The 230,686-nt window shown below is 53.8% G+C and carries 214 protein-coding genes, 7 pseudogenes and 1 riboswitch (2 of these 222 only partly in view); of the genes and pseudogenes, 101 read left to right on the top strand and 120 right to left on the bottom strand.

The genetic code is table 11. The features are described from left to right. Positions 1-411: the 3' portion of a phytoene desaturase gene (locus JK231_RS12415; protein WP_058962014.1), read on the top strand. Its footprint begins 1,071 nt before the window's first position; only the last 411 of its 1,482 coding nucleotides appear in the window; its start codon lies off the left edge, out of view; it ends in the stop codon at positions 409-411. Beyond that, complete coding sequence (gene crtB, locus JK231_RS12420; protein WP_211728690.1) at positions 408-1,337, top strand: 15-cis-phytoene synthase CrtB; 930 nt, start codon at positions 408-410, stop codon at positions 1,335-1,337. Before JK231_RS12415 ends, crtB begins: the two co-directional genes overlap by 4 nt. Here the strand turns inward: crtB and JK231_RS12425 are convergent. After that, a complete protein-coding gene (locus JK231_RS12425; protein ID WP_211728691.1) occupies positions 1,276-1,806 on the bottom strand; it encodes a sterol desaturase family protein in 531 nt (176 codons plus the stop codon). The two genes, crtB and JK231_RS12425, sit on opposite strands and share 62 nt — an antisense overlap. Before the next feature lie 154 nt (positions 1,807-1,960). Here JK231_RS12425 and JK231_RS12430 point away from each other — a divergent pair, with 154 nt between their 5' ends. The 3 genes from JK231_RS12430 to JK231_RS12440 all read left to right on the top strand — a co-directional run bounded on the left by JK231_RS12430 (position 1,961) and on the right by JK231_RS12440 (position 3,831). After that, positions 1,961-2,200, top strand: coding sequence for a type II toxin-antitoxin system CcdA family antitoxin (locus tag JK231_RS12430; RefSeq protein ID WP_058962011.1), 240 nt, complete (start codon positions 1,961-1,963; stop codon positions 2,198-2,200). 2 nt (positions 2,201-2,202) lie between these two features. Next, positions 2,203-2,511, top strand: a complete 309-nt coding sequence (locus JK231_RS12435) for a CcdB family protein (RefSeq protein ID WP_058962010.1) — start codon at positions 2,203-2,205, stop codon at positions 2,509-2,511. A gap of 129 nt (positions 2,512-2,640) precedes the next feature. Next, on the top strand, positions 2,641-3,831 hold the full coding sequence (locus JK231_RS12440; RefSeq protein ID WP_211728692.1) for an MFS transporter: 1,191 nt from the start codon (positions 2,641-2,643) through the stop codon (positions 3,829-3,831). A gap of 2 nt (positions 3,832-3,833) precedes the next feature. Here JK231_RS12440 and sfnG read toward each other — a convergent pair whose 3' ends face one another. Beyond that, positions 3,834-4,922 (bottom strand): dimethylsulfone monooxygenase SfnG, encoded by a 1,089-nt coding sequence (sfnG, locus tag JK231_RS12445; RefSeq protein ID WP_058962009.1) that lies wholly within the window; start codon positions 4,920-4,922, stop codon positions 3,834-3,836. A 217-nt stretch (positions 4,923-5,139) separates the two neighbouring features. Between sfnG and JK231_RS12450 the strand changes: the two genes are divergently transcribed. Next, a complete protein-coding gene (locus tag JK231_RS12450; RefSeq protein ID WP_058962008.1) occupies positions 5,140-5,592 on the top strand; it encodes a GNAT family N-acetyltransferase in 453 nt (150 codons plus the stop codon). Here JK231_RS12450 and JK231_RS12455 read toward each other — a convergent pair. Further along, positions 5,585-6,466 carry a LysR family transcriptional regulator gene (locus JK231_RS12455; protein WP_211728693.1) on the bottom strand — a complete coding sequence of 294 codons (882 nt, stop codon included), beginning with the start codon at positions 6,464-6,466 and terminating at the stop codon, positions 5,585-5,587. The genes JK231_RS12450 and JK231_RS12455 overlap by 8 nt on opposite strands. Before the next feature lie 129 nt (positions 6,467-6,595). Between JK231_RS12455 and JK231_RS12460 the strand changes: the two genes are divergently transcribed. Then, on the top strand, positions 6,596-7,441 hold the full coding sequence (locus tag JK231_RS12460; RefSeq protein ID WP_249221696.1) for an MBL fold metallo-hydrolase: 846 nt from the start codon (positions 6,596-6,598) through the stop codon (positions 7,439-7,441). Here JK231_RS12460 and JK231_RS12465 read toward each other — a convergent pair. The 3 genes and pseudogenes from JK231_RS12465 to JK231_RS12475 all read right to left on the bottom strand — a co-directional run bounded on the left by JK231_RS12465 (position 7,438) and on the right by JK231_RS12475 (position 10,004). After that, the gene (locus JK231_RS12465; RefSeq protein ID WP_211728694.1) at positions 7,438-7,788 is read right to left on the bottom strand and encodes a helix-turn-helix transcriptional regulator; all 351 of its coding nucleotides are present in this window, start codon (positions 7,786-7,788) and stop codon (positions 7,438-7,440) included. The genes JK231_RS12460 and JK231_RS12465 overlap by 4 nt on opposite strands. A gap of 87 nt (positions 7,789-7,875) precedes the next feature. Continuing rightward, positions 7,876-8,817, bottom strand: a pseudogene (locus JK231_RS12470) (sugar phosphate isomerase/epimerase). 8 nt (positions 8,818-8,825) lie between these two features. Next, positions 8,826-10,004 carry a Gfo/Idh/MocA family oxidoreductase gene (locus JK231_RS12475; RefSeq protein WP_160834147.1) on the bottom strand — a complete coding sequence of 393 codons (1,179 nt, stop codon included), beginning with the start codon at positions 10,002-10,004 and terminating at the stop codon, positions 8,826-8,828. Between the two features lie 453 nt (positions 10,005-10,457). Between JK231_RS12475 and JK231_RS12480 the strand changes: the two genes are divergently transcribed. From JK231_RS12480 to JK231_RS25525, 6 genes and pseudogenes are all read left to right on the top strand, one after another. Further along, complete coding sequence (locus JK231_RS12480; protein WP_211728695.1) at positions 10,458-11,471, top strand: LacI family DNA-binding transcriptional regulator; 1,014 nt, start codon at positions 10,458-10,460, stop codon at positions 11,469-11,471. A 17-nt stretch (positions 11,472-11,488) separates the two neighbouring features. After that, positions 11,489-12,313, top strand: a complete 825-nt coding sequence (locus JK231_RS12485; protein ID WP_160834149.1) for a sugar phosphate isomerase/epimerase family protein — start codon at positions 11,489-11,491, stop codon at positions 12,311-12,313. Between the two features lie 273 nt (positions 12,314-12,586). Beyond that, positions 12,587-13,159 carry a gluconate 2-dehydrogenase subunit 3 family protein gene (locus JK231_RS12490; RefSeq protein ID WP_211728696.1) on the top strand — a complete coding sequence of 191 codons (573 nt, stop codon included), beginning with the start codon at positions 12,587-12,589 and terminating at the stop codon, positions 13,157-13,159. Beyond that, a pseudogene (locus tag JK231_RS12495) lies at positions 13,143-13,427 on the top strand (GMC oxidoreductase); the annotation flags it as partial. The gene JK231_RS12490 and the pseudogene JK231_RS12495, both read left to right, overlap by 17 nt. A gap of 2 nt (positions 13,428-13,429) precedes the next feature. After that, positions 13,430-13,957, top strand: coding sequence for a c-type cytochrome (locus JK231_RS25520; RefSeq protein WP_249221697.1), 528 nt, complete (start codon positions 13,430-13,432; stop codon positions 13,955-13,957). A 6-nt stretch (positions 13,958-13,963) separates the two neighbouring features. Continuing rightward, positions 13,964-14,743: a cytochrome c gene (locus JK231_RS25525; RefSeq protein ID WP_249221698.1), complete on the top strand. Its 780-nt coding sequence runs from the start codon at positions 13,964-13,966 to the stop codon at positions 14,741-14,743. 252 nt (positions 14,744-14,995) lie between these two features. On the opposite strand, the gene JK231_RS12505 is transcribed toward JK231_RS25525, so the two are convergent. Then, a complete protein-coding gene (locus JK231_RS12505; protein ID WP_034830236.1) occupies positions 14,996-15,460 on the bottom strand; it encodes a heme-degrading domain-containing protein in 465 nt (154 codons plus the stop codon). Positions 15,461-15,553: 93 nt separating this feature from the next. Continuing rightward, positions 15,554-16,567, bottom strand: coding sequence for a LacI family DNA-binding transcriptional regulator (locus JK231_RS12510; protein ID WP_211728697.1), 1,014 nt, complete (start codon positions 16,565-16,567; stop codon positions 15,554-15,556). A gap of 201 nt (positions 16,568-16,768) precedes the next feature. Between JK231_RS12510 and JK231_RS12515 the strand changes: the two genes are divergently transcribed. After that, on the top strand, positions 16,769-17,965 hold the full coding sequence (locus JK231_RS12515) for an L-talarate/galactarate dehydratase (protein ID WP_211728822.1): 1,197 nt from the start codon (positions 16,769-16,771) through the stop codon (positions 17,963-17,965). Here the strand turns inward: JK231_RS12515 and clcA are convergent. Together clcA and JK231_RS12525 are read right to left on the bottom strand one after the other, a co-directional pair. Continuing rightward, complete coding sequence (clcA, locus tag JK231_RS12520; protein WP_160834153.1) at positions 17,962-19,365, bottom strand: H(+)/Cl(-) exchange transporter ClcA; 1,404 nt, start codon at positions 19,363-19,365, stop codon at positions 17,962-17,964. The genes JK231_RS12515 and clcA overlap by 4 nt on opposite strands. Before the next feature lie 100 nt (positions 19,366-19,465). After that, positions 19,466-19,813, bottom strand: coding sequence for a cupin domain-containing protein (locus tag JK231_RS12525; RefSeq protein WP_160834154.1), 348 nt, complete (start codon positions 19,811-19,813; stop codon positions 19,466-19,468). A gap of 267 nt (positions 19,814-20,080) precedes the next feature. Between JK231_RS12525 and glsB the strand changes: the two genes are divergently transcribed. After that, positions 20,081-21,004, top strand: a complete 924-nt coding sequence (gene glsB / locus JK231_RS12530) for a glutaminase B (RefSeq protein ID WP_211728698.1) — start codon at positions 20,081-20,083, stop codon at positions 21,002-21,004. A gap of 4 nt (positions 21,005-21,008) precedes the next feature. On the opposite strand, the gene JK231_RS12535 is transcribed toward glsB, so the two are convergent. After that, entirely contained in the window at positions 21,009-21,950 is a 942-nt protein-coding gene (locus JK231_RS12535) for a D-2-hydroxyacid dehydrogenase (protein WP_160834155.1), read from the bottom strand. A 186-nt stretch (positions 21,951-22,136) separates the two neighbouring features. Between JK231_RS12535 and JK231_RS12540 the strand changes: the two genes are divergently transcribed. Both JK231_RS12540 and JK231_RS12545 read left to right on the top strand, forming a co-directional pair. Further along, the gene (locus tag JK231_RS12540) at positions 22,137-22,553 is read left to right on the top strand and encodes a DUF2946 domain-containing protein (protein WP_097118729.1); all 417 of its coding nucleotides are present in this window, start codon (positions 22,137-22,139) and stop codon (positions 22,551-22,553) included. A gap of 62 nt (positions 22,554-22,615) precedes the next feature. Further along, positions 22,616-24,373: a DUF2534 family protein gene (locus JK231_RS12545; RefSeq protein ID WP_211728699.1), complete on the top strand. Its 1,758-nt coding sequence runs from the start codon at positions 22,616-22,618 to the stop codon at positions 24,371-24,373. A gap of 43 nt (positions 24,374-24,416) precedes the next feature. On the opposite strand, the gene JK231_RS12550 is transcribed toward JK231_RS12545, so the two are convergent. From JK231_RS12550 to JK231_RS12560, 3 genes are all read right to left on the bottom strand, one after another. Then, positions 24,417-25,433, bottom strand: a complete 1,017-nt coding sequence (locus tag JK231_RS12550; protein ID WP_097118727.1) for an NAD(P)-dependent alcohol dehydrogenase — start codon at positions 25,431-25,433, stop codon at positions 24,417-24,419. Positions 25,434-25,690: 257 nt separating this feature from the next. Further along, positions 25,691-26,707: an NAD(P)-dependent alcohol dehydrogenase gene (locus JK231_RS12555; RefSeq protein ID WP_211728700.1), complete on the bottom strand. Its 1,017-nt coding sequence runs from the start codon at positions 26,705-26,707 to the stop codon at positions 25,691-25,693. A gap of 110 nt (positions 26,708-26,817) precedes the next feature. Beyond that, entirely contained in the window at positions 26,818-27,087 is a 270-nt protein-coding gene (locus JK231_RS12560) for a hypothetical protein (protein WP_160834159.1), read from the bottom strand. A 288-nt stretch (positions 27,088-27,375) separates the two neighbouring features. Here JK231_RS12560 and JK231_RS12565 point away from each other — a divergent pair, with 288 nt between their 5' ends. The 3 genes from JK231_RS12565 (at position 27,376) to JK231_RS12575 (ending at position 29,756) form a co-directional block, all read left to right on the top strand. Next, positions 27,376-27,936 carry a thioredoxin gene (locus JK231_RS12565; RefSeq protein WP_182058816.1) on the top strand — a complete coding sequence of 187 codons (561 nt, stop codon included), beginning with the start codon at positions 27,376-27,378 and terminating at the stop codon, positions 27,934-27,936. Positions 27,937-28,050: 114 nt separating this feature from the next. Beyond that, positions 28,051-28,974 (top strand): extracellular solute-binding protein, encoded by a 924-nt coding sequence (locus tag JK231_RS12570; protein ID WP_211728701.1) that lies wholly within the window; start codon positions 28,051-28,053, stop codon positions 28,972-28,974. Then, positions 28,974-29,756 carry an ABC transporter permease gene (locus tag JK231_RS12575; protein WP_058961988.1) on the top strand — a complete coding sequence of 261 codons (783 nt, stop codon included), beginning with the start codon at positions 28,974-28,976 and terminating at the stop codon, positions 29,754-29,756. Before JK231_RS12570 ends, JK231_RS12575 begins: the two co-directional genes overlap by 1 nt. Before the next feature lie 130 nt (positions 29,757-29,886). Here JK231_RS12575 and JK231_RS12580 read toward each other — a convergent pair whose 3' ends face one another. The 34 genes and pseudogenes from JK231_RS12580 to JK231_RS12745 all read right to left on the bottom strand — a co-directional run bounded on the left by JK231_RS12580 (position 29,887) and on the right by JK231_RS12745 (position 68,780). After that, entirely contained in the window at positions 29,887-30,360 is a 474-nt protein-coding gene (locus JK231_RS12580; RefSeq protein WP_097118724.1) for a heme-binding protein, read from the bottom strand. A gap of 86 nt (positions 30,361-30,446) precedes the next feature. Next, positions 30,447-31,058: a response regulator gene (locus tag JK231_RS12585; protein WP_045834320.1), complete on the bottom strand. Its 612-nt coding sequence runs from the start codon at positions 31,056-31,058 to the stop codon at positions 30,447-30,449. Positions 31,059-31,062: 4 nt separating this feature from the next. Further along, complete coding sequence (locus tag JK231_RS12590; RefSeq protein WP_211728702.1) at positions 31,063-32,394, bottom strand: ATP-binding protein; 1,332 nt, start codon at positions 32,392-32,394, stop codon at positions 31,063-31,065. Between the two features lie 150 nt (positions 32,395-32,544). Further along, positions 32,545-33,672: a VasL domain-containing protein gene (locus JK231_RS12595; protein ID WP_211728703.1), complete on the bottom strand. Its 1,128-nt coding sequence runs from the start codon at positions 33,670-33,672 to the stop codon at positions 32,545-32,547. Positions 33,673-33,691: 19 nt separating this feature from the next. Next, positions 33,692-34,131, bottom strand: a pseudogene (gene tssE / locus JK231_RS12600) (type VI secretion system baseplate subunit TssE). Next, positions 34,131-34,670 carry a type VI secretion system lipoprotein TssJ gene (tssJ, locus tag JK231_RS12605; protein WP_211728704.1) on the bottom strand — a complete coding sequence of 180 codons (540 nt, stop codon included), beginning with the start codon at positions 34,668-34,670 and terminating at the stop codon, positions 34,131-34,133. The pseudogene tssE and the gene tssJ overlap by 1 nt, the downstream one beginning before the upstream one ends. Beyond that, positions 34,645-35,742, bottom strand: a complete 1,098-nt coding sequence (gene tssG / locus JK231_RS12610) for a type VI secretion system baseplate subunit TssG (RefSeq protein ID WP_211728705.1) — start codon at positions 35,740-35,742, stop codon at positions 34,645-34,647. Before tssG ends, tssJ begins: the two co-directional genes overlap by 26 nt. After that, positions 35,697-37,460, bottom strand: a complete 1,764-nt coding sequence (gene tssF, locus JK231_RS12615) for a type VI secretion system baseplate subunit TssF (protein ID WP_211728706.1) — start codon at positions 37,458-37,460, stop codon at positions 35,697-35,699. Before tssF ends, tssG begins: the two co-directional genes overlap by 46 nt. A gap of 19 nt (positions 37,461-37,479) precedes the next feature. Then, a complete protein-coding gene (gene tssA / locus JK231_RS12620) occupies positions 37,480-39,063 on the bottom strand; it encodes a type VI secretion system protein TssA (protein ID WP_211728707.1) in 1,584 nt (527 codons plus the stop codon). Beyond that, the gene (locus tag JK231_RS12625) at positions 39,063-42,443 is read right to left on the bottom strand and encodes an ImcF-related family protein (RefSeq protein ID WP_211728708.1); all 3,381 of its coding nucleotides are present in this window, start codon (positions 42,441-42,443) and stop codon (positions 39,063-39,065) included. The genes tssA and JK231_RS12625 overlap by 1 nt, the downstream gene beginning before the upstream one ends. Positions 42,444-42,506: 63 nt before the next feature. Beyond that, on the bottom strand, positions 42,507-43,790 hold the full coding sequence (locus tag JK231_RS12630) for a hypothetical protein (protein ID WP_249221701.1): 1,284 nt from the start codon (positions 43,788-43,790) through the stop codon (positions 42,507-42,509). Next, a complete protein-coding gene (locus JK231_RS12635) occupies positions 43,742-43,999 on the bottom strand; it encodes a PAAR domain-containing protein (protein ID WP_072017065.1) in 258 nt (85 codons plus the stop codon). Before JK231_RS12635 ends, JK231_RS12630 begins: the two co-directional genes overlap by 49 nt. Positions 44,000-44,153: 154 nt before the next feature. Further along, a complete protein-coding gene (locus JK231_RS12640) occupies positions 44,154-45,203 on the bottom strand; it encodes a DUF6396 domain-containing protein (protein ID WP_211728709.1) in 1,050 nt (349 codons plus the stop codon). Positions 45,204-45,239: 36 nt separating this feature from the next. Further along, on the bottom strand, positions 45,240-46,523 hold the full coding sequence (locus tag JK231_RS12645; RefSeq protein ID WP_211728710.1) for a DUF6396 domain-containing protein: 1,284 nt from the start codon (positions 46,521-46,523) through the stop codon (positions 45,240-45,242). Further along, positions 46,523-48,364 (bottom strand): phospholipase, encoded by a 1,842-nt coding sequence (locus tag JK231_RS12650; RefSeq protein ID WP_211728711.1) that lies wholly within the window; start codon positions 48,362-48,364, stop codon positions 46,523-46,525. The genes JK231_RS12645 and JK231_RS12650 overlap by 1 nt, the downstream gene beginning before the upstream one ends. Next, positions 48,364-51,078 (bottom strand): type VI secretion system Vgr family protein, encoded by a 2,715-nt coding sequence (gene vgrG / locus JK231_RS12655; RefSeq protein ID WP_211728712.1) that lies wholly within the window; start codon positions 51,076-51,078, stop codon positions 48,364-48,366. Before vgrG ends, JK231_RS12650 begins: the two co-directional genes overlap by 1 nt. Positions 51,079-51,720: 642 nt before the next feature. Further along, positions 51,721-52,131, bottom strand: coding sequence for a putative T6SS immunity periplasmic lipoprotein (locus JK231_RS12660; RefSeq protein WP_211728713.1), 411 nt, complete (start codon positions 52,129-52,131; stop codon positions 51,721-51,723). A gap of 101 nt (positions 52,132-52,232) precedes the next feature. Continuing rightward, positions 52,233-52,658, bottom strand: a complete 426-nt coding sequence (locus tag JK231_RS12665) for a hypothetical protein (RefSeq protein ID WP_211728714.1) — start codon at positions 52,656-52,658, stop codon at positions 52,233-52,235. 5 nt (positions 52,659-52,663) lie between these two features. Beyond that, on the bottom strand, positions 52,664-52,930 hold the full coding sequence (locus tag JK231_RS12670; protein ID WP_211728715.1) for a hypothetical protein: 267 nt from the start codon (positions 52,928-52,930) through the stop codon (positions 52,664-52,666). A 62-nt stretch (positions 52,931-52,992) separates the two neighbouring features. Further along, entirely contained in the window at positions 52,993-53,397 is a 405-nt protein-coding gene (locus tag JK231_RS12675) for a putative T6SS immunity periplasmic lipoprotein (protein WP_141399008.1), read from the bottom strand. 35 nt (positions 53,398-53,432) lie between these two features. After that, positions 53,433-53,990 (bottom strand): ImmA/IrrE family metallo-endopeptidase, encoded by a 558-nt coding sequence (locus JK231_RS12680; RefSeq protein ID WP_097117604.1) that lies wholly within the window; start codon positions 53,988-53,990, stop codon positions 53,433-53,435. Next, positions 53,977-56,616, bottom strand: a complete 2,640-nt coding sequence (gene tssH, locus JK231_RS12685; protein WP_211728716.1) for a type VI secretion system ATPase TssH — start codon at positions 56,614-56,616, stop codon at positions 53,977-53,979. Before tssH ends, JK231_RS12680 begins: the two co-directional genes overlap by 14 nt. A gap of 153 nt (positions 56,617-56,769) precedes the next feature. Beyond that, positions 56,770-57,261 carry a type VI secretion system effector Hcp gene (gene hcp / locus JK231_RS12690; RefSeq protein ID WP_058960474.1) on the bottom strand — a complete coding sequence of 164 codons (492 nt, stop codon included), beginning with the start codon at positions 57,259-57,261 and terminating at the stop codon, positions 56,770-56,772. Positions 57,262-57,265: 4 nt separating this feature from the next. Then, a complete protein-coding gene (locus JK231_RS12695; protein WP_211728717.1) occupies positions 57,266-58,921 on the bottom strand; it encodes an OmpA family protein in 1,656 nt (551 codons plus the stop codon). Next, on the bottom strand, positions 58,921-59,571 hold the full coding sequence (tssL, locus tag JK231_RS12700) for a type VI secretion system protein TssL, short form (RefSeq protein WP_211728718.1): 651 nt from the start codon (positions 59,569-59,571) through the stop codon (positions 58,921-58,923). Before tssL ends, JK231_RS12695 begins: the two co-directional genes overlap by 1 nt. After that, positions 59,568-60,905, bottom strand: a complete 1,338-nt coding sequence (tssK, locus tag JK231_RS12705; protein WP_211728719.1) for a type VI secretion system baseplate subunit TssK — start codon at positions 60,903-60,905, stop codon at positions 59,568-59,570. The genes tssL and tssK overlap by 4 nt, the downstream gene beginning before the upstream one ends. A 14-nt stretch (positions 60,906-60,919) precedes the next feature. Further along, positions 60,920-62,467: a type VI secretion system contractile sheath large subunit gene (tssC, locus tag JK231_RS12710; RefSeq protein WP_211728720.1), complete on the bottom strand. Its 1,548-nt coding sequence runs from the start codon at positions 62,465-62,467 to the stop codon at positions 60,920-60,922. 29 nt (positions 62,468-62,496) lie between these two features. Next, positions 62,497-62,994 carry a type VI secretion system contractile sheath small subunit gene (tssB, locus tag JK231_RS12715; RefSeq protein ID WP_045831911.1) on the bottom strand — a complete coding sequence of 166 codons (498 nt, stop codon included), beginning with the start codon at positions 62,992-62,994 and terminating at the stop codon, positions 62,497-62,499. A gap of 363 nt (positions 62,995-63,357) precedes the next feature. Further along, positions 63,358-64,134 carry an ATP-binding cassette domain-containing protein gene (locus JK231_RS12720; protein ID WP_034822286.1) on the bottom strand — a complete coding sequence of 259 codons (777 nt, stop codon included), beginning with the start codon at positions 64,132-64,134 and terminating at the stop codon, positions 63,358-63,360. After that, complete coding sequence (locus JK231_RS12725; protein ID WP_211728721.1) at positions 64,131-64,817, bottom strand: ABC transporter permease subunit; 687 nt, start codon at positions 64,815-64,817, stop codon at positions 64,131-64,133. Before JK231_RS12725 ends, JK231_RS12720 begins: the two co-directional genes overlap by 4 nt. A gap of 9 nt (positions 64,818-64,826) precedes the next feature. Continuing rightward, complete coding sequence (locus JK231_RS12730; RefSeq protein ID WP_034822289.1) at positions 64,827-65,546, bottom strand: ABC transporter permease subunit; 720 nt, start codon at positions 65,544-65,546, stop codon at positions 64,827-64,829. A gap of 12 nt (positions 65,547-65,558) precedes the next feature. Next, on the bottom strand, positions 65,559-66,404 hold the full coding sequence (locus tag JK231_RS12735) for a transporter substrate-binding domain-containing protein (protein WP_034822750.1): 846 nt from the start codon (positions 66,402-66,404) through the stop codon (positions 65,559-65,561). 24 nt (positions 66,405-66,428) lie between these two features. Then, positions 66,429-67,616 (bottom strand): M20 family metallopeptidase, encoded by a 1,188-nt coding sequence (locus JK231_RS12740; RefSeq protein ID WP_080748138.1) that lies wholly within the window; start codon positions 67,614-67,616, stop codon positions 66,429-66,431. Between the two features lie 276 nt (positions 67,617-67,892). Next, a complete protein-coding gene (locus JK231_RS12745; protein ID WP_211728722.1) occupies positions 67,893-68,780 on the bottom strand; it encodes a LysR substrate-binding domain-containing protein in 888 nt (295 codons plus the stop codon). Positions 68,781-68,887: 107 nt separating this feature from the next. On the opposite strand from JK231_RS12745, the gene JK231_RS12750 reads away from it, so the two are divergent. Both JK231_RS12750 and JK231_RS25670 read left to right on the top strand, forming a co-directional pair. Beyond that, complete coding sequence (locus JK231_RS12750) at positions 68,888-69,592, top strand: SDR family oxidoreductase (protein WP_211728723.1); 705 nt, start codon at positions 68,888-68,890, stop codon at positions 69,590-69,592. 194 nt (positions 69,593-69,786) lie between these two features. Then, the gene (locus JK231_RS25670; RefSeq protein ID WP_283094316.1) at positions 69,787-69,918 is read left to right on the top strand and encodes a hypothetical protein; all 132 of its coding nucleotides are present in this window, start codon (positions 69,787-69,789) and stop codon (positions 69,916-69,918) included. 1 nt (position 69,919) lies between these two features. On the opposite strand, the gene JK231_RS12755 is transcribed toward JK231_RS25670, so the two are convergent. Beyond that, the gene (locus JK231_RS12755; protein WP_211728724.1) at positions 69,920-70,852 is read right to left on the bottom strand and encodes an AraC family transcriptional regulator; all 933 of its coding nucleotides are present in this window, start codon (positions 70,850-70,852) and stop codon (positions 69,920-69,922) included. A gap of 160 nt (positions 70,853-71,012) precedes the next feature. Here JK231_RS12755 and JK231_RS12760 point away from each other — a divergent pair, with 160 nt between their 5' ends. Further along, positions 71,013-71,744, top strand: a complete 732-nt coding sequence (locus JK231_RS12760; protein WP_211728725.1) for an SDR family oxidoreductase — start codon at positions 71,013-71,015, stop codon at positions 71,742-71,744. 21 nt (positions 71,745-71,765) lie between these two features. Here the strand turns inward: JK231_RS12760 and JK231_RS12765 are convergent, their stop codons facing one another. Continuing rightward, entirely contained in the window at positions 71,766-72,548 is a 783-nt protein-coding gene (locus tag JK231_RS12765) for a helix-turn-helix transcriptional regulator (RefSeq protein WP_349291521.1), read from the bottom strand. 159 nt (positions 72,549-72,707) lie between these two features. Here JK231_RS12765 and JK231_RS12770 point away from each other — a divergent pair, with 159 nt between their 5' ends. The 4 genes from JK231_RS12770 to JK231_RS12785 are packed head-to-tail and all read left to right on the top strand — an operon-like array spanning position 72,708 to position 79,271. Then, positions 72,708-74,837 carry a TonB-dependent siderophore receptor gene (locus JK231_RS12770; RefSeq protein WP_211728726.1) on the top strand — a complete coding sequence of 710 codons (2,130 nt, stop codon included), beginning with the start codon at positions 72,708-72,710 and terminating at the stop codon, positions 74,835-74,837. Next, positions 74,831-75,703 carry an ABC transporter substrate-binding protein gene (locus JK231_RS12775; protein ID WP_211728727.1) on the top strand — a complete coding sequence of 291 codons (873 nt, stop codon included), beginning with the start codon at positions 74,831-74,833 and terminating at the stop codon, positions 75,701-75,703. Before JK231_RS12770 ends, JK231_RS12775 begins: the two co-directional genes overlap by 7 nt. Next, complete coding sequence (gene fhuB / locus JK231_RS12780) at positions 75,700-77,679, top strand: Fe(3+)-hydroxamate ABC transporter permease FhuB (protein WP_211728728.1); 1,980 nt, start codon at positions 75,700-75,702, stop codon at positions 77,677-77,679. Before JK231_RS12775 ends, fhuB begins: the two co-directional genes overlap by 4 nt. An 8-nt stretch (positions 77,680-77,687) precedes the next feature. Beyond that, a complete protein-coding gene (locus JK231_RS12785) occupies positions 77,688-79,271 on the top strand; it encodes a cyclic peptide export ABC transporter (protein ID WP_211728729.1) in 1,584 nt (527 codons plus the stop codon). Here JK231_RS12785 and JK231_RS12790 read toward each other — a convergent pair. The 12 genes from JK231_RS12790 to JK231_RS12845 form a co-directional block, all read right to left on the bottom strand. After that, the gene (locus JK231_RS12790; protein ID WP_211728730.1) at positions 79,261-79,956 is read right to left on the bottom strand and encodes a DJ-1/PfpI family protein; all 696 of its coding nucleotides are present in this window, start codon (positions 79,954-79,956) and stop codon (positions 79,261-79,263) included. The two genes, JK231_RS12785 and JK231_RS12790, sit on opposite strands and share 11 nt — an antisense overlap. 63 nt (positions 79,957-80,019) lie before the next feature. After that, a complete protein-coding gene (locus tag JK231_RS12795) occupies positions 80,020-81,546 on the bottom strand; it encodes a sodium:solute symporter family protein (RefSeq protein ID WP_211728731.1) in 1,527 nt (508 codons plus the stop codon). After that, a complete protein-coding gene (locus JK231_RS12800) occupies positions 81,543-81,812 on the bottom strand; it encodes a hypothetical protein (RefSeq protein ID WP_034822302.1) in 270 nt (89 codons plus the stop codon). The genes JK231_RS12795 and JK231_RS12800 overlap by 4 nt, the downstream gene beginning before the upstream one ends. 173 nt (positions 81,813-81,985) lie before the next feature. Continuing rightward, the gene (locus JK231_RS12805; RefSeq protein ID WP_097117620.1) at positions 81,986-82,924 is read right to left on the bottom strand and encodes a choline kinase family protein; all 939 of its coding nucleotides are present in this window, start codon (positions 82,922-82,924) and stop codon (positions 81,986-81,988) included. Beyond that, the gene (locus JK231_RS12810) at positions 82,921-83,856 is read right to left on the bottom strand and encodes a phosphotransferase (protein ID WP_211728732.1); all 936 of its coding nucleotides are present in this window, start codon (positions 83,854-83,856) and stop codon (positions 82,921-82,923) included. Before JK231_RS12810 ends, JK231_RS12805 begins: the two co-directional genes overlap by 4 nt. Further along, positions 83,850-85,133 carry a Zn-dependent hydrolase gene (locus JK231_RS12815; RefSeq protein ID WP_211728733.1) on the bottom strand — a complete coding sequence of 428 codons (1,284 nt, stop codon included), beginning with the start codon at positions 85,131-85,133 and terminating at the stop codon, positions 83,850-83,852. Before JK231_RS12815 ends, JK231_RS12810 begins: the two co-directional genes overlap by 7 nt. Next, entirely contained in the window at positions 85,072-85,869 is a 798-nt protein-coding gene (locus JK231_RS12820) for a DeoR/GlpR family DNA-binding transcription regulator (RefSeq protein ID WP_097117623.1), read from the bottom strand. The genes JK231_RS12815 and JK231_RS12820 overlap by 62 nt, the downstream gene beginning before the upstream one ends. Positions 85,870-85,934: 65 nt before the next feature. Further along, the gene (locus JK231_RS12825) at positions 85,935-87,374 is read right to left on the bottom strand and encodes an amidase family protein (RefSeq protein WP_249221703.1); all 1,440 of its coding nucleotides are present in this window, start codon (positions 87,372-87,374) and stop codon (positions 85,935-85,937) included. Between the two features lie 292 nt (positions 87,375-87,666). Beyond that, complete coding sequence (gene corA / locus JK231_RS12830; protein WP_045816797.1) at positions 87,667-88,635, bottom strand: magnesium/cobalt transporter CorA; 969 nt, start codon at positions 88,633-88,635, stop codon at positions 87,667-87,669. A gap of 34 nt (positions 88,636-88,669) precedes the next feature. Next, positions 88,670-89,140, bottom strand: a complete 471-nt coding sequence (locus tag JK231_RS12835; protein WP_160866964.1) for a GNAT family N-acetyltransferase — start codon at positions 89,138-89,140, stop codon at positions 88,670-88,672. Between the two features lie 74 nt (positions 89,141-89,214). Beyond that, positions 89,215-89,535 carry an AzlD domain-containing protein gene (locus tag JK231_RS12840; protein ID WP_211728734.1) on the bottom strand — a complete coding sequence of 107 codons (321 nt, stop codon included), beginning with the start codon at positions 89,533-89,535 and terminating at the stop codon, positions 89,215-89,217. Further along, on the bottom strand, positions 89,525-90,199 hold the full coding sequence (locus JK231_RS12845) for an AzlC family ABC transporter permease (protein ID WP_211728735.1): 675 nt from the start codon (positions 90,197-90,199) through the stop codon (positions 89,525-89,527). Before JK231_RS12845 ends, JK231_RS12840 begins: the two co-directional genes overlap by 11 nt. Before the next feature lie 102 nt (positions 90,200-90,301). Here JK231_RS12845 and JK231_RS12850 point away from each other — a divergent pair, with 102 nt between their 5' ends. Together JK231_RS12850 and JK231_RS12855 are read left to right on the top strand one after the other, a co-directional pair. Continuing rightward, the gene (locus JK231_RS12850) at positions 90,302-90,850 is read left to right on the top strand and encodes an XRE family transcriptional regulator (RefSeq protein WP_045831923.1); all 549 of its coding nucleotides are present in this window, start codon (positions 90,302-90,304) and stop codon (positions 90,848-90,850) included. Between the two features lie 88 nt (positions 90,851-90,938). Next, positions 90,939-91,460, top strand: coding sequence for a GNAT family N-acetyltransferase (locus JK231_RS12855; protein ID WP_160834529.1), 522 nt, complete (start codon positions 90,939-90,941; stop codon positions 91,458-91,460). Here JK231_RS12855 and JK231_RS12860 read toward each other — a convergent pair. From JK231_RS12860 to JK231_RS12875, 4 genes are read right to left on the bottom strand one after another with little or no spacing between them, the layout of a single operon-like run. Then, a complete protein-coding gene (locus JK231_RS12860) occupies positions 91,457-92,857 on the bottom strand; it encodes an ATP-binding cassette domain-containing protein (protein WP_211728736.1) in 1,401 nt (466 codons plus the stop codon). The genes JK231_RS12855 and JK231_RS12860 overlap by 4 nt on opposite strands. Further along, entirely contained in the window at positions 92,854-93,636 is a 783-nt protein-coding gene (locus JK231_RS12865) for an ABC transporter permease (protein ID WP_211728737.1), read from the bottom strand. The genes JK231_RS12860 and JK231_RS12865 overlap by 4 nt, the downstream gene beginning before the upstream one ends. Further along, positions 93,633-94,568, bottom strand: coding sequence for an ABC transporter permease (locus tag JK231_RS12870; protein WP_211728738.1), 936 nt, complete (start codon positions 94,566-94,568; stop codon positions 93,633-93,635). Before JK231_RS12870 ends, JK231_RS12865 begins: the two co-directional genes overlap by 4 nt. After that, complete coding sequence (locus JK231_RS12875) at positions 94,568-96,094, bottom strand: ABC transporter substrate-binding protein (protein ID WP_211728739.1); 1,527 nt, start codon at positions 96,092-96,094, stop codon at positions 94,568-94,570. The genes JK231_RS12870 and JK231_RS12875 overlap by 1 nt, the downstream gene beginning before the upstream one ends. 191 nt (positions 96,095-96,285) lie before the next feature. Between JK231_RS12875 and JK231_RS12880 the strand changes: the two genes are divergently transcribed. Next, positions 96,286-96,471 carry a tautomerase family protein gene (locus tag JK231_RS12880; protein WP_034822328.1) on the top strand — a complete coding sequence of 62 codons (186 nt, stop codon included), beginning with the start codon at positions 96,286-96,288 and terminating at the stop codon, positions 96,469-96,471. 42 nt (positions 96,472-96,513) lie between these two features. On the opposite strand, the gene JK231_RS12885 is transcribed toward JK231_RS12880, so the two are convergent. Together JK231_RS12885 and JK231_RS12890 are read right to left on the bottom strand one after the other, a co-directional pair. Continuing rightward, on the bottom strand, positions 96,514-96,831 hold the full coding sequence (locus tag JK231_RS12885; RefSeq protein WP_097117631.1) for a helix-turn-helix domain-containing protein: 318 nt from the start codon (positions 96,829-96,831) through the stop codon (positions 96,514-96,516). Beyond that, on the bottom strand, positions 96,824-97,213 hold the full coding sequence (locus tag JK231_RS12890) for a type II toxin-antitoxin system RelE/ParE family toxin (protein ID WP_211728740.1): 390 nt from the start codon (positions 97,211-97,213) through the stop codon (positions 96,824-96,826). The genes JK231_RS12885 and JK231_RS12890 overlap by 8 nt, the downstream gene beginning before the upstream one ends. Positions 97,214-97,411: 198 nt before the next feature. Here JK231_RS12890 and JK231_RS12895 point away from each other — a divergent pair, with 198 nt between their 5' ends. Beyond that, on the top strand, positions 97,412-98,152 hold the full coding sequence (locus JK231_RS12895; protein WP_211728741.1) for a GntR family transcriptional regulator: 741 nt from the start codon (positions 97,412-97,414) through the stop codon (positions 98,150-98,152). Here JK231_RS12895 and JK231_RS12900 read toward each other — a convergent pair. The 4 genes from JK231_RS12900 to JK231_RS12915 all read right to left on the bottom strand — a co-directional run bounded on the left by JK231_RS12900 (position 98,139) and on the right by JK231_RS12915 (position 102,968). Next, positions 98,139-99,119: a PfkB family carbohydrate kinase gene (locus tag JK231_RS12900; RefSeq protein WP_160834522.1), complete on the bottom strand. Its 981-nt coding sequence runs from the start codon at positions 99,117-99,119 to the stop codon at positions 98,139-98,141. The genes JK231_RS12895 and JK231_RS12900 overlap by 14 nt on opposite strands. Next, positions 99,106-100,134, bottom strand: coding sequence for an ADP-ribosylglycohydrolase family protein (locus tag JK231_RS12905; RefSeq protein WP_211728742.1), 1,029 nt, complete (start codon positions 100,132-100,134; stop codon positions 99,106-99,108). The genes JK231_RS12900 and JK231_RS12905 overlap by 14 nt, the downstream gene beginning before the upstream one ends. 11 nt (positions 100,135-100,145) lie before the next feature. Next, the gene (locus tag JK231_RS12910) at positions 100,146-101,420 is read right to left on the bottom strand and encodes a nucleoside permease (RefSeq protein ID WP_097117635.1); all 1,275 of its coding nucleotides are present in this window, start codon (positions 101,418-101,420) and stop codon (positions 100,146-100,148) included. A 171-nt stretch (positions 101,421-101,591) separates the two neighbouring features. Next, a complete protein-coding gene (locus JK231_RS12915; RefSeq protein ID WP_097117636.1) occupies positions 101,592-102,968 on the bottom strand; it encodes an aldehyde dehydrogenase family protein in 1,377 nt (458 codons plus the stop codon). Positions 102,969-103,448: 480 nt separating this feature from the next. Between JK231_RS12915 and JK231_RS12920 the strand changes: the two genes are divergently transcribed. The 3 genes from JK231_RS12920 (at position 103,449) to JK231_RS12930 (ending at position 108,740) form a co-directional block, all read left to right on the top strand. After that, on the top strand, positions 103,449-104,378 hold the full coding sequence (locus JK231_RS12920; RefSeq protein ID WP_034822338.1) for a RepB family plasmid replication initiator protein: 930 nt from the start codon (positions 103,449-103,451) through the stop codon (positions 104,376-104,378). A 2,183-nt stretch (positions 104,379-106,561) separates the two neighbouring features. Then, positions 106,562-107,761, top strand: a complete 1,200-nt coding sequence (locus tag JK231_RS12925; RefSeq protein ID WP_058960453.1) for an AAA family ATPase — start codon at positions 106,562-106,564, stop codon at positions 107,759-107,761. Positions 107,762-107,768: 7 nt separating this feature from the next. Further along, positions 107,769-108,740, top strand: a complete 972-nt coding sequence (locus JK231_RS12930; protein WP_097117637.1) for a ParB family protein — start codon at positions 107,769-107,771, stop codon at positions 108,738-108,740. Between the two features lie 448 nt (positions 108,741-109,188). Here the strand turns inward: JK231_RS12930 and JK231_RS12935 are convergent, their stop codons facing one another. Further along, on the bottom strand, positions 109,189-111,123 hold the full coding sequence (locus JK231_RS12935) for a sigma-54-dependent Fis family transcriptional regulator (protein ID WP_211728743.1): 1,935 nt from the start codon (positions 111,121-111,123) through the stop codon (positions 109,189-109,191). Positions 111,124-111,396: 273 nt separating this feature from the next. Between JK231_RS12935 and ssuD the strand changes: the two genes are divergently transcribed. From ssuD to JK231_RS12975, 8 genes are all read left to right on the top strand, one after another. Further along, on the top strand, positions 111,397-112,569 hold the full coding sequence (ssuD, locus tag JK231_RS12940; RefSeq protein WP_211728744.1) for an FMNH2-dependent alkanesulfonate monooxygenase: 1,173 nt from the start codon (positions 111,397-111,399) through the stop codon (positions 112,567-112,569). A 14-nt stretch (positions 112,570-112,583) separates the two neighbouring features. Then, positions 112,584-113,990, top strand: coding sequence for an FAD/NAD(P)-binding protein (locus JK231_RS12945; protein ID WP_211728745.1), 1,407 nt, complete (start codon positions 112,584-112,586; stop codon positions 113,988-113,990). Between the two features lie 75 nt (positions 113,991-114,065). Then, positions 114,066-115,460 (top strand): LLM class flavin-dependent oxidoreductase, encoded by a 1,395-nt coding sequence (locus JK231_RS12950; RefSeq protein ID WP_211728746.1) that lies wholly within the window; start codon positions 114,066-114,068, stop codon positions 115,458-115,460. Continuing rightward, positions 115,457-116,476: a methionine ABC transporter ATP-binding protein gene (locus JK231_RS12955; protein ID WP_211728747.1), complete on the top strand. Its 1,020-nt coding sequence runs from the start codon at positions 115,457-115,459 to the stop codon at positions 116,474-116,476. Before JK231_RS12950 ends, JK231_RS12955 begins: the two co-directional genes overlap by 4 nt. Next, positions 116,473-117,171 carry a methionine ABC transporter permease gene (locus JK231_RS12960; RefSeq protein WP_160833134.1) on the top strand — a complete coding sequence of 233 codons (699 nt, stop codon included), beginning with the start codon at positions 116,473-116,475 and terminating at the stop codon, positions 117,169-117,171. Before JK231_RS12955 ends, JK231_RS12960 begins: the two co-directional genes overlap by 4 nt. After that, the gene (locus tag JK231_RS12965) at positions 117,168-118,043 is read left to right on the top strand and encodes a MetQ/NlpA family ABC transporter substrate-binding protein (RefSeq protein ID WP_211728748.1); all 876 of its coding nucleotides are present in this window, start codon (positions 117,168-117,170) and stop codon (positions 118,041-118,043) included. The genes JK231_RS12960 and JK231_RS12965 overlap by 4 nt, the downstream gene beginning before the upstream one ends. Positions 118,044-118,217: 174 nt before the next feature. Further along, entirely contained in the window at positions 118,218-119,651 is a 1,434-nt protein-coding gene (locus JK231_RS12970; protein ID WP_211728749.1) for an MFS transporter, read from the top strand. A gap of 2 nt (positions 119,652-119,653) precedes the next feature. Further along, positions 119,654-120,868 (top strand): acyl-CoA dehydrogenase family protein, encoded by a 1,215-nt coding sequence (locus JK231_RS12975; RefSeq protein ID WP_211728750.1) that lies wholly within the window; start codon positions 119,654-119,656, stop codon positions 120,866-120,868. 35 nt (positions 120,869-120,903) lie between these two features. On the opposite strand, the gene JK231_RS12980 is transcribed toward JK231_RS12975, so the two are convergent. Next, the gene (locus JK231_RS12980; RefSeq protein WP_072226533.1) at positions 120,904-121,758 is read right to left on the bottom strand and encodes a LysR family transcriptional regulator; all 855 of its coding nucleotides are present in this window, start codon (positions 121,756-121,758) and stop codon (positions 120,904-120,906) included. 108 nt (positions 121,759-121,866) lie between these two features. On the opposite strand from JK231_RS12980, the gene JK231_RS12985 reads away from it, so the two are divergent. Next, complete coding sequence (locus JK231_RS12985) at positions 121,867-122,826, top strand: zinc-binding alcohol dehydrogenase family protein (protein WP_211728751.1); 960 nt, start codon at positions 121,867-121,869, stop codon at positions 122,824-122,826. Between the two features lie 33 nt (positions 122,827-122,859). Here JK231_RS12985 and JK231_RS12990 read toward each other — a convergent pair whose 3' ends face one another. Continuing rightward, positions 122,860-123,807 (bottom strand): sulfonate ABC transporter substrate-binding protein, encoded by a 948-nt coding sequence (locus tag JK231_RS12990; RefSeq protein ID WP_211728752.1) that lies wholly within the window; start codon positions 123,805-123,807, stop codon positions 122,860-122,862. A 252-nt stretch (positions 123,808-124,059) separates the two neighbouring features. Between JK231_RS12990 and JK231_RS12995 the strand changes: the two genes are divergently transcribed. Both JK231_RS12995 and JK231_RS13000 read left to right on the top strand, forming a co-directional pair. After that, positions 124,060-126,117 (top strand): FUSC family protein, encoded by a 2,058-nt coding sequence (locus JK231_RS12995; protein ID WP_211728753.1) that lies wholly within the window; start codon positions 124,060-124,062, stop codon positions 126,115-126,117. A 93-nt stretch (positions 126,118-126,210) separates the two neighbouring features. Next, on the top strand, positions 126,211-126,906 hold the full coding sequence (locus tag JK231_RS13000) for an aspartate/glutamate racemase family protein (RefSeq protein ID WP_211728754.1): 696 nt from the start codon (positions 126,211-126,213) through the stop codon (positions 126,904-126,906). Positions 126,907-127,028: 122 nt separating this feature from the next. Here the strand turns inward: JK231_RS13000 and JK231_RS13005 are convergent, their stop codons facing one another. The 6 genes from JK231_RS13005 to JK231_RS13030 all read right to left on the bottom strand — a co-directional run bounded on the left by JK231_RS13005 (position 127,029) and on the right by JK231_RS13030 (position 131,831). Beyond that, positions 127,029-128,300, bottom strand: coding sequence for an alanine racemase (locus tag JK231_RS13005; protein WP_211728755.1), 1,272 nt, complete (start codon positions 128,298-128,300; stop codon positions 127,029-127,031). Between the two features lie 11 nt (positions 128,301-128,311). Further along, complete coding sequence (locus JK231_RS13010; RefSeq protein WP_034822369.1) at positions 128,312-129,049, bottom strand: amino acid ABC transporter ATP-binding protein; 738 nt, start codon at positions 129,047-129,049, stop codon at positions 128,312-128,314. Beyond that, positions 129,046-129,690 (bottom strand): amino acid ABC transporter permease, encoded by a 645-nt coding sequence (locus JK231_RS13015; protein WP_045815500.1) that lies wholly within the window; start codon positions 129,688-129,690, stop codon positions 129,046-129,048. The genes JK231_RS13010 and JK231_RS13015 overlap by 4 nt, the downstream gene beginning before the upstream one ends. Beyond that, the gene (locus JK231_RS13020) at positions 129,687-130,424 is read right to left on the bottom strand and encodes an amino acid ABC transporter permease (protein WP_045833600.1); all 738 of its coding nucleotides are present in this window, start codon (positions 130,422-130,424) and stop codon (positions 129,687-129,689) included. The genes JK231_RS13015 and JK231_RS13020 overlap by 4 nt, the downstream gene beginning before the upstream one ends. A gap of 50 nt (positions 130,425-130,474) precedes the next feature. After that, on the bottom strand, positions 130,475-131,299 hold the full coding sequence (locus JK231_RS13025; RefSeq protein ID WP_034822375.1) for a transporter substrate-binding domain-containing protein: 825 nt from the start codon (positions 131,297-131,299) through the stop codon (positions 130,475-130,477). Positions 131,300-131,438: 139 nt separating this feature from the next. Continuing rightward, a complete protein-coding gene (locus JK231_RS13030; RefSeq protein ID WP_058960439.1) occupies positions 131,439-131,831 on the bottom strand; it encodes a RidA family protein in 393 nt (130 codons plus the stop codon). A gap of 381 nt (positions 131,832-132,212) precedes the next feature. Between JK231_RS13030 and JK231_RS13035 the strand changes: the two genes are divergently transcribed. The 4 genes from JK231_RS13035 (at position 132,213) to JK231_RS13050 (ending at position 137,069) form a co-directional block, all read left to right on the top strand. After that, complete coding sequence (locus JK231_RS13035) at positions 132,213-132,968, top strand: IclR family transcriptional regulator (protein ID WP_097117651.1); 756 nt, start codon at positions 132,213-132,215, stop codon at positions 132,966-132,968. Between the two features lie 246 nt (positions 132,969-133,214). Beyond that, the gene (locus tag JK231_RS13040; protein ID WP_097117652.1) at positions 133,215-134,321 is read left to right on the top strand and encodes an ABC transporter substrate-binding protein; all 1,107 of its coding nucleotides are present in this window, start codon (positions 133,215-133,217) and stop codon (positions 134,319-134,321) included. A 160-nt stretch (positions 134,322-134,481) separates the two neighbouring features. Then, positions 134,482-135,693 carry a zinc metallochaperone GTPase ZigA gene (gene zigA / locus JK231_RS13045; RefSeq protein ID WP_211728756.1) on the top strand — a complete coding sequence of 404 codons (1,212 nt, stop codon included), beginning with the start codon at positions 134,482-134,484 and terminating at the stop codon, positions 135,691-135,693. A 185-nt stretch (positions 135,694-135,878) separates the two neighbouring features. Next, on the top strand, positions 135,879-137,069 hold the full coding sequence (locus JK231_RS13050) for a GTP-binding protein (protein ID WP_097117931.1): 1,191 nt from the start codon (positions 135,879-135,881) through the stop codon (positions 137,067-137,069). Between the two features lies 1 nt (position 137,070). Here the strand turns inward: JK231_RS13050 and JK231_RS13055 are convergent, their stop codons facing one another. Further along, complete coding sequence (locus JK231_RS13055) at positions 137,071-137,298, bottom strand: hypothetical protein (protein WP_034822387.1); 228 nt, start codon at positions 137,296-137,298, stop codon at positions 137,071-137,073. A gap of 72 nt (positions 137,299-137,370) precedes the next feature. On the opposite strand from JK231_RS13055, the gene dksA reads away from it, so the two are divergent. Further along, on the top strand, positions 137,371-137,790 hold the full coding sequence (dksA, locus tag JK231_RS13060; protein WP_160833145.1) for an RNA polymerase-binding protein DksA: 420 nt from the start codon (positions 137,371-137,373) through the stop codon (positions 137,788-137,790). Between the two features lie 32 nt (positions 137,791-137,822). Here the strand turns inward: dksA and JK231_RS13065 are convergent, their stop codons facing one another. Next, positions 137,823-138,494 carry an O-methyltransferase gene (locus JK231_RS13065; protein WP_211728757.1) on the bottom strand — a complete coding sequence of 224 codons (672 nt, stop codon included), beginning with the start codon at positions 138,492-138,494 and terminating at the stop codon, positions 137,823-137,825. A gap of 81 nt (positions 138,495-138,575) precedes the next feature. On the opposite strand from JK231_RS13065, the gene JK231_RS13070 reads away from it, so the two are divergent. Beyond that, on the top strand, positions 138,576-139,214 hold the full coding sequence (locus tag JK231_RS13070; RefSeq protein ID WP_211728758.1) for a TetR family transcriptional regulator: 639 nt from the start codon (positions 138,576-138,578) through the stop codon (positions 139,212-139,214). Between the two features lie 137 nt (positions 139,215-139,351). Beyond that, on the top strand, positions 139,352-140,173 hold the full coding sequence (locus JK231_RS13075; protein WP_211728759.1) for a Cof-type HAD-IIB family hydrolase: 822 nt from the start codon (positions 139,352-139,354) through the stop codon (positions 140,171-140,173). Between the two features lie 76 nt (positions 140,174-140,249). Here JK231_RS13075 and JK231_RS13080 read toward each other — a convergent pair whose 3' ends face one another. Then, a complete protein-coding gene (locus JK231_RS13080; RefSeq protein WP_211728760.1) occupies positions 140,250-141,425 on the bottom strand; it encodes an MFS transporter in 1,176 nt (391 codons plus the stop codon). A 102-nt stretch (positions 141,426-141,527) separates the two neighbouring features. Between JK231_RS13080 and JK231_RS13085 the strand changes: the two genes are divergently transcribed. Further along, positions 141,528-142,442, top strand: a complete 915-nt coding sequence (locus JK231_RS13085; RefSeq protein ID WP_211728761.1) for a LysR family transcriptional regulator — start codon at positions 141,528-141,530, stop codon at positions 142,440-142,442. Here the strand turns inward: JK231_RS13085 and JK231_RS13090 are convergent. Then, positions 142,427-143,317 carry an SDR family oxidoreductase gene (locus JK231_RS13090; RefSeq protein WP_211728762.1) on the bottom strand — a complete coding sequence of 297 codons (891 nt, stop codon included), beginning with the start codon at positions 143,315-143,317 and terminating at the stop codon, positions 142,427-142,429. The two genes, JK231_RS13085 and JK231_RS13090, sit on opposite strands and share 16 nt — an antisense overlap. 103 nt (positions 143,318-143,420) lie before the next feature. Between JK231_RS13090 and JK231_RS13095 the strand changes: the two genes are divergently transcribed. Beyond that, positions 143,421-144,245: a helix-turn-helix transcriptional regulator gene (locus JK231_RS13095; RefSeq protein ID WP_160833151.1), complete on the top strand. Its 825-nt coding sequence runs from the start codon at positions 143,421-143,423 to the stop codon at positions 144,243-144,245. Here the strand turns inward: JK231_RS13095 and JK231_RS13100 are convergent. Then, on the bottom strand, positions 144,187-144,618 hold the full coding sequence (locus JK231_RS13100) for a helix-turn-helix domain-containing protein (protein WP_097117663.1): 432 nt from the start codon (positions 144,616-144,618) through the stop codon (positions 144,187-144,189). The two genes, JK231_RS13095 and JK231_RS13100, sit on opposite strands and share 59 nt — an antisense overlap. A gap of 110 nt (positions 144,619-144,728) precedes the next feature. On the opposite strand from JK231_RS13100, the gene JK231_RS13105 reads away from it, so the two are divergent. Next, entirely contained in the window at positions 144,729-145,778 is a 1,050-nt protein-coding gene (locus JK231_RS13105; protein WP_097117664.1) for an NAD(P)-dependent alcohol dehydrogenase, read from the top strand. 34 nt (positions 145,779-145,812) lie between these two features. On the opposite strand, the gene JK231_RS13110 is transcribed toward JK231_RS13105, so the two are convergent. Both JK231_RS13110 and JK231_RS13115 read right to left on the bottom strand, forming a co-directional pair. Beyond that, complete coding sequence (locus JK231_RS13110; protein WP_211728763.1) at positions 145,813-146,736, bottom strand: formyltransferase family protein; 924 nt, start codon at positions 146,734-146,736, stop codon at positions 145,813-145,815. Between the two features lie 196 nt (positions 146,737-146,932). Then, the gene (locus JK231_RS13115; protein ID WP_211728764.1) at positions 146,933-147,373 is read right to left on the bottom strand and encodes an ester cyclase; all 441 of its coding nucleotides are present in this window, start codon (positions 147,371-147,373) and stop codon (positions 146,933-146,935) included. Between the two features lie 111 nt (positions 147,374-147,484). On the opposite strand from JK231_RS13115, the gene JK231_RS13120 reads away from it, so the two are divergent. The 3 genes from JK231_RS13120 (at position 147,485) to JK231_RS13130 (ending at position 151,128) form a co-directional block, all read left to right on the top strand. Continuing rightward, positions 147,485-148,396, top strand: a complete 912-nt coding sequence (locus JK231_RS13120; protein WP_211728765.1) for a LysR family transcriptional regulator — start codon at positions 147,485-147,487, stop codon at positions 148,394-148,396. Between the two features lie 117 nt (positions 148,397-148,513). Next, complete coding sequence (locus JK231_RS13125) at positions 148,514-149,155, top strand: aspartate/glutamate racemase family protein (RefSeq protein WP_211728766.1); 642 nt, start codon at positions 148,514-148,516, stop codon at positions 149,153-149,155. Between the two features lie 137 nt (positions 149,156-149,292). Then, the gene (locus JK231_RS13130) at positions 149,293-151,128 is read left to right on the top strand and encodes a methyl-accepting chemotaxis protein (protein ID WP_211728767.1); all 1,836 of its coding nucleotides are present in this window, start codon (positions 149,293-149,295) and stop codon (positions 151,126-151,128) included. A 40-nt stretch (positions 151,129-151,168) separates the two neighbouring features. Here JK231_RS13130 and JK231_RS13135 read toward each other — a convergent pair whose 3' ends face one another. Then, complete coding sequence (locus JK231_RS13135) at positions 151,169-152,431, bottom strand: MFS transporter (RefSeq protein WP_211728768.1); 1,263 nt, start codon at positions 152,429-152,431, stop codon at positions 151,169-151,171. Between the two features lie 141 nt (positions 152,432-152,572). Beyond that, entirely contained in the window at positions 152,573-153,907 is a 1,335-nt protein-coding gene (locus JK231_RS13140; protein ID WP_211728826.1) for a PLP-dependent aminotransferase family protein, read from the bottom strand. A 97-nt stretch (positions 153,908-154,004) separates the two neighbouring features. Here JK231_RS13140 and JK231_RS13145 point away from each other — a divergent pair, with 97 nt between their 5' ends. Together JK231_RS13145 and JK231_RS13150 are read left to right on the top strand one after the other, a co-directional pair. After that, positions 154,005-154,904: a DMT family transporter gene (locus JK231_RS13145; protein WP_211728769.1), complete on the top strand. Its 900-nt coding sequence runs from the start codon at positions 154,005-154,007 to the stop codon at positions 154,902-154,904. Between the two features lie 126 nt (positions 154,905-155,030). Beyond that, on the top strand, positions 155,031-156,116 hold the full coding sequence (locus tag JK231_RS13150; RefSeq protein ID WP_211728770.1) for a diguanylate cyclase: 1,086 nt from the start codon (positions 155,031-155,033) through the stop codon (positions 156,114-156,116). On the opposite strand, the gene JK231_RS13155 is transcribed toward JK231_RS13150, so the two are convergent. After that, on the bottom strand, positions 156,117-156,575 hold the full coding sequence (locus JK231_RS13155) for an OsmC family protein (protein WP_097117671.1): 459 nt from the start codon (positions 156,573-156,575) through the stop codon (positions 156,117-156,119). 72 nt (positions 156,576-156,647) lie between these two features. Beyond that, the gene (locus JK231_RS13160) at positions 156,648-157,307 is read right to left on the bottom strand and encodes an XRE family transcriptional regulator (protein WP_034822430.1); all 660 of its coding nucleotides are present in this window, start codon (positions 157,305-157,307) and stop codon (positions 156,648-156,650) included. Positions 157,308-157,440: 133 nt separating this feature from the next. Here JK231_RS13160 and JK231_RS13165 point away from each other — a divergent pair, with 133 nt between their 5' ends. From JK231_RS13165 to JK231_RS13205, 9 genes are all read left to right on the top strand, one after another. Further along, on the top strand, positions 157,441-158,358 hold the full coding sequence (locus JK231_RS13165) for a carbon-nitrogen hydrolase family protein (RefSeq protein ID WP_211728771.1): 918 nt from the start codon (positions 157,441-157,443) through the stop codon (positions 158,356-158,358). Next, complete coding sequence (locus JK231_RS13170) at positions 158,351-159,133, top strand: ABC transporter ATP-binding protein (RefSeq protein WP_034822435.1); 783 nt, start codon at positions 158,351-158,353, stop codon at positions 159,131-159,133. The genes JK231_RS13165 and JK231_RS13170 overlap by 8 nt, the downstream gene beginning before the upstream one ends. A gap of 12 nt (positions 159,134-159,145) precedes the next feature. Further along, a complete protein-coding gene (locus JK231_RS13175; protein WP_211728772.1) occupies positions 159,146-159,988 on the top strand; it encodes an ABC transporter permease in 843 nt (280 codons plus the stop codon). 2 nt (positions 159,989-159,990) lie between these two features. Next, positions 159,991-160,998, top strand: coding sequence for an ABC transporter substrate-binding protein (locus JK231_RS13180; protein WP_034822438.1), 1,008 nt, complete (start codon positions 159,991-159,993; stop codon positions 160,996-160,998). Between the two features lie 66 nt (positions 160,999-161,064). Further along, on the top strand, positions 161,065-161,268 hold the full coding sequence (locus JK231_RS13185; protein ID WP_211728773.1) for a hypothetical protein: 204 nt from the start codon (positions 161,065-161,067) through the stop codon (positions 161,266-161,268). Further along, entirely contained in the window at positions 161,261-162,631 is a 1,371-nt protein-coding gene (locus tag JK231_RS13190) for an amidase (protein ID WP_211728774.1), read from the top strand. Before JK231_RS13185 ends, JK231_RS13190 begins: the two co-directional genes overlap by 8 nt. Before the next feature lie 5 nt (positions 162,632-162,636). Next, positions 162,637-163,503 (top strand): DMT family transporter, encoded by an 867-nt coding sequence (locus tag JK231_RS13195; RefSeq protein WP_211728827.1) that lies wholly within the window; start codon positions 162,637-162,639, stop codon positions 163,501-163,503. 447 nt (positions 163,504-163,950) lie between these two features. Further along, entirely contained in the window at positions 163,951-165,186 is a 1,236-nt protein-coding gene (locus tag JK231_RS13200) for a polysaccharide biosynthesis C-terminal domain-containing protein (protein WP_211728828.1), read from the top strand. Between the two features lie 5 nt (positions 165,187-165,191). Next, a complete protein-coding gene (locus tag JK231_RS13205) occupies positions 165,192-166,061 on the top strand; it encodes an ATP-grasp fold amidoligase family protein (protein WP_211728775.1) in 870 nt (289 codons plus the stop codon). Between the two features lie 107 nt (positions 166,062-166,168). Here JK231_RS13205 and JK231_RS13210 read toward each other — a convergent pair. Then, positions 166,169-166,294 (bottom strand): annotated as a pseudogene (locus JK231_RS13210) (Fic family protein); the annotation flags it as partial. 425 nt (positions 166,295-166,719) lie between these two features. Here JK231_RS13210 and JK231_RS13215 point away from each other — a divergent pair. The 4 genes from JK231_RS13215 to JK231_RS13230 all read left to right on the top strand — a co-directional run bounded on the left by JK231_RS13215 (position 166,720) and on the right by JK231_RS13230 (position 169,360). Continuing rightward, the gene (locus JK231_RS13215) at positions 166,720-167,418 is read left to right on the top strand and encodes a response regulator transcription factor (RefSeq protein WP_211728829.1); all 699 of its coding nucleotides are present in this window, start codon (positions 166,720-166,722) and stop codon (positions 167,416-167,418) included. Between the two features lie 118 nt (positions 167,419-167,536). Beyond that, positions 167,537-168,112: an autotransporter outer membrane beta-barrel domain-containing protein gene (locus JK231_RS13220; protein WP_211728776.1), complete on the top strand. Its 576-nt coding sequence runs from the start codon at positions 167,537-167,539 to the stop codon at positions 168,110-168,112. Between the two features lie 197 nt (positions 168,113-168,309). Then, positions 168,310-168,912: a response regulator transcription factor gene (locus tag JK231_RS13225; RefSeq protein ID WP_211728777.1), complete on the top strand. Its 603-nt coding sequence runs from the start codon at positions 168,310-168,312 to the stop codon at positions 168,910-168,912. Between the two features lie 226 nt (positions 168,913-169,138). Beyond that, on the top strand, positions 169,139-169,360 hold the full coding sequence (locus JK231_RS13230) for a hypothetical protein (protein ID WP_058960781.1): 222 nt from the start codon (positions 169,139-169,141) through the stop codon (positions 169,358-169,360). 42 nt (positions 169,361-169,402) lie between these two features. Here the strand turns inward: JK231_RS13230 and JK231_RS13235 are convergent, their stop codons facing one another. Next, on the bottom strand, positions 169,403-170,026 hold the full coding sequence (locus JK231_RS13235) for a TetR/AcrR family transcriptional regulator (RefSeq protein WP_211728778.1): 624 nt from the start codon (positions 170,024-170,026) through the stop codon (positions 169,403-169,405). Between the two features lie 190 nt (positions 170,027-170,216). Between JK231_RS13235 and JK231_RS13240 the strand changes: the two genes are divergently transcribed. Further along, positions 170,217-171,422 carry an MFS transporter gene (locus JK231_RS13240; RefSeq protein WP_211728779.1) on the top strand — a complete coding sequence of 402 codons (1,206 nt, stop codon included), beginning with the start codon at positions 170,217-170,219 and terminating at the stop codon, positions 171,420-171,422. 75 nt (positions 171,423-171,497) lie between these two features. Here JK231_RS13240 and JK231_RS13245 read toward each other — a convergent pair whose 3' ends face one another. After that, positions 171,498-172,418, bottom strand: a complete 921-nt coding sequence (locus JK231_RS13245) for a LysR family transcriptional regulator (RefSeq protein ID WP_211728780.1) — start codon at positions 172,416-172,418, stop codon at positions 171,498-171,500. A gap of 110 nt (positions 172,419-172,528) precedes the next feature. On the opposite strand from JK231_RS13245, the gene JK231_RS13250 reads away from it, so the two are divergent. From JK231_RS13250 to proX, 3 genes are all read left to right on the top strand, one after another. After that, positions 172,529-173,668: a M20 family metallopeptidase gene (locus JK231_RS13250; protein ID WP_211728781.1), complete on the top strand. Its 1,140-nt coding sequence runs from the start codon at positions 172,529-172,531 to the stop codon at positions 173,666-173,668. Continuing rightward, positions 173,655-175,055 (top strand): YfcC family protein, encoded by a 1,401-nt coding sequence (locus tag JK231_RS13255; protein WP_211728782.1) that lies wholly within the window; start codon positions 173,655-173,657, stop codon positions 175,053-175,055. The genes JK231_RS13250 and JK231_RS13255 overlap by 14 nt, the downstream gene beginning before the upstream one ends. A 363-nt stretch (positions 175,056-175,418) precedes the next feature. Continuing rightward, positions 175,419-176,417, top strand: a complete 999-nt coding sequence (proX, locus tag JK231_RS13260) for a glycine betaine/L-proline ABC transporter substrate-binding protein ProX (RefSeq protein ID WP_097117693.1) — start codon at positions 175,419-175,421, stop codon at positions 176,415-176,417. A 62-nt stretch (positions 176,418-176,479) separates the two neighbouring features. On the opposite strand, the gene JK231_RS13265 is transcribed toward proX, so the two are convergent. After that, on the bottom strand, positions 176,480-177,250 hold the full coding sequence (locus tag JK231_RS13265) for a GntR family transcriptional regulator (RefSeq protein WP_211728783.1): 771 nt from the start codon (positions 177,248-177,250) through the stop codon (positions 176,480-176,482). 79 nt (positions 177,251-177,329) lie between these two features. On the opposite strand from JK231_RS13265, the gene JK231_RS13270 reads away from it, so the two are divergent. The 8 genes from JK231_RS13270 to ddpX are packed head-to-tail and all read left to right on the top strand — an operon-like array spanning position 177,330 to position 186,569. Next, positions 177,330-178,610, top strand: coding sequence for a M20/M25/M40 family metallo-hydrolase (locus tag JK231_RS13270; protein WP_211728784.1), 1,281 nt, complete (start codon positions 177,330-177,332; stop codon positions 178,608-178,610). Positions 178,611-178,631: 21 nt separating this feature from the next. After that, positions 178,632-180,230, top strand: a complete 1,599-nt coding sequence (locus JK231_RS13275) for an ABC transporter substrate-binding protein (RefSeq protein WP_211728785.1) — start codon at positions 178,632-178,634, stop codon at positions 180,228-180,230. 9 nt (positions 180,231-180,239) lie between these two features. Then, positions 180,240-181,187, top strand: coding sequence for an ABC transporter permease (locus JK231_RS13280; protein WP_211728786.1), 948 nt, complete (start codon positions 180,240-180,242; stop codon positions 181,185-181,187). Further along, positions 181,180-182,007, top strand: a complete 828-nt coding sequence (locus JK231_RS13285) for an ABC transporter permease (RefSeq protein ID WP_058960763.1) — start codon at positions 181,180-181,182, stop codon at positions 182,005-182,007. Before JK231_RS13280 ends, JK231_RS13285 begins: the two co-directional genes overlap by 8 nt. Further along, entirely contained in the window at positions 182,007-183,644 is a 1,638-nt protein-coding gene (locus JK231_RS13290; RefSeq protein ID WP_211728787.1) for an ABC transporter ATP-binding protein, read from the top strand. Before JK231_RS13285 ends, JK231_RS13290 begins: the two co-directional genes overlap by 1 nt. Before the next feature lie 10 nt (positions 183,645-183,654). Continuing rightward, positions 183,655-184,881, top strand: coding sequence for a M20/M25/M40 family metallo-hydrolase (locus JK231_RS13295; RefSeq protein ID WP_211728788.1), 1,227 nt, complete (start codon positions 183,655-183,657; stop codon positions 184,879-184,881). After that, positions 184,881-185,993 (top strand): Xaa-Pro peptidase family protein, encoded by a 1,113-nt coding sequence (locus JK231_RS13300; protein WP_211728789.1) that lies wholly within the window; start codon positions 184,881-184,883, stop codon positions 185,991-185,993. The genes JK231_RS13295 and JK231_RS13300 overlap by 1 nt, the downstream gene beginning before the upstream one ends. A gap of 15 nt (positions 185,994-186,008) precedes the next feature. Next, positions 186,009-186,569, top strand: coding sequence for a D-alanyl-D-alanine dipeptidase (gene ddpX / locus JK231_RS13305; RefSeq protein WP_211728790.1), 561 nt, complete (start codon positions 186,009-186,011; stop codon positions 186,567-186,569). Between the two features lie 3 nt (positions 186,570-186,572). Here the strand turns inward: ddpX and JK231_RS13310 are convergent, their stop codons facing one another. Next, a complete protein-coding gene (locus JK231_RS13310; RefSeq protein ID WP_211728791.1) occupies positions 186,573-188,057 on the bottom strand; it encodes an MFS transporter in 1,485 nt (494 codons plus the stop codon). 102 nt (positions 188,058-188,159) lie between these two features. Between JK231_RS13310 and JK231_RS13315 the strand changes: the two are divergent. Then, positions 188,160-189,179, top strand: a pseudogene (locus JK231_RS13315) (helix-turn-helix domain-containing protein). Between the two features lie 7 nt (positions 189,180-189,186). Here JK231_RS13315 and JK231_RS13320 read toward each other — a convergent pair. The 3 genes from JK231_RS13320 to JK231_RS13330 form a co-directional block, all read right to left on the bottom strand. After that, the gene (locus JK231_RS13320) at positions 189,187-189,396 is read right to left on the bottom strand and encodes an iron chelate uptake ABC transporter family permease subunit (protein ID WP_255253250.1); all 210 of its coding nucleotides are present in this window, start codon (positions 189,394-189,396) and stop codon (positions 189,187-189,189) included. Between the two features lie 279 nt (positions 189,397-189,675). Then, positions 189,676-189,966, bottom strand: coding sequence for a type II toxin-antitoxin system RelE/ParE family toxin (locus tag JK231_RS13325; protein WP_097117702.1), 291 nt, complete (start codon positions 189,964-189,966; stop codon positions 189,676-189,678). Next, positions 189,959-190,201 (bottom strand): type II toxin-antitoxin system ParD family antitoxin, encoded by a 243-nt coding sequence (locus JK231_RS13330; RefSeq protein WP_097117703.1) that lies wholly within the window; start codon positions 190,199-190,201, stop codon positions 189,959-189,961. The genes JK231_RS13325 and JK231_RS13330 overlap by 8 nt, the downstream gene beginning before the upstream one ends. Positions 190,202-190,440: 239 nt before the next feature. Between JK231_RS13330 and pagP the strand changes: the two genes are divergently transcribed. Next, positions 190,441-190,998 carry a lipid IV(A) palmitoyltransferase PagP gene (gene pagP, locus JK231_RS13335; RefSeq protein WP_211728792.1) on the top strand — a complete coding sequence of 186 codons (558 nt, stop codon included), beginning with the start codon at positions 190,441-190,443 and terminating at the stop codon, positions 190,996-190,998. After that, positions 190,988-192,493: an alpha/beta hydrolase gene (locus tag JK231_RS13340; protein WP_211728793.1), complete on the top strand. Its 1,506-nt coding sequence runs from the start codon at positions 190,988-190,990 to the stop codon at positions 192,491-192,493. Before pagP ends, JK231_RS13340 begins: the two co-directional genes overlap by 11 nt. Here the strand turns inward: JK231_RS13340 and JK231_RS13345 are convergent. Genes JK231_RS13345 through JK231_RS13355 form a run of 3 tightly spaced genes read right to left on the bottom strand, consistent with a single transcriptional unit; the run spans position 192,483 to position 197,592 of the window. Next, positions 192,483-193,448, bottom strand: coding sequence for an acyltransferase family protein (locus tag JK231_RS13345; protein ID WP_211728794.1), 966 nt, complete (start codon positions 193,446-193,448; stop codon positions 192,483-192,485). The genes JK231_RS13340 and JK231_RS13345 overlap by 11 nt on opposite strands. Continuing rightward, on the bottom strand, positions 193,445-196,507 hold the full coding sequence (locus tag JK231_RS13350) for an efflux RND transporter permease subunit (protein ID WP_211728795.1): 3,063 nt from the start codon (positions 196,505-196,507) through the stop codon (positions 193,445-193,447). The genes JK231_RS13345 and JK231_RS13350 overlap by 4 nt, the downstream gene beginning before the upstream one ends. Beyond that, a complete protein-coding gene (locus JK231_RS13355) occupies positions 196,507-197,592 on the bottom strand; it encodes an efflux RND transporter periplasmic adaptor subunit (protein WP_211728796.1) in 1,086 nt (361 codons plus the stop codon). Before JK231_RS13355 ends, JK231_RS13350 begins: the two co-directional genes overlap by 1 nt. Before the next feature lie 764 nt (positions 197,593-198,356). On the opposite strand from JK231_RS13355, the gene JK231_RS13360 reads away from it, so the two are divergent. After that, positions 198,357-201,044: a cation-transporting P-type ATPase gene (locus JK231_RS13360; protein WP_097117709.1), complete on the top strand. Its 2,688-nt coding sequence runs from the start codon at positions 198,357-198,359 to the stop codon at positions 201,042-201,044. Positions 201,045-201,514: 470 nt separating this feature from the next. On the opposite strand, the gene JK231_RS13365 is transcribed toward JK231_RS13360, so the two are convergent. Next, complete coding sequence (locus JK231_RS13365) at positions 201,515-201,760, bottom strand: hypothetical protein (protein ID WP_211728797.1); 246 nt, start codon at positions 201,758-201,760, stop codon at positions 201,515-201,517. Positions 201,761-202,421: 661 nt separating this feature from the next. Further along, a riboswitch (TPP riboswitch) is annotated at positions 202,422-202,550 on the top strand. A 98-nt stretch (positions 202,551-202,648) separates the two neighbouring features. On the opposite strand from JK231_RS13365, the gene JK231_RS13370 reads away from it, so the two are divergent. From JK231_RS13370 to JK231_RS13380, 3 genes are read left to right on the top strand one after another with little or no spacing between them, the layout of a single operon-like run. Then, a complete protein-coding gene (locus JK231_RS13370; RefSeq protein ID WP_211728798.1) occupies positions 202,649-203,731 on the top strand; it encodes a long-chain fatty acid--CoA ligase in 1,083 nt (360 codons plus the stop codon). Then, positions 203,728-205,179, top strand: coding sequence for an acyl-CoA reductase (locus JK231_RS13375; protein ID WP_211728799.1), 1,452 nt, complete (start codon positions 203,728-203,730; stop codon positions 205,177-205,179). Before JK231_RS13370 ends, JK231_RS13375 begins: the two co-directional genes overlap by 4 nt. Positions 205,180-205,205: 26 nt before the next feature. After that, a complete protein-coding gene (locus JK231_RS13380) occupies positions 205,206-205,973 on the top strand; it encodes a 3-oxoacyl-ACP reductase (protein WP_211728800.1) in 768 nt (255 codons plus the stop codon). A gap of 617 nt (positions 205,974-206,590) precedes the next feature. Here JK231_RS13380 and hchA read toward each other — a convergent pair. Next, complete coding sequence (hchA, locus tag JK231_RS13385; RefSeq protein WP_211728801.1) at positions 206,591-207,442, bottom strand: glyoxalase III HchA; 852 nt, start codon at positions 207,440-207,442, stop codon at positions 206,591-206,593. A gap of 22 nt (positions 207,443-207,464) precedes the next feature. Continuing rightward, the gene (locus JK231_RS13390; protein ID WP_211728802.1) at positions 207,465-208,181 is read right to left on the bottom strand and encodes a PA1136 family autoinducer-binding transcriptional regulator; all 717 of its coding nucleotides are present in this window, start codon (positions 208,179-208,181) and stop codon (positions 207,465-207,467) included. 248 nt (positions 208,182-208,429) lie between these two features. Here JK231_RS13390 and JK231_RS13395 point away from each other — a divergent pair. Next, positions 208,430-209,598, top strand: a protein-coding gene (locus tag JK231_RS13395) for an IS3 family transposase (protein ID WP_211728803.1) whose coding sequence is annotated in 2 segments (ribosomal slippage) — positions 208,430-208,679 and positions 208,679-209,598 — 1,170 coding nt in all. Because the reading frame shifts where the segments join, the coding sequence is not laid out codon by codon here. Here the strand turns inward: JK231_RS13395 and JK231_RS13400 are convergent. The 6 genes and pseudogenes from JK231_RS13400 to JK231_RS13425 all read right to left on the bottom strand — a co-directional run bounded on the left by JK231_RS13400 (position 209,591) and on the right by JK231_RS13425 (position 212,686). Next, positions 209,591-209,779: a hypothetical protein gene (locus JK231_RS13400; protein ID WP_211728804.1), complete on the bottom strand. Its 189-nt coding sequence runs from the start codon at positions 209,777-209,779 to the stop codon at positions 209,591-209,593. The two genes, JK231_RS13395 and JK231_RS13400, sit on opposite strands and share 8 nt — an antisense overlap. A gap of 183 nt (positions 209,780-209,962) precedes the next feature. After that, entirely contained in the window at positions 209,963-210,229 is a 267-nt protein-coding gene (locus tag JK231_RS13405; protein WP_211728805.1) for a DksA/TraR family C4-type zinc finger protein, read from the bottom strand. Between the two features lie 39 nt (positions 210,230-210,268). Further along, positions 210,269-211,177, bottom strand: a pseudogene (gene ppk2, locus JK231_RS13410) (polyphosphate kinase 2). Between the two features lie 25 nt (positions 211,178-211,202). Continuing rightward, complete coding sequence (locus JK231_RS13415; RefSeq protein WP_349291522.1) at positions 211,203-211,784, bottom strand: inorganic phosphate transporter; 582 nt, start codon at positions 211,782-211,784, stop codon at positions 211,203-211,205. Further along, positions 211,781-212,068, bottom strand: coding sequence for a hypothetical protein (locus JK231_RS13420; RefSeq protein WP_211728806.1), 288 nt, complete (start codon positions 212,066-212,068; stop codon positions 211,781-211,783). The genes JK231_RS13415 and JK231_RS13420 overlap by 4 nt, the downstream gene beginning before the upstream one ends. Before the next feature lie 360 nt (positions 212,069-212,428). Continuing rightward, a complete protein-coding gene (locus tag JK231_RS13425; protein ID WP_211728807.1) occupies positions 212,429-212,686 on the bottom strand; it encodes a hypothetical protein in 258 nt (85 codons plus the stop codon). 260 nt (positions 212,687-212,946) lie between these two features. Here JK231_RS13425 and JK231_RS13430 point away from each other — a divergent pair, with 260 nt between their 5' ends. Next, entirely contained in the window at positions 212,947-214,059 is a 1,113-nt protein-coding gene (locus JK231_RS13430; RefSeq protein ID WP_211728808.1) for an alkene reductase, read from the top strand. Between the two features lie 135 nt (positions 214,060-214,194). Here JK231_RS13430 and JK231_RS13435 read toward each other — a convergent pair whose 3' ends face one another. The 3 genes from JK231_RS13435 to JK231_RS13445 all read right to left on the bottom strand — a co-directional run bounded on the left by JK231_RS13435 (position 214,195) and on the right by JK231_RS13445 (position 216,413). Further along, positions 214,195-214,920, bottom strand: a complete 726-nt coding sequence (locus JK231_RS13435) for an SDR family oxidoreductase (RefSeq protein WP_160833202.1) — start codon at positions 214,918-214,920, stop codon at positions 214,195-214,197. Positions 214,921-214,995: 75 nt separating this feature from the next. Then, positions 214,996-215,766, bottom strand: a complete 771-nt coding sequence (locus tag JK231_RS13440) for an enoyl-CoA hydratase/isomerase family protein (protein WP_211728809.1) — start codon at positions 215,764-215,766, stop codon at positions 214,996-214,998. A gap of 20 nt (positions 215,767-215,786) precedes the next feature. Next, positions 215,787-216,413 (bottom strand): glutathione S-transferase family protein, encoded by a 627-nt coding sequence (locus JK231_RS13445; RefSeq protein WP_237448760.1) that lies wholly within the window; start codon positions 216,411-216,413, stop codon positions 215,787-215,789. 130 nt (positions 216,414-216,543) lie between these two features. On the opposite strand from JK231_RS13445, the gene JK231_RS13450 reads away from it, so the two are divergent. Further along, the gene (locus JK231_RS13450) at positions 216,544-217,422 is read left to right on the top strand and encodes a LysR family transcriptional regulator (protein WP_211728810.1); all 879 of its coding nucleotides are present in this window, start codon (positions 216,544-216,546) and stop codon (positions 217,420-217,422) included. Here the strand turns inward: JK231_RS13450 and JK231_RS13455 are convergent. Next, a complete protein-coding gene (locus JK231_RS13455; protein WP_211728811.1) occupies positions 217,419-218,438 on the bottom strand; it encodes a LacI family DNA-binding transcriptional regulator in 1,020 nt (339 codons plus the stop codon). The two genes, JK231_RS13450 and JK231_RS13455, sit on opposite strands and share 4 nt — an antisense overlap. Before the next feature lie 423 nt (positions 218,439-218,861). Here JK231_RS13455 and JK231_RS13460 point away from each other — a divergent pair, with 423 nt between their 5' ends. The 3 genes from JK231_RS13460 to JK231_RS13470 are packed head-to-tail and all read left to right on the top strand — an operon-like array spanning position 218,862 to position 222,688. Beyond that, positions 218,862-219,581: a gluconate 2-dehydrogenase subunit 3 family protein gene (locus JK231_RS13460; protein ID WP_211728812.1), complete on the top strand. Its 720-nt coding sequence runs from the start codon at positions 218,862-218,864 to the stop codon at positions 219,579-219,581. A gap of 22 nt (positions 219,582-219,603) precedes the next feature. Beyond that, positions 219,604-221,376 (top strand): GMC family oxidoreductase, encoded by a 1,773-nt coding sequence (locus tag JK231_RS13465; protein ID WP_211728813.1) that lies wholly within the window; start codon positions 219,604-219,606, stop codon positions 221,374-221,376. 1 nt (position 221,377) lies between these two features. Next, entirely contained in the window at positions 221,378-222,688 is a 1,311-nt protein-coding gene (locus JK231_RS13470) for a cytochrome c (protein WP_211728814.1), read from the top strand. Between the two features lie 148 nt (positions 222,689-222,836). Here the strand turns inward: JK231_RS13470 and chaB are convergent, their stop codons facing one another. Together chaB and JK231_RS13480 are read right to left on the bottom strand one after the other, a co-directional pair. After that, positions 222,837-223,067 (bottom strand): putative cation transport regulator ChaB, encoded by a 231-nt coding sequence (gene chaB / locus JK231_RS13475; RefSeq protein ID WP_097117728.1) that lies wholly within the window; start codon positions 223,065-223,067, stop codon positions 222,837-222,839. Between the two features lie 705 nt (positions 223,068-223,772). Then, a complete protein-coding gene (locus JK231_RS13480) occupies positions 223,773-224,783 on the bottom strand; it encodes a hypothetical protein (RefSeq protein ID WP_211728815.1) in 1,011 nt (336 codons plus the stop codon). Between the two features lie 479 nt (positions 224,784-225,262). On the opposite strand from JK231_RS13480, the gene JK231_RS13485 reads away from it, so the two are divergent. The 3 genes and pseudogenes from JK231_RS13485 to JK231_RS13495 all read left to right on the top strand — a co-directional run bounded on the left by JK231_RS13485 (position 225,263) and on the right by JK231_RS13495 (position 230,206). Further along, the gene (locus JK231_RS13485) at positions 225,263-225,784 is read left to right on the top strand and encodes a type 1 glutamine amidotransferase domain-containing protein (protein WP_034822610.1); all 522 of its coding nucleotides are present in this window, start codon (positions 225,263-225,265) and stop codon (positions 225,782-225,784) included. A gap of 218 nt (positions 225,785-226,002) precedes the next feature. Then, entirely contained in the window at positions 226,003-227,784 is a 1,782-nt protein-coding gene (locus JK231_RS13490; protein ID WP_097117730.1) for a thiamine pyrophosphate-requiring protein, read from the top strand. Positions 227,785-227,854: 70 nt separating this feature from the next. Further along, positions 227,855-230,206, top strand: a pseudogene (locus tag JK231_RS13495) (phosphoketolase family protein). 91 nt (positions 230,207-230,297) lie between these two features. Here the strand turns inward: JK231_RS13495 and JK231_RS25675 are convergent. Both JK231_RS25675 and JK231_RS13505 read right to left on the bottom strand, forming a co-directional pair. Continuing rightward, positions 230,298-230,483, bottom strand: coding sequence for a DUF892 family protein (locus JK231_RS25675; protein ID WP_211728816.1), 186 nt, complete (start codon positions 230,481-230,483; stop codon positions 230,298-230,300). A gap of 6 nt (positions 230,484-230,489) precedes the next feature. After that, positions 230,490-230,686, bottom strand: the 3' end of a protein-coding gene (locus tag JK231_RS13505; protein WP_211728817.1) for a ferritin-like domain-containing protein. It continues 277 nt past the right edge of the window; only the last 197 of its 474 coding nucleotides appear in the window; the start codon falls outside the window, past its right edge; the stop codon is at positions 230,490-230,492.

The following is a 230,686-nucleotide window of genomic DNA, read 5'->3' on the forward strand; positions in this document are numbered from 1 at the left end:
AGCGATCCATCACTGGCTCCGGCAGGCTGTGGCAGTTTCTATGTATTGGCACCGGTGCCGCATCTCGGCACGGCGGCGATCGACTGGCAACAGGAAGGACCGCGTTTACGCGATCGCATTTTTGCTTATCTGGAGGAGCACTATATGCCGGGACTACGTCAGCAACTGGTGACGCACCGCATGTTTACGCCGTTTGATTTTCGCGACACGCTGCATGCCCATCAGGGTTCAGCGTTTTCGCTGGAACCGATTTTGACGCAGAGCGCATGGTTCCGCCCACATAACCGCGATGCGGATATCGCCAACCTCTATCTGGTTGGTGCTGGCACACATCCCGGCGCCGGGGTACCCGGTGTGATTGGCTCGGCGAAAGCCACTGCGCAACTGATGCAGGAGGATCTCGCTGGATGAATCGCCAACCCCTGCTAGAGCAAGTGACTCAGACCATGGCGATCGGCTCAAAGAGTTTTGCCACGGCCGCGAAACTGTTCGATGCGCCCACGCGGCGCAGCACGCTGATGCTGTACGCGTGGTGTCGCCACTGCGATGACGTGATTGATGGACAAACGCTGGGCGAAGGCGGCACACAACATGTGGTAGAAGATGCCGAAGCGCGCATGCTGCATCTGCAAATTGAAACCCGCCGTGCTTACAGCGGTGCGCACATGGATGAACCCGCGTTCAAAGCATTCCAGGAGGTGGCGTTAATTCACCAGTTGCCGCCACAGTTGGCGTTTGATCACCTGGAAGGCTTTGCGATGGATGCGCGTGAGGCGCGCTACGTGACGTTCGACGATACTCTGCGCTACTGCTATCACGTCGCGGGAGTGGTGGGCCTGATGATGGCCCGTGTGATGGGCGTCCGTGACGAAGCGGTGCTGGATCGCGCCTGCGATCTGGGGCTCGCCTTCCAGCTCACCAACATTGCCCGCGACATCGTTGAAGATGCGCAGAACGGGCGCTGCTATCTGCCGCAAAGCTGGCTGGACCAAGCGGGCTTAACCGGCCAGAATCTGGCCGATCCGCAACATCGCGCTGCCTTGGCACCACTGGCCGCGCGACTGGTGAGCGAAGCAGAACCCTATTATCACTCTGCTCGTTCCGGCTTACCCGGATTGCCGCTGCGCTCCGCATGGGCCATCGCCACTGCACGCGGCGTCTATCGTGAAATTGGGGTGAAGGTGCAACATGCAGGCGCACATGCCTGGGATGCGCGACAACGCACCAGCAGCGGCGAAAAACTGGCGCTGCTGGTGAAAGGTGCTGGCTTGGCGCTTACTTCACGTTTGACTCGTCCGGAGTCGCGTCCTGAGGGGTTGTGGGAGCGTCCGCGTTAACGGATTTATGCCGCTGTCGCAGCGCCGCCTGCAACTTATGCAAAGGCGGCGCATAAAGAAAGCCGAATGAGACGCACCCCTCGCGGCCCCGCACCGCATGATGCATGCGGTGCGCCATATACAGACGCTTGAGATAACCTTTGCGCGGGATATAGCGGAACGGCCAGCGTTGATGCACCAGCCCGTCATGTACCATGAAATAGAGTGCGCCGTACAAGGTTACGCCCGCACCAATCCATTGCAGCGGCCAGTAGCCGTTTACGCCGATGTAGATCAGCGCAATCGCCAAGAACATAAACACCACGGCATAGAGATCGTTGAGTTCAAATTTGCCGTCGTGCGCTTCATGGTGTGATAAATGCCAGCCCCAGCCCCATCCGTGCATGATGTACTTATGCGACAGTGCCGCCACCACTTCCATCACCACCACTGACGCCAGCAGGATCAGCGTATTCCATAACCAAAGCATCGTGCATCCATTTGTGTTGAACAGAGGCTTTAAAAGTGGACGCGGATAGGTCGAGAGGCAAGTCAATAACGTTTATTTTTGTTGGATTGATGGCAGTTGAGTTTTCATCCATACTCATCGACATTGCTACACGTGTAGTCCACACGGGGGATTTATGCCTAATACCAGTGTAAACCAGAAGAAAACCGTCAGCGTCACCGTCGAACCCATGCTATTGCAACAAGCCAGAGAGGCCGGTTTAAACTTATCCGCGATTCTTGCTGAGGCTTTGCGACAAGAAATACGGGTAGCCGCTGCAGAAAAATGGAAACAAGAAAATAGTGCCGGTTTACAGGAACTGAACCGCATAACTGAAGAGCATGGTTTATTGTCGGATGAACACAGGACGTTCTAAATATGCAGTACATGATTTATAACAACACCAGTAAAAACAGTGCTTACCCTTATCTGGTCGATGTTCAAAGCGATATCATTGATCAGCTCACAACGCGTATTGTCATTCCTTTGTACCCTATGAATCGACTTAAGGCTGGTCAGGTAAAACGGCTTAACCCCGTCATCGAAATTGAGGGAGAAGGCTATCTCGTCATGACCCATGAAATGGCAAGTGTGCCCGCATCTCTGTTAGGAAAACAAGTGATGGATGCGCGCCCTTATCGCCAGCAAATCAAAGATTCTATTGATTTTATCTTTGATGGATTTTGAAACTTTACATGTCAAACGTCCCTCGTTAGTATTCCCCTCCTCAGCGGAAATGAACTGCTGCGTAAGCGTTAACGTCAATCAACGCACCATATGCAGAATCGTTCTGCCTCAACTCTATGGTGCGCAAATATGTCCCATACCACTATTGCCCAAAATCCAGCCCTGCGACGCGCGGGTTTTTTTTTGTTTCTGTTGCTGCTTACTGCTGCCAACCTGCGCACGCCGATCACCGCCACCGGCCCCATACTGGAGAATATCCGCGCCAGTTTTGGTCTGAGCGCCAGTGCCGCAGGCGTGATCAACTTTTTACCGCTGCTGATGTTTGCCACGCTGGCACCGCCTGCCGCCTGGTTTGGTAATCGCTTTGGCCTGGAACGCAGTTTGTGGGGCTCGCTGCTGCTGATCACGCTGGGGTCGTTGCTGCGCATTACCGGCAGTGAAAATGCCATGTGGGCGGGCACGCTAATTCTGAGCTCCGGTATTGCCGCCGCTAACGTGCTGTTGCCCCCGCTGATCAAGCGTGACTTTACTGAGCACACGGCACGCTACATCGGGTTGTATGCCATGGTGATGGGGATTTCAGCCAGTATTGCATCAGGGATTGCGGTGCCGCTGGCTGAAATCAGCTCCGCAGGTTGGCGTCTGTCGCTCGCGGTGTGGCTGGTGCCCGCGTTTATCGCACTGCTCGCCTGGCTACCTTATCTGAAAAAGTCGGGGCCGCAGGTGCACGCCGCAGCAACCCACAGCGTGACGCGATCGCCCTGGCGCTCAGCATTGGGCTGGCAAGTTTCGCTGTTTATGGCCAGTCAGTCACTGCTGTTCTATACCCTGATTGGCTGGTTCACCCCGTTTGCGCAAGACAACGGTATTAGCCAGATTGAGGCAGGCGGCATGCTGTTCGTCTATCAGATCGTCGCTATCGTCTCCAATCTCGCCTGCATGAGCGCCCTCAAACGCCTGAAAGATCAGCGCGCTATTGGCTTTATCGCTTCATTCCTGATCTTTGTTGCGGTGGTCGGCTTGCTGCTGCTGCCGTCATGGTCACTTTTGTGGCTGATTCTGGCAGGATTGGGCGCAGGCGCGTCACTGGTGATCAGTCTTTCACTGTTTAATCTGCGCACCCAGGATCATCGCCAGGCATCAAAACTCTCCGGCATGGCGCAGTGCGTCGGTTACGGGCTGGCGGCACTTGGCCCGCTGTGTTTCGGTATGCTACATGATGCCAGCGGTAACTGGCTGGTGCCGCTGATCATGTTACTGGCGGTTACCGTGGTTCAGATGATGATGGCGCTACTGGCGGGCCGCGCCCGCCATATTTGATATCAGGCGGAGACCCGGCTTTCCTGACGTTCCAGTTCACGCACTCGCGGAATCACCTCGCGGCCAAAGAACTCAACGTCCTCATGGAAGTGCAAAAAGGCCAGCAGCAATAAATCGACGCCTGCCTGCTTCAACGCCATGATGCGCTCAGCGATCTGTTGTGGGGTGCCAATTAAATTGGTCTTAAAGCCGTCGTTATACTGCACCAGATCTTCAAACGACGATTTTGCCCAGTTGCCCTCACCTTCCGGTGACGCACTTCCCGCGTTTTTTACTTCATGCTGGAAACCTTTAACGGCATCCGGATTGGCTTTGGCGATGATTTCCTGCAGGACGGACTGTGCTTCCTGCTCTGTATCGCGGGCGATGACAAAACCGTTTAAACCAATTTTAACCTGATGTCCTTGCGTGATGGCTTTCACCTGAATGTCTTCAATTTGCTGCTGAACGCCCTCCGGCGTATTGCCGTTGGTGAAGTACCAATCCGACACGCGTGCCGCCATATCACGCGCTGCACGGGAACTGCCGCCCTGGAAGATTTCAGGTAAAGGTAAAAGAGGTTTGGGTTTTAATGCGTAATCGCGGAAGCGATAGAAGTCTCCGGCAAAGGTGAAGCTGTCTTCACGCCAGATACCTTTAAGGCAGTGGATAAATTCTTCAGACCGTAGGTAACGCTCTTCATGATCGAGCCAGGGTTCGCCAATCGCTTTGAATTCGCCCCGGAACCAGCCGCTGACAATGTTAACGGCAATGCGTGGACCGTAAAGATGGCTGATGGTAGCGATCTGCTTGGCGGCCAGCACGGGATTCCATGGGCCGGGCAGCAGCGCGGCAATCACTTTGAGCGTTGAGGTATGGCTCAGCAAGTCCTGTGAGAAGGTCACCGATTCATGCTGGTTATCTGCACCGTATCCGGCAGTAAATCGGATCTGCGTCAGGGCATAGTCGAATCCTGCCTTTTCAGCGATTTTTGCCAGTTCGCGATTATACTCCGCGTCCCAACGGGTGCGCTGTTCAATCTGACTGATCACCAATCCACCGGACACATTGGGCACCCAGTACGCAAATTGCAGGGGTTTCTTATCTGACATCGGCTTCTCCTGTCGATATATAGCTTAAAAATATGAATTTCAATCAAGTTCTATCTTTTCGATATATAAAGGGTAATGCAGCAGCTGTGCCAGATTTTCATGAATTTAAGCAGTTGATTTTATTGAGATGGGAGCGTTACTTAACGGGTGAGAAGTTGCAAATACAACAGCCGTTGTAAAACGCCCGTCGCCATTGCAACAGTGAGAGGAGAAGAAATTGAATCTGCGCGTTGAAACCATCACCCCGTATGTCCCCGGATTTTCGTCACTCAAAGCGGAGAGCATCGACCTGGGTTTCAATATGCTTCGCAGGCTCGATGATAATTGGCGCAACGGCACCAATTGTTTCGATCTCCCTGGCGAAAAACTATTGGGGCTGTTTTCATGCCATCAACTGATTGGTGTTGGCGGGCTGAATCAGGACCCATTCATGACAAATTGTCGGGCTGGCAGGGTTCGTCATCTCTATTTAGGTCAATGTTATCGCGGCATGGGGCTGGGAACGTTGTTACTGCAACAGATCATTCAGGATGCGGTCATCCATTTTGCTCTGATCAATACCCATGCACCGCACGCAGCGTATTCCTTCTATGAACGGTTGGGTTTTCATTGCTTAGCGGATCAGGATATCAGCACGCATCGGCTACAGCTCATTGCCGCGACTAAGTGAGCGCATCCCTCCTCGGTAGCGCGTCAATAAACTCCCGAATCTGCGGCCTGTTATCGTCCTTCCGCCACACAGCATATAAGGTTATCTCCAGCGGTAACCACGGCAGCATCACCAGTGAAACGGTATCTGCGACCCGACTCGCCAGGCTTTGTTGAATGAAGGTAAACCCCAGGCCCGCTTCCACGCAGGCCAGGGCAGCCAGCGGCCCGTTCACCTCAAAGGTAATATCCGGCTGGAAACCCGCTTGCTCACATGCAGCCAGTAAGCGGGCGCGCGCAGCTGGATTGAGGTGCGCATGATCGGCTATCCAGCGCTGTTTTTGTAAATCTGCCGGTGTGGGTGTAGCGATGGTTTGTGCTTTTGGCATGACTAACAGAATCGGTTCCGTCAGCACTTTTTTCTGCAAAAACCAGTCGCCCTTTTCGGGAGGGGTATGCAGTAGCGCTACATCCAGCGCCCTTTCCTCAAGTAATTCGCGTTGTTGCTGGGATCGCATCGCGTGCAGATGGATAGCGGTGCCGCTTTGCTGATCAATCCGGGCAATGGCATCTGGCAGTATGCGCGAATGTATCGCCGCCTCAACATAACCAATATCCAGACGCCCCCTGGCCGTCTGCGTCAGGCTGCGGCCATAATCGGTGAGACGCGCATGATGTTGCAGAAAAGGCGTGACCTCATCCAGAAATTTTCGCCCTGCTTCCGTCAATCGCAGACGCTTTTTCTCACGATGAAACAGCGTGACGTCGAGTTCACTCTCAAGTTGTTGAATTTGCCTGCTCAGCGGGGATGCCGAGATATGCAGCTTTTCCGCCGCCTGACCGACATGTTCCAGCAGCGCCACAGTAGCAAAAGATCGCAATAATTTAATGTCCACAGCTTTTTCGGTCTCAACTCAGTCGAAAAGGATGATAGTCACACCCGCCGGTTCCCTGCAATATTTCATTGCTGATGCAGCTTAATGATTAAACAGCGTTTTCTCTTTCGGTGAAGAACAAAGGCGGTAATGATGGTCAAACATTTCTCCTCACAACGCGTGGGTCACTATTTGGTCACGGCTATCAGTGATGGCACCATGAAAGCCAGCCTTACGCTGCTCTCCGGCATTGATATCCCCAGCGCAGAGTCAATTCAAGCGCAATCGGGTATCGATGTGCCGGGTGATATTCATATTTACTGTTATCTGATTCGCGGTGAAGGACGCACGATCTTGATTGATAGCGGCATGGGCGCCGTCAATCATATTGGCGGGGAATTGCAGCCTAATCTGTTAGCGCTGGGTGTTAACCCCGACGCCATTGATACTCTGTTGCTCACGCATTGCCATCCCGATCATATTGGCGGCTTACTAACAGCCAACGGTCAACCTGCCTTTGTTAATGCGCAACATTATCTCTCTACGGCTGAAGCGGCATTTTGGCGGGATGATGAAAAGCTTGAAACAGCCAACGAACGCACTCAGAGAAATGCCTTGCTGGTGCGTCGTACGCTCGAGGCCTATCGGCCCAGCCTGCACCTGATTGAGCAGGATAATATCACTGCGGATATCCAGGCTATCAGTCTGCCAGGCCATACGCCGGGGCATACCGGATATCTGATTGATTCCGACAATGAACGTCTACTGATCTGGGGCGATATTGTGCATTACCCGCATATCCAGTTAGCCCGACCAGACGTTTCCATTTCCTTTGATAACGATCCGGCACTGGCTGAAACCACGCGCAAAGCGATTATCGAACAGGTTTCAAGGGACAAAACGCGGGTAGCAGGCATGCACTTTGGCGCATCCGCATTTGGCTATATTGAGGGTGATGTGCGCTCCGGCTATCTGTTGCGGCCAAAAACGGATTAAGACGCTGAGCTGTGAAAGTCGTTGACGGTGCCACGCGTCAGACCATCCTGCGTGGTCGCCGTAAGAAATGCGTCCAGCAGCCCGGGGAAGCGTGCGTCCAGGTCGTCACGACGCAGTGACAAGAGGTTTTCACGGCCTGAAGGTTTCTGCCAGATGACGCCACTGTCGCGCAGTACGCGCCAGTGATGCGTTAGAGTGGATTTGGACACGCTCTTCAGCAGCGATCCGCACGTGTGCTCACCCCCCTCAGCCAGGATAGCGACCACACTCATGCGCAGGGGATTGCCGAGCGCGGCCAATACATTTTCCAGACGGATTTCATCGCGCTGCGGGTGATTTTCCAGCATAGGCTGCCTCATGATAGTTCGTATAAACACGAAGTATCGGGCAGCGGATGCGGGATGTACAGCGCGGCAGCACACCGCGCTCAACGCCTACTGACTGATGGTCTGTTTCAACGCGGCAATCGATGAGGTGATGCCCGCTTCCACCGACATGGTGAGATCTTCCATTTCCAGTGAGACCCAGTCGTTGTAGCCCATCATACGGACCACCGAGAAGAACTCCTTCCACCACTGCAAATCCTGGCCGCAGCCCACAGCAACGTAGTTCCAGGCGCGGTTTGCCACATCCTCCACCGGTTTGGTTTCCAGCAGACCGTTGATATTGACCAGACCCCGTTCCATCCGCACATCTTTACCATGGCAGTGATGAATCGCCGGCCCCAGCGCCCGAGCTGCGGCAATCGGATCGGCGCCCATCCACAGTAAATGGCTGGGATCAAGGTTCAGCCCTACCATGTCGCCCACCGCATTGCGCAGCCGGAACAGGGTCTCTGGATTCCACACCAGCATGGAGCTGAAGTTCTCCAGCGCAAATTTCTCGACCCCACTTTGCTTCGCACGCGCCACCAGCCCTTGCCAGTAAGGGATCGCCACTTAATTCCATTGATAGTCGAGGCAGTTTTTCAGTGTCGGCGGCCAGCTCACGGTATAGGTGATCCAGTTGGGAATGGTGTCATGCGGGCTGGCAGGCGGTAACCCACTCATCATGACGATTTTCTTCACCCCTAACTCACCCGCCAACGCCAGGGCATTCTCGGTATCGCGTTTATGTTTCTGCCCCAGTTCACCAGGATCCAGCGGATTGCCCGATACATTCAGGGCGGCAATCGACATCCCACGCGTTTCCAGTGCTTTCAGCAGGTTTTGACGCTGCGTGGCACTACCCAGTAACGCTTCTGTCGGCAAATGCGGTGCAGAAGACCAGCCACCCGTCGTCATTTCAACGCCGTAAACGCCCAGTTCCAGCAGTTTGTCCAGCATTTGCTCAAACGGCAAATGCCCCAGGCTGTCGGTACAAAAAGAGAGTTTCATGGCAGTCCTTATTGGTAGTTGACCCAGGTCGCGCCGTTGTCGGCGGAACGAACACAGTTTTCAATCCAGCGCACGCCTTCCAGCCCGGCATTGATGTCGGGATAGATCAGGTTATCAAGCGTGTGCTGATCGCCACGCTGGGTGGCACTGATAGCGATGGCAAATTTGAGGTAGATGTTGGCCCAGGACTCGGCCAGGCCTTCAGTATGCAATGCACCCAGACGCTCATCCGCCAGTGCACTTTCATGCAAATACGGCATACCGTGATGCATCAGTTGATTTGGCTGGCCCTGGACTTCGTATTTCAATTCGCCCGGGTTGTAATCACTCCACTCCAGACTGGCGCGTGAACCGATAATGCGGATGCTTTGGCTGTCCATTGAACCGGCGTTGATCGATGACGCCCACATGCGCCCTACCGCCCCGTTGTCGTAATGCATTAGCACCATCGCGTTGTCTTCCAGCGGTGCGCGTGAGGGAATAAAGCTTTGGCGATCGCACAGCAGCGATTTGACTTTCAGCTGCGGCAGCACCAGCTGCGAGATGTAGAAGGTGTGAGTGGAGATATCGCCCAGTACAAACGAGGGACCGGCGATTTTTGGATCGACACGCCATTTCTGTGCTTCGCTAAATTTATCGGCACTGTCATTGGCGCTGAAGCCGTGGGTATATTGCAGCTCAACCATACGCACTTCGCCGATCTCGCCGTTGGCGATCATGGCTCGCATCTGCATCAACAATGGATGGCCGGAGAAGCCGTATGTCACGCCGACGATGAGCTTTTTTGCCTCTGCCAGCGCTTTAATCTCCTGCGCTTCCGCGCTGGTGAAGAACAGCGGTTTTTCACAAATCACATGAATACCGGCATTCAGCGCCGCTTTCGTGATCTCATAATGGGTGCCATTGGGGGTGGCGATTGATACCACTTCCACCCCATCGTCACGCTTTGCCTCTTCCTCAAGCAATTGCTGGTAGTTGTCATAACAACGTTCCGGCGCAAGTCCAAGATTGACGCCAAATTCGCGCCCACGTGTAGCATCAATATCAAAGGCGCTGGCTACCATCTGGTAGGCGGTATTGTCACGCAAGGCACCGGACCGATGTTTATAACCCACCTGACTCAGGCGGCCGCCACCGATCATTGCCCAGCGGAGCGGGCGTGGAATGTGTTTTTCACCATTTAACATAGTCACTCCTGTTTTTGCACCCGGGTGCAAATTAGGTTGAGGGTAAATGTTCTTATCTGTTATTGCCGATTCTTGTTATTTATTCACGCACTGGAATCCATTGCACTGCACGTACTGCCGTACTTCAAGAGATGCTACCGAGTGCAAATCGCATCAGAATCGGGCATAAAAAGGATGATTCTTGTGCTTACAAGCGCTGAATGTCAGCGATGCCGACTTTTTAGTCAATCTGGCAACATGCAATTCAGCGAAGAAGATCACAAAAACCGTTAAATTTGCACCCGAATGCAAAACTCATTGCAATCGGGTGCAAATATCAAACATAATCGTAACATCATAAAAACAGGGTTATTCAATGTCATTTGCCTCATTTGCCTGCGCTTAGGTGTTTATTTTCAGTTGGCTTTCACGTTCAATGCAGGGGACTCCGCCTTTTATCCCTACGCAGGTGCTATGAATAAACCAACAAAGAAGTCCCACAAAGCCACAGCAAGTGATGTCGCACGACTTGCCGGCGTCTCAAAATGGACCGTATCCCGCGCTTTCACGCCGGGTGCATCCATCTCTGACAAGGCGCGTGAACAGATATTGAAAATCGCCGCAGAATTGGGCTATCGCCCTAACCTGCTGGCGCGCAGCCTGTCGCAGAAGAAAACGCACATTATCGGCGTGGTGATCGATGAGATGAAGAATCCTCACTCGATGCTGATGCTCGACATGGTTACGCGTCAGTTGCAACAGCGCGGCTATATGGCGTTGTTGCTGAATATTGGTAGCGGAAAAAATTACAGCGCCGTGCTGACGCTCGCCGATCAGTTGCAAGTGGATGGCCTGCTATTTCTCGGCACCGTGTTAACCGACGAACTGATTAGCGTGGCACGCGAGATGCATCAGATTCCGCTGGTGCAGGTGTGCCGAAACAATGACGAGCCCGATATCGATGTGGTGAACGTAGACGGTTTACGCGCGGGTAAACAGCTGGGCGAACTGTTGCTGGCACAGGGCTACACCCGTATCGGCTATATGATGGGACCGGAAACCAGCAGCCATCATACCCAGCGCCTGGATGGCCTAAAGATGGCACTCCAGGTGGCTGGATTGACGCTGGAGTTACTGCTCACTGCAGGCGAGTACTCTCGTGAGCGGAGTTATGAAGTGCTGAGTGATTATCTCAACGCGCACGCCCCTCAGCAGCGGGTTGACGCCCTGTTTTGCGAGAATGACATTTTGGCACTCGGCGCATTGACGGCGCTTAAAGAGCATGCAGGCAACCGTTTTATGGCGGTGGTGGGTTTTGATGATATCGATGAAGCCAGTTTGTCCAGCTGGCAACTGACCACGTTTAGCCAGCGATTGGATTTAATTGTCAATGAAGCCCTCAACCGCTTGATTGACGGAAAGGCCACTCCAGGTGGTGTTTGGTCTCAGGGAGAATTGCGCTTACGACGCTCTCACCTGAAACCCTGAGGTAACAAGGAGGAGAGATGAAGTTGTCACTGCATGGTGTTTCTGTCTGGTACAGCAATGCCGTCACTCAGTTACGCATCGCCCACGAAACAGGCTACAGCGGACTGGAGATTCTGCCTGAACATCTGTATCGCTATCTGGATAACGGCGGCAGTTACGCAAAATATCGTGATGTGCTGGCGAAGTATCAGATTGAGATCACCTGCATTAATGCTTTGAAGCGGATGGGTCGTTTCCAGCCAGAAGAACGTGCCGCCCTGCTGCGTGAAGCGGAGAAAGTGGTGCAGGCGGCCGTGGAACTGCGCTGCCCGGTGGTACAAATTATGGCGCTGACCGAATTAGATCATCTGCCAGACGCCGCACGTGACGCCATCTTGCTGGAAAACCTCTGCGCCATCGCCGATATCGGCAAGCCACATGGCATTAAATTCCAGATAGAGGTGGTGGCCTTCACTGCCTTCAATTCACTGCGACACGCGCTGGATCTGATTAAACAGAGTGGCAAAGATAACCTTGGCGTGGTGGTCGATTTCTGGCACCTGCACGCCGGCGGTGGCACCACACCGGATGAAGTGGCGCGCATGGACAAGGATTTGATCTACGGTGTGCATTTCTGTGATGGTCGCGCCGCCTATCCGGGCGAAGACTGGGATGAATGGGTCCAGCGCAATTACGCGCCCGGTGAGGGAGATGTTGATATTCCAGCCTGGGTGGCGGCAGTGAAAGCCACGGGATACAACGGCGTATGGTCACCGGAATTATTGAGCCCGCGCAACTGGGAAGATGATCTCTGGGATATTGCCCGTCACAGCATCGACGACATGAAAAAATATATTTATTAAAAATAAAGGAGACCCGAATAACGGGTTTTCCGTGAAGACATTTGGCAATGGCGGGAAAAATCCAGCCTACGGAATCGCGTGTTGATTAACAACACGCGCATAACGTCTTTCAATACTTTCTGAGAAATCATAATAACGAACATGGATTCGTCGTGGACGGCTGCGCGCTAATTAACGTGTGGCCGGTCTATGTCTGAATGTCCGGAACGTCGTGCTCTGTCAATATTAATCTGCCGTGTCCATCAGACGATGGAATGATCAAGGGAGAGAAGTATGAACCGAAGAGAAGCGCTCTTTTCGCTGAGCGGTATTGTCGCCTCACTTGCCGTGGCACCGCAACTGCGCGCCAAAGAGCTGCACAATGTGCCGCTGGAAACCCAGCTCAGTGCCGACCATTTGCCACAGCCAGCGTGGCAAGACGGTTACCAGGTGCTCACCAACCCACTGGATCGCCAGAATCTACAAGCCATTTTTGATCGTTTAATCCCGGCCGATAAGCTAGGGCCTTCAGCTACTGAAGCGGGCTGTATTGAGTTCCTCGATAATCAGTTAGCGGGGGATTACGGTTCAGGAGCCGCGCTTTATTTGCAAGCTCCACTGCATCCTGAAAACGAAGAAAAAATTATGGGCAGCCCTCAATTTCTCTCCGCACCAAAGGAACGTTATTTAACGGGTTTAAAAGCGCTGGAAAACTGGGCACAAAAAAAATATCAATCCTCCTTCCATGCGCTGAATACCGAACAGGTTGATGACTTCCTGACAAAAATGGAAGACGGAAAAATTGATTTAGGCGCAGACGTAAACAGCCAGGCCTTCTTTGGATTCATAGCACATTGTGGTCGATAACCAAGCCGAGAAAAGCTGGAACCCTTACATGCAGCACAGCTCGCACACCATTGGCGGCGCAGTCATGGGTGCCGATCCAAGTACTTCCGCGCTCAACCCATACTTGCAAAGTTGGGATGCGCATAATTTGTTTGTGGTCGGTGCCTCGGCCTTCCCCAACAATGGCGGCCACAACCCAACAGTCACCGTGGGGGCGTTGGCGGTGCGTGCGGCGCAAGCTATCCACCAGAAGTACATTAATAATCCGGCACCGCTGGTGGGGGCATAATCATGGCGAAGGCAAAGAAAATTACCTATACCCTCGCGGCGTTGGCCGTGGTCGCCGCCATTGGCGTGACCGGCAGAATGTGGGTTGTGATGGACAGCTCACGTTCAAATGTGGCTGATGATAAGGTCAGGTTAGCCGATTTCCACAGCAGTGACGCAGATGCCATTAAACGTGGCGAATATGTGATGCGCCTGGCGGATTGCGCGGCGTGTCACAACGCGGACTTTTCCGGCGGCTACAAGATCGACACCCCCTTTGGTGCACTGCAAACCTCCAACATTTCACCCGATCGTGAAACCGGCATCGGCAACATGACGGAACACGATTTCTTTAATGCGGTCCGTCAGGGACGCGGCGAACACGGCTTCCTTTATCCTGCGATGCCTTACACCGCTTATACGCAGATGAGCGATGCCGACATGCACGATCTCTGGGCCTATTTTTCCGCGCAGAAGCCGGTGAAAAATGCCATCAATGAAAATGCTGGCATGAACTTCCCGTATAACATTCGCCTGGCAATGGCAGGGTGAAACCTGTTGTTCTTTGATAACAGAGCGTTCAAGCCTCAGAGTGCGCAGAATGATGCCTGGAACCGCGGTAAGTACATCGTTGATGGCCCCGCGCACTGTAGTGTGTGTCACACCGCACGTAATGCGTTAGGAGGAGAGATCAGCAGCCAGTTTCTGCAAGGTGGCAACTTAGGGACATGGTATGCACCTGATATCTCGCCGAATCCTCATGCTGGCATCGGAAAATGGAGCGATGAGCAGATCGCGGATTACCTGAAAACCGGCTCCAACGGGGAGAGTGTTGCGGCCGGTCCGATGGCAGAAGCGGTTGAGCACTCAACACAATATTTCAATGACCAGGACCTGAAAGCCATTGCCACCTATTTGCGCAGCCTGCCCGCTTCTGCAACGGCTAAGCCAACTGCATTTGTGATGGATAAGACGAAACACGATCAGGCGGCACTGCGCTATGAGGTGGACTGTTCAGCCTGCCATGGCTTGTCGGGAGAAGGTATCACCGGCATGGTGCCGGCTTTTGCGGGTAACACCGCGATGCAGAATGATCCCACCAACATGATCCATGCGCTGTTAGATGGCGCGCGCGCACCGCACACCGAAGGACGCCCAACGTCTGCCGGCATGCCTGCCTTCTCATGGAAATTGAACGATCAAGAGATGGCAGATGTGCTCAACTACGTGCGCAATTCATGGGGCAACGAGGCTGCCGAGGTGAAAGCCAGCGATGTTGCCACGCTGCGCAAAGCCACGGATGCGGGAGATAAGCTGAAAGTACCGGCAGCGAAATAACGGCTTCTCGTTTTTCATCAACGCGCCGCTATTCCTTTCTGTGCAAAGAATAGCGGCGCAAGCTCTGAAGTGAATTCCGAAAATTGGACACCATGCCAACGAGTAGGGGGTTCAACAATGAGCTGCCGTAAGCATTCACCGGAATTTAAAAAACAGGCCGCTCTGTATCACTCCCCTCATCCAACAATCATTAACATTTTCGCTAAACCGGCTTTCCAGTTTTGTGCTCGATGACGTCTCATTGCGTCGGAATTAGCGCAGCAGTTGGTTGATTCCCCACAGCGCTAAAGCATGATCGTCTTCAGAAGGTAAGCCACTGATGCTAACTGCACCAATGATCGCGCCCTGCGGGCTGAGCAGCGGGAAGGAGCCACCGTGATCGGTGTAATCTTCCTGGCGAATGTTACGCTGCTGCGCCATACGTTCGCCCTTCTGCTCATTAGCGAACCCTACATACATCGAAGAGTGGCCGGTCAACAGCACCGTGTTGCGTTTACGACGCATCCACTCCAGATTTTCGGGCGCGGAACCGGGTAACGCCGCCAGAAACAGCACCTGCCCAAAAGCATAAACTTCGATAGCAATTGGCGCATTCATTTCGCGGCCACGCTGTTGAATGCCCTGACCAATTTGCCAGGCCAAATCGAAATCAAACTGCGGTAAACGGTGCTCAGCTTCCTGCTGTAGCAGGGTTTCTAATGAAGGCAGTGCTGACATTGATAGGATCCTCTCAAAATGAAATTTATTTTCCACTTTTTAAAACATGGAAGATATTTTTCGCATGTGATGAAGATCGCAGTTCAGTTTGGGTCAACCTGAATCACGCGACACCATGGTAAATCCCATATCAATTATCGGATTATCCACCGTCTGATGTTGCAGGCGCTTTAACAATTGCTCTGCAGCAAGCTCGCCCATGCGGTGTCGGTCAATGCGGACCGTCGAAATCGCCGGATAATTTGCCGCTGCGAAATCCAGGTCGCCAAAACCAATCACCGCCAGCTGCTGCGGAATGTTTAAACCACGCGCCTGCGCCGCCATCAATGCGCCCTGCGCCAGCGTGTCTGAACTGCACACCAGCACATCGACATCTGGATGTTGCTCCAGCAGTTGTGCACAGGCTTCGCGACCGCGTGCCATTAGCGCCGGGAGTTGTACTGGAGTGTCGACCAGCGGATTAATGCCCAATGCCGTTAACGCATCCAGCAAACCCTGTTTACGCTGCAATGCGCGGCGATCATCCGTCCATATCAGACCCGGCTTTTGATAACCGCGCTCGGCAAGGTAGGTCGCAACGCGCGCGCCGATTTTTTCATGGGAAAAACCTACCAGCATATCGATGGGGGTGGGCGTCATATCCCAGATTTCGACCACCGGAACATTGGCTTGTAACAACACTTTTTTCAGCTGCGCGCTGTGATGAATACCGGTGAGCACGATGCCATCAGGTCGGCGAGACAACAGCGTGGCTACGGTTTCCGCTTCGGTTTCCGCTTCATAACCGGTGACGCACAGCAACATGTGATAGCCCTGCGCACTCAGGCTGTCATTCAGGCTCTGAATGGTGTCCACGAACATGTTGTTATTGATTTGCGGCACCACAACGGCAATCAGGCGACTACGATTGCTCGCCAGACTGCCCGCTTGCGCGTTGGGAATGTAGCCGGTGGCGCTGATTGCCGCTTTGACTTTGGCGACAGTCGCCGGTCGAACCAGATGCGGGGAATTGAGCGCACGACTCACCGTCATCGGCGATATTCCCGCGACGCGGGCGACATCTTCCAGCGTAGGGGCAGCATTGCGCTCGGGGTTGCGTAGTTTCATGGCGGCTCAGGGTAGAAGCAGATAGCGCTAGCATAGCAGGCCGCCCTATCAAAGCCAGCGCAAAACGCTGAGAATGTTAGGGCTATCATTTAAATCCCCGAATTGTCCGTTCTGTGATCGGCTCTGCATTAAAGCTCAACGTTATTGGCGCATAGTCTGCTCCTAGCCAAAAAATGTTAGCGCAATCATTTACAGGAGAACATCATGTCGAGTGTGAATTCCAGTGCCGTAAGCTATGCCAAAACAGCTGGAGCCGGGAACGCTGCTGAGAGCGGTGACCGCATCGTTTGGGTGAATTTATCGTTGGCGTTTTTGCCGTTGGCGACACCGGTGAGCGATGCCAAAGTGCTGACCGGACGCCAAAAGCCGCTGACAGAAGTGGCGATCATCGTGGCTGAGATTGAAACGCGTGACGGCTTTCAGGGCATCGGCTTCAGCTATTCCAAACGCGCGGGCGGCCAGGGCATTTACGCCCATGCTTGTGAAATTGCTGATGCGCTGATTGGTGAAGATCCCAACGACATCGACAAGATTTACACCAAACTGCTGTGGGCAGGCGCGTCCGTGGGCCGCAGCGGCATGGCGGTGCAGGCGATTTCACCGTTTGATATTGCACTTTGGGATATGAAAGCACGGCGTGCCCAATTACCCCTGGCAAAGCTGCTCGGCGCGCATCGTGATTCCGTGCAGTGCTACAACACTTCGGGCGGTTTCCTGCATACGCCGCTTGATCAGGTGATCAAAAATGTGGCTATCTCGCGTGAAAATGGCATTGGCGGCATCAAACTCAAAGTCGGCCAACCCAACACCGCTGAAGACTTGCGGCGCCTCACTGCGGTGCGTCAGACACTGGGCGATGATTTCCCGTTAATGGTGGACGCGAACCAGCAGTGGGATCGTGAAACAGCGATTCGCATGGGACGTAAGATGGAGCAATTCAATCTGGTGTGGATCGAAGAACCGCTCGATGCCTATGACGTGGAAGGCCACGCAGCAGTGACTGCCGCGTTAGATACGCCGATTGCCACCGGTGAGATGCTCACCAGCTTCCGTGAACATGAGCAACTCATCCTTGGCAACGCCAGCGACTTTGTGCAGCCGGATGCGCCGCGCGTGGGCGGTATTACGCCATTCCTGCAGATAATGGATTTAGCGGCGCGCCACGGACGTAAACTGGCACCACACTTCGCGATGGAGATTCACATTCATCTCGCCGCCGCCTATCCCATCGAACCCTGGCTGGAGCATTTTGAATGGCTCAACCCGCTGTTCAATGAGCAGTTAGAACTGCGTGACGGCCGTATGTTGATCTCCGATCGTCACGGCCTCGGCTTCAGTCTTAGCGAACAGACGCGCCGCTGGACCACGCTGACACACAGCGTGGGTAAACGTCCTTAGTGGATCTTTGCGCTGGCGTGACCGCTGAGCTGAGCCTTAGCCAGCGTGCGTGCCAGAATCGAAGAGTACAGCGGTTTGCCGCCAAAGAACTGTGCAGCAAGGGTTGCGCCCAGGCACGTGATGATCATCGGCAGAATCAGCTGATAGTTGTTGGTCATTTCCAGCACCAACACAATGCCGGTTAAGGGCGCGCGAACCGAAGCGGCAAACAGTGCGCCCATGCCGGCCACGGCAAAGGTCGCGGCCTCCAGTTGATAACCGGGGAACCAGTGAATGCACAGTTGACCAAAACAGGTACCCAGCAAGGTGCCCAACGTCAGCATCGGCGCAAAGATCCCGCCCGGCGCGCCTGAAGAGAAGCAGCAAATTGTCACCAATGTCCGCAGGGCGAACAGACCGAACAAGGCCAGCGCGCTGTAACTTCCCGCTGAGAAATCGGGAATCAGCGTGATCCCCCCACTCACGGCAGCAGGCAGAAACAGGCCAAGCACACCACACAATCCCGCCAGCAGGCTGCCCCACATTACCCAGGCGGCAATGCGGCCTTGATGTAATCGTTGAAACTGATCCTGCGCGAGAAATATCAGGCGGTTAAACGCCACACCGCAGCCGCCAAACAGGATGCCAAGCAACAAATAGAGCCAAAGCGTGTTGGTAGGCGCATCGCGCAACTGGCCGATGTTGATAATGGCTTCATTACCATTGCATAAACGAAATACGATGCTGGAAACGATCACGCCGACAAACACCGCTTTGATTGAAATCAGGCTGTAGCGAAACTGCGGACGCATCTCTTCGATAATAAACAGGATGCCTGCCAGCGGCGCATTGAAAGCCGCCGATAACCCCGCCGCTGCCCCGGTGGCGATCAAGGTATGCCGGGATTCAGACGACTTAACGCGGAACAGATCCAGACACATACCGCCAATATTGCCGCCGATCTGCACGGTTGGGCCTTCGCGCCCCAACACCATGCCTGAGCCCAGCGCTCCCATACCGCCAAGAAACTTCACAGGCAGCACGCGCCACCAGCGCACCGGACGCAGCTCTTCCAGCGCCCCTTCGATTTCGGGAATGCCTGAACCACCCGCTTCCGGCGCGAATCGCCGCACCAGATAATAACCAATGGCCCCCAATACAGCGGAAACCAGAAAAGCACACAGGACCTTAAAAAGGGGATGAGTGGCAGCGTTTTCCAGCCAGTTCAGGCGCGAATGCAGGATGAAATTCACCGCGCGGTCAAAGGCCACACCGACCAAACCGGTAAGCACACCGACCAGTGCGGCGAGTAGCAATAAAGCCACGGGTGTTTTATCGCGGCGCAGCAGCTTTTGCAGCAGCATAAAGCGCCCGGCGCGCATCGTATTCTCAGGCTGAGTGGCATTTTGCGAAACAGACATGCAGATCCTCAATTACATCAGCGCCGCATCTCCCGCGACGAAAAACCGTCAGCATAGCTAACTCAGGCGATCGCGTAACGCAATCATTGGCAACAGAATTTTACGGTTGGCTGGGCAGCTCTCCGTAATGCACCGCCAGCCATACCGTAGGGCCCTGGCTATCCGTCCAGCAAACGCGATGGCGGCAGCCTGCAGGAATATCGATGAAATCGCCGGGTAACAGTGTGCGCGCTTCGCTTTCGCCTTCCAACTGCAATCCAGCCGAACCCTGTAAAATCATCACCCATTCACCTTGCGTCTGGCTGTACCAAAAATCGGGCGGACTGGCTTGCCCGGTTGAAACGATACGTTCAATCAGGAGATTGGGTTGTGACAACAGCGCTTCGAAGGTTTCAGCGCTGCCGCTTTGCACCGCTGACGGAAAATCACGCAACAGATTGGTCAACATAATGTGAGCCCGATGTTTTTGCTGGATTTATGCACTGTAACGCAGGCTTCACCCGGAAGGCTCACAGAATTTTACGTCGCCCGTTGACGAGTTAGGGGCAAATCACCATGATCCTGGCCTTAAAGATCATGCTGTCTCTACTACCGCACTTCGATTGCCATTCTCTTGATTGCGCAGCTGATAGCGGCTTCATGACTGCAGATACGCGCTATGAAACAAGCCGCAAACGTATTTGAAACGGAAAAACAAGAAAATTGGAGCCATCTGGTGTCAGAACTCACGAATGGATTGCTGGAAGAAATTGTCGCTGAAGTCCGTCCTTTAACGCGACAGGGCAAGGTGGCGGACTACATTCCCGCATTGGCCGGTGTCGATGCCGATCAGCTCGGCATCGCCATTGTCACACCCGATGGCCAGCGCTTTCAGGCTGGCGATGCTTCCACGCGTTTTTCTATTCAGTCGATCTCCAAAGTGCTGTCACTCACGGTCGCGTTGACGCTGTATGACGATGCCGAGATCTGGCAGCGTGTGGGTAAGGAACCCTCCGGTCAGGCGTTTAACTCGCTGGTGCAGTTGGAGCTGGAACAGGGCAAACCCCGCAATCCCTTCATTAACGCCGGTGCGCTGGTGATGTGTGACTTGCTGGAGAGTCGTTTAACTGCCCCGCGCCAGCGTATGCTGGAGATTGTGCGCCGTCTGGCCCAGCAAAGCGACATCAATTATGACCGTGTGGTTGCGCGCTCTGAATACGAGCATTCGGCTCGCAATGCCGCCATTGCCTGGCTGATGAAGTCGTTTGGCAATTTCCACAATGATGTCAGCAAAGTGATGGAAATCTATTTCCACTACTGCTCACTCTCCATGAGCTGTGAAGAGCTGGCGCGCACCTTTCTCTATCTCGCTAACCTGGGACGCAGTCAGCATGATGAGTGGGCCGTGATCTCACCGCGTCAGGCACGCCAGGTCAATGCGCTGATGATGACCAGCGGCATGTATGACGGTGCTGGCGAGTTCGCCTGGCGTGTGGGAATGCCCGCGAAGTCGGGCGTAGGTGGCGGCATTGTCGCGGTCATCCCCGGTGAGATGTGTATCGCGGTCTGGTCGCCGGCGCTGGATCACTCCGGTAACTCTCTGGCGGGCACCGCGCTGCTGGAGAAACTCACCGAGCGACTGGGCCGCTCGATTTTTTAAGCGCTTAGCTCACCACATGCGTTGGATTGCCCTGAGCAAATCCCTCGAGATTAGCTTCAATACCGCGCAACAGATTGTTCACTCCCTGCTGGCTGGCCCAGGCGATGTGTGGTGTCAGCAGCAGGTTAGGAATTTCCGATTGCAACAGCGGATGATCGGCTGCTGGTGGTTCACTGCTGAGCACATCCAGCGCTGCACCGGCAATCGCCCCCTGACGCAGCGCGTGGGCCAGTTCCGTTTCATTGATCAGTCCACCGCGTGCAGTGTTGATTAGCCAGGCTGACGGCTTCATCTGCGCCAGCGCCTGCAAATCGATTAACTGCTGAGTTTGCGGCGTCAGCGGGCAATGCAAGCTCAACACATCACTACGCGCCAGCACCTCTTCAAACGGAACATAACCAGCGCGCGGCGCTGAACTGCCTTTGCGGTCCGCGTAGAGTACCGTCATGCCGAGCGCTTCTGCCATCGCACCCACCGCGCTGCCGATGTCGCCTTTGCCGACAATCCCTAAGGTCGCACCGAAAATGTCCTGAATCGGCTGGCGATGCACACAAAAATGCGACGATGCAGGCCAGGCCGCGCGCGTGCTGTTGGCGTAATCCACCAGATGGCGACGCAGGGCAAATAAGGCGGCAATCACGCCTTCGGAGACGCTTCGCGTGGAGTAGCCGGGCACATTACTGACCACAATGCCGCGTTCACGACATGCATCCAAATCGATGCAGTCGTAACCCGTTGCCGCGACACAGATGTAGCGCAGATCCGGCAACTGTTTCAGTGTTTCCGCGCGCAGCGGCACTTTGTTGGTGATGGCAATCTGCGCGCCCTTTAAGGCAGAAATAATGTCGTGCTGTGCCGTTGTTCCACGAAAATCCCATTCCGTACACCACTCCGGGCGTGTCGGCGGTGTAGGCAGCGTATCACCATCCAGCATCACTATTTTCATCGCTTCTCCGTTTACATGTTTCCGCACTGTTCTCATCAGGTTGCATTTAGGTTAACAAATACAGCGCGTAAAGTGACTTTTTTCAAAAGGTGCGAATTTTTTCTAAATTAGCCTGAGTTTCTGTAACCCTTCTGCGGCAATGGGGTTACACTTCGGCCTCATTTGTTGAATCATTTCGTCGCCGCCATGACCTTTTCACATCAACTTCGCCAGCGCCTGACTGCCTGTATCGCCATCCTGGCGGTGCTGCTGCTGTTTGTCGCGCCGATCGTATCGAAGTCGTTGATGGAACGGCAAAGCCGCATGATGGATATGCCATCCCACGGCATGACGTCTGAAATGTCGATGCATCATCACGAAATGATGATGGATATGGCGATGCCGGGCATGGACCATCACATGATGGAAGACGGTGAATTCGCCTGCGGCTACTGTGACTTGCTGGTGCATGTGCCGTTGATGATGTGGGTGTTCATCCCGTTCATTTGGCTGATGATGGTGATTTCTCGCGCCCCACCGCTGCCGCCTCTGCAGGCTCCGGTGATCCGACGCTTTAGCCCAACACACCGTCCGCGTGCGCCGCCTGCTGTTCTCTCCTGCTGATAACATCATTAACGACGCACCTTTTTGCGTCACGGCATTCTCTAACCGGAAGGAAGACGGCTTTGTCTGCTGCTTACTCTGCAGCACCGCGTGGTGCGGTGCTTAATCTACTTCGTCGCTTACATTTTTATATTGGCCTGTTTGTCGCGCCCTTTATTTTTGTCGCGGCACTCAGCGGCACGCTCTATGTGCTGACGCCACAACTGGAAAACGTCATCTACTCCGACGCGTTAACGGCACAACCCAATGGCCCTGCCCAGCCACTGTCTGCGCAAATCAGCGCGGCACGCGCCTACGCAGGTGAGAAACAGCACATTTACGCTGTGCGGCCTGCGCCAGGCGCAACGGATACCACTCGCGTACAGTTCAGCGATGCCTCACTGGGTGCTTCGCAGTCTCGCGCGGTGTTTATCGATCCTTATAGCCTGAAAGTGAAAGGCGATATGACGGTGTACGGCACCAGCGGTGTACTGCCGTTGCGTACCACGCTTGATCTGCTGCACAGCAGTCTGCTGTTGGGTGATTTTGGCCGCAACTACAGCGAGCTCGCGGCGTCCTGGTTGTGGGTTGCTGCACTGGGCGGCGTGGTGCTGTGGCTGGGCACGCGCCCGAAACGTAAGCTGAAAGCCGCGCGCAAGGGATTCGCCTTTAGCCGCCACTGGCATATCACGCTGGGTCTGACGCTGGTGCTGGGATTGGTATTCTTCTCCGCCACCGGTTTAACCTGGTCGCAGTGGGCGGGTAATAATATTGACCGCTGGCGTACGGAGTTGAACTGGCTGACACCACAGGTCAACACTTCACTTAGTAGCGATACGGCACCCGCCGATCCTCATGCTGACCATCACAGCATGCCAGGGATGCCTGATATGGATATGTCGGATATGGACATGTCCAAAATGTCGATGTCATCAATGACAAAACCGGTTGCACAGCCCGCGAAGCCAATGCCTGACAATCTGCCGGACAGTGACTGGGATCGCGTACTCAACGCCGCCCGCCAGGATGGATTGAGCGCCAGTAAGCTAGAGTTACGTCAGCCGAAAAGCGCGGACAAAGCATGGGCAGTGACCGAAATCGATCGAAGCTGGCCGACACGGGTTGATGCGGTTTCCGTGAATCCGCAGGACTTCACGATTGTTGATCACGTCTATTTCGCCCAGTTCCCACTGGTGGCAAAACTGACGCGCTGGGGCGTGGATGCGCATATGGGCGTGCTGTTTGGCTTGCCTAACCAACTGCTGTTGGCGTTCTTTGGACTTGGTTTATGCACGATGATCGTGCTGGGTTATCGCATGTGGTGGGCTCGCCGTCCGCAGCAAGCGGAAGCCAGCCCGGCGAAAACATTAACCGAAACCTGGCTCGCCATACCGCACTACAGTAAAGGCACCTGCTTGATAGTGGCGTTGGCGCTGGGTTATGCGCTGCCGGTGATGGGCGTAAGCCTGCTGGCGTTTTTACTGATCGATATTCTGCGCTGGCGTAAACAGCAACGTGTTCCGATGACCGAAGCAGAGATTCTGGCGTCGCAGCAGTCACCGCTTGGCATTATTCGCGCTCGCTTTACGGTGAAGCGCAAGGAGATGCGTAACTTCCTGCGCGGCGTGTGCATTCTGGCGGTGATTGTCGTTTCGGTGATGAGCAATGCGATTATTGGCGGAGTGATCGATCAATACGGTATCCCGTTTAGCCACTGGTCATTGACGATGTACATCACGCAGGGGTTGATGATTGCCTTATACAGCGCAGTGTTCACCGCACTGATGTCGATTCCGTTGTGGTATTTCTTCCTGGGCGAAAGCGATCCACAAGGTAAATAAGGGTTGGTGCGCAAGGATGCGCACCTCATCTCATCAACGAGACTTAAAAATCCGCTTTGAGTACCACGCGATAATGGGCTTTTCCCGCTCTCACATGTTCTAACGCGGCATTGACCTGCGACATCGGAAATTCCTCCACCTGTGGAGCGATATCCACGCGGGCGGCTAACTTGAGCAAGGTACGTAACTGAGCGGGAGAACCGGTTGAAGATCCGGTTAGCGCACGATCGCCGACAATCAAACTGAACGCCGGAACCTCAAACGGCTTCATCACCGCGCCCACCGTGTGGAACTTGCCTTGTCGCGCCAGTGCCTGGTAGTAGGGCTTCCAGTCTAAATCCACGGCAACGGTGCTGATGATCAGATCAAACTGACCAGTTAATGCATTCAGGGCTTCCGCATCGCGGCTGTTTACCACCCGATTGGCGCCCATCGCCAGAATGGAGTCGGTTTTACTGGCATTGGAGCTGAAGGCGGTGACTTCCGCGCCCATCGCACGCAGCAGCTTAATCGCCATGTGTCCTAACCCACCGATACCAATCACCCCTACGCGGCTGGTGGCGTTGATGTTATGCATGAGTAACGGCTTAAATACCGTGATACCACCGCACAGCAGTGGACCCGCAGAAGCCAAATCCAACGACTCGGGCAACGGGATCACCCATTGCCAATTGGCACGAAGATGGCTGGCGAAACCACCACGGTTATTAATGGTCGAGACTTTGCCATTTTCGCAATTGACCTGATCGCCTGCGATGCAGGCATCACAGTGATGGCAGCTTTTTGCCGTCCAGCCGATACCGACGCGTTGCCCGATGCTGAGCCCTTTGTTTTGCGCCGCCTCTCCCAGCGCCGCCACGCGACCAATCACTTCATGTCCGGCAATCAACGGATAACGTGAACCGCCCCACTCATTATCGATCATCGACAAGTCGGAATGGCACACGCCGCAGTAATCGACTTCAACCTGTACGTCTTCCGCTGCCAGCGGGCCGGCATCATATTCATAAGGCACTAACGCCTCACCCGCTTGCAGAGCGGCATAGCTGGAAATCTTCATCGCTGTCCTCGGAGTTTTGCTCGATAGAGCATCAGAGTAGCAAAGTGATGAGCAATATAATGCTGAATAATCAGGTTATTAGTAAGGGGAATGCTGTTTGGAAGGACGATGCAGCTTAAGAATGGAGGGGCGAAGAATCGGTGCGCACGCTGCGCACCGTAAGACTTCAGGTCGGCATGGCTGCACTGCAACGCAATAGTCGGACCCTCATCTGACATTGAAGTTGCAAGGGCATGGCTGCCGACTTTATCACCATGTTAGAAATCCGCTTTCAGCACTACGCGGTAATTCGCTTTACCGGCGCGGACATGATCCAGCGCGTCGTTGATTTTCGACATCGGGAACGCTTCTACCGTTGGCGCAACGTCAGCACGCGATGCCAGTTTCATTAACGAACGCAACTGGCCCGGAGAACCGGTGGATGATCCTGTCACGGCACGGTCACCCATGATCAGGCTGAAAGCCGGAACTTCAAAGGGCTTCATCACGGCACCCACGGTGTGGAATTTACCGTGCGGTGCCAGCGCCTGGAAGTACGGTTGCCAGTCCAAATCAACCGCAACGGTGCTGATGATCAGATCAAACTGGCCTGCCAGCGCGTTCAATGCTTGTGGATCACGGCTGTTCACCACGCGATCCGCACCCATCGCCAGGATAGATTCCGTTTTACTGGCGTTGGAGCTGAACGCAGTCACTTCCGCACCCATAGCACGCAACAGTTTGATCGCCATGTGGCCAAGGCCACCGATGCCGATCACGCCCACACGACTGGTGGCATTGATGTTGTGCATCAGCAGCGGTTTGAACACGGTGATACCGCCGCACAGCAGTGGGCCGGCAGTGGTGATATCCATTGACTCTGGCAGCGGGATCACCCATTGCCAGTCAGCACGCAGATGGCTGGCGAAACCACCTTTGTTCATGATGGTTGGCACTGAACCGTTTTCGCAGTTGACCTGCTCGCCGTTGATACAGGCATTACAGTGCTGGCAGCTTTTCGCTGTCCAGCCAATGCCCACACGCTGACCGACTTTCAGTCCTTTGTTTTGCGCGGCATCACCCAACGCGCTGATGCGACCAATCACTTCATGGCCCGCGATCACTGGAAACGAGGAGATGCCCCACTCGTTATCAATCATCGACAGGTCAGAGTGGCAAACGCCACAGTAATCGACCTCAACCTGTACCTCTTCAGCTGCCAGCGGACCGGCCTCATACTCAAAAGGCACCAGCGCTTCGCCTGCGTTCATCGCGGCATAACTTTTGATTTTCATTACTGTCCTCTGTTTCAGCGTTTTCGACTCACTAGTCTAGCAGAGCGTACGCCAGGATTATGACGATAAATCAAACGATTATCCGCGATTCGTCAGAAAAGCATTTAGGGTTAAAGCGGATCGTGATTCAGTGGGCTGCGAAACGCATGCCTCGCTGCTTCAATCAGTTGGCTGGCGGTGATTGTCGGCGGTAAGCGCATCAGCACTTTGCTGGCTTGCCAGTAACACAGCACCATCTCTTCATCTGTCTCGTTTTCGGCCATTTCACGCAACCGTCTACGCAGGGTTATCACATCCAACGTTTGCTGCTCATCCACCATCTCCGCGATGGTCTGGTTAATGACCTGATGGATGATTTTCCAGGATATTTCGGCAAACACATTGAACCTCGTTGCTTATCTATTGGCTCCAGGCAAATGAATAAACCGTGCGGCGCTGACCGCACAAAAAGAGAACAAAGCTGGCATAACTATAGCCGCTTATTTTCTGAGCAAATGCCGGAACAGCGGACATTCTTGTAGTTAACGGATCTATAAAATGATTTTTATTTTGCATCGTGCTGACGACCGCAAATGTCCTTGTAACAAAAAAGCATAAACCTAAGCTGGCTGTCGTCGCCGCGCTTTGCCAAAGTAGGGCAACGTTTAACCTCGCAACAGGGAATGAATATGAGTCAAACCACTGCTTTACACGCCGATCCATTAATCTGGGGCCACGGCCCCAAAGTGTTTGAAGTGTTTCTGGAACCTACCTGCCCGTTCTCAGTCCGTGCTTTTAATAAGCTGGATGCGCTGCTGGCATTGGTGGGGGAAGATAAGATGACGCTGAAGATTCGGCTGCAATCCCAGCCATGGCATATGTATTCCGGACTGATCGTTCGTTACATCCTCGCCGCATCCACTTTGCCAGAGGGCAAAGCCGCTGCAAAACGTGTGCTGCAGGCGGTCGCCGATCATCGTGAGGAGTTTGAGTTCACCGATCACAGTCATGGGCCCAATATGGACGCGACGCCGAACCAAATCCTTGCACGTTTGCAGCAGTACAGCGGCATCGATGCACACGCGCCGTTCCTGCGCGCCGAGCTGCAGAACGAAATTAAATGGCATTGTAAATATTCGCGCCAGAACGGTATTCACGTCTCACCCACCTTTATCACCAACGGTCTGGTGCAGTTGGATATGGGTAGCGGTGATGATATTGAGTCCTGGGCACAGCGCATTCTCGCCTGATGTCGTCAGCCCGCTCCGGCGGGCTATCCCCATATTTCGCAACAGATTTCAGCTTGCACTGATTGCACAATTTCCGATAATCGTTATCTACCTAATTATATAGCGAGAAAGGGAATGCAAGTCAGATACCTCACAGCATCGATGTTAACCGCCGCCGCGGGCCTCAGCCTGCAAGCACAAGCCAGTACCGATATTCGCGTAACTTATGCTGGTTCGATGGGGAAAGTGATGGACCAGTCTTTAGGTCCAGCCTTTGCCAAACAGAACGACGGAAAATATGAAGGGCAAGGCCAGGGCGCATACGGCATGGCACGTCTGCTGGCGAGTAAAAAAATCACTGCTGACGTGTTCGTCTCCATCACGCCAGGCCCGATGCAGATCTTAAAAGATGCTGGATTGATTGATGGTGCCGTACCGGTTGCCAGCACCAGCATGGTGGTGGCGTACAGCCCTAAAGGGAAATTTGCTCAGCAGTTCGCACAGGCTAAAGGCGCAGATGCCAGTTGGCTGAAAGTGCTGGCCACGCCGGGAATTAAATTCGGTCGCACCGATCCGATTAACGATCCAAAAGGCCAGAACATTATCTTTACCCTGCTGCTGGCTGAGAAGTATTACAAGCAGCCGGGCATCGCCGATAAAATTCTTGGTGGCTACCAAAACCCTGCTCAGACCCATCTTGAAGGTGGCCTGCTGGCTCGTCTGGAGAGTGGTCAGGTCGATGCCGCGGCAGGTTATGAGAGTGAAGTGATATCCGCGCATCTGCCTTATGTGGCGCTGCCGGATGAGATCAACCTGAGCAACCCAGACATGGCAAAACAGTGGTATGACACTGTCAGCTTCAGCGTCAAAGACAGCGCGGGCAAAGATAAAGTACTGCATACCCAGCCGCTGGTTTACTACGCAGCAGTGCTGAAAAACGCCCCGCACGGTACGGCAGCGGGTAAAGCCTTTGTCGATTTCATGCTGAGCCAGCCAGGTCAGGCGCTGTTTAAACAGAATGGTTACGCCGCACCGAAAGGCGGAGCTGTTTATCAGTAATGAAGACCGGTCACGCCACCGCGCTTTGGTTGTCACTGCCAGCACTGATGTTGCTGGCAGTGCCATTCGTCACCCTGATTGGCGTTACGCAATGGCAGCACATGCACCTTGCCTGGGGCGATGGCAGTGCCATCTCCACCTCTTTGGGATTGGGCGCGATTGCGCTGCTGTTGATCTTTATCAGCGGATTGCCGGTGGCGTGGTGGTTGTCGCAGGCAAAGGGTCGCGCACGCGCCATTGTGGAACTGTTGGTGATGATTCCATTACTGACGCCTCCGCTGGCAATGGGGATTTTACTGGTGAGCGCTTACGGACCTTATAGTGTTCCGGGGGAGTTACTGGGGAAATTTGGCTGGACGCTGGTTAACAATCCTGCCGCGTTTATTCTGGCGCAATGGTACGGCGCACTGCCCTACTTCATTACCACTGCGCGTTCCGCTTTTGCGGGCGTTCCGCAGGATATTCTGGATGCCGGTCGTACCTTAGGTGCCTCACCGTGGCAAGGATTTTGGCGTTTGTCGGTTCCGCTGGCCGCGCCGGGTTTGGCCTCTGCAACAGCTTTGGCGTGGGTGCGCGCCATGGGTGAGTTCGGCATTGTCATGATTTTCGCCTATTTCCCTCAGGGCATGCCGGTTCAGCTTTATAACAATCTGCAAAATGACGGCGTCGATGCGGTGTACGTACTGCTGTGGTTGCTGCTGTTGTTTACCTTACCGGTGCCGCTGCTGTGTTTTGTGGCGTCAAGACGCGTACGTTATGGCAGTTCATCAGTGGAGTCATAGCGCGGCAGGGAAACCGATATTCCGTAGCGGGTGGCCTGCAGGACGTGCCCAGGCTATGTTGGACAGGCTAATTGAAATGACACGACAGACCATGTGCTTAATGGGCGCAATATATTGCGCCCATCATGACTTAATCAATCGCTTTCAATGCATCCAGCGCGCAAGCCTCATCAAGATTACCGCCCGGCGCACCACCGACACCAATCGCACCAATCACCTGATTACCACTTTTTACCGGCACGCCACCGGCTAACAGCAGAAAGCCTGGTACGTCACGCATATTCTGCGCGCCTGGATTGTTCTGTGCCGTTTCCATCACTTTGCCACTCAGATTCCTGGTACTCAACGCGGTGTAGGCCTTCATACGGCTCGCTTCTACGGTGTGCGGACCGGCATTGTCCATACGCTGTACCGCAGTCACTAAACCTGCGCGATCTACTACTGTCACGGTGACATTGTAATTTTTTGCTGCGCAGGACTGAATAGCTACGCTGGCCAGTTTTTGCGCCTCAGCCAATGACAGATTGGATTCAGTCACGGCGGCCTGGCTGCCAAAAGAAACAAATGCCGCCGCAGCAGCAATCAAAGAAAGGCGAATAGTCATGTGTCACTCCTGAGTTATGTTAGGTGACACTGTAAAATGAGAGCAGGTTAATAAATATTCGGGTGATCACGCGTTCTGCCAGGTAGTTATACCTGGTTAAGTTGCTGCCAGGCGTGAATCAGTTGCGCAAGATTGTCCATTTCCAGTTTAGTCAGAACTGCGGCGCGATGGGCTTCAACCGTTCGTGGTGACAGCGATAAATCACGCGCTATCTCTTTGCTGGTCTGCCCGGCAATCATCAGTTGCATCACTTCGTTTTCACGCACCGACAACAATGCAAAACGCGACTGCAAAATCTGTTGCGCCTGCCAGCGCTGCGCGCGCTGTTCACTTTCATGCATTGCCTGGTGCACGCTTTCCAGCAACGGTTCAATCTCTAACGGTTTGGTGTAGAACTCGAAAGCCCCCTGACGGAACGCACGGCGACAGGCTTCAATCGTGCCATGACCGGTCATGATGATCACCGGCAGCAGCGGATGCCTTTCGCCCTTCTCTGCCAACCAGCTAAGGCCACTGATGCCCGGCATGCGGACGTCCAGCAACAAACAGCCGCGCAGCGGTTCCTGCGCTGACGTAGCCGCCTCAAATGAGGCCAAATCAGCAAAGTCGGCAACGTCATATTCCAGCGTTCTCAAGAGAAAACCCAATGATTCACGCACCGACAAATCATCATCCACTAACCAAACTTTTGCGCTCATTCCGTTACTCCGCCAGTGGGAAAATTAGGGTGATTTCCGCGCCGCCTTCGGCGCGGTTTGCCAGCCGCAGCTGGCCATTCATGCGTAACATCAAGCTCTCAACCAGCGTCATGCCAAGCCCCATGCTTTCTGGTCGCGAGCTGTAAAACGGCATACAGGCCTGCGCTAATCCTTCGACAGAAAAGCCTGGTCCGTTATCACTGATGATGATTTTAATCTCGTGCGCCAGGCGTTCTGAATTGATAGCCACCCACGCATCCGCCTGCCCTTGCTGCATGTGGATCGCATTTTGTAGCAGATTGTGAAAGACCTGTTCGAGCCATTGTTCGTCGCCGATAACACGCGCGTGGTCATGCTGAAACTGCTGATGAAGCACCACAGCGCCCGCATCCAGTTCTTGTTGTAATAGCACCGTGACTCGCCGCCATGTTGATTCAACACCGATCGCAGTCATCGCCACCGGGCGTTCGCTGACAATGTCGCGAAAACGTTGCAGCAATCCGGCCAATCGTTCAGTTTGTAAACTGATGGCACCGAGTGTCTGCGGCAGGCTATCGTGTTTGCCTTGCTTAAGCAGCAGCTGACTGGTGTGTAACCACGTGTTTATCGCGGTGAGCGGCTGGTTAATTTCATGGATGATACCCGCCGTGAATTCACCCAAAGATTCACGCCGCGTGCGCTGGAAATAGTCAGCCCGCAGACGCATTTCGACGTTTTGTCGCCAGTGACGCAATAATCCCCAACCGAGAAAACCGGTGATGAGCCACAACGTCAAAGCCAGCAGGGGCGGAGCGACATGCAGCGCACGCCAATCAGGATTCGCGCTGCCTTTAATTAGAAAAGGTTGGTAGAGGTTGATAAACGGACGCTGCCATTGCCAGCGCGCCGTTTCAGAATAGGCCGAAGTTAGTATTGCGGGCTGAGCATGAATATGAAATGCAAGTGCCAGCCCGACCTCTGGGGCTTGCACGGCAAAATGCAAATCCACCAGCATGCGGAATTGTCGATAGGGGTTATACAGCCAGTACCGTCCTTCGCTGGCATCTTCAAACCGCGGGCCGGTTAGCGGCCTGTTCTGTGTGTGCTCAAGCTGCACGATTTGCGGAAATTTCTTCTGCAATTCAGTGAGGTTTTCATCACCCGTCAATAATGGCAACAGAGTTTCATTCTGCGTTAAATAGGCCGCAATACGACTGAACTGCTGATGGAATTCCGCTTCACGCGTGCGCTGTTGATCCAGGATTTGTTCGGCAAGTAATGCGAACAAAGTCACCAGCGTGAGAAGTAGCCAGACCAGCCAATACCTTTTCATCCATGGGCGGTAAGTGTGAGGCATAGTTTTCCGTTGTTAAAGCGATAAAAAAGCCCTCCGGGTCAGGAGGGTTGTCGATACTGCACCAGCATCCATTCATAGTTTTGCAACGTTGTAACCTGCCCACCCATTGGATTCAATCAGTTTTACTGGTTTAGCGCTGATTTCAGAAGTCTACCAGGTACGACTTTGATTTAGATTGGCTTTTTCCCGATCGGTAAGCGACTCTGCGTTATCCTGTTGTATGAGTTGATAACGAAACATCAGCTGTTTTAACAGTAATCCCGTCTGTGTTTGTTCACTCAGCTGATCACCGTTACCTTCAGCGTAACGTCGAAGTTGCTCTTCAACCGGAATCTGCTGGTTAAAGGCCTGCATCGCGGAAAAAATCCCCGTTTTAAGCTCACTCACCGTGAGATATTTTCCTTTAGTTTTATCCAGTCCATTGAGTTGTTCAGCCATATTTTCCAACTGCGCCATACCACGATGCCAGCTCTGTAATTTTTCCAACGATATCGCTTGTTTCTCTCTGCGCTGTTGTTCGAGCAGGGCTTGAGAGGCCATCAAGTGCTGATGCTGTTCGTATCGATACCAACTGCCACAGACAAAGACTAAAACGCCAGCCAGTAAGGCACAGCAGGCCCCACTCACAAATGATTTTAATGATGAAGCCGTTGTGGGCGCGTCTTGCTGCTCATCCGCATCAGGATAGACCACATAAACGCGAGCCGGATGGCTGTGGTGTTCACTGTTGAGTGCTGCCGGAATAAGCTGTACCGGAGAGGGCAGTCTTTCTTGAAGCTGCGTTATGGAGTGTTTGACCTGATGCAATAACGTATTGGCCTGCGCGAATTCCCTGATACCAAAACGTAACAACGCTTCACGCAGGGATATCAGCAACCGCTCCGTTTCTAATAGCTGCGCCGCCATCTCGCTGCCCACCACCTGCCAGCCACGGTAGAGACTTTGCAGACGTCGAAACATCACGCTGAGGATATCGGCGCGCGCATCAATCGCCAGCGGCCAGAAAATCGACCACTGATGTACCACCAGCGCGTCAATCAGATTCAAGCCTTCATTGAGCCCCCTCAAACCCGCGTTGTTGGCACGCGCCAAAGTGAACCAGGCCGCACTCTGCAACTCCAGTCCATTTTGTTCAAACAACCCCAGCGTGAGTCTCTCCACTTTCCCCCAATCAACATCGGGCCGGGCGGGATGCGTCAGCTTACTCATCTCTTCCCGCAACTGGGAATAGCCTGGTAAGGTGCGCGGATCTGCACCGGTTTTAATCACCTGATTCATATTCAGCAACCTTCCTTGTTTATCCCGTCAAACCACTGCCCATTAACTGCTGTTGCTTTAAGTGACGCAGCAACACTCTGCCCTCTGGTTTGAATTCCGTGCCGTAGCGCACCAGCCAATACCGGTGAGTTCGGCTTCAATGGCGTAGCGCAATTCGCCTGGCAACGTTTGTTCCAGCAATGCCACCTCAATACGCTTGAGGCGCGGTTCGTACTTCAGCAACACGCTTGAAAAGGTGTGAAGCAGCTGGTGCGCAGTGCCCGGCATCCCCTGCAGGATGCGGGTCATATCCGGCAAACCGTAGTCGGGGATGTGTGCAATTGAACCAGCGCGGGTGTTGAGGATGCGCTGCAGGTTATCCAGCACCGAAAGAATGACCTGGTCCCGTTCGCTCACGGCATCGAGCGCCAGCCCGCCACTAAAATTGCCGTAAAGGATCTCATAAAGTGAAGGCATCATCAGGGTCTTTTAGCCTTTTCCGCGACCAAAGTCAGTGTACCGTCACCCAGTTCAATCACGCGCGCGTTGTCCGGATCGAGGTCATTGCGGGTCAGTAAGATTCGCCACTTATCATCCTGCGTGTCTGGCGACAGGAATAGCCCAGCCACTGCCACGAATTCCGCCTTATCGTCCATCGGCATATCAATACTGACTGACTCACCCGGGCGGATGCGGATGTCCTTTTGTGCCAGCAGGTCCGCCTTCAGAACCTGACTGTCAGCAGTGAATAGCGAGGGGTAGTCTGAGGCGTCAAAAGCGCTACTGTCCTTCAGTTGCCAGATGCGTACCACGGTTGAGAGCGCAGCACCCTGTGCGTTGCGGTTTGCCCCTTCACGGGCGCGAAAATCGAGATGCAGTGTGCGTATTTGCTTGTAAAAAATGGATTTTGTTACGGAGACGGTGCCCTCTGATACTTTCTGCGTCAGACCGCAGCTGCTGACGCTCAGTGCCAGCATAAGAGGGATAAGCGTTTTACCAGCGATAGTCGCCCTGTTCATCGGTTTCGATCCTTGAAGGTTGCACCCGGACGCGCTGATAGCGACCGAGCTGTATGGTTATCTGGTTAGACTCGCGGGAGCCCGTGATTTGTGTCAGAGGCAGCACCGCCGTGCGCCCGAGTTGCTGCGCCCCCTCCTTCCGGCAGCTTAGCTGTGCAACAGGCATCATTGCGCGGTAAACGCACAGCTCCAGTCGCGCATCTAGCTTTGATCCCAGGTAGACGTGCAACAGCGCCATCAAGTCGCCGTGCAGTTGCCCGCCGGGGAGCCATCCCCGGACTTCCTCAGGGTTGCCGGTGAACAGCCTCAGCAATACCTGACCGTTGACGTCTGTGGCATGCGTCCCCACCACCGGTCGATGCGTCAGACTGACAGGGTGGCGCGTGCTCATATTCAGTATTGAGGATTGGGGAATACGACGTGAATCCCAGGGCACGACCTGCGCGCGCGTGTCCGGTGCCAGCAGCTTCACCAGTGAGGTAACGCCTTCCGCAGTTCGTCCGGGCAGCAGCATCACCGGCAGCAACGCAAGGAAACGCGAGACCGGCGTCGCGATATTCTGCGCACAGCCGCTTATCCCCAGACCCGCCAGCCCCAGCAGGTACTGAGAGGTGTCATCGGTGCCACCAGGAGCGAAAGTTGCCGGGTAGGTGTATTTGCGCCAGATGCGATAAAACTGCGTGGTCAGGCGGTGGCTGAAGATGTCCAGAAAATCCTGTGTGGCCTCGTACCCTTCGCGCTGCCGCGTCACATCATCAATGTAATGCGACGGCAGCGGAGACGCCGTGCCATAGAGCCCCATGAAATTAATGCGTACCGTGGGCGGCAGATGCGGATAAGCGGGTTCCTCCGCGCCACGCATTTCCCCTGCCGGGAAGCCCATGCCGGGATGAGGCCGGAAGCGCACCGGTTCGTGCCGCACCTGCCAGCTGCAGCCCGGCACGGGTGCCTCGGGATCGCTCCTTTCCAGAAGCTGACAGAAGCGGTAAAAATTCATGTAAGGCAGCCGGTCACCCAGCCGCGCGATTAGCCGGGCAGGCGCTGACTGTGATTCTCTTTCCACCGGATGCATTTTCCTTCAGGCCGGATAATCAAGGAGAGCTGAATGAACTGGTTCATGTCCGCGTAAAGCGACATAAAACGGTTAAGCATCTCGCCAAACAGGTGTATGTCGCCATCACCGGTAAAACCGCTGCTGTCGAGCGTCACCTCAATGTCAAGACCACGCAGCAGGTAACCAGACTTAAACCGCTGCAGACGGTGATGCTGTACGTCAAGAATCGCATCCAGCCTGCGGTTGCAGAGTTCGTCATCCTGCCAGTTGTACAACGCCAGCGTGCCGCGCAGCACTTCTGCGCTATTCATCATATTGATGAAGCCGGAACCGAGGTGGCTCAGAACCCGCCAGTGAAAGCGGTCCTCAGCGGGTGGATAAGCAGGAAGTGTCGGACGAGTCAGATTGCGCACCGTGACAGGGGTCTGCAACACCTGTTCGCAGCGGTCCAGCAGGGTGCTTTGCAGCGCACGACGGGGAAGCTGCCCGTTGGTGCCGGTGATACGCAGCGAGAGCGTATCGCGGGAAAGCTCTTCCCCCTCCTCCCACTGCTGACCGCCGAGTATCAGCCAGGTGTCGTGCATCCCGGTCACGCCTTTTCGAACGCGCGTATGAAAATAGCGCTCAGGTGCGAGGCGTCGCATCATGCCGCCCCGGTGCCGGAAACTGGTGAACGGAACGTATTCAGCCGCACCGGTCAGCCCTGAACCGCTGACCGCATCCACCGAGTAAATTTCGGTATGTCCGTCCTGCAGGCGCTTCGCGCGCAGCAGGTACTCGCTCTCCAGTCCGTTAACCGTCAGCGGGTCAGCTTCCAGCGTGAACAGGTTAATCACCGGTACGCAGTGCAGTTTCAGCGAAGCATCGGTCACCGGCAAATCACTCTGCCACGCCTCACTGAATACCACCTCAATATCGAACCCCGTGAGTCCGGGTGGAAGAGGGATAGCTTCCAGTCCGTTCAGGGTCACAAAGCGAAACTTCTCCGGGAAGGTGAAGTACTCCAGCAGCAACTGATAGCCGCTGAAGGCGCTGTCACCCTTTGGCCACAGCCTGTCGTCCTCACCAAATCCACCCGGGCTGAACCAGGCGTTGAGGGCGATCCGCTCCTGCTGCCCGGCCAGGCGGACGTATATCGCGGCCTGACGGCGGGTCAGCCTCTGATGCAGCGCGGTCGCCACGGGCACGTCTTCTCCCAGCCACAGGCTGAGATGACGCAGGTCACACTGGCTCCAGTCCGCCTGCCCGCTGCTGGCTATGCGCAGGCGCAGCACGGAGCGTCCGTCCGGCTCGGTGCCCATGACCACGCCTGAGATTGACAGCGGATTAAGCGTAACCGGCTTTGTGGTGCGGTAGTGGCAGACAGTATTTTTGGGGCCTACCGGGCGAGAATACACCTCCAGCCCGGCGGGAGCGGTCTCCGCCATTTTCATTTTGGGCAGATCAGGCGAGAGAGCCACCACGCTGAGTGAAGGGATCGTGCGCAGATAATGCGGCCAGAGCATGCTGACCAGACCTTCGGTCAGCTCCGGCAGGTCATCATCAATCTTCTGACGCAGCCGACCGACGGAAAAAGCAAATCCTTCAAGCAGGCGCTCCACAAAAGGATCTGGCGTGCCTGCGCGGTCCAGATTGAGCATGGCGGCGCGGTCAGGGTGAGTTTCGGCAAATTCTCTGGCGGCGTCGCGCAGATAGCGCATTTCGTTATCGTAATAGCGTAGAGTTAAGTCTTTCATAAACGGGTTTCGTCTTCCTTTACGAAGTGGTCAGTATGGCAGCACGAGCGGCATCAATCCGGATAAGCGATGAAAGTAGTCTTTCCATCTCTGTGTGCGTCCTGGTTTTATCCGCTTCGCTTCGGCCTGCACGGCTGCGCAACAGCTTCAGCCTGCGGGACTGCACCTCAAACAACAGAGATGGCTCCCACTCGTCCAGCGTCATACTCTCTGCTTGCGTATCGAGCGCACATAGCAGATGAAGCGCCATTTCCTGACGGCCAAATTGCTCAGCAAGTCTGGCCATCAGCAAACGCAACAACCACTGCTGCCTGGGTGACGTTATGCCGGGCCGTTGCTGCAGCCAGGCCAGCGCTGCTTCAATGCCCTCCCTGTCTGCCAGGTCAGTGGCCTCGCTCTCCAGCTGCAACACATCATCCTCTGCGCCAGCAGTCACAGAGACAGCCTCCAATCCAAACACTCCCGCAGACATCAGCACATGCTGCTGGATCCAGCCCATGGTGACCTCATCCGCAAACGGCATTCCGTCACTGAAGGCCAGCGTCTCCAGCCCGTTGAGGCGCGACAGCAGGCCCTTAAGGTCGTCCTGAACAATCGCCGCCAGCGTCGCATTGCCCGAGCGCAGCTGCGCCTGGTGCTGGTACCACTGCAGGTCAAGCCAGAAGTGATTGCCGCCCCGGCTGAACAGGCTGTCGGCCTGCTCGGCCAGTTCGGCCCAGCTCTGCTGCAGCCACAGGCGCTTGAGCTGTGCGCGCTGGTCCGGCTTGGGTGGCTCGATACGGCTTTTGCCGTCGCCGGACAACGGTGGCAGCTGGCTGAGCGTGTCATGACGAATGGTTTTCATCAGCCTATGCGCGGCCAGCCATCCGCCTGGCTGATCGCGCAGATAAGCGGCCAGCGTTCGTGCCTGGTCCAGCAGATCACGCCCGGAACTGATAGCCGCCAGAGCGGGGGCGGCGGAGGCTGAAGACGACTGGGATGCGGGACCGTCTGCCGCCGTCTGGGGCACAACCGCATCCGGGCCGCCTGCCCTCAGCAACCTTGCCTCCAGCGCGCCATAAAGGCCGCCAAGGCCGGCCCCGCCCTGCGCTCTGCATACGTCATCAATCATCAGCAACGCCGCCACGGTACGCTGCGCCGTTGCGGTCGTCACTTCAGGATAAAGCGTCAGCGTATCCAGCATGCGCGCGCTGGCGGGAAAGCCCAGCGCCGCCTCACGACTGCGCGCCCGTTGCGGATGCAGAGCATCACCGAAGCGCTGCAGCAGGCCGGCAAGCAGGGCCAGACCGTCGGCGAACCCTTCTTCTCCGTCCTGTTGCAGTCGCGCCCAGCAGTGCCAGACTGCCACGCGGATATCTTTGGCTTCCGTCGTCAGTACCTGCTCCGCCAGCGCACAGATAAGCGCCGTGTCCGCGCCAGACAAACGGTTCATCTCTTCCTGCATCTGCTGGAACGCATCGTTGTAGGTCGGGTCTTCGCCTGCTGCGTGGGTGCCCGCCAGGGGTTTCAGCCACGGCTCCCACAGCGAAACAGACTCCGTGGCCAGCACGCGAAGATGGTCCGCATCCGCACCGCAGGCATTAATCAGAGATTGCAGTGGCATTAGTCTTCCTCGCTGACAAAATTTTCATCCGGCACGTCCGGGGCGTTACTGATAATGAATATGTCCGCCGGGAGCGTGAAGTTGCGCAGCTTCAGCAGCGCCAGCGGCCCCTCACCCGCTTCTGTTCGCAGAATGTAGTTCAGCGGACGGCCGTCGGGAGCCTGCCAGGTGAGCCGCCAGCTGCTGCTGATGCCCGGATTGGCGCTGACCTGAGCCTTATCCAGCAGGCGAATCAGACCCCAGCTGCCCGGCATGTCGCCGTACTGGCGGGTGCCGGCCTTCGTGCTTATCCAGCTCAGTGATGCGCCGGGCGCTTCAGTGTCAGCCGGCCAGGTGAAGCGTTTCCACACCGGTTGCTGATTCATGTAGGTGAGCTTCTGACTGTCAATAATCAGGTCAGTCTGCATTACGTCTGCAGCCGTACCAGGACGCAGCTCAAAGTGCAGCCCGGCCTCACCATTGGTGAACACCACGTCGGAAATCCGGCTGAGCTGATTAAGCGCCTGCAGAAAGGCCGGGTTAAACGTCAGCCCCTGGGCGTTGATACTGTCCGGTACCCAGCGGGAGCCTTCGCGGTGCAGCACGCCGCTCAGACGCGACTGCAGGAAGCGAGTGATGCGACCGTTGTCCGCATTCAGATATTTCGCCAGCAGCGGCAGTGACACTTCACTGCTGACATTTTTAAACGGATAGCGGCCGCCAAACGCGCTGTTCCACTCGTTCACCACCGCCTGCTGCCACTGGGCGTTCAGGCTGCCCGCAGCGGGCATCAGCACCTGCTGCCAGGCCTGCTCCATCGGGCGCACAAACACCGTCTGCCCGAAGGCGCTCCACTCCTGTCCCAGCCCGGCGGCGACCAGGCTGCCGTAATCACGCGTGTCAGTCAGGTCAACCGTTTTCCCCTGAAACACCGTCTGCGCCAGCGTCTGCGTCATGGCCTGCGGGTCTGCCGTGTTGGTGACCTGCTGCAGGCGCAGACGCACCTGAGTCACGCGCGTCAGGAAGGTACGCAGGCTCATACTGCTGCTGCCCTGACTGTCAGTCAGCGCCAGCAGCGGGCCGAAAGTCGCATCGAGTGGGCCGATCGGTCCGCTGTTCTGGTCAATGGCAGGGCGCTTTTCCCGACTGAGCAGGTTCTGCGCAGACTTCACCAGCGAGTCAGCAATAGCATCCCCACTCTGCCCGGTCCGTCCCTGCACGTTGAGCGTATTCATTAGCGCCACCAGCGGTGACTGGCGCACATCTGCCATCAGTGTGAGCTGGTCAATAGCGTCTGACAATGTCGGAGTAGGTTGCAGGCGCAGGCTGTTGAGGAAATTCAGCCAGGCGGCGCTGTAGTCAGAGAAGTAACGGCTGGTCAGCCTGGCTTGCAGTGCGTCCGGTGATGCTGCCTGGTCGGCCTGCGAATTGTCACCCAGCACCCAGTCCATCTCTTCCTTGCGCTCGCGAGCCACTTTTTCAATGGCAGGTTTCACGCCGTCTTCCCAGGCCTGCCGGGTAAACATCCCCGGGACTACTTCATCGGTCGTGAACAAACGCGCCGTATCTGTATCGCCGGTCATGTCTGACAGGCGCATGTCAGCATACTGTCGGGCTACCTGTGAGAGCATCCGCTGGTACTGGCGGGTTTCGCTGTTGGTTACCCCCATCTGCCGCACCAGCAGGGCGCGTACCTGACTGACAAGTTCATCATCGATCTTTAGCGCCCACTGCGGATGTGTACGCAAACTCTTGCTGTAGAAGGCCAGCAGCGGTGCACCTTCTCCCTGCCAATAACTGTCAGTCACGCCTTCACGCTGCGCCCAATCCCGTATCAGTGCATGACTAAACCACTCCTCATTCATTCGTTCCGGTCGCGCCAGCATCAGTAATAGTTTGAGCTGGGTGTAAGCGGGTCTTGCAAGCTGCTCGCGAAGTGGACTATCTGGCGGCAATGCGGCTATGGTTTTCAGCTTGGCCTTAAGGTGAATTGCCGCCGCATCACGCAGCAACGGCAGTGCGACATTACTGTATCGCTCCCAAAGTGCGTGGAGTAGCGCATCATTTTGATTTAGCCCGGTGAAGTCATACCACGGCACACCGTGAGCAGACCGATTTTGCAGGCGTTCGATTCCCGCTTGCAATTCAGCGAGTGCACTCAGCCGCTGCTCAATCCCAACACTTTGAGACGCGCGAGTAATCTGATCCTGTGTCGTAGCAATAATATTACGGTTGTAAATAAACGAGATAATTATCCCAGCAGCCCAGAGCACCATAAATGCTGAACTAATAATGCATAATACCTGAGGCCATCCCAGACGATGTTTTACCGGGCGTAATCCCACAGGTAATGTTGAAAGTGAAGCAAGTAACGAATCCCAACACTTGTCTTTTCCCCAATGATGTTTAACCTCTCGGGCAGACTCCATTGCTGAAGGGCTAAACATAATCCCTGCAACGGGTAACGGACGATGCGGATTCAGCAACTCAGTCAGAGACTGGCTAATACGCCTCGCTGACAGGGAGAGCTCAGATTTCAAAGCAAGCAAGAATGTGTACTGAGGATCAATACAGATTTGCTGAATTCCTTGCTCTGTCAATTTATAGGCCAATGTAAGTAGTTGCGCTTCAATAGCCTTCGATGTTGCTCGGAATGGCAATAAGCAACCGACAGACTGTGTAATTCTTCCTGAACAGTCACCAGCCGGATGTAACGACCACACAATAAACGGCAGTCTCCATCCTAATAATTCATAACGAGAGGTAATTCTTCGGGAGAGTGTATCTATTTCCTGTGGTGATAACATGTCGTCGGATGACGCGTAATCCAAAGCAGGAGATCGACTCAGAGATGATGTGACCCAAATCAAAGCATCAATCGGTTGATGGCATAATGCCTTAATCTTGCTGAACCAGTCATTATCCAAAGGCTGATCTGTATCTCCCCCCCACAACAGCACCGTACCTTGATGCTCTAGCCAGAACTGACTGCTAATGCCAGGGGCGAGTTGCTCCACATCCAGCTTACGCCCGGTGAGCATAATAATTGTCACTTTCTTTCGCCAGAAACGACCGAACTGATGGCCTAGTGCCAACTTGAGTTCAGATATGGCGACACCAGAGGCGGAGTTTCCATTCACTTGCTGGGTTTTATTGTTTTTAACAGAGGCATCATTATCATTACGCTCTTGCAAGATGCTTCTAATTAAAATCACTCCGTAACTCATGCATAAAAAAATAAAACATAATCCAATGAAGGCGTAAAGCTTGCTTTGAAACGTTAACAGGCCAATTCTTTCACCAAAACGATAAATACCCCAGGCAATCGCAGTGAGCACAAGAAAAATAACGCCATAACGACCTATCCAGTGCCTATCACTTCCTTTATTCGATGTGTTCATCATTTATTCCCTGTTGCACAATCATTAGTTTTCATCATTCCATTTTCTTTACTAATTCGTGTATCACGACTGAGTTGATAGCCCCTCAGGCGAAACTATTGTGGCCCACAACGGTGCGCTGGTACGATTACCACTCAAGATCAATTGCGCTTTTCCATTTCTGCAGAATTGTGCGGCGCAGGCGATGGCAACCCATGGAGCAGAACAACCAGGATATCCCAATATTGCATCAAGATTATTTAAGTCCTGCCCGATATTGATTGGACTTTTTACAGATTTTAATGCCGTGGCAACAGCAATATTATGTTCCGAATGGATACCAACCAGCCAGCCAGACTCTATACTTTCACCCGTTATGGGAACCCATTTCAGGGAGTGCGCAATAGCATATTCCAAATCTTTAACGTCTGTATAATATGACTGTTCCGGACGATGCAACCGCGCAAGAATCGGTAGATTCGGGACAGGTAGTGAATGACCGAGCAGTAAGCCGACAATTGCTTCTGAAGTTCCCTCAGGATGTTCGGGTTCAATCTGTGCGGCTAAGACTAAGAGCATTGTTTTTTCATTACTGCTTTGATCTAACCATTGGTCAATGACGGCAAGCCCGGCACCAGAAATGCGCGTAGCGGGTTGAGCTATGCTACTGTCATCCCAGCATTGCTTAAAAGTACTCTCTATCTGTTGACTATTCAGGTGACTCTCGCACTCGAGTAATACAGCAATAGATGTTGCTTCTGGCATCATGGCAAGGATTGGGCTGAGTTCTCCCAGCACATTAGCGAACCCTCGTTTCAATAATTGCTCTACGGTTTCTTCGTCATTTCTGTTTAAGCGACTGTGCCGGACGCCCCGGTATCCCAACCATGATGGCTGTGTTTTCAATGCCGCTTTTTTTTGGCTCAAAGCTTCCCACTGTAAGTTACCTTGAGTATCAGCGTCAGTGCGGAACGCAGTATGAAGACTTAATCCATAGACATTTAAATAACGCTGCCCGCGCTTTAGTTCTCGATTGAGTTGTTTTTCACGTAACCGATCACTGTTTATAGCTGCATTGAATTGTCCTTTAAACCAGGCCAGACGGAAAAACAATAGGAAAGCCCAACCTAAAAAAGGCAATTCAAGCGCGTTCTCCCAAAATATTATGTTGCTCATGTCCGGTTTAGAGATCTTCATCATTATGGCGTAATTTATGCCAACGATTATCATGATGAGCAATATTAAAAGCCACACCCACCATTTTGGCGCCACCGGCTTAATTGCAGGTGATGGTATTAATTTGAGATTGACTGGCATATTTACATCGCCGTTGCTGATGGTAGGCTTGATATCAAGCTGCACCCACATGCACAACGATGCCCATGAAATGCCACCGGTCGCCCGTAGTCTTTATAGGTTGCATGGCCCTCTGCGATAACATTTTTACCGTGCTTAGGGCAGTCAACAGGATCTCCCACTCGCGCAGCACCTACACCGTGAAACATCATCTTCATTGAAGCACTTAATACAGAGCCGCCGCCGGTATGTTTATCACCCAGCCGAATAATATTTTTCATTATTAAATATACCCTTGATAAATTAGTTAAATAAGAAACTTGTCACTAAATAAAACGATTATGAGGATTGTCTGATATAAAAATTACCGACTGAATGATGTTGTATTACCGCCATAGCACAACATGAATGACATATTCTTTCTGATGAAATCATTTAATACGTCAGCGGTCTGCCCGTCACCTGATCCAGGTGCTTCTTCTTCGCCAGCAGGGCAATCAACGCCTCACTTGGTTTTTCCGGCGGAATATTGGCTTCGCGGGCCTCCACCCACTTCAGTTTGCCGTCCCATTCCGGTAAAGGCGCGGGCGGTAGCGGAACGATGTCGTTGATTTCGGGTACGGTGGGATGAGCGTAGGAGTAACCTGACAGTATCTTCCAGATAGCCTTATAGCGCCGTGCGCGTTCGGGGTCGTTTTGCTGGCCTAGATAATCGAGCCTGTCAGTAGGCTCGGGACCGGAAAATCCCTCTTCTAAAAAGCTTGCAGAATTTTCGTCACCGGCAGCCACCCCCAATTGAAATGCTTCGGCTGCCTCTTTATATTTCTTTTTTGCCTTCAGGTTAATTCCCAGCGAAGATGCGGCTTCCCCGTCCCCCTGTTCTGCTGCGCAACGCCGCATCAGCCGGACTATGTCCCCGGTATTCTCAAGCCAGGATAACTTTTCGCCCACGTAAGCCTGTGCCTGGGCGTTGCCTTCATCAGCCGCCTTACGGTAGTAACGCAGCGCCATGTCCTCATCCTGCTTCAGCCCTGCAGCACCGTACTGCAGATAGATGGCGATAAAGTAGTAGCCGCTGGCGACTCCGGCATCGATAAGCTGCTGGCTGAAGCGGCGTCGTTCCGATGCAGTCAGACCAAAACGCCCGCGCAGCGACCCGTTCTGCAGATTGATGGTGGCTTTGACATGTCCGTTTTCTGCCGCAATCCGATAGAGACGGGCAATTTCCAGGTCTATGACCTTGTCCTGCCTGAGCTGGTTGTTCACCTGCAGCCAGCGGGCGTATCTGAACAGCACATCAGCTTCAGCTTCCGGCCCCGGAATAATCTCGTGTCTGCAGGTGAAGGCCTGCCCGGTGCTGGCACCACCGGGCGATGGGATGCCACTCATGTTTGTCTGAAACGGGGAAGCGCTGTTATCGCACCCTGCCAGCAGCAGGCAGAGCATCCCGATAGCGGCGTGCCGCTGGCTGTAGTTGTTTGTCATGGCCTGCTCTTCCTTGTGTTAACGGCTTGCGCTGTCCTAGGCCTCGCCCAGATAACGCCACGTCACGGGCTGCTCTTCCTCCGTGTGCCTGTCACGCAGGGGCCAGGGGCGGGAATGAATGCGCGTTATGCGGTCGGCCGGCATCGTATCCCCCTCCCTGAAGTGACGCACCTCTTCCGGGCCTGTTCCGCTGTCCGGTATCCAGGCCGTCTGCCAGTAGCCGCTTCTCGGGCAGGGTTCTCCGCTGTGGCACAGCAGCAGCGACGCGCTCTGTTTATCAAAGTCCGGTGATGCCGGCAGCGGCCTGCCGGTCGCCGGGTTCAGGTGCTTCTCCTTCGCCAGCCGGACAATCAGCGCCTCGTCCGGTTTTTCCGGCGGGATGTTGGCTTCGCGGGCCTCCAGCCACTTCAGCTTGCCGTCCCATTCCGGCAAAGGCGCGGGCGGTAGCGGAACGATGTCGTTGATTTCGGGTACGGTGGGATGGGCGTAGGAGTAACCTGACAGTATATCGTTGATGAGCATGTAACGATGAGCACGCTCAGGGTCTATATGTTGATTAAGATAGTAAAGCCTATCATCAGCCTCAGGGCCATTAAATCCATTCCCCAAAAATCTTGCTGAGCTTGCATTACCTGCCGCCACTCCGAGCTGGAATGCATGCAAAGCCTCTGAATACTTTTTATTTATTTTGAGGCCAACCCCCAGCGATACTGCTGCCTCGCCATTACCTTGCTCAGCTGCGCATAGCAACATCTGTTTTGCAACGTCGGGGGCAATGTCAACCGGTTCAAGTTTATCGCCCACATAGGCCTGTGCCAGAGCACTCCCTTCATCAGCCGCCTTACGATAGTAACGCAGCGCCATGTCCTCATCCTGCTTCAGCCCCGCAGTTCCATGCTGCAGATAGATGGCGATAAAGTAGTAGCCGCTGGCGACTCCGGCATCGATAAGCTGCTGGCTGAAACGGCGTCTTTCTGATGCAGTCAGCCCAAAACGCCCGCGCAGCGACCCGTTCTGCAGATTAATGGTGGCTTTGGCATGTCCGTTTTCAGCCGCTATGCGATAGAGACGGGCAATTTCCAGGTCTGTGGCCTTGTCCTGCTTAAGCTGGTTGTTCACCTGCAGCCAGCGCGCATATCTGAACAGTATATCAGCATCAGAATGTATCTGCGGAATGACCTCATGCAGGCATGTAAAAGCCAGGCGATCATTGATATTATTCAGGGGGTCCACAGCAGTATCCTTTCTTGCCAAATTTGAAAAATTATTTTGATCACAAGCCGTCAGTAAAAGGCTTATTAGTAATATGAGTTTTTTCATTAATCTAAGTTCTTAAGGTTTGCACTCAAGTAGAGGAAATTAATAATCGATGCTTCCGGACTTTCTTTATTTTCCATTAAATTTTTATTATTGAGGAGCAAGTCTTCCCAAGCTTCAAATGCATCTTTCGGATTATCATTCCCTCCCTTGCCGTTAGTATGTAAATTCCATAATCTTCTTCTTAAATCCCGCGTCACACTTCCCCACTCATGAGCAATATTCATCTCACTGTCCACCTGCATACTGCGGGTGTTAATATTGGCAGAACCATGCGTGGTAAACACGTCATTGATAATCATCAACTTGGAGTGAATATAAACAGGCATCCATTTATCTGGCGGAGAATCCATTGCGACCAGCGAGCACACATGCACTTTCAGACCTGGTATATCTACAAGGGGAATAACGCTCTCATCTATTTCTTTCTCTTTTTCTTTTATTGCAGCATCCCGTTCATAAATGTATTTCAGCTTCTCTCCATAGGGAGCGTTGATTGAGGGGTCGCTGGGCAGGCTGTTTCGAAACTCTTCTTTCAGTTTAAGCTTGGTGATACCCGGCATGGTATCGGCCCGTCCAAGTAAATCCAGCATGCGCTGGGTATTAACGGTACCCGACCCTATCCCCTCATCTGTAACATTTGTCACTACAAACAAATGCAGAACACCATCTTTTTTAGAGTCGCGACCATTTTTTATCTGTTTTGCTACAGTTTCAGTAATTAATTTGGCCAGCGGCGGCCATCGGAAATACTGATTTTCAATATAAATAAACTGAGTGGCATTGTTAACTGCCTGCAAATAAAGCGTCTCGATATCCCGTTTTTGTTCCTGTGCCTGAGTACGAAGCAGTTGAGCCATAATCGGCGTGCCGTATTCAGGGCGGGGCTTCAGTTCTTTGGCCACTTTCTTTGCATTACGCGAAGCCAGCAGATCCTGATGCGTTTCCTTACACCACGCCTTAGCAAAATTCTCGTGCAGGTGTTCCAGTATCGGGCCCGTTACCTGGCTTGAGATATCCTGGCGCGGGAGAAACCCGCTGGCTCCCATATTGGATGCATACGCATCCACGCTGCCTGCCCGACGCCTGGATGAGTGCTCATCTGTATCCCAGTACTCATCGAGCATGTTGTGGCCCATCACAAAACCCACTGCATGCTCCGGTAATTCATAATCCACCAGGACTGTTTTCTGGTGATGAGTGGCTGTCGCCGCCAGAAGTGCCACGGTCATTTTACTGATGTCTTTATCAAGTGCATGCAGTGCTGCCTGATATCGTATCTCCGCACGTTCATCAACATTGAAGCCCCTGCTTACAAACTGCGGGAATTGCTTTAATCTTTTTGGCGTTGTTCCGATACCGACTGAAATCTCTTTAACCGTATTAAACAGGGCATACTCTGCAAACCATTTCCTGTCATTCGCATATTGCTCATCCGTCGCGCTTTGTCCTGCCCGATCTTTTATACGCACAATGCCTTTGCCGGGCAGATTGGCTTCACCTGCTCCCCCTGCTGAATTGAGTGGCATTTTCCAACCCAGTACTCGCACTTCCACGTTGTTTTTTCTCGCAACGTCAACGAGTAACTCTCCAATCGAGGGGGCCTGCCCATCGCGGATAAAATACATTGAAGGCTGGAAACCCCAGCAGATGATATCCACTGATTTCTTCGCATTCGCAATGGCGTGATGAACCGCAGCAAAAGCCTCTTCACCATTGACCAGCGGCTTGTAGGTCGCCAGGGTTGGCGGGTATTCCGTATTCTGAACAAACCAGGGAGAGGTAATCACCCCGTGATCCGCTTCATGAGGGGCAATAGGGACAACAAAAGGGTCCTTTTTCATTAAACTTCATCCTTGTCGTTTACATTACCCAAGAGGCGGGCATAGGTCATACGGTGGGCAGTATGGGTGTAGGGCGTATTAATGTCAGAACTGGCCATCGATGGATGATGATGGAACCCAAGATTAGCCAGTTTGCCCTGCTCCGGGTTAGTGTATGCATCAACGACAGGGATCTGATAACGCACACCATTAGCCATTTCCAGTGTGTACTCTCTGGTCACCACTTGATGGTCAATTGGGAGTTGGCCGCTCTTGTCCAGTACACCTGATTTAACCAACGATCCATCTGCAAAAAGGGAATATGGCATGCCAGCCCAGCTTATTTCAGGAGCGTTAGGTGCCTGTGGAATATGTAAACGCAGCGATTGTTTTACATTTTCTTGCAGCGCCGGATATTCTGGATGACTGGCATCCATATTGGCTGGTTCACTGTAAGCAAAGTCGGCTGCTCTAATATTGCAATCACCGTTGGTACCTAATTCAATCTTGTACGGGTCAAGGGTAATGTAGGTTCCCCCTGCATTCAGAACAATTTTCTTCTTAGCAACAATATGAATTTCATCTTCTGTGCTGGTTATTTCCAGCCCCTGCCGTGCCAGCAATTGGAGTTGATCATTTTGCGCCTGAATAGTTACGGGGCCTTGGTTAGCGATAAGCTTAATACCTAATTTTCGGACAAACAGACTCACCCCATGGCCAACCCCCACGAACAATCGTTTCACAATGCCAATATCAGTATCAGCACCAGCGCTGAACGTGAGATTTTGCCGCGCTGCCAGCTGCAAATGCTTACCGCTTGTTAAAGCAATCCCCTCTGGTGCACTCAACACCGCAACGGCCTCTTTCAATTCTTTAATTTGTTCGCGCATGAAAGAAAGCTGCGCCTCTATTTGTGCTGGTTCCGCTTTCGCAGACTGTGCATCTTTAGAGAGGGAATCCATCTGTTCAGCAGACTGTTTAAGCCTCTCCATTGCCGCCTGCATTTCCAGTATTGGCCCTAGTGCCTTAGGTTGTTTATCTGCAGAAATAAACAATCCGGCCCCACCCCGCACCGCTATGTGCTTGTCCGTGCGAAGTTCAGCACCCTCTCCTCTTAGTGTTCCTGAAGCATCTACGTTATGACCAAGATTAAGCTGCGTCTTACCCCCATACTCCGTGCTGAGCTTAATATGCTCCTCGCCACGCTTGTCCTCCATGCGAATCTTGTTCAGACCAGCTGTACGGATAACATTGCGCGTGCTGTTTTTTTCGGTGACGTGATCAACGTGGCGTGAATCATGCAGCGCATGAGCGATATAAGGCTGGTCCGGGTCACCCTCACGAAACGCTATTGCCACCTCCGTCCCCTGTATCAGCGGGAAGTGGAAGCCGTACATATCTCCGCCGTAAGGTTTTGCGAGGCGAACTGGCATGCTTTCGAGGCCGCGCTCTCTACCCTCCTCGTCCGCATCAAATGCCACACGATATAGCCCGGATGCATCCTGCCAGGCATAGATGTCGTTGTCTTTCGCACTTGTCACGCGAGCCGTCATGGTGCCGCTGACTTTAGGACGAGCAAGCAGTGCGGGGCGCCAGCATAGCGTTTCGCTGTAAGGCACCGCATTCAGCGTGGCCTGGAAGGCTGAACGTCGGCTCGCACTGACATTGATTTGGGTGATTAAAACGGGACTCTGCAACTGTGCAGGCAGCGTGGGTATGCCTGTTTCGGTAACAGATAAAACATGTCCGGGGCTGATAAAAGCATCGTTGCAAATACCGGATATCAGCGTCTGCCGGGCAAGAAAACGTTCATGATCGAGACGGGCATAAAAGTTTGCGGTCTCGGTCTCCGGAGTAAACTTATCGCCGCTGTAAGGATGGCGGGGACGATAGTGATAAACCTCCCCGTAAGAGATATTCTCACCATCACCCCGTGTCATATCGGCCTTCACCGACCGCAGCAAGCGCTGTGCCTCACGGTGGTTGTAATCCTTTGCTATCACACCCGCTTCAACCACGTTGTGGGTCAGATCCAGGTTCCAGATGGATTCCTGAGCTTTGTCTTCCAGACCTGACGGGCTGTTCAGCGGAAGCGACCTCTGATCGGCATAAGCGCTCTGCGCGTCACCAAAACGGATGACTTCAGTCTGAGTGTCGTGCTGAAGTGTGAAGTAATAGAAAATTCCGAGTTCGGACAACAGACGCTGTACAAACTTCAGGTCACTTTCCTGATACTGGTTAATCTGCTCTCTTTTGGGGTAGTCATGCTTCAGGCTGAATTCATATTCCCACCCCTGAAAACCATGCTCATCCAGGATCTGACTGACGACTTCCGGAACGGATTTATTCACAAAGAAACGGTGTGAGCGGAATTGTTTATCCAGAAGCGCAAAGCGGGGTTCAATAATAATGAGATAACTAACCTGGTCTGCGGAACCCGTCAGACGGCGGAAGTCAGTGATATAACCGTGAACAATTTTCTGCGAATCGGGTTCCAGCAAAGAGCCGGTTCTCATGGTCAGCGTTACCGCTTTGCGCAGCATCTTCTCTGGCGAGATGTCTTTATCGGGGCTGGTGAAAAGCACGTCATATTGGTAATTCGCGCTCAGCACTTCCGTACCGTTCAGACTCTCAACATCAATAACAGCATTGCAGGCGGGAATGTGAAGAGAGTAGCGATTCTGGGTAGACGATAAAACCGATGCTGCGCTAAGTAACATTTCACTTGGGGTCATTGTCATTCGCTCCGTGATGACGGATGGTTCAATCCCTTTCAGGAATGCGGGTTAGATAAGAATTCAGTGTATTGAGTTGAAACGGTCAGGCATTTAATAAAATTAAACGCTAATATCCGCGGCCTATGTAATAGGTGATTTCGTTCCGCTGAAGGGGAACGCTGACAACGCCCGTGTTGTAAACTTTAAAAGCCACGGAAAAGTTCCTGATCGGTTTACGCTTGGTCTGAGTTGTCAGACCAAACTGAGCAACATAAACAATTTCTGAACTGTTGATAATGTCCTCAGTCAGGCAGAGAAGCAGACTGTTATCGGTTCTATATTCTGCTATTCCTGGCTGCTTAACAGAGTTCCGATTTTCTCTTTCAAAGAGGTAAAAATATGAAAATGAATAATTATCAGGTTTTAATACAGTGAAGCATATGCGGCCATCAACTTTGCTGACCAACGTTTGCTGAGAAGGTGTAAATTTATCGCCAATACAACCTGACAATACAAACACCATGAGTAAAGGGGCGTTTTTTAATATCGATGACACACCTGAAAATAATTGCCTTTCTCTTAATGCATTATAGAAACTTGATGGGATTAAGTATTTACAATAAATCAAATTCTTCTACCAAGATAATGTACAACCTCATCCTATTGCAATGGAATATTCACAAAAGCTCCATCTTTAAATTCCATCACAGTGGAGAAAAACCTTAGATTCTGACGATTTTTACTCGGTTTTAGAACAAACCTTACAATATATTTCCCCTTAATTAAATTCATGGAAGTAAAATCGCTTAAGCATATACACTCATTATTGACCACCTCCACAGCATCCCTCCCCACAAACTCTCTATTTTCGCTTTGCCCCCGCTTAAAAATTGTTACATTTCCTACAGTAACATCATCGGCGCGCCTGACTTTAAAACATACTTTATTTCCTTTACCTTCAACTTCAGCGACTTCAGAAAACGTAACCTTGTCTCCAACACAACCAGTTGTGATAAATGCAACAATCACAGGCAACCAATTTACTTTTGGGATGAAATAATCCTTCAACATGGAAAACCTTAGAGAACACATCTATACCTTTCATCGAGAACAGGCTGGGTACGTTCGTTTGCTAACGATATTTAAAATTCCGTTTTTTCGTCAACATAATCTCACTCAGAGATGAAGCTTGGGAAATAATCTTCTCTTTTTAATGGGAAATTATAGACCCGACTATTCTTCAACCTTATGGCCGCTACTTTTCTAAAGGATGGAAGTGTTTCCAGTCTGGACAATAGACCATAATGAATAATATACTCTTTTTTTTCTGATGCAGGCAACCAGGATAATGGCATGCAACGTTTATTATTTAATGCTATTAACTCGCTGCCATCGATTGTTTTCCTAAGCCCTGAGCCATCTTTATTTTTTATTGAAAAAACACTGAAATAATACGCTTTGTTCTGGGCTATATTCATACATAGCATATCATCAATAACGCTCATATCGGCATCGCGTTCAAACCCGACAGGATCTTCTCCCAAAGTACACCCGACTATAGCGAAGCATGTGAATATGACAATGAAATATAATTTCATAGATTTCACCATGGAAAACTTCTTAATGCTTTCATATAAGCTAAACAGGCTTCAGGCTCACTCAATGCTCTAACAGATTTGACATGGTCATACAACCTTAACTCATTCCATCGACCAAATCCCCACTCAGTAAGAATATAGTTATCAGCAATTATTTGAGCCTGTTGCTCCAGCGAGTATTCACTCAATAGTCGGCCGTCAAGATCATAAGCATAAGTAGCCATACAACTGAGCATACCGCGATAGATAACGCACATAGCCTGATTACTCATAAGACGAAGAAACGCCCTATGTATGAAATTAGTGCTGGTCAGTCCGTTGATAAACTGAACCGCTAATATCCCCGCCCCATGTAATAACTGATTTCGTTTTGCAGCAGCTGAACACTGACAAATCCCGTTTTGTCAGCTTTGAAAGCCACAGAGAATTTCCTAATCGGTTTATGTTTGGTCTGTGTCGTCAGACCAAACTGCGCAACATAAACAATTTCTGAATCGCTTGCTGTGTCCTCAGCCAAGCAGAGAAGCAGGCTGTTATCTGTTCTATATTCTACTATTTCTGGCTGCTTAACAGAGTTCCGATTTCCTCTTTCAAAGAGGTCAAAATATGAAAGTGAATAGTCATCAGGTTTTAATACAGTGAAGCAGATGCGGTCAGCATCTATGCTGAGAGGAGCAGTATCTGAAAGCGTGAACCTGTCTCCTAGACATCCTGCCAGGAGAAATACGATTACTAACAAATCCAACCTGCAACTAATTCTTCTCTGAGGTATATTCACCAAGGGAATCCTCTCAACGCATGTTTATATTTCTGCGAAATAAGAGACTCATCCAGGTTGCCGTCCAGCGTGACATAACTTCGACGCCGATACTCCAGAAATGTATTATACCCCTCACTCGCCAGTAGAAAATTATCTGCAATAATTTGTGCCTGTTGCTCCATCTGATACTCACTCAGTAGCCGTCCATCCAGTTCATAGCGATAGCTCGCCAGCCAGCTTATGAGCCCCCTGCATATTACGCACATTCCCTTTTGGCGCTGCCATATATGGCTGAGCTCGTGTATAAAAGTATGTCTGTCCGCAAGGTCGCTCTGAGCCAGGTCAGCAAAATCGTTCCGGTAAAGTGGCGGACGGTAATATATTTCTCCCGTTGGCGTCATGGCAACAGCTTCATTTTGCAAACCAAACGGGAGATAGCTGTCTTTATGGATCCATACCTTGTGATAATCAATTTTGTCCCGGAACACCGTCCTGGCAAGCACGATTTCCCCTTTACTCATCAGCCGCAGGCTACCTTCTTTGGCTGCCGCATCTCTTTCAGTTTTGTTCATGAATGAGATTCTCAAATGTCATCAGCACACCGTTCTCATCGTTCCAGTCCAGGCTGAGAGTGCCAGGCAACTGCCCGCTGGCCTGAGACTGCAAAAGCTGCTGACTCAGCACCGGTAGAATCTGCTGGTTGAGCAGGTTATCGACGTTGCGTGCGCCAGTGTCTGGCAGCAGGCATGCGACGGTCAGAGCATCGTACAGCGCGTCCGAAATCTCCGTGCGCAGGCCGTAGTGGCGTTGTAGCCGCTGGCTGACCTGGCCGAGCTTCATTTCGACGATGGTGCGCATCGCCTCAGCAGCCAGTGGGCGGTAAATCACCGTCTGGAAGCGCGCCAGGAGTGCGGGCTGGAAATGGTCGCGGATTATCGGGCGCAGCAGTTCCTGCAGGTCAGCTTCACTGGCGTCCGGCTGTTCGTCCAGTTTCTGCATCAACGCGTCGCTGCCGAGGTTAGAGGTCATCAGGATAACGGTGTTGCGGAAGTCAATCTCCCGCCCCTCGCCGTCGCGCATAAAGCCCCGATCGAACACCTGGTAGAACAGGTTAATCACGTCGCGGTGCGCCTTCTCCACCTCGTCAAGCAGTACCACGCTGTATGGACGTTTGCGCACCGCCTCGGTCAGCACGCCGCCCTGACCGTAGCCCACGTAGCCCGGCGGCGAGCCCTTGAGCTGGCTCACGGTGTGTGCCTCCTGATACTCGGAGAGATTGATGGTAATCAGCGATTTCTCGCCGCCGTAAAGGGTATCAGCCAGCGCCAGCGCGGTTTCCGTTTTACCCGTACCGCTGGTGCCGACTAGCAGGAACACGCCCTGCGGCCCGTTCTCGGCGGTCAGGCCGGTTTTCGATGCGCGCAGGCGCTGTGCAATGGCGTTCAACGCCATCGGCTGGCCGACCACGCGCGCTCCGAGCGCCTTCTCCAGCGTCAGCAGCTCCGTCTGCTCGTCCTTCATTAAAGAAGAGAGCGGCACGCCGGTCCAGTCGGCAATCACGCCCGCCACCGTGCGTGCGTCCACGTCCAGCGTCATCAGCGGCTCGCCCTGCTGCAGCGCGTGCAGGGCGGACTGAAGTTCTGCGCGGCGCGCCTGCTGAGTGGCATCCTGCCGGCTGGCCAGCAGCGTCTGCGTCAGCTCGCGCTCGGCCACCCAGCTCAGCTCCAGCTGTTCGAGACGTTCGTCAGCGCTGGCCAGTTCTTTCAGAATGTCATGCATGCGCGCCTCCTGAACGGTGCCGCCCAGCGCTTGATCATCCAGGATAGCGCGCTTCACAATATTCAGGGCATCCGTGCGGGCACGCAGTTGCGTGATAGCTTCCGGCACCGTGTCCTGGCTCATGCGCACGCGCGCGCTCGCGGTGTCGAGCAGGTCTACCGCCTTGTCCGGCAGCTGGCGTCCGGTCAGGTAGCGACGGGACAGCGTCACGGCGGCGCGCACGGCTTCGTCGGTGATGTGCACACCGTGGTGCTGCGCGTAGCGAGACTTCAGACCACGCAGCATCAGGCAGGCGGTCTCGTCGTCCGGCTCATCGACTTTCACCATCTGGAAACGGCGCTCAAGTGCGGCATCCTTCTCGAAGTACTGCTTGTACTCGCTCCAGGTCGTGGCGGCGATGGTGCGCAGTTCGCCGCGCGCCAGTGCGGGCTTCAGCAGGTTAGCTGCATCCGCGCCGCCTGCCTGATTGCCCGCGCCGATGATGGTGTGGGCTTCGTCGATGAACAGCAGCACCGGTTGCTCAGCCTGCTGCACCTCAGTAATGATGTTCTTCAGGCGCTGCTCAAACTCACCCTTCACGCCCGCGCCCGCCTGCAACATGCCAAGGTCCAGGGTGCGCACGCTGACCGTGCTCAGGCTGGCTGGCACGTTGCCTTCCGCAATGCGCAGCGCCAGCCCCTCGACCAGCGCGGTTTTGCCCACGCCTGGTTCGCCCACCAGAATCGGGTTGTTCTTGCGGCGACGCGAGAGGATGTCCACCATCTGGCGGATTTCATTATCGCGCCCATACACCGGGTCAATCTTCCCGCCCCGCGCGTCGGCGGTAACGTCGCGGGTGAAGCGGGACAGCGCCTCAGCGGTGGTAGCAGGCGCAGCGCCCGCCAGCGCAGGTGGCTCGCCCTCCTCTGCGTTCAGGCTCCCCAGAGGTTCGTTCGGCTGCAGCGCGTCCGGGCGTTCGTCCGACTGCTCGTCCAGCAGCGGGCGCAGCGCCGTCATCTGGCGCGGGCTCAGCGTGAGGATTGGCCAGAGTGCGTCACAGCGAGTCAGCGAGTGGTTGCCAATGATGGCTGTCAGCAGGTGTACGCTACGGATGCGCTCCTCACCGTCCACCGAGGCCGCCAGCCAGGCCTCCTTCAGCAGGTGGTGCAGGCGAGCCGAAAGATCCGGGCGGCTGCGCACCAGGCGAGGCTGACCATCCAGAAATCTCAGCAGCCCCTGCCAGACGCTGTCCATGTCCCACTCATAGCGGCGCGCCATGACTGTGATATCGCCCTCACCCTGCTCCAGCAGCTTCAGCAGCCAGTGCTCGGGGAATATTTCCGCGTGCGCGCGGGTCTGGCACAGTGAGGCGGCGGCCTCCAGCGCGCGGGCGCAGAAGGGGTTAAGACGGCGCAGCAGCGCTGCAGACTGGTGTTCCATTGGTATTCTCTCCGTTGCTGGCACGCTACCGCCCCTGGCCGTAAACCGAGGCCCATAAGGTCTGTAGTATCTGCACATCAGTGTGTTTTTCAGGCGTGCACCCGCGCGCAGGCGCACGCCTGAAAAAGCGGACGGCGAACCGTCCGCACGGGCTTACGCGGTGGCGCGTTCGTTCCAGGAATCGGAATGAATGATGTTGCCGTCCTTGTAGGTCCAGGTGATTTTTTCGTAGCGCAGCTCAATCATCTCCAGATGGTTGTGCTTCTCTTTGGAAGGATCTTTAATGTCGTGCATGACAGGATTCACCTTCACCACCTTCACGTTCTCAAGCCTGGTGTTGAAGTACTCGACTTCCTGTCCTGCATCGCTGATGCGATACCACTTGAACTCCGCCGACTTCAGGGTCTGACCGGTAGTTACGGCCTTGTAGAGGTACGGGCTCGACGAGTCGATTTCCTTGGTGAACAGGAACGGCGTGTGAATGCGGGTGCCGGTCAGCTTGCCGGTGTTGTTGTCGGTCGGGATGTACAGGTTATGCTCCTGTGCCACCACCTCAATGCTGCCCTCGCGGTCCTGCACGTCTACTGAACCCTTGATGTCCGCGCCGCCGTCGTCCTTCAGCCACAGATAAACTGGAATTGCCATGTTGTTACTCCTTTTCAGACTGAGAATGGCCATCATCCTGTGATGACCGGGTTTGTGCGTCCGGCACGCGGCAGGCGTCCGCCTGTGGCACCAGACTGATTTCGACCCGGCGGTTGAGCGCACGCCCCTCCGCCGACTCGTTTGTTGCAACCGGACGATCCTGACCGTAGCCCTGTACCGCGAAGCAGCTCTCCGGTACATCGCCGGTGTCGCGCATCCAGTCGCGCACCGCTCCGGCGCGCTTTAGCGAGAGCAGCTGATTGTTCTGCTGATTGCCGGTGCTGTCGGTATGGCCGGCGACGACAATCAGCCAGCCGGGTCGGGCCTTGATGCCCAACAGTGCATTGATGAGCACTTTGTCGGATCCCGCCCTCAGCGCCGCTTTGCCCGATTCAAACAGCGACAGGCTGTCAAGCCGCACCGTCTGTGGGCCCTGCACTACCTGCTGAACCACGGGAGCAGGCGCAGGCGGGGGTGACCAGCGGTGGATGGCTGTGTTTACCGGCGCACTAAGCCGCATGCCCTGATAAAGTCCCATTCCGAACCGCAGTGGCTCACCGCTGCGCTGCCAGGCATCCAGCAGCGAGCGATCATGGATAAGCGCATCGCGTGCAAGCATTTTTGCCGCGATTGCGTCCTCCGGCAGGCTGCGCCACAAGGCAAGGTGATCGGCCACGCTGCGCACAAGGCGCTGGTTATGAATAAAGGAAGCAAGCATGGCCAGCGCCAGAAACAGGCCCAGCATCATCCCGACCCTACGCGCCGTGAGCAGCCAGCGGCTGATACCCTGCCGCTGCCGCATACCGGACAGCAGCACATCCGGCAGCGGCAGTGAAGGCGGAGACGCATAGTTTTCAGGCGACAGTGTGGTCAGCCCGACGGTATGCTGCTGCCACAGGTTGCCCGGCAGCGACTGTACTGGTGTCAGGCAAACGCCGATCTGGCACGAGCTTGCGGTGTGCGAAGCCGCGAACTGCCCCGCATACCATTGCATCAGGCTTTGCAGTCTGAGTGCGTGATGAAAATGCAGGGGATCCCGGGTGATCCACTCCGCCAGCGAAAGGCGGGCGTCATTTTCAGGATGAAACTGTAATTGTTCTGGCGTATAGCTGAACCAATGCGTGCGCTCATCCACTGACGAGCCCCATATCACGGCCCACAATGGCGGCAACCCTTTCAGCACAACCCGGCACTGTGAATAGGCCCGCAGCCATCCACTCTGCTGCTGTGTCAATATGTCAGCGGAGGTGTGCTGCCCGGGGATGATCGCCAGCATCACTGAAAGCTGAGGTAGCAGCGCCGAATACTGCTGTGCCAGCCGTTCCGCCAGCGCGGGCAGTTCACCAGGCTGGCGCACGTTCAGATACCACCCCAGCCGGGTCTCCCGGTGTGTCAGATCACCAAACAACGGTGCCGTATCCCCGATAACCAGAATTACCGGCCCGCAATAGGTTTCCGGCGGCAGGCTGGCATCAATGTCCGGTTGGTGATCAGTGGCATTACGCTGCAAATGCCACAGAAGAAAACCGGCCACTAGCAGCACCAGCACACAGAGCGCCACCGTGTTCAACGGCTTCAGTCCCGAAAAGCCCACTACCAGCAGGATAGCGAGCACGGCTGCCAGCAGCGTCAGGCCCTGACGTGAATCGGGGCGGACCATTACTGTGCACCTGCCATGCGCGACACCATCTCTGCCAGCCTTGACTCCAGCACGAACCAGAGCCCGCCAAGCAGCACCACTGCTGCCACCCAGCTCAGCCAGTAAAAGCGGCGTCCGCTGCGCAGACCTGAAGGGCGTACCACCAGCGGCGCATCTTCCGGCAGCGCAAAAGGCGGCACGCGAACAGCCAGCGCACTCACCACGTCTTCACGACGCTCGTCATCCTGCGCGCGGTAATGCCCGACGAACCCCAGCTGCAGGGTGCGGTAAAAGCAGGTCAGCACCGTAATGTCTGCTGCAGGTTCGTTCAGCACGGTGCGGATGCGATCCCAGAGTGCTTCACCGCCGTTCAGTGAACCAAAGAAGCGCACCTGCAACGGGTCACGGGTCCAGCGCAGCCAGCCATCGTCCTGACTCCCTCTGTTTAGCACTGCCTCATCCAGCAGCACGCAGAAGGCATACAGCATGTGGTCACGGCTAGCCTCGCTGAACCCGGCCTCTGTCAACGCCTCGCGGGCTGTCTTCACCCAGCCCGCCGCACGTCGGTATAGCGCGTCGCCGTTTTCAATTTGCTGTCCGCAACGCAGCTGGCTGACCATCAGCCAGCCCTGAAAAAACAGACGCTCTGTCAGTGTGTTGGGATTATTCATGAGCGCAGCACCGCGTAGAGTTCCAGTTTCAGCTCACCGAGCGATTCCGGCGTGTAGAAGGTACAGCCACCGGAGGACAGCATTGCCCGGGCCGCGTCCGTTGAGAGATCCAGCGCGAAATACTGATTTTCCAGGCGTAACGGGATGGCCGCCGGGACATGCGGCAGCGGGCGGATGACCATACCGCTCAGCGCGATATTCACTACCTCTGACACATCGTCCTGGCTGCCTGCCTTGCACAGCAGCGGGAAACGCGCCTGAAGTTCATGATTTGGCAGCGAAGAGCGCACGGACAGATAGAAATCCGCCCCTTCGCGCAGGCGCGCATCGTGCAGCCTGCCCTTCCACAGCACCCCCTGTTTTTCCAGGTCGATGGCGATCACGCGGGAAGGCAGGCTTGCCTCCAGCAGCGTATCCAGCAGCGTGAACAGCGGCGGGAAAACCTGCTCTGGCGCGTTGTGTCGGTAGGCTGGGATATCGTCCGGCGCGTTCTCGAGGGAAAACGTCAGCAGACTCCCCGCAAGGCGCACCAGCTCACGATAAAGCAGTTCAGGATGGCGCGACGGTGACTGGTACAGCTCAGTCAGCACCGGCTCCGCGCTGTTCAGCGCATTGAGCAGCCAGAACAGGGAAACGTCGGACACGGCAAAATCCGCCATGCGTTCGTTACTTTCGCGGCGCAGTTGCATCAGACGTTGACGGCGTGCCTGCAGGCGATGAAGCAGGTCACCCAGCGCCGCGACCAGCGCCGGGCTCGCAGCCAGTGACAACATGGGGGGAATAAACGTGGTGTCGCGCATCCACTGCCCCTGAGCGTTGCGCACCAGACGGGCAACCGGACAAGTCAGGTACGCCACGTTTTCCTGATGCGCCAGCCGCAGGCGCAGCGCATAACGCTGTACCGCAATCTCGGTACGCTCGTGACCGGCCAGCTCCTGCACGCGCTCCCGGGTGGCGACCCAGCGGCGCGGACGTTCGCTGTCCGCCCCGTTCTCCAGATTACCGCCGTTGGCATTGATCACCGGCAGCGCCAGTACCACCTCTACGCTGTCCCGATCCATCACATCAGTCAGCTCACACACCGGTGGCAGTGTGTCAGCCAGATGGGTATCGACCAGTGAGCCATCCGCAAAGCGGACGGCAATGTGCGTTGCATTCAGTTTTGACAGCGCCAGCGCGCTATCATCGAACTCCGCACATAGAACGCCCCAGGGGTGTGCCAGCGTCATGCCAGCGACAGTACCTGCCACATGCGCGTCCCACATAGCCTGCTGCTGGAACTGTTGCGGCGTCAGAAACGCGCCGTCTTCCCATAACGGACGGTAAATTTTCATTCCGGATAGCCGCCTTACGCTTTCGCTTTTGGCATCTGAGATACCAGCGACAGATTGACGTCCATGCCTTCCACCTGGAAATGCGGCACTGCGAAGAGTTTCACGCGGAAGAAGCCCGGGTTATCTTCGATATCTTCCACAATCACTTTGGCATCGCGCAGCGGATGTGAAGCCTGCAACTCATCACCCGGATCGGTCATTTCAGTCACCAATCCACGCACCCAGGTATTCAGCTCCAGTTCCAGCAAGCGGCGATCTTTGGTGGTGCCGATGTTTTCGCGCTGAATCAGCTTCAGATAATGCGCGATGCGTGATAGCAGGAAGATGTAAGGCAGGCGCGCATTGATGCGACTGTTGGCGGTGGCATCTGCGGTGTCATACAGCGCCGGTTTTTGCGCGGAGTTTGCGGAGAAGAAGCAGGCGTAATCACGGTTCTTGTAGTACGAAAGCGGGATAAAACCGAGGTTCGCAAATTCAAACTCGCGGGTTTCAGGGATCATCACTTCAGAAGGGATTTTTACCTGATTGCCGGTGCCGAGGTCATAGAGGTGAATCGGCAGATCCTGCACCGCACCACCCGCCTGTGGGCCACGAATCTGCACGCACCAGCCGTTGTTGATAAAGCTTTTCACCATGTTGGCGGCGAAAGCGAAAGACGAATTGGTCCAGAGATACTTATCGTGGTCCGGCCCTTTCACCTCTTCAACATAGTTAAAACTGCGCACCGGCACAGTATCTGGTCCGTACGGCAAACGGCCCAGCACACGCGGCATGGTCAGGCCGATATAGCGAGAATCATCGGTGTCGCGGAAGGATTTCCACTTGATGTATTCCGCACGATCGAAGTAGTTGCCGATGTCCTTGATGGCAGCCACTTCTTCCATGGTTTCTTTGAGGAAGAATGCCGGCCCTGCAGAACCGATAAACGGCATATGGGCCGATGCAGCAACTTTCGAGATATTACGCAGCAGCGCGATATCCTGCGCAGAGGCATCGAATTCATAGGCAGAGATCACCGCGCCAATCGGTTCGCCGCCCGGCGTGTCGTACTCGGCAACGTAAGTCTGCAGGTACAGGCCGCTCTGGATAATTTCCGGTGCGTCTTCGAAGTCCTGACGCAGATCCTCTTTCGACACATCAAGCACTTCCAACTTCACGTTCTGACGGAAATCAGTTTTATCCACCAGTGATTTCAATCCACGCCACACCGATTCCACCTTCTGGAATTCGTCATGGTGCATCACCGCATCTAACTGGCGGCTGATCTGATAATCCAGCTCGGCAATGTGGTGATCCAGCAGGTTTTTATCCAGTTTTTCGACTTTCTCACCGCTGATTTTTAAGCGATGAAGAAACACCTGCATCGCCGCCGTGACGCGCTCGTCAGCAGTGGCATCTGACATCGCCTGATTGTCTTGCCAAACATTCAGGTCACTCAGTGAGCTAACCGGATGGAGATTAATTTTGTCGAACAGCGAGGCGTACACACCTTCCGCTGCAGAGTTTTCAAGCACGGTGGTGCCACCGGAAGACAGGGTTTCATTCTGAACTGACATCAGCATCGTCTCTCATTTAGTCCGTTAAAAGGGGTTCAGCCGTTATCGCTGGCAAGCGCAGAAAGTTCCGCACGCAGTTCGTCACTCAGTGCCGGGTCTTTCAGGATGATCTCCAGCTCTTTGCGGAAAGTGACGTTATCAAGCAGATTGGATTTGAGATCGCGCAGCAGATTACGCATCGCGAGCATCGCTTTGAGTTGCGGGATCTGACGAGCGACCTGTTCAGGTTCGAAGTCTTTGATGTTGCTGAAGGTCAGATTGATGGCCTGTTCACTGCCATCCGCTGACAAGGTATCCGGTACGGTGAGCCTTACTGATGGCGAGAAGTCAGCGAGCACGCTGTCGAAGTTGTTTTTATTGACGTTGACCTTTTCGCGTTCGCTCAGCACGCGATCTTCCTGACCATTACTGAAATCACCGGTCACCAGCAGTTTGAGCGGCAGCTCCATTTTGCGTGCAGCGCCGCCTGTATGAACGTCGAGTTTGATGTTAACGCGCGCTTTGGGTATTTCATTTTGATAAGAATTACTCATATTTACTCCTGTAAGTGAAGCGCGGAAAGCACGCTTTAAGCACACTTTCCTTGTGTGATTCTGCGCGAATATATCTTAGGCTCAATGCGGATAGCAACAGGGTAAGATGATCTTTGTGATCTGATTTATATAGGAAATTTCTTGCTTTTTATTGTAAGTCGTTGAAGTTGAGCGTGGTTAAGGCCAAGGAAGGGTCTGAAAATTTATGGTGTATACACTGTTTTATTAACTGAAATCGTTAAGATAAATCGCAAGAAATATCCTAAAAATTAATGTATTTCAGAGTGTGATTGTTAACCAAAAAAATTACTTATTGGCGGGTTTGGATATGAAAAAACCCGCCGAAGCGGGTTTGAAAGGAGGTTAACTATTACGCTGCAAGTGACTACTGACAAAAGCCCGGCAGCGATCAGAGAGCGGATCGCTAAACACTTGCTGTGGCGGCCCCGACTCTTCGATTTTGCCCTGATGCAGAAACACCGCTTTGTTGGAGACATCACGCGCGAAGCCCATTTCGTGGGTGACGATGATCATCGTGCGTCCCTCTTCAGCCAGGCTGCGGATCACCCGTAACACTTCGCCCACCAGTTCAGGGTCGAGAGCGGAGGTGGGCTCATCGAAAAGAAGCGCTTTGGGCTGCTGTGCCAACGCACGCGCTATCGCCACACGCTGCTGCTGCCCACCTGACAGCTGCGATGGCCACGCGTTGCGCTTTTCATACAGCCCGACTTTATGCAACAGAGCTTCGGCTTCTTCAATCACCTCTTTTTGACTGCGTTTCTGCACATGTACCGGCGCTTCAATAATGTTCTGCAGCACCGTTTTGTGCGGCCACAGATTGAAACTCTGGAAGACAAAACCCAATTGCATGCGCATCAGTTTGATACGACGCTGCTGCTCACGGCTGAGTTTCTCGTGGGGATTGTCAATGGTGACCACCTCATCCCCGACCGCGATTTCCCCGCCTTGCGGCACTTCAAGAAACGGAATACAGCGTAATAGCGTACTTTTTCCGGAACCACTGGCGCCAATCAGTGATATCACGTCGCCATCCTGCGCCGTCAGGCTGATGTCATGAAGCACCTCATGCCCGCTATAACTTTTTCTGAGATGACTCAGGGCGATAGTGGGTTTACTCATTGACGTGCTCCAACATGATAAGGTGACAAACGGCGCTCCAGCAGCGCCACCGCTTTACTGACCAGCACAGTCAGCAGCAGATAAATGATCGCCGCACTGATAAACACCTCCAGCGCGCGGAATGTCTCTGACACAATCGAGTCCGCGATACCGGTCATTTCCATCAGGCTGATAGTGCTGACCAGTGAAGTGGATTTGATCATCGAGATAATTTCATTGCTGTAAGCAGGCAACGCCTGACGCACGGCGAGCGGCAAGGTGATGCGGCGCAACGTCGTGAAGCGCGACATACCGCTGACTTTGGCTGCCTCAAGCGACTGCACGCTAACGGCATTAAGACCACCACGAAGAATCTCCGAGGTGTAAGCCGCATCGTTGAGCACCAGCGCAATCAACCCGCACCAGTAGGGATCGCGCAACAGCGGCCACAGCACACTCTCGCGCACTGCCGGTAAACTCCCCAATCCGTAATAGATCATAAAAATCTGGATTAACAAGGGTGTGCCGCGGAACAGCCAAACGTAAAAGCGGGCAAAGACGCTACCATAGCGATTCTGGCGCAACAGGTTGAGCAATAACGCTAAAATCCCCCCACCCAGCAGTGATAAAACGGCCAGATTAAGGGTCAGTGGTAAACCGCGTAGCAACGCGGTAAGCGTATGCTGTAAGAACGTGAAATCCATCGTGGCTCCTTACAACCGCGCGCGTTGTTGCCCGCGCATGGCCACTTTTTCCACATAGCGGAAAACAAAATCGGAACAGGTGGTGATGATCAGGTAGATCACCGCGCCGACGCTGTAAAAGAAAAATGGCATTTGCGTGGAGTTGGATGCGGTGGAAATCTGGTTCATGGTTTCCACCAAGCCCGTCACGGAAACCAAAGCCGATTCTTTAATCACCGACTGCCACTGATTGCCCATTCCCGGAAGAGCCGTGCGCAACGCCTGCGGCACAATCATGCGGCGAAACAACATCAGTCGTCCCATACCTGTCACCGTAGCCGCTTCCAGCGTGCCTTTCGGGATGGCGTAAAATGCGCCACGAAACACACCACTCTGGTAAGCACCAGAGATCAATCCGATGGCGATAGCCCCGGCGACAAAACCGTTAACATCAAACGGCCCCTGCATGCCCAACGCTTCCCCAACGAAGGAAACCACCTGGCGTCCGCCGAAGTAAAACAGGTAGATCACCAGCAGTTCGGGTACGCCACGAAACAGCGTGATGTAGCCATTGGCGAGACGCTGTTGCCAACGCGCACCACCAATTTGCATCCAACAGAGTAGGCTGCCAAGCACTGCGCCCAGCAGCCATGCACACAAAGAAACGGTGACGGTCACCGTGGCGGCGTCAAGCAACACGCCGCCCCAGCCTTCGTCACCAAAACCTAACAATTGCCAGTCAATAGTCATAAGCGCTCAGCATTACTCCGCAGGCGCGACGTTCTCGCCGAACCATTTTTCTGATAGCTGTTTCAGCGTGCCATCTTTGATCATTGAAACTAAAGCCGTATCCAGCGCCGCTTTGAGCTCCGGGTTGTTCTTCTGAATGGCAATCGCTGAACCCTGCCCTAACACGCCGCCGGAGAAGCCGTAACCGGTGCTGTTCACGGTATCGGTGTGTTTTTTCACATAGGCATTCAGGTTGGTACGTGACGCCATCACTGCATCAACGCGGCCGTTCAGCAGATCAGCAAAGGTTTCCGGACCAGCCTGATAAGTGCGGATGGTGGCAACGTCAGCCAGATATTTGTTGAGGAAATCAGCCTGAATAGTCGCGACCTGCACCGCGATGGTTTTACCTTTGAATTTCGCTTTCAGCGCATCGATGGCTTTCGTCATGCCCGCCTCATCACCCGCCTGAACGACTTCACCGTTACCCGGCAAAGTATCTACAGCGCTACCTTTCAGGGTCACAAAACCAGACACGCTCACGGTGTACTGATGGGTGAAATCCACCACTTCTTCACGTTTAGGTGTCACGGTAACCGCATCAATGACAGCATCATATTTGCCATCGACCAGGCCCGGGATCATGCCGGACCATTTCTGCGCCACGATTTCATATTTAAAACCGGCACGTTTCGCCAGTTCCGCCACCATATCGGGCTCATAGCCAACAATCTTGCCGCTCGGCGTAGACTGGTTGAACGGAGGATAAGCCGCTTCGGTTGCGAATTTCAGTGTGCCAAAATCTTTTGCCTGCACCAGTGCAGAAGTTGCCAGCAGCAACAGGCCAGCGGAAGCGGTAAACAGCCCTTTACGCATCATCATAAAACCTCTGAGTTCATTATTTTAGGAGAGTAAATCGATGGCTAAACGGGCTAATGCCTGAGTGCCTGCATGAATGCTGCGTTCGTCGGGTTGATAATCCGAATTATGCAGATGATCGTCGCGTCCCGGCGCACCGGATCCAATATGAATCTGGCAACCTGGCGCCCGCTCGGTAAACAGGGAGAAGTCCTCCGCGCCAAAACTGGCACTTGGTTTCGCCACAATCGGCTTACCAAACTGGTGCGACAAAATGGGTTCGAGCACATCGATCAGCGCATCATCATTCATTAACGGGGGCACGCCGCGCTGATAGTTGACATCAATGCGTGTATTCAGCGAAAGCGCCACACCGGCACAGATACGCTTAAAAGCGTGCTCAATGTGCGCGCGTGACTCAGGTGATTTCGCCCGCACAGTGCCCTGAATCAGGCAGCTATCGGAAATGATGTTGTGCGTCGAGCCACCATGAATATGGCCAATGGTTAACACCGCAGAATGCGCCGGATCGAGTTCACGTGAAATGATGGTTTGCAGTTGGCTGATGAGGTTCGCCGCCGCAATAATCGGGTCGGTTCCCATATGTGGGCGCGCAGCATGAGTGGATTTGCCGTGGACGACGACATCAAATTCGTCGCTGGAAGCCGTACTGGCACCGCGCGTCAGCGCAATTTCACCTGCCGCCAGCTCGGGCTTATTATGCAGAGTGATCGCCAGATCCACACCCTCAGCCACGCCATCAGCAATCATCGCCTCGGCGCCACTCTCAGGCGTCTCTTCGGCTGGCTGGAAAATCAGCCGCGCCGTGCCTTTTAACTGGCTGCGGTATTGCGCAACAATCGCCGCCACACCCAGCAGCGTCGCCGTGTGGATATCGTGGCCGCAGGCATGCATTTTACCGGGGTAGGTGCTGCTAAACGGTAAACCGGTCTGTTCCTGAATCGGCAGCGCGTCCATATCGGCGCGGATGAGGATGGTTTTGCCGGGCTGTTCGCCCACAATATCCACCACCACGCCGGTTTTTCCGACGCCTGTTTGTGGCGAAAGCCCCAGGCGCAGCAGTTCATGCTCGACGATATGCGCAGTACGAATCGTGTCGAACCCCAGTTCGGGATGCGCGTGAATATCACGGCGGATGGCAATCAGGTGCGCTTCCATGCTTTCGCTTTTGGCGCTGATGTCCCTGGCTAAAACATCTTTAAGGTCGGTCATAATTGCATTGATCTTTTCAGGCTGATGCCTGGCCTTTATGGCATTTTTATGATGATTGACCTTGTATTTATTCACAGCCATAGCAGGATTGCAACGCGCATTGCTAATGGTTACTTGCTGAAATATCGTGATATTTTGCTAATCCACTGCGTTTGCAGGATAAAAGCCCGGATTTGCATCTTCAGTCAGTTATAACATTCATAATCCACATGAGATCATCAGAATTACTGATTTTGTGATTGAACAAAAACGGAGCAATTTTTCGGCCACATACAGCTATTTTATTTGCTCAAGCAACCACGCACGCACGGCCTGTACGCTCGTGTGTTCACGTGGACGATGGGGAGAGACCAGATACCAGCCCGCGTCAACGTTCATTTGCTGAGGAAACGCGGGCACCAGACGACCGCGAGCAAGATCGTTTTCGACAAAGTGCGGACTGGTAAGGGCAATGCCCTGCCCGCTGACCGCCGCCTCTAAGGCCAGTGCAGTCTGGTTAAAACGCAAATGATGCTGATGGTGTAGCCTGTTGTGCGGGAAAAGATAAGAGAGAAACACTGGCCAAAGATGGTGCCCGTCATGCAGCAAAGCATAGCGCTCAAAGCTATCCCGAACCTGCGGATCGCCCAACCTAGCCAATAAATCCGGACTCACCACTGCCAATACGCTTTGACTGAACAGCAGCGTGGCATCCAGCCCTGCCCCAAACGGAGGACGACCATAACGCACCGCCAGATCAACCCCTTCGTGATGAAACTGCACCAATCTTTCTGAGGCCAGTACACGAAGGTCAATATCCGGCCACGCGGTGGTAAAGGCCGGTAAGCGAGGCAGCATCCAGCGGCTGGCAAAAGTCGGCGTGACACTCAAGGTCAGATGATCCGGTTCGGGTCGCAAAGCACGTGTGGCCTCATCGATCAACTCAAACGCCTGACGGACACTCACCGCATAACCTGCACCCGCTGCGGTTAACGCCAAAGTCCGTGGCAGCCGTTCGAACAGTTTCAGCCCCAGGCTGCTCTCCAGCCCACGAATTTGCTGTGCCACCGCGCCCTGAGTGACGCCAAGCTCTTCAGCAGCGAGGCGAAAATTGAGATGACGTGTCACCGCTTCGAATACTTTCAACGCATTAAGCGGCGGTAGCGTGGGAAACCCCTGACCCATCCTGTAGTTTTCCTATCGTCAATTGCGAATCAGACTGACTCTCTGCAACCGAATTTAGCCCCTATACTGCAATAAATCGACTTCTAATCTTAAAAAGGATACGAATTATGACAGTAGAAAAAGTCGCAGTGATTGTGGCAGGCGGTAGCGGCATGGGTGCCGCAGCAGCAGAAAAACTGGCAGCGGATGGCTGTAAGGTTGCGATCCTTTCCTCTTCTGGCAAAGGGGAAGCGCTGGCTGAACGTTTAGGCGGATTAGGTATCACCGGATCCAACCAGTCAGTGGATGACTTACAAAAACTGGTTGAGGCGACGATGGCGCGGTGGGGTCGCATTGATGTGCTGGTCAATAGCGCCGGACATGGGCCGCGTGCGCCGATACTGGAACTGAGTGATGATGACTGGCAGCGCGGCATGGAGACTTATTTCCTGAACGTGGTGCGCGCAGCACGTCTGGTGACGCCTATCATGCAGAAACAGGGCGGCGGCAGCATTATCAATATCTCTTCGGCCTGGACGTTCGAACCCACAGACATGTTCCCAACCTCAGCGGTTTTCCGCGCCGGACTCGCCTCATTCACCAAAATTTTCGCTGACGCTTACGCAGCGGAAAACATTCGCATCAACAATGTGTTACCGGGCTGGATCGACAGTCTGCCGAAAAGTGATGAGCGTCGTGAGAGTGTGCCACTTAAACGCTATGGCACGGCAGAAGAAGTCGCCGCCACCATCGCGTTCCTCGCCTCACCCGGCGCGGCCTACATCACCGCTCAGAACATTCGTGTTGATGGAGGCGTCACCCACAGCGTGTAAAACCGTTGTCTCCAGCCGCGTGATGTCCCAATCTTCGCGGCTGGAGGCCCCTGTCCCACTTTCGTCCCTCGCACAAACAAGACTGGCCTCATCGATCGTTGTGTAAGAAATAGTCAGAATATTCCTATCCGTTGCCAGACCTTTCTGAACGCAGCCACTCCATATACGATTAAACATTCTGACACGAGGTTTCTATGCAAACGATTTTACGTGCACGCATCCATGTGCTTTTCAATCCTGAACGCCATCAGATCTGGCAATGGATGCTGGCAGGCTGTGCGATGTTTTGGATTGTGGCGGTGATTGCCGTGATGGGCATTCGTTAAATTAATGTGCCTGTAGTCTCCCGGTTAATTGCTCAGGGGGCAGCAGTTCAAATGCCCTTTTCATCACCCTCGCTTCTTCTGCCGGGCTGCGACCAAACAGGCGTTTAAACTCGCGATTAAACTGGGAATCACTTTCATATCCCACTCGCGCTGCCGCACCGGCGGCGGTCAAATTATCGCGAATCATCATCAAACGAGCCTGATGCAAACGCAGCGATTTAAGATATTGAATCGGGGACGTTTGCGTCACCGTTTTAAAATGCAGATGGAAACGCGGCACGCTCATCCCCGCTTCGTTCGCCAGGTGAGGTACATCCAATGGCTGCTGCCAGTCAGCATGGATACGCTGCAGTGCACGGGCTATACGGCCAAAATGGCCCTGATAGGTCAGCGCCGCGCGCACCGCCCCGCCTTGTTCGCCCATTAATATACGAAAGCATATCTCCTCTACGCGCGCGGGTCCCAGCACTTTAGCCTCCAGAGGATCACTGAGCGCCTCCAGTAATCGCAACGTGCTTTCTGCCAGCACATCATTAATCGGCGTAGAGATAATCCCTGCTGGTGGTACCGTGACCGCCGTCTCAGCTTCGGCAAGTTGTGCCACTAACCGCGCGACCATCGTAGCATCCAGACGGATTGCTATACCTAGCAGTGGCTCTTCAGAAGTTGCTTCAGTTTCGGCGGAAAAGGGCAACGGCACTGACAGCACCAGATAATGCCGTGCGTCATAGCGATACATTTTATCGGCGAGAAAGGCGCGTTTCGATCCCTGGCAAATAATGATGATGCTGGGCTCATACAGCACCGGCGTGCGCGCCCACTGTTGGTCCGCACGCATAAAGCGCACGCTCTCCAGTAAGGATTCGGTATAGCCTTCCTGACGTGCCAACTGACGTAACAGGTGGCAGGTTTGCTGTATTACCGTGTTCGACATAGATAGCGTTCCAGAGAGAGGTTCAGGCAAAGCATATCCATTTCATTCAGTGATGCACAATGGCGGCGAGAGAATCAGGCAAATATTCGCCACAATCCGGTCTGTTGCGCCCGGCTGACTTTTTCAACAATAGCCTCGTCAATTACACGAGGAACTCACCATGAACTTCAACCAAAAAGTTATTTTGTTAACCGGTGCCAGCAGCGGGATCGGTGAAGGCATTGCCCGTCATCTGGCCGAGCAAGGGCATAAACTGGTGCTGGGTGCGCGCCGTACCGATCGACTGGCAAGCTTGTGCGATGAATTACACCGTGAAGGTGCCAGCGTGGATTATCTCGCAACAGATGTCACACAGCGCAGTGATACGCAAAAGCTGGCGGATTTCGCACTGGAGAAATACGGACGCATTGATGTGATGATCAACAACGCTGGCGTTATGCCACTCTCGCCGATGAGTTCAATGAAAGTTGAGGAGTGGGATTTGATGCTGGACGTCAACGTTCGCGGCGTGTTGTACGGGATCGCTGCGGTGCTGCCCACCATGCAGGCACAGCGCATGGGGCATATTATTAATATCGCTTCTGTAGGAGCGTTAACGGTTTCCCCCACCGCCGCCGTTTACTGCGCCACCAAATATGCGGTTCGCGCCATTTCCGATGGTTTGCGCCAGGAATCGCGTGAGCTGCGCGTCACGGTAATCAATCCCGGCGTGGTGGAATCTGAACTGGCAGACAGCATCAGCGATAGCATGGCGCGCGAGGCGATGAAAAGCTATCGACAGATTGCACTCAAGCCCGAGGCTATCGCCAGGGCGGTAAGCTGGGCCATCGATCAGCCTGGCGAAGTCGACGTTAACGAAATCACCGTGCGCCCTACTGCCAGTGGGCATTGAGGTAAAATATCCCTGGCGATTTCAGGCTGAAATTCGCAGAAATCGCTGTGGTGTTTCACCCATCAAACGGCGGAACATCGAGATAAAGGCGCTGGGGCTTTGGTAGCCAAGTTGGTTGGCGGTGCGCAAAACCGTCTGCCCTTGCGCCAATTGCACCAGTGCCTCTGAGAGACGTAACTGCTGGCGCCATTGAGTAAAGGTGATACCGGTTTGCTCGCGGAACAAGCGGGCCAGCGTGCGCGAACTGGCGCCGACGCGCTGGCCCCACTCTTCCAGCGTATCGCCGCTGGCCGGGGTCGCCAGTAGCTGCTGGCAAATGTTGAGTAAACGGCGGTCGCTGGGCAACGGCAGATTACACACCGGACCGTTCGAAGCACGGCGGATCTCATCCAGTAACAGCGGTGAAATCAGATCTACACGCGCGAGGTCGGGCTGCGGTTGCAACTCGATCTCCACCAGCGTTTGCATCAACACCTGTAATAGCGGCGAGATCAACATGCTACGCGCCTGCGGCCAAAACGCCCGCGCCAGTTTGGGATCGAGATACAAACTCGCACTGCGGATATCGCTCAGCGCGGTCAACGCGTGCGGTACACTGCCTGGCAGCCAAAGCGCACGACCGGGTGTCAATGTCCAGGAAGCGGTTTGCGTCTGCACGCGCATCACACCCTGCAAACAGAGCACCAGTTGCGCCACTTCATGCGCGTGCCAGCGCTCTTCACGACCAGCCTGATAATGCATTTCGCGCGTGGCGAGTAATGGCAGTGCTGGCGTCATTTCCGCCGCAAGTGGTTTCTGCAACACCCTTTCACCCAATCCCGTTAAATTGCCGATTGATGTCTGCTCTGCGTTATTTGCAATTGAGAAGGTGCAAACCCGCCAGCAGGACGCTATCAAATAAGATAGTAATGATTATCATTTGTATCACTATTTGGGGCCATTGGAACATATCGGGGAAAATAAATGCCGGGTCATTGCACCTTTAAGCGCAAGCCACTGAGCGTATTGCTGCTGATGCTGATCAGCAGCACATCAGGTTGGGCTGCTGATAATTATAACAATTCGAACGCCACACTCACCGTGACAGCCAACAGTGTCGATAGCGATAGCGCAGATGCCGACAGCTGGAATCAGGTGGCGAAGAAAGCAGATTCTGTCACAAAAAGCACGCGGCCGATTATCGAAACGCCACAAAGCATCTCGGTGATCACCCAGGCGCAAATGGCTTCGCAGGCGGCATTGAATGTGCCACAAGCACTGCGTTACAACGCGGGAATTGGTGCCGAAGGCGGCGGTGCTGATTATCGTTTTGACGACATCTATATCCGTGGTTTTGCCGCCGATGAATACCTGGATGGCTTACGCCTGCCAACGGTGACTTACTGGTCGCGTCCGAATTACGACACTTTCCTGCTGGATCGCGTTGAGGTGGTCAAAGGCCCGAGTTCAGTGACATTCGGCCAGGCGAGTCCCGGCGGCGTGATTAATCTGATGAGTAAGCGCCCGACCGCGGAGCCCATTCACCAGATTTTTGTCAGCACCGGCAGTCATAATCTGTTCGAAACGGGACTCGATCTCTCTGGCGCACTGGATAACGATGAACACTGGCTGGGCCGCATCACCGGGACCTGGACGCGTAATGACACGCAAGTCGATTACACCAAATACAAGCATTACGATATCGCGCCAGCGTTGACCTGGCAGCCGAATGACGACACGCGCCTGACGTTACTTGGCCAATTCCGCAAAGATCCTTACACCGGTTTTTACAATCAGCTGCCACTGGAAGGCAGCCTTGTAAAACTTGCGCAGGGCAATTTCTCTGACAAATTCTACGGCGGTCAGCCCGGCTTCGACTATTACCGTCGTGAGCAGGCCAGCATCGGCTATGACTTCATGCACAAGTTCGATGACGTCTGGAGCGTACATCAAAACCTGCGCTATCTGCATACCAGCAGCGATTATCAGATGGTCTATCCCACCGCGACCATCACCGATGGATCAGCCACGGTGAGTCGCGACAGCATGCGGGTGATCGAGTCATTTAACGCCTTTGATGTGGATACCAACCTGCAAGGCAATCTCGATACCGGCGCCATCAATCACGCGCTGACGTTGGGTGTCGATTTTGTGCATGACGATTTGCGGCAGAACAGCGGTTACGGCAGCGCGTCAGATATCAGCTATCTCAATCCGGACTACAGTACCCCAGTAGAATCGCCATCGATCGATTATCACAGTCGCTCTTTCATGACCCAGCAAGGTATCTATCTGCAGGACAGCATGAAGTGGAACAACTGGGTGCTAAATCTGGGTGGCCGTTATGACAAAGCGCAAACGCGAAGCCAGAACTGGGTCAGTGGCACGCGCACTGAGCTGAATGATTACGCCACCACCGGCCGTGCCGGTTTGCTGTATCACTTTAATAACGGCATTGCGCCTTACATCAGCTACGGTACGTCGTTCCAGCCGCAGGCGGGTACCTCGTTTGGCGGCGATCCGTTTAAACCGACCAAAGGCAAACAGTCGGAAGTCGGGATTAAGTATCAGCCAAACGGCTTTAATGCGCTGTTCAGTGCGGCCCTGTATGACCTGCGCCAAGCCAACGTGTTGACCGCCGATCCGGATCACGCCAACTACTCGGTACAGACCGGCGAAATTCGTTCACAGGGATTAGAACTGGAAGCGAAAGCCAATATCACATCTCGCTGGCTGGTGAATGCCTCTTATGCACTGACCAACCCGAAAGTGTTGTCAGCCAATGATGATACGCAAGGTAAGCAACCGGTATCGATTGCCCGCCAGACTGCTGCGCTCTGGACCGAATATGCTCTGCCGGGTGTATTGGATGGCCTGACGATTGGCGGCGGCGGTCGATACGTGGGCACCAGCTATGCCACCAGCGACAACAGCCTGAAAGTGCCGGCTGCGATGATCTACGACGCGATGATGCGCTATCGCTGGCAGGATTGGCAGCTTGGTCTGAATCTGCAAAACCTGACCGATAAACAGTACCTCAGCAACTGTAACGATCTGGGTTGTCACTTTGGCTTACGCCGTCAATTGATCGCCACGGTGAGTTATCAGTGGTAATCCGACGTCGAACACTGATTAAGGGCGCGCTGGCAGGCGCGGCCCTTTTTTCGTTTCCGCTGCAGGCAAAAACGACGCCGCGCTGGGTGATCCTCGATTGGGGGATCACCGAAATGGCTCTGCTGTTGGGCATCACGCCGGTTGGCATTGCCGCCCCCGACTGGTATCGCCGCCTGTTTAGCCAGCCTCCGCTTCCCGAGCAGGTCGCCGACGTGGGTTTGTTATTTCAACCCAATTACGAAACCTTGTTTGAATTGCGACCTGACACATTGCTAGTCACGCCAGCACACCGTATGGCTGAAGCACAACTATCCCGCATTGCCCCGTTATCCTACTTTTCGACAAGTGGCCCCCATCCGTGGCAACAGGCGCAGCAGAATCTGCATGCGCTGGCACAGCTGGCCGGTCTCCGCACACGCGCTGACCAAGTCATGGCAGGTTTGCTGCAACGCCTGGAAAAAGCGCGACAGCAAGCCGTTCACTTCAAAGACAAACCCATCTATTTACTGCATCCACTGGATACCCTGCATGTGCTGGCTTTGGGCGCGGGAAGTCTGTTTACTGACGTGCTGGGTTTACTTGACCTGCCCCACCACACGCCGTTTGCGGTGGGCGCTCAGGGCTATGCCACGCTGGAACTGGAGCAACTCACGCAGTTGCCGCCCGGCTGGCTGGCGCTGCTGCCTTCCTGGCCGGAAATTGATCTCAACCCCGTATTTGAATCTCCGTTGTGGCATACCCTGACGCGATCGGATGGGCATCGGTTGCTGGAGTTACCGGATGGACTTTCAACGGAAGGAGGCGTGCTCACCGCCGTGCGTTTCGCCGAAGCGCTGGTCAAGGCGTTAAACGAGGCAAATCCATGAATCGCCATCCCGCCTCACTGACGCTTTTACTGTTTGCAGTTGCGCTGATGCTATGTCTTGAGCAGCTGGCGCACCAATTGCCGTGGCACGATGCCTGGCAAGCGCTGCACCACACCGCAATGCCCACGCTGGCACAACAGGTCTTCACGCTGATGTGGTTACCTCGTCAGGGTATGGCGATTTTATGTGGTCTGGCGTTGGGCTTTACCGGCGTGGTAATGCAGCAGGCGCTGCGCAATCCGTTAGCCGAACCGATGACGCTGGGCATTGCTTCCGGCGCCACCTTAGCGCTTTCCCTCACCACCTTGATGGCACCTGCATGGCTGCTGCTGGGGCGAGAATGGATTGCGCTCAGTGGAGCGATCGTCGCCTTTGCGCTGGTCTTTCTGCTTAGTGTACGTCAGGGGTTTACCCCGCTGGCGTTAACGCTCGCGGGTATGCTGGTGAACCTGTATTGCGGTGCCGCCAATCTGCTGTTGTCGATCATTTACGATCGTTCGCTGTCCGCCGTGTTTATCTGGGGTAGCGGCTCTCTCGCGCAAGAGAATGCACACGCATTGGGATGGCTATTGCCGCGCGTACTGATCGCTGCCATTCCCGTGCTGCTGATCATGCGTCCTTTACGCCTGCTGGCGCTGGATGAACGGGTTGCTCACTCAATCGGTTTGCCTGCTGGATGGGTGCGAGGGATTGCGATAAGTTCCGCGTTGCTGATAAGCAGCCTGGTGATCAGTGTGGTGGGCGTCATCGGTTTTATCGCGCTTGCTGCGCCACACCTGGCCGCACTGGCGGGCGCGAAAAGCCTGCGCCAGAAGCTTCTCTGGTCACCGCTGCTGGCCGCCGGTTTACTGTGGCTCACCGATCAGTGGGTCAGTCGCCTCAATGGTATTGATGGCTTGCTGCTCCCCACCGGCATGATGACCGCGCTGGCAGGTGCGCCGCTGTTACTGTGGTTTTTGCCGCGCCTGCGCCATCTTTTTCAGCCCGATGTGAACGAGCCTCAACCTGCTCCCTGCCCGGCGCGACGCTTTACACGCCTGCCGGTACTTGCTCTCTTTGTGGTAATGCTGGTTGTCGCGCTTGCCTTTGCTCATGGGGTCAACGGCTGGCGCTGGAACTCCTTTGCTGAGATTCAGGTGATGTTGCCATTTCGTCTGCCACGCTTACTGGCCGCCATCGCCGCCGGCGTGCTGCTGGCAGCTGCGGGCGTTATTTTGCAACGCATCAGCCGCAATCCGATGGCCAGCCCAGAGTTGCTCGGCATCGGTGCCGGTGCCTCATTGGGTATTACGGTGCAACTGTTACTTTGGCCGATGGCAGCGATGCCGGTGATGATTGCCAGTAGTGCGGCAGGTGCGCTGATCACACTGGGGATAACGTTGTGGCAGGCGCGCCACTATGCCCTAAATCCACAACGCATGTTGCTGAGCGGTCTGGCCATTACTGCACTGTTCCAGTCGGTTGCCGCCATTGTTATCAGCAACAACGGTATGGCCGCTGCGATGCTGCGCCAGCTGATGACCGGATCCACCTATTACGTCAGCACACCCATCGCCATGATAGCTTTCACCCTGGCCCTGTTACTGCTGGCACTCACTCCCCTGCTGCGGCGAGCGATGTTGCTTTTGCCACTGCAGGGAATTCCCTCCTCGCTTGGGCTGAACGTGACTCAATCCCGGTTATTGCTGATGCTGCTGGCTGCCGCGATGACCGGCGTTGCCACCTTAATTGTTGGGCCGCTGTCATTTATCGGCTTACTTGGCCCGCAACTGGCCCGCCAGCTGGGCGCGCGTAAACCCATGGAACAGATGCTGTTTGCCGCCGTGATCGCCGCCATTTTAATGATGCTGGCTGATTGGGCCGGCAGCAACCTGCTGTATCCACGGCAAATTCCTGCGGGCCTGATGGCAACCCTGATGGGCGGACCATGGCTGGCATTGCTGCTGTGGCGGCCGTTGGATAGCACAAACTCATAGGAGATGAGGTGTCGATTTATTTGATGTTACTGCGCACCACCGGTGTGCTGTTTTTTGTCGCGCTGGCCTGCAGCGTGATCGGTGGTTTGAGCAACGCGGCGCTGCTGGCACTCATCAATCAGGGATTGAGCGCCACGGAGGCACAGCGCTGGCAACTGGCGTGGCAGTTCGCCCTGCTGGCGCTGCTGATGCTGGGCACGCGCACCCTGAGTCAGTCCCTGTTTATGGCAATGGGTCAGCGCTGCAAAGCCGAGTTGCGCCGCAAGCTGGTCCAGCAGGTAGCGGATGCCGGTTATGCCGATCTTGAACAGCACGGCATGCCGCGTGCCCTCAGCGTTTTGACGCAGGACCTCGACCAGGTGGTGGTGTTCTTTATTGCCTTGCCGGGTTTTGTCATGTCGCTGGCGGTGATTATCGGCTGCATGGGCTATCTCGGTTATCTGTCGCTGACCGTGATGATGATTGCGCTTATCACAGTGTTGATAGGCTCACTCGGCTACAGTGGCGTGCATCGGCGCGCCTTACAACTGATGCGCCAGTCACGTCAGCGTGAAGAGACGCTGACTGGTGAGGTGAGCGCGCTGTTCAGCGGCGCGAAAGAACTGCGCTTACACGCCCCGCGCAAACAGGCGTTTTTGCATAACAAACTTTTCAATACCATCGAGCAGGTGCGCGTGGAACGTACGCGCGGTTACGTGCTGTATGCTCTGGCCAACATTTGGGCCAGCGTCTTCTTTTTTGCTTTTATTGGCGTGGTGATGTTTTTACTCGCCAACATGCTGGATTTACACGGCGCGGTGATGTCTGGTTTCGCGATGGTGTTTCTTTATATGATCGTGCCGATTGAGACAGCGCTCGCCGCCCTGCCCGGCCTGACACTCACGCAGGTTGCACTCAAACGCATTCAAGCCATGCAGCAGCAGCTGCCACCTGAGCAAACAACCTTTGGTGCACCGCCGCTCAGTTTCCATCAGCTGGCACTGCGCGACATCACCTATCAGCATGAGGCATTTCAGCTCGGCCCACTCTCATTGCAGTTTCGTCCCGGTGAGTTGGTGTATCTGACGGGCGGCAACGGTAGCGGTAAAACCACGCTGGCTCGACTGCTTACCGGCTTATATCAGGCGGATAGTGGTCAACTGCTGCTGGACGGTGAAGTCATCAATGAGAGCAACCGCGCCGGTTATCGTCAGCTGTTTTCTGCCGTGTTTAATGATTTTCATCTGTTTGAGGATTTGCAAGGCATCGACAGCACACGCTGGAATGACGAAGCGCACGCCCTGCTGGATGCCCTGCAATTAACCCGAAAAGTCACGCTGGTGGAGGGCACTTTCTCGACGCTGGCGCTCTCCACCGGACAGCGTAAGCGCCTGGCGCTGCTGGTGGCCTGGCTGGAAGACCGCCCGTTCTATCTGTTTGATGAATGGGCAGCCGATCAGGATCCGACGTTTCGCGAGGTGTTTTACCACCAACTGCTCCCCGCGCTGAAAGCACGAGGGAAAACCGTTCTGGTGATCACCCATGACGATCGCTATTTCCACCTCGCCGATCGCTGTTTGAAGCTGGAGCTGGGCCAGTTAGTTAGCGCTTGAGCCTGGCGGCGGCAGCTTCTGTGGCCTCGCGGCGGCGAGCAATAAAGTCATGCATCTGGTTTTGCGCCTGCGCCAGTCGTTCCGGCGAGGCGCTGCGTGGTGAACCTGCATGAAACGGTGGCGCGGGATCGTACTCCATCTGCAGTTGAATGTTTTCCGCCACGTCGCGGCCAAACAGTTCTTCTGCCACAGTGAGTGCAAAATCGATACCTGACGTAACACCCGCGCCGGTAATCCGATTACCATCGCGCACCACACGTTCGGCTACCGGCGTGGCACCCAGCAGGCTGAGCTGATCCAATGACCCCCAATGCGAAGTGGCACGATATCCCTGCAACAAACCGGCGGCCCCCAGCACCAGTGAACCGGTACATACCGATGTCACCCATTGGGCTTGTTCGGCCTTTTGCCGCACAAAATCCAGCGTCTCTTCATCCTCCATCAGCGCAATTTGTCCCGGACCGCCAGGAATGCAGATTAGATCGAGGGGCGGACACTCAGAAAACGTTGTCGTCGGTACGATGGCTAAACCTCGGTCGGACATCACCGGTTGTCGGTCTTTCCAGATAAGGAAGTTACTCACGCCGGGCATGCGAGCAAAGACTTCCCACGGGCCAGTGAGATCGAGTTGAGTGAGATGCGGGAACAGCAGCAGACCAATATTGAACGGCGAAGAGGCGGCCATGATAGGCTCCGATAAGGGGTCAGAGCGTTATCATGGCCTTGATACGAAAAGGATTGCAACGGGTTAATTCATCAGCGGTTTTGCCATCGGTGCTTTCACGCCATCAGCCAGCGCGAACAAAGCTTCGACACGGGCTTTCTCTTTGTCGTCAACCGGGATCAGCAAACCACACACCACAAACACCGCCACGTTACCCGCCAGGCCAACGATGCCGCTGGTCAGCGAGCCAAGCGCCGGGATGTCATCCGGGAAGAACACGGTGAGCACGATAGCGATAATAATCCCGGTCATCATGCCCAGTAGCGCACCCTGTTTGTTACCAAAGCGGCTAAAGATACCAAAGAACAACGGCACCGCCAGCTGAATAATCCCCTGATAGGAGATCTGCGCCAGCAGCTGCAAACGGGAATAGTTGAAGGTGAAGTAGGCCAACAGCGCGGCAGCGACAATAAATACCACCATGCCCGACTTCGCCAGCACCGTCAGTTGACGATCGCTACGCGGTTTATTCCAGGTCGCCAGATCGTTGGCAAACTGCGTACCACATACCTGCACGCATCCATCAACGTGACCAATACTGGCAGCAAGAACAATCACCAGCGCCAGTGCCAGTAACCACGGACCGCCCTGATCAAACAGCGCCGTGAAGAAGCCATTTTGTGGATTGGCCTGCACGTTAGGATCCTGACTGACCGCCGTGGCGAACAGCATCAGGATGGCGTAAAAACCGCCCACCAGCAGAATCGTCAGCAAAGTGCCTTTCTTGACGGCACGGATGCCGCTGGCGGTATAAATGCGCTGGAAGCTCATCGGCCAGCACATTGACCCAATCACACCGGTGAAAATCAGGCTGAACATATACCAGGGACCATAGTGCGAACCCTCCGCGCCCGGAATCTGCAGCATTGCGGGTGGTAACGTTGCCAGTTGGCCGAAGCCATGATCGCCACCAAACAACAGCACCACGCACACCAGCGCACCCAACCCATAGGCGATGATGCCTTGATACATATCCGTCATGATCAACCCACGCATGCCCATGCTGACGGTCCAGTACTGACGCACCAGAATCAGCAACACGCCAGCAATCAGGCAGGTGGTGACACCCCAACGGCCAAAACTGGCAAATTCCACCAACAACGCCAGTGCCTGTATCCCCATCACCACCCACGGGAAGACGCAGATGATGCCGATAATCGACGCCACTCGCTTCACCGCCGGGCTGTTGAAACGCATGCCGAGCAGATCGGGTTGTGTCGTCAGATTGAAGTGCTGGCCCCATTTCCACGCGCGGCGCGCCATCAGATACATGGCTGTCACGCCGAGCGTTGAGTAGACCGCGCCATAGAAGCCGATCACTCCGCTCACCGATAGTGAGAAGAAAGCGGTAAAAGTCGCTCCCGGCCACCACGAGTTGGTATAGCTCATGGCGATATACCACGGCCCATACGATCGGCCGCCGACGGCGTAATCAGAAAAGGAGGTGCTTTTACGGTTGGTGGCATACAGCACGGCAATCATGATCGCCAGAAACAGGCCAATCATGCCAAAGGTAATTAAATAATGGGGTTCTGCTGCAGTGATTTTCATGCGACTTCCTCATCATCCGGAATTTCACCAAACGCGCATTCCGCCAGATACATAACCCATAATCCCACACCCAGGAATACCGCAATCGCGAGCCAATAAACGATCGGCAGAGGTATCCCCAGTAATAACGCACTACTTCCGCTGACGCTTAAATAAAGCGGTGGGCAAAGTGCCAGCAGTAATAATGCCAACAGGTATAGGGCGAAGATTTTATTTTTAATACTTATGCGGGCGCGTAATTGCTGCGCCATGACCATCGAACTCATAATAACCTCCTCAATATTAATTGACGGTGTGCGCACTCCTTTACCTGCTGAATATCAGCATTTCCCCTTTGGTGTAACCTCAACATCAGACAGCAAAGAGCGCTGTCCGAAAATACGACGGACGGATAATGTTACAGACGATCTTACAAGGACTTAATCCCGGCGCGTTCCGCTTACACCGCGCGCAGCCAGTTTTCCCAGTCGGGATGATTTAACACGCTGCGCGCCCGCAAATGCTTCCAGGCACCATATTTTGAAAAATCAAAATCAATATCGGCCACATGATGTTGAATAATGGCCCAGGTTGACCACTTCATATCCGCCAGATACTTATGAATTTGCACGCGAGCGAATAATGCTGCATCCACTTTACCGAAATAGTCCTCCAGCAATTCCTGTTCTATTTTCGGTGTGAAAAACATTTCGCCAAACCACAGCGCCAGTTCATAACAGCGATCGTTATTTGATGCATATTCAAAATCGACCAGGCGAATATCGTTCTGCGCATTGAGCATGAAGTTACCCGCCAGCGTGTCATTCATGCACGGCACCAAATCTAATCCCGCCGCTTCTAACGCCTGCTGCGCGCGCTGTGCCTGTTTGTGCAACCAGGCAGCATCAGCAGAGAGCGCGACATTGAGTGCACTGACCTGCTCAATATGCTCATTAAGCATGTCGAATACGGTTTTGTTCTGCCTGAGCAACGGCTGATCGTTGAAACTTTTCAAGCCCTGCAACGCACGATGACGAATCGCGGATTGCTGGAAATCGAGGTTTGACGAGGCGCGCCAGCCATCGATGAACTCAAACACTTCCACGCCAAGATCGCGCAGATAGGCCACCACCGGCACGCCATAGCCGGTTTGCGCGGCTTTCAGGCTCGCTTCATGTGCGGTGTCACGATTAATAAAGCGCTCGGTGCCTTCGCCGGGAATTTTGACGAAATAAGCACAAGGCGCGCCCTCGACTGCCACGTGCCAGTTGGCGTTGGAAATACCGCCGCTTACCGGACGATACTGCACCGCCCTGCCCTGCCATTCCGGCATCGCCGTAATGGCTTGTTCCACCCGCTGTTCCTGCCAGCTTTGCGCTTCACCCAGAGATTTGCTCATTTTGCCTGCTCCGCTGTCAGGTTTAACCAACGTTCAAAACGGGGATCGCTCAGGCTCTGACGGCAGCGCAACAGCATCCACTGGCCGAGCTTGGCAAACTCCAGACCGCGCGTGCTGGTGACACCGTTCAGCATGCCCCATAGCGTCCAGTGATAATCATCCACCAGCGCATATAAGCGACAACGCGCTACATCAGCCTCGCTGCTGTCACCACGCCACGCACGAATCGCATCACGCCAGCGATCGTCAGTAGGCAGTTGTTCGTGGATAAGCGTCGCGATATCGTGCCAGGCATCCCCGCGCGCGGCATAGTCAAAGTCCAGCAAGCGCCATTCACCCTGAGGGTTGACCATCCAGTTGCTGGCGATGTTATCGCCGTGGATCAAAACGGGTGTATAGTACACGGCGTTGAGTGCTTCCCACGCCAAATCGACACATTCCCCCATCCATTGCAGCTCATCTGGCTGTTGCACACCCTGTGTTTCCAGTTGAAGACGTAGCCGCAACATATCCTGCTGGCGGCTGTGTAAGGGAAGCGGCAATCCTGAGTGATGTAATTTATCCAGCGTACGCGTCAGGCTGGCAAAGTGATGCGGATCGCGTAACGCATCCAGTCGCGCCCAGCGGAAGCTGTCATCCAGCGCCGCGAAGATCAGAACGCCATTGCGCGGATCGGCGTGGCATAGCGCCGGTGCGATGCCCAACTCGCCCGCCTGGCGGCTAATTTCGGCGCTGCGCTGGAAATCAATCAACGCTTTCTGATCATCGAACAGCACCTTGGCATAATAGCCTTGCCCCGCTGACTGCAGGCGAAATCCGGCCCATTCCGTCGCTAAACGATGCGGTGACGCCACACCTGCCGTGCCTGGCTGAATATCAAAGGATTGCGCGGGTTGCCAACTCGCCAGCGCTTGCTGTAAACGCATCAACATAAGGCGTCCTCCCCTTTCAGGCAGAGCTCAGTGAGCATCGCCATCAACATGTCGAGACCGCGATGCAAGTCGGCGGTGGCGGTGTATTCACGTTCATTGTGCGAAAGGCCGTCTACGCTGGGCACAAACAGCAATGCACTCGGGCAGTGATAGCTCATGCTTATCGCATCGTGACCTGCTACTGAACGCATCGGCATCGCTTTCAGCCCCAATTTTTCCGCCTGCGCTAAAGCCAGATCACTCAATGCCGAATGTAACTGCTGTCGTGGACGATACTGTGCACGGTCGAGACTGACATCGGTGGCCGTGTTCTGCGCAATCGATTGCATCTGCTGGCCGAAGCTGTCGCGCAACTGGCGCAATAGCGCTTCATCAGCAGAACGAAACTCAATAAATAACGTGGCTTCAGAAGTCACTACGTTCGGCGAATTAGGCACGGTTTCCAGACGGCCCACCGAGGTATGCAGTGCTTCGCCATAGCGTTCAGCCTCTGCACGTACCGCCACAATGGTGTGCGCGGCTGCCAGCAGCGCATCCCGCCGGCGATCCATCAATGCCGGGCCGGTATGGTTTTGCTCTCCGCGAAACGTCACCTGCCATTTCAGTGCCGCCCAGGTTTCCGTCACTACGCCTATCTGTTTCTGCTGCAATTCAAGATGTGGACCCTGCTCAACGTGCAGTTCGCAGTAGGCCGCCACCGTCAGATCGGGTAACGCCGTTCCGCGATAACCAATATTTTGCAAAGCTGTTTGCAACGAGATACCTTCGCCATCACAACACGCCAGAGCCTGCTCCAGCGAGAGTGCGCCTGTGAACACTGAACTGCCGGTCAGGCTGGGTTGAAAGCGCGCACCCTCTTCATTGGTCCAGTTCACCACCGCCAGATTACGTTGCGCGGTTTGCGAATGGTCGCGCAGCTGGCGAGCCAATGTTGCCATGGTCACTGCAGCGCCGGTGACGCCGTAGGCACCGTCGAAACGTCCACCCAGCGGTTGGCTGTCCAGGTGCGAACCGCACAGCACCCATGGCGCGCCTTCGCAAAGCGTCATCAAGCCAAAGATGTTGCCAATTTCATCCACGTGAACGTGAAAACCCTGTTGCGTCAGCCAGGTACAAAAGGCATCGCGCATTTGCTTATCCGCAGCAGATGCCGTCAGGCGATGTAAACCGCCTGCTGGCGTTGCACCAATGCTGCTGCTGAGGGCGAACAGCGCATCAAACGCCTGATAATCTTGCGGTGTCATCCTCGGCATTGCCGGGATGGAGGATGTTGACATGGGCACTCTCCAGACTCGCTACAAAAGCTGCCGCGGGTCGCGCATTGGTCACTAGGGTGTCAACCGCGCTAAACGGCAGCGTGTTCACAAAGGTTCGCAGTCCAAATTTGCCTTCATCTGCCAGAATCACACTCTGGCGACAGTGCGTGCTCAGCACGCGCCTTAATAACGCCTCAGGCTCTTCGTAATCCATAAAACCGTTGTCCCGATCCACTGCACCAATGCCCATAAAGGCAATGTCGTAGTGGAATTGACGCGCGAACTCCAGCGTATGGGGGCCAATGAGTGCGTTATCATTTCGCCGAACGCGCCCTGGTGTTAGCGTGACAGCGTTGTCGCTTTGCTGCGTGAGCAGCGCGGCGATATCCATTGAGTTCGTGATAACCTTCAAACGCGAGAAGCGGGTCAACTGCTGCGCCAGTGCCAGCGTTGAAGTGCCGGTATCCAGAAACAGCGCCATTCCCTCTTCCACTAATTCGCTTGCCAGCTGACCAATACGCGCTTTAGCACGCGGCTTGATACGGCTGCGTATCTGTAACGGCTGCTCTTCGCTGGGCACCGGTAAAATGGCACCGCCGTGCACGCGTCGTAATACGCTCTGCTCTTCCAGATATTTAAGATCGCGGCGAATCGTCTCTTCTGACACCACGAATTTCTGCGCCAGTTCCGTGACGCGCACCCGTTTGTCGTGGTGTAAAATCCGTTTTATCTCATCCAGACGTGGCTGATTAATCATGCTTACCTTCTGTTTTTAGAGGCCAAAACCGCAGTATACCTATCGGGCGGTCTCAAGGCCGCGCCTTACAGAGAAGGTTGATGTTGATCCCACGGCATCAGGGCTTCGAGCGCCGCGCAGAACTGCAATACGTCGCCTTCCGCATAACGTCGGCCGATCACCTGCAAACCCACCGGTAAACCTTGCGCGGTAAAACCACAGGGAATCGTCGCCGCCGGATTACCACTCAAATTGAATGGCCAGGTGAAAGGTGTCCAGCGCGCCCACTCTACTCCGCTGTCGCCCGGCGACTGATTTTCCGGCACATGGCGATCGGCCGAGAACGGCAGCACTGGCAGCGTAGGCGTGATCAGTAAATCCACGCTGTCAAACAAGGCGTGCACTTGTCCGGCAAACGCCGCTCGTTGTTTCTGCGCCGCCAGGTAGTCGGCCAGATTCAGGCGCTGCGCGTGTTCAATCAGCGCGGCAAAGCCCGGATCGAGCTGGTCGAGCTGCTGCTGCAGTGCGGCACCATACGCCACACCGCGCCCGCCGCTCCATAAAGTGTCAAATGTCTCAAACGGTGATGACCAATCCAGCGGGCGTGCCGTGAGCGTCACCGGTAACGTATGGGCAATCTGCTCCACCGCCTGTTCGACGCAACGCGCAATCTGCTCGTCGACCGGTGTGTTAAACAGCGTGGGACTGTAATGCACACGCAGCGCGGGCAATGGCTGGTCGCAGCGTGCCAGCCAGGATTCATTTTTCGCTGGTAGCGCCTGATGGTCGCGCGCATCCGGTCCAGAAAGCAGATCAAACAGCAGTGCGCTATCACGAACCGTGCGCGTCATCGGCCCGGCATGACTGAGCATTTCAGTGGCAGACCACGGCCAGGTTGGGATGCGTCCCAGCGAGGCTTTAAGGGCGAAAATGCCACAAAAAGCACCGGGGATACGCACCGATCCGCCACCGTCGGAGCCCAGCGCGGCGGGCACCATGCGCGCCGCCACGCTGATTGCCGATCCCGAACTGGAACCGCCGCTGGTTAACGCCGGATCCCACGGATTGCGCCCATGACCAAATACCCGTGAATAGCTTGATCCGGTCCAGCCAAACTCGGTGGTCGCGGTTTTGCCGACAATGATCGCTCCCGCCGCCTTCAGTCGCTCAATAATCGGCGCGTCATGTTCTGGTACGTTATCCAGTGAGGTGAGTGAACCTTTGGTGGTGCGCAACCCAGCCGTTGAGAACAGATCTTTGACGCCGAATGGCACACCGTGCAATGGACCCCGACTCTTGCCCGACTGACGTTCGCGATCGCAGCTTTTAGCCTCTTCCATCGCCTGCTCATCGTAAACATCACCAAAGGCATTCAATGTGGGATTGTGGGATTTTATTTGCTGAAGGCAATCCCCCACCAGCTTTTCACTGCTGATATCACCGCGACGAATCTGCTGCGCCGCGCCAATAACATCAGGCATCGAGTTAAATAAATTCTGGTCCACCGCCATGGTTACACCCTGCATTTCTGGCATCACTATGTAGCGATAGTGGCAACAGTTGGCGAATGAAGCAAGACCGGGTCATGTGGTTAATGTGGGATATGTTGTATTTAATCTGGCGTTGTTATAGGAAAAGATGATGATGAAAAAAACAGCGAAATGACAAAACCGTGGCAATTGGATGAAGGTTTTGCGCGACAGGCCGCTCAATCACTCAGTTGCAGTTAAATCGTTCAGGGAAATGTGTGGATGGAGATATTAATTCACTGCGCCGCTATCATCAGCACAGTGATAATAAAGTCATCTGATAAAAAGATTACAACCAGCCTGCTTTTTTCAGTCGTGACCACATCACACCACAGATCGCCAGCGTCACCACCAGTACCGCGGGATAACCAAAGTGGGTTTTCAGTTCGGGCATATCAGAGAAGTTCATGCCGTACATACTGAAGACAATGGTCGGGACGATCAGCACCGCACCCCAGCCCGCCAACTTTTTATTCACTTCGCTCTGCTGAACCGACACCAGCGCCAGATTGACCTGCATCGCGCTGGTGAGCATTTCACGCATATCCTCGGCATCGATCATCACGTGATGAGCATGATCCTGAACGTCACGCAGGTAGGCACGCAGGTTCTTCGGAATAATGTCTTCGTGAAAACGCGCCAGCTGGGCGCAAATTTCAGTCACCGGCATCGCGGCATTGCGCAGCGCCAGCAGTTCGCGCCGCAGATGATAGACATCCTCCAGCGTTTTGCTGTCAAAGCGGGTGGTAAACATGCCCTCTTCCAGCGTACCGATACGTTCACTGAGTGATTCGGTGATTTTACTGTAGTGGTCAACGATAAAATCGAGGATGCAGTAAAACGCGTAACCCGGTCCCTGACACAACATAGTGTGGTTTTTTTCTGCCCTGGCGCGAATTGCCGCATAGCCCTCCGATGAACCGTGGCGGACGGTGATCAGGAAGTTTTTACCGAGGAAAAAGTGGGTTTCACCAAAGCTGATGCGCTGCTGATCGTCGAGATGTGCCGTTTTCACCACGATAAATACCGACTCACCATATTGCTCAATCTTCGGGCGCTGATGGGCCACCAGCGCATCCTCAATCGCTAGCTCATGCAGGCCAAACTCTTCCTGCAACGTCTGCATAAAAGCCGGTTCAGGCTGATTCAAACCCAGCCAGATAAACGCACTTTCGTCTTTGAGTACTTCGCTGATGTCGGCGACATCGACATGCTCTTCACGTTTGCCGTGGCGATAAGCCACACAGTTAATCACCATTTTGGCGCTGTCCATGTTGTTTTCACTTACTCAATCATAGTGTCAGTATCATTTCGACGCAGGGGAGATCGGCTTTGGCCAGAGCGGAAGGATACAAGGCTTCACGCACGGTGCTAAAGCCATGGCGCAGATAGAAACCGCTGGCATTGGGTGTTGCGGCCAGGGTCAACTGCCGAAAACCGCGCTGGCGGGCTTCCGCGATAATCGCGTTCATAATGGCGCTGGCATAGCCTTTGCCGTTGCACGCTGGCAGGGTAAATATCGCTTCCACACTGCCGCTTTTGAGATCGAGAAAGCCCGTAGCGGCAGCGCCCAACTCAGGATCGTCGATCACGTAGAAAGGATTGCCCTTAATCGCCTCAAAGTAACCTGACGGCAACGCGTCAGGCGTCCATGCGGCAATCACTTCAGGCGGATAAACTGACTGGCAGCCATCGCGAATCGCGAGATTGCGAATACGCCACAAGTTGGCGGCTTCATGTGGAAGCGCTAAGCGCGGTGTCATGGATTCTTCTCTGTGCGATGAATACGGAAGTCCCACAGTAGCAAAACCCTTGCCGCAAGTTTGTTCTTTTTGGCTTAAGGCACCCCAAAATAACGCAGCAATGCCGTCATCACGGCCGCGCCAACAATCACTAAAATCAATGGCGTACGGCGCCAGGCGAGAAACACGGCAAACAACACGCCCGCTATCCGCGCGACACCTGCGAAGTGGCTGCCTTCAAATAGTGCGGTGGTGACGGCAACCGCCAGTAATAGCACCGTAGCAGCATCCGAGAGCATATTGCGCACCGATTCCGACATCGGCATACGGCTTCCTAGTCGGTAACCCGCGAAGCGCATCACACAAGTGCCGACGGCGAGCAGCGCGATCCCGGCAATCACGAGGTTATTGTGCATTTTTGCGCTCCCGCCAGCTTAATAAGCCCAACAATGAAAACAATACTGGCATTCCCGCCGGAACAAACGGCGTGGCGAGTACTGACAATGCCGTACCGAGCGTGGCCGGAATCCGCGTGCGACGTTGACGCAAAGCGGGAAATATCAGCGCGATCAAGATGGCAGGGAAAACCGCATCGAGACCAATCGCCGAGACATCGGGAATGAAGCGCCAGATAAATGCGCCGCACACCACACTGAGTGGCCAGATAGCAAAAATCCCTAAACCACACACCCAGTATGCGGCGCGTCGCTGGGAAAGCGTCTTTTGCGAAATGCCAAACACCACGCTTTCGTCATTCATGATATGGCAACCCAGCAAACTGCGTCCGCCCTGGCCGACCAGATCTTTCACTGCAATACCAAAGGGCAAGTGCCGCGCGTTGACCAGCAAACCCGCCGCCGCTGCTGTTAATGGGCTGCCACCACCGGCCACAATGCCGATGAACAGAAACTCGGATGCGCCTGCCAGCACCATCGTCGAAAGCGCGATGGGCACCCACAGTGGAAAACCATCCGCCGCCGCCAGCGAACCGTAAGAGAGCCCGACAATACCGTCGGCCAGACAAACCAGGAAAATCGCTTTTAATACGCCGCGATCAAGCGGAACTGCACCCAGACGCATCACAATTTGATCTCATATCGAACAGGAAAGCCGTTATAATGAACGCGCCCGAATTGTTTTACAAGATGAACAAAACGTTCGATATAAAGAACAGGAGTAATTGTGACACCACCGATCGATCTTATCTCTGCTGGATTAGTGCGCGAACGCCAGCGTGCCGGGCTCTCGTTAACCGAAGTCGCCCGCCGCGCTGGCATTGCGAAATCCACGCTTTCACAACTGGAAGCGGGCAATGGCAATCCCAGCATTGAGACGTTATGGTCACTGTGCGTGGCGCTCAATATTCCGTTCGCCCGCCTGATGGAGCCGGAAGTGAAGCGTTTGCAGGTGATCCGTCGTGGTGAGGGCATGATGGTGTCGGCTGAACTCGCGGATTACCAGGCCGCGCTACTGGCCAGCTGTCCGCCGGGCGGACGTCGTGATTTATATCTAATCACCAGCCAGCCGGGCGCACCGCGCGCCTCTCATCCGCATCCGCCCGGTTCCGTAGAACACATCATTATTGCGCAGGGTCGCGCACTTGTTGGGCCTACCGATGCCCCGGTCGAACTTCATCCCGGTGACTACATCTGCTACCCCGCCGACGAACCGCACATCTTCGAAGCGCTGGAAGCGAATACCATGGCAGTGCAGCTGTCGGAGCAAAATTAATCATAATAATTTCCTATGTTCAAACCCGATGATTGGCGCGTGACACAGTGGCATCCTGTGTTTTTCACTAGCCGATTATCAGGAACATATGGATATTATTCCCGCCCGACCCCATCACGCCGCTGCCATTCAGAAAATCTATGCGTGGCACGTCCTCCACGGCACCGCCACCTTTGAAACCGAACCGCCCAGCGAAAGCGAAATGCTCAACCGCGTCAAAGATGTGCAGCAGCGCGGAGGCTTCTGGCTGGTGGCGCAAGAGGATGAACAGGTATTGGGTTATTGTTATCTGGCACCTTATCGACCGCGCTATGCCTATCGCTTCACGCTGGAAGATTCGATTTATCTCGATCATGAACAGACCGGGCGTGGCGTCGGGCGGGCGTTATTGCAAAAAGCGATTGCGCTGGCAGAAGCAGCAGGCTTTCGCCAGATCATCGCCATCGTGGGAGATAGCGCCAATCAGGGTTCGCTGGGATTACACCGGGCGCTCGGCTTCGAGCACACCGGTGTGATGAAATCGGTGGGATTCAAACATGGCCGCTGGCTCGACACCGTCGTGATGCAGCGCTCACTGGGTGTCGGTGATAGCCAGCCGCCAGAACGTTAAGCCGCCTGCATCGCAATCACGCGATCTGTCCCCTTCTCCAGCAGTTCGCGATCGTGGCTCACCAGCAGCACGCCGCACTGCAGCTGACGCGCCATCTGCGTTATCAGCTGCAGAGTTTGCTGCTGTACCAGCGGATCGAGTCGCGATGTAGGCTCATCGGCGAACAGGAAAACCGGCTCAAGCAGCATGACGCGTAACAGAGAGAAGCGCTGTAACTCGCCGCCCGAGAGCGAATCGGGGCAGCGCGTGAGTAATGAAGGATCTAACGCTAATTGCTCCATTAGCGAGTCGCGTTTTGACCTTTCAATGCGATGACGACGCAGCACCTCCTCCAGGCTTTGTGACAGTGTGCGCGTGGGGGGAAACAATGCCGAGGGATCCTGATAGATCTTCTGATACTTCAGCGCGCTCGCCGCGACGTGACGTGTAATGCTGCCCTGCTGTGGCGCGAGTAATCCCAGCAATACGTCGCCAAAGCTGCTTTTTCCACTGCCGCTGGCGCCATGTAAACCGACAATTTCCCCAGCATGCAGGGTGAAATTTTCTGGTACACCCAACGTATTTCCGCCGCGCTGCAGTTTTAATCCTTGCGCACTTACCACGGGTTTGCTGCGGATCACCGTGCTTTGCCGTTGCGGCCAGGCAACGGGATCGGCGGCCAGCAATTCACGCGTATAACCCTGCTGCGGGGTGTATAACACTTGCTGCGCTGCGCCTTGCTCGATCACTTTGCCCTTATGCATGACGATAACGTCTCCGCCCAACTGACGCGCCAGCGCAATATCGTGCGTGATGGTCATTAAAGTCCCACCTTCAGCCACTTCACGACCCAGCAAAGCAGCAACGTCATCGCGTCGGGACACATCCAAACCCTTAGTCGGTTCATCTGCTATCAAAATCTCCGCACCGCCCGCGCGCGCCGCCGCAAATGCCGCGCGCTGCGCCATGCCACCGGACAGTTGCCACGGGAATTTTTGTGCCGCTGCCTGTAAACCCAGTTGCGCAAGGTCATCCTGCGCAGCCGCCATGCTTCGCGGCGCGGAATACCCTCGGATATATTGATAGCCTTCCGCGACCTGCTGCTGAATCGCCATGGTGGGATCGAGCGCCAGCCAGGGTTCTTGTGGCAGCGAGGCCATAGTCCTTCCCCACAAGCTGCGTAACGCATCACGATCCTGCGGTAACTGATAGCGTTGACCGTTGATGATCAGGGTTCCGCTGGCCTGAAGTGTCTCCGGCAAAATTCCCATTACCGCCTGCGCCAACAGGCTTTTTCCGGAGCCAGTCTCACCCAATAAAGTGAGCGGTTGGCCAGGTTGCAAGTGGAAATCAACCGGCTCCACCAGCGTGGCTTCTGCTGTTGCGATGGTTATGCCGATGGCCTGTAATCCTTTCATGCACGCTCCTTATTCATCATCAGGTTAAGGCTAATCAGCAATAAAAACAGTGCGACCACAGGCTGTAGCAGCAACCAGGGGGCTTCCCAGGCAAAGGGCAGCAGTTCGGTCATCATCAAGCCCAATTCCGGTGTCGGTGGACGGACACCGACGCTGATAAATCCTAGTGCCGATACCGCCATGATGGCGCTGCTAAACGAGAACAGTGCAACGGTAAGCAGTACAGGTGCGAGTGCCGGCCAAAGGTGACGATGAAAGCGGTAGATCGCGTTAAAACCCAGCAGTTTCGACGCCTGCATACCCGGCGAATGCACAATCGGACGTAAGGTGGCGCGTGTCACACGGAAGAATTCCACCCACAGCACCATCGAAATGCCTAACCACAGCATCTCCGGTGAGTCCGGGGCAATCGCCGCCAGTAACAGCACCAGCAGCAGGCCGGGCAGCGCGAGGCACATATCCCCCAGCATGCTGACCACACGGTCGAGCACTCCACCATAAAGCGCGCTGAGTACGCCAGCCAGCACACCGACCAGCATCGCACTGATCACGCACAGTGCAGCCAGACCCAGTGACAGGCGCAGCGCCGCACTCAGGCGCGGCAACATGTCACGTCCCAGGTGATCAAAACCTAACAGATTGGCCTGGCTGGGCGGCTGCAACATGTTGAGCAGTTCTTGTTGCAGAGGATCACCATGATGAAACAGAGGCAGTAAAAAGGCGTAGCTCAGTAGCAGAGCTAGCAGCAGTAAACCGACATGACGTGAAGTTAATTTCATGGGCGCGTCCCTCGCGGATCAAGCAGATGGCAACCTGCATCTACCAGCATATTTAGCAGGACAAACAGCAGGCCGAGCGTCATGGCACTGGCCTGAATTACCGGCACATCGCGGGCGAAAATGGCATGAACCAACGCATGCCCAATGCCCGGCCAGGCAAACAACGTTTCCACTACCACCACGCCTTCCACCAGCCAGACAAACTGCATGCCGAACCAGGTGAGTACCGGTGTTCCCAGATTGCGTAAACCATGACGACGCAGCAAAGTGACGGTCGCCAGACCTTTTTGCTCCCCCCATTGGTAATAACCCGCGTTCACCACCTGCCAGGTGGCTTCGCGCACCACACGCACGCCCACCGCGCTTAGCGACAAGGCCAGCGTCAAAGCGGGTAACAGGAAATGACGCAGCTCACCGTGTCCCACACTCGGCAGCCAGTCGAGTTGCAGCGCGAACAGCACGATCAGCAGCATACCCAGTGCAAAATGCGGCACAGACTTAAGCATCGATGTCAGCCAAAACAGCAGCCGATCCAGTTTGCCATTGGCATGGCAACCGGCCCAGATACCCAACGGCAGCGTGATAATGATTGCCAGTAGCAATGAAACACCGGCTAACGCCAGCGTCTGACTCAGTTGCCAACGCAGTTCATCCATCACCGGTTCGCCGGAAACCAGCGAGCGACCAAAGTTGAATTGCAGCAGATCGAACAGCCAGTGCAGTAAGGCGCTGCCTTGATCGGCTGCGCCACTTAACTCCTGCTGCACGCGCGCGACGGCATCCGCATCAACCCGATCATAGCCGTAACGACCGCTGGCAATGCGCCACGCCATATCGCCCGGCAGCGACCGGACCAAAAACCAGGTGAGTAATCCCACCGAGAGCACGACAAAAAATGCCTGCATCAGCCGCCAGCAAAGTTGTTTGATCATCACGGCTCCCAACGCAGTTGGCGCAGGCCAAAGTGACGCTCAAACGGATCGAGCGCGACGTTTTGCAACTGACTGTTGATCGCTGCTGATTGTTGATACCAGGCGATTGGAATCACCGGGAGATCCTGTTGCAGTGCCGAAGTGATGAGTGTTCGAGCTTTGGCACGCGCGGAGGCATCGGTGGATTGCGTCAGGGTATGCAGTGCGCCACTGAATCCTGTCGGATGCCAGTTCATCGCCCCCCAGTCGCCACCTTTCTCGGCATAATCCTGCAATAAGGTGCCGGTTGGATCGGGCGTGAGTGCAAAGTTGCGTGAGAACAGCGCCAGTTGCAGTTTCCCGCTGTGGTGCTGGGCAGGAATTTCGCTGGCATTGGTTGAGTTGATCTTCACTTCAATACCGATTTTGCGCAGTTGCTGCTGGATAACCATCGCCATCAACGGCAGTTCAGGGCGATCCGGGAAGGTCAGCAGCGTCAGGCTGAATCGCTGGCCGTTGCGGGTCAGCACACCATCTGATCCCGGTTGCCAGCCGGCTTTCTGCAACAGCGTGACCGCCGAATCCGGCTGATAGGAGAGTGGAGGCAGCGCCGCATTGTGCCACTCGCCCATGTTCGGCGGGAACAACTGGCTGGCAGCACTCGGATAGCGCAACACCGCCATCGCTAACGCATTACGATCAATGGCCATGCTGATCGCTTCACGCACCGGCTGTTCCGCTAACAGCGGATCGCCCAGATTGAGCTTCAGCATAAGCGTGCGCGGCACGGGGATTGCGGGAAGTTGCAGCGCAGGTTTGTGTGCCAGACGCTGACGGCTGGGGGCATCCAGATTGAACACATAATCCGCATCACCGCTTTCTGCTAATAGCGCGCGGGTCTCTGCCCGGCCAGCAGAGAGATAGCTGGCTGCGGCGATGTATGGTTTTTCTCCCCAGTAACCTTCAAAGCGTTTTACCGCTAACGACTGCGGCGGCTGAAAGGCGGTCAGCATAAACGGCCCGGAGCCGATGATGCGCGTGATGTTGCCCTGTGCATCCCAGCTGGATAACGCCAGAATTTGCGAGCGACTTTCCGCCAGGACGGAAAGCAGAGGTGTGAAAGGCTCGCGCAGCGTGATGGTCAACACCTGCCCTTCTCCGCTGATCTCAGTGATCGGTGTTTTATCCAGTAATCCCGCTTTACTCCGCGCAGTATTGAGTGATTTCACTACCGCTGCCGCATCCAGTGGCGAACCATCATGGAAATGCACGTTATCGCGCAGCTGTAATTGCCAGCGCAAACCGTCTTCCGAGACCTGCCAACTCTTCGCCAAAGCCGGGATCGGTTCACCGCGTTGGTTCACTTCCACCAGCGTTTCCACCACATCCATGCGCAGAAGGATGTCACCGGAAAGCGCCGGATCGGCACCTTTAATTTCAAACGGAGCGGCAATGCGCACCGTGTTTTCCTGATGCTGCGCCGCGAATGAGGCGCACGAAGCCAGGCCGAGCGCCGTGGCGATCAGCAATTTTTTCATTGATTTCATTATGGTTTCCGAAAAATACCGCTACAAAAATCCCAGAGAAATTATGTTATAACATAACAATACACATTTAAACACAGATCGCCTGCGGGGATAAACGGTTTGCGCGGGTGTTTATGACAAATTGACACTGCATGCTCGGGCATGACTGGGTTATGCTGAAACCGAATCTGAACCCTCAAGGAGAAACGGAAATGCCAGAAATCGTTGTCTATGCTGCGGAAGGCCGCACGGTTGAGCAGAAGAAGAAGTTGCTGAAAGCGGTGACTGCCGCAGTCGCGGACTCGTTTGAGATTGATGCCAATTCGGTGACGGTCTCAATCATTGAAACGCCTAAGCATCATAAATCTAAAGGCGGCGTGCCGTTTGATGAGCGGTGATAGGTTATTTGATGCATAAAAGCCCAACAGGGCTTTTATGTTTTATAGAATGAAAACCGCTGGGCCTTTGTCTTCAATGGTGTTGAGGATACGCAAAGCCGCTTTATTGGGTTTACTCTCGTTACGTTCCCACTTTGAAACACTCTCAACTGACATGCCTGTAGTCATTGCCAGCGCCGCCTGCGACATCTTCCATCTTAAGCGTACCGCTTTAATCTCAATCCCAGACATAGCGCGTACTGGAGGGATATTACGAGCTTCGATCGCCGCACTGATTTCCGCAACCGTCTCGCCCTGAACAACGCCCAATTGGTTATAGCGCTGCGCCATATCGTGGATTTTCTTTAAGCGTTCAGTCATCACAAGTTACCTCGATTAGTTCTTTTAACTTAATCAACTCCCGGACCTTCTCATCTGACATCGCAATAAAATCCCGAGCGATACGGCAATAAGCATCAATTTCATCATCTTCAAGTTCTTTGCCTTTCTTCTTTGATAGCTGACTTTTCAAGAACATATCAAAGAAATAAATGTTGTTGCCATAATTGAAGAAAACAATGCTACGCGCGCCGTCAGATGCCCCCACACCAGGCAACCCGAGTCGTTTTTTGAACGTGTAACGTCCTAATGGGTCTCCATGTAATCCCGCAAAAATCGACTTTGCAGCTTTACACAAAATTTTATCATTGATGCGTGCATTACATCTCTCTTCCTGAAATTCTGGCGTCAGGTAAATGCCCATTTACCCCTCCTTGCCTTAAAATATCCGTAAGCGTGACTATAGTCTTCGTTACGGGTTAGGTCAAATTACAAGCGAAAGGATTGGTTGAATCTAAGCGCTAATAACCGCAATAACATGTGGTTAAAGTCGCTACGCGAACGGTGAAAATTCAGTATCATATCTCACCCCTGGCTAACCCAATTGAGTGCTCAGCCCGCTATGACTGAACAGAATCCGCTGTTTTCGCGGCTTACCACCACACTGGCTGAAGAGAGCCGTACGCCGTTGTACAAGCGCTTTGCCGCCGCCATCAAAGAGGCGGTGCGTGATGGCATCCTGGTGCATGAAGAGATCCTGCCCGGTGAGCGAGAATTCAGCCAGTCGCTCAGCATCTCGCGTATTACGGTGCGTAAAGCGATGGATGAGCTGGAAAAAGAGGGGGTGGTGTTTCGTTCGCGCGGTTACGGCACACAGATTTGCAGCCAGTTTGAGTATTCGCTGAAAGAGCCCAAAGGTTTGTCGCATCAGGCGGTTTTACGCGGTAAAAAACCTGATACGGTGTGGATCAATAAGAGCAAAATTCAGTGCAGTGCGGAAATCGGTGAAAAACTGGGATTAAGCAAAGGTAGCGAAGTCTACTTGCTGAAGCGTATTCGTTATGTCGATCAGCAAGCGGTGTCAGTTGAAGAATCCTGGGTGCCGGCACACTTTATTGCAGATGCCGATGACATTGGAATTTCTTTGTATGATTACTTTAACAAGCAACAGATTTTGCCGGTTAAGTCCCAAAGCAGAGTGAGTGCCCGCATGCCTGATGAAGCGCTCCAGCAGCAGATTGCCCTGCCCGCCAATGTCCCTGTGTTAGTGATTAAACAGCTGGCACTTGACGCGCAAGGCAATCCTCTGGAGTACAGCATCAGCTACTGCCGCAGCGACATGTACGTGTTTATTGCTGAGTAAGTCTTTGCTGCCAATAGCTCTGCAGCGTGGCGCGATCGGGTGCACAATCACCACCGCGTTGTGACACCACATAAGACGCCACGGCATTACCCAATGCCACACTTTCCGCCAGCGACCAACCTGACGCGAGCCCGGCTAACACTCCCCCCGCATGGCTGTCACCGGCGCCAATCGTATCGACTACTTGCGTTGCCAGAGCAGGGATCCAACCCTGCGACTCTGCATCGATATAACCTGCGCCATCACTGTCTAGACGCACCACCAACGCAGCGCCAAAGTGTTGTTGCCATTGAGCCATTAACTGACGGGCATCAAAGGCTTGATGCTGGTTCAAACGCTCCAGCCACAGTAACTCTGCTTCCTGTCTGTTCACTGTAATCAGTGGTTTTAGCGCCATAATACGGGCAAATTGACGCTCCCCGATGTCAGCCAAACGCGGACCGAAATCCACCAGCAATTGATAGTTATGCGCCTGCTGTTCGAGCCAGTCGATCAGCACATCGCCGCTTTTGCTGGTCAGTTGATAGCCAGACAGGTAGATCCAACGGTGTGGGGGTTGTGGCAATGTGCGCAGCAGTTCAGCATCCCACAGATTTTCGACACCGCTAACCGACAGAAACGTGCGCTCACCATCCGGCTCCACCAGTGCCAGACACCAGCCATTGTCTCCTTTACTGGTTTCCAGCACGCTTTGAAGGCCATATTCCATCAGCTTCTGCCGCACAATACTGGCCCAAATGCCGTTACCCAGCGGCAGCGCGTTGATGGATGGAATGCCCAACCGATGCAACGCGATAGCTACATTCAACGCACAACCGCCCACGTTGACGCCCTGCTGGTGGAGTTCAATATCACTTCCCCGATGCGGTAACGAATAGGCATCGGCAATCACGTCCACCACAGCGGCACCAATCACGCACACCGGCAGACGTCCTTCCAGCCGGTTCAGGTCATCAGGCGTCAGCATAAACGGCCTCACGCTGCTGACGGAAACGCATGAATGCGTTGCTATAGCGAGTGAAATCCAGCGCGTTGGCAGCATCCAGTTCGGCTTTTAACTGTGAATCAATCCCATCAATGCCATGCAGCGCTCCGCAAATGGCCACCGCCATCGCGCCGATGGTATCGGTATCGCCACCCAGATTGGCACAAAGAATAGCGCAGCGATTCGGATCGGTGTTGGTCAGCTCAACCATTGCAATAGCAGCTGGAACCGATTCGATAGTGGCCGTCCCGGTCCCCACCAAATCATAAATCTGCTGCATCGTTGACTCCACACCTCTGCCCTGCGCCACAACGCTCAACGCCAGCTCAACACGCGCGGCCATGGACGCGCTAAAGGTCGTGACGCGTTTTTCCTGCGCAGCGCGCGCAATCGCAGGCAGCTCATCGCGGATGTATGCCCAGCTTGCGCCGTCAATGGCACGTGACACTGCCCAGGCAATCACCGTTGCCCCCGCGATGGCGACATCAGATTTATGCGTAGGACTTGATGCCAGTGCGACAGCGTCAATAAAGGCATCCAGATCTTTGGCTGGCAACAGACAACCAAGCGGTGAAACGCGCATCGCCGCGCCATTGGTCATGCCGTTGTTCTCCAGCTGCGCCACTGGCGTTCCCGTTTTCAGTGCATTCAGGGCTATTTTGGATGTGGGTCCCAATACGTTTTTGTTGAAGGCATCAAACTCCTCTGCCCAGTGCAGGATATGGGCACCAATGGTCTCCGCGTTGATATCGCCATCATGCGTGACTATCGCATCTGCCAAAGCCAGCGCCATCGAAGTGTCGTCAGTGAATGCCGCGCGGCCAAAATAACAGGCGGCATTGTTTTCAGCAGGCCCCGGCAGAAAACCATCAATCCAGCCAAAATGCTGCTTAACGCGACTGCGCGGCCACAATTCCGATGGCATGCCCATCGCATCGCCCAGCGCCTGACCATAGAAAGCGCCCAAAATCCGTTTTTCCTGGAGTGTCATTGTCATCATTACATCTCTTATTTATGGCTATCAGCGGTGGCTGATTGCTCGAAAGCAGTTAATTCTTCACTGCGTTTTTTGCCATCGCGGAACAGCACGATGAAGGCGATGGTGATAATGATGATCATCACGCTGCCAAACATCCACATGCCCGCCCAGTTGAACGTTTGGCCATTGCGAGGCTGGTCGTAAGCGAACATCTCTTGCATCAAATATCCGCCGAGACGATAGCCCAGCAAGCTGCCAATCCCCTGGCATGCGAGCGTGATCAGGCCCTGTGCTGCGTTGCGCATCGCGACCGGTGCTTTTTTATCAACGTAGATGTAAGCCGTGATGAAGTAGAAGTCATAGCTGACGCCGTGCAGCAGGATGCCCATAAACAACAGGCCAATCGTCAGGGCATTTTGATCGCCGCCGAACACGAAGAATATGTAGCGCAGCGCTGCGGTGGTTAAGCCAAGCAGCAACACTTTGCCAATGCCAAAGCGCTTGATAAAGAACGGCAGTGCCAGCAGGAAGAAGATCTCCGATACCTGACCCAGCGTCATCCAACCGGTGGCGTGCGGCAGGCCCACCTCCGTCAGGTAGCCTTCGGCAAAGATGTAGTAAAAAGCCAGCGGCATGCTGAACAGGAATGAGCAGACGAAGAACACAAGGAAACTGCGATCTTTCAGGAGATGCAGCGCATCCAGACCCAGTGCCACACGCAGGCTGAATTTGCCGGTGCTTTTCGGCTCGGTTGCCGGCAGCATCAGCGAAAAGATCCCCAACACCAGTGAACTGGCAGCAGTGATCAGCAGCGGCACATTACTGGCTGAAATGTCGCCATAGCCCATCAGCGGCGGCAGGAAACCACAGGCAATGCCTGACGCAATCCAGCCTAAAGTGCCCATGACCCGCACGCGTGGATAATCGCGTTCGACATCTTTGACATGCGAGAAAGCAATACTGTTAGTCAGCGCAATGGTCGGCATGTAAGTGAGCGCATACAACAGCAGCAGTGGGAAGAAACCACTGAAGTGCGTCTGCTGGGCCGCGAAATACATCAGAATGGAACCGACGATCATCAGCAGCGACAACACTTTCTGTGCCTGGAAGAAGCGGTCTGCCAACGATCCAACGAGGATCGGCGACAGGATAGCGGCAATCGAAGTACAGGCATAGCACCAGGCAATCTCAACCGGCGAAAAGCCGTTTTTGCTGAGGAAAGCCCAGAGCGGCACAAACCATGCCCCCCAGATAAACCACTCGAGAAACATCATGAAGGATAATTTTGGGATTGTTGTTTTCATTAAAATAGGACTCCCCGGTGTAGGTGAGGCCAATCTAACACCACTAACAATACCTTTGTAATACCATTAGCGGATTCTTTGAGCTACTCCACAACAATTTTAACCGAGGATTAACAGTAAGGCAGGAGATAGAGCGAGGAATAAGGGCGTGCAGTGCACGCCCTGAAAGTCTTAACGACGGTTTTTCCAGACGGTCTGGATATTACAGAATTCGTGAACGCCAAAACTGGAAAGTTCACGACCATAGCCGCTCTTCTTCACACCACCAATCGCCACGCGGGGATCGGAAGCACCGTTGCCATTGATGAACACGGCGCCGGTTTCCAGTTTCTCTGCCAGCTCATTGGCTATCGCTTCATTACCGCTCCACACGGTAGCGCTCAAACCAAATTCGCTGTTATTCGCCAGCTCTAAAGCATGCTGTGCATTGCGTGCCACGGTAATCGCTGCCACGGGGCCAAAGATCTCCTGCTGGAAGGCGATCATGTCGGGTGTCACATCAGCAAGGATCGTTGGTGCGTAGTAGTTGCCAACGCCATCGATCTTATGACCACCGATAACCAGGCGCGCACCTTGTTTCAGGGTCTGCTGCACCTGCTGGTCTAACTCATCACGCAGATCATAACGCGCCATCGGTCCGATATAAGTTTCTTCATTCAGCGGATCGCCAATTTTCAATGCCTGCACAGCCGCGCTAAAACGCGCCTCAAACGCTTCTGCGACACTTTCCTCAATGATGAACCGTTTGGCTGCCATGCACACCTGTCCGGTGTTCTGGTAGCGTCCTGTGACCGCAGAAGCCACTGCCGCATCCAGATCCGCATCTGCAAGTACGATAAACGGATCTGCACCACCCAGCTCCAGTACCGTTTTCTTCAATACGGCACCGGCTTGTGCTGCAATAGCACCGCCCGCCCGCACACTTCCTGTCACCGCAACTGCCGCAATACGCGGATCTTTAATTGCAGCCGAAACGCCATCGTTATCCACGTTAATCACGGTGAAGCCACCTTTTGGCAGATCTGTCGCGTCAAACAGTTCTGTCATCAGATTGGCTGCACCCATTACGCTTGGCGCGTGTTTGAGCACATACGTGTTGCCTGCCAGCAACATGCTGACTGCACCGCGCAGCACCTGCCAGTAAGGAAAGTTCCACGGCATTACCGCAAGAATCACGCCTAATGGACGAAACGATTGCCAGGCTTGCTGATTTTCTACCAGCGTAGGCTTGTCAGCCAGCATCGCTGGGCCCTGTTCTGCATACCAGTCGCAGAGATTTGCACATTTGAGGACTTCAGCACGAGCCTGTGCAATGGGTTTACCCATCTCCAGGGTTGCCATGGTAGCGAGTTGATCCTGACGCTGGCGGATCTGTTCTGCTAACTGGCGTAACACGATGACACGCTGTGCCATGCTGGTGGCTCGCCATTGTGCAAAAGCATCCGCGCTGGTCTGCAACGCAGCTTCGAGTTCAGCGGCATTCTGCAATGGATATGATGCGATGATTTCGCCAGTGGTAGGGTTACGTGAAATAACGTTGTCAGTCATAAGATGCCTTCGTCATGAGTTGTAGGGGATGAATATGAGTTTCACCTTACGCTCGGTGAAGATTGATGAAAAATGAATAATAATGAGGAAGTTGTTCTCTTCTGATGAAAGAAGCGGATCTTCTTCACAGAGAATTAATGTTTTTTCGCCATTGGTGGGATCAATCTTACTGACCTGCATATTCTGACAGTTTTTGATGTTAGAAGCTGATTCTTCATAGGGTTATGCAGTTATACAGTGAATAGATCTTAAAGAAAGATCATAGAGAGATCTTAAAGAGATCCTAAGAGATCCCCGATCGCTGCAAGCCGCACCCCACAAGGCCTGAGAAGGTGATCGCGTTCACTATAATCAGAAAAACGTTCACTACAATCAGCATAATATTCACTATAGACTGTAGAATGTTCACTATAAACAGTGTTAATGTTCACTGTAATCAGAAATCGATCCTTTTCATCCACAGAATGAAGATCTCAGGCTATGGCAGATAAAGAGAGTGAAAACAAAGCGTTACTAGAACCTTTTCTGTCGGTGACAAAAAACAGCGGTGAGGTTATCCAGCTTCATCCTAATAAAAATAACACCGTACAACCGGTCGCGTTGATGCGCCTGGGTCTGTTCGTTCCGACACTAAAGTCTACTGCGCGTGGGAAATCGGGCGCGATGGCTTCAACGGACGCCACCAAAGAGCTCAAGAACCTTTCGTTAGTTAAAGCGGAAGGCTATGAAAAGATTACCATTACTGGCGCAAGGCTGGACATGGATAATGATTTCAAAACCTGGGCTGGCATCATTCAGTCTTTTTCGCGTTATCCCTCAAAGGGCGACACCGTGACGCTGCCGTTTATTGATTTCGTGAAAATGTGCGGGATCCCATCGGCAAACTCTTCAGCGGCCTTACGTAAGCGTTTAGATGCCTCTTTACGACGCATCGCAACCAATACGTTGTCCTTTGAAGGTAATGGCAAAGCGTATCATACCCACCTTGTGCAGTCGGCGTATTACGATCGTGAAAAGGATCTGGTGCGCATTCAGGCCGATCCCAAACTGTTTGAGCTGTATAACTTTGACCATAAAGTCCTGCTGCAGCTGCGAGCCATCTCACGCCTCAAACGTAAGGAATCGGCTCAGGCGTTATATACCTACCTGGAAAGTTTGCCAACCAATCCTGCACCGATATCGCTGGCGCGTCTGCGCATGCGTTTAAACTTAGGCTCTAAGACGACCACGCAAAACCACGTGGTTCGACGCGCGATGGAGCAGCTTAAGGAGATTGGTTACCTCGACTATTCAGAGGTGAAGCGTGGACGTTCTGTGTTCTTTATTATCCATAGCAGAACGCCGAAGCTGGACGGTATCAGCAATCTTGAGAGCATTGATTCCCTCGATGATATTGAGTTTGAAGACTGATTTTTCACGTTCACTGTAATCAGCTCCCTGCCCTTGAGTGTGTCACTTAATCGCCAAAAGTGACACACTTCTTCTACGCACTGTTCACTGTAATCAGCATCCCTTCATTCGTTCACTGTAATCAGTAACGTTCACTGTAAACAGTATTCAGCGACACGTTAGTCTTACATCCTCCTGCAGAGTTATCAAAATCGACGAATCATTGGGTTTAATTGTGATAGTGAGTACTTACTAGGTGGGTTTTCAACACTCGAGCGCCCTCTTTTGCAGCGGGTTTGCTGATTACAGTGAACATCAGCCATAGCGTATTTGGTTGCTGATTACAGTGAATGGTGGTGATGTAGTGAAAACAGATTATAGTGAATGATTAAATTTAAGTGTTTGAATATTATAGGTAATATTTAATTGTTGGCATTCATTCATTGTAATCAGCTTATTGTCTGTACAAATAAACAGTAAAAGTGACAGGGTTGGTCACCTTCACTGATTACAGTGAATTTTTCCCTTTATTGCAGATTGCAGTGAACGTTATGCCAGTGCGGTCGGGAATGGATTTAAGGCCTCAATCGTGCGCGTCACGCTGTCACTGATCACAGTGAATGCTCTGCAGCCCTTCCCTCCTCCGAAACATTTTTATACCTGATCGTTGTGGCCACAGAAGATCGCTTTACTGATTACAGTGAACGTAAATAACTTTGCCAGCGAGGAGCAATTACTGATTACAGTGAATGTTACAACCAGGGATTCGGGAGGTAGGAAAAAACGGTCTTCACCTGTTTTGCTGATTACAGTGAACGTTGGAGTTCAAAGACAAACATTCCGTTTCTGGTTGATCCGGCAATGGGTGCATGTAATAGCCACCGGTTAAAACGGACACTTCACCAGAAAGAGCAGCTAAAATGCTCTTCTCTCTTCTCTCTTCTCTCTTCTCTCTTCTCTCTTCTCTCTTCTCTTTAATCGGTCATTTGCCATCGGTCATATCCCACCGGGCATGCCTCTTCAGTCGTTCATTCTCTGGCCATTGCTTATCTTCAATATCGCCAGTAGAGCATGGTGAACCGGTCAGGACCCGCCAGTTATAGCTTACCCGCTATCCCGCACTTGCAATGGCTCAACGCTGAGCATCTACCCGTTTTCACTCACGTACAGGCAGCCATAAGCCACCGATGATTTAGCTTCACTCACTCACTCACTCACTCACTCACTCACTCACTCACTCACAACAAACCCGCATTCGCGAACCACGAATCACAACTGAAAACGCAAATTGGGTTACTGATTACAGTGAATGTTGACAGTCATTTTAGCCCGTATTCACATCCCTGACTCCTGACTCCTGACTCCTGACTCCTGACTCCTGACTCCTGACTCCTGACTCCTGACTCCTGACTCCTGACTCCTGACTCCTTTACTGATTACAGTGAACGTTCTCACGTACGCCCTACCCTTTCCGCCGATTATGGCGAATCCATTTAAGACAAAATTGCTGATTATAGTGAACGCTACGCTGAGAGAACGATTTGGGTTACTGATTACAGTGAACGTCTGAATGTGGCTTAGACAAATTGCTGATTACAGTGAATGCCAGCTAGCCATACGAGCTGTTGATTACTGATTACAGTGAACACTCGGATTAAATCAATGCTCCCCACATGCAGTCTACTGATTATAGTGAATGTTTATATTAGGACTAAGCTGTCTCTACTAACCGAAAACGCCTGCAGCCGATTTCGTCATGGAGAGCCCTGGCTTTCAACTGCTCATCGTGAAAATCAATATCACTGATTACAGTGAACGTAACGCAGTTGTTTACTGATTACAGTGAACCTATTGCCACTTACAGTGAACGTTTACTGATTACAGTGAATCTTATGCCGAATATAGTGAATGCAGGCTGTGATTTCAGCCATATCACCTTGCCCGCAACTCTCGTGCAACGGACGATCAAATTACTGATTACAGTGAATGCTGGAGCAAATACGCGAATGAGGCGTTGCTCACACTTTAATCCATTATTCCGCCCTGATTAAAACATCTCCGCTGATTACAGTGAATGTTTGCACTAACACGCTCTTACTCAAGGTATTTTCACAGCGCTAAATGTTTCGCATTAGATGAGATAGATTTGCCTCATGTGCAGGATTTCGGTATAAAGTCATAAATCCTACATGTGTGGAGCAAGTATGGCTAACGATGAGAAGCAAGTTCTGAAAGTCGCACAACGTTCAGAAAAAATGCTAATGAGCCTGACGGAACAGATTCAGGCGCAGAAAGAAGAGTTGCAGGAAAACACTTTTTATCAGGTTTACGCCAAAGCGGCGTTAGCCAAACTCCCTAAATTAACGCGTGCGAGCGTTGATTACGCCGTAAATGAAATGGAAGAGAACGGCTATCCATTCGATAAACGCGCGGCGGGCAGCTCTACCAAGTACGCAATGTCCATCCAAAACATCATTGATATCTACCATCATCGCGGCGTGCCAAAGTATCGCGATCGTCACGCAGAGGCATTCACGCTGTTTGTTGGTAATCTCAAAGGTGGCGTATCGAAAACCGTCTCAACGGTCTCACTGGCCCATGCGCTACGTGCGCACCCACATCTGTTGTATGAAGATCTGCGCATTCTGGTTATCGACCTCGATCCGCAATCCTCTGCCACCATGTTCCTCAATCATGAGCGTTCGGTCGGACTGGTAGAAGCCACAGCTGCGCAAGCGATGCTGCAAAACGTGGGCCGCGAAGAGTTGCTTAATGAATTCATCGTGCCATCGATTATTCCTGGTGTCGACGTACTGCCGGCCTCCATTGACGACGCCTTCATTGCATCACGTTGGGAAGAACTGTGTGCTGAGCATCTGCCTACGCAGAATGTGCATGCGGTTCTGTATGACAACGTCGTAGCAAAACTGAAGAAAGACTATGACTTCATTTTCATCGACAGTGGCCCACATCTGGATGCCTTCCTGAAGAACGCCATCGCCGCATCTGATTTACTGATGACGCCAGTTCCACCAGCACAAGTTGATTTCCACTCGACGTTGAAGTATTTGACGCGCCTGCCGGAACTGATTGGCATCATTGAGGAATCAGGCGCATCCTGCCGCTTGCAAGGCAACATCGGCTTTATGTCCAAGCTATCGAATAAAGCGGACCACAAGCTTTGTCACAGCCTGGCGAAAGAGATCTTTGGCGGCGACATGCTGGATGCTGCTTTACCGCGCCTGGACGGCTTTGAGCGCTGTGGAGAGTCGTTTGATACGGTGATCTCTGCGAACCCATCGACCTATGTGGGCAGCACCGAAGCCTTAAAGAATGCGCGTTCGGCAGCGGAAGATTTCGCTAAAGCCGTATTTGATCGCATTGAATTTATTCGCCTGAACTGAGGTTACTATGAGCGCAAAACGAATCACGATTGGCCGTACCTTCAGCCAGACACCTTTGCAGACTGAGGATGCCTCAGACGGACATTCTCAAACCTTTATCCTTTCGACCGGTAAACGTGCCCTGTTCACGCTTGAACACATTACGGCGAAGGAAATTGAAGAAAAAACCTATGTGGTAATGGAAACGAATGGCCGCGACCAGTCAGGCTTGACGCCTGAATCGCTGCGCGACATTATCCGCACCATTAAATTGCAGCAGTTCTTCCCTGCTATTGGTGTGAAACGCGGCGACCGTATCGAAATTTTGGATGGTTCCCGCCGCCGTGCCGCCGCTCTGCACTGCAAAACTGGGCTGGATGTGCTGGTCACTGAGGTTGCCATCACGGCAGATGAAGCACGTCGCCTGGCGCAGGACATCCAAACCGCACGCGAACATAATCTGCGTGAAGTGGGGATGCGCCTGCTGTCATTAAAAGAGAGCGGCCTGTCACAGAAAGAGATTGCTCAGAGCGAAGGCCTCTCGCAGGCAAAAGTCACGCGTGCGTTGCAAGCCGCGAGCGTACCACTGGAGTTGGTTACCCTGTTCCCAAATCATTCGGAGTTAACATACCCGGATTACAAAACGCTGCTGCAGGCGTATGAGAAGCTTCAGGAGATTGGTCAGTCGGTTGAAGCCTTAATTGATACCATTGGCATGGATGTCGATACGGTCTGCGCACGTGATGGTCTGGCTGAAGATGAAGTAAAAAATGGGATTTTGCGTCTGGTGCGTAATGGGAGCCAAACACTAATCCAGTCGCCAGCAAAGGAAAAAGCGGTCGCCACGCCTCTCTGGACGTTTGCTGATAAAGATCGCTATGCCCGCAAGAAGACACGCGGCCGCATGTTCAGCTACGAATTCAATCGCCAGTCGAAAGAATTGCAAGATGAGTTGGATCGGGTGATAAACGAGACACTCAATAAATATCTCAATCAGTAGCCAAATGCCGCCTTCGGGCGGTTTTTTTTTGCCTGAATTCCAGCTTTTCGCCAGTGCTATTTCATCGCTAACTGTATGAAAAATATCTAACCTGTGTAGAAATTTCAGGCTGAAATCGCCAACTTTTTCACCGTCTATATGCATACCATTCTTGCGCCGTAGAGTTTAGTGAATCTGTGGTGAAGGCAAAATGACCAGCTGGATAGGAAAGCAACAAAGGCTATCCAGGAGAGGAACTCAGATTGCGAATGCCCTGAAATTTTCTTCATTCGCCATCAGGATTTCACATCTAATGAATTGAATTAAAAGTGTTTTTTAAATTAATTTCAGGCTGAAATCGCCAGCATTACAGCAAATTTCAGCGCTGCATCGAGGGTACTAACCCGGTTTAGCCAGATGATATTCAATGATTTATCCACAGAAAAGGTGGATAACTTTATTCGGGTCGTTAAGCTGTCAGTGATAAAACGCTGGGCGATTGCCAAACCGCTTCCCGAACACGGACAGGCTTGTTTATCAGACCCAATGCATAAAAACGATCGGCGATGATTTGTTGCTCTTTAATCACTTCAAATACCATTGAACGGGTTTTATGACTGCGTCGTGTTAAAGCTCTTTCAACGGCCAAAAGGTCAAGACCCAATTCCTGCGCAAGCAGACCAGCAGCTTCCTGCCGATGATTATCAATAAAAATGCCGGTCTGCTGTAAACTCTTCACTAACTGATGGGCCACGTCGTGATGTTTTTCCACATAATCGCGACGTGCCAGATAAAATTGGTGGTTGCGCACACGCCCCTCACCGTTGGCCAGCACGCGCAACTCAGGATTGCTCTCCGCCGCACTGAGTAAGGGGTCCCACATCATCCATGCATCGATCGCCAGATAATCACTGGCCGTCAGAGGATATTTTGGCGGCGCATACACCACTTTAAGTTCATTAAGGGTGATACCTGCTTCTTCCAGCAGCTGCAGCAATAACCAGTGAACGTTAGAACCTTTATTGACCGAAATACGTTTACCACGTAAATCAGCAATGCTACGGATATCGCTATCGATTGGGACAACTATCCCCACGCTACTGGGCGCAGGGGGTTCCCAGGCAATGTAGGTCACTGCATTGCCATTCGCCTGGGCGAAAATAGGCGGCACCTCGCCGGTGGTACCGAAATCGATCTCGTTATTTTGTAAGGCATAAAGCAGTTGAGGCCCGGCAGGAAATTCGCTCCACAACACGCTGACGCCCTGCTGTGCAAAGCACTGCTCAAGACTTTGCCGTGCTTTTAATACCCCAAGATTACCGAATTTTTGATAACCGATACGTAACTCGCGTTCCTGATGAGGCTCATCAGCAGAGGCAGTTGCAATGTAACTCGCCGCCTTACGCCGTCCTTTTATCATTCCCTGATGAGCAAGATGAGTACGCAGCGTGTGGCGGCTGATGCCAAGCAACGCCGCGGCCTGTGTCTGATTGTGTTCAGTGAAATCCAGCGCGTGAGTAATCAGGCTGGTGATGACGCGATCAAACAGTTGATTGGGCTTAGTGGAGAGTTGTTGACGCAGGAAGTTATCAAGCGTTGATGCTTCCGCGTTGTTAAATCCCTGTTCATTGTATCTTGTCAGTCGCAAATGAGCTGGCGTTAGCGTCTCCTCCCGACTCAGAAGTACTGCGTTGTGAAGCGTATTTTCCAGCTCGCGAATATTGCCCGGCCAACTGTACTCCAGTAGCACTTCTAAAGCATCCGGTGACAAACGACGCACCGGTCGACCTAAACGACGTGCATACAGCGAAAGGAAATGCTGCGCCAGCAGCGGGATATCATCACGACGCTGTCGCAACGGAGGCAGCGGCACCACCGCAATATTGAGGCGATAGTAAAGGTCTTCCCTAAATCGCCGTTCGCGGATCGCCTGTGCCAAATCAACATGGGTGGCCGCAATAACACGCACATCGACTTTAATCGGCTTGCGCGAACCCACGCGCGTAATCTCGCGCTCCTGTAATACGCGTAGTAACTTGACCTGTAGCGACAAACTCAGCTCTCCAATCTCATCCAGCAGCAGAGTGCCGCCCTGCGCAGATTCAAACCAACCGGGATGCGCCTGGGTCGCGCCGGTAAATGCCCCTTTCTCATGACCAAAGAGTTCGGCTTCGGCAAGACTTTCAGTTAAAGCACCGCAGTTAACGGCGAGAAAGGGGCCATGGCGGCGTTGGCTATGATGATGGAGATAGCGTGCGACAACTTCCTTACCCGTGCCGGTCTCGCCGACAATCAATACCGTGGCGTCAGTGGGGGCGAATTTGTCGAGCAATGATTGAAAAGCGAGAGAAGCCGGGTCGACTAAACGCGGTGAATCAGCGTAATTGCTATAGTTGGTCAGCATCTTTTGATGTCCATTAAGGAGTATCAGCACACGCTAATCGTTGCTTTTCATTGTGAACAGCAGGAAAAAAGCATAAGCAGTTGCATATGCAGCAATAGCTGTAGGCGGTAAGTTGCCGATGCAACAAACACAAACAGCAGTAGGGGCCTAACCCGCTGAAATAGCGTCATTATCAGGAGAATCAAAGCTGGCACGTTTTTCGCTAACAGCTATATAACTAAAAAAACATCCCAAAATGATCATTTTTTAATAAAGTTATATAGGAAAAGCATAATGGCCGAATCCGCAAACAAGAACATCAATGTCTTCTGGTTTCTCCCGACGCACGGTGACGGTCGCTATCTCGGCACCACAGAAGGTGGGCGCCCGGTTGATTTAGCTTACTTACAGCAGGTGGCATTGGCCGCCGACAATCTCGGTTACTACGGTGTGCTGATTCCCACCGGCAAAAGTTGCGAAGATTCATGGCTGGTTGCTTCTGCACTGGCACCCATCACCAAAAGACTGCGTTACCTGGTTGCCGTTCGCCCTGGACTTCAACCGCCGACACTGGCCGCGCGTATGGCCACAACCCTGGATCGCCTCTCTGAAGGACGTTTGCTGATTAACGTGGTGACGGGCGGTGACCCGGTTGAGAACAAAGGCGACGGCATCTTTCTCAATCACAGTGAACGCTATGAAGTCACCAAAGAGTTTCTCGATGTGTATAGCCGTTTAATGCGTGGAGAGAAGGTTGACTATGAAGGGCAGTATATTCACGTTGAAGGAGCAGAGGTGTTGTTCCCGCCAGTGCAGGAAAATGGCCCACCACTCTATTTTGGCGGCTCGTCGGAGGCCGCGATTGATGTCGCCGCTGAGCAAATCGATACCTATCTGACCTGGGGTGAGCCCCCGGAGCAGGTCGCAGAAAAGCTGGCAGTCGTCCGTGAACGTGCTACAGCGCGCGGGCGCAAACTGGAATACGGCATCCGCCTGCATGTCATTGTGCGTGAGACAGAGCAGGAAGCGAAGGCGGCTGCGGAGAAACTGATTGGTCATCTGGATGAAGACACCATCGCGCAGGCGCAGAAGATTTTTGCGCGTATGGACTCTGCAGGTCAGGCACGGATGAGCGCGCTGCACAAAGGCTCGCGCGATAATCTCTACATCTCACCAAACTTATGGGCAGGCGTTGGTCTGGTGCGCGGCGGAGCCGGAACGGCATTGGTAGGAAGTCCTGAGCAGGTTTCCGAACGCATACGGGAATATCAGGCACTGGGTGTGACCAACTTCATCCTGTCGGGATATCCGCATCTGGAAGAGGCGCATCGTGTGGCAGAATTGCTGCTGCCGCTATTACCGCTGGCAAATGGTCAGCAGCAGCGTGCGCGCACCATTAACACCGGCCCGTTTGGCGAAACCATTGGTGGCGATAAACGTCCTTCAAAACAGGCGAGCGCCAGCTAATGCAGGAGAAGACGATGGCACGACCTCACATTATCATCACAGGTGGCGGGTTCAGCGGAACGGCGCTGGCGATTCATCTCGCGCGGCAATCGTCCTCTCCGTTACTGATTACAGTGGTCGAACCGCGTGAGCAACTGGGCGGTGGGGTGGCCTACTCCACGCAGGAACCGGCGCATCGCATCAATGTACCTGCCTCGCGCATGCAACTCAGCGGCGATGAGCAGGGCGCCTTTGACCGCTGGTATCGTCAGCAGCCTGAGTGTTCACTGGATTCAGTAGCCCATTGTGATGACGGATCAGTCTATCCGCAGCGCGCGATGTTTGGTCGCTATCTGGCAGAGCAGTTTGCCCTTGCGGCAGAACGGCATCCGCAGATTGAGTTACGGCACGTTCAGGCCAGTGCCATGGCATGGGAAGGGCAGCAACTGTTACTCAGCAATGGCGTGACGCTACAGGGCGATGTGCTGGCGTTAGCGATCAGTCACCCACCGCCATCCTTACCTCGCTCGCTGCAGCCCTTTGCCCATCACCCAGCGCTCATTGCCAATCCATGGCAAGCCGGCGTGCTGGATGCGATAGATCCTGACGCCACCGTGGCCATTATCGGAACCGGCCTGAGTATGGCGGATGTGGTTGCTTCATTAGGCACTCGGCATCATCGAGGCCCGTTAACCGCTTTCTCACGCCGTGGACAACTCTCACGCGCCAATCTGCAGGGTGAGTGGCCTGAATGGACGATAGCACCTCAGAACGTCCCCAGCGCGCGTCTGTGGCTGCATCACATCAGGGATGAGGTTGCCCGAGCGGCACGGCAGCAATTACCCTGGCAACGCGTGCTGGACGATGTACGCGCACAGGGCCAAACCATCTGGCAAACCTTGCCGCTGCGCGAGCAGCAGCGCTTTGTGCGCCATCTGCGTTCGTGGTGGGATGTACATCGTTATCGTATCGCGCCGCAGGTGTCAGCGGAAATCATCAGACGACAGCAGCAGGAGAGTTTGCAGGTGCTGGCAGCCAGACTGGACACCATCACTGCTCAGGGCCCCCAGCTAGTAATCACGCTGCGCACACGCCAGGGTGAAACGGAAACCCGCCTGCTCGATCATCTGATCGTCACCACCGGACCGGGGCATGATGCGCTGACTCAAAGTCAGCCGCTGTTGCGTTCGTTGAGTGATCAAGGCCTGATTCGCGGTGATCAGCTTGGCTTTGGCCTCGACGTTGATGCGCAGTCACACGCACTGAATCACCAAGGCTTGCCCAACGCCCGCCTGCTCGTAGTCGGACCCGCCGCCCGCGCGCGTTTCGGTGAGTTGATGGGCCTGCCACAGGTTGCCGATCACGCCGCTGCCGTTGCTCAGCAAATTCTTGAAGATCTTCACATCGCTCAAGACGAGCGATGTCCCCCTTACGCTTCTTAATCTCTCAAACATCCTAAAAACACACTAACGAACGCCGGGTCGTCGTACGATCACGGCCTCGCTATGGAGATTGCTATGACATCGCAACGTGAAATTCGCCTGAATGCTTTTGATATGAACTGTGTCGGACACCAGTCACCGGGTTTGTGGGCGCATCCGCGCGACCGTTCCTCGCAATACAAAGATCTGGAGTACTGGGTCGATTTGGCGCGCCTGCTGGAGCGTGGCAAATTTGACGGTTTGTTTATCGCCGATGTGTTGGGTATTTACGATGTGCTGAACGGGAATGGCGATGCCGCGATTCGTCAGGCGACGCAGGTACCGGTCAACGATCCGCTGGCGTTGATTACCCCAATGGCGCTGGTGACCGAGCATCTCGGCTTTGGTCTCACCGCATCGCTATCGTTTGAGCATCCTTATCCCTTTGCGCGCCGTTTATCGACGCTCGATCACCTGACCAAAGGACGCATCGGCTGGAATATTGTGACCTCGTATCTGGAGAGCGGGGCGCGCAATATTGGTCATCAGGCGCAGAGCGATCACGACAGCCGCTACGACTATGCCGATGAATATTTGCAGGTGGTGTACAAGCTGCTGGAAGGCAGTTGGGAACAGGATGCGGTATTGCGCGATCGTGAACGGCGTATCTTCAGCGATCCCCGCAAAATTCACCCCATCAATCACCAGGGCACCTTCTTCAACGTACCGGGCATTCACCTGTGCGAGCCGTCGCCGCAGCGCACGCCAGTGCTATACCAGGCCGGTGCATCGAGCCGAGGCAAACAGTTTGCCGCTGAGCACGCGGAATGCGTGTTTGTTGCCGCGCCGTCGAAAGTGCTGCTGAAGAAAACCGTCGCGGATATTCGTCGCCGTGCAGAAGAAGCAGGGCGCGATCCGCGCAGTATCTTGATCTTCAATCTGCAAACGGTAATCGTTGGGGAGACCGATGCCGCCGCGCAGGCGAAGTGGAAAGAATACCAAAGCTATGTCAGTTACGAGGGGGCACTGGCACTGGTATCCGGCTGGACCGGTATCGACTTCGGTCAATATCAACCTGACCAGGTGCTGAAGTACCTTCACACCAATGCCATCCAATCAGCCGTCGAAACCTTCTCCACCGCCGATCCTGATCGTCAGTGGACGGTAAAAGCGCTGGCGGATTGGGTGGGCATTGGCGGCTTTGGCCCGCTGATTGTCGGCAGTGCAGCAACCGTCGCCGACGAACTACAAAGCTGGGTGGAAGACACTGACGTTGATGGTTTCAACCTCGCCTACGCATTAACGCATGAAACCTTTGAGGATGTGGTTGAACTGCTAATCCCAGAGCTGCAAAAGCGCGGTGTTTATAAGAATGCGTATGCGGAAGGTACGCTGCGCGAGAAGTTGTTCAACGCCGGACCACAGTTAACCGCACCGCATCCTGGCGTGGGCTATCGGGTGAAAAGTGCGGCGCAGCAGGAGGTCATATGATCGAAATTGACCAGCTGAGCAAGCATTACCGCACCGCTGACGGGCGCGTCACGGAGGTGCTGAAATCCATCAACTTACAGGTCCCGCAGGCCAACATCACTGCTGTCGTTGGGCCCAGCGGCGCGGGCAAATCCACGCTGGCGAAGTGCATCAGTTTACTGGAGCAGCCCAGCGCGGGCAGTATTCGCATCAATGGCAGCGATCTCTCGCGGCTGAATGGCGAAGCACTGCGTCGCGCGCGCCGTTCGATTGGCACCGTTTTTCAATCTTCTGCCCTACTGCAGCGCAAAAGCGCCTGGGAAAACATCGCGCTGCCTTTGCGTTATCTCGGCGTGGTCGAGCGGGATATTTCCGCACGCGTGGGTGAGTTGCTGGAGAGTGTTGGTCTGAGCCATAAAGCCAAAGCGTATCCCGACCAGCTTTCGGGGGGACAGCGTCAACGGATTGGCATCGCGCGAGCCTTGGCACTAAAGCCTTCCGTGCTGCTGGCCGACGAAGCGACTTCTGGTCTCGATCCTGAAGCCACGGTTGCGGTGCTGGATTTGCTAAAGAAACTGCGTGACGACTATAAGCTGGCAATCGTGCTGATCACCCACGAGATGGATGCAGTGCGTCAGGCGGCGGATGCGGTTGCCGAAATTCGCGATGGGCAGATTGTGCAGTATGGCGTGCTGAAACAGTTACTGGCGCAGCCCGATTCCTCGCTGGGGCAACGTCTATTCCCACTGGTGGCGCAACCTGGCGTGGCGGAATTGATTCTGCAACTGAGTTATCGCACAGATGTACCGGTCATCAGCGACTGGATCTCGCGTCTGAGTGTGCAGTTCAATCTGCGCATCGATCTGCTTGGCGCGCACGTTGAGCAGGTCAATGGTATCCAGGCCGGACGCTTGCAGGTGGGCATTCACTTCCAGCAAGAGCGTGTGCCACTGGCGCGATTGCTGGCGCAGCTCGAACAGTTTGGACTGGTTGCCAGCGTCTCGGGCAGCGTACATCAGCTGCGGGAGGCGGTATGAGCGTTTCCGTGATAAGTCAGGACACGCCGTGGCTGGAAATTCCGGCATTGATGTTACCTGCGATGGGTGAGACCGCGCTGATGGTCGGCATCGTGATGCTGTTCGTGGTGAGCCTCGGCGGTATCGTTGGCGTGGTGTTGTTTAACACCTCAGCACGTGGACTGTTTCCCCATCGCGGCGTGCATCGGGTGCTGAGCTGGATAGTGAATATGGGACGCTCGTTGCCGTTTCTGGTGTTAATGGCGGCGATCATCCCGTTCACCTTCTGGCTGACCGGCACCACCATCGGTATCCCTGCGGCGGTGGTGCCGATGATTGCGGCGGGCATTCCGTTCTTTGGTCGTCTGGTGGATAACGCGTTGCGTGAACTGCCAGGCGAAGTGACCTCGGTGGGTTTGGTATGCGGCGGGTCGCGCTGGCAGATCATCCGTTCGGCGCAGCTGAGTGAGGCATTACCTGCTGTTGTTGCCGCCATCACTCTCAACCTGATTTCCATGATCGAGTACTCCGCCATCGCCGGCACCATCGGCGCGGGCGGTATCGGTTATTTAGCCGTGGTGTACGGCTATCAGCGCTTCGACAACCACATCATGATCGCCACCATTGTGGTGCTGATCGCTTTGATACAAACCATTCAATTTATCGGTGACCGTTTAGTCGCAATTCTACGCCATCCTCAGGGGATATCACGATGACAACACAAGAATTTGAGTTACGTAAGACGCGCCGCTGGTCGTGGCTGCTACTGATTTTAGTGGTCATTGCATTGGCCGCCGCCGCAGGGTTTTGGCGCAGTCAGCAACCGCAAGCGGTGGTCTTTGGCACCACGCTACAAATCCACTTTGAACCGGCAATGGCGGGAGAACAGAAGTTGATTGAGTATGTTGGCGAGCACATCGCGCCGGATTATGGTCTGAAGCTGGAAGCGGTGGGCGTGCAGGATCCGGTACAGGCGGATCGCGCCGTGGCGCAAGGACAATATGCGGCAACCGTCTATCAGCACCAGTGGTGGTTAAAGCAGGTGGTGGATGCCAACGGTTTCCAGCTCACCTCTGCCTTACCGCTGTTCCAGTGGGCATTTGGCGTCTACTCCGATCGCTATAAATCCATAGCCGACCTGCCGCAGGGGGCCACCATTGTGGTGCCGGATGATGGCGCCAACCAGGGCCAGGCCTTGTGGCTGCTGGCACGTCAGGGTTTGATCACACTCGATCCCAACGTTGAACCGCGTACCGCCAAATTAAAAAACATTATCGGTAATCCGCATGGCTTCGTCTTCAAAGAACTCGATTTGCTAACCATGCCACGCGCGTTGAATTCGGTGGACGCGGCGATTGGCTATGTTTCGCAGTTTGATGCCGGAAAAGTGCCGCGTGATAAAGGCATTCTGTTCTCTCCGGCACCGCGTACTTTTGCCTCGCAGCTGGTGATTGGTACGCCCTATCTGGAGCAGGAGAACATCGTAAAGCTAAAACAGGCGTTCTCCGATCCTCGCGTTCAGCAGTGGCTGAAAACGACGGATGATCCGTTAGTTAAAGGCGTATTAGTGCCGGTCTCTGCAGACTAATTTCCGGGTGTTATCCTTCACCCGGGCTCGCGATGCGCGTCCGGGATTCTGTGTTTGAAAGTTTTTTATCTTATTGATTTTAAACAATTTAATATCACTATTTGTTGCTTTGGACCTGAAGGGTAAGCGCTTATAACAACCTCACCTGCACAACTAAAAACAACGTGAGGCATTATGAGTACCGTTTCTTTCGAAAACACCTTACCGACGTCTGAGCCGGTTCGTTCGGTCAGTGATGTAGCAAGGCTGATCAACACCCGCAGTGACAAAAACAATTATGCGCGCATGATTGTGTTCCTCGCGCTCGGCGGCGTCTTCCTCGATGCCTACGATCTCACCACGCTCTCTTATGGAATTGACGATGTGGTACGCGAATTCCAGCTTTCTCCTCTTCTCACCGGATTGGTGACGTCCTCAATCATGGTCGGCACCATCGTCGGTAATCTCATTGGTGGCTGGCTGACCGACAAATATGGCCGTTACTCGGTGTTTATGGCCGATATGCTGTTCTTCGTGGTCTCGGCCATCGCAGCGGGATTAGCGCCCAATGTCTGGGTACTGATTGGCGCACGTTTCCTGATGGGGATTGGCGTGGGTATCGATTTACCCGTGGCGATGTCCTACCTGGCGGAATTTTCTAAATTCGCAGGCAAAGGCAACAAAGCCGCGCGACTCGCCGCCTGGTGCCCGATGTGGTACGCCGCGTCAACGGTGTGTTTCCTGCTGATCTTCGCGCTCTACTTCCTGTTACCGAAAGAGCATCTTGACTGGTTGTGGCGCGCATCACTGCTGTTCGGTGCCGTTCCCGCGTTGTTGATCATCGCAGTGCGCAGCAAATTTATGAACGAATCACCTTTGTGGGCAGCCAATCAGGGCGATCTGAAGTCTGCGGTGCGTATTTTGCGTGACTCTTACGGTATTCATGCGCATGAAGCGGAACCCGAAGCACCACCAGCAGAAGCGGCACCCAAAGTAAGTTTCCGCGTGCTGTTCCAGAAACCCTGGCGTGAACGCACTATCGTGGCAGGCGTGATGAACATCTGCATCTCGTTTGAATACACCGCGATCGCCTTCTTCCTGCCTTCGATCCTCGCGCAGTTCCTCGGCGCGGGCGTGTTTGAAACGATCTCCGCATCGCTCGGCCTGAACGCGCTGTTTGCTTTCACCGGCGGTCTGCTGGGCATGCGTCTGGCCTGGAAATATCCGTCTCGCCATGTGGCAATGGCCGGATTTGCACTGCAATTCTTCGCACTGATTGCATTGGCATTGATTGGGCACCCTGAAGCGATTACGGGGATTGTGTTTGCGGTGCTGATGCTTGGCTTGTGGTTGTTTGCTGAAGGCTTTGGTCCGGGTGCGCAGCTGATGGTCTATCCGGCGCTCTCTTATCCAACTTCCATTCGCGCTACTGGCGTGGGCTTCAGTCGTGCGCTGTCAGGGATTGGCAGCGCGCTGGCGCTGTTTATTCTGCCGATTCTGCAAGCGGCGCTGGGCACCAATATGTTCTGGGTGGTGTCGCTTGCCGCCATCATCCCGATCTTTTTCCTGCTCGCGGTGCGCCACGAACCGACGCGCCACGACATCGACGATCTTTCTCATCAGGAGTGATTATGAGCCAACTTTCTACAGGCACCGATTACGCTGCGCTGGCGGCGCAATTCCGTCCACTGTTTGATCGTATTGCTGAGGGCGCAGTGGAGCGCGAACGCAGCCGCACCTTGCCCCATGAAGCAATCACCTGGTTAAAAGAGGCGGGCTTCGGCACGGTACGCATCCCGAAAGAGCAGGGCGGGTGGGGCGCATCGCTACCGCAGCTGTTCCAATTGCTCACCGAACTGGCGGAAGCGGATTCCAATCTGCCGCAGGCATTACGTGCGCACTTTGCATTTGTCGAGGACCGCCTCAACCAGCCCAACAGCGCTGAGCGCGATCGCTGGTTCCGCCGTTTTATCGACGGCGAGCTGGTGGGCAGCGGATGGACTGAAATTGGCGCGGTGAAACTCGGCGATGTGATTACCCGTGTCACGCCCGTCGCAAATGGCTGGACGCTCAACGGCGAGAAGTTTTACAGCACGGGCACGTTATTTGCAGACTGGATTGATGTGTATGCTCGACGCAATGACAATCAGGGCGATGTCATCGCTCTGGTAAGCACTCACCAACCCGGTGTAACGCGTGATGACGATTGGGATGGTTTTGGCCAACGCTTAACGGGTAGCGGCACCACACGCTTTGAAAATGCGCACGTCGAGCAGCAACACGTCTTCGATTTCGCCACGCGTTTCCGCTATCAAACCGCGTTCTATCAACATGTGCTATTGGCAACACTAGCCGGGATTGGGAGGGCAGTCGCACGCGATGGTGCAAAAGCGGTGGCCGCTCGCAATCGTATTTACAGCCACAGCAACGGCGATTCATCACGTCAGGATGTGCAGGTGCTACAGGTCATCGGTGAGATCACCAGCCTGGCGTTTGCCGTCGAAGCGACGGTGATCCGCGCCGCACATTCACTGCAATCAGCGTATGAAGCGCACTTAAGCAGCGACGAAGCGCAACTTCTGGCAGTGAATGCGCTGGCCGAAGCTGAAGCGGGTCAGGCGCAGGTGATTGCCAGTGAGCTGGTACCACGTGCCGCCACCGAGTTGTTTAATGCGCTCGGCGCATCGGATACGCGCATCAGTAAAGCGCTGGATCGTCACTGGCGCAATGCGCGCACGGTGTCGTCACATAATCCGGTGATCTATAAAGCACGTGACATCGGTGGCTGGAAGGTTAACGGGACGCCGCCGACAGGGATCTGGCAAATTGGGCGCGGGGTAGGGTAAAACATTTCATGCCGGGCGGCTTGAGCCGCCCACTTCTAATACAACGTTTTTAAACTGTCCTGAATCACATTCAGCGCCGTAGTGACATTGGAATTCGGCCGCCGCGTGACAAACAAACCATATGTCACTTTTACCGGAGCCTGCGCGACATTCACCAGACGCATACTGTCATGACGAATGAGTTCCGCTGGCAGCATGGCCACACCCAATCCGCCTTCAACAGCGGGGATGATCGCACCCAGGTTGGAGCTGGTTACCGCGATCCTAAACTCCTTGCCTGCTTCAATCAGCGCATCAAACATCAAGCGTCGCCATGAACAAGGTTCACCGCAAACAATAGCATCGACCGTCAGCGCGCTATCCCAGGGATAGTCAATTCCGCACACCCAATGCAGGTCGATCTCCCAACTGGTTAACGGGTCTTCACTGAAACCGGCGGTCAGACCCAAGACCATATCAAACGCGCTCTCCTGCCAACGTCTGGCGAGGATGTGATCGCTCTCAATGGAAAGCTCGATGTGCAGACCCGGACACAATCTTCTCAGCCTGCCAAGTGCAAAGGGGAGCAAACTCGATGCCACATCTTCGGACATACCGATGCGAAGCGTGCCGGCGGGCGTACTTTCACTCAGTTGCGCGACCGCCATTTCCCCCAACGCGAGAATTCGCACCGCAAAACTGAGCAGCACTTCTCCCTCTTTGGTGGGGACGACGCCGCGTCCTGTACGACGCAGCAAACGCTGGCCTGTATGTTCCTCTAGTCGACGAATCTGTGCACTGAGTGCGGATTGGGCGCGTCCGGCCTGTTCGGCGGCGCGTGTCAGGCTGCGGTGATGACAAACGGCAACGAAAGTACGAAGCAGCGCGGGTTCAAAATTGTCCGATATCATGATGGGGTTATGTCTGATACATGTGAATGCAGCCTACCAACATATCATCAGCTTCGCTACGCTTTATCTACCGATCATTATTCGTATTCAGCATTGTGGAGACCAGAGATGAAAGCAGTCACTTACCCCCAACCAGGAGGTCCAGAGGTTTTACAACTGGTGGATGTCGTTGAACCTTCGATTACTCAGGATGAGCTGCTGGTGGCGGTGGAAGCCATTAGTGTTGAGGGTGGCGATATCATTTCGCGCAATAGTCAGCACTTACAAGCGGGCGAGTCACTTGGCTATGCGGCGGCAGGAACCATTCTTGCCATCGGTTCAAACGTGACGGGATTTAAGATCGGTCAGAAAGTGGCAACGTTTAACTGGCGAGGTGCCTATGCAGAACGTCGCGCTGTCGCTGCCTATAACTGTTTTCCTGTTCCAGATGGCCTGGATGCGCGCATTGCTGCCGCCATTCCGGTGGGGCCAGGCACCGCTGCATGGGCGTTTCATTTAGGCAAGCTGCAGCCAGGCCAAACCGTACTCATTCTCGGCGCGGCGGGCGGGGTGGGCATGGCTGCCGTCCAACTGGCATCCCGCATGGGTGCCCGGGTGATCGGAACCGGTACGCGTCCCGAATCACTGGAAAAATTACGTGAATTTGGCGTCAATGACGCCATTGTGGTGGGTGACAAGCAGGCTGGCGAGCAGGTGCGGGAATTGCTGGGCGGCAATAAAGTGGATTTGCTGATCGATACCATCGGCGGCGCAGCATTGTCAGATGGCATTGAAGTATTAAAAGACGGCGGGTCGGCGGTTCTGATCGGCATTCTCGCTGGACGTAATCAGATGGTCGATGCGGAATATCTGCTGTTGCACCGTATTACGTTGATCGGATGCTTGCTGGGACCAGAATGGGGTGAAAAACAGATTGCCCGCGATTTGGTGAATGAACTGATGGTGATGGCGGCGAAAGGCGAACTGATCGTGCCTATCGATAGTACTTTCCCGCTGGAAAAGGTGGTTGAAGCGCATCAACGAGCAGAAACGCGTGGGCGTTTGGGCAGAGTGTTTATAACTGTTTAACAGTGTGCGGCCGTAAGGCCGCACACTATCTGGTCACTGCTTATCCAGTGACCAGGTCGCACTGCGCACATCCACTTTCACCGGCAGCAGTCCGACACGGGTAAACGTATCCGCTAGCGCCTGCTGTTCATCGAACACCTGCGGCGTCATACGCGTAGCGCCATACGGCAGGCGTTTCAACGTGGTCTGCCAGATTGCCTTATCTAACCCGGTCGATTTGGACAGAATCGCGGCAGCCTCATCCTGATTGGCGTTCGCCCAGTCACTCAATTTGCTCAATTCATCCACCACCTGTTTCGCGGTGTCAGGATGGCCTTCGGCAAAGGGGCGGCTGGCGAGATAGAAGGTGTAATGCGGCACCAAACCTTCTGCATTACGGATTTCACGCGCGTCGGCGTTCGCTTCCACTTCTGCGAGGAACGGATCCCAAATCACCCACGCATCAATCGCGCCTTTCTGGAAGGCGGCGCGCGCATCAGCTGGTGGCAGGTAAACGGGTTTCACGTCCTTATCATTCAGTCCGGCATCTTCCAGCGCTTTCACCAGCAAATAATTCACGTCAGAACCCTTGTTCAATCCAATGCGCTTACCTTTCAAATCCGCCACGCTTTTGATCGGCGAATCTTTAGGTACCACGATGGCTTCGGTTTTGGGGTTAGCAGGGGAGTGACCGAGGTAAATCAAATCCGCTTTGGCAGCCTGCGCGAAAGCGGGTGGAGCATCGCCGGTGGCGGCTAAATCGATGCTGCCCACGTTTAGCCCTTCCAGCATCTGCGGCCCGGCCGGAAATTCTACCCAGCGGACATTGATGCCTTCCTTCTTGAAGGTTTCATCCAGCGTGCCGCGATACTTCAGCAGTGCAAAAATATTGGCTTTCTGATAGCCGATGGTCACGGTTTCTGGTTTAGCGGCAAAGGCGTGCGCAGAGAGCAGGCCAAAGCTAAGCGCCAACGCGCTCAGAGCAGGAATTTTTGTTTGCATGATGAGTCTCTCGTGGATTTTTTCTCACCATAGCAAAGCGCTTATATAACCAATAAATAACGAATTTCGATCGCTTATAACCTAATTTTTTGTGATCAAGATCATTCACTGTAATCAGCATGTCATCTTGATTTGCATAGATGCCCAGATAATTAGCACGGTAATAATTTGTATAACAAATCAAAATGTCATCTCGATATGCTTCTGTCAGGATAGACGCTTACGTTGCCTGCTATGGGTTTCCTTCGCTCTATGAAGTGGTTTTCACAAAGCGCAGTGCTGTTTTCTGCCAAAACTTGTCTTGCCGCCTTTCTGGCTTTTTATATTGCTCTGGAACTCAATCTCGATAAACCGGCCTGGTCACTGACTACAGTGTACGTTGCCTCACAACTCTATTCGGGTTCGACCGTATCGAAATCGGTGTTTCGCTTTTTCGGCACCTTGCTGGGTGGGCTGTTTACGCTGCTAATCTATCCCACTACCGTAGAGTCACCGATGCTGTTCAGCCTGTGCATCTCTTTATGGGTGGCGGTATGTCTCTATCTGTCGCTGCATGACCGCACGCCGAAAAGCTATGTGTTTATGCTCGCCGGTTACAGTGCGGCGATCATGGGCTTTCCCGACGTCACGTCACCCTCGGCCATCACCTACACGGTGATTTCGCGTATTGAAGAGATCACGGTGGCGATCATCTGCAGCAGCCTGGTGCACCGCTTAATCATGCCGGTGTCGATGCGCAGTCTGTTGGAGCAAAGCGTCAGCCTGTGGTACCAGAATGCGCGCAAGCTGTGCAGCGAGTTAGTCACGGTGATGCCAGCTGATAAATCGGTGGAACGAGAAGATATTCTGGTGCAGATGGCGAACTATCCTCTCAACGTAGAAACCCTGATTACGCACTGTGTTTATGAAGGCGATGCCGCGCGACGTCTGGTGCGGTTGGTCAGCGTGCAGTATCAACACCTCTCCTATTTGATTCCAACGCTGACAGCGATTGAGTCGCGGCTTAATTTGCTGGCGCAGCAGGAAATCCGTTTTCCGGACTATGTTGCAGAGGCATTCCAGCAATTTTTGTTATGGCTGAACGGCGATGACCAGGTTCAGATTCACGATGTTTTGACCGTTACACAGGCGCAGTTGAAGCAGGCCTGGCAGGAGGGGCGGCTCAACAGTGAAGAGAGTATTTTACTAATTGGATTGCTGGAGCGCCTGCTGAATTTTGTGCGCATCGCCAATGCCTATCACAGCGTCAGCGAGCGTGTGAGTGAGTGGACACCGACCGTCAAGCCGGGAAAAACCGTGCGTGCGCATAAGCATGTCGATAAAGGTTTGCTGTTGCTTTCCTGCTTTACTGCGTTTCTGGCCACCTTCGCCACCTGCTTGTTCTGGATCGGCAGCGGCTGGAAAGATGGCTCGACTGCGCCAATGATGGCGGCGGTACTCTGCTCATTCTTTGCCGGGCTGGACAGTCCTATCGCGCCAATGAAGCTATTCCTGAAGGGCGTATTGATCTCAATGGCGATCAGTCTGCTCTACGTCACCGTGTTGATACCACAAGCGGTAACGTTTGAAGCGATGATCATCTGCCTTGCGCCCGGATTATTTGCGCTGGGATTGGTGATTGCCAACCCGGCAACCAATTTGATTGGCCTGATCGTCGCCACGCAGATTCCGGGGCTGATTGGCATGAGCCACCATTTCAAGCCCGATCTTCTGCTTATAGTAAACGCCATGATTTCGACGCTGGTGGGCATTGTCATCGCCCTGGTACTGACATTGCTTATTCGTAACAAGCGTCCATCGTGGACGGCGAAACGCGCGGTGCGTAAAGGGATCCGCGATTTGCTGCAGTTTATCGCTGCGCTGCGTGTCAACACGGTAACGATGACGGCGCGCCAGCAATTTGTGGCGCGTACGCTGGATAAGGTGAACATTATCTTGCCACGTAAGCGCGTCGATCCCTCGCCCGATCTGGTTTCCGGCGGCAATCTGATTGCCGAGGCCTGGCTTGGTGCCAACTGTTACGACTATTACACGCGGCACAAAGCGCTACTGATCGAGAATGGCATTGAGAGTGCGGCGATGTTCCATGAGCTGAGTGTGTTCCTCAAACGCAGGCTGAAATCCCTGCAGACACAGCCCCATTCGGCGTTGTTGCATGAACTTAATCGCCTGCTGCTGGGTTTAGAAGCGCGAACATTACAGGAACAGGCGTTGTTTTCCCCGATGTTCCATCTGTTCAATATCCGCTTATCGCTGTTTCCCTCAGCGCGCTGGCCGGAAAACGCGTCACTTGAGGTTGATCGCGCATAAGTGTGCCGCAAACCCTGTATTTAAGCTGGGGGCATGCACCAGACTGACAAATCCCGTACAGTGCTGAACAGGCTTGATAAAGGAAAATCGCAGATGAAGATGATCGGTTTGATCGGTGGAATGAGTTGGGAATCGACGGCGCTCTACTACCGCATCATCAATGAACAGGTGAAGCAGCAACTTGGCGGATTGCACTCGGCGCGCAGCCTGATGTACAGCGTCGACTTTCAGGAAATTGAGAAGCTGCAAGTGGCGGGGGAATGGCAGCGAGCCGGCGAGATTCTGGCAGAAGCCGCGCGCAGTCTGGAAAAGGGCGGGGCGGACTTCATTGTGCTCTGTACTAACACCATGCACAAAGTCGCTGACCAGATTACCGGTGCCGTGGCTATCCCGCTGCTCCATATCGCTGATGCGACAGCTCAGCGTATTCAATCCGCTGGCGTGAAGCGTGTGGGCTTACTGGCGACGGCATTTACCATGGAGCAGGAATTCTACAAAGGCCGTCTGGCGCAGTCCGGCATTGATGTGCTGGTACCGGATGCATCGGGCCGGAAGACGGTGCATGACATCATCTATCAGGAGTTGTGTCTTGGCATTATTCGTGAGTCGTCGCGAGCGCGTTATCGTGAGGTGATTGCTGAGCTGGTGGCGCAGGGCGCCGAAGCGATCATTTTGGGTTGCACCGAAATTACCCTGCTGGTGAAGCCCGAAGATGCCAGCGTGCCGCTGTTTGATACCACGTTGATTCATGCCGAGGATGCGGTGAAACTGGCTCTGTCAATAAAATAATTATCCTGCTAATTATTTTGTGTGTTATTATATGCTCATTGAAGGCACAACGTCTGACCCCACATGGTCGTACAGGGATGTGCCAGAACTGGCTGCCAATACGTTGGCAGCCTTTTTTGTGGTCAGAATGCTGTTTCCAGTGAATCTGTGACGCAATAATCGTCGTCCACCAGTGGCAGATAGCGCCATTTATCAAAAGCGGTGCAGGGATGAGAGATACCGCATCCTACCCAATCACCCGGCTGCAACGTTTCATCATCGGGCAGCAGCAGATACGCATGTTGATCGTTGACGTCACTGATACGCAGATGGGTTGCCGCGCGCGGTTCACTGCCATCTGCGTTGCGGATCCACAATGGATTGGGCAGATCCTGGTCGAACGGCACATCACGCCGACCAAAATCGACAAAGGCCAATCCCGGTTCAGGGCGAGATAATACCCGCCCCCAAATCTCCAGCGCTGCATCGAAGTGATGGCTCGAACCCGGTTGCGCGAAGGGTGCAATGCGCGCATACAAGCCGCTATCATGCGCCATATAGGCACCGGACCGAATCAAGGGAGTCATCGGCAGCGGTAATGTCGCGGCAGTAAAACATTCGGTCACCACGTCAAACCAGGCGCCACCGCCAGCGCTGAGGATGATGTGATCGCTGCTGAAGAGTTGATGATCTGCCAGCAGTGCAGCGGTGCTGATCATCATCTGACAATACGCTTTCACGCGCTGAATACCGGCTTCATCGCGACCCGCCCCCAGCGCACCTTCATAACCGGCCACGCCCACCAGCTGCAGTGAAGGGCTGTCTTTAATCGCTTCGGCAATCTTGATTGCTTCCTGTTGTGAACGGCAGCCGGTACGACCGCCACTCACCGACATCTCCAGCAGTACAGAAATCTGTGCATCGCCGAGATGCTGTTCCAGCAATTTTACGCCCTGCAGTGAATCCACATAGCAGAGGAAACCGTGGTCGGGATGCTGCTGCTGCCATTGGCCAATCCAGCGAATGCCCGCCGGATCGACTAGCTGATTGGCGAGAAACACATTGCGGATGCCAAACTGACGCAGCGCACGCACCTGTGCTGGCGTGGCAGCACCCAATCCCCACGCGCCACCTTCGCTAATGGCGCGGCGCAAGATCGCGGGCGACATTGAGGTTTTCCCGTGTGCTGCCAGCATGATGCCGTTCTCCTGGCAAAACGTGGCAAGCTGGTGGAGGTTGTTCTGCAGCGCTGATTGCTTCATCACCATCAACGGCGAGAACACTTCATCACTGGTAAAAACGTTACTGCCCGGCGTTAACGGTTGATCGCCAGATCCCGCTACCGATTTAAACCGTGGCGCAGGTTGTTGGGCATCCAGCAAACCGTCTGCCTGCAGTGGAAAACGAATCGACATAGTGGCTCCTGTTAGTGCTCAAGCACGCGCGATAAGAATTGTTGAGTGCGCGGGTTCTGCGGATTAACAAAGATTTGCTCCGGCGAACCCTGCTCAGCGATAACGCCTTGATCCATAAACACCACGCGATCGGCCGTTTTACGGGCAAAGCCCATTTCGTGCGTCACCACCACCATGGTCATCCCTTCACGTGCCAGGCTGCGCATCACTTCCATCACTTCGCCAACCAGCTCTGGGTCAAGTGCGGAGGTGGCTTCATCAAAGAACATAATTTTCGGTTCCACCGCCAGCGCGCGCGCAATGGCGACACGCTGCTGCTGACCACCGGAAAGCTGTGCCGGATAGTGATGCGCGCGCTCCGCCAGCCCAACACGGGTCAGTGCCGCCATGCCGCGTTTGTTGGCTTCCGCTTCCGACAGTTTTTGCGCTTTAATCAGCGCCAGGGTGACGTTACCCAGCGCGGTTTTGTGCGGGAACAGGTTGAACTGCTGGAACACCATGCCGACATGGCCGCAAATTTCGCTGCTGCGCTTACGGTCGTGCAATGGCACTTTGTTAACCCATATTTCGCCGCCATCAGCGGTTTCCAGGCCGCTCATGATGCGCAGCACAGTGCTTTTTCCTGAGCCGGATGCACCAATTAACACCAGCACTTCGCCGGGTGAAACATCCAGACTGATCTCTTTCAGCACCTGAGTGGAGCCAAAGGATTTAGTAATGCGGCTCAGCGTAATCGCAGATTGGCTCATGATATCTGGCTCCTGGTTTGATGATGTTGAACCCAACGTGAAAGTGGGAAGCAGATGGCGAAGTAGAGCAGGGCAACCAGGCCGTAAATCACCACCGGTTGGCCGATGCGATCGACAATAGCCTGGCCCTGATGCATCAGTTCGGACATGCCGATCATGCTGACGATCGAGGTGTCTTTAATCAGCGAAAGATACTGACCGGCCAGCGGCGGCAACACGATGCCACGGGTTTGGGGCAATACCACGCTCATGAAGGTTTGACGTTTGGAAAGCCCGAGAATCCAGGACACTTCCCACTGTCCTTTCGGTACCGCTTCAATCCCGGCGCGGAACACTTCGGCGATATAGGCACCTTGATAGATGCTCAAACCGAGGATCCCGGCGGCAAACAGGTTGATCTCATAACCGAAGTAGGCCACGCCGAAGTAGATGAACATCAGCGTGATCAGCACCGGCGTACCGCGAAACAGCTCGGTATAGAGTACGGCGATCTGTTTGGCGACCGGCAATCGGCTGGTGCGCAACACGGCCGCCAGTAAGCCCAGTAACGTGCTGCCGATAATGGCGGCGATGGACAGCAACAGCGTGATACCCAGTCCTTTCAGCAGGATGGGGAAAGAGCTGATGATAAGCTCGCTCATAGCGCATTCTCCTGTTTCACTGGATTAGTCAGCCATTTTTTTGCCCACCACCAGGCGGACTTTTTTACCGGGGTCACCAGCGGCGGGTGGAACATGCGCCGTCCTGCCACCGTGCCCAGCCAGGAGAACAGATTGCTCAGCACCAGATAGACCAGCGCGACCACGCTAAAGGTCTGGATATAAAGCAGAGTGCGGGCGTTGATCACCGTGGCGGTGCCGGTCAGTTCTGGCAGGGCAATCGCAGAAAGCAGCGAAGTACCGAGCAGCAACTGAATCAGGTTGTTGATGATCGCCGGCCATACGGCGCGTGCCGCCTGCGGCAGCACCACGCTGAGAAAGATTTGCCTACGCGGGATGCCGAGAATATAAGCGGCTTCGAGCTGACCTTTTGGCACCGATTGAATCCCGGCACGAAAGGTTTCAGACAAGTAAGCGCCAACGTTGATGCCCAGCGCCAGCACACCGGCGGTAAAGGCACTCATGGTGATGCCCAGCGAGGGCAGGCCAAAGAAGATGATGAAAATTTGCAGCAGCACCGGCGTGTTGCGAATAAACTCGACGTAGCAGTGACTGATCCAGCGCAGGGGAGCAACAGGCGATGATTTCGCTAATGCCGACAATAAACCCAATGCTACCGCCAGCACGAAGGCCAGCAATGTCACCTGCAGTGTCAGCCATGCGGCCTCAAGAAAGGTGTCGGCATAGCGCCAGAGGGTTAGCCATTGATAACTCATGGTTTGACTCCTTCGAACGGCGCGGCATCAACTGCCGCGCCGCACATCAATCAATATTGCGGATTCAGCGGGTAACGTGGCTTGCTACCGAACCATTTCTGATACAGCTGGGCGTTTTCACCCGATGCATTAATCTCAAACAGGAATTCATTCAGATAGTTGGTCCACACCTGATCCCCCTGTTTCACACCGAAGGCGTTATATTCCAGTGGTACCAGCGCTTCGTTGGTCACGGTTAACGTCGGATCGAGCTTGGCCTGATAGGCGAGGAAGTTGTTGTCTTCGATCATCGCATCGGCTTGGCCCTGCTTCACGGCGAGAATCGCGGCTTGCGATGAATCGTATTCCTGGATTTTCACATCAATGCCGAGGTTACGGACTTCATCCCCGTTGGTTGAACCCTTCACCGTGGCGATAGTTTTACCGGCCATATCATGAGCTGATTGAATGCCGCTGTTTTTGCGCACCAACATCGCTTCACTCGCCACCACATACGGGTTGGTGAAGCCAATCTCTTTGGCACGTTCAAGATTGCGAGTAAAGTTACAGAACACCACATCCACTTTATTGGTTTGCAGGTTAGGAATACGGTTGGCGCTGGTGGTATTCACCATCTCCAGTTTCACGCCCATCTCCTTGGCCAGTGCTTTAGCCAAATCAACGTCATAACCATCCGGGTTGCCGTCTTTGTCATAAAAACCAAAGGGGGCAAAGCTCAGGCAGTCACCGACACGCAGCGTGCCGCGTTGCAGTACGTTCTGCAGGGCCGATTGCGGTGCGGCGCCAGCCTCTTTTTTTTCTTCGGTGGGTGTGCAGCCAGCTAAAACCAGTAACGCCAGCGCAGCGGCGCCGAATTTAAGCGATGTTGTGTTCATTTTATGCTCTCTATAAAATGGTTATGAGTCGGCGTAACACCGATATTTCACAGCAAAATGAAAAGCATCAATTAATAACAGGCTGTCCTGGTGTTGGCGAAGAAAATAAAAAATCGTCAGCCTGTTTTAACCGTAATAATTATTTACGATCGGCGCGGAAGCATTTCATATCCACTTCCACTTTGCAGTCGACCACTAAATCCTGCACGCTGCAAATGCGTGCCGGTGGATTTCCACTGAATATCTCACTGAATACTTTATTAAAGGAACTGAAGTAGCGTGCGTCGGTCAGCACGGCTGTGACGTGTACCACATCTTCCACGCGATAACCTGCCTCGCGCATGATGGTCAGGCAGTTATCAAATGCTAACTGGGTCTGTTCAATGATACCGCCTTCCACCACTTCACCGTCGCGCATCGGCGTCTGGCCTGAGATATACAGCCAGCCATCGGCCTCTACCGCACGGGCGAAGGGCAACATTTGCCCACCAGTGCCGGTCCCGCCTTCAATGCCATAACGTTTTATCGTCATGCAAATTGCCTCATTTCTGGAGTTGTTAGTCTGTCCGATATATCAGACTCAAATCTGCAATACCGGATAGGGCAAGATTTGCACAGTGGATTTGCTTTTGCAATATGTGATCGGCTATTTAATTTTTTGTGATGTAGTCGGGATCGCAAAATAAATTTATTGCGGAGTGTTCGTTTAATAAGAATGTGACCTTCGTCGAACATTTTTAATGTCAGCAAAAAATCGTTGCGCCAAAATGAGGCCCCAAAATAGGTCGCCATAATATAACGTCAGTGACTAATTTTTATTTTTACGGGGATGGGTAATTGTTGCATTGGGGTGTATGATGCTTTTCTTTTTTCATGTATTCCAATCGCACCAATGCAACAGGGGAGTAAGCGTATGCCGGATGAAAAACCGTCACGGGCGCGCGGTGTTGACCGGGTTATTGATATTTTCCGTCAGTTGCATATCGCCCGTCAGCCGATGGCGATGCGCGATTTGATCGATGCCACTGGCGCACCCCGATCCAGCGTTTATGAGTTGGTCAGTTTGCTCAGTGAAGCCGGGCTGGTGGAATTAGATGCAGATGGTGCGGTGTTTTTCGGTCGCGAGATGCACTATTACGGTGCGGATTACATGGCGCACAACGATCTGATCCGGCGCGCGCATCAGTTGATGGTCGAGATTGTGGCGCGCCATGGCGAAACAGTGCAGCTTTGTATGCTGGAGGGCAACAAGTACACGGTGGTGCTGTCCGAGAGCAGCAACGCGCACCCCTTCAAGATCACCTCAGATATCGGCGTACGCGTGCCCATCACCTGGACCGCGACTGGGCGTTTACTGCTGAGTAACTGGTCTGATAGCGCGATCCTCGATTTGATTCCAGAAGAAGATTACCGTCTGGCCAGCGGGCAGATTCTCGATAAGCAGGCGTTTCTCGATGAAATCCATCATGCCGGTAGGCTGGGCTATTGCATGACGGAAGGGCTCTCCGAAAGCTTTACCTGCTGTATGGCCGCGCCGATTCGCTCACGCAGCGGCCAGGCGGTGGCGGCGATCTGCTTTATGGTCAGCCGTGATACGTCGCAAGAGCGTCGGCAGATGCTGTTGCAGGAGTTGATTACCTCCGGGCAGAAGCTGTCCGATTTCACCTGACGCGCATTTCCCTGCTGCGGCGGCTTGCGGGCTGCCTGCAGGGAACGGATAATCCATCTGCCATCTGCCATCTGCCATCTGCCATCTGCCATCTGCCATCTGCCATCTGCCATCTGCCATCCAACCTTCATCATTCAACATTAACACTCGGTTACAACCCATTGTCCTGGCGTTTATTTTCGGCCCTTAAGGTTGTGTTAAGGTAATTGATAATAATAACTATTCTTTTTACCACGGAGTTTTAGGATGAAAACGCGCCTGCTACTGGCAATGGGATTACTGGCTTCCACGGCGGCTTCGGCTACCACTTACCCGTTAACCGTCACCGATATGGACGGCAACACGCAAACCATCACTAAAGAACCGCAACACATTATCCTGCAGGATGGCCGCGATATTTTGACGCTGGCGCTGCTGGATCGTGATGACCCGTTTAAGCGTGTGGTGGCGTGGAATAACCTGCCGAAGAAACAAGACACCCAAACCTGGGATCTGCTGAAAGGCAAATGGCCTGAAGCGACCAAAATTGTCGATATGGGCTTCAGCGACCAGGGCCAGGTCAATCTGGAAAGCGTGCTGGCGCAAAAGCCCGACATGATGATTGCCCAACTGCGCGCGAAACCGGCGCTGCAACAGTCAGGTGTATTGAGTACGCTGAATAATCTGCATATTCCCGTGGTGTTTGTAGATTATGAACTGCACCCCGCGCAAAACACGGCACCCAGCGTCACGCTGTTGGGCAAAGTGTTGAACCGTGAGAGCCAGGCTAAGGCCTATACCGACTTCTATCAGCAGAGGTTTGATCGCATCACCAAAGGCGTGGCTGAGGTGAAGAACAAACCGACTGTGTTTATTGAGCCGATTGCCGGTAACAGCGATAACTGCTGCTTCACTCACAGTCACAATGGCTGGGGCGGACTAGTCGAAGCCGTAGGGGGTAAGAATATTGGTTCCGAGCTGTTGCCGGGCAACGTGGGCTTTATCGCGCTGGAAAAAATTATTGCGATGAAACCGGACGTTTACATCATGACCGGTTCAAAGCGGCCTAACACCAACGTGCTGCCATTCGGCTACGGCGTGCAGCCGAAAGAGGTGAATGCCACTTTCCAGACACTGTTGAAACGTACCGGTCTGGCACAGATCGAGCCGGTGAAAAATGGCCGTGTTTATGGCGTTTACCATCATTTCTATAACCACCCTTACAACATCGTGGGGATGGAAATTTTGGCAAAAGACCTTTATCCGCAACAGTTTGCCGATTTGACGCCTAACGCCGACTTCCGCACCATCGTGCAAAAATTCACTAAGTTACCGGATGAAGCGATCAATCTAAGCTATCCCGATAACAAGTAATGCTTTGTAGCGGGCCGAAACGGCCCGCTTTTTATTTGCCTTAAACAACAATCTTTCTTCGACGCAATGACAACCGTAATTGTTATGTTATAACATATCAATTATAACGTTTGGTGTGGCATGTCACCGCACCTGCACTTGTCATGTTGAAGGAGTTGCAATGTCATCATTATCCCCGAATTTTAAAAAGTTGCCGGTTACTGTCCTCTCCGGCTTTCTCGGCGCGGGTAAAACCACGCTGCTTAACCATATTCTCAACAATCGTGAAGGTCGCCGCGTGGCAGTGATCGTCAACGATATGTCGGAAGTGAATATCGATGCCGCTCTGGTGCGTGAGGGCGGGGCGGAGTTGTCGCGCACCGATGAGAAGTTAGTCGAGATGAGTAACGGCTGCATCTGCTGCACGCTGCGTGAAGATCTGCTGCTGGAGGTTGATCGCCTCGCAAAAGATGGCCGTTTCGATAACCTGGTGATCGAGTCTACCGGTATTTCCGAACCGCTGCCGGTGGCGGAAACCTTTACCTTTGCCGATGAAGATGGTCAGAGCCTGTCAGAAGTCGCTGCGCTGGACACCATGGTGACCGTCGTGGACGGCTTCAATTTCCTGCGCGATTACGAATCCAACGAGAGCATCAAATCCCGCGGTGAATCGCTGGGTGAAGAAGATGAACGCACGGTAGTGGATCTGCTGGTGGATCAGATTGAGTTCTGCGACGTGCTGATTCTGAACAAAACCGATTTGATTGATGAAGCGGAAAAAGCCCGCTTGCTGGCGATACTGCATTCCCTTAACCCGCGCGCACGTGTCGTGACCTCTGAGTTTGGCAAGGTTGCACTGAATGAAGTGCTGAATACCGGTTTATTTGATTTTGATGCGGCCTCACAAGCGCCTGGTTGGTTACAGGAACTGCGTGGTTCACATACGCCGGAAACCGAAGAGTACGGCATTCGCAACTTTGTGTTCCGCGCGCGTCGTCCTTTCCATCCCACCCGCTTCGCCAGCGTCATTGAAGGCGATCTCAAAGGCGTGGTGCGGTCTAAGGGCTTCTTCTGGCTCGCCAGTCGTCCTCATTATGCCGGTTCCTGGTCACAGGCCGGTGGTGTGACGCGTCAGGGCTTAGCAGGCATGTGGTGGGCCAGCGCGCCGAAAGAGCGCTGGCCGGAAGATCCCGAGACGCTGGAATACATCATGCAGAACTGGGTCGAGGGCACTGGCGATGCGCGTCAGGAAATCGTGTTTATTGGTATTGAGATGGATGAAACTCGTCTGCGCAACCAGCTGGAACATGCGCTGCTGACTGACGAAGAGATGGCGCAGGGCCCGGAAAACTGGGCCGAATATCCGGACCCGTTTGAACCCTGGTTTCACTGAGGAAGATGAACGCGAGCAACCAGGCAGATCGTTGACGGTGCAATGAACTGAGCGCCCGGCCACATATTTCTGCCTGAGCGAAGCGCAGTTCCCCAGCGGGTACTTAGGCAGAACCTGGTTTAACGGAACGGCATGACGCCATGGATGGCAAACCCAGCCGCAACGTGCGGCAGCAAGAGGTCACGATGCAAAAAATCCCCCTTACCATTCTCAACGGTTTTCTGGGTGCAGGCAAAACAACGCTATTAAAAAGTCTGTTGGTTCAGGCGCACAAACAGCAACTTGCAGTCTGCGTCATCGTCAATGATATGAGCGAACTTGACGTCGATGGCGTGCTGATTGCCAACACTGAAATCGTCAACGCCAGTAAACACAATTTCATTACGCTCTCGGCCGACAGTATTAGCAGCCGAACGGGTATCGAAAAACTCGATGCCGCACTTGAGTCGATGCTCAACGCACATCGTCCGGATCTGATCCTGCTGGAAACCTCGGGCAGCAGCCATCCGTTGCCGCTGGTGCGTTATTTCCGCGACCATGCTGAAGTGCAACTCAATGGATTCTTATCGCTGGTCGACAGCGTGATGCTGAATGATGATTACCAGCAGGGCGAAGCGCTGATTCCTCGTTTGCAGGCCAATCTGACTCGTCACGAGCGGCGCATCGAGAATCTGCTGGCAGAACAAATCATGTTTTGCAGCCATCTGCTGCTCACTAAAAATGATCGGCTGCCGTCTTCCAGCATTACCCGCATTGCCCAGGCCATTCATCCACTCAATCCCTATGTGGCAGTGATGGCGGTATCGCGGGGAAATCTCTCTCTGAGTGAACTCATGGCGATGCCGTCCTACGATTTCGGGCGGGTCGCGCAGTTAATTGAAGAATTAGCGGATGAGGTGGATGCCATTGATCCCGGTGCGTGGCAAATGACTTCCGAAGTGATTCACGACGATCGTCCATTCCATCCGCAGCGATTGTGGGATACCTGCCACCACTTTATGGGCGCGGGCATCTATCGCAGTAAAGGCTTTTTCTGGTTGCCGACGCGCGATGATCTAGCGCTGTTGTGGAATCAGGCCACGGGCAGCATCAGTCTGGAATTTATCAGTTACTGGAAAGCGGGAATTCTGAATCATCGTGATAGTCCGCTCACTGCAGAGGAGCGCGCGGCGGTCGAACAGGCAGTGGCAAAAATGCCGGGGCGATTTGGCGATCGGCGCTGCAGTTTAACGGTGATTGGTGAACCGGATGAAGTGAAAGCCTTTACCGTCGCCCTGAAACGCTGCTTTCTTAATGAAGAGGAGCTTGCATGGTGGCAAAGTGGCGGCGAATTTGCCGATCCCTGGCCGCAGCGCGTCGCGCGTGTATCCGCCTGAGTTAGCCCGCCAGCGCACGCATTTGCGTACAGAACGGACACTGGCAGCCGGATACGGGCTTTAACAGCGCCGCATGCACTTCCGCCGTCGCCAGAGGCTGCGTCAAATCGACGTTGGCCACTGCGGTATCCGGCTTTTGCGCCAGTTTTAACGTATCAATCTTTGCCTGAAAGGCACCTGCTTTTGCCGATGCTATGGCGATAAGCAACAGAGGAACAGTGGTCTTCATCGCAGCAACCTCAATGAATGATTTGAAATGTGACGATATAACATTAACACGAAGCTGTTAAGGAATTTCAACATGACCAAACCTACATCAGCCGAGCAGCAAAACCTTCTCAGTATGCCGCCAGAAGAGTATATGAATCCTCACCAGAGTGAGTATTTTTTGCGCTTATTACGTTTTGAGCGTCAGGAACTGCTCGAACATATCGACTACCTGAAAACGCAGCTGCAACGCAGTGAACAGCAAGGAGATGAAGCGGACAAAGCGATACGCGAAGAAGAACTGCGCTTGTTGTTTCGCCAGATCGATCGTGAAAGTCGGCTGCTACCAAAAATTGATGCGGCAGTGCAGCGCATCCATCAAGGCGAATATGGTTACTGTCGTGATACGGGCGATCCCATTGGCCTGGCTCGCCTGTTGCTCCGCCCCACCGCAGAACTCTCCATTGATGCCAAGATCAAGCAGGAACGGGTCGAAGCGCAGTATCGGAAATAAAAATCACCCAGAGCACAGGCTCTGGGTGTTGATTACTGTGAACGTCCGAGCCACATTGACACTTCAACGCCGTCGTTAAAAGGCAGCGACAGATAGCCACGCCCGCTGTGCACATGTTCGAGATATTCGGGGCTGAAATCCGCATCATCGGCGACGATCAGCGCACCAGGGCGCAAATGTGGTTCAACCAGCGCCAGTATCTCAGGGTAAATTGCCTTGGCGCCATCGAGCACCAGCATATCGATGGCAGCAGGCAGGTCGCGGCTCAACGTATGCAGCGCGTCACCCACGCGCACTTCAATCAAATCACTTACGCCCGCATCGGCAAAATGATTGCGCGCCAGCGCCACCTTTCCCGGCTCAAATTCACTGGTGATGATCTTTCCGCCGCCGTTATCGCGTAACGCTGCCGCGAGATGCAGCGTTGAAATCCCAAAGGAGGTGCCAAACTCCACTATCGACTGCGCCTTGCTGCTGCGTGCCAGCATGTACAGCAACTTGCCGGTTTCACGCGACACCGCTAGTGGCACATTTTTCAGATGACCATAGAGTTCGAGATAATCTGTTTTGCTCTGCAACAGGCGATTTTGCTCTTCATCGGACATCACGCGGAAGGCTTCATTGGTCGGATGCGCCATATTGTCGGCCAGTTCGAACAGGTAGTTAAGCAGCGGCGCTAGGGGCGTGGAAGTTAAGGTAGTCATGACGATTCTCCGTGGATTAATCTGTGCGAACAGAATACGATGAATCATTCGCATTTCACTATTCGTGTTCAGGAGCATCAGGTGGCTGAACCCCGTAACGCTAAGATTTCAGAGAGAAAAAGGCCGAAGCAAGCCCGCTCCAGCGAGCTGGTTTCCGCGATATTGCAAGCGGCTACTCAGGTTTTGGAACAGGAAGGCGCCACGCGGTTTACCACCGCACGTGTGGCGGAACGGGCGGGTGTCAGTATTGGATCGTTGTATCAATACTTTCCCAATAAAGCGGCTATCCTTTTCCGCTTACAAAGTGAGGAATGGCAACGTACCGGCGATCTTTTAGGATCGATCCTGCGCAATCAGGATGTGCCTGCGGGTGAACGTCTGCACCAACTCACGCTCGCTTTCTTGCTCTCAGAGTGTGAAGAAGCGGCAATGCGGACCGCACTTAACGATGCAGCGCCGTTATACCGTAATGCACCGGAAGTGGCAGCCGCGCGCGCGGCGGGTGAAAACGTGATGAGTGACTTCCTGTATGAGTTATTGCCCCAGTTGGAAGAGAAACAACGTCTGCGCGCTGCGGACCTGATCAACAGCACACTGGGTAACGTGGGCAAGCATTTTTCCGAAACACCGCGCACTGAGGCGGAGATTCTCGACTACGCAAAGGACATGGCAGAGATGTTCTGTGTCTGGATCAGGGAAAAAGGGGCGGATTTGCAGTAAAAGATGGCACTGGAAATCTCTGAAAGCGGTTAACAATCTCATTATTACCATTCTCATTAATCCACACCGCGAGTAAGCTCTATGAAAACCTTTTCACAGCTGGATGGAATGCTGGTCAAACGATACGGGAGAGTAAGATGGCAGTAAAAATGATTGCGGTGGATATGGATGGGACTTTTCTCGATGACAACAAACAGTACAACGCTCAACGATTCGCGCGCCAGTACGCCTTGTTGAAAGAGAAAGGCGTTCGTTTTGTGGTCGCCAGTGGCAATCAATATTACCAGTTACAACGCTACTTCCCGGATATCAAAGATGAAATCGCCTTTGTCGCCGAGAACGGTGCCTGGGTGTCAGACAGCAATGAAGAGATCTTCTGCGGCGAACTGGCACCAGAACGCATCCATCAAATTTTGGATATTCTGGCTAAAGAGCCGGATATCAGCACCGTGGTGTGCGGTCGCAATGGCGCTTATGTGCACACCTCAATGCCGGAGGAAGTGATTGCGATGCTGGCGAATCACTATCATCGGCTGGAAAAGCGCGACAATCTGTACGATATCGATGACACCATCTTTAAGTTTTCGCTGAATCTGGCCCACGAAGGGGTGGATGCCCTGATGGATCGTCTGCACAAAGAACTGGGCGCGATTGAAAACATTATGCATCCGGTCTCCAGCGGCTTTGGTTTTGTCGATCTGATCATTCCTGGCTGCCACAAAGCGCACGGCATTGCGCTGCTGCAGGAAAAATGGGGCATCGACGATTGCGAAGTGCTGGCCATTGGCGACAGCGCCAATGACCTCGAAATGCTGCGTCAGGCGTGCTACAGCTTTGCGATGGCCAATGCAGCCGCATCCGTCGCCGCTGTTGCGCGTTATAAAACCGACAGCAATAACGACGAAGGTGCGCTTAACGTGATAGCACGCTTGCTGGCACGCGAAGAGCCGTTTGGCTAATCCCTCGCGGCAGAGTTTATCGAACCAGATCTAAACTTTTAGCTGGGCGATCGATTCTGCCGCTACCTTTATCACCTCAGGCCTCACGTCTCGCTAACCTTTTTTCCATCCTCTTAATCAGCGGTGGCAAGAGTAATGCGCTGCCGGCAACCAGCACCCAGAATATGATGGGTAGTGGGGCTGCTATCTCAAAAGTCATGGCCGAAACAAAAAAGGCGAGGGTGGTACTCAATGACATCAGCGCCGTTTGCAGGGACAGGAAACCAGCCCGACTGGCCTCATTTGGAAATCTCGTCGTCACACACGACACCACCACCAATCGTCCGTAAGCCCCGCTCAGAAACAGCCCCATGAATAATGCGCTGGCATGCAAACCTGTCATGGGAAGCAGCATGCTGACCAGTAATATCAGCGTTGAGACAACGGCTAAGGTGTAGCTGGACCAGTGAGCCAATAGTTTTCCGGTAAGCTTTGTCGCCATCAACCCAGCGATGCTACCGATGAAGAACAGCATGGGCAGCGAGGCGCTCACAGCCTGCATGTGTTGGGTCAATAAAGGCACTAAAGCAGGAATGATGAGCATAGGAGTGAATTGCGCGATGGCGTTCCCGCTGGCGAAAAACAACCATTCTGGCGTCATTGTTATCGATGATTTAGGGGCGATTTTGCGCGAGGCATCAGGAATAAACCCGGCAATAAGAAGCAAAGCTATCAGGCACAGCAAACCAATGAGTCTCGTTGCGCTATACCAGCCGAAATGTGTGCTCAAAAACAGCATGGTCGGCATCCCTGCAATGCTGACCACAGAGAAAGCGGCAATGACGGTGGCAATCATCCGTGCTCGTAATGCCGCTGGCGCGAGGCTGATTAATAAACTCATCCCCATACCCATGGTTGTTCCTCCCACTAAGCCCGCCATAAATCGTAGAACCAGCAGCAGGGTATAATCGCTCGTGAAGGTGATCAGCACCGTCAGAGCGCCTAAAAGCGCCATATTCCACAGTAAAAACCGTTTGGCGTTAACGCGGTCAATCCATTTCCAAATACATAACCCGGATAGCACTGAACCCAGGGTGTAAGTCCCCGTGACATAACCTGCATAAGTGACAGGCACTGAAAATTGAGACGCCATGTAGGCAAACAGCGGATTAAACATCATGTATTCGAGGGCATTCGTGAATTGAACAAAAGCGATAATCACAGCGATGCGGATCACAGCGAATGAACCTGATTGCGGAGTGAGGACAGGCATAGTTTGCTCCATTAAGTTACAGGAGGCCTAGTCTATTGCCCGTGCATCATTATGATTAGAGCGATAAAGTGAGAGGATTAATTATCAAAAATGGGATAATCGATGCGCAGTAGAATCGATTTAAATGTTTTGCGGGTATTCGTCACCGTTGCAGAGAAGGGCAGTTTTATCGGCGGCGCGCGTGCCTTGAAAATGCCTGCATCGAATGTGAGTCGCCAGATTTCGCAGCTGGAAGAACGATTAGGGATGCGACTCATACAGCGAAGTACGCGTCAAATGAAGCTTACTGAAGCAGGGCAGATGTTTTTTGACAGCATGCGACCACTGCTGGACTCGGTGAATGAGACGGAAGCCAGATTAAGCCACGCACAAACTGAGCCGGAAGGGCTGCTACGCGTATGTTTACCAAATGGAGTCGGGCCGGTGATCTTCGGCAATCTTTTGGCTGACTTTGCACTGCGATATCCCAGAATTGAACTCCATTGTACTACCAGCCTGCAGGGAGCAGAGGCACTGTGGGATGACTGCGATGTTGTCATTGATATCAGTCGCGGCACGCGCGCCAGCAGTGATGTCATAGCCCGGCCGCTGGCTTCATTACCCTGCCACATTGTTGCGGCGCCGACTTTACTGCAAGAATACGCCAGACCAACGCATACAGAACAATTGCTGGCTCTGCCCTGCATCACCACCGTAAGTGCACTTCAGGGGCAAGCGTGGCAATTTATAACCACTGGCAAAGGATTTCGACACATCAATGTGCTGAGTCCTTTCCGTGTCGACAGTGGTGAGATGGCGATGCAAGCAGCACTGAAAGGCATCGGGTTTGCCATCCTTTCAGCGCAGGCTTGTGAGCCTTATATTCGAAGTGGGCAGTTAGAAGTGATTGAGCTTGAACTCGCTCCCGCACCCCTTGAGATTGCGCTGCTCTACCAGGAACGGAGTTTTCTTCCCGCAAGAAGCCGCGCGTTTATTGATTTCCTGCAAGAGGCGGTGCGGAATCAACGCGAAAAATAACCCGCCTCACGCATATCCTGCAGCAGTCCCGGTCCGGTGGGCTGCCAGTTAAATGTTTGACGTGTCCATTCACTGGAAGCCGGATTATCAATGGAAGCAAAGAACGCCATCCAGCCCAGCCACTCTTTCGCTTCTTCCATGCTCAGGCTTTTCACCGGCAGAGACAAACCTGCACCAATGGTTTCGGCGATCTGACGAAATGGGATGCCTCCTTCCTGAATCGCATGCAAAATCGTGCCGGCTTCGGCGTGCTCGGCGGCGAGGCAGAACAACTCCGCCGCATCATCACGATGCACCGCAGGCCAGCGATTCGCACCATCCCCGATATACACCGCCGCGCCTTTCTCTTTCGCCATATTAATGATCATCGGCACAAAGCCGTGGTCGCCTGCGCCGTGTACCGTGGGCGGAAGACGCACTAGCGAGACGCGCACCCCTTTATCCGCCAGCGCGAGTGCGGCGATGTTGGAGTCGGAACGAGGATGGCCGCCGGAAACCGGTTGAGTCTGCTCAACCGCGAGACGTCCTGGCGAGACCAATGCAGTACCGGTGGTCACCACTAGCGGACGGTTTGACCCGGCAAGTACTTCACCCATCGCCAGAATTGCCTGCTGATCGATAGTCGCTGCGTGATCCATGCGGCTGAAATCATGGATATAGCCGGCATGGATCACACCGTCACTCTGTTCAACGGCGCTACGCAGGCTGGCAATATCTTCTAAATCGCCGCGCATCACCTGGACTCCCTGCTGGTGCAGTTTCTCTGCTGACGCGTCACTGCGTGCCAGTCCAAGCACGTCCACGCCGCGTGCCTGCAGTTTTTTCACAATGGCCGAACCGATAAAGCCGCTTGCGCCGGTCACAAAAAGTCGCATATTCGTACTCCTATTTCTGGCTGTTGAAGCACTATGATAAAAGTCTGCGGCGCGGCGAAAAGTCGTGAGCTTATACAGGTATAGGCACTAACAGGATAACGCCATGACCCAACAAGACGACAATCTGCTCGGCAACTACCTGCGTGAACGACGTCAGCGACTGGATGCTGGCAAACTCGGCTATCCGTTGCTGCGGCGTCGTACGCCCGGATTGCGTCGGGAAGAAGTGGCGGTGCGCGCCTGCGTCAGCACCACCTGGTACACCTGGCTGGAGCAGGGCAGAGGTGGTGCGCCCTCCGAAGAGGTATTGGAACGGTTATCCAAAGCGTTGGAGCTAAGTGCCGCCGAGCGCGACCACCTGTTTCTGCTGGCGCAGAATCGTTTGCCGGGCGTCACCTGGCAGGCGGGCGTGGATGTTTCACCCTCGTTGCAACGCGTCCTGGATAGCATGACGCACACGCCCGCGCTGGTGAAAACCGCTGAATGGCAGGTGGTGGCGTGGAACCATGCGGCGACCAAAGTATTTGTGGATTACGCCCAACTGCCGCCGGAACAGCGCAATATTCTATTAATGATGTTCAGCAATGAAGAGATGAAAAAACGCCTGCCGGATTGGCATCAGGTCATGCGTAACATGGTGGCGAATTTCCGTGCCGACGTAGCACGTACCGGTGCCAGCGAGCATGTGCGCACGCTGGTGGAAGAACTCAGCGCGATGAGCGAAACCTTCCGTCAACTGTGGCAATCGCAGGAAGTGAGCCAGCATGGCGAAGGGATAAAGCAACTGTGGCTACCGGACGAAGGCGTGCTGGAACTCGAATACAGCACCTTCGCCGTTGAGGGTAAGCCCGGCCTGAGCCTGGTGGTGTTTAATCCTCGCTTGCCGAGAGATCGTGAGACGGTGGCGCGTCTGATGGCACGTCCGTAGCCGCGCGCAGGTTGGCGTCCATTGCATCCAGCGCCGCCTGATTCTCCAGTCCCCACTGGTACATCTGTTCGATTGGGGCTGCAAAGGTCTGTCCCAGCGGCGTCAAACGGTAATCCACTTTCGGTGGAATCACGTCATACACATGGCGGGCAATCAATCCGCGCTGCTCCAGCTCTTTTAATGTTTGAAACAGCATCTTCTTCGAAATTCCCTGCAGGCTGCGCTGCAACTCGCCGGTGCGCGCACGCTGTCCCGGCCAGTGATAAAGCGCGTGCAGCACCATGCTGCTCCACTTCAGCGAGAACAAATCCATCAAGCGACGCGGCGGGGAATCCGCATAAAAAAACAGCTTGCCGTCAACCCAGGCTGGCATCAGTGTCACTCCTCTATGATCACCAAAAGGTAACTACTATCATTTCTGCACCACGTTGACTATAGTCTGCCGCCTTCAACTCAATAACGCCAGCACCTTGCGGAGGCACCATGAAAATCAACGCATTAGTCGCACACGACGCGGCAAAACCTTTAGTATCCAGCCAGATCGCGCTGCGTCCACTGCAACCGCAGGACGTTAAAATCGATATTCTGTACTGCGGCGTGTGCCACTCCGATCTGCATATGGCACGTAACGAATGGGCGGTGAGTCGTTATCCGCTGGTGCCGGGCCACGAAATCATCGGTCGCGTGCGGGAAACCGGCGCAGCGGTCACAAACTTCAAGGTCGGTGATGTGGTGGGTGTCGGCGTGATGGTCGATTCCTGTCGTGAATGCCATTTCTGCCAGCAGCAGGAAGAGCAGTACTGCGAAGCCGGATTTACCGCGACCTATAACGGTATCGACAAACACACAGGCGACAGCACCTGGGGCGGCTATGCACAGAATGTGGTGGTCGATCAGCATTTTGTGGTGTCAGTGCCGCAGAACCTGCCGCTGGCAGGCGTTGCTCCGTTGCTGTGTGCGGGCGTCACCGTTTGGTCACCGCTGCGTCACTTCAAGGTGCAGGCCGGCGACAAAGTCGGCGTAGTGGGCTTAGGCGGGCTTGGGCATATGGCGGTAAAACTGGCGAGTGCGATGGGTGCGGAAGTGACGCTGTTCACTACCTCTCCGGAAAAAGGTGCCGATGCGCGACGCCTGGGGGCCAGTCGCGTGGTGGTCTCACGCGATGCGGAACAGATGGCAGCGGCGCGAACCTCTCTCGATTTCATTATCGACTGCGTGTCCGCGCCTCACGATCTCGATCCCTACCTCGCCACGCTCAAAACCAATGGTCGTTTGGTGCTGGTAGGCATTCCGGAACAACCGCATCAGGCTCCTGACGTCACGCCGATGGTCTTCCGTCGCCTGAGCATCAGCGGCTCATCCATCGGCAGCATCAAAGAGACGCAGGAGATGCTGGATTTCTGCGGCGAACACAACATCACGGCAGATATCGAATTGATTGCGGGTGAAGCAGTCGAAGATGCATTTGCGCGCATGCTGAAGGGTGATGTGAAATATCGCTTTGTGATTGATATGGCAGCGACCCGCTGGTGATAAAAGTTGGCGATTTCAGCCTGAAATCGCCAGCTCAACATGACTTCAGTTGCATCCCCACGCACAGTGAGATGTGCTGCACGAGCTGCGCCGCACTAAAATTGTCGTGATGCGATAACCCCGCTGCGACAATTTCCAGCACATTTTCGCCACAGGCGATATACAGCGGATCGATGGAAATAATGCTGCCCGCTGCGTGCTGATGCGACTGGGTAATCACGCGGCTTTTCCACACGATAAAACGCTGTTCTCCCATCAGGCTATACGCACCAGGCCACGGATAAGCAACGCCGCGAATCAGAGCATAAATCTCATCGGCAGACTGATGCCAGTGAATCTGCCCATCCTCAGGCTTTCGTTGTCCCGGTTCGCTGGCGAGACTTTCATCCTGCACGCGTTCAATCAAACTACCCGCCCGCAGAGCGCGCAGCCAGTTTGGCAACTGTTCACGCGTGGTGCGTACCAGTTTGCGATGTAATGAAAGCGCCTCATCTTCATCAGTGATAGCGACACGGCTTTGCGCCAAAATTGGCCCGCCGTCTGGCACGTCATTAATGCGATGTAGCGTCACCCCGGTTTCACGCTCATTGCGGATAATCACCCAGTTGAGATGCGCACGTCCGCGATAGGCGGGCAGCAGCGAAGCATGCACATTGAATGCGCCTTTTTTGGCGGTGGCAATCATGGCAGGAGAGAGCGCTTGTCGATAAGACAGGGTCAAAATCGCATCGGGTTGCAGCGACGCTACTTTGGCAATCCATTCTGGCGTATTGATATCGTCCGGACAAAACACCGGGATCTGTTGCTGCAGCGCCATGGCTTCAACCGAGTCAAAGAAGCTATTTTCCTGATGGGCTCCCGCGTGGGTGAACACGCACACCACTTCAAATCCCACTTCCTGCAAACTTTCCAGCGCCGCGCATCCCATCTCATGATACGCACACAACACGACTTTCATTCTTCCGCCTGTGAACACTGATTAACGTTTGGTGCTTAGCATAGTAGGGGAAGATTATGCCTGGCTTAAACCATGCAGTTGATCGCTGTTAATTCGTCAAAGGCTTGTTTATGTCCTTAACTCTCCGCTGCGTCATTAGTGACTAACAATGCCGAGGACTTCTGCCATGAGTTATACGCTATCTGCAGTGCTTCTTTTAGGGAGTTGGGAATTGCCCAATCTGCTGGAACATGGCAAACCAATCTTCCATATGCCAGGTGGTGGTCACGCGCTCGCCGTTAAGCAAGTGGAATTCGTGCAGGCGCACGCTAATGCGACGACCGGTTGGCGCAATGCCCATAAACTCACCCTGGTGCGTACCGGTAATTTCTGCACGCACAGCAATCTTTCCAGGCTCCTGAAGCATGTCGTGCACAGTGATGTTGATATCCGGGAACGCGGCGATAAAAACTGCCAGCAGTGGCTTAAATCCTTCTGGTCCCGGCCCCTGACCTGGCGCCAGTGGGATGTCATCCCAATCTGGTGTGACCGCCAGATCCAGCAGATCGGGATTTTTGTCACTAAAAGCGCGATAGAGGTTTTCTACCGCAGTACGTTCAGCTTGCAGGCGTTGGTTCAGTGGTTGTGTCGCAGACATGTTGGAAACCTTATTGGATTAGTTAGCGGTGCATCTCACCGGCTTGTGCAGTATTCCTGAATCTGACACTATCCATCCAACAAATGATTGGTATAGAGCATTATACAAAATATGAATTTTGAAGGATTCAATCTCAACTTGCTGGTGGCATTCAATGCCTTAATGCTGGAGCGCAACGTCACTAAAGCGGCGGCACTGGCTGGCGTAAGCCAACCGGCGATGAGTGCCGCGCTTTCTCGCTTGCGCCGTGTCTTTGACGATCCGCTTTTTATCCGCAGCGCAGAAGGCTTGTTGCCCACGGCGAAAGCGCAGGAGATTGCGATACCGGTGGCCGATGCGTTAGGGCAGGTGCGTCATTTAATGAAGCCCGCAGAGGTCTTTGATCCCACAGCCAAACAGCGCAGTTTTACCCTGGGATTGACGGAGTATCCGATGCATGTGCTGCTGCCCGCGTTAACCAAAAAGCTGGCGGCAGTGGCACCTCATTGCACGATTCATGTGCGGTATTTTATTGATCGTGATGAGGTTGTGGCGCTACTCGATGCGGGCAAGATTGATATTGCCGTAGGCGTACCGCCAACCAAAGCAGAAAACCGAATTCTTTCCGAGCCATTGCTACGTGATGACTTTGTCACCTTAGTCGGGCGCGACCACGAAGCCGCGCGTAAAGGCATGAACCTGCAAGCGTTTCTCTCAATGCGCCACATCCTGGTGTCACCGGAAGGCAACCATTACGGCTTGGTGGACCAACAATTGCGTGAGCAAGGTCTGGCTCGCACCATCAGTCTGACGTTGCCCACCATGTTTACCGTGCCCGCGCTCTTGCCGGGAACGGATTATGTGGCAACGGTACTGCGCCGCGTGGGCACCACTTCAGCCAGCCAGGGCGACATCATCATGTTTGAACCGCCGTTGGCGCTGCCCTCGATTCCATTTGATCTGCTTTGGCATCGCAGGACGCAGGACAGTGTGGCGCATCAGTGGTTACGCGGTGTGATCGCGGAAGTAGGAGCAGCATTGTAGATCAAACCAGCGGCGGGTACGTGTTGCCGCTTTTGCATAAACCTGCCATGTTACTCGACACAATAAAAACCAGGCCACTTTGCAAACCTGTTTAACATCAGACCAGGAGTAACAGCCATGCTGGGGATAATCCGCGTATTAACCCATCCAGATCAGCACTTTGTCGAAGAACATGGTCGGCTGATTTATCAGGAGTACGCTATCAACTCAATTAGCCGGGCGATCCCCGATCAGCACAAAGGGATTTTTGATGATGCCAGTGAATCGCTGGCGGTGCCTAAGATCGTTACGCTCGGGCGGCAATTAGAGTCCGACGGCTGCAATGCGCTGTTTCTCAGCTGCGCCGCCGATCCTGGCCTTGCGGCATTGCGCGATGCCGTATCGATTCCCGTCATCAGCGCCGGTTCGGCATCGGCAAGCATTGCGCGTATGCTCAAGCGTCCTGTCGCGGTGATGGGGATTGGCGCGGCGGCCCCGGCGCCTTTCCGTCAGTTGCTGGGTGAATCCGTGCGCTACGCGCGTCCGGAAGGGGTGCTGAACACCACGGACTTGCTGAGCGCAGAAGGTCGCGCCAGCGCCCTGGCCTGTGCGGATAGTCTTTATCGCGATGGCATTGAAGTCATCGCCTTCTCATGCACCGGTTTTTCCACCATCGCGCTAGGCGACAGCATTCGCCAGCAGTTAGGGAAAGTGGCGGTGGATGCGGTGAGTGCGGCAGGCCTGTTTATCAGCCAGTTAGCCCCGCAATCCGCGCGATAACCTGCTCGCGCCGCTGCCCGGCGGCGCATAACATCCTGTAATCGTTTTTTTGTGATCTCCGCGATAAACAAATCCCGCCTCGCTCCGATAACTCCCTTAACAGAATTTACAAAAACAACATTCGCAGGAGAGGGAACATGGGGCTGGTATCCCGTTTACGTAATGTACGCATCACCCGAAAATTGTCAGCAGGATTTGGCATCGTGTTGCTGTTAGTGGCATTAGCCACCGGCATCAGCGTGCAGCGTTTCAATGCGATTCATGACATCTATCAGAAAACCAATCTGATCTATGACATCAACATTGAGGTGTTCCAGGCAAAAATTAACCGCCTCAAATACCTGTATGGTGATGATAAATCCGGCAAGGTGATGGCCGAATACGTCGCTCATGCACAGCAACTGAATCGCGAGGCTAAACAACTCTCCTGGACAGACAATGCCCGCGCGCTGGTGGATGAACTGGATACTCATCTCGCCAGCTTCCAAAACAGTATTGGCGCGATGACGCAAGCCACGCAGCAGCTAAATAGCCAGCGAGCACAGCTCGATTCCGTGAGCCAGCAAGACATGACCTCGCGCTATATGCAGTTGATCCGCACGCCAGTGACCAATCCAGAACTGACCAATCAGATCTATGAACAGCTCTTCGCCATTAGCAACGTGCGTGAAGAAGCCTGGGCGCTGCGCTTCAATGTCTCCGATACCCTGCGCAATACCTTGCAAACCCATTTCCAGCAGGCCGATCAGGGTATGAAAGCCTTGTTGGCTCAGCTGCCACCAGAACAGCAGGGCGGATTTACCGCGCTGTGGCAGGATACCGAACGCTTTAAAGATCTCAGCCTGCAAGCGGCGGACAGCTATGGTCAGCTGCGTGCGTCAGAAGACACGGTAAAAGTCGCGGGTGATAAGAGCAGTGCGGCGATCAAAAAGATCATTGCCATCGTCAAGGAGCGCAATGATGAACTGGCGAACGGTTCAGCAACGCTATCCCTGTTGATTGGGGGGCTGGCGATTCTGTTTGGCGTACTGGTAGCGTGGTACATCATCCGTCAGATTACGCGTCCGGTATTCCACAATCTTGAGCTGGCGGAGCGCATTGCCAGCGGCGATTTAAGCTCGCAGTTTACCACCGATCGTCATGATGAACTCGGCAAGCTGACCTCGGCGATGGGGCGGATGAACGACCGTCTGCGCAGTATGATTGGCGATGTGTTGCATAGCGTCAGCAGCGTGTCGCAAGCCGCTAGCGAGATCAATCAGGGCAACCTCGATTTGTCATCACGTACCGAGCAGCAGGCGGCGGCGGTGGTGGAAACGGCTGCCAGCATGGAACAGTTAACGGCTACCGTTAAAAATAACGCCGAGAACGCGCGGCAGGCCAGCCAGATTGCCGCAGAAGCTTCACACAATGCGAATCAGGGCGGTAAAGCGGTGCGCGATGTGGTCAGCACCATGGGGGAAATCTCCGACAGCTCGAAGAAAATTGCCGACATTACTGCCGTCATTAACAGCATCGCTTTCCAGACCAATATTCTCGCATTGAACGCGGCGGTCGAAGCGGCCCGAGCCGGTGAGCAGGGGCGTGGTTTTGCCGTGGTCGCCAGTGAAGTGCGCAACCTGGCACAGCGTAGCGCCGGTGCAGCGAAAGACATCGAACAGTTGATCACTGAGTCGGTGAGCCGCATCAGCAACGGGCATCAGCAGGTAGCGCGTGCTGGCGAAACCATGGATCAAATTCTCGGTAGCATTGCGCGCGTGAATGAGATCATGGAGGAAATTTCTGCTGCTTCCGATGAGCAGAGCCGTGGCATTGAGCAAATTGCTCGCGCGGTAGGTGAACTTGATACCACTACCCAGCAAAACGCCACGCTGGTGAGCGCATCCTCGCATTCGGCAAACTCGCTGGAAGAACAAGCGATGATGTTAGAGCGGTTGGTCGCGCAGTTCCGCTTGCAGGGAGCGGGGCGTTAAGTTTGTTCAAGGATGGGGCGGCCTGATGGCCGCCTTCTTTTTATAACGGCCTGCGGTGATCGTCTTTATTCAATGTCCACAGTGCGGCAAAGCTCACCAGCGCTGTGCCCATCACATACCAGGCCGGAATATCCGCATTACCGGTCTGTTTCATCAAACCGGTAATAATCAGCCCCGCACAGCCAGAAAACAGCGCATTCGACAGCGAGTAGGCTAACCCAAGCCCGGTGTAGCGCACGCGCGTCGGGAACATCTCCGCCAGCATCGCGGGCCCCGGCCCTGCAAGCATGCCGACCAATGCCCCGGCCACAAACACCACCGCCGCTTTGATCAGCAAGCCGTTTAGTGGGTCCTGCAATACTTTCAGCAGCGGGAATGCCAGCACCAGCAACAAGAAGGTCGCCAGTAACATCACTGTGCGTCGTCCTACGCGATCGCTCAGGATACCCGCAGGCAGGATAGTCGCCGCAAATCCGAGATTCGAGATCACCGCAATCAGCAGCGCCTGATTGAAGCCAGTATGCAGCGCTGCCTGCAAATAGGTGGGCATGATCACCAGATAGGTATAGCCCGCTGCGGACCATACCATCAGTCTTCCGATCCCCAGCACAATGGCGCGTACAGTGGCACTGACCGACGCGCTTTCTGCATTTGTTGCTTGCTCAAACTGTGGAGACTCTTCTAAGCCCGACCGTAGCCAAAGTGCGATAGCGCCTAGTGGCAGTGCGAGCAGGAAAGGGATACGCCAGCCCCAGGCCATCATCGCTGCGTCTCCGATGAGCAACGGCAAAACCGCCACCACGGCCACGCCCGCCAGTAATCCAAACGCCACGGTCAGAGACTGCCATGCTCCGTAAAAGCCGCGCTTGCCCGGAGGTGCAAATTCCGTCATCAGTGACACTGCGCCGCCGTACTCTCCCCCGGCAAACAACCCTTGCAGGATGCGTAACGCGGTAATCAGCAGCGGTGCAGCAACGCCAATGGAGGCATAAACCGGCACCAGACCGATCGCAGCGGTCGCGAGCGTCATCAATATCAACACAGCGATCAATACCGGCTTGCGTCCATAACGATCGCCCAACCTGCCGAACACTACCGCGCCTAAAGGACGGAAAAAGAAGGCCACGGCAAATGCAGCATAGGTCAGGATGAGACTGGTGAGGGCACTTTCGCCCTCAAGCTGGAAGAAGTTTTTAGCCATCAGCGTGGCCATAAAACCGTAAACGGCGAATTCATACCACTCAATAAAATTGCCGACGGATCCGGCAATGAGCACGCGCTTGTGTGCCGCAGAAAGAGACATGACGTTTTCCTATCAACAGGGGGCAGTGAACATCCTGCGGGCAAGCCGTTGGTGTGACAACCGCTGGCGCTAATCTGCTGCTGAAAATCGCTGTGGGTTCAAAGTTTTCACTGATTGAGTGGCTGACAAACAGGCTTCGTCTTACAAACCTTTTTCGTAATCAATCGCTTCCTTTATTTTTATCAAAGCCGATTGCAAATCATGCAGGCTTACAGAACCCAGCGCCAGCCGGATAGCCTGCGGCACGGTCGCCGAGGTACTAAAAGGTTCTGCGGTTGATACGGAAATTCGACTCTTCAGCAGGCGTTTTACCACGCGCTCCGCCCGAGCCTCTTCAGGTAACACAATCCAGTTAAAATAGGCATTCGGATGTCCATAGCAGGTAAAATCCTGCAAAATTGTTCGCGCCAGGGTTTGACGTTGCCCGGCATCTCTTCGCTTCTCTTCCTCAAGTTGTGCGACGTATCCCTCTCGCAACCAGTCGCAGACGATGGAGGTCATTAATGCGGGCGTGTTCCAGCTAGTGGCGCGAATCGCGCGTTCCAGTGCATCACGATGTTCCGCAGGAGACACTACGGCACCGACTCTCAACCCCGTCGCCACGTTCTTAGAAAAACCAGTGACATATATCGTCCTTTCAGGGGCGTAATAGGCCAGGGGTGCTGGAGGTCGCGGCTCAAGATAGGCGTAAGCCGCATCCTCAATAATCAGTAAATTATATTTTCGGGCAATTGAACCGATAGTTTCTCTCTGTTCGCTACTGAGCACCCAGCCCAGCGGATTATGCAATGTAGGCATGGTGTAAATGGCGCGAACCCGCCTGCTTTGGCAAACGGTTTCCAAAGCCACAAGATCAGGGCCAGAAGGATTGACGGGGATAGGGACGAGTTCCAGATGGTACAGGCTGGCCAACACTTTAAAGCCCGGATAAGTCAGAGCATCAACCGCGACAACATCACCCGGTCTCAATAAACCCATTACGGTTATCGCCAAACCCTGTTGCGCGCCATTGACCATCAAAACGTTTTTGGCTTGCGTAACAACTCCCATATTGCTCAGGTAAGAGGCAACCGCTTCACGGTCGTTCAAACGCCCGGCATAAGGCTGATAGCGCAATAACGATTCGATGTCACCGCGTGTCGCAAGTTGTCGCAGTGCACTACGTAGACGGTCAGCTTGCTCTGGCAGGGAAGGGGTGTTGAAATTCAGATCTAATACATCTGGTGCAACTCGCTGTTGATCATCACTTGATCCCAGTGGGCGCAAAATTTCCCTGACAAAGGTTCCCCGACCGGTTTCTCCCCTCACCAGTCCCATGGCTTCCAGCTCACTGTAAATACGCGTTGCGGTGGCTAATGAGATAGCACGCTCGCTGGCGAGTGCTCTGTGCGTGGGCAATCGTGTCCCTGCGGGCAAATGGCCGAGTTGTATCGCGCTGGCGAATTCATCAACGATAACTTTATAGCGAGCCTTCATCCAATGTATCCATGACAATTTTTTGATTGTCATTAATGCTGTCATTTACGCTTTAAAGCGTCAACGGTGGGTAAGTCAATGAATCAAGGTGGCGTTTATGGCGACTAGCAGCAACACAAGCGTATCTCACGCTAACCATTCTGGATTACAAGGATGGATGAGTGGATTTATCGGGATGGTTATTTTTAGTGGATCGTTACCGGCTACGCGTGTGGCGGTAAAAAGTTTCGATCCTTTTTTCCTGACTTTCATACGCGCTTCAATTGCAGGAGTGCTGGCGGTCCTGATCATTTTAGCCCTTCGACAACGCCGACCTGCGCCCGGACAGCTTTGTTCATTGCTGATTGTCGCGCTGGGTGTCGTGATAGGTTTTCCTTTGTTCACTGCGCTGGCGTTACAGCATGTCAGCTCAGCACATTCGATCGTTTTTATTGGATTGCTTCCCATGTCTACCGCGCTTTTTGCCGTGATTCGTGGAGGCGAACGACCACGAAGAGCATTTTGGTTGTTTTCCACTCTCGGTTGTCTATTGGTGATGGGGTTTACGCTGGTGCAGAGCGCAGCGGCATCACTGACCGGTGACCTCTTGATGTTAGCGGCGACGTTAGTGTGCGGCCTGGGTTATGCAGAAGGCGCAATGCTTTCTCGACACCTGGGTGGCTGGCAGGTCATATGCTGGTCACTGATCCTTTCACTGCCGATCATGTTGCTGGCAACAGTGATGACGGCTCCTCTCAGTTTTGAACCTGTTCAGGCGTCTGCATGGTGGGCTTTAGGATATGTATCGCTGTTCAGCATGCTGATTGGTTTCATCTTTTGGTACAGGGGGCTGGCAACCGGCGGTATCGCCAGCGTAGGACAACTGCAGCTGTTACAGCCTTTCTTTGGCCTGATTTTCTCAGCCTGGTTACTTCATGAATCCATTCATCCATCCATGCTGGTGGTGACGGCAGCCGTTGTATGTTGTTTGGCCGCTGCACGTAAATTTGAGCGGTAGCTTTACAAAATCCTGACGAACCTTGCGCAGTTGTTAAGCGCAAGGTAAATATTCTTAAAATAAACCGCACCGCTCGCGGTTTTTCCCGTTAAACTGCTTTTCTTGTCGATCAGACTTTTCCAGTGAATGAATTATTACTCACCTGATGATAGCCATCTGAAGCGGCGTTCACAGCGCTTCGTTCGTCGTATGTTTATCATGCGCCAGCTTGGCACAATTTTATGTTTCTTCCCGATTCTCTCGGTATTGATGGAGATGCATCGCGGAGTGGCGTTCAGCGCCCTGTTATTTATCAATGCATTTATCTGGCCGTGGGTGGCTTATCGCCGGGCATTGCGTGCCGAAGACGCCACCGGCACCGAACGGCATAACTTAACGCTGGACGCGGCATTTGGCGGTATTTGGGTGGCGCTGATGGCGCTTAGCCCGTTGCCGTCATTTATCATTATGGCGGTGCTGGTCTCGGATCGTTATGCGGCAGGAGGCGCAGCGCAGTTAATCGCTGCCATGCAGGCTTTCCTCTGCGCTTTCGTTATGGTCTGGCTGGTGGATGGCGCGGGTGTCAATCTCACATTCAGTGCGCAAACCGTCTGGCTGACATTGCCGTTGGCAACCTGCTATATGCTGGTATTGAGCGTGACGTCCTACAATTTGACCTGGCAATTGCGTAAACGAAACCGTGAACTGGAGCGTATTGCGTTAATGGACCCTGGTCTGGAGATCCCTAACCGGCGTCTGTTTGAACGTCGTCTGGAGAGCGAATTCCTGAGTACGCGTCGTGGCGACAGCGCGGGCTATCTGCTGCTGATGGATCTTGATTACTTCAAGTCGGTGAATGATACCTGGGGCCACGAAGCCGGGGATTTTTTACTGGCAGAGATTTCGGCACTGCTTCGTAATCATGTGGGATTGCAGGATATTCCCGCGCGTTTCGGCGGTGATGAGCTGGGCGTGATCGTGCACCATGCGACCGATGAGACGGTGGTAGCGTTGGCAAATCGCTTAAAGGAAAAAATCGCTCAGGTGCGCCTGCCAGCGTCGGCGGAGTTTCGCTGCTCGGTGAGTATCGGCATTGCTTCAGCCGCCAACGCCGAGTCCTTGCGCCATTGGTTACGCCATGCAGATGAAGCGTTATACGAGGTAAAACGCGCCGGACGAAATGGTGTGCGGCTGTGGGTCCCGCCGCAACCACCGTTGGCCGGCGCCGCCTGATCAGGCAAACGTCGGTTCGCAGTTCACCGGGAAGTTGAGTGAATTGGCCACATAACAGGCCTCATGTGCCTGGTGATGTAACTCAAGCGCGCGATCCGCATCTGCCGGATCGCGCAGCGTAATGCGCGGTTTCAGCGTGATTTGCGTAAAACGACCCCGAGCCCCTTCTACCATGGTGCCTTCCGCGGCATCCTCATAAGCTTCCACCACAATTCCCGCGTCCGCGCACAGGTGCAAATACCACAGTTTGTGACAGGCGGAGGCCGAAGCCAGCAATAACTCTTCAGGATTCCAGCGCGTGGCATCGCCACGAAATGCCGGATCGGCGCTCAAAGGCATTATGGGTTTGCCGTCTGCCAGCATCTCACTGTTACGATCGTAAGCGGTGTAAGAGGAGGTGCCGGTGCCGCGATTGCCGGTCCAGCGGACCGTGACCTGATAGTGGTGTTCCCGTGCCATAGCTGAAGTTCCTTTTGTGGGGTAATCGGCGGTCAGTTTACTGTGTTTGCTGGCGTGGCGGGAAGGCTCTGATCAGCCACCGCGCGTCAAATCCTCAATATCCAGCGTTTCAGTCTGACAAATAGAGATCAGGCTGGCGGCTTCATCACTTAGCCGTACAAAGGTATGGCGCATCGTACTGTCGATGTAAGCGCTGTCACCTTGTGCCAGCCGCAGCGGTGCATAGAGCTGCGTATGCAACATCACTTCGCCTGACAAAACATAAATGAACTCTTCACCGGCATGCTGAGACCAGGCTTCCGGCGGCGGCAACTCGCGCGTCTCAATTCCCATCACCACCGGAATCATCCCTTTCACCAGCAGTTCAGCGGCATGCACTTCATAACGAAAATAGGGGTTGGTAAAGGCCAATCCTTTACCGGCCAGTGTGTAAGTGCGGCGGCCCTGAATGGCGGTGCTCGCCACCGAAGGCAGGGGCAACTCTTCGGCGAACAGTTCGGCCAGAGAGTAATCAAACGCGCTGGCAATCTTGGCAATGGTATCGAATGAAGCGGACACCTGGCCTTTTTCAATCTTCGAAAGTGTCGAAATCGACACGCCACTCAACTCGGCGACCTGCTCCAGCGTCAATTCTCGCGCCTGACGTATCGTTTTGATTCGCAGTCCAAAATCTTGTTCGCCGGTTAAGGCGGCGCCCAGCCCGGAGGCTTCATGCTGTCGGGTGGTTTTCATTGGCAATGATTCTTCTGCTAAGTGAACTGGACAGTTAATTTCTCACATATGATAAAAATTATCACATAAGAAAATTGTATTGGTCTAAATGTGAGCAGAGTAGCAGTTTAAAAGAAAACTTCTGGGAGCTGCTATGAACATAACCACCATCGCCAGCATTACACTGCCCGCGTTTTACGATAAAGCCCGCAACCTCAACAACCTGCTGAGTTGGATGGAACAGGCAGCACAGGAAGGTGCCGACCTGGTGGTGTTTCCGGAGCAGGTTTTACAAGGCTATCTGCCGGATACGCTCAACTGGAACGGCGAAGCGGTGGCGTGGCAAATGGCGCAAGCCGAAGTGGTGACCGAAGGTGAGAGCGTGCAGGCCATGAAAAAGCTCGCCACGCAACTGGGCTTGCATGTGGTTTTCGGCATGACCGAGCGCCATCCTGAACGTGCCGAAGTACTGTTTAACAGTGCGGTGCTATTGGGGCCAGACGGTTTGCTCGGCGTGTATCGCAAAGTGCATCAGCCGGGCGATGAGAAGCACGTCTACTATCCTGGCAGCGATTTTCCGGTGTTCAGCACGCCAATTGGCCGCATTGGTATGTTGATTTGCTACGACAAAGTGTTCCCGGAAAGCACTCGCGAGCTGGCGCTGAAAGGCGCGGACATCATGATCATGCCCACCGCATGGGGCTATGCCGGAGACGGCAGTGCAGGCGATGCCGATCCCATGGTGGATAGCTACACGCTGTTTGGCCGTGTGCGCGCACTGGAAAATCAATGCTGGATGATCGAATCCAATCTGTGCGGCCAGCACGGCAATCTTCACTATCACGGCCACAGCCGCATTATCGATCCGCTGGGAAATATCGTGGCTGACAGTGGCACCACGGAAGGCATGGCGATTGCCCGCGTCGAGGTGCAGTCCGCCATCCTGCGCGCCCGCAGCAGCGACTATCTCGGCTATCACTTCCTGAAAGATTACGTTGCGGTACAGGCCCCGCCTTCGCCGTTGACGGTTCACAATCGCCACGCGCGACCTTTGGGGGAAAACCATGAGTAAAGTTCTGGAAGCCGCTGGCATCCACAAAAGCTATCCCACGCCGGAGGGTGAGGTGACGGTGCTGCGCAACCTCAACTTCCATGCCAATCGCAATGAATTCGTCTCATTTGTCGGGCCCAGCGGCTGCGGCAAATCGACGCTGTTCAACATCATCACCGGGCTGCTAATGCCCGACAGCGGCAGCATTTTGCTGAAGAATCGCGAAACCACCGGCACGCCGTCACCGGAACTCGGTTATGTGCTGCAAAAAGACCTGCTGTTCCCGTGGCGTACGGTGATCGACAACGTGATCCTCGGTCTGGAAGTGCGCGGCATGCCCAAAGCACAGGCGCGAGCCAAAGCGCGTGAACTGTTCGAACTCTACAAAATGACCGGTTACGAGCAGAAGTATCCGTCGCAGCTTTCCGGCGGCATGAAACAGCGTGTGGCATTGATGCGCACCATGGTCACCAACCCGGAAATCATCCTGATGGATGAGGCTTATAAGGCGCTGGACTACCCGCTCAAAATCTCGCTGGAAAGTGAATTGCTGAGTGTGGTGAAAGAGCAGCACAAGACGGTGATCTTCATTACGCATGATATCGAAGAGGCGGTCACGCTGTCGGATCGTGTTTACGTGATGAAAGCGCGCCCCGGTGAAATTGTGCAGGAGATTGAGGTCGATCTCGGCACGGATAGCCTGTCGATACCCGAACGCCGCCTGTCGCCGCGTTTCAATGAGTATTATGAGCATATCTGGCGCAGCATCGGCATTCAGCCTGAGCCGGTTAACTAACGAGAGGACGACATGACAATGAACTCAGTGTCTACACGCCCTACGGTTGCGGCGACGGCAAATCGCAGTTCGCGAGAAACCTTTTTCCGCTCAGCTAACGCACGTCGCTACACGCTGCTGTTCTTACAGATGGCGATTGTGGTGCTGCTGTTGGGAGGTTGGGAGCTCGGTGTGCGCAGTGGCAACATCAACGCCTTCCTGTTCTCCAGCCCCTCACAGGTATGGGAGGTGCTGGTCCAGCGCTTTCAGTCCGGTGAAATAGTGACTGATGTGCGCGTCACCGCCGTTGAAACCCTGGTGGGGTTTGCCGTGGGCGCGATTGGCGGCTCTATCCTGGGGTTGCTGCTGTGGTACTCGCGCTTTATCTCTGACCTTGCCGCGCCGTTTATCGCCGCGATTGGCTCAATTCCGGTACTGGCGATTGCGCCGATGACCATCATCTGGTTCGGCACGGAGATGCTTTCCAAAGTGGTGATTGTGGCGTTTTCCTGCGTGGTGGTGTCACTGACCACCTCTTATAAAGGCGCGATGCGCACCGATCCCGATCTCATCAACCTCCTGCGATCCTTCAACGCCGGACGCGGCACCATTTTCTTCAAGCTGGTGGTGCCATCCGCGATGTTATGGGTGCTGTCGGGCTTACGGCTTAACGTTGGCTTCGCGCTGGTCGGTGCCATCGTCGGTGAATACATCTCTTCGGATAGCGGCGTGGGTCATATGATCCTGCTGGGGAGTTCCAATTTCGGTATGAACATTGTGCTGGCTGGCATCGTGCTGGTCATGCTGATGATGCTGTGTTTCAACGCGCTGGTGGCATTTATTGAACGCCTCATTCTCTCCTGGGACAGGAAATAATCATGAAAAAATTCCGTTTAGCTACGATCTCTGCCGCAGTTTGTCTGGCTTCTCTGGTAAGTGCGCACGCGGCTGACACGCCAGTGCGCATCAACCAGGCGTTTCAATCGCTGCTCTATCTGCCGTTGTATGTGGCACAGGAGCAGGGCTTTTTTAAACAGCAGGGCGTTGATGTGAAAATCAGCACCGGTGGCGGCGGGGCGCAATCCTGGGCGGCGGTGATTGGCGGCTCGGCAGATTTCTCGATTCAGGATCCGGTGTTTGTGCCGAAAACCCGTGAAAACGGCGGCAAGGGGGTGGTGGTGGCCGGGGTACAGAACGCGCCAACCATCTTCATCTTCGGCAAAGAAGCGGCTTCTTTGCAGGACAATTTGTCACTGCTCGCGGGCAAACGTGTGGTGACCAGCCCGCAACCTGATACCACCTGGGCGTTTATGAGTTATCTGATCAAACAGAACAACCTCAAAGACGTGAAGCTGGTGCATGTGGCGATTGGCAATGAGATCCCGGCGGTGGCGGCAGGTCGTGCAGATTACGCGTTAGCGGCGGAGCCACAGGTCACCATGGCCGAAAAGCAGAACGGCTTGCATGTGGCTTATTCGTTCTCAGCCGCGCAATCCTGGTATCCGTTTGCCTTCTCTAGCCTGACGACCACACAACAATATATTGATAAGAATCCACAGGCCGCGCAGGCCGTCGTGACCGCCTTTGAACAGGCCTCACGCTTTATCTACAAGCATCCGGCTGAGTCGGTGACCATTGCACGTAAATACTTCCCGGCGTTGCCCGAGGAGGTGGTGAAAACCGCAGTGCAGCGTGAAATCGATGCCAAAGGCTATCCGGAGAACGTGCTGGTGTCGCAGAAGGCCTGGGATAACAACATGAACATCGCGCTGTATGCCAAAAACATCAAAGCCTATCCCTCTGAAGCCACGTCATATCAGAACAACGTGAACACGACGCTGGCGACTAAGGCCAAAGAAGCGGTCGATGCGATGGGCGATAAGTAAGTCCTCACCTACCTTCGAAAAGTGATGGGCGCACCGCTGTGCGCCCGCAATAAAAGAGGATTGATTATGGATGCACTGACACTTCGACTGGCATTGATACAGCGCCATTGCGCGGCTGATGCGGTTGAGCTGGAACACCTGCTTACCGATTGTGAAGCGCGTGCGGCGGGCGTTAGCGCCTTTGCTGCGCAACATTTCGCGCCAACGCTGCAGCCGGCAAACGCGTGGGTTTCATCGCTGCATCCGCCGCTGAAGTTGCCTCATGAGTGAGTTAATCGATGCCTCAATGCTGACGCTGGCACAGCAGTTGCGCACACGGCAGACCAGCGTGCCAGAGCTGGTCGAAGCCTGTCTGGCGCGTGAAGAAACCACGCGCGATCTCAATGCGTTCAATGAAGTCTATGTGTATCAGGTACGCCAGGCAGCCAAAGCCAGCCAGCGCTTGCTGGAACAGGGTTATGATTTGGGCCCGCTGCATGGCATGCCGATTGCCATCAAAGCCAATATCGATTTGGCCGGTGAGGAGATGCACGCGGGCAGTCAGATACTCAGTGGCAATATCGCCCAGCGTGATGCGGTGGTGGTGCAACGTCTGAAGCAGGCGGGCGCGTTAATCATCGGCAGCACCAACATGCATGAATTCGCATGGGGCGGCACCACCAACAATCCGCACTACGGTGCCAGCAGCAATCCCTGGGATGATGCCCGCATTCCTGCCGGTTCCAGCGGCGGTTCGGGGGTCGCCGCCTCGGTGCGCAGTGCGCTGGCAACGTTGGGCACCGATACCGGGGGATCGATTCGTTTACCGGCTTCGATGAACGGGATCACCGGTCTGCGCCCGGGCGTGGGGCGACTCTCCACGGAGGGCATTTTTCCTCTCGCCACCAGTCTTGATACCGTTGGGCCGCTGGCTCGTTATGCCGAAGAGTGTGAAGTGCTGTTTAATGTGCTCGACGGCAAAACACAGCCGCTGACAGCATTACCGGAACTGGCCGGATTGCGTATTGGCTTACTGCCGGATGTGCAACAGCAGGTGCAGCCTGATGTCGCGACTGCCTATGATCAAATGGTGCAGTGGTTGAGTGCGGCGGGTGCACGCTGCCAGACGCTGAGTTTGACCGGGCTTGAGCAGGCGGTGAATGCGCTAGTGCTGATCAACCTTGCGGAACCGGCTTCACTGCACGCCGCCTGGCTTGCTGACCGTCCGCAAGAATACGGTGCGGATGTGCGTAAGCTGCTGCAAGCGGGACTCGCCATTACCGCAGTGGAGTATCTGCAGGCACAACGTTTCCGCACCGGTTTACGCCAGCAGTTGTTGCAACATTTGAATCAGGTGGATGTGATTCTGGTGCCGACGCTGCCATTTACCGCACCGCATAAAGGACTGGAAGCGATTCGAATGGGAGACCGCGAAGAGAGCGTGTTGACCGGCAACATGCGTTACAACGCGCTGGCAAGTCTGTCAGCACTGCCCGCTATCAGTCTGCCTGCCGGGTTTGATCATGCAGGGATGCCCATTGGCATGCAGCTCATCGGACGTGATGGCGCTGAGCGCAAACTGCTCGCTTTCGCGCGTCGATTCCAACAGGAGCACGATTATCATCTGCAAACGCCAACCCGGCTACGTGCGTGAAACCCATTCCGCTGCGCGACCTGTTAATCCTGCTGCTGGTGGTCAACGGCTGGGCTTTTAACGTTATCGCCATGAAGTTTGGCCTGATGGAACTGCCGCCGCTGTTCATGATGACGCTGCGTTTTGTGCTGGTGGCGGCCCTGCTGCTGCCGTTTCATCGCCTGACGTGGCGTCAGTTACCTGGCATGATGCTGCTGGGATTCACCTTTGGTTTTGTGCATTTCGGGTTAATGGTGATTGGCATGCAAACCACCGATGCGGGCACCACCGCCGTGTTTATCCAGATGGGCACGCCGATCGCCATGCTGCTGGCAGCATTCTGGCTCAAAGAGCGACTGCGCTATCAGCAAATCGGCGGCGTAGTGGTGGCGTTTTTGGGCGTGATGATTCTTGCGGGCAGTCCGGCGCTGTCGCACTGGCAAAGCATTATGTGGTTATTGATGAGCGCCTGTGGTTGGGCATGCAGCACGGTGCTGATCAAGCGTTTGCCGCCGATTGCACCGCTGGCGATGACGGGCTGGCTGTCACTGTTTGCCATTCCACTGGTGGGGGTGAGTTCGCTACTCACCGAGCAGCACCAGTTCACTTTGCTACTCGCAGCGGGTTGGCGCGGTTGGCTCGGGGTCATCTACAGCGCGCTGGGTTCGTCCATCCTCGCTTATTCATTGTGGTATGGCCTGCTGAAACGCTATCCCGCCAGCCAGATTCTGCCCTGGTCACTGCTCAGCCCGGCGCTGGCATTACTGATGGGCGTGGCAATTCTGCATGAATCGCTGGATCACAGCAAAGTGATCGGCACGCTGCTGATTGTAGGAGGGATATTGCTGGCAGTGGTACGAGGCACAGTCATGAAGAAGAGGGTGGTCGTGTAATTGGGATTTTTCAGCCGGAATGCCCAGAACTCTTTATATAAGAGGGTTATATCGGCATATCACTCAAACCTGCTATGCGGCATGTAAGGCGCGCACGTCGCCTCAAAACCGCGAGTTAATTCCCCTATCTTCCTGATTATTGCTCTCCTATTTAATTAACTCCCTCAATACAACGCTTTATTAATGTCTGGCACTAATATTTATAAATGACTGCTATTAATCTGATTCGAACAGAAAACCCTTCACTATTTTTGTGTAAACAGTCACAGTATCGACCAATTAAAATGAAAGCGTAAAGTAAAGAGAGAATATGAAGGTTATTTGACTATATAACCTTTTGATAAATATATATACCAGTAATGCATATAAACCCCGTTGCTTTTGAGCGTAGAACATCAATCAAGCATAAACAACTGCAACTTAACATAAGTGTATGTGAGACGTGACATGTATTCTAACGCGATATGGATCATGCTGGAGAAGTCAGTCAATATCATCGGGCTGATATATATCAATTCATTAATGGCTAAATACATTGGCCCGGATAACTTTGGCAAGATAAATATCGCCACCTCGCTGTTTATCTTTGTACAGACGTTGTCATGGTTTGGTGGCCAGAATATTATTTTTAAACGCATGAGTGAGAGAGCCCGTTCAGGTATCTCTTTGGCGATGCATACGCAGAATCAGAGACGTTTTTTCTTTCTCATCTCCTCAAGTGCAGTACTCACGTATCTCTACTTCTTTACGGATCTCACGGTCTTTATCTTTGGCGTTGCCAACTGCATCGCGACGTATTACATCGTGATGGACTTCTTTTCGATCTATAACAACACTCAATTAAAATCAAAGATCAATACGATTACCAATGTCATCGGATTGTCTTTGGCACTGATGGCCAGATTTTACATATCTCACTTTGAACTGCCGATTTACTATTTCACGATACCTATCATCATTATCCCTCTGGTCCCTTACGTCATGCGCCTTGTGTACTTTAGGCAGACCACAGCAGTCAATGAAAGTAGTAAAGGTGCTGTGATGTATAAACGTCATATGTTGTATACCGGCGGGGCCTTAATTCTGTCGAGCATATCAGCGGATATCTACACGCAGATTTCGAGTATTTTTCTGGCTAAAATGATCTCTTACTCAAATCTGGGAATCTATAGCGTTGCATTAACCATAGGAGGCGCCTGGTCATTTATCGTATTGGCATTAATAACGAGTTTCTTCTCAAAGATTTACAATGAAAAGAATCAACCTGCTGTAGATGAATTACTAAGTAAAATCAACAGGATTGTAATCCTGCTGTCTCTTGTTGTGCTAGGTGGGTTCTATCTGTTTGGTGATGACTTTATCCATTTGCTTTATGGCAATAAGTATATGGAATCTGCCGAAATTATACCCATCATCATTATTGGCACGATGTTCTCGTCACTGGGAACGATCTGCTACCGGTATATGATTAAAGAGTCCGGATACAACTACCTGGCTAAGAAGATGTTTTTATGTTGTGTATTAACCGTGCCATTTTCCTGGGTCATGATCCGTTCCTTCGGAATTAATGGCGCTGCATACTGTTTTTTGATTGTTGAAATTTTGTCTTGCACGTTACTGAATTACTTTTTCAAGAATAGAACAATCATCAAAATGCACCTCAACATTTTTAAAACGAGATAATTTCAATGAGAATGATAAAACACACAGTTAAGTCAGCTCTGAAAATTAGCGCTAATATTTCACCAGAATTCTGTGCTAAAGCCCACTACTACATTAAATTCAAGAAGAAACTTAATTTAACCAATCCTACCAATTTTAATGAAAAGATTCAGTGGCTCAAGTTCAATGAGCTGAACAATGATATCTACACTCGCTGTGCGGATAAGTATAAAGTCAGAGAATATATTTCATCCAAAGGCTGCGGTCAAATTCTGAATGAGCTTTATGGCGTCTACGATAGTCCTCAAGATATTGACTATGCTGCACTGCCTGAAAGGTTTGCGCTCAAGTGCAATCATGGTGCAGGCTACAACATCATTTGTAGTGATAAATCCTCATTAGATGTTGATAAAACCAACCGGCAGTTGAGCAAGTGGTTAAGTGAGGATTTCTCATCACATTTTATTGAGCCACAGTACCGAAAGATTGAGAGAAAGATTCTCTGCGAAAAATTTATCGAGAATGAACGCGGTGGTTTTCCAGACGACTATAAGTTTTACTGCTTTAACGGTAAACCCTACGCCGTCATGGTTTGTGTCGGCCGTGAAAAAGGCACGCCTAAATTCTATTACTTTGACATGAACTGGAATCCGCTACCCTTTGAGGATACGGTGAAGTTGATTAATAAGTATGACCTGCCCGAGATGCCTGAGGGCTTTGTAAAAATGAAGCAGTATGCAATGAAACTGGCGAGCGATTTCAAATTCGTGCGCGCTGATTTCTATCTTCTCAATGGCGAAGTCATTTTTGGTGAACTGACATTTACGCCTTCAGCAGGTCTGGATGTCTCCCTTCAGGAAGCGGATGCCATTTTGGGTGGGCAACTGAGGTTGTGATTGGTGTGCATGGAGCGCCCCAGACAGAGTAGAGTTAACTCTGGCAGTTGATGAATAGCGGTTCGGGGATTGAGGGCGGCATAATGAAGCACTCAATCCCTTTTCATTTATTGATTCAGTTCCTGCAACAGGCGTGTATTCATGTACAGCTTCTCGCGCCCATAACTTTTCTCTTCTAATACGCCGATTCCCACAAGCTGTTTCAAATAAGCGGATGCCGTTTGACGTTTAGCGGTAGCCAGTCGCTGTACTGCATGGTAACAATCCAAAAAACTATTTGGTGAGGCACCATAGGGGTCCCATTGATGCTGTTTGTCCTGCATTAACGCCAATAACCCGTTCTCAATTTCCGTTTGCTGAAGTAGAGGCTGATCGGAATGTAACACCACGGCCTGACCGTGCAGCCAGGGCAAGGAGGCGGCAACGGTACGGTTGTTCTCCAGAGCGGGACGCCAGATGGCCAGCATGTCGATGTCACCCTGATGTAACGCCTGTCAGAGAAGTTTGATGGCACTACTATTTGCCATGGCTGTGTAAGTAAATCCCTACCGTTTAATCAGTAACTGTTGACTCAGAATGGTCTCACCTTGCGTTTCGATCAGCACGCAATAAAACGTATTTTGTTGTTTATTCTGGCTGACTGATGAGGTTGACATTGATGATTCGTTACGCGGGTGAAAAGATAAAGGTAGTATTACTGGATGACCACCCGATGATTCGATTATCACTGGAAATGGCAGCCAGCCACTATCCCGATATGCAGATCACCGGCAGCTTTTCCCATAGCCACGAACTCTTATCATGGTTGCAAAAGAACGCTGCTGATGTGCTGGTGCTGGATTATATTTTGGGTGGCGATGAGCTTGATGGTTTGTCGTTAATAAAACAGATCTTATCACGCCATCCAACATTAAAGATTTTACTCTCGTCCTCCATGGAAAGCCTGGCGGTAATACGTGCCGCCTTTATGAGTGGAATCAAAGGCTATATTTCTAAACGTGAAGAGGCGCAGACGTATTTTGAAGCCATCCGTGTGATTGACAGAGGGCTGCGCTTTATTCCAGATAACATTGAAAGTGAATTAAGCAAAATACCGGTGCGAAAGCGCGATGGCGCGGTATTAGATGGGCCGCTGTATCAGGCCAACGGCGAGAAGCTTTCGCGACTGGATACGCTGTTATCGCCGCGTGAAGCGGAAGTGATCCGTTGTTTCCTTGATGGCATGCAGGTAATTGAGATCGCAGAAAAATTAAAACGCAGCCGTAAAACCATCAGCGGGCACAAGCAATCGGGGATGAAAAAACTGGGGCTGACCACCGATTTAGAATTGTTTAAATACCGCGATCATCTTTTCTAACATTCAATTTTTTATTCCATTCAGCAGAGACTGGATGGTTTTACGTCAATCAGGAAGTATACACCTTATCAACACCTTGGCCGCGTCACTTTTAAAGGTGAACCGCCGCAAAACAAAGGTGAGAATCAAGTGCGTATGTCAAAGCAGTGGCAATGTATTACAGGGCAACAGCAATGCCTTAGCCGCAGTCACCGCCAGCCATGACTCGGTACTCACCGATAACGTCCGCACTGACACCACCAGCCGTATCGCACTGGCATTAAACAGCGGTTCCTCGCTTGCAGGTACGATGACCGGTTTAGACAGCTTCAGTATTGATGGCAGCGGTGGCGGGTTCGTTGAGCCGTCGGCACAGTTGAGCACGCTGTGGGCGGAGAGTGATAGTTTCCGCTTTGATAATGGCCTGGCTGGCCGTAGCGGTTCGGCACGCTCGCAACGAGTTGCGCTGCACGGCGTCGTGGGCAAGTCACTGACCTTATCCCAGGGGGCGCAGTTAACGCCGTGGGTAAGGTTATCAGCGATTCAGGAGCTGGAAAGCAACAACCATATGACCCTTTTCGATCAGCGTTTCAGCAATGATCTGGCCTGTACGCGCGCAGAGATGACATTGGGGATGTCTGCTCAGCTTCAACCTGATCTACAGCTTTATACTGAAGCAGCGACCAGCAAAGCACGGCATATGAACAGCCCTTAAAATGCGGCTTTCGGTGTGCGCTGGAGCTGGTAATCACAGATATCTGGCGGCATCTTGTCGCCGGAATTTTGCTCAACAGATAAGTACTCTACTACAGCCGGTACAGTGTTCGCGGGCTAAGGTGATAAGCATGCAAAGACGTTTATTCACCCTCTGAAAGGAACATCAGAACGCCATGAAAACCGCCATTATCATCGATGAACCACCCAGACCACTGCCGCGAACGCGTGATGGCGCTGAAAAACAGCGGCATCGCCGTCTTAGCTGAATGCTTGCCTGTGGTTGAAGCGCTGGATCAGGTTCAACGACGGTGTCCGGACTTGCTGGTGGTTAATCTCATCAACAACATTGAAGGATTAACGCTGCTGTCCGCATTTCGCGCACTGAGTGGTGCCATGAAAATTTTGGTGATAGCGGCACCGCACAGTGGGCATTTCGCGCAGCGTTGTCTGGACGCGGGTGCCGATGGCTATGTCATCGCCTCGGATCAACTCAGCGAATTCAAAGAGGCGGTGCGCATGGTGATGCGTGGTTACAGTTTCGCCCCAGCGCTGGATTTTCCGACTGCAGCCGATCGTCGCCATGGGGCCAGTGATGAGCAACGCTTACGCATGCTCTCCGCGCGCGAAATGACGGTGTTGATTTTGCTGGCAAAAGGCATGGGCAATAAACAGATTGGTGCGCAACTGTCGCTCAGTGAAAAAACCGTCAGCACCTATAAACATCGCCTCAAAATAAAGCTGAACATCACCTCATTAGTGAAACTCATTGACTTCGCGCGGCGCTATCATCTGCTGTAGCAGTACTCACAGTCTTAATCAGAGCCCTTCCAGGCATCGAACAGCATGACGATGTGCCGTGTGTGGTTGATGAATGGGTGATTGACGAAACCCCATTGCAGCACCCAATCAACAACCATTCATCAACAGCCCTCAATCAGTGGTGCGCCTCAGCGAATAGTGCACGAATTCAAACAAATTTATCGGTAACGTACTCAGCTTCATCCCTTTTCGGAACCACAGTTGTATGAAAAATCTGTCAAAGCTGGTTATCACTTTAGGCCTGTTTTTAGCCGTCAGCGCTCAGGCTGAAGCACAAGGATGCCTGAAAGGCGCGATGATTGGTGCCGCAGCGGGGCATGTTGCGCACCATGCCGTGATGGGCGCGGTAGGGGGCTGTGTCGTGGGTCACCACATGGCCAGTAAGAAGCAAAAGGAAGCTGAGGCCAAACAGCAGCAACAAAAGTAATTGGCAGATAAACGCTTCCGGTTTAACGTGATGCTTGCAAGTTTAACCGGAGGCGATTCGCTTATTCGCATCCCACATCCACATCATCTGCGAAATCGCCTTGTTGAGTTCCTCAATGCTGGCGCCGTCGCGTGCCTGAATCGATAAACCAAACATAAAAGTGCTTAGAGATGCCGCCAGCGCGCTGACATCAACGTCCGGCCGCAACTCGCCTGCGGCAACGGCACGCTCTATCGCGGCGGCGATTCCGGCTCGGGTGCGATCGCGCGAGCGTGCCAGCGGTTCGGTCACGGCGGCATGTTCGGCGGAGGTGGCGCTCATGGCACCGAGGCCAACCATACATCCGGTTGGATGGCCTGGCTCGCACTGCATCTGCGCTGAGCGTCGCAGCGAGGTTTCCACGGCTTCACGTCCCGTCAGATTGGTATCCCACAGGAATTCCGTTACCTGACCAAAGGTCGCGAGATAGCGCTGCACGCACTCACGGAATAATGCCTCTTTCGAACCGAATGCGGCATAAAAACTGGGTGCGGAGATGCCGTTATTGATGCTGGCCTTGAGCTGATTCAGTGAAGTCGATTCGTAGCCCTGCTGCCAAAACAGATACATCGCCTGTTCGATCGCCTGGTCTCGATCAAATGTTCTCGGGCGTCCCATCGTTGCCATCGCGTCCTCATGTTTAATGCGTGCAGTGGATTACTATACTAAACGATACATAACTCGTTGACAAAGCGAACATGCCTGATTAGTGTATCGATCGCTATATTAATCCAGATCGCTATCTTTAACTTCAACAAGGCGATATTGCACGGCCAAATATATACCAATCGATACATAAGTGATTTCAGAAGGAATTATGGAAAAAGAACTCGCACTCACTGAGCAAGATGCAGCAACAGAACGTCTGCCGATATCTGCTCTGCTGGCGCTGGCGATGACAGGCTTTATTTGCATCATCACCGAAACCTTACCCGCCGGGCTGTTGCCGCAAATGGCAGCGGGACTGAGCATCTCTAATGCGCTGGCGGGGCAGACGGTCACGGCTTATGCGCTGGGCTCGCTGATCGCCGCGATCCCATTGACCATCGCGACACAGAGTTGGCGGCGCAGAAATGTATTGCTGCTGGCTATCGCCGGGTTCCTGATTTTCAATTCTATTACGGCGCTGTCCGCAAACTACTGGCTCACGCTAACGGCACGTTTTTTGGCTGGCGTAGCAGCGGGATTGTCATGGAGTCTGCTGGCGGGCTATGCCCGCAGGATGGTGGCGATTCACCAGCAGGGCAAAGCGATGGCCATCGCCATGGTGGGCACGCCTATCGCCTTGTCACTGGGCTTACCGCTCGGCACCTGGCTGGGTGGCCTGCTGGGTTGGCGCAGCGCCTTCGCGGTTATCTCTGCCTTAACCCTTGTGCTGGTGGTATGGGTGCTGACCAAAGTGCCTGATTATCCGGGGCAATCGCGCCATGAACGTATGCCGCTATTGAAGGTGCTCACCACGCCAGGTGTGAGACCCGTGCTCAGTGTGGTGATCGCCTGGATGCTGGCTCACAACATTCTCTATACCTACATCGCCCCGTTTCTGCAATTGGCCGGATTGGGTTCTCAAGTGGATGTCGTGCTGCTGGTGTTCGGGCTTTCCGCGCTGCTGGCGATTGCTGTGATCGGGCGGCTGATCGATCGCCAATTACGCAGCAGCGTACTGGTGAGTCTGGCGGTATTTGCCCTGGTTTCATTGGGGTTTATGGGCTTTTCGCACATTCCAGCAGTGCTGTACCTCGGTGTTGCCGTGTGGGGGTTGACCTTCGGCGGGGCAGCAACGCTATTGCAAACGGCGCTCGCGGATACCGCCGGAGAGGGCGCAGATATCGCACTTTCCATGAACGTGGTGGCGTGGAACGGCGCGATTGCGGCGGGCGGCATCACCGGCGGCATTTTGTTGAATCACTGGGGCGCGCAATCATTCCCACCCGTTTTGCTTGTGCTCTTGATCGTGGCATTCGTTATCGCCTGGCAAGCAAGTGAACACGGATTTAGAGCGGGCGCTCGCACGGGTCATTAATCGTTCGCTCAATATAAGGTCTGCCCCCACGTTGGAAATGTTAATCGCCGCTCACGTGGAGTGGCATCTCCCACATTAAGCGTCATGTGAACTGCCCTCAAAAAACTGGCACAGCAGCTGCCAAAGGTGCTGTGCCGCTGGGGTAAAGCGGTGGTCGGCGCTGCGTAACAGATGGCATTGGCTCTCGCGGGCGATGCGATGATTGATCGGCACCGCGATCAGATTACGCGACGTCAACGCGTCTTCAACGACTTTGGTGGTCATAAACGCAATGCCCATTCCCGCTTGGCTCAGCGCAATCGCACTGGAAAACAGGTTGCAGCTGTAGGCGGGCGTGAACACCAATCCTTCCTGATTAAACATGACGTTCATATAGCTCTGAATACCAAAGTCTTTATCCATGCCAATCAGCGGATAAGCGGCGAGATCGCTGACATCTACCTGCTGATACAATCCGATGGGGTGATCACGATGCACAATGGCGCAGATGGGGCCGCGCAGATAACTGTGACACTTCACGCCGGGCGGGCCCAGGGGGCCAAAACCCACCGCCATATCCACTTCACCACGGGTAATCAGGCTCACCGTGGTTTGCATATCGCCCGATAAAATATCGATGAACACTTCAGGATAGCTTTGTGAAAAAGGCCGCAAGACATACTTCACCACCTCATCGACCATCCCCTGGCCGACACGCATACGGATCGAGCCGCCGCGTTTATGGCGCAAATCGCGCAGACGTCTTTCCAGGTGGCTTCTGCGTTGATGCGTTTGCGCGTAATCCTCAGCCAGCAATTTCCCCGCTTCGGTGAGCACCACATTGCGTCCGCGCCGCTCCAGCAGTGGCAGTTGCATATCACGCGCCAGCTGCGAAAGCTGACGACTGATGGCCGCGGGATCGACATCCAGAGCTTCCGCCGCACGACGAATACCGCCATGGACACCGACTTCATACAAGTATCTTATGGACTTGTCAGGATAGAGCAGCATTGCCATAGGTTTTCATTATCTGTTGATCTCAGGTCAACAATAATAACGTTTTATACCCATTTTTTAAGCGCAATTTTATCCTCATACTCGAGATTCACTTGGTGAGGACAGAAGTAATGAAAAATATAATAAGTTATTTGCAACAGCATTCAGACGACATTCTCTCAGATATCAAAACCCTGGTGGCAGCAGAGTCACCCTCCGTGAACAAGGCAGCGGTGGATCGCTGTGGCAACGTGCTGCAAGCCCTGTTCGCCGAGCGTCTGGGTATTGATGCTGAAATCGATGTACAGGAACACTACGGGAACCACCTCAAGTTCACGCTGGGCTCAGGCGACGATCAAACCGTGGTGCTCGGCCATTTTGACACCGTCTGGGATGAAGGCGAATTGCCGATGGGCGAGGAAGACGGCAAGTTTTATGGCCCCGGCATTCTGGACATGAAAGCGGGCCTGGTGCAGTCGATTTGGGCGGCGCGCGCGTTAAAAGAACACGACTTGCTGGCAGGGAAACGCATCGTTTTCCTCTGTGGCAGCGACGAAGAAGTGGGCAGCCCAAGCTCCAGCGAGTGGCTTTCCCGTCATGCGTTAGGATCATCGCAAGTGCTGGTGGTGGAACCCGCCGTGGCTGGCACCGGTGCGCTGAAGGTTGCGCGCAAAGGCACGGGTCAGTATCAAATCGTGATCACCGGCCAGGCCGCGCATGCGGGTAACAACCCTGAAGAAGGTATCAGCGCGGTGCAGGAGATGGCACATCAGGTGCTGTTCCTGCATGGATTGAATGCACCGGACCGCGGCACCACCGTTAACGTGGGTATTGCGCAGGGCGGTAATCGCATCAACGTGGTGGCGGAAAAAGCGGTGCTGGGCATCGACACGCGCGTCACCAGCGAAGAGGAAGCCCAGCGCATTCACGCCGAAATCACCCAGATTCAGCCACACTTACCGGGCATTAAGCTGAAGATTACCGGCGCACAATCACGTCCACCTATGCGCCAGAGCGCAGAGTCCCTGGCAATCATGCAGCGTGCGCAAGCCGTGGCACAACAGATCGGTTTCAGCGTGGAAGGTCAATCGGTGGGCGGCGGCAGCGATGGTAACTTCACTGCAGCGTTGGGTATCCCAACCTTAGATGGATTGGGCGCGACCGGTGCAGGCATTCATGCGCGTCATGAGCACATCATCATTGCCGATATTGCCTCACGCACCGCGCTGGTAGCGGGTCTAATGCTGGGGGAAGACCATGTCGCAGGTTAATGTTGAAAAAAATAGTGCGATGCAGCCCACAGGCAAAAAGAGTGAGCAGAGCCCTTATCTGCTGCTGTTTATCATCCTGGTGCTGGCAGCGGTCGCCACCTGGATTATTCCGGCGGGTAAGTTTGATCACGAAACCCGCAATGGCGTGACCTTTGCCATTAAAGGCAGTTTGCATGAAGTGGCGCGTACGGGCGTTTATCCCGGCGATATTTTCATGGCGATTGTGCAGGGCGTGATTAAAGCGGCACCGATCATTTTCCTGATTCTGTTTACCGGTGGATTGCTGGCGGTGATTGAAGCCACAGGGGCGATTGCCACTGCGCTGAACTCGCTGTCACGCAGCACCAAAATCAGCGATACCCGTTTGATCCTGATTTTTGCAGTGATTTTCGCTGTGCTCGGCAGTACTGGCGTGGTGCAAAACTCGGTGGTGGCTTTTGTGCCGATTGGCCTGCTGGTGGCGCGTTCGTTAGGCTTGCCGCCCGTTATAGGTATGGCTCTGATCTATCTAACCTGCGCGGCAGGGTTCAACGTGGCGTTCCTCGGCCCGGCCACCACCGGTCTGACACAGCATCTGGCGCAGCTGCCGCTGTTCTCAGGCATGCTGCTGCGCGGCATTACCAACCTGCTGTTTGTGTTAACGGTGGCGATTTACCTGATTATTACCGTGAAGCGCATGCGCAAAAATGGTCAGGTGCGCGTGGCCACGGCGGTGGAAAGCGCTGAGCCGCTGGCGATTACCGGCCGTCATAAATTGATTCTGCTGACCTGTGCGGTGACGCTGATTCTGTTTATGGTCGGCACGGTGCAGCTGCATTGGGCCACCAATGAGATGTCGGCGATGTTTATCATCCTGTCGATCATGGTCGGTTTGATTGGTCGCCTTTCCGGTTCTGCTATTGCTAACACCTTCCTGTCCGGCTGCTCTCAGCTGGTCAAAGGCGGTTTTATTGTCGGGATGGCAGGTGCGATTTCGGTGGTGCTGCAGCAGGGCAATATCCTCGATCCGATTGTTGGCTTCCTGTCAGACTTGCTGGCACCGGTTCCGCCTGCGATTGCCGCTGTGGGCATGTTTATCAGCGCCGCACTGATGCATTTCGGCATTTCATCCGGTTCGGGCGAGTCAGCGTTGTTGATCCCGATTTTCTCCCCGCTGGGCGATAACCTCGGCCTGACACGTCAGGTCACGGTGCAAACCGTGCTGCTGGGCGAAGGGATAGTGAACTCCATCAGTCCGACCTCGGGTGTGCTGATGGCCGCGCTGGCCACGGCCAATATCTCGTTCGGCAAATGGCTTAAATTCGTGGCACCGGTCGTCGCCATCTGGTTTGCGATTTGCGTGGTGACGCTGCTGATTGGCGTGGCGATCAACTGGGGTCCGTTCTAAATATTTTCCTCTGACAAAAGGGATGGCCTGTTTGGCATCCCTTTTTCATCGCTGCTAATATTTCATTAGCGGTTGCAGCTCGAAAATAATGTGTTATGGTAACTGCACGATTAATTTACCGGAGTGAATGTCGCGGACCTGATAACAGGAACCAGGGTCTGTCACCAGATATCATAATGATGAATTCTGACTTATCTTTTTTCTCCACCTACAACACCCGCCTTCGTTACGCACGTCACTATCTGCAACAGTAATATTCTGCTTTTAAACTTTTACTGACAGCTGCATTTCATCTCTCTTCACTGCAGAGGGATATTCTCACGCCATTTGCTGGCATCGACCAAAATAATAAGGTTTTAAATTATGACCAGGAAGAATCTACTCGCGATTTCCCTCACTGCGTTAATCAGTTCACCGACACTGTTTGCTGCCGACTTGCCGGGCAAAGGTGTGACGGTCTCCCCGGTGCAAAGTACCTTGCCGGAAGAGTCATTCCAGACGGAGCTGATTAACAGAGCGCTGGAAAAACTGGGCTACGAGGTCAAACCCACTGAAGAAGTGGACTACAACGTGGCTTACACGGCGATTGCTGCGGGCGATGCGACTTACATGGCGGTTAACTGGGAACCGCTGCAAAAGGATATGTACAACGCCGCAGGCGGGGATACAAAATTCTATCGCAAAGGCACCTATATCAGTGGTGCCGCGCAGGGTTATCTTATCGATAAAAAGACCGCTGACAAATATCACATTACCGATCTCTCTCAGCTGAAAGATCCGAAACTGGCTAAACTCTTTGATGCTAATGGAGATGGCAAAGCCGATCTGGCGGGATGTAATCCGGGCTGGGTCTGTGGTCAGGTGATTAATGCACAGATTGATGCTTATGGTCTGAGTAATACGGTGCAGCAGAATCAGGGTAATTATTCTGCGATTATTGCCGATACGTTGACCCGCTATAAAGCGGGTAATCCGGTGCTCTATTTTACCTGGACACCTTATTGGGTGAGCGATGAATTAAAACCGGGCAAAGATGTGGTCTGGTTGACGGTGCCGCATTCTGTCACGCCAGGCTCGCAGAAGAATGAAGATACTGCGCTGCCAAATGGCAAGAATTATGGCTTCAAACCAAACAATGAACATGTGGTGGCAAATAAAGCCTGGGCAGAAAAGAATCCTGCCGCGGCGAAACTGTTCGAGATCGTCAAACTGCCGCTTAATGATGTTAATGCGCAGAACCAGCGGATGCATCAGGGAGAATCGTCCAGCGAAGATATTCAGCGCCACGTGAATGGCTGGATTCATGCGCACCAGGCCACGTTTGATGGCTGGGTGAAGCAGGCCGCCGCCGCAGCGCAATAACGGCGTTAGCGTCCCCAGGGATCCGCTTCCCGCCCTGCAGAATCGCAGGGCGGGAAACCGTTTTACCGTACTTCATTCACATACATGAAGTGCTCGGTGCTGAAACGATGATGCGCCAGGATCACGGGGATCGCACTCTGGTCAAAAGACACTTCATCTATCACCATCACCGCGTGCGGCAATGCCAGCTCCAGCAACGTCGCATCTTCTTCGTTCGCCAACTGTGCCGTGATCTGCTCACGTACCGCTGCCACTCGCACATCGTAATGTTCGAACAGAAAGCGATAGAGCAGCGGCGGCAAGTGTTCTGCCGGAGGGAAATCAGGCAGACGCGCAGCAGGCAATATCAGCGTTTCATGCATGGCGGCAATGCCTTTCACCCGACGCGTGCGCTTCAGGCGTATCACGTCATCTCCGGCAGCGATCTGCAGTTTTTCTGCTTCCCGCTCGTTAGCTTGACTCAACTGATAATCCAGCAGTGTCGTGTCTGAATGTAGCAGTCCGCCGCTTTTATCGTGCAGGCGAAAATACTGGAAAAAGTGGCTCAGGTTGTGCAGCGGTGCCCAGCCGGTCACCACCGTGCCGGTTTTGCGACGGCGCATCAACATCCCTTCGGTGGTCAACGCGGCCAGCGCTTTGCGCACCGTTCCCACCGACACGCCAAATTTTGACGCCAGGCTGTTTTCACTCGGCAGGATTGTGCCCGCAGGTAGCTCACCCTGCAGGATCGATTCGCTGATATGGCGTTTCACCACTTCATACAATGGCGCGCCTTCCCCTTCGCTTAAACGAGAGAATTGCGGCCTGTCGTCTGCGTCATAGTTTTTTTGCATGTTTCCGATTACCGATTGACCTGCGTCCTTGAATTGCATTATCTATAAACTATATAGAAATACAACAGACGATAATCCTATGTTGCAGAATTCTCGACTTAACAGTGCGTTAGAGACCATTGCGGATGACACCGCACAGATAACTGACGATATGCAGCGCATGCTGGCCGTGGATACCTGTTTTCCACCGGGCAATGGCTATGGGCAATTTGCCGATCTGATGACACAGCTGTTAGCGCCAATGCACTTTAGCTTTGAGCGTGTTTCAGTGCCGGAAGATCTCTGGCAAGCGCCCGATGGCAGCGCATCCGGCGAGCGAGTGAATTTGCTGGCAACGCTTAACTGTGGCGCAGCCGAAAACTGCAATCTCTACTTTCACACCGATACGGTGCCTGCGGGTGATGGCTGGCGATTTCCTTCGCTGGCACTGACGGTGGCCGAAGGTAAGTTGTTTGGGCGCGGCGCGGCGGACATGAAAGGGACGATCGTGGCGGCGATGGCGGCGATCCGTGCAGCGCAGGCCTGCAATCTGCCGCTGCGTTTCAATCCGGTCTTTCTGCTTTGTACCGATGAAGAGGGCGGGTTGTATCCCGGTATTCGTTACCTCGCGGAACAGCAGCGCTTCGCTGGGCATCTGTTGAGCTTCAATGGTGGCGCAGTGCCACGCATCTGGGCGGGCTGCTTTGGCAGTATCGATCTCAAAATCATTGTTACCGGGCGTTCCGCGCATTCTGGCGATCCGCTGCACGGCATCAATGCGATTGAAGCCGCGCTGCCGCTGATGAACGCGCTTTATCAACTGAAAGGCGAAGTGGAACAGCGCACCTCGGCAATGCCTGCGCCGCCGCATTATCAGGGCAAACCGCTGACCTCACTGTTGACGCTGGCTGCCGCACAGGGTGGCAGCAAAGGCTCAACCATCCCCGAACGTTTCGAACTGCTGATCAATCGACGTTATGCCCCGGAAGAGGCGTTTGACAACGTCTGGCAGGAGTTGATCCACTGCATCCAACAAGCGATGCAAGGCAGCCCAGCGCTTGATGTCAGCGTGCAAATGATTGGTCATCTGGCCCCGGTGGCCAATCCTGATGGCCCGCACTGGCCACGCTGGCAGGCCGCACTGAGTCAGGGGTTTGGTTTTAAAGCGGAGGAGTTTAAACCCTGGGGATCCTCAACCAGTTCGGATATGGGTTGGGTTCAGCAGGCCGGTATGCAGGAAATTTTACTGGGTGGTTTAGCCCGCCCCGACAACCGCATTCATGCCGCCGATGAGTTCACAACGATGGCAGATGTTATCGCACTTTCGCAGTCCATTCTGGCGTATCTCGCCGATGAGTTTCAGCCAACCCAGGGTATTTAACAAACTAACGAGGAAGAGAAGATGTGCGCGATGAAAGGGTTAAACCGCAGACAGTTTATCACCAGCTCTACCGCTCTGACCGGTGCAGCCATGTTACCCTGGTCGTTCTCGGCCCATGCCGCAGCGGTAACCAGCGCGACGCCGGGCGGCACGCCACGTAAAGGCGGCGTACTGCGTATTAGTGTCGATCAGGCGGTCAGCGTGCTGAATCCGCATCAGGTGCGCGTCAACCCGGAATATCTGGTTGCGGAGTTGCTCTACAGCGGCCTGACGCGCCTGACGCAGGAGATGAAAGCCGAAGCAGACCTGGCCCAATCCTGGCAGGCGAGTGCCGATCTCAAGCAGTGGACTTTCACCCTGCGTCCGAACCTCAAGTTCAGTGACGGCACGGCCTTAACCTCAGCAGATGTGGTGGCCAGTTTGCAGGCGTTGCTGGATCCGAAAAATGCTTCTCCGGCACTGCACAACATCGGTCCGATCAAAGCGGTGAGCGCCAAAGATGCCAACACCGTGTTGATCGAAACCGATGCCCCTTACGCTGACCTGCCGGTGATGCTGGCCTATCCCGATGCCAAAATCATTCCCGCCAGCATTGCGCAGGGTCAGTACGACAAACTCACCAAAGCCTCGCTGGGCGCCGGTCCGTTCCAGCTGGTTTCCTACGACCCCGAACGCAAAATCGTGGTAAAGCGCAACCCGCATTATTACGACCCGGCGCGTCCTTATCTGGATGGCGTGGAAGTGGTGGTCTATCCCGATGGCATCGCAGAAAGCTCGGCGCTGATCTCTGGTGATACCGATTTGATGCTGAGTGCGCAGTCGAGCGAATTTGCGCGTCTCTCCAAATCGTCAGGTGTGCTGCCACTGCGGGTGGCATCCGGTCAGTTCCTCAATGTGAACATGGGCTGCGATCAAAAGCCGTTTAACGATGTGCGCGTGCGTCAGGCGCTGGCACTGTGCGTTGATCGCCCGGCATCGGTGGACTTTGTTGCCGATGGCCTCGGTTCGCCAGGCAACGATACGCCAATCAACGCCTCTTACCCTTACTTCACTAACCTGGCGAAAAAAGCGGTGGATTACAGCAAAGCCAAAGCCTTATTGGCGGACGCGGGTTATCCCAACGGCCTCGATTTAACGTTGATTGCCTCGGATAAACCGGCGACTCGCACCCAGTTGGGTATCGCGCTGCGTGAGATGGCTAAGCAGGGCGGTTTCCGCATTGACGTGCAGACCATGGCACACAGCACTTACCTCGATCAGGTATGGAAAAAAGGCAATTTCTACGTCGGTTTCTACAACATGCAACCGACGCCGGATGCAGTGTTCTCGCTGCTCTACACCTCGACCGCGTCATGGAACGAAACACGCTGGAACAACGCCGATTTCGATAGTGCGGTCAATGCCGCCCGTGAAACCAATGATGATGCGCAGCGCACCACGCTGTACGGTAAAGCACAACAGCTGATGCATGACGAAGTGCCTTCGCTGATTCCGACCTTCTTCGATTTGCTGGCTGCCAGCCGTGATTACGTTGGCGGATATCATCTGCATCCGCGTGGTGCCGTGTTCCGTCTCGACCATACCTGGTTAACTGACAAAGCGCCTAAGCGTGCAGTGTAAGGAGCAACCGTGACAGCCAGTTATCTGCTTAAACGCCTGCTGCTAATGATTTACACCTTGCTGGTGGTGTCATTGCTGGTCTTTGGCATCACGCAGCTGTTGCCAGCGGACGCCGCTGTCACCTTGCTGGGGCAAAACGCCACGCCAGAGGCACTCGCCGCGGTGCGCGAACGACTGGGATTGGATGCGCCAGCATGGTTGCAGTATTGGCATTGGCTGAGCCAGGCGTTGCAGGGCAATTTTGGTGTGTCGATGCGCAATGGGCTTGAAGTGGGGCCGACGTTGTTGACCGCGCTGTCGCGATCGCTGTTGCTGGCGGTGTGTGCACTGTTGCTGATGCTGGTGATCGCTATTCCGCTCGGTATCTGGGCGGCGGTACGTCGCGGTGAAACCGCCGATGTGCTGGTCAGCGTCATCTCCTACATCGGTATCTCTTTCCCGGAGTTTGTCACCGCCACGCTGGTGCTGCTGCTGTTTGCTGATGTCTGGCAGATTCTGCCCGCCACCGGTTATGTGCCGTTGAGTGAAAACTTCATCAGCGGCGTCCAGCACCTGATCCTGCCGTCAATCACCGTGGCGCTGATCCTGGTGGCGCACGTCTCGCGCATGGTGCGTTCGGAGATGGTCGATGTGCTGCATACCGACTACATCCGCGCCGCCTGGCTGAAAGGCCTGTCGCGCCGCCGCATTCTCTGGCGTCACGCGCTGCGCAATGGCTTGTTGCCGACCATCACCATTGTGGCGTTGGATGTCGGTTATCTGCTGGGCGGCATTGTGGTGGTCGAGGAGATCTTCGCCATTCCCGGTATTGGTCGTGAGCTGATTGTTGCCGTGCAGGCACGCGATCTGCCCACCATTCAGGCCGGTGTGATGATTCTCGCCGCGACCTATTCGGTGGTGAATTTCCTCGCCGATTTGGCCTATGTGGTTCTGGATAAGCGAATTTCCTATGCCTGATATTTTAAAACGTTTACTGCGCTCACCGCAGGGCGCGGTCGGGGTACTGATTATCCTGCTGTCGCTGCTGATGGTGGTCGGTGGCGCGCATGTTGCGCCCTTCGATCCTGAATCCATCTCGATTTTGACACGTTACAAACCGCCGAGTGCCGAGCACTGGTTTGGCACCGATCAAATGGGGCGAGACATCTTCAGCCGGGTAATGGTGGGCGCACGCTCTACCATCGTGCTGTCACTGCTGGCAACCGCATTGGCCATGGTGATTGGTTCAGTACTGGGCACCGCCAGCGCCTATCTGGGCGGCAAGATCGATGAATTTATGATGCGCACTATGGATGCCGTGATGGCGATCCCCAGCCTGCTGTTTGCTTTGCTGATTGTCAGCACTTTGGGTCAGAGCAGCATGAATGCGGTGCTGGCGATCACCATTGCGTTTGTGCCGGGCATGGTGCGTATTTCACGCAGCGTGGCGCTGGCGGCGCGGCAGCAGGATTACATCAACGCGGCGATTGCCCGTGGTGAAGCCGGGCACTACATCATCCTGCGTGAAATGCTGCCGAACATCCTCGCACCGATCATCGTGGAAGCCACCATCCGCGTGGCCTTCGCCATCATGCTGTTCGCCACCCTGAGTTTCCTCGGTTTAGGCGCACAGCCTCCCGAGCCAGAGTGGGGGCTGATGGTCTCCGAAGCCCGCACCTATTTCTTCACCGCGCCGTGGATGATGATGATTCCGGGCCTGGCGATCGCGCTGGTGGCGATTGGTTTTAACTTACTGGGTGACGGGCTGCGAGACGTGCTCAACCCAAGGAGCCACTGATGAGTGTGAAGCCTGAACCGGTGCTGTCGGTGGAAAATTACAGCCTTGATTACGCGTTACAAAGCGGTGAGTCACTGCCGGTGTTGCGCGACATTACGTTAAACGTGATGCCCGGCGAAGTACTGGGGTTAGTGGGGGAATCCGGGTCCGGCAAAACCACGCTCGGCTGGGCGATCATGCGTTGGCTGGCGGGCAATGCGCGCGAGAAGTGGGGCGACATCCGCCTCAACGGAGAGAGCCTGCTGAGTTTGCCCGCCCCAAAACTGATGGCCTTGCGCGGCGCGAAGCTGGGGATGATTTTTCAGGATCCGAGCGCTTCGCTCAATCCCACCCTCACGCTGGGCGAGCAGGTGACAGAAGTGCTGCGGCGCCATCGCGGCTTAACGGCACGTGAAGCGCAGGAATTGGGCGAGTCGCTGTTACATGACGTCGAGCTCAAACATCCGGCACGCATGATGCGCCGTTATCCGCATCAGGTTTCCGGAGGTGAGAAGCAGCGCATCTTAATCGCCACGGCGTTCGCCTGTCAGCCGGACTGCATGATCTTCGATGAACCGACCACCGCGCTGGATGTGATCAGCTCGGCGCAGATCCTCGATCTCTATGAACGTCTGCGCGAAGAGACGGGGGTGGCCTCACTGTATATTTCCCACGATCTGGCGCTGGTGGCGAAAGTCGCCGATCGCGTTTGCGTGCTGGAAAAAGGGCGAATTGTAGAGCAGGCCGACACGCAGAGTTTGTTTAGCGCACCGCAGAACAGCTATACCCGAAAATTGATCTCAGCAGTGCCAAATCCGCAGCAGCGTCTGGTACAGGATGCCGCCGGATCGCAGCCGCTGCTGACGCTGGACGCGCTCACCATCGATTACGGCCAGCAAGGTTTTGTCGACCGCTTGCTTAAACGTGAAGCCAATACCACGCGTGCCGCCAACGCGGTTTCGCTCACCGTGCATCAGGGCGAGATCCTTGGCGTGGTGGGCGAGTCAGGTTCGGGGAAATCCTCGCTGGGCAAAGCGATCACCGGACTGGTGCCGTTTAGCGGTGAGCTCGACTTCTGCGGCTATGCGCTGCAAGGCCGCGCGCAGATGGATAAAGAGTATCGCCGCCGCGTGCAGATGATCTTTCAGCATCCGGACGCCTCGCTGAATCCGCGCATGACCATCGGTGAAATCATTGCGCGTCCGCTGCGCTTATACGGTTTGCCGCCGGGAGAAACGGAAGCGCAAGCCGTGGCTCGCCTGTTAGAGGAAGTGCGGTTGCCCGCAGAGTTTGCCACGCGCTATCCGCACGCGCTGTCCGGTGGTCAGAAACAGCGTGTTGCTATCGCACGTGCTTTTGCCAATCCACCAGATTTAGTGATTTGCGATGAAATCACCGCTGCGCTGGATGTGTCCGTGCAGGCCACCATCATTGAGCTTTTGCTGGAACTGCGTCGCCGCTACGGCACGGCCTATCTGTTTATTACCCACGATCTCAACCTGATACGTCAAATCGCCCATCGCGTGGCGGTAATGTATCGCGGCGATGTGGTGGAAGTGCTGCCCGGCGAGAATATGAGCGCGCTGGCGCAGCATTCTTATACCCGCGCACTGCTTGACGCGGTGCACGTTCCCGACTTAAACCAATCCGTTGCTTAACGAGAAACGCATGAATCCTGAACAGTTAATTCATCATATCGATCGCGAGTTTTGTCTCTCTTTCCTGGCAAAAATGGTGCAGCACAAAAGCTACAGTGCCACCGACGGCGAGCGTGAGTTAGCCCGCTATATGGCAGAACAAATGGCACAGTTGGGCCTGGAAACCGAACTGCAAAAAGTCCCGGGCGACCGTCTCAATGCCATCGGCCGCCTGGCGGGCAGCGGCGGCGGCAAGAGCCTGCTGTTCAACGGCCATCTGGACACCAATCCGGTAACCGAAGGCTGGACGGTGGATCCCTGGGCAGGAAAAATTGACGATCAGTTTATTTACGGTATTGGCGTCTCCAATATGAAAGCGGGCGATGCGGCCTACTTCTGTGCGCTGAAAACGCTGATTGACGCCGGTGTGAAACTGAAAGGTGATGTGATTCTGACCTACGTGGTGGGTGAATTGCAGGGCGGTATCGGCACGCTGGCGGCAATTGAACAGGGCGTGCGCGCCGATTACTTTATCAATGCGGAACCCACTGATCTCCAGGCGCTGACCATGCACGCCGGTTCGCTGATGTTCACCATTGAACTCACCGGAGATACCCGTCATCTGTCGAAACGCGAAGAAGCCATCGATGCGATTAACGCCGCCGTGGAGCTGATTCCGCAGATTAACGGCATGGTGTTCAGCGGCGCAAAAAGCGATGAACATCTGAAAATTAACCGTGGGCACATTGGCACCGTGCACGGTGCGCTGGGACGCAATCTGGAGGAGTGGCGTCCGCCACAGGTGGCCGACTTTGTGCGTCTGAAAGGATCGGCTCGCTTCGCGCCGGGCCAAACTGTCGAGCGCGTGTTAGCGGATCTGCAAGCGCTGCTGGATACCCTGTGCCAGCGCTTCCCCGGCCTGAAAGCCGAGCTGTTTGATGACGGTATCCGCGATAAGCCCACCATGCTGCCTTTCGAAGTGTCGCCAGAGTCACCGATTGTCAAAGCGGTGAATCGCGGCTGGAAAACCGTGCGTGGCACTGAACAACCTACTGGCGTTATCACGCCGCCAGCCTTCTTTGGTACGGATGCTGCACACCTGTATCAGCATGCAGGCATGGAAGGCATCGTGTGTGGTCCGGGCGGTAAATACAACACCATGCCGGATGAGCGCGTCGAGATAACCGAATTCCTTGATATGGTGCGCATTTATCTGCTCGCGATTCTGGAGATCTGCCAGCCGGTCGAGGGCGCATAATGAACGCTGCGGCGCTGAGTCGCCTGCGTGCCACGATGCAGCGGGCCAATGTGGACGTAATGATCATCGATCATGGTGAACTGCTGGCCTGGCTGACCGGTTATACCGTGTCAGAAACCTTGTATCGCGCTTGCCTGGTGCCGCTTAACGGCGATCCCTGGATGGTGCTGCGCCAGTTAGATGAAGCGCCGTGCCGGGCGCAATCTCCTGCGCTGACAGTAGAAAGCTATCGTGACGATCAGGACCCGTGGTTTGCGGTGGCGCACAGTCTGCTCCGACGCGGTTTTCAACGGGCACGGTTGGGCGCGGATTACACCTCTTATGGCATGACGGTGCACAGCTGGCAGCAGCTGTCGCGCCATTTGCCGGACGTGCAGTGGTGCGATTTAACCGGTGTGAGCGATCGGCTGCGCAGCGTGAAATTCCCGGCAGAGCTGGAGGCGTTGCGTCAGGCCTCCGCCATTGCCGATACCACGCTGGACGCGATGGGCAAAGCCGTGCAGGGCCGCTGGCACGTGCGCGATGTCGCTGCGCTGGCGGCAGGCGAATTTTTGCGTCTGGGTGCGGATACCGGGGAAACCGGGCCTATCGTCATCGCCAGCGGCGACAACGGTTTTCTTCATGCCAGCGGCCATGAACAGCGTTTACAGCGTGGCGATGTGCTGCACGTAGAGCTGATTCCTAAAGTGAAACACTACAGCGCGCGTCTGATGCGTCCGTTTATTGTGGGGGAGATCTCCACCCAGCACGCTGAGCTGGCGCTGCAACTTATCGCAATACAGGATGAACAGTTCAAGGCCATGAAGCCCGGCGTCAGTGCACGGGAAGTGGATGCGATTGTGCGCGAGGGGTTATTGCGCAATGGACTTCGTGCGGATTATCCCAACATCACCGGCTATGCGCTGGGGCTGTATACGCGTACGCCGCGCCCGAGTGATTTTTCCTGTAGCTTCCATGCCAAAGCGGATTGGTTACTGGAGGAGGATATGGTGTTCCATATGTATACTTCCGCGCAAAGTCTGGCGTTCAGCGAAACCGTTCGCGTGACGCCGCAGGGTGCAGAGCGGCTGACAACGCTGCCGCGCCAGCTATTATCATTGCCGGAACATTGATCAACAGGATGAAGGATGACGCAGGACATTTTACTCACTGATTTAGCCGCTAGCTTTCCAACGTTGGCTTTTGACCTGAAGTACGCCACAACCGATAACATCACCGGTTACGCCATTTATCGCGAAGCGCGAGCTCTGCTGCATCCAGCAGCCGCGCGCGCGTTGCAAAAAAGTGTTGAGGTCGCCCGACTGGCTGGCTTCACCTTATTAGTCTTTGATGCATATCGCCCGCAGCAGGCGCAGTGGCATCTGTGGGATGCCTGCCCGGATGCCGACTACGTGGTGCCGCCCGCCACGGGTTCGAATCACAGCCGTGGCGTGGCGATTGATCTGACGTTAATGGATGGCGCGGGCAAGGTGCTGGATATGGGGACGGCCTTTGATGCGATGGAAGATCTGTCGCATCCGTTCCATCCCGATGTACCGCCACAGGCACAGCGCCATCGTTTGATGCTCAATGCCATTATGCTGGCAGGCGGTTTTGTCGGTATGCCAACCGAGTGGTGGCATTTTGAGTTACCGGATGCGCAGCGCTATCCGTTGCTGGAAGATCGCTTTGGCTGCGTGGCGCGATAACCCTCACTCTCGTCGGCAGGGATGGGTCGTCCGCTCAGCCACTCTGAGACTTTTGGGCCTGAACAGCAGATAACTCGCCAGTGCCAGACCGCTTACACCCAGCGCGCCATAGGTCAGCACGGCGGAAAAACCGTCAGCCAGCACTTGCGAGGCGATAGCGCGGCTAAGCGAAACTTCAGCGCCAGCCGCTATGCGTTCTGCGAGCGCAACCACATCGCTGGAGGCAGGAAGCCGTTGCCGCAGACTGGCGGCGATCACTGCCACCAGCAGGCTGCCCATCAAGGCGATGTTGATCGCCAGCGTGATTAAACGTGCACTGATATCAATCCCGGAAGCCATGCCAACCCGATTAGCGGCAACGGAACCGGTGGTGGTGTTGGTGACCGGCGTATTGGTGAGTCCAGGCGCGGTTCCCGCCAGCAGGGCACCCGGCAGCAAACTCAGTTGGTACGTGATGGCCAGTTTCATCAGCACGAACCCAGCACCGATCGAAAATAATCCGAGGGGAATGACACGGGCAGCGCCAAATCGCAGCACCAGTTTTTCTCCTATCGGCGGCATCAGTAAGGTGGGCAAGGTATAGGCAAGCAGGGCAAAACCGGTATCCATACTGCTGAACCCAAGCCCGCTCTGGTAATAAACCGGCAGGTAGATCATCAGCGGCCAGAAACTGAAGTTCATGCCAATCGAACCCATCAAAGCCCCCGAGAAGGAGCGAATGCGAAACACCGAGAAATCAAACATCGGTTGAGGATGGCGCTTCTCCGTGCGGATAAACACCACCGCGCTGATCAGGATCAACAGCATAATTAGCCGGGCTTCAAGACTTCGCCAACCGATGCTGGCACCCTGAGTAATGAGATAGGTCACGCCAACCACGCATAGGGTGAGGGTGATCAACCCAACCCGATCGAGTTTGTTGCCCTGGCCAGGGTGGGATTCATCCACATTTTTCAGTGCGAGCACGAATGTCAGCAGCGCGATAAAACCGTGCACCAAAAACACCCATTGCCAGCTTAAAACCGCCACCAGCATCCCGCCGATGATAGGACCGAAACCCAGACCAAAGCCAAAGGTTATCCCCCATGCGGCAAAGGCCTGGCTGCGGGGTTTTCCCTGCGGGAACTGGTGCGAGAGTATGGCGATCAGGCAGGTTAACATCGCACCGCCGCTTAGCCCTTGCAGGAAGCGCCCGATGATGAGCCAGAATGCACTCCCGACCAGCCCGCACATCACTGAGGTCAATCCAAAACCGACAATGGTGATAAGAAAGATGCGCTTGCGGCCATAGTTATCCGCCAGCGTGCCGGTCGCCATTAAAACGGCGGTGCAGGCCAGCGTATAGGCATTCATGATCCACTGCAGATCGCGAAAATTTGCCTGCATCTCCTGTTCCAGTACCGGCAAAATCACCGGCACGCTGGAGATTTCCAGCCCCGACATCAACGCGGCTAAGCACACCGCCATCAGCGCCAACATGTTCTTCATCCTGAATTCCTGCGTAACGTTAAGAGCGTGCAAGCATGGAAGATTGACGCAACGGTGGAAATCCATGCCGATGCCAGATATCGTCAAGATCGTGCCAACATCATGGATAAGGCTGACATGCAAATCACTTCTTCTCTGCGTTCCCCTCCTGCAGCGCCGAAAAATCGGCGGCTGGTGCTTTTGGCGTATGAATGCCTCTGTACATTTGAATTTGGCACTGCCGTTGAAGCCTTTGGCCGAGCAGATGACGTCTTCGGCCATCCGCTGTATGAGCTGAGCGTGGCGTCGGTGGAAGACAGAGTGTTTGGTGCGCAGGGCGGCGTTCGTTTGGTGGTGGATGGCGGGCTTGAGTTACTGGAAGACGCCGGAACCATCGTCATCCCCGGCTGGCGCAGCGTATCTGCACCAGCCTCTGATGCGTTAATCACAGCGTTACAAAAAGCCCATCAAAATGGCACACGGATTGTCTCCATTTGTGCCGGAAGCTTTGTACTGGGTGAAGCGGGGCTATCAAACGGGAAACGTGCCACCGCCCACTGGAACAGCACCGAGATCCTGGCCGAAAGATTTCCTCAGGTGCAGGTGGAACACGGCATGATTTACGTGGATGAAGGCAGCATCATCACCTCGGCGGGCGGTGCAGCAGGTGTCGATTTATGTTTGCATCTGATTCGACGCGATTAAGGCATTGATGTTGCCAATCGCACCGCACGCAGAATGGTGACGCCGCCGCTACGAGAAGGCAGCCAGGCGCAGTTGATCCAACAACCTGTTCCACAACGTCGCAACTATAGCCTCGCGCCCCTGCTGGACGATTTGCGCAATAATCTGAACGCGCCGATGGTGATCGAGCAGTTGGCGCGGCAAGCAGGCATGAGCCGTCGGACCTTTATTCGTCGCTTTCATGATGCCACTGGTACCTCGCCGGGCGAGTGGTTGCTCGGCATTCGGCTGGAAAAGGCCTGCGCGATGCTGGAAAACAACGTGCTCAGTATTGATCAGGTTGCCGAGCTGGCGGGGTTTGGTTCTCCCGAAGCGTTGCGCCATCACTTCAGACAACGCTTTAACACCACGCCGACTAAATGGCGTAAGGCGTTCAATGAGCGTGTAGTCATGGGCTGAGTGTTCTTCAGCCTGACGTTCTGCGCAGCTGCCATAAAAACCAGGGGGCACCGATAAATGCGGTCAACAGCCCGGCGGAAATCGGCCATGGCCAGGCGATGTTGCGCCCCAACCAGTCGGCAAGCACCATCAATAATCCTCCCATCAACGCGGCGGCGCACAGTTGATGACTTAGTAGATTGGCGCCCATTGCTTTGGCGCATTGCGGTGCCAGCAAACATATTGGTTGAAATTCCCATGCTCGCGGCTAAATGTTTTCTGAGTCAGTTCTTTCGCGAGATGCTTAGCTCGCAGTTTACCGCTTAAATATCGGAACAGTTCCGTATAGTAACGCTGGCAAGATAGCTTCCCAACAACCGCACAGTGCTGCACAAAAAAGAGTGGCAGGCTGTATTTGAATGAAAATCGTTATCGTTATCAAGATGGGATGATTGGAAAAGGTAAAAAAAGCGTTGTTGAAGAAGATTTTGGGCGCGATAGGGTGCTGAGTGTGGAATTAAAAGTCGGGTAGGTGACGAGCCGTATCCATCTGTTGATGTAAAATTCGGGCAATAAATATTCCGGAAGGATTGGCAGTATAAAAAATGGTATGTGACTGGAAAACAATACGTTTCACATCCTGCACGCGCGGGTAATCCTGTCCCATCTCAGGCATCTTTGACAATGTTTCAAGGAACTCATCCAATGCATCGGTGTAGCGATCGGCTTGGGCTTCACCAAATTTGAGCAAGGTATAATCATAGATATTGGCAAAGTCACTGTCGGCAAGTTCGGACAGTTTATACACGATTAAGCTTCTTCCTTTCAGCAGCGATTTCACGCAGTGAACGCGGGCTTTCGCCACTTTCCAACCCATCAACTACGGCATTTCGGACAACTTGATCATGTAATTCCTGTTGTTCCAGCAGGCGTAAAGCCGAACGCATCACTTCACTGGCTGATCCATATCGCCCTGAATCAACCATGCGCGAGATGAAGTTATCGAGTTGTTCACCCACGCTAACCGACGTTATTTTTCTCATTGAACTCACCGTGTATTAACTGTTAATACAAAAGAGCATAGTTTGCGCAAGTCTTCATCGCCAGTCAAATCGACCTCGTTCTTATGGAATGTGCCACGCAACAGTATGCTTTGCGCAGCACCTCAACCCCGACTCAACAACTATAATATTCCCTGATGGTCTGCCCGGTATGCGCACACAGATCATGCTGGATGTTTCCCTTGCTCACTATCATCGGTGCTTTTGCAGAAGGATAACCCATGCGTAATTTTCTGGTGGCGTTGTGCATCTCGTTGAGTGTTCTGACCTTCCCGGCTCTGGCGGCGGGCACATTGAGTGATGGCTGGGAATGGCTGAAGCAGGATGTCTCGCAAACCTGGGAACAGCCTAAGTATTACGATATCTACCTACCGTTTATCAGCTGGCATGCGCGTTTCGCCTACGACAAAGACAAAACCGACAACTACAACGAATCGCCGTGGGGCGGGGGTTTTGGTGTGTCGCGCTACAACGAGGACGGTGACTGGAGCGCGCTGTATGCGATGGCGTTTAAGGATTCGCACAACATGTGGCAGCCGATTATCGGTTACGGCTGGGAGAAAGGCTGGTATCTCGATGAGGCACGCGATGTACGCTTAGGGCTAGGGTTAACCGCTGGCATCACCGCGCGTGATGATTTTGCCAACTATGTGCCACTGCCGATTGTCCTGCCGCTGTTCTCCTCAGGTTATAAAAATCTTAACGTGCAGTTCACCTATATTCCGGGTAGCTACAACAACGGCAACGTGCTGTTTGCCTGGTTCCGCTATGGTTTCTGACAGGGTGCAGCGTTCTCCCGTGCTTAAGTGGCTGAAGATAATCGCCCTGGGCGTGGTTTCTTTGCTGATCATGTTTTTGCTGATTCGTGGATATCAGTCTGAGCAGGGGCCGCCGCTGCATCGCTGGCACACCTGGGCGGCTGATGAAATGACGGTGGAGCAAATAGATCACGCCACCTTCGACGATTATCTGGCGCAGGAAAATGTGATCTTCAAGCAGATGAAACACAACGTCACGGATCAACTTAGCGTTGAAGAGAAAACCTCGCTTAACCGCTATTATGCGCAAAGCCCGGTCTATCCGGCAGGATTTGCCACCGACTGGAACCGTTCGTTTGTACTCAAACCCGCTGGTGAAATTAAAGGCGCGGTGGTGCTGTTGCACGGTTTAACGGATTCACCTTACAGCATGCGTTATCTGGCACAGGCCTATCAGCAACAAGGCTATGTTGCGGTAGTACCCAGGCTGCCCGGCCATGGCACCGCGCCGGGATCGTTAACCAAAGTTGACTGGAAAATGTGGCTGGCCGCGACGCGTCTGGCCGTGCGTGAAGCCACCCGGATAGCGGGAACCCAGGTCCCGTTGCATCTGGTGGGCTACTCCAACGGCGGCGCGCTGGCGATGAAATATGTGCTCGATTCTCAGCAGAATCAAAATCTGCGCAAACCACAACAGGTGGTGTTGTTGTCACCGATGATTGGTGTGACGGCATACGCCCGTTTTGCGGGGTTAGCGGGATGGCCAGCGGTGTTCCCGGTGTTTGCTAAAGCGGCGTGGCTGAATATCGTGCCGGAATACAACCCGTTTAAATACAATTCATTCCCGGTGCGGGCGGCGCGCCAGTCCTGGCTGTTAACCCAGGCGTTGCAGGAACAGATTGTGCAACTCGCACGCGATGGCGAAATACGTGGCTTACCCCCGGTGCTGTCGTTCCAGTCGATCCTCGATTCTACGGTCAGCACTCGAGCAGTGGTCAATGCGCTGTATCGCTATTTACCGGACAACGGCAGCCAGTTAATGATTTTCGATATTAATCAGGCAGCCAATTTGCGCGCGCTGTTCCGGCCTGCACTGTATTCAGCGGTCAACGACTTACTGCCTGCCGCGCCGCGTCATTACGCCACAACGGTGATCACTAACGCGTCGCCCACCACTTATGAGGTGGTTGCCCGCATCACGCATGCCGATCAAACCAACGAAGTGACGCGTCCGCTGCATCTGGCGTGGCCGCAGGATATGTATTCCTTGTCGCATATCGCTGTCCCATTCCCTCTCACCGATTCGTTGTATGGTCGCGAACCCACCGAGAAAAATCGTTATGGCATCAGCCTCGGCACCATTTCACTACGCGGAGAAACTTCCAGCCTCACCGTGGGGCTCGACACGCTGATGCGTAATACCTCCAATCCGTTTTTCACTTATATGATGGCGCAAATTAATGGACGGATTGCCTGCGGCCAGCAGTCGGATCTGCAACAGTGCCTTAAAGAGTGATGACTTTTTTCAGCAGCCCGTTGGCAAGAATCAGTTGGGCCAGCAAAACTGAGAGCACAAAGGTCAGCACAATCAGCGTGAGTTTAGTGGCCAGCGAGTTAATCGGGATCAACGCGGTGACGATATGAAACACCGAGTAGTGCATGATGTACACCCCGGTCATGGTTTTACTCACGGTGGCCAGCAGCGTCTCTTTGAGGGCGACATGGCGGCGAAAGCGCACGCCGCTGGCGGCTAACACCAGTGCGACCACCAGCAGGTAGATTTGTGAGCCGGTGAGGAGGAAAGCATTGCGATCGGCTTTAAACAGCGCGAAGAAGAAGTGCTGCTCGTACAACCAGGTGAACAGATAAATAAACGGCAGGGCGCAGGTAGCGAAAAGGGCGACTCTTCTCCGACTCAGCCAGTCGGCAATCACCGGTTCACACAATAGCTGGCCGGTGAGGTAAAACAGTAACCAGGTCCAGATACGGTATTGCGGCGCGAGACTGAGCACCCGCACCTCGGGATAGAGCACCGACAGCAAATCGTAGCCATAGGAAAACAGCAACAGGGCGCCGACCAGCGCGCAAAACGCCAGGCGATGAAGGCTGAGCCAGCTGAGCAGCGGATTGAAGCTGTAGATCACGATAAACGAGAACACAAACCACGGCTGAATCAGATAGCCGCGCTGGTAAGGTTCCCAGAGATAGTAAATCGTCATCCAGAACAGAAACACGATCACCACATTGCGTATCTTGTTGAGCTGCCAGCGTAAATCCTGCTCGGCGTGGCTATCCATAATGCCCGCCACCACAAAAAACAATGGGGTGGCGATGGTGGAGATAAACGTCAGGAACGCCAGAATCCAGTGGTAATCATAATCGTAGCGATCCCAGGTGTTATACAACGTAAAAAAGGTCACTGCCGCCATGCAGCCGAGTGTCTTAATGACATTCAGCCCGGTGGCGTTCATGTTGACGTCGCTTTCTCAGCGCGGTGGAAGCAGGCATAAATCACCGGCAGAACCAGCAGCGTCAGTATCGTTGCGAAGCCCAGTCCAAACATAATCACCACCGCCATGCTCTGGAAAAACACATCGCGCAGCAGCGGTGCCAGGCCTAATACCGTGGTGAACGCGGTCAGCAGGATGGGGCGCAAGCGCGACGTGGCGGCATACAGAATCGCGTCGTGCTGCGTTTTGTCCTGTTTTTGCTGTTCAATCTCTTCCACCAACACAATGCCATTGCGGATCAGCATGCCGCTCAGGCTCAGCAAGCCGATCAGTGCCATAAAGCCAAACGGAATACCGGTGAGCAAAAAGCCCGGCGTCACGCCGATCAGTGCCAATGGCACCGTGAGCCAGATCGCCACGGCATTTTTTACGGAGCTAAACATCAGCACGGTAATGACAAACATCACCAGATAGCCCAACGGCAGCGTGGTGAACACGCCTTGCTGCGCTTCGCTGGAGTTTTCGGCATCGCCGCCCCATTCAATGCTGTAGCCGTGCGGCAGTGGGAGCTGATCAATTTGCGGCCGCACGCGTGACAGAATATCACCGGAGGTATCGCTGCTGAGCGGGCTGGGATCGGTCATCACCGTCAGCACGCGACTGCGATCGCGCCGCAGAATTAATGGATCTTCCCATTCGAGATTGAAGCCACTCACCACATTGCTGAGTGGAATATAGTGCTGCTGGCTTTGGCTCCACACCAGCACGTTGTTCAGATGATTGGCATCCTGGCGTTCACTGGCGGGCGGACGCACCACCACCGGCAGCAAATCTGCGCCTTCACGATATAAGCCCACCCGGCTGCCGGTGAAATTCATTTGCAGCGCGTTATCGATTTCCTGTTTATCCACACCCAGCTCGCGGCCCAGCGCCGGATTAAACTGTGGACGGATGACCTTGCTGCGGTTTTGCCAGTCATTGCGCACGCTGTCGGTGGCGGGGTCTTGCGCGAGGATATCACCCACTTCGCTGGCAATCAGTCGCATGCGGTCGGGATCGGGACCTTTAATGCGCACCTCAATGGCGCTTCCGCCGGAAGGACCAAACATCACCCGCTTGGTGCTGGCATTCACCTGCGGATACTGGCGGGCAATATAGTCATCCACACGGCGTGACAGCGCGGCGATATTGCGCTGATCGTCCATGCGCACCATGATTTGCGCATAGTTGCTGTATTGGCGCTGTCCATTGTAAGTGAGGATAAAGCGCATGCTGCCCTGGCCGACGGTGGTGACCGTAGACACCACGCCTTGCTGCCCGGTGATCGACTTTTCAATATCGCTGGCCATTTGCTCGGTGGCTTTGATGTCCGTGCCGTATGGCAACCACAAATCGACAAAGAAGATCGGCGTATTAGACGAGGGGAAGAAGTTTTGCCGCACGCCACCAAAACCCCAGATCGCCAGCGCCAGCAGGGCAGCCATCACCGCAAGCGTGACCGTTTTCTGCTGCAACAGCGCGTTGAGCGTGCGCTGGTAGAGTCGATAAAAACCGCCATCATAGGGCGAGGCTTCAGCGGCGGGCGTTGCCGTGCTACTCGTTTTAAACAGCCACCATTTGATCAACACCGGCGTGATGTTTAACGCTGAGAACCAGCTCAGCATCAGTGATATCAGCAGCACCTGGAACAGCGATTTGCAGTATTCACCGGTGGAATCCTGCGACAACCCAATCGGCGCAAACGCCAGTATTGCGATTACCGTGGCTCCCAGAAGCGGGAAGGCCGAGCGCCGGATAACAAAGTTGATCGCCGAGGTACGCGATGAGCCTTGCTGACGTGCAATCAATACCCCTTCGACGATCACAATCGCGTTATCCACCAACATACTGAGGGCGATAATCAGCGCTCCCAGTGAAATACGCTGTAGCTCAATGCCCCACAAATACATGATTAGCAGGGTGCCCAGCACGTTCAGCGCCAGCGAGAGCGCAATAATGATGCCGCTGCGTACGCCCATAAAGATCAGCAGTACACCCACCACAATCGCCAGCGCCATCAGGAAGTTGGTGATAAAGCCGTTGACGGAGTGCGCCACTTCCGCAGCCTGATCGTAAAACGTATTGATTTGGATACCGGCTGGTTTTTCTGCCGACATCTGCTGCAGTTTGGCTTCCAGTGCACGACCTACGTCAATCACGTTGACGCCAGGGATATAGGAGACGCCCATGGTGACCGCCGGACGGCCGTTGGCGTGATAGATGCTGGAAGGGGATTCGCTCAACTCGCGAGACAGCGTGGCGATGTCGCGTAACCGGGTGGTGGCAGTGTCGCCAACGGGGCTGATAAGCAGATCGCTCAGCTCATCGATATTTTCAAATTCCCCGGTGGGGTGCAGACGAATCGATTCGGAGCCGGATTTGATCTCTCCCGCGCTGGAAACCACGTTCAGACGGCTGAGTGCGGCGGAGAGTTGTGCCGGAGTGATACCGCGCACCGCCATTTTTGTCAGCGAAACATCGATATCAATTTGCTGCGGGATGGCGCCGCCAATCGCCACCTTGCCCACGCCGGGCACCAGCACCAGTTCTCGCCGCAGCTGTTCGGCATATTGCACTAATTCAGGATTGCTGAAGTTGTCACCGGAAATGGCGAAGAAAAAGCCGAACACGTCGCCAAAATCATCGTTAACGAAAGGCGCCGCCACGCCGGGCGGGAAGAAGCGTGACGCATCACCGACGCGCCGCCGCAGCTCATCCCAGATTTGTGGCAGTTCGTTAGAGTGATAGCGCGACGCAATATTCACCGTAATTTGCGACAGGCCGTTGGAGGAGATGGAACTGACGCTGTCCAGATAGGGCAACTGCTGCAGGGCATTTTCCAGCGGCAGAGTCACCTCTTCTTCCACCTGCTGCGCAGATGCGCCAGGGTATTGTGTGACCACCACGGCGGTTTTAATGGTAAAAGCGGGGTCTTCCAGGCTACCAATATTCAGCAGGGCAAAAATACCCCCCAGCCCTAATAGCAAAATCGCCAGCCAGACGCGAATCGGGTTATCAATAAACTGTTTGGAGATGTCCATTACAGCCCTCGCTCACGCGTCCAGATGCGTACCGGCTGTTGCGCATGTAACTCATTGACGCCTGCTGCGACCACGCGTTCACCGGCTTTCAGTCCATCGGTGATCACCACTCCCTGGTTTGTGACCTCACCAACAGTGACTTTTCGGTCTTCCAGCTTGAGCTGATCGCCGCTGCCTTGCACCACCCAGACATGAGGTTCATTGCGCTGGTGGCTGTCGGGGTTAAACACCGCCTCGACCGGAACGACCAGCGCAGCGTGATTCACATTGGCGGGAAGATTGGCCAGATTGATGGTGACAGTACCACTGACACCGCCCACGGCCGGAAAATCGGCAGGGCGCGGCATGGTTAAGATCACCTGCCAGGTCAGTGTGTTGCTGCTACTGCTACCGGTGTGCTCTTTGTATTCAGCCTGAAATTCGCGATCCGGCAGCGTGTTAATCCTCACTACCGGGCGATACGTCATGTTGCGGATATCCAGCGCGGTGAACAGGTTTTCCGGCACGTTAAACACCACATCAAGCAGGTCGGTGCGCGTTAACGTGGCGATGGTCTGGCCCGCCGCAATCACCTGATGATTACGCACATTGACCGTCGCCGCGGTGCCGCTAAAAGGCGCGGTTAAGGTCATCTGGCTTAACTCTTCACGGGCAATTTGCAAGGCCGCGTTGGCAGCATCGCGGTTCGCGCGCTGCACGTCCATTTCAGCCTGTGAGATTGCCTGGCGACCGGCCAGCGTCTGGAAGCGTGCAAACTGTCGCTGAGCGAGGATGGCGGCGGTCTGTCGTTCGTTAACGCGCTGCTGCGCCTCTCGTGCTACCAGTCTGGCGATCACTTGTCCCTGCGTCACATTGTTGCCCTGGCGAATTTCCAGGGCGTCGATCTGTCCACCTCGTTTAAAGGAGAGGTCGGTGGAATCCCCCGATTCAATGCGTGCGGGGAAGATGCGTTGCTGAGCCTCACCGGAAGCCACTACCTCAACCACTTTCACCATGCGCGGCAAAGGAGTAACTTCCGTTTTTTTTTGATCGCAACCTGTTGTTATCAATATAACAATGGCGATCAGCGGAAAATAACGCGTCACGAGTTTGTCCTCAATCAGCAATATTGAATTAATTATTGGCGTTATTATTAGCGAGGTTCTTATTCACCGAGCATTGAAACGACGGCGTAGGTAAATAACCCCACGGCAGAACAGGTTACAATAGCGATAACCACATAAAGACTCAGGCGCAGCAGACTATAGTCCGGCATCGTTACCTCCATTAACAGTGGGCGAAATAGAGTCATCTCACTGCGGACGGATAGGAGTGACGGTTAAGGTTTATTTGTTAAGCATGAGCATAGCTGTGGATATCCAAAAATGTAAAGTTTGATAAACGCAATAACTTTATCGCAACTCATGGAATTTAAATCTGATTTGTTTGATTTAAATAGAGCTTTAAACCACGTTAACAACATAAACACAAAGTGTGGCTTTTCTCGCCATTTCATTAACATAGGGGTTGGTTAATTTATTTTCGTTAAAAACGGCTTATTTATCTTTGGTTTAAATTTACGCTAAAAATTGTTTTTTGATTACGGATGACTTTCCTCATAAAAGCAGAGTGAGTTGAATAGCCTGTGCTACGTTTATAACGTTCATTTCTCTTGTCAAAAGTTTGTCGTATAGATTATTTCCCTGCTCAATTTCGTTGGGCAGCCATTAATGACATGTCTTTCAGTTATAAACGGGACTCACCTCAGGCAGTGCGTAGATGTTTGTCTTTGTATTTGTATTTGAAGTGGATCTGTTAATAACGCGATGTCACCGCCTTGATTTCCGAAACAGGATTTGAGGAGAAAGCGATGAATACTGCTAAATCGGAAAGGTCGTACTATCAGCTTTCTGTCGATGAAACCTTGAGCCAGACAGAGAGTTCACTCGAAGGTATCTCGGGTAGTGAAGCAACAGCACGCTTACAACAGTACGGTGAAAATGCCCTGCCACAAAAACCGGGCAAGCCAGCATGGCTGCGCTTCCTCGCCCATTTCAACGATGTACTGATTTACGTGTTACTCGCTGCCGCGCTGCTGACGGCAGTGATGGGCCATTGGGTCGATACACTGGTCATTCTCGGTGTGGCAGTGGTCAACGCGTTGATTGGTCATATCCAGGAGAGTAACGCGGAAAAATCCCTGCAAAGCATACGCAATATGCTCTCCAGTGAAACGGTGGTGATCCGCGCCGGTAACCATGAAACCTTGCCGACCACCGCGCTGGTGCCGGGTGATGTGGTGGTGATCCGCGCCGGGGATCGTATTCCTGCCGACCTGCGCGTGATCGAAGCCCACAATCTTCGCGTCGAAGAGGCGATACTCACCGGGGAATCCACGGTGGTAGAGAAAACCACCGATGCGCTTGCGGGCGAACTTCCGTTAGGCGACCGCACCAATTTACTGTTTTCGGGAACAACGGTCAGTTCTGGTGGCGGTAAAGGGCTGGTGGTGGCTACAGGTGGAGAGACCGAACTGGGGCACATCAACCAGATGATGTCCGATATCGAAAAACACCGCACGCCGCTGCTGGTGCAAATGGACAAGTTAGGGAAAGCCATCTTCCTGATTATTCTCGCGATGATGGCGGCACTGTTCGTCTTCAGCCTGCTGTTCCGCGATATGCCGGTCTCTGAACTGATGCTGTCATTGATCAGTCTGGCGGTGGCGTCGGTGCCCGAAGGTTTACCCGCCATCATCTCCATCATCCTCTCACTTGGCGTGCAGACCATGGCGAAGCAGCAGGCGATCATTCGCAAGCTGCCGACGGTGGAAACGCTGGGTGCGATGACGGTGATCTGCTCAGATAAAACCGGCACGTTGACCATGAATGAGATGACGGTCAAAGCGGTGATCACCGCCGACCATATCTATCGGGTAGACGGTGACAGCTATGAACCGGTTGGCGCCATTCATAAAGCAGATGACGCCGTGCCGATTACCGTCACGGGCGGGTCCTTGCTTGAACAATATCTGCGCACCATCGATCTGTGTAATGACAGTCAGTTGATTAAGGATGAGAGCGGCTTCTGGAAGATCACCGGAGGGCCGACAGAAGGCGCACTCAAGGTACTGGCCGCCAAAGGGCAGTTGCCGGTGGTCACCACCGAGTTACGCAGTAAAATTCCGTTTGATTCGCAATACAAATACATGTCGACGTTGTACCGCATTGGTGACGAAGAGCGCGTGCTGATCACCGGCGCGCCGGATGTGCTGTTCCGGCTTTGTCAGCAGCAGCAAACCGAGCACGGCCTGCAACCGCTCGATATCAGCTGGTGGGAAGGCAAGATTGAAGAGTATGCGCGCGAAGGGCTGCGCATGGTGGCGGCAGCCTGGAAACCGGCGTTACCGGGACAAACTGAACTCACCCATCAGGATCTGCAACAGGGCGTGATTCTGCTCGGCATTGCCGGAATGATGGACCCGCCGCGCCCTGAAGCCATCACCGCGATTCGTGACTGTCTGCAAGCCGGCATACGCGTCAAAATGATCACCGGAGACCACCCGCAAACCGCGATGAGCATTGGGCAGATGCTGGGGATTGGCAATGCAGGCTCAGCCATCACCGGGCGTGAACTGGAAGTGATGGACGATCACCAGTTGAGTGATGCCGCGCAGGCCTACGACATCTTTGCCCGCACCAGTCCGGAGGATAAATTCCGTCTGGTTCAGGCGTTGCAGAGTAAGCAAGAGGTGGTCGGTATGACCGGGGACGGCGTGAACGATGCGCCCGCCCTGAAGCGCGCCGATGTCGGTATCGCAATGGGTATTAAAGGCACCGAAGTGACCAAGGAAGCCGCCGATATGGTGCTCACGGATGACAACTTCGCCACCATTGCCAGCGCAGTAAGGGAAGGGCGCCGGGTTTATGACAATCTGAAAAAAACCATCTTGTTTATTATGCCCACCAACCTCGCGCAGGGATTGTTGATCATCATCGCGCTGCTGGCAGGGAATCTCATTCCGCTCACGCCGGTACTGATTCTGTGGATGAACATGGCGACGTCGGCCACGCTGTCGTTTGGTCTGGCATTTGAAGAGGGTGAAAAAAACATCATGCGCCGACCGCCGCGCGATCCCAAATTGCATGTGATGGATGGATTCGCCATCTGGCGCGTGGTGTTTGTTGGTTCAATGATTGCGATAAGTGCGTTTGTGCTGGAAGCCTGGCTGCAGCCGCGTGGCTATTCCCCTGAGTTTATCCGCACCGTGCTGTTACAGACGCTGGTTACCGCGCAGTGGTTCTATATGCTCAATTGCCGTGTGTCGGACGGCTTCTCTCTGAGTAAAGGGCTGCTGATGAACAAAGGTATTTGGATCGTTAGCGCGGTGCTGCTGGTGCTGCAACTGCTGATCATCTATGCGCCATTTATGCAGCTGCTATTCGGTACCACTGGACTGCCATTCCGTTATTGGGTCATTACCTTCATCATCGGGTTCGTGATGTTCCTGATTGTTGAAGTCGAGAAACCACTTACCCGGCGATTCAGAACGGCTTGAGTCTGCTGCTGCCCGTCACGCTGGTGTCAGCGAGGCGGGCGGTGTTTAAGACGATACATGTTGATTTCGGGCCAAAAGATGAGATTTAAATGTTGCAGGACATTTGCTGTCATCAAGTCAGAGAGGGAAATGTCGCACGGGTTCGACAATCTTCACCGGTTTCTTTCTCTTTGGTTTTGTCGCCCTGCACAGTGCTGGCATAGCTGCCTTAGATTTTTCTGGCTCGATAGTCTTATTCACAGTGATACAGCACGGGCAGTAATGAACATTCGCATATTGCGCTGCGGCGACGGTTAATGCCTGGCTGTGGTTATACATACTGCCAATAAACGCCCGTGAATCGATACCGGGTAACTGTTCACATCCTGCGGTATGCAACAGCAAGCCCCTGCGGGCGTGATCGCAGACGTAATATTTCGTTGCCTTATACATGGTTTTTTATCCGTTTGCTATGTGAGTCAATGGACTCATTAAAGTTTATCGTATTCAATATCTTGTAAATTTGAACATCGCACTACGGCCTGAAACTCAGATTGCCCACGATGGCTCGCCAAAGTAAACGGAACGATAATACGTGTACCATTTTTTGCTACGCTTTCGTTGTGGAACAGAAGAGAGCCCAGGGTGATTCTATTTTTCCCAAACATCTCGGTATGGGATTTATTGAGGAGATCTTTCTCTACGGCAATAACCGCATCACGACTGTGAACGGTCACACAGGCTATTTCATCTTTTTGATTTTTACGTTCCGCGAATATACCTCATAACCCGACGCAGACAAAATAATCCCCAGGGCACTGAGTGCTCCAACCTTAGCGGAAGTCTTCATTTTAAATTCCCTTAAGTGCTTCACAAACAGTCTCTGGTCTAACTAACGGAAAATAAAGACTATTTCTGGTTTATTTGATGAAATGAATTGATGTGTATTGCAGATGCCGCCTGGTCATTATCTGATAATGGTTGGGATAAAATCTGAATATTACGTACCACAAAAAAATCCTGTGAGATTTATTGAAGAGGGACTTGAACAAATAAAACGAGCATTAAAGCCAAAGTACATCAAATATCCTGGTTAATATCTTGTTAATGGTAGAGTTATGGCATTCTCATGACATTTTTTCCTACATTAATGCTGAGGTCAAAAGTATCTGATGATAAAAACTCACAGCCCGCTCATTCAGCAGGGCTATTCACATTAATCAATGAATCACCGCGAAGCTGAAACGCTCGTCGTGCACCTGGTCAGATAAAAAGATCAGTGTGTTAAAACAGCAAATGGTTTAACCTTTAACGACCGTCTGCAGTAGATTTATAGTAAGCCCAATAAAATCAGTGAGTTGAGTGAATTTTTATTGAGCGGCCTTTAGATTGACTGCGACCTGTTCCAGGGGGTGCCCGGTTAGCGGGCTGAGATTCTACCCGCCAGCGTTTTCGCGTTGGCAACGTAGTGACCCTACGAACCTGATCCGGCTAATACCGGCGTAGGGAGCGGAACACAGGGCGACACTGCGTCCTGATCCCATCTTTGTGCTTGTAGCGGACAGACTCTACTCATCAGGCCCGGCCTGAGAAATTTCGCGCAATCGCAACTGGTGGACTCGCCCATGACTGAAGCTGCTTTGATCGACGCTTTGCTCACCTTTCTTCAGCGTCAGGATACAACCGACGACGATTTTAACCGCCTGGCGCTCGCCATCTTCGCTTATCAATTCGAACACAATACCCCTTATCGACGCTTCGCCATGCAACGCGGCCGCACACCCTTTACGGTGAAAAACTGGCGCGCCATCCCGGCGATTCCCATTACTGCGTTTAAGGATCTGACGCTGAGCTGCCATGCCACCGATGACGTCGAAGCGATGTTTATGACCAGCGGTACGACCGGCACGGTGAAAGGTCGCAGCTATCATCCGACACTCGATGTCTGGAAATGCTCGATGATGCAGAATTTCCGCCAGCGCTTTATGGCGGGCGAAGAGCGGATTCGCATGGGCATTTTGTTCCCTGATAATCGGGCGCTGCCCAACTCTTCGCTGGCCCATTACCTGACGTTAGCGGTGGAAAAATTTGGCACCGCCAAGAGCGAAGTGCTGCTGGATGACCGCGGTATCGCGATGGATCGCCTGTTTGCTGCGTTGGAGCAGGCTGAAGCGCAGGGCGAACCTTATGCGCTGCTGGGCGCGAGCTACAGCTTTGTCCATCTGCTCGACGAACTGCAGCGCCAGGGGCGACATTTTGCATTACCCGCTGGCAGCCGAATTTTGGATACCGGTGGATTTAAGGGACAATCCCGTGAGATTGAGGCCGAGCAGTTTTACGCCGAACTCAGTGCGTCGTTGGGCGTGCCGCGCACGCACTGCATCAACATGTACGGCATGACCGAACTGAGCAGCCAGTTTTATGACGATGGCAACGTTGCCTGTCCCTCGGTGAAATCCGGCCCGCACTGGATCCGCACCCGCGTGGTCAATCCGCTGACGGGCGAAGAGGTGCCGGAAGGTGAGATGGGCGTGCTGGTGCACAATGATCTGGCCCACTTCAATTCAGTTTCTGCCTTACTGACCGAGGATGCTGGCCGGGCAGTGGCGGGCGGCTTCCATCTGCTGGGCCGGGTCACCGGAGCGGATGCGAAGGGCTGTTCGCTGTCGATGGAAGAGTTCCTGGCTGCTGCGCAGGGTGCAGTGTGAAAGAGGTCGCGGGTTATCTACCGGGATGTTTATCACCTGAAGGGGTGCAGTGGCGCACGCTGAGTTTTAGCCATCACGGCCAGCATCTGGATGTCGACGTGCCCGATCTGAATCCGGCACAAATTACACTTCTCAGCGCACATCTGCGCGATCACGCTCGCGCTTATCTCACAACGCTGAGCGTGGCGAAGATCGTAGCAATTATTGATGAGGCCATTGCGCGATTGCTGGATCGAAACCATCCACTGCGCCGCAAGGCCGAAATGCTGCTGCCGATTGTCACCGGTTATGACGCTGAGATGATTCGCCTTGGGCTTACCGGATACCTCAAAACTTTTCGACAGCCGCAGCTCAAGCGCTTTTTAGCCGAGGACTTTAACGATCCACAGCTGTTGGATGATTTTCAGCCGCGACCTAATGGCGGCTTCGCACGGGCATTTGGCCCAGATCTGCTCATGCATATCTGGGCAGGAAATGTGCCAGGTCTACCGCTGTGGAGTCTGATTTGTGGATTACTGGTAAAAGCGGGCAGCGTGGGCAAATTTCCCGGTGCTGAACCGCTGATGGCGGGCTGGTTCGCACAACTGCTGGCTGAGATCGATCCCCAACTTGGCGAATGCCTGGCGGTAGTGTGGTGGAAAGGCGGCGAAGCCGAAGCAGAAAAACACTGGTTAACCCAGCCTGACGTGGTGATGGCTTACGGTGGTAATGCCGCGCTGGCTGCAATCAAACAGCAACTGCCTGTGACCACGCGTTTTCTGCCGCACGGCCATAAAATCAGCGTGGGGCTGGTGGGGCGTTCGGCACTGGATACAAGGCAGGGCGTCGATCTGGCGCAGCGCGTGGCCTATGAGGTCATACGCTATGACCAGGCGGGCTGTTACTCACCGCAAATGCTGTTCGTTGAACGCGGCGGACGCATTACGCCGCAGGAATTCGCGGAGTACATCGCTCATGAACTCTGTGCGCTGGCGCGCAAATACCCGCGTCGCGCGCTCTCTTCGGCTGAAGTGAACAGCGTGGCAACCTGGCGCAGCCGTGAAGAGATTCGCGCGTTGCAGGACGATCGCATCCTGTTCGGCGAGCCAACGGACAGCTGGTCGGTGGTGGTAGTTGATGGCCCCGAAGCTCTGATGCCGTCGGCACTCGGACGCACGCTTAAAGTGGTGGCAGTTGATGAAATTGATGATGCGATTGCATTGATTTCGCAGCAGAAAATTTATCTGCAAACGGCGGCGGTGGCGGCCACTCCGCGCGAGCTGTTTGTTCTCGCCGCGCGGCTAGGGCAAGCCGGTATCAGCCGTATTACTGCCTTTGGCAGCATGACATCGCCTGCCGCCGGATGGCATCACGATGGCCGCTTTAGCCTGCTGGATCTGGTCACTTTTACGGAAATAGAGGCATCTGCTGAAACTGCCGCTGAGCGCTTCGCGCCCTATGCGGATTGAATCCACGTTTTTACAGGAGGTAAGAGATGAAATTTGCTGATCAAACGATTCTGGTGACGGGGGCGAGCCGGGGTATTGGTGCAGCTATCACGCAGGCTTTCGCCGCTGAGGGCGCGCTGGTGGTGGTGAACTACCTGCGCAGTGAAGCTGCAGCGATGGAAGTGGTAAAAAGCTGTGAAGCACTGGGCGGTTCGGCCATCGCCATTCGAGCCGATGTCACCTCAGCAGAGCAGGTAGCGGTGATGATGGAGCAGATCGCTAACACCACGGGTCGTCTGGATGCGGTGGTGAACAATGCTTTCGCACCCTATGTTTTCGATACTGATAATCGACAGCGCTTTTGGGAAACCTCATGGCAGGGCTACCAAAGCCAGTTTGACGGTGCCGTCGGCGCGGCCTACAACGTCTGCCAGGCTGCGTTGCCGCTGATGCGCTCACGCACACGCGGCAGCATTATCAATCTTTCCAGCGATCTGGTGGCCCGTCCCTCTGTTCCTTACCACGATTACGTCACGGCGAAATCCGCATTAATAGGCTTTAGCCGTTCACTCGCCGCTGAACTGGGGCCGCTGGGGATTCGCGTGAACTGTGTTGCGCCGGGTCTGGTCTATCCCACGGATGCCAGCAGTGCGACGCGAGAAGACGTGCGCGATTTTATCACCGCACAAACGCCGCTGCGCCGAATTGCCGAGCCAGTGGATGTCGTCGGTCCGGTGATGTTTTTAGCCTCAGAATGGAGCGAGTTTGTCACCGGGCAAACGCTGTATGTTGATGGTGGGTTGGTGATGGGATGACGGGGGCCGAACGCTGATATTGTTGGCAGCACGATGGGTTAGCGTTAGTCTGATCACTGATTTATCAATTTGCTAACGCCGCTTAACATAAACAGGGAGGTTTAATGAATGCCGCAACTATCCGTGCCGTCATCGGTGGAACGCTTTTAATGGCGTCGAGCTTAGTATCGGCGTCTGCCGCTCAGCCTATGCTTCTGCACCCGATATCCACTTCAAACGGATCGATGACAGTTTTCACTTTGTTATGCTTGATCAGCCTGAGCGATTTTCCGACACGGTTGAGTCGTTTTTGAATGGCGATGCTAGCCAGATGCAGCCGCGAACTGAATGAGATTTGGGGAGGAACGGCCGGAATTGGCCGTTGCTTCGGTTCAACAGAGTGTATGGCGCAAATATTGCGCATGATGCATGTCTGATGTGAAAGAGATGGGGGGGCGAGATGGCAAGGGCTGCTTTGAGCGAAAAAGGGGCCTTGCTCAAGTTTCGCCTAATCCATCATTGGTATCCGCAATTATAAAATCACTTCTGGTCTGGGAGGAAGAAAGAATGGCAGTAAAATAAAACAGCAACATCTGCCTGCCATTCTCATTCTGTACAGACCTTGAAGTTAATTAATATCACTCTGAATAAACTTTAAGCAACTCCTTAGCCGCAAGCTGACCAAGAGAGTTGGCTGCGAAAGGACTGTCGCCTGTCAGCACCTTACGGTCCTTATGCACACTGCCTTTGATATCGTCATTAACGATATTTATTCCCATTTTTATGAGGGCCTCTCCAAAATACCAGGTCAGATGGCCCGGCATGTAGCCAATGTCCGGCGTTTGCTTATCGGCTGCATCAGGGAAAGCACAGATAGAATATCCTATGAGGGGATTGTCGCCGTTACGAAGTGAAAGGAAAGCCGCAGGACCGTGGCAGATAGAAATTACAAAGCGATCACTGCCCATAAACCAGCGGATTGTTTCTGCTACTTCCGGGCTTTCAGGCAGGCCGATTAGGGCACCGTGCCCACCCGGAATAAACACAGCAGCATATTCACTTTCCTCGCTCAGACCATCGACAACGTCAGACAATTTTAGGGGGTTCTGAAACATTGTCTGATACTTACTGAAGAAGGGCACAAGCTTCTCATCCTGCTGTGGCATCGCCCAGTATTCAAACTTAGTCATATGACCCGATACTGTCGCAATGTCAAAATCGAAACCAGCAGCATGCAGATGATACATAGGAAGAAGCGTTTCAACCGGATGATTTCCTGTTGAAAAAAGTGACCCGCTATCTGTCATCAGGTAACGTTCATCAGCAGCGATAACCAGTATTTTTTTTCCCCCGGTATGGCGTTCAGGATAGTCTGCGCCGCTGAGATCAGATACCGGGCTGGTAAACTGACTCAGGGAATAGTCTGAAGGGAAAAATGCATTTTCCTCAGCAGGATCAGCTTTAGGATGTTTGCTTTTATCATCTGACATGACGGTCTCCTCGTTAATAGATTTATTTGTCTTTACCCGGTGTTAATCCGCGTGTAGTCAGGGCTACCTGAATAGCCTGAGCAGTAGTGCTTACTCCCAGGCGATTACGTATTTTTCTGAGATGGTTTTCAACGGTGCGTTGAGAAATACCCAGTAATCCCGCAATATCTTTTTGTCTCATTCCCTTACTGACGAGACTGAGGACATCTTTTTCACGAACCGTAAGCGGTCCGGTTCCGTAATTGATGTCGTCCCCGAGAATCCGGCGAGCGCTATTAAAAGCCTCTACACCTAATAGAGTAAGAATTAGTTCTGCTTTCGGCGAGCTATTTACATTCATCCCGCCCAAAGTAAACGCACCTTCAATACCTGAGTTGCCAAAGATAGGGATCTGGATGCCATGCAGAGCACCTCTGATAGGTTTTGAAGCAATCTGATAACTCCCTGAAATGCTCTCTTTTCCAGTCTTGTACCAGAAAAAAGGGTGTGATGAGTTTATAAGGTGTTGATTTACAGGGCATCGTTCCATATAAGTTTTTGCATCAATTTCATCATCAAACCAGCTCCCTTCAATCCAGAAGATACGCTCCACTAAATTCTCATTCACAGGCGTAACTGAGAATAAAACGCTACGATCACACCCGTATGCCAAAGCCACTTCTTTGACGCGTTGCTTTAAAGAATTCAGGTCGTTCTCTGATTTAATTTCGAGAATGATGTCCAACGGATCTTTCAACATCGTGGTCACCGTCTATGGGTTTGTCGCCTATTTTAGTCAGCTTTTATGAAGAGTGTATGAGGGATATCCCCTACTAATGTAGATGAGATAGTAAAAGCCTGTTTTGTCCCTGATTAGGTCAAGCGACAAACAACAAAGTATGTGTAAGGCAATCAATAGATACCTGAATTCAATAGTGTAGTGGTTCACTGAATTTGGCCACCTGAACAGAGGTGATATGCTCATCTCAGAACAAAACAGGTGTCCCAATGAAAAAAAGAAATTTCAGCGCAGAGTTTAAACGCGAGTCCGCTCAACTGGTCCTTGATCAGAACTACACCGTTGCAGCTGCGGCCAGTGCTATGGACGTGGGGCTTTCTACCATGACGCGATGGGTAAAGCAGTTACGGGATGAACGACAGGGCAAAATACCTAAAGCCTCCCCTATAACCCCGGAACAGATTGAAATACGTGAGCTAAAGAAAAAGCTGCAACGCATTGAAATGGAAAACGATATATTAAAAAAGGCTACCGCGCTCTTGATGTCAGACTCCCTGAACAGTTCTCGTTAATCGGGAAACTCAGAGCGCGTTATCCTATGGTTACTCTCTGCCACGTGTTCGGGGTTCATCGCAGCAGCTACAAATACTGGGTAAAAAGCCCCGAAAAGCCAGACGGCAAGCGGGCTGTATTACGTAGTCAGGTTCTGGAGCTGCATAACATTAGCCATGGTTCTGCTGGCGCGAGAAGCATCGCCATCATGGCAACCCTGAGAGGCTTCAGAATGGGACGCTGGCTTGCCGGCAGGCTCATGAAAGAACTGGGACTGGTGAGTTGTCAGCAACCCACCCACCGGTACAAACGTGGTGGCCATGAACACATCGGTATCCCGAATCACCTTGAGCGACAGTTCGCGGTGACAGAGCCTAATCAGGTATGGTGCGGCGATGTGACCTATATCTGGACAGGCAGGCGCTGGGCTTACCTCGCCATCGTTCTCGATTTGTTCGCCAGGAAACCGATAGGCTGGGCAATGTCATTCTCACCGGACAGCAGGCTAACCATCAAAGCGCTGGAAATGGCGTGGGAAACCCGGGGTAAACCAGCGGGAGTGATGTTCCACAGTGACCAGGGTAGCCACTACACAAGCAGGCCGTTCCGGCAGTTATTGTGGCGTTACCGGATCAGGCAAAGTATGAGCCGACGCGGAAACTGCTGGGATAACAGCCCGATGGAACGCTTCTTCAGAAGTCTGAAAAGCGAGTGGGTGCCAGTGACAGGCTATATAAACTTTAGCGAAGCTGCTCATGCGATCACAAACGATATCGTCGGGTATTACAGCTCGCTAAGGCCGCATGACTATAACGGTGGATTACCTCCAAACGAATCGGAAAACCGATACTGGAAAAACTCTAAAGCCGTGGCCAGTTTTAGTTGACCACTACAAAGCGCAACAAACAGCGGCCTGAGAGTCTCAAGCTGGATTTGCGCATCCCATCGAACGGGAACTGGCTGGTCAACTGGAGACGTGTCTGGAGATCAACTTTCTGCGTCATGCCAATTTCGGCGCGCGCCTGATTGAATTCGAAACGCTGGCGCGGAATGCCAGAATACGGCAATGGTTAGCTCCCTGTGCTGATACTTATGGCTGGAACAGCAAAACTCAGCCGAATTAACAATCCTCGTTAAATGCCTTCAAGAGTTCACATGCAAGTTGTGATAATGAGTTTAAAAGTCACTCATGCTGTTCGCTTCTGCCATAGCGCATATCACGGTGGCGTCCTGAAGGGATTACGACGCATCTACCGTAACTGACTATCCTTGCTGCCACGGCGGTTATACCCGCTGTGGCTGGCTTCTTGTTTATCTAACGCACTTTGGCACTTCACGCAGTAACGCACCCCAGGCAATGCGCTGCGACGCGCTTCGGGAATCGGTTCCCCGCACTCGTCGCAATACTCTGCACTTGCGCCGTGGTTGAGGTGACTTCTGGCGCGCGCAATCGCATCATCCACTGTCGCATCAATCTGCTTTTGCACTGCACCATCTTCAGACCAGCCGCCTGCCATAATCCCCTCCTGATATTCATCGACTGGTCAAAGTATAGTTCAGTAGCTATCAGGCACGATCATGCTCTGCGGCACCGGGTGACGGGCATAATTTTCATGATGAATGCGGGAAGGTAAAGAAATTTGCTCGCCTTCTGCGGCTTCATACGGCACCTGTTGCAGCAAGTGAGAAATACAGTTCAGCCGAGCCTTCTTCTTATCAACGCCTTGCACTACCCACCATGGCGCCTCAGAAATGTTGGTGCGCTCCAGCATCATCTCTTTGGCGGCGGTGTAATCCTCCCAGCGGCGACGGCTTTCCAAATCCATCGGACTCAGCTTCCACTGCTTCAGCGGGTCATGGATGCGGCTGAGGAAACGCATTTCCTGCTCTTCATCGGTGATGGAGATCCAGTATTTCACGATCTGAATGCCGCTGCGCACCAGCATGCGTTCAAACTCTGGCGTGCTGTGGAAGAACTCTTAGTACTCCGCATCGCTGCAAAATCCCATCACCTTTTCGACGCCCGCGCGGTTGTACCAGCTGCGGTCGAACAACACGATCTCTCCCGCTGACGGCAGATGAGAGACGTAACGTTTAAAATACCACTGCGTGCGCTCACGTTCATTTGGTGCGGGCAGTGCCGCCACGCGGCAATAGCGCGGATTGAGTCGCTGCATGATGCGTTTAATCACGCCGCCTTTGCCTGCCGCGTCGCGGCCTTCAAAAATCACCACCAGTCGATGGCCGGTGCGAATCACCCAGTTTTGCAGCTTCACCAATTCGCCCTGAAGATGCAGTAACTCCATAAAATAGCGGCGACGCCACGCCATCTCCTGCGGATCGTTATTGGCCGCCAGACCAAAATCAGCTAACTCCATCTCCAGCGATTCGTCATAGCTGTCATAGAATTCCTGTAAAAAGCGCGCATCAAACATATTGTTGTTATTTATTTCGTGTGCAGACATCGTCTTATCCCTGTCGAAGCGAGCGTTACAATGAAGTCATGATCCAGTAGAGGGCGGCAGAGAGCAGCGCGGCGGCAGGCAAGGTGAGCACCCAGGCCAGTACCATATTGCGCAGCGTGCCGAACTGTAAGCCGCTGCGATTGGCGGCCATGGTGCCCGCAACCCCTGAGGAGAGCACGTGTGTGGTTGAGACCGGAAGACCAAAGGCATCCGCTGCGCCAATGGTGCCCATCGCCACCATCTGCGCACTGATGCCTTGCGCATAGTTGAGTTGGCTTTTGCCGATTTTCTCACCCAGCGTGGTGACAATACGACGCCAGCCGACCATGGTGCCTAATCCCAAAGCCAGTGCCACCGCGACTTTGACCCAGGTCGGGATAAATTGCGTTGCACCGTTCAGCGCGGTTTTCAGCGCCTGCAGATTTTGCTGGGTGGCAGTCGGTAAAATCAGCGAGTGATCGGCTTGCAGACGTTTGATGGTTTCAGCTGCCAGATACATCTCATTACGCACGGCTTGTTTCTGCTCGGCCGGGATAGCCTGCAACGCGCCATATTGCTTCAGCGTGGCGCCGATGTTGCCACTGACCTGAGCCAGCGCGGCGATCACCGTCGTATCGCGTTGGCCGTGTCGTTGAAACCATTGACGAACTCGAAACCTAATGCCGCTAATAAGGCAAAACCAAGCAGCATTAATGGCAGTGCACTGCTAAATGTGACCCCGGTTTGTTGGATATCACCGATTAATTGCGTTCCCGCAAAGAGAATGCCGGCGAGTAAAACCATGCCGAACAGGAAAAGCGGTTTCTTACTGTTTTTTGCAGGGAGTTGAATCGCGGAAGACAGCGGTGAAGCGGCAACATGTAAAGTCTGAGGCGTAACGTAATCACTCATTAGTGAAAATTTCCTATAGATCGCTAAAGCAGCATAAGCACAACGATATGTGCGGCTAACATATAGAAAATTTATGAAAGTTTTATGACGTAACTGTCAAAATTTAGTCATATAAATGAAATTTTTGAGATGCAATAAAATCGATATTTGTTTTTTTATCATTAAAAACAATAGGTTATTTTATTTTTTTGCAGCGGCGGATTCGCCAGTTTGAGTTTTATTTCTGCCATAAATTTGTCACATTATGGTTTGACTGATTACTATAGATTATATTTACAGCAGGAGATCATTACCGTGCTAATGAGATCTAAGGTTGAAGACCCTGCGTTAATGTTGGCGTTAACTTATAGAACCAGACGACTATTTGTGGCGTCTTTTCAACTCATCAAACAACCATTCTTTGCTGATGGGGCCGGAACTTAACTTCTGAATCATGGCATTATCGGCATAGTTAAGTAGCCATTCTCCGAGTTCCGCCATGCCCGCTTCATAAGAGCCGTGCACCTCAACAAACTTTTCCGACAAAATCAGTAGCTCCATGCGCAGCGCGTTACTGAGGGTCATGAACTCCAGATAGCCTTCGCGATCGGTTTCATAATCGGGGATCTTCGACAGCACAATGACCTCTTCTTCCTGAATGGTGGCCTGCCAGTGTAAACCGCTCTGTCCTTTATGTGCAGAATAATCATGCTGTACAAGTGAATATTTAATTGTTTCGGTTCGCTTATCCGATAATTTTCTTAATCGCTTTAAGAATATTGCGGGGCATTTAATATCAAGCCCATTCCTCCATAGCATAGCGGTTATGCGGCTGGACGTATTTCTGCCGGGTATGGGCCTGTTTATGCTGCTCCCATCATTCAATGAGAGAGCGACAAATGAACACACTATTTACGCCTATTACTGCCGGACAATTACGTCTTCAGCATCGTGTCGTGATGGCACCGACAACCCGTATGCGCAGTGAAAATGGCGGCGTGCCGGGTCAGTTGATGGTTGAGTATTATCGACAGCGCACCAGTCCCGGTGGGTTGCTGATTGCGGAAGCCACCGCGATTTCGCCCCATGCGAATGCCTATGCCGATGCGCCGGGCATTTTCAATGACGCTCAACAGGCGGGATGGAAGCAGGTGGTTGATGCGGTGCATAAGCAGGGCGGTCAGATAGTGCTGCAATTGTGGCACCCAGGGCGTCAGTCATTGCCAGAACTGTCAGAAGGTTACCAGCCGGTTGCACCTTCGGCTTTGACTGCGCGAGAGACCTACGGCGTGGGCAAGAATGCCGATGGTATTTATGAAGGAAAGTTGTTCCCTGAACCACGTGAATTGCAAGAAGAAGAAATTCCACAACTTATTGAAGCGTATCGACAGGCTGCGATAAGGGCAAAGTCGGCGGGTTTTGACGGAGTTGAGCTGCATGCTGCTAACGGGTACTTACCGGAACAATTTCTGCTGGATGGCAGCAATAAACGTCAGGACAGCTGGGGTGGAAGCCTGGCTAATCGGGCGCGCTTTTTACTGGAGGTGGTGGCAGCTCTGACGGAAGTGTATGGACCGGGACGGGTTAGCGTCCGAATTTCTCCAAGTGGCATTTATGGTGATATGCATGATAGTGACCCGGCAGCGACGTTCAGCTATTTGGCCGACAAGCTCAATGATATGGCGCTGGCGTATCTGCACATTATTGAGCCGCGCATTGTCGGACCGGAAGACAGGGAAGGCGGGCATTATGAGGAACCGGTAGCCAGCCGACATCTGCGCGAGTTTTACCATGGCCCCCTTATCGCGGCGGGAGGCTTTAAACCTGAGGCGGGGGAGAAAATGCTCGAAGCGGGTGAGGCAGACTTGATCGCATTTGGTCGTTTGTTTACCTCGAATCCCGATTTACCTGCAAGGATCCAACATGGCTATCCGTTAGCTCACTATCAGCGTGACGCATTTTTCGGTGGAGATGCTAAAGGCTATACGGATTTTCCTGCCTATGCGCAGTAGCAAGGCGAGTTAATCTTTATAAGAGCGGCCGTCTGGCCGCTTTTGCCTCGATCAATAAACGCTCGCCTCAATCACCTTTCTCCAGGCTCTAAAACCACTATCAAGCCAGTGCGGTTCCGCACTGGCTAATACGTCTTAAATCTGAGAAACCCCTACAGAAGCACCGCCATCAACATACAGTGTTTGTCCGGTCATAAAGCCCGCGTCCTCAGATAACAGGAACTGGATAGTGGCGGCAATCTCCTCCGGTTTGCCAAAACGCTTCATGGGTACGCTATCCAGATAACGTTGTTCACCCTCACTGCCTGGTGCGTTGCTAGCTCGAAACAGTTCTGTCTCTGTCGGGCCGGGGGCAACAGCGTTTACGGTAATCCCCTGAGTCGCCAGTTCCAGCGCCCAGCTACGTGTAAAGCTGATCAAAGCTGCCTTTGCAGCAGCATAGGACGTGCGCTGCGGAACGCCGAGGACCGTCAGGCTAGCAATATTGATGACTCTTCCCCAGCCACGGGCTTGCATACCGGGTAAGGCGGTTTGCACTGCTAACAGGGCAGGATGCAAGTTGACGCGTAATACTTCATCCAGCGTTGCCGTCGAGACTTCGGGTAACCATTGCGGACGTACTAAACCGACATTGTTAATGATGCCATCTACATCGAACTCCGCATTGATTTGCTCCAGCTTCTGTTTTGTTGCGAGCGTATCTGCGAGGTCGAGTGAGACAAAGTGTCCCGGGAAGCTTTGCTCAGGCTGATGTCGTGCAATACCGATCACGAGATGGCCTGCATCAGCCAGACGCTGGGATAAAGCCAGGCCAATCCCTTTGCTGGCACCGGTAATCAAAAATGTTCTTTGCGGTTGCATATTTTACTCCTGCGTTTAACGACAAAAACCGGCGCAGATGTCTGCGCCGGAGAGGATAAAACGGTTAAAGGTGATTTATGAGGCTGAAGCTGCTTGCAGAGCGACATCGGCTGCACTAATGCCTTCCAATGCCAGGCCGTACCCCGCACCTTCATCAATGATGCGCCGCAGTTTTTGCGTCAGCGCGATGCGTGTATAGCGGCTGGTGAGTGGAGGTAACGCCGCGAGCGATTCTGCCAGCTCATGAGCCCGTGTCAGCAAGGTATCGCGTGGCAGAATTTCATTCACCACACCCCAACCTTTGGCGGTTTCAGCGTCCAATTCCTGACGCGTTAACAGGAAATAGCGGCCACGAATGCTACCGATGACTTCTGGCCACAACAGGTTCACGCCATCCCCTGGGACGATGCCAAAGTCGAAATGGGGTTTGTCCTGGAAAACAGTATCGGGCGTGGCCAACACGATGTCCGCCAGCAAAGCGTATTCCGAGTGCAGGCGCACCGGTCCGTTTAAAGCAGCGATGACCGGCACTTCAATATCCAGCAGATTCATCAGAACTTTTTTGCCTTCGCGGAAAATTTTGTCGTAACCGCGCGGCGTGAAGAAATCAAAACCTTCCGGACTGATGTTCTCCATAAAAGCCTCTCCAGCGCCAGTCAGAATCACCACGCGATTATCTGGATCGGAGCCAATTTGATGAAACAGTTCAACAAACTCTTCGTGGGTATGCCCATTGAACAACAGTGAGCCGCCATCAGTATGAAACATCACTTCCAATACACCGGTGGGCGAGCGGGTAAGGCGTGCGTTGTTAAAGCTGTGACGATAGTTTTCGAAGCGAGACATAGTGATTTCCTTTTGAATGATTAGTTTTCGATTAAGGCATTTAATTTGGTAATGGCACACATGACCGCAGGGCGCGCAGAGACGGCGGCATACCATCGGCTGAGGTTGGGAAGCGTTTCAAAGCTGACGCCAGCGAACTCGCGTCGCCACATCCAGCCGAAATGCGCAATATCCGCGATGGTGTATTCATGCCCTGCTAGCCACGCCGTTTTTTCTAATTGACGTTCCAGCAGGCTGGTGACTCGATTGGCTTCAGTGCTAAAGCGCTGCTGCGCCAATGGTTGAGGTTCACTCGTCAGGCGGGTAAAAAATCCGGCTTGTCCATAAGCGGGGCTTAGCCCTGAGGCGTGGAAGAAAAGCTGCTCAAACACTCTGGCGCGTTTCAGTCCGTTTGCAGGCAACAAACTCCCGTGCTTTTCGGCCAGGTAAACCAAAATGGCTGCAGACTCACTTAGCACTTCACCGTTGTCGCTATCCACCAGCACCGGCACTTTGCCGTTCGGATTTAACTGTAAGAAATCTGCTTCCTGCTGTTCACCCTGGCGGATGTTTACGGCACGTAGGTGCCATGGCTGTGCGAGTTCTTCCAGCAAGATGGCGGGTTTAATACTGTTTGGAGTAGCAAAGGCATAAAGTTCGTACATCATCCGGCTCCTTAGTGACTGTTTAGCTGGGCAGTGACGTTTGCCCGCTGTTGTTGATAAGGAGTATCTGCTAAGGTCGGTTGGTAATGGCAGAGGGCCAAAAACCATAATTACTATTCCCAGGAGGAATACCATGGATCGCTTTCAGGCGATGCAGATGTATGTACAGGTAGTTGATGCGGGGTCGTTTTCGGCAGCAGCGCGCATTTTGGATATCGGGCAACCGGCGGTATCAAAGACTATCGCCCAGTTGGAAAAGCATCTGGATGTACGTTTACTGCTGCGCACCACGCATGGACTCACGCCCACTGAAGCAGGGCTGCGATTTTATGAGCGTGTACGCATTACGCTGCAGCAGGCAGATGAAGCGGAGATGGCGGCGCGAGGTGCGGACAAAGGGCTTACCGGTATTCTGCGCGTGGCGGCAGCTCCGACTTTTGCCCGATTACATGTGATTCCACATCTTGACCAATTTATGGAGCAGCACCCGCAACTCAAGGTGGACATTCGGCTCGACGATCGCCCCATCGATCTGATTGCCGAAGGGATCGATATTTGCCTGCGCATGGGCACATTGCAGGATTCCGGCGCGGTTGCGCGCAAAATTGCCACCTCACGACGTTCTGTATTGGCCACCACCGACTATCTGACGCGCCATGGTTATCCGCAGCATCCCCATGACCTCAGCCAGCATGAAGCGCTGATTTTTAGCCAACTCAATGATACCTGGCAGTTTAAGCGCGCAGCTGAAGTCGAAAATGTTGTCCTGAACGGGCGACTTCATCTCAGTGCAGCGGAGGGGATTCGCACTGCCGTGCTGGCGCATATGGGCATCACGGTGGCATCAGATTGGATGTTTTCCCAGGAGATAGCTGACGGTAGCGTCGAGCGTCTGGTCAGCGATTGGGCTTTGCCAGATATTGACCTGTGGGCCGTTTTTCCTGGTGGACGCATGGCGACGGCAAAAGCACGTCAGTTTGCCGCATTTGTTGAACGCGTCATGACTGACTAATCCAGATTCTCCGCCGTCACAATGCGCAGTTCAACGCGGCCGTCCTGATACAGATCGGGTTCGAAGCCCTGTTCCAGATGCCGTATCAGCAGGTCAGTGGCCAGCACGGCATGCTGGCGAGCATTTTGATCCAGCGTGTAGGAGAGCGCGCCACTTTGCAGCAGATCTTTCGTCACATCATACAATTCGTGGGTGATGTAGCAGCAGCGGCCCAGCAACTGGTGTTGCTGCAATACAGCACTGATATCGTTGTTGTTGTCGCCAGAGTTATATAAACCGACCACATTACTTGATTGCTGTAACGTGTGATTTAACAGCGTTCGGATTTTGTGCCGTTCATCTTCCCCCGCCAATACTTCACGCAACTGTAGCCAGTGCGCGCGTTGAGTGATGGCATCACGAAATCCTGAAATACGTTGAATATGTGCGCTGAAATCAAAACGCCCGCTAACCATGATCACGTCACCCTTGTGGGGCATAGTCTGGCTCATTAATAAGCCTGCGGTACGCCCAGCCTGATATTGATTTATTCCAACATGGCAGAATCGATGCGAATCGGGTAAATCCGAAACCAGTGAAACCACTGGCACACCTTTATCTTTGCACCAGGATAGGGCTTCATGAATAACGGGATAGTCATGACCATAAACAATAATACCGTCGCGCAACTCACCGCTTTTTTTTATCTTTTCCGCCAGTTTTTCCGGTGGATTTTCCGTCACCAGTGTACGAAATAATTTTATTTTACGATAACCCAGTCGATCGGCAATGTTGGCAAATTCATCGGCTAACTGCTGAAAAAACCAGGTGCCATTACTGCTGAGGAAAACTTCAATCTGCCAGGGATGCTGCGTGTCATCCGGCAGTAAACGCTGCAACCCAGCCTGACGCGCGGCGCGCAGCACTTTGCGTACCGTTTCCGGACGAACCCCGCCACGCTCATTCAGCACCCGGTCAACCGTGGCGATCCCAACCCCGGCCAGTTCGGCCACTTTAATCAGGGTGAGTTTTTTCATTTGTTTCTGAGCCCCAGTAAAATTCATGTTCACTATTTCAACTACGCAAAGTGCGCATCAGGTCACAGCCTGGCGTCTATTTTCGCCGTATTATGCGCAAAGTTTCGTGACTGGCAAGATGTTAAATGTTGCGAGACGAAACCACACTCTACATCGTCCAGTCCGGCTTATTAAAAACTTCAATGATGGGAAACCATCAACAAAAACCTTTCAAAGCGCAGGGGGAGTCATTACTCTTTGCTGCGTTGTTAATATTTAATTAATTACGTGATTTGAATGTAAAAACTTACCTCAGTATTTATCTAATAAAAGCCCACCGGGCAGCGTCATTATTTATCCAATAAACCTTATTTATATGGCTCAATGCCAGGCACAAATACGTCTGTTATTTGACCTGGTTTGCAATGTGAAAGCAGGGAAAACATGAAACGCAGAGAATTTCTCACTTCCATCACCGCATTGGGAGTGGCTTCCACAATCCCGACATTGGCGCAGGCCGATGAGGTGAAGGGTGGTCAGCCCTGGGAACCCGGCAAAATCCAAACGCCGCCCGCACCGCCGAGAAAAGGGGGGCTGCAATATCTCAATCAGCATGAATTTGACACGGTAGGCGCCATCGCTGAGCGATTTATCCCAGCGGATGAAACCAGCCTGAGTGGCAAAGAGGCAGGGTGCGCCATCTTTATCGACCGCCAACTCGCGGGTGATTACGGCAACGCAGTGGCGATCTATCGCCTTGGCAAATTCGTGAAGGGCACGCCAGAGCAGGGACCGCAATCCTCGCTCACTCCGGCGCAACGTTATCGCTTAGGGATTGCCGCACTGGATAAGGCTATCCAGCAGCAGTTCGGCAAAAACTTCCTCGCACTGAGTGGCGATCAGCAGGATCAGGTTCTGACGGCGATGGAAAATAATCGCCTCGATCTGGGGGAAGAGGTCGAAACCAAAGTGTTCTTTGAACTGTTGCTGCAGAACGTGCGTGAGGGCTTCCTGTCTGACCCGATTTATGGGGGGAACAAAGACATGACCAGCTGGAAAATGATTGGCTTCCCTGGCGCTCGCTACGACTTCCGCGATCTGCTGCCTAAAAAAGGACAGAAGCTCAACATCATTCCTACCAGCCTGATTGATAACACCCTTTAATTTGTTTGCTGAGCAATAAACTATGAATAACGTCCGTCCAAAAGCTGATGTCGCCATCGTCGGCCTGGGCTGGTGCGGCTCTTTGATCGCCGAAGAGCTGACCCGCGCAGGTCTGAATGTCGTTGCCATTGAACGTGGCCCGTGGTTTGAAACCGCGACAGATTTTCCCCCCTCGGTCGATACCGATGAACTGCGCTGGGATACGCGCCGCAGTATGCTGCTGCCGCCCGCCGTCGAAACCACCACTTTCCGTAATAACACTACGCAAACGGCCCTGCCAACTCGTGAGTGGAACCTGAATGAGCTGGGTTACAACGTGGGAGGCTCGGGCACCCACTGGGCTGGGATGGCATGGCGTTTTACGCCGTTCGATTTCGAGCCATACAGCCAGACCGTGAAGCGTTATGGAAAACAGCAGATTGCCAAAGGGGTGATTCTGCAAGACTGGGGAGTGACTTACGACGAGCTGGAACCGTTTTACGATCGCTTTGAAAAGATCGCCGGCGTGTCAGGCAAGGCCGGTAAGCTGAACGGCGAAGTCATTGAAGGCGGCAACCCTTACGAGGGCAATCGCTCAAGCGAATACCCTTTGCCAGCGCTGGAGAGTATGCGTCTAACGGATATTTTTGCCGAAGGCGCGAAGAAGATCGGCTTGAAACCCTTCATGGTTCCCGCTGGCCAGGCGTCACGCGCTTATGTTAACGCACTGGGTGTGCGCATGGGGCCTTGCACCTATTGCGGCTACTGCCTGTATTACGGCTGCGGTAACTTCTCAAAATCCAGCCCTAACGCCTGTGTCATCCCAGCGTTAATGCAACGTGAGAACTTCACGGTGTTAACGGACTCTGCAGTGGTTCGCGTCAATAAAGCGGAAGACGGTAAAACCGCCACCGGCGTGACCTATCTCGATAAGAACAAGAAAGAGTGGGTACAGCCCGCAGACATCGTGATCTTGTCCGCCTTCCAAATGCAAAACGTCCGTCTGCTGCTGCTGTCCAAAATTGGGGTGCCTTACAACCCGGTGACCAAAACCGGCGTGGTAGGGCGTGCCTACAGCTTCCAGACGGTATCGGGTGCAGCGATCCACTTCAAAGATGAAAATCTGAATCAGTATATCGGTGCCGGAGCCCTTTCTTCGCAGGTGGACGACTGGAACGGCGATAACTTTGACCATACCGGTCTGGGCTTTATCGGTGGCGCAGGGATTCTGGTCGTGGCGCGTGGCGCGCGTCCTATCGGCAACGCCGATGCACTGCCGCCGGGCTCGCCACGCTGGGGTAAAGAGTGGAAGAAGGCTTATACCCACGCGTTCCAGAACACCACCTTCATTTTCGGCCAGGGCACCAGCTTCTCACACGAAGATTACTATCTTGACCTTGATCCTGAGTACAAGGATGACAACGGCAATCCTCTGCTGCGCGTCACCTTCGACCACAACGATAACGATCGCCGTTCAGCGAAATTTATCGAAGAGAAAAGCGTCGAGATCGTTAAAGCCATGGGCGCGGAAATCGTCATCGGCACCAACTCTGCTTCGGGTGCTTACTCGCCGTATAACTTTGCCAGCGACCACACCATTGGCGGTGCGGTGATGGGCAATGATCCGAAAACGTCGGTGCTCAACCGTTATCAGCAGTGTTGGGATGCGCACAACGTGTTTGTGCTGGGGGCGTCTTCCTTCCCAAACAATGCGGGATACAACCCGACGGGCACCATTGGCGCGCTGAGTCTGTGGACGGCGAAAGCCATTATTGAACAGTACCTGAAAAACCCAGGTCCGTTGGTGAAGGTGTGAGATGAAGAAAACCAAACTCATTGCGGGCGTAGCGGTGATTGCTGCGGCTGTGGCAGCGGGCATGCTGTGGATGAACGGCTATACCTCCGCGGATGATGTCGCCAGCAACAACGTACTCACCAGCCAACCGCCAACGGCGGCAGACAGTGCCGCAATTGAGCGCGGGCGTTATGTGGCGATTGCCAGTGACTGCACGGCTTGTCATACCATGCCGGAAAGCAAACTACCGCTGGCCGGGGGCTACTCCATCAGCACGCCGTTTGGCGGCATTTACGCGAGCAACATCACGCCGGATAGCGAAACCGGTATCGGTAGCTGGACAGAGCGTGATTTCTTCCGCGCCGTGCGTCACGGTAAGGGCAAAGAAGGGGAGCACCTTTATCCTGCGATGCCCTACAACGCTTATGTGAAGCTGACGGATCAGGACATGCACGACCTGTGGATGTACCTGCGCTCGGTTAAGCCAATTCACTATCAGGTGCCGGAAACCAACCTGGGCTTCCCGTATAACATTCGTCTGGCGATGATGGGCTGGAACCTGCTGTTTTTCCGCAACGCAGGTTTCCAGCCAGACAGCAGTAAAAGTGCTGAATGGAACCGAGGTGCTTATTTGGTGGAAGGTCCAGAACACTGTGCCGCCTGCCACACGGCTAAGAATCTGATTGGCGGTGACAGCAGTGATTATCTGCAAGGCGGTAATCTGGGTGAATGGCATGCCCCCGACATCACACCGAACCCGCACACCGGTATCGGAAGTTGGTCTGAGCAACAGGTGGAGGATTACCTCAAGCTCGGCAGTAACCATGTGGCGGTCGCTTCAGGCCCGATGGCGGAAGCTGTGACTAACTCCACGCAGCATCTAACCGACGCTGACTTGCGCGCGATTGCGGTGTATCTCAAGCAAGTGCCTGCGTCGACCACGACGTTGCCGCAACCCTTGTCGATGGACAATGCGCAAATGAAGATGGGTGAAAATGTCTATTCAGCCAACTGCACTGCTTGCCATAACAGCGACGGCAAAGGGATTCCCAACCTCGCGGCGAGCCTGGCGAATAACCCTGGCCTGTTAGCGGATGATGCCTCTTCCATCATCACGACGGTGCTGCAGGGGGGACGCGGCGCGGTCACAGCAGGCAACCCAACAAGCGGTGCGATGCCTTCGTTTGCCTGGAAGCTTTCGGACGAACAGGTGGCAGCCGTGGCAACCTACCTGCGCAACAGCTGGGGAAATGCGGCAAAACCAGTGACCTCGGATGAGGTGGCAGACAAGCGAGCCCTGCTGCGCCTGCCTTCGCAGATGGCCGCGCATTAAACAGGTCTGAATCACAGGCCGTCCGCAAGGGCGGCCTGAATCATTCCCCCAAAACTCCTCCCCAAAATGAATTCTTAAATTCTGGCAAAATTCACTCGTCGTTCTGTTAAAGCACGAGCGTTTCCCTCCTGTATCGGCGAGGAGTTCATCAGGACTTCTTATGCCATTTATCGTCGCGGCCTTTTTCGTAGGAATGCTTGACTGCAGCCCAGGCCACTTTATGTGACACTTCCTCCCGAGAGCTGTCATCCTGACGGTCCTTTTTGTCCTTATACTCATCCCAGGCACTGTTAAATGCTGCCAGATAAATATCCTGCGCATGAGCAGGGAGGACATGCCTGACGCTATCTGGTAGGGAATCTCGTGATTTATACGGCATTGTTGGCCTCCTGTGATTTGAGACTTAAGCCTGGTTCACTTGTGACAATTTTCAACGTTTATTTAAATGAATGAGGTTATATAAAATTCACTTCAGAATATTGCTTAGGATCCAGATTGTTGACGTCACAATCATCATTGTTCGTCACATTGAGAATTTATCAGTTAATTATTTCTATCCTACTCAAGTACAGGTGGTTCAGACAAGTTAGCACCTACATTAATGACACTGCGGACAGAAGGCTTCTGCCTGGGTTATGAATGATTAAATTTAATCGCAAGAAGATACAGATTTGTCCTGGAAAATGCCTTTAGGTTTACAGCATTGAATTTCCTGCCAGGCTGAATGATTAAACGTAAATATGAGGTTAGAAAATGAAGAACTACACGCTGTCAGCCGCAGTCTTATCCGTCATCCTTTGTGGTGTTTGTTCTTTTGGAGCTTACGCTGGAGTATTTGGATAAAGTGATGAGCCAGCGGTGTTATATGCTCACTTGCTGGCCGAAGCAGCTGCAAATTCGTCTGTACATAAACCGAAACGAGGATTTTATTGTTTAACTACCCCTTAGAAAAGATTCCTTAACTTAAACCTCAAGGGGGATAGAACTTACTCGCTTGCCGCCATGTGATTTTAATGCACAGGGCGGCATGGGGTTTAGCGAGAGGGTCTGATCATCGAAACAGTATTTCTCTCACCGTAATATGTCAGAGAGGTCGTTCACCGACCAGAACGGTATGAGGCTGAGTGCGTCTGCCAATGCGTCCGAATACAGCAGCCAGCACGCCCTCAATAATCAATACGAAGAAGGTAAACCAGCTTGCTCTGGCGGTTGCAGCGGCGGCCTTTTCAGCGGCCTCACGGGCTTTCTGCTCAGCCTGCTGTTTCAGTTGCTGAAACTGTGCCACGGCTTTTTGATAACTCTCAACCGTCTGGTTAACGATCTGCTCAGCTTCCTGATCACTCTTACCTGTCCGGGCTTTGATGATGTTTTTGAGAGCATCCCGGTCGGCAGCCTGAAGGGTGTCAGAATGACGATTAATAACCCCACGGATCCAGTTCACGATATCGTTATCCGCATTTTGAGTATTCTGAGCCGTTTGCTTAGCCTGATCTTGTGCGCTATTTGCCTCACTGTTCACATCCTGCTGAAGCTTATCCGGCTGAAGCTCAGGCTTACCCGTCTGACGGAGGGTGGCCTGTAACTCATTCTGGAGCGAATCTAAATTAATATTATTCTCCTGAAGTTTTTCTTTGGCCATGTTCCCGACAGACGGGGCAACGGCCGAAACACCACTGCCGATCGCACTGGCTCCGGCACCCAGGATATTGAATGCACCTCCGATAATCCCTGTTGCCAGTGAAAATGCCAGCCAGAGGGTGATAAGCGTACTGACGCCAAACATCAGTAAACCGTGTAGTGCGCCCTCGCGTTGTGCCAGCCTGCCAGCGACGTAACCGCCGGCAATGATGGCGATAAGCATACTGACACCCGTCCATATCAGCGCACCGGTACCTATATGTTCAAGTGGATTGCGTTCCTGTTGAGGGTCAATGACAGAAGCACCAATCGCAGTGCCGAGTAATCCTAATAAAATATGAACAATAAGCGCGGCGATAACACCCGCAAATACCGCGCTCCATGAGATACGTTTTAGCGGCAGGCCACCATAAGAATCTGTGACGATTGCACCATCATTTACCCAAGGCTCAGCCATGATATTTCTCCGGTAATTTATGATAATTATCCAACATCACGAAACAGACGTTATGATTTAGCGTAGTCACTAAATAAAAAGCTCACCAAATTTATTTTGGGATTAGTCTGCATTAAACGAGACGGTTAATAATCTTGTAAGGCGCATCTAACAAAATCTCGCCAAGGCGGGATACCTAGAGCGTGAGTTTCTTTTCCTTGACGACTCTTAACATGAAAATAGAGCTAACCCTTACAAGGTGGCTCATCAAAATGCTGTTTACATTTTTAGTGATGAATTTCGCCTTAGATACAAAGGGTTGTCAAATCCTGCATAAATATCTGATGACTCGTTGTGTTTAGGTGTCTGTTATTTTCCTCTCCTTCAATTTCTTCTGCTTAGCACCAACCGCCTGGCTTGTGTTTTATGCCATGTCGACCAGACTTATTGGGCTAACTGAGCCCCAAACGCTGAGCCTTTTTAACCGCAAGGAGAAACATATGGGTAAGAAAATAGCTGTCCTGATCACCGATGAATTCGAAGACTCAGAGTTCACCTCACCCGCCGATGCCTACGCCAAAGCCGGCCACGAAGTCGTGACCATTGAGATGCAGGCGGGGAAGGTTGTGAAAGGTAAACAGGGTAATGCGGAAGTCAAAATCGACAGGGACATCGATCACGTTACCCCTGCAGAGTTTGATGCCTTACTTTTGCCTGGCGGTCACTCACCTGACTCACTGCGCGGTGATGATCGTTTCGTGAATTTCACCAAAGAGTTTGTTGCCAGTGGCAAACCAGTGTTTGCCATCTGCCATGGACCTCAGTTGCTTATCAGCGCTAATGGTGTACGCGGCCGCAAAATGACCAGTGTAAAAGCCATCGCTATTGATCTGCGTAATGCAGGTGCTGACTTTTATGATAAAGAAGTCGTTGTGGATGACGATAAACTGGTCACCAGCCGCACGCCGGATGATCTACCTGCGTTCAATCGGGAAGCGCTGCGCATTCTCAATGCGGCCTGAGAGACATCTTCATCGTTCTATTTGTCAGGTGGCCGCTTTACAGAGCGGTCACATCCCTTCCGAAGCAGACTGGTTAACACCGGCCAACGTTTGCCAGATAAATCTTTCACAGAGTTTAGCGCTTCAATGCGAATCCAATGCTTTGAATGGTTGGGGAAACCCAACAACTTTTTGCTAACTCTCCTCACGAATTGCATGAATAAAGAGGGATAAAAACGATGAGCATCAAGACCAGCGATTTTTTTGTTCAGCGCCTGAAAGAGTGGGGCGTGACGCGCATTTACGGTTACCCGGGGGACGGAATCAATGGGGTGCTGGGTGCCATACAACGCGCAAATGAAAAGGGCGATGGCATTGAATTTATTCAGGTGCGCCACGAGGAAATGGCGGCCTTTATGGCCGCCGGTCACGCTAAGTTTACCGGCGAGCTGGGTGTCTGCCTGTCCACGGGCGGGCCGGGGGCAACCCACCTTTTAACCGGGCTTTATGATGCCAAAATGGATCATGCTCCTGTACTGGCCATTGCCGGGCAGGCAGAGGTAACGGCGAGAGGCGCAAGCTATCAGCAGGAAATGAACCTCGATCGGGTGTTTGCGGATGTGGCGAATTTTGTACAGGAAGCGGCTGCACCGGCTCAGGTTCGCCATCTCGTCGATCGTGGCGTGCGTATTGCCAAAGCGCAGAACGGCGTTGCCGTGCTAATCATCCCAAAAGATATACAGGATGAAGAGTGGCAGTCACCGCCACATTTGCACGGGTTTACCCATTCAGGCAGTGGCTATCAGCGTCCCAAAATTATCCCCTACGAAACCGATTTGCAGCGCGCAGCCGATGTGCTTAATGCGGGTAGTAAAGTGGCAATCCTGATTGGCTCTGGCGCACGCGGTGCGGCGGTTGAGGTCGTCCAGGCAGCAAATCAACTGGGTGCAGGCGTCGCCAAAGCGTTACTGGGCAAAGATGTGCTCCCCGATGACGCCCCTTTTGTGACCGGCTCGATAGGTCTGCTGGGCACTAAACCTTCCTGGGAGTTGATGCAGAACTGCGACACGCTGCTGATGATTGGCAGCGGTTTTCCCTGGACAGAGTTCCTGCCAAAAGAGGGGCAGGCACGTGCCGTGCAAATCGATATCGACCCGGCCATGCTCGGCTTACGCTATCCCTGTGAGGTGAATCTTCACGGCGATGCTGCTGAAACCCTGCGTGCACTCCTGCCATTGCTGGATCACAAAGAGGACCGCAGCTGGCAGGAAGAAATTGCCGTGCAGGTTCAGGACTGGTGGAAGCAGATGGAAGAGCGAGCGCTGGCACCAGCCAATCCCGTTAATCCCCAGCGAGTGGTGTGGGAGATGTCTCCGCAGCTGCCGGATAACGCTATCGTCACTTCTGACTCCGGATCCTGTGCAAACTGGTTTGCGCGCGATTATCGCGTGAAACAGGGACAACGGGCCACACTGTCAGGCGGGCTGGCCTGTATGGGCGCAGCCGTTCCTTATGCGATCGCGGCCAAATTTGCGCACCCTGAACGTCCGGTTGTTGCGCTGGTGGGGGATGGTGCCATGCAGATGAACAACATGGCAGAGCTGATAACCATCCAGAAATACTGGCAGCAGTGGGCGGATGGCCGTTTGATTGTCTGCGTGTTCAATAATCAGGATCTGAATCAAGTAACCTGGGAGCAGCGCGTCATGGAGGGCAATCCCCGCTTCGAAGCCACGCAGCAACTGCCTGATGTGAAGTATGCTGAGTTTGCTGAATCACTGGGGCTGGTGGGCATTTATGTCGACAACCCGGAACAGCTGGCCAGCGCCTGGCAACGTGCGTTAAGCGCAGATCGCCCCGTATTGCTGGAGGTCAAAACTGACCCGGAAGTGGCTCCGCTCCCACCGCATATCACCTTTAAACAGGCTAAAGCCTTTATGTCATCGATGGCAAAAGGCGATCATGGCACCTCGCAGATACTCAAAGACACGGCTAGCCAGCTGTTTTCTAAAAAAAGGTAACGAAAGGCGGTCCTGAAGGAGGGCCGCATCTTCACAACTCAACGACGAACGCAACATCGGAGGAACAGGTATGACGACAGTCACCGGGACCAATGAACTTGCTCTGATAGACAGATACTGGCGCGCGGCAAATTACCTCTCTGTGGGACAAATCTATCTCATGGAAAATCCGCTTCTGCGGGAACCCCTGAAGCCAGAACATATCAAACCTCGTTTACTGGGGCACTGAGGAACCACGCCGGGCCTGAACTTTATCTATGCTCACCTCAACCGCATTATTCGCCAGCGCGACCGTGATCTCCTTTACGTCTGCGGGCCCGGACATGGTGGCCCCGGCATGGTGGCTAACAGCTGGCTGGAAGGCAGCTATAGCGAAATTTATCCTCACGTCAGTGAAGACGAAGAGGGAATGCAGAGGCTTTTTAAACAGTTTTCTTTCCCGGGCGGGATACCGAGCCACGCTGCCCCTGAAACGCCGGGCTCGATTAATGAAGGAGGCGAACTTGGCTATTCGCTGTCGCATGCGTTTGGCGCGGCCTTCGATAATCCTGAACTGGTGGTGCCCTGTGTCATCGGTGACGGTGAAGCGGAGACGGGTCCACTGGCTGCCAGCTGGCACGGGATTAAATTTCTGAACGCCAAACGAGATGGGGCGGTGCTGCCAATTCTCCATCTCAACGGTTATAAAATCGCAAACCCTACGTTGCTGGGACGCAGCAGTGATGAAGATCTTCAGCAGCTATTTAGTGGCTATGGATATACCCCGCTCTTTGTCAGCGGCCACGAGCCGCTTGCCATGCATCAGCAGATGGCCACCGCGCTGGACACGGCGTTTGACATCATCGCTGATATCCAGCACCAGGCGCGCAGCGGTAATGCAACTGATGCTGTGCCACGCTGGCCCATGATTATTCTGCGCAGCCCGAAAGGATGGACCGGCCCGCGTGAGGTGGATGGCAAAAAAGTGGAGGGATTCTGGCGAGCCCATCAGGTACCTGTTTCCGCTTGCCGTGAGGATGATGGCCATCGCCAGATCCTTGAACAATGGCTGCGCAGCTATCAGCCGCAGGAACTGTTTGAGCCAAGCGGAGCGCTTGCACCTGAATTGCGCGCGCTTGCCCCGAAGGGTAATAAGCGTATGGGTGCAACCCCCTATGCCAACGGGGGAAGGCTGCGCCGTAAACTGATTACGCCAGATATTCACGACTTTGCGCTCGAGACCGGTCAGCCCGGCAGCACACAGGGACAGGCCACCGAACAGTTTGGCCGTTACCTGAGTGCAGTCTTCCAAAAGAATCTTGATAACTTCCGCCTGTTTGGCCCGGATGAAACGGCATCCAACCGTCTGTCACCCGTGTTTGACGTCACCTCCCGCACCTGGATGGAACCCATCAAGGATTATGATGAACAGCTGTCACGTGACGGTCGTGTCATGGAGATCCTCAGTGAGCATCAGTGTCAGGGCTGGCTGGAGGGCTATCTGCTAACAGGGCGTCACGGGCTGTTTAACTGCTATGAAGCCTTTATTCATATCGTCGATTCGATGTTTAACCAGCACGCTAAATGGCTGAAGGTCACCCGCAAGCTGGGCTGGCGACAGCCGATCTCCTCGCTGAACTATCTGTTGTCGTCCCACGTCTGGCGTCAGGATCACAATGGCTACAGCCATCAGGATCCGGGATTTATTGATCATGTCGCGAACAAGAAAGCCGACATAGTGCGCATATACCTGCCACCCGATGCTAATACGCTGCTGTGGGTCGGGGACCACTGCCTGCGAACATGGGACCGGATCAATGTCATTGTTGCAGGTAAACAACCTTCACCCCAGTGGCTGGATATAGAGAGTGCCATTTCTCACTGTCAGGCGGGTATGGGTATATGGAACTGGGCGAGTTGTGAGGGTGAACCTGATGTTGTTATGGCCTGCGCGGGGGACGTGCCTACCATGGAAACCCTGGCGGCAGTCGATTTGCTAAAGGGCTATCTGCCGGAATTGCGTATCAGGGTCGTAAATGTGGTGGATTTACTGGCGTTGCAGACGCAGGAGCAGCATCCGCATGGCAAAGCCGAAGAAGAGTTCGATGCCCTTTTCACCACGGATAAACCCGTCATCTTTGCCTTCCATGGTTATCCAAGTCTGGTGCATCGCCTGACCTATCAGAGAAACAATCACGGTAACTTCCATGTTCATGGCTTCAATGAAGAGGGTACTACCACCACACCATTTGATATGACGGTGCTGAATGAGCTGGATCGCTATCATCTGGCTCAGTCGGCCATTTGGCATGTGCCGGGCTTAGCTGATCGTCATCCGGAACTCCTCGACGACCTGCAGGAGCGAATCGCTGAGCACCATCGTTATGTAAGAGAGCATGGCGAGGATGTGCCTGAAGTGCGCAACTGGGTTTGGGGCGGATGAAGTCGTTTACACGGGGGATTGGGCCAAATGAAAGCGGGTATATTTTTACCCGCTTCACTTTAAAGATATGGCATTTATCACGTCAGGGATTTCAGCGCTTGGCGTTTGAGTCGGGATCCTCACTCCGCGTCAGGAACTGTTCGGTTAACTCCGGCAAATGACTGATCAGCCAGTCAGACATCGCCAGTTCCTGCTCGCATATTTGCTTCAGTACAGGGACGCTTGCCGTGTCGCCGACGCGCTTTGCCGCGCTGATCAGACTGGTATAGCTCCCCACCTCATATCACTGTCTTTCAGCGATAGATGTCAGTTTGTGATCGGTATTTTTTTCTTCATCCAGCGTCTCTTTCAAAAGCGAGGAGGCTTCTCCAAGCTGAAGCTTGATGGCCAGTGCAATCAGCGTGCCGTAGGTCGCGATCTCGTAATGTTCCACTTTCTGGGCGGCGCCAATGAGGCCGGCATCTCTTACCGGGCCGGGAT

It is taken from the genome of Pantoea sp. JGM49 (assembly GCF_018257655.1).
GTDB classification, from domain to species: domain Bacteria; phylum Pseudomonadota; class Gammaproteobacteria; order Enterobacterales; family Enterobacteriaceae; genus Pantoea; species Pantoea communis.

What these genes read in the sequence shown, in the direction of transcription:
- JK231_RS12585 (WP_045834320.1), bottom strand. Translation starts at nt 31,058, where the DNA reads ATGAGCGCAAAAGTTTGGTTAGTGGATGATGATTTGTCGGTGCGTGAA.
- JK231_RS13145 (WP_211728769.1), top strand. Translation starts at nt 154,005, where the DNA reads ATGGCGACTAGCAGCAACACAAGCGTATCTCACGCTAACCATTCTGGA.
- JK231_RS12835 (WP_160866964.1), bottom strand. Translation starts at nt 89,140, where the DNA reads ATGACACCGCGCTTAGCGCTTCCACATGAAGCCGCCAACTTGTGGCGT.
- JK231_RS12820 (WP_097117623.1), bottom strand. Translation starts at nt 85,869, where the DNA reads ATGATTAATCAGCCACGTCTGGATGAGATAAAACGGATTTTACACCAC.
- JK231_RS13185 (WP_211728773.1), top strand. Translation starts at nt 161,065, where the DNA reads ATGGATGCACTGACACTTCGACTGGCATTGATACAGCGCCATTGCGCG.
- chaB (WP_097117728.1), bottom strand. Translation starts at nt 223,067, where the DNA reads ATGCCGTATAAATCACGAGATTCCCTACCAGATAGCGTCAGGCATGTC.
- JK231_RS13340 (WP_211728793.1), top strand. Translation starts at nt 190,988, where the DNA reads ATGGTTTCTGACAGGGTGCAGCGTTCTCCCGTGCTTAAGTGGCTGAAG.
- JK231_RS12645 (WP_211728710.1), bottom strand. Translation starts at nt 46,523, where the DNA reads ATGAAAAAACTCATATTACTAATAAGCCTTTTACTGACGGCTTGTGAT.
- JK231_RS25670 (WP_283094316.1), top strand. Translation starts at nt 69,787, where the DNA reads ATGCAAACGATTTTACGTGCACGCATCCATGTGCTTTTCAATCCTGAA.
- JK231_RS13270 (WP_211728784.1), top strand. Translation starts at nt 177,330, where the DNA reads ATGTTGCAGAATTCTCGACTTAACAGTGCGTTAGAGACCATTGCGGAT.
- JK231_RS13055 (WP_034822387.1), bottom strand. Translation starts at nt 137,298, where the DNA reads ATGAAGACCACTGTTCCTCTGTTGCTTATCGCCATAGCATCGGCAAAA.
- JK231_RS12905 (WP_211728742.1), bottom strand. Translation starts at nt 100,134, where the DNA reads ATGACAATGACACTCCAGGAAAAACGGATTTTGGGCGCTTTCTATGGT.
- JK231_RS13025 (WP_034822375.1), bottom strand. Translation starts at nt 131,299, where the DNA reads ATGAACACAACATCGCTTAAATTCGGCGCCGCTGCGCTGGCGTTACTG.
- JK231_RS13165 (WP_211728771.1), top strand. Translation starts at nt 157,441, where the DNA reads ATGAACATAACCACCATCGCCAGCATTACACTGCCCGCGTTTTACGAT.
- JK231_RS13150 (WP_211728770.1), top strand. Translation starts at nt 155,031, where the DNA reads ATGAATTATTACTCACCTGATGATAGCCATCTGAAGCGGCGTTCACAG.
- JK231_RS12920 (WP_034822338.1), top strand. Translation starts at nt 103,449, where the DNA reads ATGGCAGATAAAGAGAGTGAAAACAAAGCGTTACTAGAACCTTTTCTG.
- JK231_RS12625 (WP_211728708.1), bottom strand. Translation starts at nt 42,443, where the DNA reads ATGAACACATCGAATAAAGGAAGTGATAGGCACTGGATAGGTCGTTAT.
- JK231_RS13435 (WP_160833202.1), bottom strand. Translation starts at nt 214,920, where the DNA reads ATGCAACCGCAAAGAACATTTTTGATTACCGGTGCCAGCAAAGGGATT.
- JK231_RS12945 (WP_211728745.1), top strand. Translation starts at nt 112,584, where the DNA reads ATGGCACGACCTCACATTATCATCACAGGTGGCGGGTTCAGCGGAACG.
- JK231_RS12890 (WP_211728740.1), bottom strand. Translation starts at nt 97,213, where the DNA reads ATGGGCATTTACCTGACGCCAGAATTTCAGGAAGAGAGATGTAATGCA.
- JK231_RS12810 (WP_211728732.1), bottom strand. Translation starts at nt 83,856, where the DNA reads ATGTTGATGCGTTTACAGCAAGCGCTGGCGAGTTGGCAACCCGCGCAA.
- JK231_RS13005 (WP_211728755.1), bottom strand. Translation starts at nt 128,300, where the DNA reads ATGTCGATTCGTTTTCCACTGCAGGCAGACGGTTTGCTGGATGCCCAA.
- JK231_RS13155 (WP_097117671.1), bottom strand. Translation starts at nt 156,575, where the DNA reads ATGGCACGGGAACACCACTATCAGGTCACGGTCCGCTGGACCGGCAAT.
- JK231_RS12580 (WP_097118724.1), bottom strand. Translation starts at nt 30,360, where the DNA reads ATGACTATTCGCCTTTCTTTGATTGCTGCTGCGGCGGCATTTGTTTCT.
- JK231_RS12540 (WP_097118729.1), top strand. Translation starts at nt 22,137, where the DNA reads ATGACCTTTTCACATCAACTTCGCCAGCGCCTGACTGCCTGTATCGCC.
- JK231_RS12895 (WP_211728741.1), top strand. Translation starts at nt 97,412, where the DNA reads ATGACTGAACAGAATCCGCTGTTTTCGCGGCTTACCACCACACTGGCT.
- JK231_RS13040 (WP_097117652.1), top strand. Translation starts at nt 133,215, where the DNA reads ATGAAAACGCGCCTGCTACTGGCAATGGGATTACTGGCTTCCACGGCG.
- JK231_RS13225 (WP_211728777.1), top strand. Translation starts at nt 168,310, where the DNA reads ATGAACCACCCAGACCACTGCCGCGAACGCGTGATGGCGCTGAAAAAC.
- dksA (WP_160833145.1), top strand. Translation starts at nt 137,371, where the DNA reads ATGACCAAACCTACATCAGCCGAGCAGCAAAACCTTCTCAGTATGCCG.
- JK231_RS13015 (WP_045815500.1), bottom strand. Translation starts at nt 129,690, where the DNA reads ATGAGCGAGCTTATCATCAGCTCTTTCCCCATCCTGCTGAAAGGACTG.
- JK231_RS13100 (WP_097117663.1), bottom strand. Translation starts at nt 144,618, where the DNA reads ATGCCAGCCTGGGTTGACGGCAAGCTGTTTTTTTATGCGGATTCCCCG.
- sfnG (WP_058962009.1), bottom strand. Translation starts at nt 4,922, where the DNA reads ATGTCAGATAAGAAACCCCTGCAATTTGCGTACTGGGTGCCCAATGTG.
- JK231_RS12790 (WP_211728730.1), bottom strand. Translation starts at nt 79,956, where the DNA reads ATGGCCGCCTCTTCGCCGTTCAATATTGGTCTGCTGCTGTTCCCGCAT.
- JK231_RS13265 (WP_211728783.1), bottom strand. Translation starts at nt 177,250, where the DNA reads ATGCAAAAAAACTATGACGCAGACGACAGGCCGCAATTCTCTCGTTTA.
- JK231_RS12845 (WP_211728735.1), bottom strand. Translation starts at nt 90,199, where the DNA reads ATGCGTCTGGGTGCAGTTCCGCTTGATCGCGGCGTATTAAAAGCGATT.
- zigA (WP_211728756.1), top strand. Translation starts at nt 134,482, where the DNA reads ATGTCATCATTATCCCCGAATTTTAAAAAGTTGCCGGTTACTGTCCTC.
- JK231_RS12925 (WP_058960453.1), top strand. Translation starts at nt 106,562, where the DNA reads ATGGCTAACGATGAGAAGCAAGTTCTGAAAGTCGCACAACGTTCAGAA.
- JK231_RS12975 (WP_211728750.1), top strand. Translation starts at nt 119,654, where the DNA reads ATGAGCCAACTTTCTACAGGCACCGATTACGCTGCGCTGGCGGCGCAA.
- JK231_RS12870 (WP_211728738.1), bottom strand. Translation starts at nt 94,568, where the DNA reads ATGATCAAACAACTTTGCTGGCGGCTGATGCAGGCATTTTTTGTCGTG.
- JK231_RS12570 (WP_211728701.1), top strand. Translation starts at nt 28,051, where the DNA reads ATGCAAGTCAGATACCTCACAGCATCGATGTTAACCGCCGCCGCGGGC.
- JK231_RS13350 (WP_211728795.1), bottom strand. Translation starts at nt 196,507, where the DNA reads ATGGACATCTCCAAACAGTTTATTGATAACCCGATTCGCGTCTGGCTG.
- JK231_RS13205 (WP_211728775.1), top strand. Translation starts at nt 165,192, where the DNA reads ATGAGAATGATAAAACACACAGTTAAGTCAGCTCTGAAAATTAGCGCT.
- JK231_RS13465 (WP_211728813.1), top strand. Translation starts at nt 219,604, where the DNA reads ATGAATAACGTCCGTCCAAAAGCTGATGTCGCCATCGTCGGCCTGGGC.
- JK231_RS12960 (WP_160833134.1), top strand. Translation starts at nt 116,473, where the DNA reads ATGAGCGTTTCCGTGATAAGTCAGGACACGCCGTGGCTGGAAATTCCG.
- JK231_RS13090 (WP_211728762.1), bottom strand. Translation starts at nt 143,317, where the DNA reads ATGCGACTTTTTGTGACCGGCGCAAGCGGCTTTATCGGTTCGGCCATT.
- JK231_RS13095 (WP_160833151.1), top strand. Translation starts at nt 143,421, where the DNA reads ATGACCCAACAAGACGACAATCTGCTCGGCAACTACCTGCGTGAACGA.
- JK231_RS12995 (WP_211728753.1), top strand. Translation starts at nt 124,060, where the DNA reads ATGAAGTGGTTTTCACAAAGCGCAGTGCTGTTTTCTGCCAAAACTTGT.
- JK231_RS12865 (WP_211728737.1), bottom strand. Translation starts at nt 93,636, where the DNA reads ATGAAATTAACTTCACGTCATGTCGGTTTACTGCTGCTAGCTCTGCTA.
- JK231_RS12535 (WP_160834155.1), bottom strand. Translation starts at nt 21,950, where the DNA reads ATGAAAATAGTGATGCTGGATGGTGATACGCTGCCTACACCGCCGACA.
- hcp (WP_058960474.1), bottom strand. Translation starts at nt 57,261, where the DNA reads ATGGCAATTCCAGTTTATCTGTGGCTGAAGGACGACGGCGGCGCGGAC.
- JK231_RS12725 (WP_211728721.1), bottom strand. Translation starts at nt 64,817, where the DNA reads ATGGATTTCACGTTCTTACAGCATACGCTTACCGCGTTGCTACGCGGT.
- JK231_RS12735 (WP_034822750.1), bottom strand. Translation starts at nt 66,404, where the DNA reads ATGATGCGTAAAGGGCTGTTTACCGCTTCCGCTGGCCTGTTGCTGCTG.
- JK231_RS12680 (WP_097117604.1), bottom strand. Translation starts at nt 53,990, where the DNA reads ATGAACAAAACTGAAAGAGATGCGGCAGCCAAAGAAGGTAGCCTGCGG.
- JK231_RS12955 (WP_211728747.1), top strand. Translation starts at nt 115,457, where the DNA reads ATGATCGAAATTGACCAGCTGAGCAAGCATTACCGCACCGCTGACGGG.
- ddpX (WP_211728790.1), top strand. Translation starts at nt 186,009, where the DNA reads ATGACGCAGGACATTTTACTCACTGATTTAGCCGCTAGCTTTCCAACG.
- JK231_RS12550 (WP_097118727.1), bottom strand. Translation starts at nt 25,433, where the DNA reads ATGAAGATTTCCAGCTATGCCGCTCTGCAAGCGGGTGAGGCGTTAGTG.
- JK231_RS13215 (WP_211728829.1), top strand. Translation starts at nt 166,720, where the DNA reads ATGATTCGTTACGCGGGTGAAAAGATAAAGGTAGTATTACTGGATGAC.
- JK231_RS12800 (WP_034822302.1), bottom strand. Translation starts at nt 81,812, where the DNA reads ATGAGTTCGATGGTCATGGCGCAGCAATTACGCGCCCGCATAAGTATT.
- JK231_RS12910 (WP_097117635.1), bottom strand. Translation starts at nt 101,420, where the DNA reads ATGAAAACAACAATCCCAAAATTATCCTTCATGATGTTTCTCGAGTGG.
- pagP (WP_211728792.1), top strand. Translation starts at nt 190,441, where the DNA reads ATGCGTAATTTTCTGGTGGCGTTGTGCATCTCGTTGAGTGTTCTGACC.
- JK231_RS12985 (WP_211728751.1), top strand. Translation starts at nt 121,867, where the DNA reads ATGAAAGCAGTCACTTACCCCCAACCAGGAGGTCCAGAGGTTTTACAA.
- JK231_RS12935 (WP_211728743.1), bottom strand. Translation starts at nt 111,123, where the DNA reads ATGCTGACCAACTATAGCAATTACGCTGATTCACCGCGTTTAGTCGAC.
- fhuB (WP_211728728.1), top strand. Translation starts at nt 75,700, where the DNA reads ATGAATCGCCATCCCGCCTCACTGACGCTTTTACTGTTTGCAGTTGCG.
- JK231_RS13080 (WP_211728760.1), bottom strand. Translation starts at nt 141,425, where the DNA reads ATGCCTGTCCTCACTCCGCAATCAGGTTCATTCGCTGTGATCCGCATC.
- JK231_RS12815 (WP_211728733.1), bottom strand. Translation starts at nt 85,133, where the DNA reads ATGTCAACATCCTCCATCCCGGCAATGCCGAGGATGACACCGCAAGAT.
- JK231_RS13085 (WP_211728761.1), top strand. Translation starts at nt 141,528, where the DNA reads ATGCGCAGTAGAATCGATTTAAATGTTTTGCGGGTATTCGTCACCGTT.
- JK231_RS13075 (WP_211728759.1), top strand. Translation starts at nt 139,352, where the DNA reads ATGGCAGTAAAAATGATTGCGGTGGATATGGATGGGACTTTTCTCGAT.
- JK231_RS13245 (WP_211728780.1), bottom strand. Translation starts at nt 172,418, where the DNA reads ATGGCAATGCTGCTCTATCCTGACAAGTCCATAAGATACTTGTATGAA.
- JK231_RS13050 (WP_097117931.1), top strand. Translation starts at nt 135,879, where the DNA reads ATGCAAAAAATCCCCCTTACCATTCTCAACGGTTTTCTGGGTGCAGGC.
- tssF (WP_211728706.1), bottom strand. Translation starts at nt 37,460, where the DNA reads ATGAAAGACTTAACTCTACGCTATTACGATAACGAAATGCGCTATCTG.
- JK231_RS12730 (WP_034822289.1), bottom strand. Translation starts at nt 65,546, where the DNA reads ATGACTATTGACTGGCAATTGTTAGGTTTTGGTGACGAAGGCTGGGGC.
- tssB (WP_045831911.1), bottom strand. Translation starts at nt 62,994, where the DNA reads ATGAGTAATTCTTATCAAAATGAAATACCCAAAGCGCGCGTTAACATC.
- JK231_RS12980 (WP_072226533.1), bottom strand. Translation starts at nt 121,758, where the DNA reads ATGATATCGGACAATTTTGAACCCGCGCTGCTTCGTACTTTCGTTGCC.
- JK231_RS12485 (WP_160834149.1), top strand. Translation starts at nt 11,489, where the DNA reads ATGAAGTTGTCACTGCATGGTGTTTCTGTCTGGTACAGCAATGCCGTC.
- JK231_RS12695 (WP_211728717.1), bottom strand. Translation starts at nt 58,921, where the DNA reads ATGGTCCGCCCCGATTCACGTCAGGGCCTGACGCTGCTGGCAGCCGTG.
- JK231_RS13420 (WP_211728806.1), bottom strand. Translation starts at nt 212,068, where the DNA reads ATGAGTGATTACGTTACGCCTCAGACTTTACATGTTGCCGCTTCACCG.
- JK231_RS12670 (WP_211728715.1), bottom strand. Translation starts at nt 52,930, where the DNA reads ATGAGTAATCAGGCTATGTGCGTTATCTATCGCGGTATGCTCAGTTGT.
- JK231_RS12595 (WP_211728703.1), bottom strand. Translation starts at nt 33,672, where the DNA reads ATGAATCAGGTGATTAAAACCGGTGCAGATCCGCGCACCTTACCAGGC.
- JK231_RS13430 (WP_211728808.1), top strand. Translation starts at nt 212,947, where the DNA reads ATGAACACACTATTTACGCCTATTACTGCCGGACAATTACGTCTTCAG.
- JK231_RS12860 (WP_211728736.1), bottom strand. Translation starts at nt 92,857, where the DNA reads ATGAAAGGATTACAGGCCATCGGCATAACCATCGCAACAGCAGAAGCC.
- tssA (WP_211728707.1), bottom strand. Translation starts at nt 39,063, where the DNA reads ATGCCACTGCAATCTCTGATTAATGCCTGCGGTGCGGATGCGGACCAT.
- JK231_RS13290 (WP_211728787.1), top strand. Translation starts at nt 182,007, where the DNA reads ATGAGTGTGAAGCCTGAACCGGTGCTGTCGGTGGAAAATTACAGCCTT.
- JK231_RS12460 (WP_249221696.1), top strand. Translation starts at nt 6,596, where the DNA reads ATGATGGTCAAACATTTCTCCTCACAACGCGTGGGTCACTATTTGGTC.
- JK231_RS12555 (WP_211728700.1), bottom strand. Translation starts at nt 26,707, where the DNA reads ATGAAAATCAAAAGTTATGCCGCGATGAACGCAGGCGAAGCGCTGGTG.
- vgrG (WP_211728712.1), bottom strand. Translation starts at nt 51,078, where the DNA reads ATGACCCCAAGTGAAATGTTACTTAGCGCAGCATCGGTTTTATCGTCT.
- JK231_RS13115 (WP_211728764.1), bottom strand. Translation starts at nt 147,373, where the DNA reads ATGTCTGCGACACAACCACTGAACCAACGCCTGCAAGCTGAACGTACT.
- JK231_RS13175 (WP_211728772.1), top strand. Translation starts at nt 159,146, where the DNA reads ATGACAATGAACTCAGTGTCTACACGCCCTACGGTTGCGGCGACGGCA.
- JK231_RS13470 (WP_211728814.1), top strand. Translation starts at nt 221,378, where the DNA reads ATGAAGAAAACCAAACTCATTGCGGGCGTAGCGGTGATTGCTGCGGCT.
- JK231_RS13490 (WP_097117730.1), top strand. Translation starts at nt 226,003, where the DNA reads ATGAGCATCAAGACCAGCGATTTTTTTGTTCAGCGCCTGAAAGAGTGG.
- JK231_RS13235 (WP_211728778.1), bottom strand. Translation starts at nt 170,026, where the DNA reads ATGGCAACGATGGGACGCCCGAGAACATTTGATCGAGACCAGGCGATC.
- JK231_RS13030 (WP_058960439.1), bottom strand. Translation starts at nt 131,831, where the DNA reads ATGACGATAAAACGTTATGGCATTGAAGGCGGGACCGGCACTGGTGGG.
- JK231_RS13330 (WP_097117703.1), bottom strand. Translation starts at nt 190,201, where the DNA reads ATGAGAAAAATAACGTCGGTTAGCGTGGGTGAACAACTCGATAACTTC.
- JK231_RS12760 (WP_211728725.1), top strand. Translation starts at nt 71,013, where the DNA reads ATGAACTTCAACCAAAAAGTTATTTTGTTAACCGGTGCCAGCAGCGGG.
- JK231_RS12930 (WP_097117637.1), top strand. Translation starts at nt 107,769, where the DNA reads ATGAGCGCAAAACGAATCACGATTGGCCGTACCTTCAGCCAGACACCT.
- JK231_RS13450 (WP_211728810.1), top strand. Translation starts at nt 216,544, where the DNA reads ATGGATCGCTTTCAGGCGATGCAGATGTATGTACAGGTAGTTGATGCG.
- JK231_RS12970 (WP_211728749.1), top strand. Translation starts at nt 118,218, where the DNA reads ATGAGTACCGTTTCTTTCGAAAACACCTTACCGACGTCTGAGCCGGTT.
- clcA (WP_160834153.1), bottom strand. Translation starts at nt 19,365, where the DNA reads ATGTCTGTTTCGCAAAATGCCACTCAGCCTGAGAATACGATGCGCGCC.
- JK231_RS12475 (WP_160834147.1), bottom strand. Translation starts at nt 10,004, where the DNA reads ATGTTAAATGGTGAAAAACACATTCCACGCCCGCTCCGCTGGGCAATG.
- JK231_RS12990 (WP_211728752.1), bottom strand. Translation starts at nt 123,807, where the DNA reads ATGCAAACAAAAATTCCTGCTCTGAGCGCGTTGGCGCTTAGCTTTGGC.
- JK231_RS13160 (WP_034822430.1), bottom strand. Translation starts at nt 157,307, where the DNA reads ATGAAAACCACCCGACAGCATGAAGCCTCCGGGCTGGGCGCCGCCTTA.
- JK231_RS13125 (WP_211728766.1), top strand. Translation starts at nt 148,514, where the DNA reads ATGCTGGGGATAATCCGCGTATTAACCCATCCAGATCAGCACTTTGTC.
- JK231_RS13255 (WP_211728782.1), top strand. Translation starts at nt 173,655, where the DNA reads ATGTCGCAGGTTAATGTTGAAAAAAATAGTGCGATGCAGCCCACAGGC.
- ssuD (WP_211728744.1), top strand. Translation starts at nt 111,397, where the DNA reads ATGGCCGAATCCGCAAACAAGAACATCAATGTCTTCTGGTTTCTCCCG.
- JK231_RS13130 (WP_211728767.1), top strand. Translation starts at nt 149,293, where the DNA reads ATGGGGCTGGTATCCCGTTTACGTAATGTACGCATCACCCGAAAATTG.
- JK231_RS12440 (WP_211728692.1), top strand. Translation starts at nt 2,641, where the DNA reads ATGTCCCATACCACTATTGCCCAAAATCCAGCCCTGCGACGCGCGGGT.
- JK231_RS12950 (WP_211728746.1), top strand. Translation starts at nt 114,066, where the DNA reads ATGACATCGCAACGTGAAATTCGCCTGAATGCTTTTGATATGAACTGT.
- JK231_RS12880 (WP_034822328.1), top strand. Translation starts at nt 96,286, where the DNA reads ATGCCAGAAATCGTTGTCTATGCTGCGGAAGGCCGCACGGTTGAGCAG.
- JK231_RS13390 (WP_211728802.1), bottom strand. Translation starts at nt 208,181, where the DNA reads ATGTTGAAAGATCCGTTGGACATCATTCTCGAAATTAAATCAGAGAAC.
- JK231_RS13120 (WP_211728765.1), top strand. Translation starts at nt 147,485, where the DNA reads ATGAATTTTGAAGGATTCAATCTCAACTTGCTGGTGGCATTCAATGCC.
- JK231_RS13250 (WP_211728781.1), top strand. Translation starts at nt 172,529, where the DNA reads ATGAAAAATATAATAAGTTATTTGCAACAGCATTCAGACGACATTCTC.
- JK231_RS12875 (WP_211728739.1), bottom strand. Translation starts at nt 96,094, where the DNA reads ATGAAATCAATGAAAAAATTGCTGATCGCCACGGCGCTCGGCCTGGCT.
- JK231_RS13275 (WP_211728785.1), top strand. Translation starts at nt 178,632, where the DNA reads ATGTGCGCGATGAAAGGGTTAAACCGCAGACAGTTTATCACCAGCTCT.
- JK231_RS12590 (WP_211728702.1), bottom strand. Translation starts at nt 32,394, where the DNA reads ATGCCTCACACTTACCGCCCATGGATGAAAAGGTATTGGCTGGTCTGG.
- tssL (WP_211728718.1), bottom strand. Translation starts at nt 59,571, where the DNA reads ATGAATAATCCCAACACACTGACAGAGCGTCTGTTTTTTCAGGGCTGG.
- JK231_RS12630 (WP_249221701.1), bottom strand. Translation starts at nt 43,790, where the DNA reads ATGTGGGTGCAGCTTGATATCAAGCCTACCATCAGCAACGGCGATGTA.
- proX (WP_097117693.1), top strand. Translation starts at nt 175,419, where the DNA reads ATGACCAGGAAGAATCTACTCGCGATTTCCCTCACTGCGTTAATCAGT.
- JK231_RS13285 (WP_058960763.1), top strand. Translation starts at nt 181,180, where the DNA reads ATGCCTGATATTTTAAAACGTTTACTGCGCTCACCGCAGGGCGCGGTC.
- JK231_RS13455 (WP_211728811.1), bottom strand. Translation starts at nt 218,438, where the DNA reads ATGAAAAAACTCACCCTGATTAAAGTGGCCGAACTGGCCGGGGTTGGG.
- JK231_RS13200 (WP_211728828.1), top strand. Translation starts at nt 163,951, where the DNA reads ATGTATTCTAACGCGATATGGATCATGCTGGAGAAGTCAGTCAATATC.
- JK231_RS12635 (WP_072017065.1), bottom strand. Translation starts at nt 43,999, where the DNA reads ATGAAAAATATTATTCGGCTGGGTGATAAACATACCGGCGGCGGCTCT.
- JK231_RS12755 (WP_211728724.1), bottom strand. Translation starts at nt 70,852, where the DNA reads ATGTCGAACACGGTAATACAGCAAACCTGCCACCTGTTACGTCAGTTG.
- JK231_RS12900 (WP_160834522.1), bottom strand. Translation starts at nt 99,119, where the DNA reads ATGCTGACGCCTGATGACCTGAACCGGCTGGAAGGACGTCTGCCGGTG.
- JK231_RS13020 (WP_045833600.1), bottom strand. Translation starts at nt 130,424, where the DNA reads ATGAGTTATCAATGGCTAACCCTCTGGCGCTATGCCGACACCTTTCTT.
- JK231_RS13460 (WP_211728812.1), top strand. Translation starts at nt 218,862, where the DNA reads ATGAAACGCAGAGAATTTCTCACTTCCATCACCGCATTGGGAGTGGCT.
- JK231_RS12640 (WP_211728709.1), bottom strand. Translation starts at nt 45,203, where the DNA reads ATGACAAACAACTACAGCCAGCGGCACGCCGCTATCGGGATGCTCTGC.
- JK231_RS12825 (WP_249221703.1), bottom strand. Translation starts at nt 87,374, where the DNA reads ATGCAGGGTGTAACCATGGCGGTGGACCAGAATTTATTTAACTCGATG.
- JK231_RS12510 (WP_211728697.1), bottom strand. Translation starts at nt 16,567, where the DNA reads ATGAAACTACGCAACCCCGAGCGCAATGCTGCCCCTACGCTGGAAGAT.
- JK231_RS12840 (WP_211728734.1), bottom strand. Translation starts at nt 89,535, where the DNA reads ATGCACAATAACCTCGTGATTGCCGGGATCGCGCTGCTCGCCGTCGGC.
- tssG (WP_211728705.1), bottom strand. Translation starts at nt 35,742, where the DNA reads ATGCATCCGGTGGAAAGAGAATCACAGTCAGCGCCTGCCCGGCTAATC.
- JK231_RS12745 (WP_211728722.1), bottom strand. Translation starts at nt 68,780, where the DNA reads ATGGGTCAGGGGTTTCCCACGCTACCGCCGCTTAATGCGTTGAAAGTA.
- JK231_RS12665 (WP_211728714.1), bottom strand. Translation starts at nt 52,658, where the DNA reads ATGAAATTATATTTCATTGTCATATTCACATGCTTCGCTATAGTCGGG.
- JK231_RS13480 (WP_211728815.1), bottom strand. Translation starts at nt 224,783, where the DNA reads ATGGCTGAGCCTTGGGTAAATGATGGTGCAATCGTCACAGATTCTTAT.
- JK231_RS12575 (WP_058961988.1), top strand. Translation starts at nt 28,974, where the DNA reads ATGAAGACCGGTCACGCCACCGCGCTTTGGTTGTCACTGCCAGCACTG.
- JK231_RS13405 (WP_211728805.1), bottom strand. Translation starts at nt 210,229, where the DNA reads ATGGCAGGCGGCTGGTCTGAAGATGGTGCAGTGCAAAAGCAGATTGAT.
- corA (WP_045816797.1), bottom strand. Translation starts at nt 88,635, where the DNA reads ATGGTGATTAACTGTGTGGCTTATCGCCACGGCAAACGTGAAGAGCAT.
- JK231_RS13110 (WP_211728763.1), bottom strand. Translation starts at nt 146,736, where the DNA reads ATGAAAGTCGTGTTGTGTGCGTATCATGAGATGGGATGCGCGGCGCTG.
- JK231_RS13310 (WP_211728791.1), bottom strand. Translation starts at nt 188,057, where the DNA reads ATGAAGAACATGTTGGCGCTGATGGCGGTGTGCTTAGCCGCGTTGATG.
- JK231_RS12425 (WP_211728691.1), bottom strand. Translation starts at nt 1,806, where the DNA reads ATGCTTTGGTTATGGAATACGCTGATCCTGCTGGCGTCAGTGGTGGTG.
- JK231_RS13360 (WP_097117709.1), top strand. Translation starts at nt 198,357, where the DNA reads ATGAATACTGCTAAATCGGAAAGGTCGTACTATCAGCTTTCTGTCGAT.
- JK231_RS12435 (WP_058962010.1), top strand. Translation starts at nt 2,203, where the DNA reads ATGCAGTACATGATTTATAACAACACCAGTAAAAACAGTGCTTACCCT.
- JK231_RS13485 (WP_034822610.1), top strand. Translation starts at nt 225,263, where the DNA reads ATGGGTAAGAAAATAGCTGTCCTGATCACCGATGAATTCGAAGACTCA.
- JK231_RS13300 (WP_211728789.1), top strand. Translation starts at nt 184,881, where the DNA reads ATGAACGCTGCGGCGCTGAGTCGCCTGCGTGCCACGATGCAGCGGGCC.
- JK231_RS12795 (WP_211728731.1), bottom strand. Translation starts at nt 81,546, where the DNA reads ATGAAAATCACTGCAGCAGAACCCCATTATTTAATTACCTTTGGCATG.
- JK231_RS13240 (WP_211728779.1), top strand. Translation starts at nt 170,217, where the DNA reads ATGGAAAAAGAACTCGCACTCACTGAGCAAGATGCAGCAACAGAACGT.
- JK231_RS13440 (WP_211728809.1), bottom strand. Translation starts at nt 215,766, where the DNA reads ATGTCTCGCTTCGAAAACTATCGTCACAGCTTTAACAACGCACGCCTT.
- JK231_RS12750 (WP_211728723.1), top strand. Translation starts at nt 68,888, where the DNA reads ATGACAGTAGAAAAAGTCGCAGTGATTGTGGCAGGCGGTAGCGGCATG.
- JK231_RS12525 (WP_160834154.1), bottom strand. Translation starts at nt 19,813, where the DNA reads ATGTTGACCAATCTGTTGCGTGATTTTCCGTCAGCGGTGCAAAGCGGC.
- JK231_RS25520 (WP_249221697.1), top strand. Translation starts at nt 13,430, where the DNA reads ATGGCGAAGGCAAAGAAAATTACCTATACCCTCGCGGCGTTGGCCGTG.
- JK231_RS13140 (WP_211728826.1), bottom strand. Translation starts at nt 153,907, where the DNA reads ATGAAGGCTCGCTATAAAGTTATCGTTGATGAATTCGCCAGCGCGATA.
- JK231_RS13295 (WP_211728788.1), top strand. Translation starts at nt 183,655, where the DNA reads ATGAATCCTGAACAGTTAATTCATCATATCGATCGCGAGTTTTGTCTC.
- JK231_RS13190 (WP_211728774.1), top strand. Translation starts at nt 161,261, where the DNA reads ATGAGTGAGTTAATCGATGCCTCAATGCTGACGCTGGCACAGCAGTTG.
- tssH (WP_211728716.1), bottom strand. Translation starts at nt 56,616, where the DNA reads ATGGAACACCAGTCTGCAGCGCTGCTGCGCCGTCTTAACCCCTTCTGC.
- JK231_RS13180 (WP_034822438.1), top strand. Translation starts at nt 159,991, where the DNA reads ATGAAAAAATTCCGTTTAGCTACGATCTCTGCCGCAGTTTGTCTGGCT.
- JK231_RS12505 (WP_034830236.1), bottom strand. Translation starts at nt 15,460, where the DNA reads ATGTCAGCACTGCCTTCATTAGAAACCCTGCTACAGCAGGAAGCTGAG.
- crtB (WP_211728690.1), top strand. Translation starts at nt 408, where the DNA reads ATGAATCGCCAACCCCTGCTAGAGCAAGTGACTCAGACCATGGCGATC.
- JK231_RS13380 (WP_211728800.1), top strand. Translation starts at nt 205,206, where the DNA reads ATGAAATTTGCTGATCAAACGATTCTGGTGACGGGGGCGAGCCGGGGT.
- JK231_RS13135 (WP_211728768.1), bottom strand. Translation starts at nt 152,431, where the DNA reads ATGTCTCTTTCTGCGGCACACAAGCGCGTGCTCATTGCCGGATCCGTC.
- JK231_RS13065 (WP_211728757.1), bottom strand. Translation starts at nt 138,494, where the DNA reads ATGACTACCTTAACTTCCACGCCCCTAGCGCCGCTGCTTAACTACCTG.
- tssK (WP_211728719.1), bottom strand. Translation starts at nt 60,905, where the DNA reads ATGAAAATTTACCGTCCGTTATGGGAAGACGGCGCGTTTCTGACGCCG.
- JK231_RS12965 (WP_211728748.1), top strand. Translation starts at nt 117,168, where the DNA reads ATGACAACACAAGAATTTGAGTTACGTAAGACGCGCCGCTGGTCGTGG.
- JK231_RS12855 (WP_160834529.1), top strand. Translation starts at nt 90,939, where the DNA reads ATGGATATTATTCCCGCCCGACCCCATCACGCCGCTGCCATTCAGAAA.
- JK231_RS12770 (WP_211728726.1), top strand. Translation starts at nt 72,708, where the DNA reads ATGCCGGGTCATTGCACCTTTAAGCGCAAGCCACTGAGCGTATTGCTG.
- tssC (WP_211728720.1), bottom strand. Translation starts at nt 62,467, where the DNA reads ATGCTGATGTCAGTTCAGAATGAAACCCTGTCTTCCGGTGGCACCACC.
- JK231_RS13170 (WP_034822435.1), top strand. Translation starts at nt 158,351, where the DNA reads ATGAGTAAAGTTCTGGAAGCCGCTGGCATCCACAAAAGCTATCCCACG.
- JK231_RS13370 (WP_211728798.1), top strand. Translation starts at nt 202,649, where the DNA reads ATGACTGAAGCTGCTTTGATCGACGCTTTGCTCACCTTTCTTCAGCGT.
- JK231_RS12660 (WP_211728713.1), bottom strand. Translation starts at nt 52,131, where the DNA reads ATGTTGAAGGATTATTTCATCCCAAAAGTAAATTGGTTGCCTGTGATT.
- JK231_RS12480 (WP_211728695.1), top strand. Translation starts at nt 10,458, where the DNA reads ATGAATAAACCAACAAAGAAGTCCCACAAAGCCACAGCAAGTGATGTC.
- JK231_RS13035 (WP_097117651.1), top strand. Translation starts at nt 132,213, where the DNA reads ATGCCGGATGAAAAACCGTCACGGGCGCGCGGTGTTGACCGGGTTATT.
- JK231_RS12650 (WP_211728711.1), bottom strand. Translation starts at nt 48,364, where the DNA reads ATGAAAAAGGACCCTTTTGTTGTCCCTATTGCCCCTCATGAAGCGGAT.
- JK231_RS13345 (WP_211728794.1), bottom strand. Translation starts at nt 193,448, where the DNA reads ATGAACGCCACCGGGCTGAATGTCATTAAGACACTCGGCTGCATGGCG.
- JK231_RS12490 (WP_211728696.1), top strand. Translation starts at nt 12,587, where the DNA reads ATGAACCGAAGAGAAGCGCTCTTTTCGCTGAGCGGTATTGTCGCCTCA.
- JK231_RS13230 (WP_058960781.1), top strand. Translation starts at nt 169,139, where the DNA reads ATGAAAAATCTGTCAAAGCTGGTTATCACTTTAGGCCTGTTTTTAGCC.
- JK231_RS12805 (WP_097117620.1), bottom strand. Translation starts at nt 82,924, where the DNA reads ATGAGCAAATCTCTGGGTGAAGCGCAAAGCTGGCAGGAACAGCGGGTG.
- JK231_RS13010 (WP_034822369.1), bottom strand. Translation starts at nt 129,049, where the DNA reads ATGAGCCAATCTGCGATTACGCTGAGCCGCATTACTAAATCCTTTGGC.
- hchA (WP_211728801.1), bottom strand. Translation starts at nt 207,442, where the DNA reads ATGTCAGATGATAAAAGCAAACATCCTAAAGCTGATCCTGCTGAGGAA.
- JK231_RS12465 (WP_211728694.1), bottom strand. Translation starts at nt 7,788, where the DNA reads ATGCTGGAAAATCACCCGCAGCGCGATGAAATCCGTCTGGAAAATGTA.
- JK231_RS12885 (WP_097117631.1), bottom strand. Translation starts at nt 96,831, where the DNA reads ATGACTGAACGCTTAAAGAAAATCCACGATATGGCGCAGCGCTATAAC.
- JK231_RS12915 (WP_097117636.1), bottom strand. Translation starts at nt 102,968, where the DNA reads ATGACTGACAACGTTATTTCACGTAACCCTACCACTGGCGAAATCATC.
- JK231_RS13445 (WP_237448760.1), bottom strand. Translation starts at nt 216,413, where the DNA reads ATGATGTACGAACTTTATGCCTTTGCTACTCCAAACAGTATTAAACCC.
- JK231_RS12430 (WP_058962011.1), top strand. Translation starts at nt 1,961, where the DNA reads ATGCCTAATACCAGTGTAAACCAGAAGAAAACCGTCAGCGTCACCGTC.
- JK231_RS13000 (WP_211728754.1), top strand. Translation starts at nt 126,211, where the DNA reads ATGAAGATGATCGGTTTGATCGGTGGAATGAGTTGGGAATCGACGGCG.
- JK231_RS12740 (WP_080748138.1), bottom strand. Translation starts at nt 67,616, where the DNA reads ATGACCGACCTTAAAGATGTTTTAGCCAGGGACATCAGCGCCAAAAGC.
- tssJ (WP_211728704.1), bottom strand. Translation starts at nt 34,670, where the DNA reads ATGAACAGGGCGACTATCGCTGGTAAAACGCTTATCCCTCTTATGCTG.
- JK231_RS13105 (WP_097117664.1), top strand. Translation starts at nt 144,729, where the DNA reads ATGAAAATCAACGCATTAGTCGCACACGACGCGGCAAAACCTTTAGTA.
- JK231_RS12565 (WP_182058816.1), top strand. Translation starts at nt 27,376, where the DNA reads ATGAGTCAAACCACTGCTTTACACGCCGATCCATTAATCTGGGGCCAC.
- JK231_RS12720 (WP_034822286.1), bottom strand. Translation starts at nt 64,134, where the DNA reads ATGAGTAAACCCACTATCGCCCTGAGTCATCTCAGAAAAAGTTATAGC.